This window comes from Agromyces sp. H66 (assembly GCF_004959775.1).
In the GTDB taxonomy this organism is placed as follows: Bacteria; Actinomycetota; Actinomycetes; order Actinomycetales; family Microbacteriaceae; genus Agromyces.
The window spans coordinates 342,540-519,893 of the sequence record NZ_SJZG01000002.1; the positions used below are offsets into that span (position 1 = coordinate 342,540).

Here is a 177,354-nt window from a genome sequence, read left to right on the forward strand (position 1 = left end):
CGACTTGGCGATGCGCGGCGTTCCGGGCGGGGCGTCGTCGTCGCACACCACGCCGCCGAGCTGCACGACGACCGCGGTGTGCTCCCCCGCGGTGCCGCAGCGCGCGCAGTCCTGGAAGCTCGGAGCCCATCCGGCGAGGGCGAGCGCGCGCAACAGGTAGGAGTCGAGGGTGAGGTTCGCACCGTGCTCGGCGCGGGCGAGGGAGCGCAGGGCGCCGACGAGCAGCAGGTACTGCTGCAGCGATCCCTCGGCCTCGGTGAGCTTGTCGGCCGCCTCGACCATGGCGTTCGCGGCCGTGTACGCCGCGTAGTCCTGCGTGATCTCGGCGCCGTAGGAGCCGAGCGACTCGGCCTGCGTGATCACGTCGAGGGTGCGGCCCTCGTAGAGCTGCAGGTCGGCCACCATGAACGGCTCGAGCCTGGCCCCGAACTTCGAGCCCGTGCGTCGCACGCCCTTGGCGACCGCGCGCACCTTGCCGTGCCGCCTGGTGAGGAGCGTGACGATGCGGTCGGCCTCGCCCAGCTTGTGGGTGCGCAGCACGACGGCTTCATCTCGGTACACGGGCACGCATCGATTCTCCCACCGTCCGCCGTCGCTCCGGCCGCGCCCGCGCACGAGCGGGCCGGATCGGACGGCAGAATGGTCGGGTGACCACGTCGTCCGCGCCGATCCTCGTGACCGGCGGCACCGGCACCCTCGGCCGTGCCGTCGTGCGCGCCCTCACGGCCCGCGGCGACGACGTGCGGGTCCTGAGCCGGAGCGGCGCTCCGGGCACGCTGCGCGGCGACCTCGCGACCGGCGAGGGCGTCGAGGCCGCGCTCGACGGCGTGCGCGCCGTGCTCCACCTCGCGACGACCCTCCACGACGACACCGCGATCACGCGCACGCTCGTCCGGGCCGCGGAGCGCACGGGACGCCCGCGCATCATGTACCAGTCGATCGTCGGCATCGACCGCATCCCGCTGGGCTTCTACGCGGGCAAGCGGGCGTCCGAGCGGCTCGTCGCGGAATCGCGACTGCGATGGACGATCCTCCGGGCCACGCAGTTCCACGACCTCGTGGCGCTCCTCTTCCGGGTGCAGCGCTTCTCCCCCGTGGTGTTCGCGCCCGCGTTCTCCTTCCAATCCATCGCCGTCGAGGACGTGGCACGACGATGGGTCGAACTGCTGGATGCGGATGCCGCGGGCATGGTGCCCGACATCGGCGGCCCCGAGGTCCGCACCGCACGCGATCTCGCGCGCGCCTACCTCGCGGCGCACGGCTCGCGCCGTCCGACGCTGCCGTTCCGGCTGCCGGGGTCGCGCTTCACCGCGTTCGCCTCCGGCGCGAACCTCGTGCCGGGCGAACCGTACGGCCGCATCACGTTCGAGGACTTCCTCGCGTCTCGCGGCGACATCCCGGTGCCTCGCGACCCGCGTGGTACAACCGACGCATGACGCTCGCGCCGTTCGAGATCCCGCTCTGGGCCGACCTCGCGGCGGTGGCCGTCGGCGCGCTGCAGGGCGCGATGTTCGCCGGCCGACTGAAGGAGCGCCGGCTCGACCTGCTCGGCGTCGCGCTCATCGGCATCCTCGTCGGCCTCGGTGGCGGCCTGCTCCGCGACATCCTGCTCAACCAGCTGCCGGCGGCCATGAAGAGCAACTGGTACCTGGTCGTCGCGACGCTGGCGGCGCTGCTCGGGATGGCGCTGCTGCGCCTGTTCACGCGCCTGAACCCGCTCATCATCGCGCTCGACGCGGTCACGATCGGCCTGTTCGCCGCGATCGGCACGACGAAGGCGCTCGCCTACGGGGTGCCCGAGGTTCCGGCCGTGTTCGTGGGCGTCGTGTCGGCCGTCGGCGGATCCATCCTCCGCGACGTGTCGTTGAACCTGCCGATCGCGCTCATGCACGTCGGCTCGCTCTACGCCGTGGCGGCCGCCGCCGGCACCGTGCTCATCGTGGTGCTCGTCGCGCTCGGCGCGAACATCACCGTCGCGGCGACGACGTGCGTCATCGTGACCACCGCGATCCGCCTCGGGTCGGTGCGGTACGGCTGGAGCCTGCCCGAACAACGCGCGATCGCGAGCTGGCGCGTCTGGCGCCGTCCCTGAATCGGGCCACGAACAACGGATGCCGCAGCCACGAGTCCGTGGCGCGGCATCCGCTCGTCGTGTCTAGACGCCGGCCGCCTGGAGCTCGGGCTCGGCGACACGGCTGCCGCGCAGGGCCCGGTTCACGGCCGAGACGACCGCCTTGAGCGACGCCGTGGAGATGTCGGCGTCGACGCCGACGCCCCAGAGCGTGCGGCCCCCGACCTGGCACTCCACGTAGGCCGCGGCGAGGGCGTCGCCTCCGGCCGAGAGGGCGTGCTCGCTGTAGTCCAGCACCCGCACGTCGACGCCTTCGGCGGCGAGCACCGAGAGGAACGCCGCGACCGGGCCGTTGCCCGATCCGTCGGCCTCGACCCGTTCGTCGCCGTCGCGCAGGCCCACGCGCACCCGCACGTCGCCCGTGAGGTCGCTCTCGGTGCGCAGCGACAGCAGCTCGAACCGGCCCCACTTCTCGTCGGGGCGGTCCTGCGGTGCCGGGAGGTACTCGTCGTTGAAGATGCGCCAGATCTCGTCGCTCGAGACCTCGCCGCCCTCGGCGTCGGTCTTGGCCTGCACGACGCCCGAGAACTCGATCTGCAGGCGTCGGGGCAGGTCGAGCGCGTGGTCGGTCTTCAGGAGGTACGCGACGCCGCCCTTGCCCGACTGCGAGTTCACGCGGATGACGGCCTCGTAGCTGCGGCCCAGGTCCTTCGGGTCGACCGGCAGGTAGGGCACCGCCCACTCGAGGTCGTCGACGTCGCCCCCCTGGCGCGCTGCCTCGGCCTCCATCGACTCGAAGCCCTTCTTGATCGCGTCCTGGTGCGAGCCCGAGAACGCCGTGTAGACGAGGTCGCCCGCCCAGGGGCTGCGCTCGTGCACCGGCAGCTGGTTGCAGTACTCGGCGGTGCGCTTGACCTCGTCGATGTCGGAGAAGTCGATCTGCGGGTCGATGCCCTGCGTGAACAGGTTGATGCCGAGGGCGACGAGGTCGACGTTGCCGGTGCGCTCGCCGTTGCCGAACAGGCACCCCTCGATGCGGTCGGCGCCGGCCAGGTAGCCGAGTTCGGCGGCGGCGACGGCGGTGCCGCGGTCGTTGTGGGGGTGCAGCGAGAGGATGACGTTCTCGCGGTGGTTCAGGTGGCGGCTCATCCACTCGATGGAGTCGGCGTAGACGTTGGGCGTCGCCATCTCGACCGTCGCCGGCAGGTTGACGATGACCTTGCGCTCGGGCGTCGGCTCGAAGACCTCGAGCACCTGGTTGCAGACGTCGACGGCGAACTCGAGCTCGGTGCCGGTGTAGCTCTCGGGCGAGTACTCGTAGTACACGGTCGTGCCGGGAACCGTCGCCTCCAGCTCGCGGCACTTCCGGGCGCCGTGCAGGGCGATGTCGATCACGCCCTGCTTGTCGGTGCGGAACACGACGTCGCGCTGGAGGATGCTCGTCGAGTTGTAGAGGTGCACGATCGCCTGCCTGGCGCCGCGGATCGACTCGTAGGTGCGCTCGATCAGGTGGTCGCGCGACTGCGTCAGCACCTGGATGGTGACGTCGTCGGGGATCGCGTCGTCCTCGATGAGGCTGCGCACGAAGTCGAAGTCGGTCTGGCTGGCGCTCGGGAAGCCGACCTCGATCTCCTTGTAGCCCATGCGCACGAGCATGTCGAACATGATGCGCTTGCGCTCGGGGCTCATCGGGTCGATGAGGGCCTGGTTCCCGTCGCGCAGGTCGACGGCGCACCAGCGCGGCGCGGTCGTGATGCGCTTGGCGGGCCACGTGCGATCGGGCAGGTCGACGGCGAACTGCTCGTGATACGGGCGGTACCGATGCACGGGCATCGGCGACGGCTTCTGGCTGTTCTTCATGGGGGTGCTCTTCTCGCTCTACGGATGGATTCAGCCGACGACGAACTCCGCAGCGAGGGAGGCCTGGATTAGGACTCGCTGCGGCAGCTAAGGAGAAGCAGGCCATGAAGCACGGATCAAGGGTAGCACCGACCTCGCGGGCCGGCGCAATCGTGGACGGGCGGATGCCGCGGCCACGCGACATCCGCCCGACGCTCACTCGACCGCGAGCGCGACCACCGGGGCCACCCGCATGGCGCGCCGTGCGGGTGCGATCGACGCGACGAGCGTGAGCAGGCCCGCCGCGAGGAGGAGCCCGCCGAACATGGCCCACGGAATGCCGGGCAGCACGAACGCCGGCTCGCCCTGCACGCCGCCGAGCAGCGACTGGGCACCCGCCCACCCGTAGCCGAAGCCGAGCACGATGCCGGTCACGGTGGCGGCGAGGGTCAGCGCGGCGCTCTCGGCGACGATCATGCGGCGCAGTTGCCTCCGGTCGAACCCGAGAGCACGGAGCAGGCCCAGCTCGCGGGTGCGCTGCATGACGCTGAGCGAGAGGGTGTTCACCATGCCGATCGCGGCGATGACGGCGCTGAACCCGATGAGCACGGTGAACACCGCGATCGTGACGTTGAGCATCTCCTCGATGCCCTGGTACACCTCGGGCTGCACGCGCTGCGCCTCGAGCAGCATCGTGCGGTACGACTCCATGGTCACCGCGAAGGTGGTGACCAGGGTCACCCCGATGACCAGCCCGATCGTCATCCGAGAGCTGCGCTCCGGGTGGCGCACGGCGTTCTCGGCCGCGAGGCGTGCCGCCGGCGAGCCGCCGAGCGCACGGCCGACCAGGCGCAGCACGGGCGGCATCACCACGTGCGCGCCGAGCACGATGCCGGTGAACGAGAGGATGCCGCCGGCCATGCCGACGAGGACGCCGTAGGGCTCGGTGAGTCCCCAGACCACGCCCGCGACGAGCAGGCCCAGGCCGGCCACGAACAGCACGACGGCGCTCGCGTTGCGGACGCGGCGGCGTCCGAGCTCCTCGCGGTCGGGCTCGGCGGAGTTCCCGATCGCCTGGATCGGCCGCACGCGCAGCACGCGTCGGGAGCCGACCCACGACGCCAGCCACGTCGTGATCACGACGGCGATGGCCGGGAGGACGACCGCGGCGTTCAGGTAGTCGTACTCGGTCGCCGGCATGACGTCGTTCGCGACGGCGATCTCCTCGAGCGCGAACGCCAGCCCGGTACCCGCGACGACGCCGATCGCGGCACCGGCGAGCCCGATGCCGAGTCCCTCCTTCGCGATGTGCGCCCGCTGCGCGCGGGCGGTCGAGCCGATGAGGCGCAGGAGCGCGATGAGCCGGGTTCGACCCGCCACCACGGTCGCCACCGTGTTGGCGGTCACGACCGCGCTGACGTACACGGCGATCACGATGAACACCGTCGCGACGATGCCGAGCATGAGGGCGACCGTGTCGCTCTCCCCCGTCACCTCGTCGGCCGCGATGGCCGCGGCGAGGAGGCCGGTGACGTGCAGCAGCGCCACGCCGAACGTGCCGGCGAGCGCCGCGACGAGCAGGGTGGGCCACTGGTCGGCGAACCGTGAGCGCCTCACGCCGCGACCTCCATCGAGAGCATGTACGACGAGATCTCCTCGGCCGTCGACCGCGGTGCGTCGCGCACGATGCGGCCGTCGGCGAGGAAGAGGATGCGGTCGGCGTGGCTCGCGGCCACCGGGTCGTGCGTCACCATCGCGATCGACTGCCCGTAGCCCGCGCTCGCGCCCGCGAGGAGCCCGAGCACCTCGCGTCCGGTGCGGGAGTCGAGGTTGCCGGTCGGCTCGTCGGCGAAGACGAGGTCGGGCCTGGTCGCGAGCGCCCGAGCGATGGCGGCGCGCTGCTGCTGTCCGCCCGAGAGCTCGTGCGGCCGGTGCCGAAGACGTGCGCCGAGTCCCAGGGTCTCGATGAGCTCGTCGATCCAAACCTGCTCGTCGCGGCTGGGCCGGCGGCCGTCGAGCTCGAACGGCAGCAGGACGTTGCCTTCGACGTCGAGCGTCGGCACGAGGTTGAACGCCTGGAAGACGAAGCCGACGCGGCGGCGGCGGAGCACCGTGAGCGCGAAGTCCGAGAGCTCGGTGATGTCGGTGTCGCCGAGCCAGACGCGCCCGGCGGTCGGCGAGTCGAGCCCCGCCATGATGTGCATGAGCGTCGACTTCCCCGAGCCCGACGGACCCATGATGGCCGTGAACTCTCCTCGGCGGAGGCCGAGCGAGACGCCGTCCAGCGCGGTGACCGCGCCCGAGCCGTGTCCGTAGCGCTTGCCGAGGTCGGTGACGCGTGCGATGAGTCCGAGGTCGGATGGTTGGATCTGCATGGGTTCGACGCTACGGCGGGCGCGGGTGCGTGGCATCCGGCCGCGGTCTGGTCTCGGGTCATCCTCGAGGATGACCCGACGCCCTTCGACAGGCTCAGGGACCGACGGGCTCAGGAGCCGTCGCCGAGGTCGTGCTCATAGGCGAACACGACGAGCTGCACGCGATCGCGCAGCGACAGCTTCGCGAGGATTCGGCTGACGTGCGTCTTCACCGTCGCCTCCGACAGGAACTCGGATGCCGCGATCTCGGAGTTCGAGAGGCCGCGCGCCGCGAGCCCGAAGATCTCGCGCTCACGCGGCGTCAACTCGGACCAGGCGGCGGGTGCCGGGCGCAGGCCGCTCCCGCGACCGACGTGCGCGAACAGCTCACGCGTCGCGGCGGCGGCGATGACCTGGTTGCCCTGGTGCACGGTGCGGATCGCGGCGAGCAGGAACTCGGGGTCGGCGTCCTTCAGCACGAACCCGCTCGCGCCCGCCCGGATCGCCCGGGCCGCGTTCTCGTCGAGGTCGAACGTCGTGAGCACGAGGATGCGCGGCGGCGTGCGACCCTCCGCGTCGGCGTCGGCGAGGATCCGCTCGGTCGCGGCGATGCCGTCGAGGAGCGGCATCCGCACGTCCATGAGCATGACGTCGGGTCGGGAACGGGCGGCGAGGGCGATCGCCGCGACGCCGTCGCCCGCCTCCCCCGCGACCTCGAGGTCGGGCTGCGACTCGACGAGCATGCGGACGCCGGCACGGAACAGCGCCTGGTCGTCGACGAGGGCGACGCGGATGCCGGTCATGCGGGCCTCGCCGGCTGGGCCGGGATCCTGGCGGACAGGCGGAACATCCCGTCGTCGCCCGCCTCGGCGCGAAGCGAGCCGCCCGCGAGCTGCGCGCGCTCCTGCATGCCGGGGATGCCGTGCCGGAACGCCGACGCCGAGTCGCCGGCCGCGACATCCGGTCGCAGCGCGTTCACGATCGCGAGGTCGACGCCCGTGTCGTGCCACTCGAGGCGGAGGTCGACCGGCGCCGACGTGTCGCCGTGCCGCAGGGCGTTCGTCAGTCCCTCCTGCACGATGCGGTACACGGCGATCTCGTGCCCGGTGCCGAGTGGCCGTCGCCCACCCGACTCCGTGAAACGCACGTCGAGGCCCGCCGAGCGGACGCGCTCGATGAGCTCGCCGAGATCCTCGAGCACCGGCTGCGGCGCGTCGCCCTCGTGGTGGCGGAGCTCGGCGAGCAGGAGCCGGACGTCGCCGAGCGCACCGCGCGCGACGCCCGCGATCGTGTCGAGCGCCTCGACGGCGGCCTCGGGTCGGGTGCGGGCGGCGAACCTCGATCCGTCGGCCTGGGCGATGACCACGGCCAGCGAGTGGGCGACGACGTCGTGCATGTCCCGTGCGATGCGATTGCGCTCCTGCTCCACGACGTACCGGTACTCCGCGAGCGATCGTTCGCGATTCGCGAGTTCCTCGCGGCGTCGGATGTCGCGCGAGTCGCGCACCGACCGCACGAGGAGCCCTGCCGTCCACGCGAGCACCAGCACGGCGATCGACGCGACGAAGAGGAGCCCGAGCCCGATCGTGGTCCCGACCGCGGTGCTCGTGCTGCCGAGGAGCGCCGCACCGTCGAGCAGCGGCTTCACCACGCCGAGGTAGACGGTCGCGACGACCGCACCGAAACCGGCCGACGCCAGACCGAGCCATTTCACGACCTGATCGCCCCGCGCCGCCGTGGTGTAGAGCACGCCGAGCACGGCCAGGTCGTAGAGCTGCAGGTCCCGCAACGCGGCCATCTGCACGACGGCTGCCGCCCAGGCGATGCCGAGCGAGAGCGCGGGCGAACGCCGCCGCACCGCGAGCGCGCCGGCGAATGCCACCAGTGCCACCAGGTCGGCGACGTTGCCGAGCAGCGCGAACGGCAGGCAGACGAGCCCGAAGAGCACCGCGAGCACGATGTCGGTCGTGATCATGCCGCGGCTCGGGGAGGTGTGCACCGATCCACCGTACGCCGTGCGGCCCGGACACTCGGCCCCGAACGTGCGGAATCATCCTCCGGTCGTACGCCGGCGCAGACGATCGACGCGCACGAAACGTTGGGTCGCAGATCGAAGCTGCGGCCCGCAGAATGGCATCGGAGGCACAGGTGAGAGGCACGAAGACCACGGGCGCGCTGCTCGCGACATCCGCCCTGTTGATGCTGGCCGGCTGCGCCGGTCAGGGCGGCGGTGCGACGGACGGGGACTGGGCTCCCACGCCGCCCGCCCTCCCCGCCGAGGCGACGGCGGTCGGCACCGTGCTCGAGAAGGACGGCACGCCCGAGCTCTGCCTCGGCCCGATCGCGGAGTCGTACCCGCCGCAGTGCGGCGGACCCGAGGTCATCGGCTGGGACTGGGACGCCGTGGAGGGCGAGGAGACCGCTTCGAACGTGACCTGGGGCGCCTACGCCGTGTGGGGCGACTGGAACGGCGAGACCTTCACGATCACCCGGGAGCCCGTGCTCGCCGCGCTGTACGACCCGATGGTCGACCCCGACGCGCCGAACCCGTGGGACGACTCGCTCCCGCCGGGGGCCCTTCCCGAGTCCGAGGCGACGGTCGTGCAGGCCGAACTCGAGGACGTCATGCCGGGCGTCCTGGCGACGGTGTTCGTGAACGGACGCGTCGTCGTCGAGGTGATGTACGACGACGGCAGCCTGCAGGCGCAGCTCGACGAGCGCTACGGGGACGATGCCGTCGTCGTGATCCCGAGCCTGAAGCCCGTCGACGCCGGATGACACGCGCGGGCGTCAGCGCGCGCGGCGTCAGAACCCGAGCCGGCCGAGCTGCTTCGGGTCGCGCTGCCAGTCCTTCGCGACCTTCACGTGCAGGGCGAGGTAGACCTTGCGGCCGAGGAGCGCCTCGATCTGGGCGCGCGCCGTGGCGCCCACCTCGCGCAGGCGTTGCCCGCCCTTGCCGATGATGATGCCCTTCTGGCTGTCGCGCTCGACGAAGACGTTCGCGTAGATCTCGAGGAGGTCCTTGTCCTCCCGCTCGATCATGTCGTCGACGGTCACGGCGATCGAGTGCGGCAGCTCGTCGGAGACGCCCTCGAGCGCGGCCTCCCGCACGAACTCCGCGATGCGCTCGGCGGTGTCCTCGTCGGTGCGGGCCTCGGCCGGGTAGAGCGGATGCTCCGACACGGGCATGAGCTTCAGGAGCTCGTCGACGAGGACGTCGAGCTGCTCGCCCCTCGGCGCCGACACGGGGATGATCGCGTCCCACTCCCGGAGCTCGGAGACGGCCAGCAACTGCTCGGCCACCTTCGATTTCGCCGCGGCATCCGTCTTGGTGACGATCGCCACCTTCCGGGCGCGCGGATACTGGTCGAGCTGCTCGTTGATGAAGCGGTCGCCCGGTCCGATGGCCTCGTTCGCGGGCACGCAGAACGCGATGACGTCGACGTCGCCGAGGGTCGACTGCACGAGCGTGTTCAGACGCTCGCCGAGGAGGGTCCGCGGCCGGTGCAGCCCCGGGGTGTCGACGAGGATGAGCTGCCCGTGCTCGCGGTGCACGATGCCCCGGATGGCGCGGCGCGTCGTCTGCGGCTTCGAGCTCGTGATCGCGACCTTCTCGCCGACGAGGGCATTGGTGAGGGTCGACTTGCCGACGTTCGGCCGCCCGACGATCGAGACGAACCCGGCACGGTACTCAGCCACGGTGGTTCCTTCCTTCGAGCTCGCCCGTGTCGAACGCCGACTGCGCGTCGATGAGCGCCTGGTCGCGTTCGACGAGGATCGTCGCGATGCGCTTGCGGCGCCCCTCGGTGCGTTCGGCCTCGAGGATCAGCCCCGACACGGTCACGCGCTCGCCGGGAAGCGGTAGGTGGCCGAGCTCCTTGGCGAGCAGCCCGCCCGCGGAATCGACGTCCTCGTCCTCGAGGTCGAGCCCGAACAACTCGCCGAGCTCGTCGATCGGCAGGCGCGCGTTGACGCGGTACCGGCCGTCGCCGAGCTCTTCCACCTGCGCCGCCTCCCGGTCGTACTCGTCGGAGATGTCGCCGACGAGCTCTTCGATGAGGTCCTCGAGGGTCGCGAGACCGGCGATGCCGCCGTACTCGTCGACCACCATCGCGAGGTGGTTCGACTCGAGCTGCATCTGGCGCAGCAGCGCGTCGGCCTTCATCGAATCGGGCACGAACAGGGCCGGACGCGCGAGTTCGCCGACGGTGAGCGCCTCGGCGTCGAGCGGCCGCTCGAAGCTCAGCCGCGCGAGGTCGCGGAGGTACAGGATGCCGGTCACGTCGTCGGCGTCCTTCGCGATCACCGGGATGCGCGAGAAGCCCGCCTTCAGGAAGAGCGCCATCGCCTGCGCGAGGTGCGCCGTGGCATCGATCGTGATCATGTCGGTGCGTGGCACCATCACCTCGCGCACCACCGTGTCGTTGAACTCGAAGATCGAGTGGATGAGCTCGCGGTCGCCCTCCTCGAGCACCTCCAGCTCGGTCGCCTCGTCGACCATGCTGAGCAGCTGCTCCTCGCTCGACACGCCGGCGAACCGGATGCGGCCCGGCGTCACGCGGTTGCCGAGCGACACGAGGGCGTTCGCGAGCGGACCGAGCAGCACGCGCAGGAAATGCACCAGCGGGGCGGTCAGCCGGAGCACCGTCGCCGGATGTGCGCGCCCGACGCTGCGCGGACTCGCGCCCACGAGCACGAACGAGACCGCCGTCATGATGAGCGCCGAGTACAGCAGCACGAGCCACACGTTGTCGACGAACGTCGCGAACGCGAGCGTGACGAGCACCGCCGCCGTCGTCTCGGCGATGATGCGCATGAAGTTCACGGCGTTCACGTGCGCGCCCGCGTCGTCGGCGATCGCGAGGAGCGAGCGACGCGCACGCGATGCGATCGCGAGCTCGGTGACATCCGCTCGCGAGCTCGCGCCGATCGCCGAGTCCACGGCCGCCATGAGGCCGCCGAACGCGACGAGCACGATGGCCGCTCCGATGAAGAGCCAGGGCTGCATGGTCAGCGACGCCGCTCCTGCATCGTGAAGCCCACGAGGAGGTCGCGCTGGATGCCGAACATCTCCTTCTCCTCGGCCGGCTCGGCGTGATCGAATCCCAGCAGGTGCAGGAGGCCGTGCGTCGTGAGCAGCAGCAGCTCGTCGGAGAGCGGATGCCCCGCCGTCTTCGCCTGCGCCTCGGCGACCTGCGGGCACAGCACGATGTCGCCGAGCAGCCCCGGCGGGGCGGGCTGGTCCTCTGTGCCTGGCCGGAGCTCGTCCATGGGGAAGCTCAGCACATCGGTCGGCCCGGGCTCGTCCATCCACTGCACGTGCAGCTGCTCCATCGCACCCTCGTCGACGAGCACGATCGCGAGCTCCGCGTCGGGGTGCACGTGCATGGCATCGAGCACGTAGACCGCGAGTCGCTGGAGCGCGGCCTCGTCGACCTCGATGCCGGACTCGTTGTTGACCTCGATGCTCACGACTTGCCCTTCCGCGGCAGGTGGTCGCGGGGCGCGTTGCCCCGGCGCTCGGCCCGGTTCGCGAACTCGCGCGCCTGTTCGCGCTCGAAGCGCTGCGCCTGCGATCGCTGGTCGAACTCGGTGTACGCGTCGACGATGCGGCTGACGAGCGTGTGGCGCACCACGTCGTCGCTCGTGAGACGCGCGAAGTGGATGTCGTCGATGTTCTCGAGGATGCGGGTCACGATGCGCAGGCCGCTCGAGCCGCCCGGCAGGTCGATCTGCGTGATGTCGCCGGTCACGACCATCTTCGAGCCGAACCCGAGTCGCGTGAGGAACATCTTCATCTGCTCTGGCGTCGTGTTCTGGGCCTCGTCGAGCACGACGAACGAGTCGTTGAGTGTTCGGCCGCGCATGTAGGCGAGAGGTGCGACCTCGACGGTGCCCGAGGCGAGGAGCTTCGGCACCAGCTCGGGGTCCATCATCTCGTTCAGGGCGTCGTAGAGCGGACGCAGGTACGGATCGATCTTCTCGGTGAGCGTTCCGGGCAGGAAGCCGAGCCGCTCCCCCGCCTCGACGGCCGGCCGGGTGAGGATGATGCGGTTCACCTCCTTGCGCTGCAGCGCCTGCACGGCCTTCGCCATGGCGAGGTAGGTCTTGCCCGTTCCGGCCGGGCCGATACCGAAGACGATGGTGTTCTCGTCGATCGCGTCGACGTACTGCCGCTGGCCCTCGGTCTTCGGCCGGATCGTCTTGCCGCGGGCGGAGACGATGACCTGTCCGAGCATCTCGCTCGGTTTGGCGTTCGGATCGGCATCGAGCATCCGGGCGGAGCTCCTCACTTCGGTGGGTGTCGGGTCCTGGCCGCTGCGCACGAGCTCCAGGAGTTCTTCGATGAGGCGGCGCACGCGCAGGCGCTCCTCGGTCTCGCCGCGGATGGCGATCTCGTTGCCGCGCACGTGCACCTCGATGTCGGGGTACTCGCGCTGGATCGACGAGAGCAGCCGATCCTGCGGCCCGAGGAGCCGCACCATGGCGATGCCGTCGATGCGGAGCCGTTCCTCGTCGTCGCGGACTGGCCGCGGTGCGGCGGCGTCGGCCTCTGGACCCTGCGGATCAGCCGGCAAGCGATGCCTCCTCGAGGCCGCCCGCGAGGACGTGGGCGTGCACGTGGAACACGGTCTGGCCCCCGCCCGGACCCGTGTTGAAGATGAGGCGGAAGTCGCCGTCGGCGAGGTCGGCGGCGATGCCGTTCGCCACGTCGACGAGCTCCGCGAGCAGCGCGGGGTCGGCCGACGCGAGTTCGACCACGTCGCGGTAGTCACCGCGCTTGGGTGTGACGATGACGTGCACCGGGGCCTTGGGAGCGATGTCGTGGAACGCGATCACCCGGTCGGTCTCGGCGACGATCCGCGCGGGGATCTCGCGCGCGGCGATGCGTTCGAAGAGGGTCGGCTCGGCACCGGATGCGGTCATCCTCCCATCGTAGCGACGGATGCCTCACCACCGCCCGAGCGCGACGTTGAGCACGGCGATCGCCGCCGGCCCCGCGGTGGAGGTGCGCAGCACGGATGCCCCGAGCCGCACCGGTTCGGCCCCGGCCGCGACGAGGCGTTCCAGCTCGGCGGGCGCGATGCCGCCCTCGGGCCCCACGACGAGGGCGAGGTCGCGGCCGTCGGGTCGCAGGTCGGTGAGCGCCGCCGCCGCGGTCGGCTCGAGCACGAGCACGCGCGCGTCGCCAAGCCTGGTGGGCAGCTCGGCCGTCGCGGTGACCGGTGCGACCTCGGGAAGTCGCGAGCGGATCGACTGCTTGACGGCCTCGCGCACGATGGCGGCCCAGCGCTGCCGGCCCTTCTCGGCCTTCGGCCCCTCCCAGCGCGAGACCGACCGCGACGCGGCCCAGGGCACCACGGCGTCGACGCCGAGCTCGGTCGCCGCCTGCACCGCGAGCTCGTCACGGTCGCCCTTCGCCAGGGCCTGCACGAGCGTGATGCGCGGCGTGGGCGCCTCCTCGACGACGACCTCGGCCGCCTCGAGCACGAGCTCGCGCGCCCCCGTCGACGACACGACGCCGTGCACCACGGTGCCGCGGCCGTCGCCGATCGCGAGGCGCTCGCCGGGGCGCACCCGCGACACGGTGACGGCATGCCGCGCCTCGTCGCCGGTGAGCTCGACCGAGTCGCCCGGCGCGATGCGGGACAGGTCGAGCGACTCGTCGAGGTACAGATGGCTCATCGCGACATCCCCTGGTTCCCGGTGTCCGAACGCTCAGCCGAGGAATCGGTCTCGGAGCCGCGCGAACAGCCCCTGCTGGAAGTGGCTGAGCTGCGGCGCAGCCGGCTTCTTCGAGGACGCGAACTGCTGGATGAGGTCGCGCTCCTTCGACGAGAGCTTGGTGGGCGTCACGACCTGCACGCCGATCTTCAGGTCGCCACGGCCTGCCCCGCGGAGCCTGGTGACCCCGCGGTCCTTGACGGTGAGGATCTCGCCGCTCTGCAGGCCCGGCCTGAGCTCGACGTCGACGTCGCCGTCGAGCGCGTGCACGGTCGTGGTCGTGCCGAGGATCGCATCGGTCATCGCGACCTCGAGGGTGCAGAGCAGGTCATCGCCGTTGCGGCTGAACACCTCGTGGTTGCGAACCTTGATCTCGAGATAGAGGTCGCCGTTCGGACCGCCGGCCGGACCCGCCTCGCCGGAACCCGGCATCTGCAGCCGCACACCCGTGTCGACGCCGGCGGGGATGTCGACGGGGACGGTGCGGCGCGCCCGCACGCGGCCCTGGCCCTGGCAGGTGACGCACGGGGTCGCGATGATCGTGCCGTATCCGCGGCAGGTGCCGCATGGGCTCGACGTCATGACGTTGCCGAGCAGCGACCGCACCGAACGCTGGATCGAGCCCGTGCCGCCGCAGATGTCGCACGTGACCGGCGACGTGCCCGGCTGGCAGCACGAGCCGTGGCACGTCTCGCACACGACGGCGGTGTCGACCTCGATGTCCCGGTGCGTGCCGAAGATCACCTCGTCGAGGCCGACCTCGACGCGGATCAGCGCGTCCTGGCCGCGTTCCCGGCGCGACCGCGGCCCGCGGCTGGCCTGCCCGGCGCCGAAGAACGTCTCGAAGATGTCGCCGAAGCCGCCGAAGCCCTGGCCGCCGAAACCGCCCTGACCGCCCAGGTCGTACTGCTGGCGCTGCTTCGGGTCGCTGAGCACGTCGTACGCGTGCGTGACCTGCTTGAAGCGTTCGGATGCCTCGGCGCCCGGGTTGACGTCGGGGTGGAGTTCGCGGGCGAGGCGGCGGTACGCCTTCTTGATCTCGTCTGGGGTGGCGTCGCGCGAGACGCCGAGGACCTCGTAATGGTCGGCCACGGAGGGGCGATTCCTTTCGATTGCCGGATGCCGGTCGGAACGACAGGCGTCGGATCAGCTCTCGCCGAGCGTGCGGGAGAGATAGCGGGCGACGGCGCGCACGGCCGCCATGCTGTTGGAGTAGTCCATGCGGGTGGGGCCCACGATGCCGAGCCGCGACACGTCGCGCCCCGGGACCTCGAATGCGCTCGAGACGACGGAGGTCTCGCCGAGGCCGAACGGGGCGTTCTCGCGCCCGATGCGCACGACCACCGAGTGCTCGTCGGTCGCCATCTCGCCGAAGAGCCGGAGCAGCACGACCTGCTCCTCGATCGCCTCGATGACGCCGAGGATCGAACCCGGGAAGTCCTGCTCGGTGGCCACCAGGTTCGCCGCACCTGCGACGACGAGGCGGTCGGGACGCTGCGCGCGCGCCTCGTCGGCGAGCGTCGCGGCGAGCGTGTGCAGCACCTGGGCGTGGCGCCGGTCGACGCTGGCGATCTCGCCCGAGAGCGCCTCCGCGGCATCCGCCATCGTGAGGCCGCCGGCGATCTCGTTCAGGCGCACCCGGAGCGCGGCGAGCGTGTCGTCGTCGACGGGGTGCTCGACCTCGGCGAGGCGCTGCTCGACCTGCCCGGAGTCGGCGATGAGAATGCACAGCACCCTGGTCGGCCCGATCGAGACGAGCTCGACGTGCCGCACGCGGGCGCTCGCGAAGCTCGGGTACTGCACGACGGCCAACTGCTTCGTGAGCTGCGACACGAGCCGCACGGTGCGTGCGAGCAGTTCGTCGAGATCGCTCGACTCCCCGAGGAAGGTCTCGATGGCCTGGCGTTGCGCCTGGCTCAGCGGGCGGATGTCGGTGAGCTGGTCGACGAAGACCCGATAGCCCTTGTCGGTGGGGATGCGGCCGGAGGAGGTGTGCGGGGCGGCGATGAGCTCCTCCTCCTCGAGGAGCGCCATGTCGTTGCGGATGGTGGCGGCGGACACGCCGAAGGCGTGCCGCTCGACGATCGTCTTGGAACCGACGGGCTCCCGCGATGCGACGTAATCCTGCACGATCGCCCGGAGCACGGCGAGACTGCGTTCGGAGACCATGGTCCTCGCTTCCACTCCTTAGCACTCCGTGTATCTGAGTGCTAATACTATCGCGACACGCCGCACGAGACCCCGCAAAGTGGTCGTTGCCAGCGCCGTGGCGCGACGATACCGTATGGGTACTCCCGCGCACGACGGCCGCGAACGTCCCCCTCGCACCGGCGCGGTTCACCGTGTACCCCTGTGAAAGGCACCTGATGACCGACCCCAACATCCCGTCGTCCGAACCCAACGCGGCCACGCCGCCCCCGCAGCAGCCCGTGGCGGCCGGGCCGCTTTCGCCCGAGCAGGACATCCAGTGGGGCTCGTTCGCCCACCTCGGCGGCATCCTCGGATTCCTGCCCGCGCTGATCATCTGGCTCGTGTTCAAGGACCGCGGCACGTTCACGAACACCGAGGGCAAGGAGGCGCTGAACTTCCAGATCACGCTGATCTTCGGGTACGTCGCGGTGTGGATCCTCACGGCGATCATCACCGTCGTCACATTCGGCCTGGGCAGCGTGCTGTCGCTGCTCACCTGGGCGATCTGGATCCTCGGCGTGGTCTTCTCGATCATCGCCTTCCTCAAGGCGAAGGACGGCGCGCACTACCGGTACCCGTTCGCCATCCGCCTCATCAAGTAACCCGGACGCAAGTTTCGCCCGCCGCAGGAGCGTCCTACTCCCGCGGCGGGCGTTGCTGTGCCAGCATGAAAGAGCACGAGTCTCGCCACGACGACGAGCCCGAACGAGGAGACCCCATGTCCGACACGCCCACGCCTCCCCCGCCGCCGCAGAACCCCTACCAGCAGAGCCCCGCGCTGAGCCCGAACGACGAGAAGCTGTGGTCGACCCTGATCCACATCGGCGGCATCTTCTTCGGCTTCATTCCGGCTCTCATCGGCTACCTGATCCTGAAGGACAAGGGCCCGTTCGTGCGGGCGCACACCGCGACCGCGCTGAACTTCCAGATCACGATGACGATCGCCTACGTGGTCGGTTCGATCCTGACGTTCGTGATCATCGGCATCTTCATCCTGATCGCGGTGTGGGTCATCGTGATCATCTTCAGCATCATGGCTGCGGTGAAGGCGAACCAGGGCCAGCCCTACACCTACCCGCTCTCGATCAAGTTCGTGAGCTGATCGAGGTCAGTCCTCGAGCAGGCGCCTGACCACGGCGTCCGCGAGCAGCCGCCCTCGCCTGGTGAGCGTCAGCGCACCGGCGAGGGCGGTTCTCGCGTCCACGAGGTCGTCGGCGATGAGGCCCGCCACGGCGCGTCGTCCACCGGCGCCGAGCGAGCCGATGTCGAGCCCCTCCCGGATCCGCGTGGCCAGCAGCACCCGCTCGGTCTCGCGCGTCGACGCGTCGAGCACCTCCCTGCCGACCGCGGGCGAGTGTCCCGCGGTCACGCGGTCGGCGTACGCCGACGGATGCTTGGCGTTCCACCACCGAACCCCGCCGACATGGCTGTGCGCACCCGGGCCCACTCCCCACCAGTCGTCGCCGCGCCAGTAGCCGAGGTTGTGGCGCGAGCGGTGCTCGGGCGCCGTCGCCCAGTTGCTCACCTCGTACCACTCGTACCCCGCCGCGACCAGCAGCTCGTCGGCCAGGTCGTACATGTCGGCCTCGAGGTCGTCGGACGGTTCGGCGAGCTCGCCACGGCGGATCTGCCGCGCGAGCTTCGTGCCGTCCTCGACGATGAGCGCATACGCGCTGAGATGATCGGGGCGCTCGACGATCGCGGCGTCGACGCTGCGACGCCAGTCGTCGAGCGACTCCCCCGGCGTGCCGTAGATGAGGTCGAGGCTCACGTCGAGCCCCGCCTGCCGCGCCCAGCGCACGGCGAGAGGCACGCGCGCGGGGTCGTGCGTGCGGTCGAGTGCGGCGAGCACGTGCGGCACGGCGGACTGCATCCCGAACGACACGCGCGTGAACCCGCCCGCAGCGAGCCCCGCGAGATCGTCGGGCCCCACCGAATCGGGGTTCGCCTCGGTCGTGATCTCGGCGCCCCGCGCGAGGCCGAACTCCGTGCGCACCGCGTCGAGCATGCGCACGAGGTCGGTCGCGGGCAGCAGGGTGGGCGTCCCACCCCCGAAGAACACCGTCTGCGCCGGCCGATCCGGGACGCCGGATGCCTCGAGCATCCGCCGCGACATCCTGATCTCGCCGATGGCGTGGTCGGCGTAGTCGACCTGCCGGGCTCCCCGCAGCTCGCTCGCCGTGTACGTGTTGAAGTCGCAGTAGCCGCAGCGCACCCGGCAGAACGGCACGTGCACGTACACGCCGAACGCACGCTCGTGGGCGCCGATCGCGGCCGACGGCGGCAACAGCCCGTCGAGCGGCGCCGGCTCGCCGAGCGGGAGCGCCGACGCCATCAGACGTAGGCGGGGTGCAGCGCCCGGAGCTCGGTTCGGGTGAGCTCACGACGCTTGCGGCGTTGGGCCGGCGCGAGCCCGCGCGTGTCGAACATCGACCGGATGGTGAGCCACACGCCGTCGTCGTCACGATGCTCGAGGATGAACGACTCCTCGCCGCTCTCGGGGCCCGCCGCAGTCGTGCCGTAGGCGAACCCGACCCGCTTCGGCTCGTCGACCACGTAGACGACGAGCACGGGGGTGCGATGGGTGAGGATCCGCCCCTTCCGCACCAGGGTCGCCGTCATGCCCGCCGCGATGTAGGGCGTGCCGTCGGACCCGAACCGGTCCTCGCGGCGCAGGCCCGGCTGCTCGGCGAGCGGGGTGCCGTCGGCGTCGTAGACGATGCCCGGGTACTGCGCGCCCGTGCCGGCCGAGACATCCGTCACCTCGAAGCCGGCACCCTTCTGGATGCCCCAGGTCATGAGCGCCTCGACCGAGCGTGCGAAGCGCTCGTCGCCCGAGCCGAGGCGCACGGAGTCCTCGGCGGGCCGGAACCCGGCGGGCGGGTAGCGCAGCAGGTCGGGGTCGAGCGTCGCGCCGATGGCGCCGTACGTGACCGACTGGTCGGTGAACGTGCTGCGTCGGGTCATCCGTTCATTCTACGGATGTCGCCTGACCGGCTGCTCCGAGCGGAGTCGGTTGCGGCGAGCAGGGACGCTACTTCTTGGCGTCCTTCCTCTCGGTCTCGCCCGAGAGCGCGGCGATGAACGCCTCTTGGGGTACCTCGACGCGACCCACCATCTTCATGCGCTTCTTGCCCTCCTTCTGCTTCTCGAGGAGCTTGCGCTTGCGGGTGATGTCACCGCCGTAGCACTTGGCGAGCACGTCCTTGCGCATCGCGCGGATCGACTCGCGCGCGATGATACGGGCGCCGATCGCGGCCTGGATGGGCACCTCGAACTGCTGCCGCGGAATGAGCTCGCGCAGGCGTCCCGTCATGAGCACGCCGTAGGCGTACGCCTTGTCACGGTGCACGATGGCGCTGAACGCGTCGACCTGCTCGCCCTGCAGCAGGATGTCGACCTTCACGAGGTCGGCGGCCTGGTCGCCCGCAGGCTCGTAGTCGAGGCTCGCGTAGCCCGCCGTCTTCGACTTCAGGTTGTCGAAGAAGTCGAAGACGATCTCGCCGAGTGGCATGTTGTACCGGATCTCCACCCGGTCTTCGCCGAGGTACTCCATGCCGAGCAGGGTGCCCCGGCGCGACTGGCAGAGCTCCATGATCGTGCCGACGTAGTCCTTCGGCGCGAGGATCGCGGCCTTGACCACCGGCTCGCGCACTTCGGCGATCTTCGCGCCCGTCGGAAACTCGCTCGGGTTCGTGACCGTGACCGTCTTCCGGTCTTCGGTGGTGACCTCGTACACGACGCTCGGCGCGGTCGCGATGATGTCGAGGTCGAACTCGCGGCGCAGTCGCTCGGTGACGATCTCGAGGTGCAGGAGGCCCAGGAAACCGCAGCGGAAACCGAAGCCGAGCGCGACCGAGGTCTCGGGCTCGTAGACGAGCGCGGCATCCGACAGCTTCAGCTTGTCGAGCGCCTCGCGCAGCTCGGGGTAGTCGCTGCCGTCGATCGGATACAGGCCCGAGAACACCATGGGCAGCGGCTCGGTGTACCCCGCGAGCGGCTCGGTGGCCGGCTTCGCCGCCGTCGTGACCGTGTCGCCGACCTTCGACTGGCGCACGTCCTTCACGCCCGTGATGAGGTAGCCCACCTCGCCGACGCCGAGGCCCTTCGTGGGCGTCGGCTCAGGCGCGCTCACGCCGATCTCGAGGATCTCGTGCGTCGCCCGCGTCGACATCATCTGGATGCGTTCCCGCGGGTTCAGCTTGCCGTCGACCATGCGCACGTACGTGACGACGCCGCGGTAGCTGTCGTACACGGAATCGAAGATCATCGCCCGCGGCGGGGCATCCGCGTCGCCCACCGGAGCCGGAATGCGCTCGACGACGCGATCGAGGAGGTCCTCGACGCCGACGCCGGTCTTGCCCGACACGCGAAGCACGTCGTCGGGCGAACCGCCGATGAGGTCGGCGAGCTCGCGCGCGTACTTCTCGGGCTCGGCCGCGGGCAGGTCGATCTTGTTCAGCACGGGAATGATCTCGAGGTCGTTCTCGAGCGCGAGGTAGAGGTTCGCGAGCGTCTGCGCCTCGATGCCCTGCGCGGCATCCACCAGCAGGATCGCGCCCTCGCACGCGGCGAGCGAGCGCGAGACCTCGTAGCTGAAGTCGACATGACCCGGCGTGTCGATCATGTTGAGCGCGTACGACGTGTCGCCGACCTGCCAGGGCATGCGCACCGCCTGGCTCTTGATGGTGATACCGCGCTCCCGCTCGATGTCCATGCGGTCCAGGTACTGCGCACGCATGTCGCGGTCGGCCACCACGCCCGTGATGCCGAGCATGCGGTCGGCGAGGGTCGACTTGCCGTGGTCGATGTGCGCGATGATGCAGAAATTCCGGATCAACGCGGGGTCGGTGGCGGCGGGCACCGGAGGATCAGCAGCTCGAGGGGACATCCCGACGATTCTCCCACGACTTGCGAACCGACTTTCGACGGATGCCCCGGCGCGGGCCCCGGGGTTACGCTGACAGCACCATGACCGTGATCGAGGCCACCGACGCACGCGTGGCGCCCTCGGCCCTGCGCCCGGTCTTCCTCACGCTCCGATTCGGCCTGCACGTGCTCGTGGTCGGCCTCGCGCTCTTCGTCATCATGCGCGCGCTGCTCGCGGACGCCCCGACCGAGGTACCGGTCACGATCCTCGCGGTCGCGTTCCTCGCATGGTACGGCGCGGGCGTCGCCGCCGCGCACCGGCACCTGCCGGCCTGGGCGCGGGTGGCCTGGCTCCTGGCGCTGCTCGGGCTGTGGGTGGCGATGTCGGCACTGACCCCGGATGCCGCGTTCCTCGCGTTCCCCCTGTTCTTCCTCGAACTTCACGTGCTCGCAGCGCCCATCGCGGTGCCGCTCGTGGTCATCACCTTCGGCCTGTCGGTGTGGGGCACGGCCTCCCACCTCGGCTTCGAGGTCGGTTCGATCCTCGGTCCGCTCATCAGTTCGGGCGTCGCCATCGTCATCGGACTCGGCTATCGCGCCATGTCGCAGGAGACCCGCGATCGCCAGGCGCTCATCCTCGACCTGCTCGCCACGCGCGAAGAGCTCGCCGCGGCCAGCCGCGAGGCCGGCACCCTCGCCGAGCGCGAACGCCTCGCCCGTGAGATCCACGACACGGTCGCGCAAGGCCTCTCGAGCATCCAGATGCTGCTGCACGCGGCGGAGCGCGACATCGACGACGAGCGCACGCGGGAGAAGCTCCGCCTCGCCCGCGAGACCGCGGCCGACAACCTCGGCGAGACGCGGCGCTTCATCCGGGAGCTCACGCCCCCCTCGCTCGACGAGCAGACGCTGCCCGCCGCGCTCCGCCGGCTCGCCGACGCCGTGAACGAGCAGGCCGAGCAGTCCGGCGCACGGACACGCGTGACCTTCCGCACCAGCGGCCCGCCCGTCATGCTGCCGATGGCGGCCGACGCCTCGCTCCTGCGCATCGCCCAGGGCGCCCTCGCGAACGTGCTGCGGCATTCGGACGCCGCGCGTGCCGAGCTGACGCTCAGCTACCTCGGCGACGAGGTCGCGCTCGACGTCGTGGACGACGGCGTGGGCTTCGACGCGGCCGCCGTGCAGCGAGCGGAGGCCGACGGCGCCAGGTTCGGGCTCAGGGCGATGCGGCAGCGTGCCGAGCGGCAGGGCGGCACCATCGTGATCGAGTCCGCGCCCGGTGAGGGGACCGCAATCTCGGTGCGCATCCCGGTGGTGGCACCATGATCCGGCTGCTGCTCAGCGACGACCATCCGGTGGTTCGGGCCGGCATCCGGGCACTGCTCGAGTCCGAGTCCGATCTGGAGGTGGTGGCCGAAGCCGCGACGGCCGAGGACGCCGTGCGGCTCGCCGCGACATCCGGAGTGGACCTCGTGCTCATGGACCTGCAGTTCCCCGGCGCGCTGCAGGGTGCGGAGGCGACCCGACGAATCCGGTCGCACGACGGCGCACCGCGCGTGCTGGTGCTCACGAACTACGACACCGACGCCGACATCCTCGGCGCCATCGAGGCGGGCGCGAGCGGGTACCTCCTGAAGGACGCGCCGCCCGCCGAGCTCGTCGCGGCCGTGCGTGCCGCGGCCGTCGGCGAGTCGGCGCTCGCACCCGCGGTCTCCTCGCGCCTCGACGGCTCTCGCGCGGGCGGCGAGCGTCTCACCGCGCGTGAGGCCGAGGTGCTCTCGCTGGTCGCCGAGGGCCGGTCGAACCGCGACATCGGCCGGGCGCTGTTCCTCAGCGAGGCGACGGTGAAGTCGCACCTCGTGCACATATTCGCGAAGCTCGGCGTCGGCTCGCGCACGGCCGCCGTGGCCCGGGCACGCGAGCTCGGTGCGATCAGGGCGGGCTGACGGATGCCCCGCGCCCGCGTCGTGCTCGTGCACGGGATCCGTACGTCCGCCTCGATGTGGCGGCGGCAGCTCAACGCGTTCGCCCGGCACGACATCGAGGCGGTCGCCGTCGACCTGCCCGGGCACGGCGCGCGGATGGACGACCCGTTCTCGCTCGACGACGCCATGCGCGTCATCGACGAGGCGATCGGCACGCGCAGTGCGGGTGACCGCACGCCACGACTCCTCGTCGGCCTGAGCCTCGGCGGGTATCTCGCCATCGAGTACGCGGCGACGCATCCGGGCCGCATCGACGGGCTCGTCGCGGCGTCGTGCGGCACCAGGCCGCGGGGGCCCGGGCTCGCGGGCTACCGCCGGCTCGCCGAGCTGATCGGACGGCTGCCCGATCGCGGGCGCGCCATGAACGACCTCATGGCGCAACTCTTCCTTACTCCCGAGGCCGTCGCCGACGTGATCGGCGGCGGCGTCGCACTCGAGGTCATGTCCCCGGCGCTCGGGGTCGTGGGCGAACTCGACCCCGAGGCGGCGCTCCGACGCATCGACGTGCCGGTCTGGTTCGTGAACGGGCGGTTCGACCACTTCAGGCTCGAGGAGCGACGTATGCTCCGCGCGGCACGTGATGCCCGGCTCGTCGTCGTGCCGGGCGCGACGCACCTCGTGAGCCTCGCGCGTCCCGAGGACTTCACCGCCGCCGTCCTCGGTGCGGTGGCCGAACTCGATCTCCGGGCCGCCCGTGATCGCCGCCGACGCCGCGTTGGTGCGGCTCGCGGGTAGCTGGTATCGTTGTCTGTTGGCTTGCGTGCGGGTCCCACCCCGCACGAGACGCCGCGTCGGCCCCTCTACCGCGCGCGGCACATCCGGTACCCGCACACGAACGAAAGAACACCACGTGGCAAACATCAAGTCGCAGATCAAGCGCATCCGCACCAACCTGAAGGCGCAGGAGCGCAACAAGGCCGTCAAGAGCGAGGTCAAGAGCGCCGTCCGCGCCACGCGCGAGGCGATCGCCGCGGGCGACAAGGAGAAGGCGACCACCGCCCTCCGCGTCGCGACGCGCAAGCTCGACAAGGCCGCCTCGAAGGGCGTGATCCACAAGAACCAGGCCGCGAACCGCAAGTCGGCCATCGCGAAGCAGGTCGCCGCGCTCTGACGCGAACCCGTTCTGCCCGAAGGCCCCGCACGATGTGCGGGGCCTTCGTCGTTGGCGGCGCGATGACCGGGGGTGGACGGATGCCGCGGCCTCGGCCCTGCAAGTGCTCATAACTGCGGATATACGATCCGCCTCGCCGATAGAGTCCGCGAATCCGCGGGGTGCCGGATCGTATATCCGCAGAATCGGACGGGAAGGGTCGCACGAGGGGCGGCGCGAGCCGGACGCCGACGAGTGGATGCCGCAGCCGGCGAGATCAGACGAGGTCGCGGCCGCGCGCGGCGATGATGCCGACGAGCCGCTCGAGGGCGAACACCGGGTCGCGCTCGGCGCCCTTGACGGCGGCGTCGGCGGCGGCGAGCGACTGGATCGCGCGACGGAGGCCCTCGTCGCTCCAGCCGGCGAGGTCGCGGCGCGCGCGGTCGACCTGCCAGGGCGCGAGTCCGAGCGACGAGGCCACCTGCGGGCCGCCGCCCCGGACGCCCGAGACCTTGGCCATGGTGCGCACCTTCATGGCGAACGCCGCGACGATGGGCACGGGGTCGGCGCCACTGTCGAGCGCGTGTCGCAGGGCGATGAGCGCCTCGCCGTGGCGACCGGCGATGGCGGCGTCGGCGACCGCGAACGCGTTCGTCTCGATGCGGCCGCCGTAGTATTTCGCGACCACCGCATCGGTGATCTCGTCGGGCGCGTCGGCGATGAGCTGGCGGCAGGCCGCCGAGAGCTCGGCGAGGTCGTCGGCGAACGCCGCGACCAGCGACCTGAGGGCGCGTGGGTTGACCTTGCGGCCCGCGGCCCGGAACTCGGCCGCCGCGAAGTCCTGCTTCTCGACGTCCTTCTTGAGTTCGGCGCACACGATTTCGACGCCGCGACCGGTGCCCGCGCGGATCGCGTCGAGGAGCTTCTTGCCGCGTTGGCCGCCCGCGTGCCGCAGCACGAGCGTCGTCGATTCGGCGGTCTGCTCGAGGTACTCCAGTGCGTCGGCGAGGAAGTCGTCGCTCGCGCGCTCGACCGCGCCCACCCGGATGAGCCGCGGCTCACCGAAGAGCGACGGACTCGCGAGCGTCAGCAGTTCGCCGCGGCGATAGCCGTCGGCCTCGAGGTCGCTGACCTCGAGCGACGGATCCTCCGATCGGAGGAAGTCGCGCAGCATCCCGCTCGCGCGCTCGGCGAGCACCGTCTCGGCGCCCGAGATGAGCACGACCGGAGCCGGCCGCACCTCGTTCCACGCCAGCTGCGGTATCGCGACCTTCGTGCGCGCCGACGCTCCGGCTCTCGTCGCGCCTGACCGTGCCGCCACCGCACCTCCCGTTCCGGCCTCAAGTCTAGGGGCGACCGCCGACGGTGCCCCGCTCGGTCCAGAGCGCGAAGCCGCCCGAGCCGTCGGCGGTGAGCACCGAGGTGCCCGAGCGGTCGGTGCGCAGCGGGGTCGTCCCTGTCGCCGTCAGGATGTCGAGCAGCCGGCCGGTCGGGTGCCCGTAGCCGTTGTCGGCCCCGACGCCGATGACGCCCACGGTGGCGCCGAGCTCGCGGTAGAGCGCCTCGCTCTGGTCGGCCGAGCCGTGATGGGCGACCTTCACGAGGTCGACCCGACCCAGGTCGATCGACCTGAGGAGCCGGAGCTGTGCGTCTTCGCCGAGGTCGCCCAGGAACACGCCGCGGTACCCCGGCGCGTCGAGGTCGACGACGACGCTCGCGTCGTTGCCGGGAATCGCGCGCGGCTTCGGCCAGACCACGCGCCATCGGGCATCGCCGAGCTCCCCGGCGTGGCCGGCGATCACCTCGATCAGCTCGGCGCCGCCCTGCGCCAGAGGGCCGAGCACGCGGTCGGAGCGATCCCCGTCGAGCGGTCCGTGGATGACCGTGTCGACTCGGCCCGCGACCGCACCCGCTCCCCCGACGTGATCGTTGTCCCAGTGCGTGAGCACCAGGAGGTCGACGCGCTCGATGCCGAGCATGGCCAGGCAGCGATCGAGGGACTCCGGCTCGGGTCCGGTGTCGATGAGCGCCGTCGCGCCCGCGGAGCGCACGAGCACGGCGTCGCCCTGCCCGATGTCGCACGCCGCGACATCCCAGTCACGCGGTCGCGTGGCCGCCCCGATCAGCGGACCGCCCGCCGCCGCTCCGAGCGGCACGGCCGTGGCCGCCACGAGCAGCCCCGCGACGGTGACGCGAAGCCACGCGGCGGCGGGCGGCGCGAGGGCGAGCCGGAGTGCCAGCGCGGTGCACGCGACCAGGAGCAGCGCGCCCGGGGCATCCGCCGGCCAGGGCAGTCGGCCACCGGGAAGCCCGGCCGCGCCGTGCGCGACGAGCGCGATCCAGGAGGCGGGCAGCCAGGCGACCTCGAGGAGCGCCATGCCCACCGACGGGAGCACGGGCAGCACGAGGCATCCGACGAGTCCGACCACGGTGCCGACCGGCGCGGCCGGTGCCGCGAGCAGGTTCGCGGGCACGCCGTAGAGGGCGATCGCGGGGTCGAGCAGCACGAGGATGGGCTGGCAGGCCAGCTGCGCCGCCAGCGGCACGGCGAGCACCGCCGCGAGCGGAGCGGGCATGACGCGTGCGAGCCCGGCGGCCAGCGGCGCGGTGAGGAGCAGCAGCCCGCCGGTCGCGGCTGCCGAGAGCGCGAACCCGTAGTCGCGCGCGAGCCAGGGGTCGAACGTCAGGAGCGCGATGACCGCCACCGAGAGCGCCGTGACCCCACCGCCGGGCCGACCCGCGGCCAGGGCGACGAGCACGACGACGGCCATCGTGCCCGCGCGAATGACGCTCGGCTGCGGCGTGACGAGCACGATGAAGCCGGCGAGGGCGAGCACCGCGATCACGATGCGGCCCGTCCTGCGCACCCGACAGAGTCCCGCGAGCAGGAAGGCGGCGGCCGTGACGATGGCGCAGTTCGCCCCCGACACGGCCGTGAGGTGACTGAGCGAACTCGCCTTCATCGCGGCGTCGAGTGCCTCGTCGACGGCGCCGGTGTCGCCGATCGCGAGCCCGGGCACGAGCGCCGCTCCGTCACCGGTGAGTCCCCGGGCGGCCTCGGCGAACCCCTGCCGGAGGCCGCCCGCCCACGACAGCCACGGCGGCGCCGCGTCGACGACGCGTACGTCGCCGCCGGCGCGGAGGCGGAACGCGCTCTCTTCGGCGGCGGGCAGCGGACTCACTCGCGCGTCGAACCCGAGCCGAGCGCCCAACTGCAGGTGCTCGGCCGCCACCTGCACGCTCGTCGTGACCGGGACGGGCGCGACCGCGCCCCCGTCCACCGCGACGAGTCGAGCGTCGAGGCGCATCGTCGGATCGTCGGATGCCTCGGCCCACGCGGGTCCCCGCATGGCGCGTGGTGCGGACACGACCTCGATGACGACCTCGACCGTGCGATGCTGCGCGGCCGCCTCGACGAGCGGTGACGCGGCCCGCTGCGCGAGCGCCGTCGCCGCCGTCGCAGCGACCAGGCCCGACGCCGCGAGTGCCACGAGGACCAGCGGGCCGGCGAGGCGCAGCACGCGACCACGCGGCCGGCGCCGGACGAGGAGCAGCACGAGCACCACGGCACCGACGCTCCAGATCGTCGCGGCGACGGCGCCGGCATCCAGGCCGACGTCGGGCGCGCCGACCACGAGCCAGCCCGTCGTCCACGCCGCGACGGCCGGCACCAGCAGCCGCAGGTCGCCCACTCAGGGCGCCACGAGTTCGGCGAGACCCGAGAACACCGCGTCGCCGATGCCGGCGACCTCGAGCAGTTGATCGGTGCTCGTGAACGGGCCGTTGGCCTCGCGCCAGTCGATGATGCGCTGCGCCAGTGCCGGTCCGATGCGCGGCAGCGTGTCGAGCTCGGCGACATCGGCCGTGTTGAGGTGCACGAGCCCGTCGCCGGCGTTGGCGGCGCCGGGCGCGCCGCCACCGGCCGAGCCCGCCGGCGGTGCCTCGCCGATCGCGAGCACGACGAGCTGTTCGCCGTCGACGACGGGTCGCGCGAGGTTGACGGCCGCCGGATCGGCGTCGGCCGTGAACCCGCCGGCCGCGGCCACCGCGTCGACCACGCGGGCACCCGCCCCGAGCTCGACGAGTCCCGGCTCGGCCACGGCCCCGAGCACGTGCACGAGGAGCGGCGCCGGGCCCACCTCGACGCCTCCGCCGGGCCCGGTCTCGCTCGCGTCCGACGGCCGATCCGCCGGCGTGATCGTGCCCTGCCCGCCGCCGCCGCCCGACGCGAACGACAGCATCGCCGCGACCGCCACGGACACGATGAACAGCACGACCGCGGCACCCACCGCGATGCGCACCCGGGGCCCCGCGCGGCGTGCCGACGGGTCGAGCGCGGCGAGCGGATCGGGTTCGGGGCGCGCGGGCATGACCAGCACGCTACGGGCGACCGGCCGGCCTCACCGGCGCGGCGACCGCCGCCGTCTCGACCCGCTGGGCGGAGCCCCCTGTCGAGGAGGAGTCGTCAGCGCCGGGTGGCGATGTTCACGAGCCGCGGGGCGCGCACGATCACGTTCGCGATCTCGCGGTCCGACAGCGCACGGGCGACCCCCGCCGACCCGCGGGCGAGCGCCTCGAGGTCGTCGGCCGAGATCTTCGGCGAGACCTCGAGCCGGTCGCGCACCTTGCCGTCGACCTGCACGATCGCGGTGACCGACTCCTCGACGAGCAGCGCCGGGTCGGCCTTGCGCCAGGTCACGAGCGCAACGCTCGGCTCGTAGCCGAGGCGTTGCCACATGTCCTCCGCGGTGTACGGCGCGAACAGGTCGAGGATCATCGCGGTGACCTCGGCGGCTTCGCGCACCGCGGCGTCTGCGGGGCCCGCACCCGAGTCGATGACCTTTCGCGTGGCGTTCACGAGCTCCATGAGCCGTGCGACGACGACGTTGAACTTGAACGCCTCGACCAGGCCCGGCGCGTCGGCGAGCAGGCGGTGCGTCATCCGGCGCAGCGCCGGGTCGCCCGTCTTCCACTCGACGTCGGGGCTCGAGGTGACCTCGCCCGAGATCCGCCACGCCCGCGCGAGGAACTTGGCCGACCCGACGGGCGAGACATCCGCCCAGTCGATGTCGTCCTCGGGCGGTCCCGCGAAGGCGAGGGTCACCCGCAGCGCGTCGGCGCCGTGCGCACCCAGCTCGCTCGCGAACTCGACGAGGTTGCCCTTCGACTTGGACATCTTCGAGCCGTCCATGATGACCATGCCCTGGTTGAGCAGCGACGTGAACGGCTCGGTGAAGGTCAGGTACCCGAGGTCGAAGAGCACCTTGGTGATGAACCGCGAGTAGAGCAGGTGCAGGATCGCGTGCTCGACGCCGCCGACGTACTGGTCGACGGGCAACCACTTCTCGGCCTCGGCGGGGTCGAACGCCAGGGTGTCGTCGTTCGGGTTCAGGTAGCGCAGGTAGTACCACGAGCTGTCGACGAACGTGTCCATCGTGTCGGAGTCGCGACGAGCCGCTCCCCCGCAGTTCGGGCACGCGACGTTCACCCAGTCCTCGGCGGCGCCGAGTGGGCTCGTGCCCTTGGGCTTCAGGTCGAGGCCCGCGGCATCCGGAAGCCTGACCGGCAGCTCGCTCTCGGGAACCGGCACCTCGCCGCACTCGGGGCAGTGGATGATCGGGATCGGCGTGCCCCAGTAGCGTTGCCGCGAGATGAGCCAGTCGCGGAGGCGGAAGTTCTTCGCGGCCCGGCCGAGGCCGCGCTGTTCGAGCAGTTCGATCACCCGGCGGATGGCGTTCGACTTGGAGAGGCCGTCGAGCGGCCCGGAGTTGACGAGTCGTCCGTCACCCACGAGGGCGATGCCCGTCGAGGCCGGGTCTTCGAGCTCGGCGCCCTCGGGCATGATCGGGTCGCCGTTGTCGTCGAGCTGGATCACCGGGATGACGCCGGTGACGGGCGCGGTCGTGTCGACGACCACGCGCACGGGGAGTTCGAACGCGCGGGCGAAGTCGAGGTCGCGCTGGTCATGCGCGGGTACGGCCATGATCGCGCCGTGGCCGTAGTCGGCGAGCACGTAGTCGGCCGCCCAGATCGGGAGGCGCTCGCCGTTCACGGGATTGACCGCATACCGTTCGAGGAAGACGCCGGTCTTGGGGCGCTCCGTCGAGAGCCGGTCGATGTCGCTCTCGGCGCGCACCGAGTCGAGGTACCCCTGGAACCGGGCCTGCACCTCGGCGGATGCCCCGGCCGCGAGCTCGGCCGCGAGCTCGGAGTCGGGCGCGACCACCATGAAGGTCGCGCCGTACAGCGTGTCGGGGCGCGTGGTGAACACCGTGACGCGCTCGTCGCGGCCCTCGATCTCGAACTCGACGTCGGCGCCTGCGGAGCGGCCGATCCAGTTGCGCTGCATCGTGACGACCTTCGAGGGCCACGAGCCCTCGAGCTGGTTCAGGTCGTCGAGCAGGCGGTCGGCGTAGTCCGTGACGCGGAAGTACCACTGGGTCAGCGCCTTCTTCGTGACGATGAAGCCGCACCGCTCGCAGTGCCCGTCGATGACCTGCTCGTTGGCGAGCACCGTCTGGTCGTTGGGGCACCAGTTGACCAGCCCGGCCTTGCGGTACGCGATGCCCTTCTCGTAGAGCTTCAGGAACAGCCACTGGTTCCATCGGTAGTACTCGGGGTCGCTCGTGTGGATCTCGCGCGACCAGTCGAACGACGGCGCGTACTGCCGGAACGAGCGCTTCTGCTGCTCGATGTTGTCGTAGGTCCAGCCGCGCGGGTCGATGCCCCGCTTGATGGCGGCGTTCTCGGCGGGCAGGCCGAAGGAGTCCCAGCCGACGGGGTGGAGCACGTCGAAGCCCTGGTGCCGCCAGTACCTCGCGACGATGTCGCCGTAGCCGAACGCCTCGGCGTGGCCCATGTGCAGGTCGCCCGAGGGGTAGGGGAACATGTCGAGGATGTACTTGCGCGGCCTGGTCTCGCCGGGGCGTCCGGCGCGGAAGGGCTGGAGCTCGTCCCACACGGGGAGCCACTTCGCCTGGATGGAGGCGAAGTCGTACGCGCCGTTGTCGGCGTGGGCCTGGTCCTGATCCTGTGCCACGTGACTCTCAATCGTGTGTCGCTGCGCACACGGTGCGCACGTCCTTCGGGCACGCCGAATCACGGCGCGCGCTCGGACATCCAGCCTACTCACTCCACGGGGTCGGATGCCGCGCCGAGCACGGCGAGCAGGGCCCTGGCCTTCACGAAGGTCTCCTCGATCTCCTCGTCGGCGATCGACATCGCGGTGATGCCGCCCCCCGTGCCGATGCTCGCGCCCGAGGGAGCCAGCACGATGGATCGGATGACCATGGCGAGGTCGGCGCTGCCATCGACGGCGAGGTACCCGAACGCACCCGAGTAGACGCCCCTCGGCCCCCGCTCGAGCTCGTGCAGGATCGACATGGCGCTGTGCTTGGGTGCGCCCGTCATCGACCCCGCGGGGAACGCGGCCCGTACGGCGTCGAGTGCCGTGAGCGGATGCCGCAGCCGCGCCTGCACCGTCGAGACGAGCTGGTGCACGTGCGCGTACTCCTCGACGGCGAGGAGACTCGGCACGCTCACGCTGCCGAGCTCGGCGATGCGGCCCAGATCGTTGCGCATGAGGTCGACGATCATGAGGTTCTCGGCGCGTTCCTTCTCGCTCTCGACGAGCTCGCGCCTGAGCGCCGCGTCGCTCGCCGGGTCGGCACCGCGCGGGCGGGTGCCCTTCATCGGCTTCGTCGAGACGACGCGGTCGGTGCCGACGTGCAGGAAGAGCTCGGGTGAGGCGCTGAGGAGTGCGAGGTCGCCGAATCGCAGGTAGCCGCCGTGATGGCTGGGGCTCGATCCGCGAAGCGCGAGATACGTCGCAGCCGGGTCGGGACGCACGTCGACGTCGACCCGGTTGGTGAGGCACAGCTGGTAGGCGTCGCCCCGCACGATGGCCTCCTGGCAGCGGGCGATGAGCTCGGCGTAGCGCCCGGGTCCGTGTCGCCAGCGCACGGCCGGGGCGTCCGCCCGCGGCGCGGGTGTCGGGTCGGCGGGCCGAACGGCCGGCGCCTCGTCGAGGGCCGCGAGCACCGGTTCGAGCTCGTTCGCCCACGCCGCTCCCGCTGCCGAGTCCCGCCTCGACCCCGGCGCGGCCTCGAGCTCCGGCTCCAGCCACGCGAGCCGCACCGTGCGCGCGCCGTGATCGAACACGATCGCCCGATCGACGAAGAGGAACGCGGCATCCGGCGTCTCCGCGCGGTCTGCCGGCACGTCGTTCAGCGCCGCGCCGAGCTCGTAGCCGAACCAGCCGAACCAGCCGAGGGGGCCCGCGTCGGCACCGTCGGTCACGGGGTCGCCGAGCCGCTCGCCGAGCACGTCGAAGACAGATGCCTCGAGCGTCACCCGTGTCGCCCCGGCATCGATCTGGGTGCCCCGGGTGACCGTGCCCCGCACCACGTCGGCCGTGACGAACTCGCTGCCGGGATGCGCGACGGCGAGGACGCTGAGGCCCGACGCGGCATCCGCCCCACCGTCGAGCCAGACCGCGTACGGCGCCTCGGCGCAGCACGCCCGGAAGACGATCTCGGGGTCGCGCCATGCGGCGAGCGTGCGAGAGCGGATGCGGCGCGGCATCCTCTCAGCCTAGGAGGGCGGCGCGATCACTTGCGCACCGGGTCCAGGTGGGGAAGGGGGCCGCGAGACGCGATCCGCCCGTCTTCGAGGGTCACGACGCGGTCGACCAGGGCCTCGTCGACCGTCGTGTGCGAGATCAGCACGACCGTGCGACCGGAGCGGGTCGCGGCCCCCGCGAGATCCCGCAGGAGCGCGTCGGCCCGGTCGGGATCGACGTTCGCGGTCGGCTCGTCGAGCACCAGCACCGGGAAGTCCGCGAGCATCGCGCGGGCGAGTGCGATGCGCTGCGCCTGGCCGCCCGACACGAGGGCGCCGCGCTCGCCGACCCGGGCGCCGAGGCCGCCGCGCTCCTCCACCCAGCCGCGGAGGCCGACCCGCTCCAGCACGTCGAGCAACTCGTCGTCGCTCGCCGTGTCGCGCGCGAAGATCAGGTTCTGCCGGAGGTCCTCGTCGAACAGCCACGGACGCTGCTCGACGAGGCCGACACGGCGTCGCACGGCGCGCGGGTCGAGCGTGGATGCCTCGACGCCGCCGAGCCGGTAGGAGCCCTCGTACTCGAGGAACCGCACGAGCACGTGCGCGAGCGTCGTCTTTCCGGCACCCGACCCGCCGCGCACCAGCACCCGCTCCCCCGGCGCCAGGTCGAGGTCGAGTCCGGCGAGCACGGCGGCCGGCGTCTCGGCCCGTTCGTCGGGCTTCGGCCAGTGGGCACGGATGCCGCGGAGGGTGATTGCGGGCGGCGGGATCGTGGGCGGCGCCTCGGCCGGGGCCGGCGGCACCTGCGGGATGCCGTCGGGGATCCGGGCCGGCACGGCGTGGGCGACGCGTTCGGCGCTCGACCGTGCGATTCGCAGCGCGCTCGCCGCGAGCGGGATCGCGCCCGCCACCTCCGCGATCGCGAGCGGCACGAGGCAGAGCACCGCGAACGTCGGCCCGTCGATGCGTCCTGCTTCGAGGATCGGGGCGGCCGCCGCGAGGCTCGCGGCGACGGCGATGCCGCCGACGGCCGTCATGGCGGCGGATGCCGCGCCGGTCGCCGCCGCCCGGGCGCGCGTCGCCCGCGCGAGCCGCGCGCCGATCGCCTCGATGGCCCGGCGCCCCGCCGCGGCCGAGTCGAACGCGACCAGCACGTCGAGGGCCTGTACGTGCTCCACGACCGCCGCCTGGAGCTGTCCGCGCAGCGGCGCGAGCGTGCGTTCCGCCCGGATCGCGGCCCACCGCTGCACGAGCAGGGTGCCGCCGACGCCCAGCACGAGGCATCCGAGCACCGCCGCCGCCGAAGCCGGTGCGAGCAGTGCCACCCCGGCGACCGAGAGCGCGAGCACGACGAGTGCGCTGACGACCGGCTGCACGACCCGGAGCGGCACGTTCTGCAACTCGTCGACGTCGCCGACGAAGCGCGCGAGCAGGTCGCCGCGCCGGCTCGCGGCGAGCCCGTCGGGTGCGACGGGCAGCATCCGCTCGAACACGCCCGCCCGGATCTCGGCGAGCTGCCGGAACGACGCGTCGTGCCCCGAGAGGCGTTCGAGGTAGCGGAACACCGCGCGACCGAGCGCGAACGCCCGCACGCCGACGATTCCGAGCGACAGGTACAGCACCGGCGGCTGCTCGGCGGCGCGCGCGATGAGCCAGGCCGATGCCGCGAGGAGCGCCACGGCGGAGCCGCCTGACGCGACGCCGGCGAGCACGGCGGGCAGGAGCCGGACGAAGCGGGGCACGGCCTGTCGCAGTACGGTGCGAGTGGGATCAGGCATGCGCCACCGCCAGGTCGTGCACGACGTCGGCGGTGCCGACGAGATCCGAACGATGCGTCGCCACCACGATGGCACGGCCCTCCGCAGCGAGCTCGCGCAGCGCGCGCCCGAGGTCGGCCTCGCGACCGGGATCGAGCGCCGAGCTCGGTTCGTCGAGCAGCAGCAGGCGGCCGTCGCGGGCGAGCAGCCGGTGGATCGCCCGTGCCGTCGCGACCCGCTGGGCCTGTCCGCCCGAGAGCCCGGCGCCGCCGGGACCGAGACGACGCTCGGGGTCGAGCTCGACGCCCGCGAGGCCCAGGGCGCGACCGACGAGTTCGGGCGGGGCGGACTCGTCGCCGAGCCGCACGTTCTCGGCGATCGATCCGGCGAGGAGGGCTGGGGTCTGACCCGCCCAGGCGATCGCCGACCGGTCGCCGGGCGTCAGCGGTCGGCCGTCGAGGATCATCCGGCCGTCCGCGTCCGCGAAGCCGAGGATCGCGGCGAACAGGCTCGACTTGCCCGAGCCGCTCTCGCCCGTGATCGCCGTGATCCGGCCGGCCGGCGCCTCGATGTCGACGCCGTCGAGCACGACGCCCTCGCCGCGCCGCACCCGCACGCCGACGAGCCGGAGGCCGGATGAACCGTCGGCATCCGCCACGGCCACCCCGGTGTCATCGTCGCCGGCGTCGCCACGGCGCCCTCCGTCTCGCCGAACCCTGCCCCCCGACCCCGCCGCGTCCAGCAGGTCGAACGCGTCGGTCGAGGCCGTCACGCCCTCGGCCGACGCGTGGAACGCCGCCCCGACGTTCCGCAGCGGCAGGAACACCTCCGGCGCCAGCACCAGCACGAAGAGCCCGGGCGCGAGGGTCATGTCACCCGAGACGAGTCGCAGGCCGATCGAGACCGCGACGAGCGCGACCGACAGGCTTGCGGCGAACTCGAGCGTGAATCCCGAGAGGAACGTGATGCGCAGCACCTTCATCGTGCGCGAGCGGTACTCGTCGGTGACCGCGCGGATGCGGGCGACCTGTCGCTCGGCGCGCCCGAACACCATGAGCGTCGAGAGCCCGCCCACGACCTCGAGGAAGCCCCTCGAGAGCGTCGCCAGGCTGTCCCACTGGCGCCGCTGCACCGCACCCGTCGCGAGGCCGATGAGCGCCATGAACACCGGGATGAGCGGAAGCACGATCACGAGCACGAGCCCCGACAGCGGATCGGCGATCCACGCGGCCGCGATGAGGATCGGCGTGGCGATGACGCTGAGCACGAGCTGGGGCAGGTAGGTGCCGAAGTAGTCGTCGAGCGCATCGAGACCTGGCCCGAGCAGCGTCGCGATGCGCGCGGTCGGGAACTCGGGAACGCCCGTCGGTCGCGCCTCGAGCGACTCGAGGAGTTCGGCGCGCAGTTCCGCCTTCACGCGCTGGGCGCCCGAGGAGCCGGCGAGATCCCAGAGCCAGGCCGCGAGGGCCCGACCGGATGCCGCGACGACGAGCACGACGAGGAGCGGCCACGCTCGCGACATCCCCTCGCCGTCGATGAGCCCCACGACGAGCGTGGCGAGCGCCCACGCGAACGCGAGCACGGCGGCGGCCTGCACGAGAGCGAGCGCGCCGCCCGCGAGGAGGAACCAGCGGGCGGCGCGGGAGCGGCGGACCAGTCTCGGATCGAGGGGCTTCACGTCAGTGCGCGGAGGCCTCGACCGAGGCTCGGGTGACGCGCTTGCGGAAGATCCAGTACGTCCACCCCTGGTAGGCGAGGACGAGCGGCATGACGAGCAGCGCCAGCCAGCTCATGACCGTGAGCGTGTACGCCGAGCTCGACGCGTTCGCGACTGTGAGGCTGTTGGCCGGATCGTTCGACGCGGGCATCACGTCGGGGAACAGTGCCGCGAACAGCGCCGCCACGGCGCTGGCGACCGTGATGGCGAGCAGCGTGAACGCGGTCCCCTCGGCGCCGCGGGCGTTGGCCAGCCAGGCGCCGATGAGCGTGAGGGCCGCGATCGCGGCGAGCACCCAGAACCAGAACGTGCCGTGCGCGAGGCCGGTCCAGGCGAGGAACCCGGCCGCCACGACGACCGTGAGGAGTCCCGATCGCGACGCGAGCCTCCTGGCGCGCTCACGCAGTCCATCCTCGGTCTTCAACGACACGAACACGGCGCCGTAGGTGAAGAAGAGCAGGAGCGTGGTGAGTCCCCCGAGCAGCGCGTACGGGTTCAGCAGATCGAAGAGCGTGCCGGTGTAGTTGTGATCCTCGTCGAGCGGCACACCCTGCACGATGTTCGCGAACGCGACGCCCCAGAGGAGCGCGGGCACCGCCGAGCCGACGATGATCATGAGGTCGAACCGGCGCTTCCACTGCGACTCGGGCCGCTGGTGCCGGTACTCGAAGGACACGCCGCGCGCGATGAGCGCGAGCAGGATGAGGAGCAGCGGTAGGTAGAACCCCGAGAAGAGCGTCGCGTACCACTCGGGGAACGCCGCGAACAGCGACGCGCCGGCCACGATCACCCACGTCTCGTTGAGGTCCCACACGGGGCCGATCGTGTTGATGATGACGCGCCGATCCGTGTCGTCGCGACCGAGGAACGGCATCGACATCCCGACCCCGAAGTCGAACCCGTCGAGCACGAAGTAGCCGACGAAGAGGAACGCGACGATCCAGAACCAGAGCACCGACAGATCCATGTGCATTTCCTCCTAGTACACCGTGCTGGCAGGTTCGACCCGGCCGGTCTCGGGATCGGGCTCGCCGACCTCCGGCGGGCCCTTCTTGATCGCGCGGATCACGAGCCCCACCTCGACGACCGCGAGGGCGCCGTAGACGAGCGTGAATGCGACGAGAGAGATGAGCACGTCGAGGCCGGTCACGTTCGGCGACACCGCCGACGCCGTGGGCAGGAGACTGAAGACGATCCAGGGCTGCCGGCCCATCTCGGTGAAGATCCAGCCGACGCTCATGGCCAGCGTCGACAGCGGGAAGCTCCAGATGGCGACCTTCCACACCCACTGCTGCTTGGGCAGCCGGCCCTTGCGGGTCAGCCAGAGACCCACGACCGCGACGAGCACGTGCAGCATGCCGAGCCCGATCATCCAGCGGAACGACCAGTACGTCACCCAGATGATCGGCGCGTAGTCTCCCGGGCCCCAGAGCTCGGTGTACTGCGCCTGCAGGTCGTTGATGCCCTCGACGCAGCCGTCGAACGTGTGCGTCGACAGGAACGAGAGCAGGTACGGCACCCGGATCGAGAACAGTTCGGTGCTGCCGTCTGGCGTGCCGAGGGTGAACAGCGAGAACGACGCCGCCGCGCCGCACACCGTGTCGTAGGTCGCCTCGGCGGCGGCCATCTTCATAGGCTGCGTCGCCACCATCGCGAGGCTCAGCTGGTCGCCGAAGAGTGTGGTCAGGATGCCGGAGATGATCATCGTCCACAGCCCGAACTTCAGGGCCGGCCGCATCGTGTCGAGGTGCTGGTTTCGCGCGAGATGCCAGGCAGCCGCGGCGATGACGAGGCCCGCCGTGACCATGAAGCTCGCGGCGATGGTGTGCGGGAACGCCGCGAGCACGACCCGGTTGGTGAGCACCTCCCAGATGTCCACCAGCTCGGCGCGGCCCTTCTCGGCGTTCAGCTCGTACCCGACGGGGTTCTGCATGAACGCGTTCGCCGCGAGGATGAAGTACGCCGACACGACCGTTCCGAAGGCCGTCGCCCAGATGGTGAGCAGGTGCAGGAAGCGGGGCAGCTTGTCCCAGCCGAAGATCCAGAGACCGATGAAGGTGGCCTCGAAGAAGAAGGCGAGCAGGCCCTCCATGGCCAGCGGCGCCCCGAACACGTCCCCGACGAAGCGCGAGTACTCCGACCAGTTCATGCCGAACTGGAACTCCTGCACGATGCCGGTGACGACACCCATGGCGAAGTTGATGAGGAAGACCGTGCCGAAGAACCTGGTGATGCGCAGGTACTCGGCCTTGCCGGTGCGGTACCACGCCGTCTGGAAGATGGCGGCCGTGGTCGCGAGGCCGATGGTCAGCGGCACGAACAGGAAGTGGTAGATCGTCGTGATACCGAACTGCCATCGGGCGAGGAGGAGCGGGTCCAGAAGTTCGTTCACGGATGTCCCTTTCACGAGGCCGGTGACGTTCCCGAGTGCATCTTCTACAGAGCGTAGAACATTCAGGGTCGCGGCGGTAGTCTGGTGGCATGGCGAGTCTCGGCGAACTCGAGCGCTCCGTGATGGACGTGCTCTGGACGAACGATGCCGCGCTCACGGCGAACGAGTTGCGCGACACCCTCGCGGTGCGCGACGGATCCGACCGCGTCGTGGCGACCACGACCATGCTCACGGTGCTCTCCCGACTCGAGCGCAAGGGCTTCGTCTCCCGGTCGCGCGACGTGCGTCCGCATCGGTACCGCGCGCTCCTCAGCCGTGAAGAGCACACGGCAGAACTCATGCACGAGGTGCTCGCCCAGTCGACCGACCGTGCGGCCGCGCTCGCGCGCTTCGTCGGCACGGTGAGCGAGGGCGAGGCGAACACCCTGCGTCGACTCCTCGACGAGCTCGCGCCCCGCTGACCGTGTTGCTCGTCGCCGGCGTCCTCGGCGCGCTCGCGCTCGCGCTCGCCTGGCCGGTGCCCGTACTGCTCTCCCGAGCGGCGTGGCCTGCACGGGCGCCGGCGGTCGCGCTCGCCCTCTGGCAGTCCATCGCGCTGGCGGGCGGACTGTCGATGATCGGATGCCTCCTCGCGCTCGGTTCGGAGCCGGCCGGCTCGTTGCCCGCCGCCGTCGCCCAGCTCGCTCCCGCGCTGCTCGAGGGGCCCATCCCGCCCGCGTACGGCGCGCTCGCGATCGCGGCGCTCGCGATCGCCGGTGCCGTGGCCCTGCTGCTCATGTTGAACCTCGCCTTCACGGCCGTGCGCGCCGAGCGCGAACGGCGGAGGCAGCACCAACTCGTCGACGTGCTGAGTGATCCGCTGCCGGGCGACCCGCGCACCCGCGTGCTCGCGCACCCGGTGCCGCTCGCGTACTGCGTCCCCGGAATCCGCACCACGACCGTGCTCACCGACGGGCTCATCGAGGTGCTCGACCGCGATGAGCTCGCGGCGGTCATCGCGCATGAGCGCACGCACCTCGACCAGCTGCACCACCTCGTGCGCCTCGCGTTCCGTGCCTGGCACAGCGCGATCCCGTGGTTCCCGATCGCGAATCGCGCCGAGCGCTCGGTCGTCACGCTCACGGAGATGCTCGCCGATGACGGCGCGCGCCGCCAGGTCGGCACGGATGCGCTCCGACGCGCGCTCCTGCGGGTGGGCGATGCCGGCGAGTCGGAGGCCTTCCCCGACGCCGCGCCCGGCGCGAGCCCCGACGCGGCCATGCTCGCGGCGCGACTGGAGCGCCTCGACCGCCTCGAGGCCGCGGCGGTCGATCGGCGGGTCGAGGATGGCCTCGCCCGCACGTTGCCGGGTCTCGTGCTCGCGGCATCCGTCGTCCTCGTCGCCGTGCCCCTGGCGGGGTACGCGGCCGTCCTCGGAATCCTCCCCTAGTCCGAGGCGGCGTCCACGGGGGACGGATACGCTCGAACGGTGAACGAGCTCCTCGACTGGATCCTCGACACGGTGCAGTCCGTGGACCCGGTCGCGCGCACGCTGCTCGCCGGTCTCGGCATCATGCTCGAGACGTCGGTGCTGATCGGGCTCGTCGTTCCGGGCGACACCATCGTGCTCGTCGCCTCGACGGCCGTCGGCGGGTTCGTCGAGTACCTCGCACTCGCCGTCACGGTCATCCTCGGCGCGCTCGTCGGCGAGAGCATCGGCTTCGGGCTCGGGCGGTGGTTCGGACCGCACATCCAGCACTCGCGACTCGGCCGCAGGCTGGGCGAGGAGAACTGGGCCCGCGCCCAGCGCTACCTCGACCGGAGAGGCGGCCCCGCGGTCTTCATCTCACGGTTCCTGCCCGTGCTGCACTCCCTGATCCCCCTGACCGTGGGCATGAGCACGATGCGGTACCGCAAGTTCATCGCGTGGACGGTGCCGGCGTGCGTCATCTGGGCGTTCGCCTACGTCACCGTCGGCTGGCTCACGGCCGACGGGTACCGCGAGCTCAGCCGCGAGCTGCACTGGGCCGGCTACGTGTTCGTCGCCGTCATCGTGGCGTTCCTCGTCGTGGTGTGGGGCGTGAAGAAGCTCCTGGTCCGCTCGGAGGCCCGGCACATGGCGCGGATCGAGGAGTCCGTGACGCCCCCGCTCGGGCCTGACGAGGCGGTTCGCCGGGTCGAGATCAGCCCCGTCGACGACGAGGGGCCGGACGCCGAAGCGCCCGACCCCTCGGATCATCGCCCGAAGCGCTAGAACAGCGACTTCTCCGCAAGCCAGTCGGAGGCGATCTGGTCGGCGGACTGCTGCTCGTCGACGCTCAGCGCGTTGAGCGCGACGAGGTCTTCGGCCGTGAGCGCCGCGCTCACCGTGTCGATGATGTCGGCGATCTCGTCGGTGACCTTCTCGCTCACGAGCGGCACGACGTGCGACGCGAGGAAGAGGCCCTCGGGGTCCTCGAGGGTCACGAGGTCACTCGTCGCGATCGCGGGGTTGGCGCTGTAGATGTTGACGATCTGGACCTGATCGTCTTGCAGGGCCTTGATCGTCAGCGGACCGCCACTGTCCTCGATCGGCGTGAACGCCACGTCGACGCCGTACACCGACTTCAGGCCCTCGGGGCCGTACGGCCGGGTGGCGAGCTCGGAATTGCCGCCGAGCGTGAGCGGCGTCGTGACGTTCTTCAGGTCGGCGAGGCTCGTCACGTTGTTCGCCTCGGAGAAGGCCTTCGTGACGTTGTACGAGTCCTGGTCGGTCGCGGCCGACTGGTCGAGCACCCGCAGCCCGTCGGGAAGCGAGGTCTCGAGCTCGGCGTACACGTCGTCGCTCGTCGTGGCCTCGGTGTCGGGCACGTAGTACTGGAGGAGGTTGCCCGTGTACTCGGGGAACACGTCGATCGCGCCGCCCTCGATCTCGGGGATGTAGACCTCGCGTTGGCCGATCCGGAACTGCCGGTCGACCGTGTAGCCGTTCTCCTCGAGCGCCTGCGCGTAGATCTCGGCGATGATCTCGTTCGAGTAGTAGTCCTGCGAACCGACGACGAGGGTCTCGGTCGAGCCGTCGCCGTCACCCGATCCGATGTCCAGCGGATCGCCCGATGCACACCCTGCCAGGGCCACTGTCGCCCCGACCGCGACCGCTGCCAGGGCAACGAGCCGGCCTTTTCCTGCTGTGATCATTCCTGATTCCCTTCGGTGATGGGTCTCCCCACGGCCGCTCCGAGCCGGACCGGCGCGGAGCGGGGTTCTGTCGTGCGCGTCGCCCGCACACCGGCCGGCACGACGAGTCGTTGCGTGATCGCGAAGAGCCCGTCGACGAGGAGCGCCAGCAGGATCACGAGGATCGAACCGCCGAGCATCTCACCGTAGTCGCGGGTCTTCAGACCCAGGAAGATGAAGCGGCCGAAACCCGCGTCGGCGATGAATGCGGCGAGCGTCGCGGTCGCGATGATCTGGAGCGTGGCCGAACGGATGCCGCCGACGATGATCGGCATGCCGAGCGGCAGCTCGACCTTGCCTGCGATCTGGCCCTCGCGCATGCCCATCGCCCTCGCGGCGTCGACGGTTCCGCGGTCGACCGATTCGAAGCCGGCGTACGCTCCGGCGAGCAGCGGGGGGATCGCGAGGATGACGAGCGCGAGGACCGGCGCCTGGAGGCCGATGCCCAGCCACAGGCCGAAGAGGGTCAGCACGCCGAGGGTGGGCAGGGCCCGCAGCCCGCCCGTGACCCGCACCGCGAGCTCGCGGCCGCGGCCGGTGTGGCCGACGGCCGCGCCGACGGGCAGTGCGATCGCGGCCGCGATCACGAGCACCAGGAGTGAGACCCAGAGGTGCTCGCCGAGGCGTTGCGGGATGCTGCCGGGCCCGCTCCAGTTGGCCGGGTCCACGAGCCAGGCCACGGCGTCGAGGAAGAGGCTCATGCGGCATCCGCCTGCTTGACGAGCGTCGTGGACGCGGCGCGGGCCGTTTTCGAATCGGGACGCGACCACGGCATGAGCACGCGTCCGAGCGCCACGCTCAGCCAATCGAGCACCAGGGCGAGCACGATCGTGGCGACGATGCCCGTGATGATCTCGACCTCGATGCCACGCTGGAACCCGTCGGTGAAGAGGCTGCCGAGGCTCTGCACGCCGATCACCGCCCCCACGGTCGCGAGGCTCACCGTGCTCACGATGACGACCCGGAGTCCCGACAGGAGCACCGGCCCCGCGAGCGGGAGCTGCACGGCCCAGAACCGCCCGGCGGCGGAGTAGCCGACCGCCGTGGCGGACTGCATCACCTCGCGTTCGACGGCATCGAACGCGTCGGCCGCCGTTCGCACGATCACGGCGATGCCGTAGAGGGTCAGCGCGGTGACCAGGTTCAGCGGCGATCGCAGGCTGAGGCCCGTCACCGGGGGCAGCGCGATGAACAACGCGAGCGAGGGGATGGCGTAGAGGAGCGCGCACAGCGACAGCAGCACGCCGCGCGACCACCGGTATCGGTGGGCGAGCCATCCGATCGGCACAGACACCACGAAGCTCAGTATGATCGCGGGCACCGACAGTGCCAGGTGCACGAGCATGAGCTCGCCGACCCGGTCGAGGTTCGACCAGAGCCAGTTCACGAGGCGAGGACTCCAGCCGGGCGCCCGTCGGCATCGACGACGAGCCGCCGACCACCGACGTCCGTGACGTGCAGGGCCCGCTTGCCGCGGTTCGCGCCCACGAAATCGGCGACGAAGTCGTCGGCGGGGTTCGCGAGGATCTCGGACGGCGACGCGGCCTGCGAGATCTTGCCGCCCTGCTGCATGATCACCACCTGATCGCCGAGGAGGAACGCCTCGTCGATGTCGTGCGTCACGAACACGACGGTCTTGCCGAGCTGGCCCTGCAGCCGCAGCAGCTCCTGCTGCAGCTCCGCCCGCACGATGGGGTCGACCGCCCCGAAGGGCTCGTCCATGAGCAGGATGTTCGGGTCCACCGCGAGCCCGCGGGCGACGCCGACGCGCTGCTGCTGACCTCCCGAGAGCTGCGCCGGGTACTTGTCGGCCAACGAGCGATCGAGCCCGACGGTGTCGAGGAGCTCGAGCGCGTGGGCTCGCGCCTCCCGCTTGCTCGTGCCGCGCAGGAGCGGCACGGTCGCGACGTTGTCGACGACCTTGCGGTGCGGCAGCAGCCCCGAGTTCTGCATGACGTAGCCGATGCCGCGTCGCAGGGCCACGGGCTCGAGCGTCGCGACATCCGTGCCGTCGATGAGCACCTGCCCGGCGGTCGGGTCGACCATGCGGTTGATCATGCGCAGCAGCGTCGTCTTGCCGGAGCCCGATGAGCCGACGAGCACGGTCGTCTTGTGCGGAGGGATGACGATGTCCACGTCCTCGACGGCGACGGTGCCGTCGGGGAACTGCTTGGTGACGCCGCGGAACTCGATCATCTGGCCGCCTCAATCCGGTCTCGGGTGGTCACCTGAACCAACGGGTTCCAGTTGAGCACCATTCCCGTTGGGAGGCAACGCGGCCCGCGGGAGGCGTCAGGCCGCGGTACTTGCGGTACGGAGGTCGCCGAGGTGCTCGGCGAGATAGTCGTGCACGAGGCGCTTCGCCTCGGCGAGGTACCGCTCGTCGCCCGCGGCGTCGCGCTGGAACGCGCGGCTGATGAGCGCATCGCCGAGTTCGATCGCGACGCCCAGCCGGAAGCGCAGTTCGGCGGCATCCGTCTCGACCTCGAACTCGGCCTCGATCAGCTGCGCCATGCGGTGCGCGAACTCCGGTTCGACGTCGCCGTCGGCGGTCTCGCGTCGCCCGGCGTGCACCACCGTGAAGCCGGGCTCGTCGCGGTACAGCGCGGCGCACGCGTCGAGGGCGACGTCGACGACGTCGCGCCAGGTCTCGATCTCGGCGCGCCCCATCTCCTCGGCGACGCGTACGCGGTAGCGGTGGATCGAACGCTCGCGAAGCGCGTGCACCACGGCGACGCGATCGGGGAAGTACCGGTACACCGTGCCGATCGACGCGCCCGCCCGCTCGGCGACCATCTGCGTCGTCAGGCGCTCGAACCCCGTCTCGTCGACGATCTCGGCCGCGGCGTCGAGCAGCGCGTCGAGGCGCTGCGAGCTGCGCCGCTGCGTCGGCTCCGTGCGCACCGCTCGCTTGCGACTCGGATCGGCCCCAAGGATCAGGTCGACTTTCGGCACGGAACCTCCCTCGTTTGCGGGGTCCACTCTACCCGGAGCGTCGACCGCGGGCCGACCACGGCGGTCGTCAGCGTTTCGCGGTCGGCCCGGCGCCCATGCCAGACTGAGGGGATGCCGGTGAGCTCCCCCACCCCGGCCGGATCCCGAGAGCGTCAGGTCCGGCATCGAGCCGCGCGTTTCGAGGACTGGGTCCACGAGATCCGCGAACGGTGGGCCCGACGCCGCGGCCACCTGCCGACCGTCGTGCCCTATACGGGCTACGGCTCCACGGAGTGGGTTCGGGTGTTCTGCCGCGTCCTGCTCACGCGCCCCCTCCCCGCCGACGCGTCGAAGCGCCGGCGACGGCGTCGTGAGCAGGGAATTCGCGGGTGGCGGAGCTTCACCAGCGTGCCGGTCGGCGACGTACCCGTCATCATCGAGGTCGGCGACGAGCGCATCGAGGTGCTCGCCGACCGTGGCGGCGTCGTCGACACCAGGATCCCCGTCGCGCTCGAGCCGGGCTGGCACCAGGTCTCGCTTCGGACGGAGGGCTCGGAGACCGTCGAGGCCCCCGTCTGGATCGTCGGCCCCGACGTGCGCTTCGGCCTCATCTCCGACGTCGACGACACCGTGATGGTCACGGCGCTCCCGCGGCCGTTCGTGGCGTTCTGGAACACGTTCGTGCTCGATGAGCACGCGCGCATCCCGACGCCGGGGATGGCCGTGCTCTACGAGCGCCTCATGCGCGCTCATCCCGGCGCACCCGTGATCTACCTCTCGACGGGCGCCTGGAACGTCGCGCCGACCCTGACGAGGTTCCTCTCGCGGAACCTCTACCCGGCCGGGCCCCTCCTCCTCACCGACTGGGGCCCGACGCACGACCGCTGGTTCCGCAGCGGCCGCGAGCACAAGGAGGAGAACCTCCGGCGCATCGCCGGCGAGTTCCCCGACATCCGCTGGCTCCTGGTCGGCGACGACGGACAGCACGACGAGGACCTCTATGCGCGATTCGCCGCCGAGCATCCCGACCGCGTCGCCGCGGTCGCGATCCGCCGCCTCTCCACGGGCGAGGCGGTGCTCGCCGGCGGTCGCACGAAGGCCGAGCAGCACGGTGCGACCGTGCCGTGGGTGTCAGCCAGCGACGGCTCGAGCCTCGCCGATCAGCTCGCCGACGTCGGCCTGCTCTGAACCCCGTGTGAGCGCCGGATGCGCGCCAGCCCGCGATTCACGCTCCTGGCCCACAGCGGCCCCCGGTAGATGAATGCCGTGTACCCCTGCACGAGGGTCGCGCCCGCTTCGAGGCGCTCCTGCACGTCGTCGGCGGTGTCCACGCCGCCCACGCTGATCACGCACAGCGACGCCGGCACACGGCCGCGGATGAGCCGGAGCACGTCGAGCGATCGCGCGGCGAGCGGTGCCCCCGACAGTCCGCCCGGGCCGATGTCATCGATGACGGATGTCGCGGTGCGGAGTCCCTCGCGGGAGATCGTCGTGTTCGTGGCGATGATGCCGTCGAGCCCGAGGCGCACCACGAGGTCGCAGATGCGCAGCACCTCCTCGTCGGCGAGATCGGGCGCGATCTTCACGAGGAGCGGCGTCGCCCCGGCGGCGGCGCGCACCGACTCGAGGAGCGGAGCGAGCGCGTCGAGCTCCTGCAGGCCGCGCAGGCCCGGGGTGTTCGGCGAGCTCACGTTGACGACGAGGTAGTCGGCATACGGGGCGAGCACGCTCGCACTGCGCTCGTAGTCGGCCACCGCATCCTCGACGGGCGTGACGCGGCTCTTGCCGATATTCACCCCGAGGACCGGGCGGTGGCTCAGGCGTGCCAGCCGGGAGAGGCGCCCGGCCGCGGCATCCGCCCCGCCGTTGTTGAACCCCATGCGATTGATGAGCGCGCGGTCGGCGACGAGACGGAAGAGGCGCGGTCGCTCGTTGCCCGGCTGCGCCAGCGCCGTGATCGTGCCCACCTCGACGTGCCCGAAGCCGAGCTGGCCGAGTCCCCGCACGGCGTGGCCGTCCTTGTCGAAGCCGGCCGCGACGCCGAACGGCGACGGGAAGCGCAGTCCCAATGCCTCGACCGCGAGCGATGGGTCGGGCGCGGTGAAGCGCTCGACGAGCCGGCCGACGCCCAGGAGCGGAAGCATCCGGATGACCCGGAACGCGAGGTGATGCGCGTCTTCGGGATCGAGGCGGGAGAGGACGAGGGAGAAGAGGAGTCGATACATGCCGCCACTCAGGCTATCGGAGGACGCCCGGGCGGCCGTTCGCTCACTCGACGGGGCGTGCGGGGATCCGGCCGTGCTCGGCTCGCAGCTGGCCGATCGCCGACTCGAAGTCGTCGAGCGACTCGAAGGCCTGGTAGACGCTCGCGAACCGCAGGTAGGCGACCTCGTCGAGCTCGCGCAGCGGCGGCAGGATCGCGAGGCCGATGTCGTTCGCCTCGATCTGGGACGCGCCCGTCGACCGGATCGTCTCCTCGACCTTCTGCGCCAGCACGGCCAGGTCGGAGTCGGTGACGGGTCGGCCCTGGCACGCCTTCTTCACTCCGGCGACGACCTTCTCGCGGCTGAACGGCTCGATCACGCCCGACCGCTTGATCACGGCGAGGCTCGCCGTCTCGGTCGTGGAGAACCTCCGGCCGCACTCGGGGCACTGCCGGCGGCGCCGGATCGAGAGGCCGTCGTCGCTCGTGCGCGAGTCGATGACGCGGGAATCCGGGTGACGGCAGAACGGACAGTGCATGGTGCCTCCAGCCTAGCGGCGCACCGCCGGGCGTCGCCGGCGTTCGCCGAGGGCGCGCGGTGGGCGTGCTGCGCCCGGGCGCGCCGCGTCAGTCGGCGAAGCGCGCGGCGACCGCCTCGCCGTGCGCGGGCAGGTCCTCCGCGGCCGAGAGCGCGGCGATCGCGGGCGAGACCTCGCGGAGCGCGTCGGCGTCGTAGCGCACGACCTGCTGCGGCCGAAGGAATGTCGCCGCCGAGAGACCGGCAGCGTAGCGGGCCTGGCCGCCCGTGGGCAGCACGTGGTTCGACCCCGCCGCGTAATCGCCGAGGCTGACCGGGGCGTAGTCGCCGACGAAGATCGCGCCGGCGTTCTCGATGCGGGCGAGGGCGGCCTCGGGGTCGCGCACCTGGATCTCGAGGTGCTCGGGGCCGAACGCGTTGGCGAATTCGGTGGCCTGCTCGAGGTCGTCGACGAGCACGAGCGCCGACTGGGCACCCTCGACGGCGGTGCGAACTCTCGTCGAGTGCTTCGTCGCCGCGACCCTCGCCTCGAGCCGCTCGAGCACGCGGGCGGCGAACTCCGGCGAATCGGTGACGAGCACGGCCGCCGCGAGCTCGTCGTGCTCGGCCTGGCTCACGAGGTCGGCGGCCACGAAGTCGGGGTCGGCGGAGTCGTCGGCGATCACGAGGATGTCGGTGGGGCCTGCCTCGGCGTCGATGCCCGTGACGCCCTGCACGAGCCGCTTGGCGGCCGCGACGAACACGTTGCCGGGGCCGGTGACCCGCTGCACCGGCTCGAGCCCGATGCCCGGCACGCCGTACGCGAAGGCGCCGATCGCGCCGGCGCCGCCCATGGCGTAGACCTCGGTGACGCCGAGCAGCGCGGCCACCCCCGCGACGACGGGGTGCACGCGCCCGCCGAACGCCTCCTGCGGCGGAGAGGCCAGCGCGATGGAGCGCACGCCCGCGACCTGTGCCGGCACGACGTTCATGACGACGCTCGACGGGTAGACGGCCTTGCCGCCCGGCACGTAGAGTCCCACGCGCGCGACGGGCTGCCAGCGCTGCTCGACGACCGCGCCGGACGCGAGCACGGTGCGCTGAGGCGCCGGCACCTGGGCACGGCTCGCGGCGCGGACGCGCTCGACGGCGGCCTCGATCGCCGAGCGGATGTCGGGGTCGAGCGCCTCGAGGGCGGCGTCGAGCTCGGCGGCCGGCACCCGCACGGCCGCGGGCCGCACCCGGTCGAATCGCTCCGCCTGGTCGAGCAGCGCCGCCTCGCCGCGTTCGCGCACGTCGTCGATGAGCGCCCGCGCGCCGTCGAGCGCCGCCGTGACGTCGGTCGCGGCGCGCGGCACGACGGCCAGCAGTTCGCTCGGGGTCGGACGGGTTCCGCGGAGGTCGATGGGTCGCAGCATGGCCCTGTCAGCCTACCGGCGCAGGCTGGGCGCGACCTCGGCGCGCGTCACACGAGGCAGTTCGGCCCGAGCAGGCTCTTGAGCTCGCCGTAGAGGTCGGCCGTGACCTGCACCGGGTACGGGAGCTCGAACACGCGAGCCGTGCGGCCCTTCACGAGTTTCAGTCGCACCTCGGTGTCGCCCCGGTGCCGGATGAGCACGTCGCCGAGCGCCGCGATCGTGTCGGTCGTGGCGCGCACGTCAGGCAGCGAGATGACCACGGGTCCGGATTCGTCGCCCTGGCCGAGCTCGGGGGTGAACACGCTGTACGCGTGCAGGTTCATGCCGTCGTCGCGCATGCTGACCCGCCCGCGCACCACCACGATCGAGTCGCCCTTCAGGCCGGGGGCGAACTCCTGGTACGCCTTGCCCATGAACATGACGGTGATCTCGCCGGAGAAGTCCTCCACCTGGATCATGCCGTACTGGTTGCCGCTCTGACGTGCGACGCGGTGCTGCACGCTCGTGACGAGCCCGGCGATCGTGACGGTGTCGCCGTCCTGGGTGGAATCGGAGCTGACGAGTTCGGTGATGGTCGTCGAGGCGTGCTTCGCGAGCGGGGCCTCGAGGCCGGCGAGGGGGTGGTCGGACACGTACAGGCCGAGCATCTCGCGTTCGAACGCGAGCTTGTCGCGCTTGGCCCACTCGGGCCGGTCGGGCACGAGCGACGGCGCGGCCTCTCGCTCGTGATCTTCGAACAGGCTGTCGAAGTCGAATCCGATGTCGCCGACCTCCTCGGCGCGCTTCTCCTTCACGACCGACTCGACCGCGCCCTCGTGGATCTCGACGAGCGCACGTCGGGTGTGCCCCAGCGAGTCGAAGGCCCCGGCCTTGACGAGGGATTCGACCGTGCGCTTGTTCGCGACCTGCACGGGCACCTTCTTCAGGAAGTCGTGGAACGACTCGAAGCGCCCCTTCTCCTCGCGGGCGGCGCGGATCGCGTCCACGACGTTGAAGCCGACGTTGCGCACCGCGCCGAGTCCGAACCGGATGTCGTCGCCGACCGCGGCGAAGAAGCCGATCGATTCGTTCACGTCGGGCGGCAGCACCTTGATGCCCATGCGCCGGCACTCGTTGAGGTAGAGCGCGAGCTTGTCGCGCGCGTCGCCGACGCTCGTGAGGAGCGCGGCCATGTACTCGGCCGGGAAGTGCGCCTTGAGGTACGCGGTCCAGTAGCTGAGCACGCCGTAGGCGGCCGAGTGGGCTTTGTTGAACGCGTAGTCGGAGAAGGGCAGCAGGATGTCCCAGAGGGTCTTGATCGCGGCATCCGAGAACCCGTTGGCCTTCATGCCGGCCGAGAAGCCCTCGTACTGCTTGTCGAGCTCGGACTTCTTCTTCTTGCCCATCGCGCGGCGCAGGATGTCGGCCTGGCCGAGTGAGAACCCGGCGACGCGCTGGGCGATCGCCATCACCTGCTCCTGGTAGATGATGAGGCCGTAGCTCGTGTCGAGGATGTCCTTCAGCGGCTCCTCGAGCTCGGGATGGATGGGCGTGATCGGCTGCAGGCCGTTCTTGCGCAGCGCGTAGTTGATGTGCGAGTTCGCGCCCATCGGGCCGGGGCGATAGAGCGCGATGACGGCCGAGATGTCCTCGAAGTTGTCGGGCTTCATCTGGCGGAGGAGCGAGCGCATCGGCCCGCCGTCGAGCTGGAACACGCCGAGGGTGTCGCCGCGCGAGAGGAGTGCGTACGCCTCGGGGTCGTCGAGCGCGAGGTCTTCGAGCACCGGCCGGAAGCCGCGGTTCGCCTCGATGTTGTCGAGCGCGTCGTCGATGATCGTGAGGTTCCGCAGCCCCAGGAAGTCCATCTTGATGAGCCCGAGCGACTCGCACGCGGGGTAGTCGAACTGCGTGACGATCTGGCCGTCCTGCTCCCGCTTCATGATCGGGATGATGTCGATGAGCGGGTCGCTCGACATGATGACGCCCGCGGCGTGCACGCCCCACTGGCGCTTCAGGTTCTCGAGCCCGAGGGCCGTCTCGAAGACCGTCTTGGCCTCGGGGTCGGTCTCGATGAGGGCCCGGATGTCGCCGGCCTCCTTGTACCGCGGATGCTTCGGATCGACGATGCCCGACAGCGGGATGTCCTTGCCCATGATGGCGGGCGGCATCGCCTTCGTGAGCTTCTCCCCCATGCCGAACGGGAAGCCGAGCACTCGCGACGAGTCCTTCAGGGCCTGCTTGGCCTTGATGGTGCCGTACGTCACGATCTGGGCGACTCGCTCGTCGCCGTACTTCTCGGTGACGTAGCGGATCACCTCGCCGCGCCGGCGCTCGTCGAAGTCCACGTCGAAGTCGGGCATCGAGACGCGATCGGGGTTCAGGAACCGCTCGAAGATGAGGCCGTGCTGCAGCGGGTCGAGGTCGGTGATGCGCATGGCGTACGCGGCCATCGAGCCCGCACCGGAGCCACGGCCCGGGCCGACGCGGATGCCGTTGTTCTTCGACCAGTTGATGAAGTCGGCGACGACGAGGAAGTAGCCGGGGAAGCCCATCTGGGTGATGACGCCGACCTCGTAGTCCGCCTGACGACGCACGTCGTCGGGGATGCCGTTCGGGTACCGCACGTGCAGGCCCCGCTCGACCTCCTTCACGAACCAGCTCTCCTCGCTCTCGCCCTCGGGCACGGGGAACCGCGGCATGTAGTTCGCGCTCGTGTTGAACTGCACGTTCACGCGCTCGGCGATGAGGAGGGTGTTGTCGCACGCCTCGGGGTGGTCGCGGAAGACGTGCCGCATCTCGGCGGCGGTCTTCAGGTAGAAGTCGTCGGCGTCGAACTTGAAGCGGTTCGGGTCGTCGAGCGTGGATCCGGATTGCACGCACAGGAGCGCCGCGTGGCTCTTCGCGTCGTGCGCGTGCGTGTAGTGCAGGTCGTTCGTCGCGACGAGCGGCAGGTCGAGTTGCCTGGCGAGCCGCAGCAGATCGTCCATGATGCGGCGCTCGATGCCGAGGCCGTGGTCCATCACCTCGGCGAAGTAGTTCTCACGGCCGAAGATGTCACGGTAGTCGGATGCCGCCTTCAGCGCCTCGTCGTACTGGCCGAGCCGGAGCCTGGTCTGCACCTCCCCCGACGGGCAGCCCGTCGTGGCGATCAGGCCCGTCGCATACGTCTGCAGCAGCTCGCGGTCCATGCGCGGCTTGAAGTAGTAGCCCTCGATCGACGCGCGGCTCGAGAGCCGGAACAGGTTGTGCATGCCCTCCGTGGTCTCGGCGAGCAGCGTCATGTGCGTGTAGGCACCGGAGCCCGAGACGTCGTCGCCGCCGCCGTTGCCCCACCGAACCCGGGTCTTGTCGCTGCGGTGCGTGCCCGGCGTGACATAGGCCTCGGTGCCGATGATCGGCTTGATCCCGGCGTCGGTGGCCTGCTTCCAGAAGTCGTACGCGCCGAACACGTTGCCGTGGTCGGTGACGGCCACGGCGGGCATGCCCTCGTCCTTCGCCTTCTGGATGAGCTCCCCGACCCTGGCCGCGCCGTCGAGCATCGAGTACTCGCTGTGCACGTGCAGATGGACGAAGGAATCGGCGGCCACTGGGCTCCTCTTCGGTGTTGCTGCGAGCGGGGTGGGGGGTCTCCCAGTCTAGGGTCGACCGCCCACGTTCAATCCTGCCGCAGCACCTCGAGCGCATGGGCGAGATCGGCCGGATAGTCCGATACGAACGTCGTCCATTCGCCGGATCCGGGGTGCGCGAACGACAACCGGTGGGCGTGCAGCCACTGCCGTTCGAGGCCGAGCCGCGCCGACAGGGTCGGATCTGCGCCGTACATGGCATCACCGGCGCAGGGATGCCGCTGCGCCGCCATGTGCACGCGGATCTGGTGCGTACGGCCGGTCTCGAGGTGCACCTCGAGGAGGGATGCGTACGGGAACGCCTCGATCGTCTCGTAGTGGGTCACGGCGTGCTTGCCGCCCGCCACCACGGCGAACTTCCACTCCGAACGCGGATGACGGCCGACCGGCGCATCGATCGTGCCGGACAGCGGATCGGGATGGCCCTGCACCACGGTGTGGTAGATCTTCTCGACCTCGCGGTCGTGGAACTGCCGCTTCAGGTCGGTGTAGGCGCGTTCCGACTTCGCGACCACCATGAGGCCGCTCGTGCCCTGGTCGAGCCGGTGCACCACGCCCTGCCGCTCGGGCGCGCCCGAGGTGGAGATGCGGTACCCGGCGGCAGCGAGCGCGCCGACGACGGTCGGGCCCTCCCAGCCGAGCGAGGGATGCGCCGCGACGCCCGGGGGCTTGTCGACCACGACGAAGTCGTCGTCGTCGTGCACGATGCCGAGGTCGGGCACCGGGATCGCCTCGACCTCGAGGGCTCGCGGCGGCTCCCAGCTCACCTCGAGCCACGCGCCGCCCCGGAGGCGGTCGGACTTGTCGACGCGTGCCCCGTCGAGCTCGGCGCCGCCGGCCGACGCGATGTCGGCCGCCTGCGTGCGGGAGAAGCCGAGGAGCTTCGCGAGGCCCTGGTCGACGCGCACGCCGTCGAGCCCGTCGGGCACGGGGAACGAGCGGTGCTCCATGCTCAGGACTCGGCGGCCCGGGGCGTGCCGGAGAGCGGCGTCCGCCCGTCGCCCGAGGCGTCGGCGTCGGGCTCGTCGGTCGTGGTCGGCCCCGGTGCGTCGGCCGCCGGTGCGGCCTCCGCCGGTGCGGCGTCGGCCGTGGCATCCGCCCGCTTGGACTCGCGGGTGCCGTCGAGCCCGATCCCGCGGATCGTGAGCAGCATGAACAGCACCATGCTCGACACGATGGCGATATCGGCCACGTTGTAGATGGCCGGCAGCAGCCACGGCGTCGAGATGAAGTCGATGACGTGGCCGAGGCCGAAGCTCGGCTCGCGAAGGAGGCGGTCGGTGAGGTTGCCCAGCACGCCGCCGAGCAGGAGGCCGAAGACGAGTGCCCAGGCGACCGAGCGGATGCGCCGGGCGAACCACGCGATGAACGTGATGACGCCCGCCGCGAGAATGGTGAAGATCCACGTCATGCCGCTCGCGAGCGAGAAGGCCGCGCCGGGATTGCGCACGAACTGCCACTGCAGCAGCGTGCCGAGCACCGGCACGACCTCACCCTCGGTGAGGTTCGTGACGACGAGGTACTTGCTCAGCTGATCGAGGCCGTACACCACGAGGGCGGCGGCCAGCACGATGACGAGTGCGGTTGCGGTGCCGACCTTCGCGGCCCGCTCAGCCGCCAAAGCCCTGGAAGGTCGGAGCCGGTGTCTGCTCGTTCACCGGCGCCGAGAAGCCCTGGCTGCCCGAGACCTGCACGGGTGCTGCGGTGTCGAGCTCGCGCAGCTGGCCCTCGATGTAGCTCTTCAGCTTCTGCCGGTACTCGCGCTCGAAGACGCGGAGCTCGTCGACCCGCTTCTCGAGGGCGATGCGCTCCTGGTCGAGGATGCCCATCTGCGCACGCTGCTTCGCCTCGGCCTCGGCGACCACGCGCGCGGCCGTCGCGTGACCCTCGGCGATGAGCGCGTCGCGCTTCTCGATGCCCTCGCGCACGTGCTCCTCGTGGAGACGGCGGGCGAGCTGCAGCAGGTTCGTGGTCGAGGTCTGCTCGTCGAGCTCGGACTGCGGCTGGGCGGGCGCCTGCGTGGGCACGGCCACCGTGGGCGGCGGCGCGGCCGGCTCGGCGTAGACCGCGGCTGGGGCCGGCGCGGCGGGGGCGCCCTTGCCGGCCTCCGCAGCACGGGCCTCGGCCGCGGCCAGCCGTTGGCGAAGCTCTTCGTTCTCCTGGTTCAGCCGGCGCAGCTCGACGACCACCTCGTCGAGGAAGTCATCGACCTCGTCCTGGTCGTAGCCCTCCCGGAATTTCGTCGCCTGGAAGCGCTTGTTGACCACATCTTCCGGAGTTAGCGCCATGGCTTCCCATCCTTTGAATCTGTCGAACTGCTGGATCACGTTCAGCTAACGGTAGCAAAGACCTCTCGGAGGGCGCAGTGCCGGAGCCGTCGGCATGCCGCCCTCGCAGGAGATCGTCAGCCGCTCGACTGCGCGAGTGCCGCCAACCACGACACGACGGTCATCGCGATGATGACCATGAGCATGGCGAGGCTCCACCCGAGGTCGAGTGCGACTTGCCCGATGCGTATCGGCGGCACCAGCCGCCGGAAGAAGCGCACGGGCGGATCCGTGACGGTGTAGACGGCCTCGACGACCACGAGCCAGGGCCCGCGCGGGCGCCACGACCGGTTGAACGTGCGCACGAGGTCGAGCACGAATCGCGCCCACATCACGAAGAAGTAGATGAGGAGCAGCGAGTAGAGGATGTTCCAGACGACGGCGAGTGCGCCCACGGCGGCTACGCGTGCGTGAAGAACGACGCGTCGACGTCGCCCTCGGCTTCGCCGGCCTCGCCGGAGACGACCACGTGCGCGGGCGAGAGCAGGAACACCTTGCTCGTCACGCGCTCGATCTTGCCGTAGAGGCCCTGGGAGAGGCCGCTCGCGAAGTCGATGAGCCGGCGAGCGTCGCCGTCGGACATCTGCGAGAGGTTGATGATCACGGGCACGCCCTCGCGGAAGGACTCGGCGATCACCTGGGCGTCACGGTACTGACGCGGGTGCACGGTGAGGATCTCGTTCATCTCCGCCTGCGGTGGGGTCGGTTGGACAGGGTGCCGTCGCAGCGGCGTGACGGCTGCTCCGGTCTTGGGTGCCGGCGCCGGCGCGGGCGCGGCAGCGTGCACGACGGGTGCCGCGGGCGCGTGCGCCTGCTGGGGCTCGGTCTCGAACTCCTCGTCGGCGAGTCCGAGATAGACCATGGTCTTCTTGAGCGGGTTCGACATCGCTGCCTCCGTCTGGGTTCCGTCTCGTTCGAGGCTAACCGGCGTCCGGCCGATTCCCGGTGATTGCCGTCCCGATGCGCAGGTGTGTCGCGCCCTCCAGAATCGCCTCGCGAAAATCGTGGGACATCCCCATGGACAGATCGGTCGCGTCGGGTGCGAGCTCGCGGATGCGCTCGGAGAGGAGCCGTACCCGGGCGAACGCGGGCCGGGCGGGTTCCCCGAGCGGCGCGACCGCCATGAGGCCGCGCAGATGCAGTCCCGGCGTCTCGAGCACGTGCTCGACCAGCGCGTCGAGGCCCTCGGGGGCGACGCCGCCGCGCCCGGGGTCGTCGGTGAGGTCGACCTGCACGAAGCAGTCGACGGATGCCTCGTCGGAACGGAGCGCGTCGACCAGCGACGCCCGGTCGACCGAGTGGATGACCGACGCGTACGCGCGCACCTGGCGGGCCTTCTTGGACTGCAGTTGCCCGACGAAGTGCCAGCGCAGCCCGAGGCCGGCGAGGGCCTCCGCCTTGGCCTTCGCCTCCTGATGCCGGTTCTCGCCGACGTCGCGCACGCCGAGCGCCGCGAGCTCCTCGATGAGCGACACCGGCTGGAACTTGGTCACGACGATGGTGGTGATCTCGGATGGGCTGCGGCCGGCGTCGCGCGCGGCATCCGCGACGCTGCCCTGCACCGCCGAGAGCCGGTCGGCAAGAGCGCTCACGGGTGCTCCCGCTCGGCCGTCGCGCGCCGGTTCATTTGAGGAAATCAGGGATGTCGAGATCGTCGCCGTCGTCGTCGAAGGCCGGGTCGGACACGATCTGATCGGCGGCGGCCGTGGGCGCCTCGCCCCAGTTCGCGGTCTCGACGAGCTCGTCGATGTCGATCTCCCCGATGACGTCGGCGGTCTCGCCGCCGAGCGCCGGGCCGCCGACGCCCGCGCCGACCGCGGCCGGCACGAAGCTCGTGCGCCTCGCCTCGGTCGGCTGCGGCTTGGCGTTCGGCTCACCGCCGTCGAAGCCCGCGGCGATGACGGTGACGCGCACCTCGTCGCCGAGGGTGTCGTCGATGACGGCCCCGAAGATGATGTTCGCCTCGGGGTGCACGGCCTCCTGCACGAGGCGAGCGGCATCGTTGATCTCGAAGATGCCCAGGTTCGAGCCGCCCTGGATCGACAGCAGCACGCCGTGGGCGCCGTCGATGGAGGCCTCGAGCAGCGGACTCGCCACGGCGAGTTCGGCCGCCTTGATGGCACGGTCGGCACCACGGGAGGAACCGATGCCCATGAGGGCGGAGCCCGCCCCCTGCATGACCGACTTGACGTCGGCGAAGTCGAGGTTGATGAGACCGGGCGTCGTGATGAGGTCGGTGATGCCCTGCACACCGGCGAGGAGCACCTGGTCGGCGGTCGCGAACGCCTCGAGCATCGAGATGCCGCGATCGCTGATCTCGAGCAGCCGGTCGTTCGGCACGACGATGAGGGTGTCGACCTCTTCCTTCAGCCGCGCCACGCCCTGCTCGGCCTGGGTCTGGCGACGCTTGCCCTCGAAGCCGAACGGCTTCGTCACGACGCCGATGGTAAGCGCGCCGATCGACTTCGCGATGCGCGCGACGACCGGAGCGCCGCCCGTGCCGGTGCCGCCGCCCTCGCCGGCCGTCACGAAGACCATGTCGGCGCCGGCCAGCGCCTCCTCGATCTCCTCGGCGTGGTCCTCGGCGGCGCGTCGGCCGACCTCGGGGTCGGCCCCGGCGCCGAGGCCGCGCGTGAGATCGCGCCCGACATCGAGCTTGACGTCGGCGTCGCTCATGAGCAGCGCCTGCGCGTCGGTGTTGATGGCGATGAACTCGACTCCGCGAAGGCCGAGTTCGATCATGCGGTTGACGGCGTTGACACCGCCGCCGCCGATGCCGACGACCTTGATGACGGCGAGGTAGTTCTGGTTTGTCGACATGACCGGCCTTCCGTGCGAACTCTGAACCTTGAACCTCTAGTCGAAGGTTAAAGTTTTGCTGAGTATGCAATTCCTGTTTCGAAGGTAGGTGTCGCCCGGCTCGACGGGGTCGAGGTCCGCCCGCGTGTCGCGATCCGCCGGGTGTCCCGGCCGCCGACCGATCACCTCGTGACCGCACTCTCGGGCGAGGACACGTCGTAGGTCCCGACCGTGTCGGGCGGCGCGGCGACCATCAGCGCCGCCAGCACGTCGGCCTTCAATGCGGACTCCTCCGCACTCCCCCAGACCACGCTCGCCCCGCCGGCGAGTTCGAGCCGCACGTCGTCGGCGGTGTCGGCGGTCGCCCTGGTGACCTGCGGGCGCACCTCGGGCGGGAGGCTGCGCACGACCGCCGCGACCGCGCGGAAGCCCTCGTCGGCGACCCCGCCCTCGACCTCGATGATCGGCTGCCCCTCGGGGCGGTCTTCGGGTCGCTCGATCACGACGCCCGCGGCGTCGACGAGCTCGAGGCCCGAACCCGTGTCGATGACGCCCACGGGGGTGCGCTCGACGATGCGCACGACGAGCGTGCCGGGTGGGATCGTCTCGGTCGCATAGGTCTCGATGAGCGGGAACGTCGCGAGCGCCGCGTGCACCTCACCGGGTTCGATGAGCGGCAGCGGAGTGCCCAGCACGCCGTCGAAGGCCGCCTGGATCTCGGCTGCCGGGATGCGCTGCGCACCCTCGACGCGCACCTCGCGGAGCGCCATCAGCGGGGAGTACGCGGCGGCGCCGACCACCGCCGCGAGGGCGAGGATCGACCCGATGGCGACGGCCCACGTGAGGCGTCGGCGGCGGGAGCGCTTGGTGAAGCGCCGCACCTCCTGCCGCTCGTAGCGTCGCCGCTCCCGCGCCGCCGCCGCGAGCGCCCGCTTGGCGGCGCGCGCGTCGCTCGGCCGGTCGTCGTGCTGCGGCGTCGGTGATGCCGCGCCGACCGGAATCGGCTCGGTCGCGACGCGGTCCGCGGACGCCGTTCCGGACGCGGCCGGCTTCCCGGCCGTTGCCGCCTTCGGCTTCGGCGCAGCGGCCGACCCCGCCGACCTCGCGGACCCCGCGGACCTCGCGGATCCTGCCGCTTTCGCGGATCCGGCGGACCTCGCGGATCCCGCCGCTTTCGCGGACCCCGCCGGCGCCGCCGGGCGCGACGTCCGCTCGCTCGCATCCGGCACCTCGGGGCCCGTCCGGGACGCCCGCGGCGTCGGACGATCGAACCCCTGCGGCCGCTTCACGCCCGACGCACCCTCATCCGCGCTCCCGCTCGAGCGAGCCGAGCAGCTGCGGCACGATCCGGTAGACATCGCCGCAGCCGAGCGTCACCACGAAGTCGCCCTCGCGTGCGATCCGCGCGGTGTGATCGGCGGCCTCCTGCCAGTCGGAGATGAACGCCACGTGCGAGGGGTCGCTGAACCGCTCGCTGACGAGCGCACCCGTGACCCCCGGCTCGGGGTCCTCGCGCGCGCCGTACACGTCGAGCACCACGGTCTCGTCGGCGTAGCGCTCGAGCACCTCGGCGAATTCCTTCGCGAACAGCCGGGTGCGGCTGTACAGGTGCGGCTGGTGCACGGCGATGATGCGGCCGTCGCCGACGACGGTGCGCGCGGCCGCCAGCGCCGCCGCCACCTCGGTCGGATGGTGCGCGTAGTCGTCGAACACGCTGACGCCGCCGATCGTGCCATGCAGCTCGAAGCGACGACCGGTGCCGGCGAACCGGGCGATGCCGGCGAGGGATGCCGCGGGGTCGAACCCGAGTCCCACGAGCACCGCGAACGCACCGGCCGCGTTGATCGCGTTGTGCCGGCCGGGGATGCGGAGCGTCGCGCGGTACTCGGCGCCCTCGTAGTCGATCGCGAACGAGACGGGACCGTCGGTCTCGATGGCATGCACCCGCGCCGTGGCATCCGCCGCCTCGCCGAACGTCAGCACGCGCGGGTGCGACAGTCGCGCGGCGACCCGCTTCGCCCCGGCGTCGTCGGATGAGATGACGACGAACTCGCGAGCCCGGTCGGCGAAGTCGACGAACGCCTGCTCGAACGCCTCGAGCGAGCCGTAGTGATCGAGGTGGTCGGGATCGACGTTCGTCACGAGCGCGACCGACGTGTCGTAGAAGAGGAACGAGCCGTCTGACTCGTCGGCCTCGACGACGAAGAGCTCGCCCTGCCCGGCCGCCGCGCTCGTGCCGAGCTCCTCGATGACCCCGCCGTTCACGAAGCTCGGGTCCTCGCCGAGCGCGAGCAGGCCCGTGATGATCATGCCCGTCGACGTGGTCTTGCCGTGGGCGCCCGCGACCGATACGAGCCGCCGCCCGCCGATGAGGGCGGCGAGGGCCTGCGACCGGTGCAGCACCGGGAGGCCCCGCTCGAGCGCGAGCCGGTACTCGGGGTTGTCCTGCCAGAGCGCGCCGGTCACCACGACCGTGTCGACGTCGTCGCGCAGGTTCGCGGCGTCGTGCCCGATCGCGATCTCGGCACCGAGCGCACGCAGTGCGGTGATGTTGTCGGAGTCGCGCACGTCGGAACCCGTGACCCGGTGCCCGTCGCCGAGGAACAGGCGAGCGATGCCGCTCATGCCCGAGCCGCCGATGCCGACGAAGTGCACGTTGCCGAGCTCGGCGGGGATGCTGGCGTTCGGGTCGGGCTTGATGGTCACGGTGCGGCGGCTTCTTCCTCGGGGTGGGGCGGCGATGTTCGGAGTCTGGATGCCGGATGTCGCGGCATCCGCTCACTCAACGTTACGCGGTGCTCGCGGCGTCGCCTGTTCCCCCGCCGAGTGCCGCGTCGATGAGCGCGATCATGCGGTCGGTGCCGTCGCGTCGGCCGACGGATGCCGCGGCCGCCGCCATGCGCTCGAGGCGGGCCGGGTCGCCGAGGAGCGGCAGCAGCTCGCCCTCGACCCATGCCGGGACGAAGTCGGCGTCGTCGACCAGGATGCCGCCGCCCGCGCCCACGACGTCGGCGGCGTTGAAGCGCTGCTCGCCGTTGCCGACGGGGTACGGCACGTACACGGCGGGGATGCCGAGGGCGGCCAGCTCGCTCACCGTGGCGGCGCCGGCACGCGACACGGCGACGTCGGCGATCGCGAGCGCGAGGTCCATGCGGTCGGCGTACACGACCATGCGGTAGCCGTCGAGGCCCGGGTCGGCGACGTCGGCGGTGCCGCCGGCCACGTGCAGCACCTGCCAGCCGGCGTCGGTGACCGCCGCCGCGCTCCCCACCATCGCGTGGTTGATGCGCCGGGCCCCGAGCGATCCGCCCGTGGCGAGCAGCACGCGCCCGCTCGCGTCGAGTCCGAAGAAGCGCGCGGCCTCGTCGCGCAGCGCGGCACGGTCGAGCGTCTCGATCTCGCGCCGGAGCGGCATGCCCACGAGTTCGGCGTGCGGCAGGTTCGTGCCGCTGAAGGCCACGCCCACCTTCGCCGCCCACCGCGAGCCGAGCCGGTTGGCGAGCCCGGGCTTCGCGTTCGCCTCGTGGATCGCGACCGGCACGCGCGCCGATCGCGCCGCCAGGTACGCGGGCGTCGAGACGTAGCCGCCGAAGCCGACGACGACATCGACGCCGCGGTCGCGGATGATCCGGGCGACGTCGTCGATCGACCGGCGGAACCGCGCCGGGAACGCCAGTGCGGCGCGATTCGGGCGTCGCGGGAACGGCACCTTCGCGATCGTGAGGAGCTCGTAGCCCCGGGCCGGCACGAGGCGCGACTCCAGGCCCTCGGCGGTGCCGAGCACGAGCACCTCGCACGAGGGGTCGCGCTCGCGGAGCCGGTCGGCGACGGCGAGCAGCGGGTTCACGTGGCCGGCGGTGCCCCCGCCGGCGAGCAGGTACGTCGTCATCGAGCGGTCCGCCCGGCCGCCCGTGCCGCGGCACGGGACTCCGCACGCGCGGCGGCGCGGGTCGCAGCCTCGGGATCTCGCGCGACCGACAGCACGACGCCGATCGCGAGGAGCGTGGTGAGCAGCGCGGTACCGCCCGCCGAGACGAGGGGCAGCGGCACGCCGAGGACGGGGAAGACTCCGAGCACGACACCGATATTGACACATGCCTGGCCGACGACCCACACCAGCACGGCGGCGGTGACGGTCTTCGCGAACGGCGTGCGCGCCGAGCGCAGGACGCGCGCGAACGCCACCGCCAGCATCACGAACAGCCCGATGACCACGATCGCGCCGATGAGCCCGAGTTCCTCGCCGATGATCGCGAAGATGAAGTCGTTGTCGGCGGCGGGCAGCCACGACCATTTCGCCGTGGAGTTGCCGAGTCCGACGCCGAAGATGCCGCCGTTCGCGAGCGCGAACCGGCCGTGCTGGATCTGCCAGCAGTCGTTGACGTCGATGGTCGTGCAGTTCTCCTGGAGGAATGCGGTGATGCGGCGCATCCGGCTCTCGCTCGACGCCGCGACGATCACGAACACCGTGAGCCCCAGGAGCACGGGCGGCAGCAGCAGCCGGAACCGCACGCCGATGAGGAACAGCGCCCCCATGAGCATTGCGCCCATGATCATGACGGTGCCGAGGTCGCCGCCGAGGAGGACGAGGCCGATCGCGGCGCCGCCGACGAGGAGGATCGGCAGGATGCCGTGCGTGAAGTCGCCCAGCTTCTCCTGCTTCTTCGTGACGATGAGCCCGAGCCAGATGACGAGCGCGACCTTGATGAGCTCCGACGGCTGGAACTGGACCCCGCCGATCGCGAGCCAGTTGGTGTTGCCGCCGACCGTCACACCGAGGTCGGTCGCGACGACGAGCAGCTGCAGGGCGCACGAGACGATGAGCGCCGGCCACGCCAGACGCATCCAGAAGGTCTCGGGCATACGGCTCGCGATGAGCATGATCGGGATGCCGAACAGCGCGTACAGCCCCTGGCGCGTCGCCTGCACGAAGAACCCGCCCTCTTCGAGGTTGGATTCGACCGACGACGAGGAGAGCACCATGACGAGGCCGAACACGACGAGGAAGAGCGTCGTGCCGAGCAGCAGGAAGTAGTCCTTCGACTCGACGCGGAAGACGCGCCCGAGCCGGATGCGGGCGGCGGAGACGCCCGCCGCCTCACCCTTGCGGGGTCGGGCCGTGCGGGGCGGAGTCGCCATCCGCCTCACCTCCCAGCCTCGCTCTGACCGCATCGTGGAATCGCCGGCCGCGGTCGGCGTAGTCGGCGAACTGGTCCATCGACGCCGCCGCCGGCGCGAGGAGCACCGTGTCCCCCGGTTCGGCCGTGGTTGCGGCCAGCGCGACCGCCTCGGGCATCACCTTCTCAGTGTCGGCCGTGGCGACCTCGAAGAGAGGCAGTTCCGGCGCGTGTCGCCGGAACGCCGCGACCAGGGGCGCACGGTCGACGCCGATCACGATCGCGGCACGCAGGCGTCCGACGTGCGCGGCCACGAGGGCGTCGGCGTCGACGCCCTTCAGCAGGCCGCCGACGATCCACACGACGTGCGGGAAGGCTCGCAGCGATGCCTCGGCCGCGTGCGGGTTGGTGGCCTTCGAGTCGTCGATCCAGCGGATGCCGCCGGCGTCGGCGACCTGTTCGATGCGGTGCGCGTCGAGGCGGAAGTCGCCGAGCGCGTCGTGGATGACGCCGACCGGCACCCCGTACGACCGGGCCAGCGCCGCGGCCGCGAGGATGTTCGCCACGACGTGCGGCGCGGCGAGGCCTCGGGGCTCGAGTTCGCCCACCGTGATGATCTCGAGCGCCGCCGTGCGCCGCTCGTCGAGGAACGCTCGGTCGCACAGGATGCCCTCGACGACGCCGAAGTCGCTCGGGCCCGGCACGTCGAGGCCGAAGCCGATCGCCCGGGCGCCCTCCTCGACGTCGGCCTCCTCGACCATGTGCATCGTCGCCTCGTCGGCGCGGTTGTACACGCAGGCGACCTTCGTGTTCTCGTAGACGGTCGCCTTGGCCGCCCGGTACGCCTCGGCCGAGCCGTGCCAATCGAGGTGGTCGTCGGCGACGTTCAGCACGACGCTCGCCCAGGGGTGCAGTGCGCCCGGCCCGGTCTTCGGCAGGTGGTGCAGCTGGTAGCTCGACAGCTCGACCACGAGCACGTCGAAGCCGCCCGGATCGCGCACCGCGTCGAGCACGGGCACGCCGATGTTGCCGCACGGCGCCGCGCGCAGTCCGTTCGCGGCGAGGAACGTCGCGGCGAGCTGCACCGTCGTGGTCTTGCCGTTGGTGCCGGTGACGAGGATCCATTCGGCGGCGTTCACCTTGTCGCGCACGCGCCAGGCGAGCTCGATGTCGCCCCACACGGCGACGCCGGCGTCGCCGGCCCATTCGAGCACGGGATGGTCGGGGTGGAACCCGGGCGAGGCCACGACGACCTCGGGTGCGAACGACACGAGCTCGTCGGGCACGCCGTCGAGCGGATGCCGCAGCAGCGTCGCCCCGATGACCTCGAGGATCCGCGCCCGGTCGTCGTCGGCCGACGGGGCGATCACCAGCACGTCGGCGCCGAGCTCGGTGAGGGTGTCGGCCACCGCGAAACCCGTGACGCCGAGCCCGAGGACGGCGACCCGGAGCCCCCGCCAGTCGGCGTTCCAGCTGGTGAGCGTGTCGAGGCGGTCGCGGGTCGAGGCGGCATCCACCTCGCTCACCGCTGCAGCCACTCGAAGTAGAAGCTGCCGACGCCGGCCGCCACGAGCAGGCCCCCGATGATCCAGAAGCGCACGACGATGGTGACCTCGGCCCAGCCCTTCAATTCGAAGTGGTGATGGATCGGGCTCATCAGGAAGATGCGCTTGCCGCGGGTGAGCTTGAAGTACGCGCGCTGCACGATGACCGAGCCGGTCTCGATGACGAACAGGCCGCCGACGAGGATGAGGAGCAGCTGCGTGTGGCTGACGATCGCGAGGGCGGCGAGGGCGCCACCGAGCGCGAGCGAACCCGTGTCGCCCATGTAGATGTGCGCGGGGTTCGTGTTCCACCAGAGGAAGCCGATGAGGCCGCCCACGATGGCGGTGGCGACGATCGCCAGGTCGAGCGGATCGCGCACCTCGTAGCAGCGGTAGGCGTCGCTCGGGTTCAGGTTCTCGCTGAAGCAGGACTGGTTGAACTGCCAAAAGCCGATGATGACGAACGAGCCGATGGCCAGGATCGAGGCGCCGCCGGCGAGCCCGTCGAGCCCGTCGGTCACGTTCACGCCGTTGGACGTCGCCACGGTGATGAGGCAGATCCAGATGACGTAGAGGACGATGCCGACGACGGTGCCGAACACCATGAAGTCGAGCGGCAGGTCGCGGATGAACGAGATGCTGGTGTTCGCCGGCGTCACGCTCTGCTCGTTGGGGAACTGCAGCGCGAGCAGTGCGAACGCGGCCGCCACGATGACCTGGCCCGTGACCTTCGCCCAGCCGCCGAGGCCGAGACTCTGGCGCTTCCGCGTCTTCAGGAAGTCGTCGATGAAGCCGACGGCGCCGAGGCCCACCATCATGAGGAGCACGAGCAAGCCCGACGCGGTCGGCGGCTCATTGCTCACGACCAGGGTGGCGACGAAGTAGCCGAACAGGCTGCCGAGGATGAACACGATGCCGCCCATGGTGGGCGTGCCGCGCTTGACGTGGTGGCTCTTCGGACCGTCGTCGCGGATGAACTGGCCCCAGCCGATCCGGCGGAAGAGGCGGATGAAGAGCGGGGTCAGGAACAGCGTGAAGGCGAGCGACAACGCCCCGGCGGTCAGCAGTGCTCTCACGCGAACCATTCTCCCAGTCGGTGACCGGGCAGGCCGATCATCAGTGCTGCCCCGCCGCTCATGCGAACCATTCTCCCAGTCGGTCGCCGAGGTGGCGGATCATCAGTGCAGCCCCGCCGCTCATGCGAACCATTCTCCCAGTCGGTCGCCGAGGTGGCGGATCATCAGTGCAGCCCCGCCGCTCATGCGAACCATTCTCCCAGTCGGTCGCCGAGGTGGCGGATCATCAGTGCAGCCCCGCCGCTCATGCGAACCATTCTCCCAGTCGGTCGCCGAGGTGGCGGAGACCCGCCGAGTTCGACGATTTCACGAGCACCGTGTCACCGGGGCGCGCGATCGCGGCGACGAGGTCGAACGCCTCGTCGGCGGTCTCGACGAAGGTGGACTCGCCGTCCCACGAACCCTCGTTGATGGCCGAGATGTGCAGGCGACGCGCGCCCTGCCCGACGACGACGAGCTGCGAGATGCCGAGGCGCACCGCGAGCAGGCCGATGCGGTCGTGCTCCTCCCCCGAGAACTCGCCCAGCTCGCTCATCTCGCCGAGCACCGCGATCGTGCGCGTGCCCGGCGACTGCACCTGCGCGAGCGTCTTGAGCGCGGCCGACATCGAGTCGGGGCTCGCGTTGTAGGCGTCGTTGATGACCGTGATGCCGTCGCGGCCGCCCATGACCTGCATGCGCCACCGCTCGGCGAGGGTCATCGATTCGAGGGCCTCGACGATCGCGGGCAGCGGCACGCCGAGCTCGAGGGATGCCGCGATCGCCGCGAGCGCGTTCATGACGTGGTGTTCGCCCAGCACGCCGAAGTGCACGCGGGCGGACTCGCCGCCCGGGATCGTCACCGTGAAGTCGGTGCCGCGGGCGTGCACGGCGAGGTGCGTGGCACGCACGTCGACGTGTCCGCCGAGCCCGAACCACACGACGCGGGCCCTCGTGCGGTCGGCCATCGATGCGACGCGCGGATCGTCGGCGTTCAGCACCGCGACATCCGTCTCGAGGAGGTCGGTGACCATCTCGCTCTTCGCGCGCACGGTCTGCTCGATGCCGCCGAACTCGCCCGCGTGGGCGAGGCCGACCTTGAGCACGATGCCCACGTCGGGTCGGGCCATTCGCACGAGCCTCGCGATCTCGCCGACGGCCGAGGCGCCCATCTCGGCCACGAGGAACTGCGTGTCGTGCGTGAGCTCGAGCATCGTGATGGGCGCGCCGACCTCGTTGTTGAACGACTTGCGGGCCGCGACCGTCGGGCCGACTCGTTCGAGCACGGCTCGCAGCAGGTTCTTCGTCGTGGTCTTGCCGTTCGAGCCCGTGACGCCGACGATGCGCAACGCGCCGTGCGCCCGAACCCGCCCGACCACCTCGGTCGCGAGCGCACCGAGGGCGTCGACGGTGTCGGCCACCACGACCTGCGGCACCGCGAGCTCGAGCGGGTGCTCCACGACGAGGAGCGCCGCTCCCCGCTCGGCCGCGGCGGGCGCGAACCGGTGCCCGTCGTCGAACTCGCCGCGCTTGGCGAAGAAGACGCCGCCGGGGCCGATCTCGCGGGAATCGGTCGTGACCTCGCCCTCGACGACCGTCTCGGGCGTGGCATCCGTGCCGTCGAGGCGCAGCGCGCCGCCGACCGCCGAGGCGACCTCGGCGAGGGTGAGGGCGATCATGCGGGCCAGCCCGCCTCGCGCAGGGCCTGCCTGGCGTCGTCTCTGGCCGAGTAGGGGATCTTCACGCCCTTCACCTCGTGGTACTCCTCGTGTCCGGGGCCGGCGTACAGGATGGCGTCACCCTCGCCTGCCAGCGCGAGCGCGGTGCGGAAGGCCTCGCGCGGGTCGGCGACCTCGTGGATCTCGCGATCGGGGACGGCGGCCCGCGCGCCCGCGATGAGCGCCGCACGGATCGCGGCGGGATCCTCGAACCGCGGGTGGAAGTCGGTGATCACCACGACGTCGGCGCCACGGGCGGCGATCGCGCCCATCTCGGCGCGCTTGGTGGTGTCGCGGTCGCCGTCGGCGCCGAACAGCATGATGAGCCGGCCGGTCGTGAACCGGCGGATGGCGCCGAGCGTCTGCAGGAACGCGTCGGGGCTGTGGCCGTAGTCGATGTAGACGAGCGGGCCCTTCTCGCCCGAGATGCGCTCGGCCCGACCGGGGATGTACGCGTCGATGCCGCCGTCGCGCTCGAGCACCTGCGCGATGCGCTCGAGGTCGTATCCGGCCTCGACGAGCATCACGATCGCGAGCGCGGCGTTGGCGGCCATGTACCAGCCGAGCAGGGGCACGCGCGAATCGAGTCGGCGTCCGTCGGGGCCGGCGAGCACGAACGTCGTGTGCGTCGCCGTCTCCTCGCCGACGGCCAGTCGCCAGTCGGCCTCGACGTCGGGGCGCGTGGTGAGCGTGGTCACGGGGATGCGCGACTCGGCGACGAGACGGCGACCCCATTCGGAGTCGACCGTGACGACGCCGCGCCGTGAGCGCTCGGGCTGGAACAGGTCGCGCTTGGCCTCGAAGTACTCGTCCATCGACGCGTAGTCGTCGAGGTGGTCGTGCGTGAGGTTCGTGAAGCCGACGACGTCGAAGACGAGCCCGTCGACGCGATGCCGCGAGAGCGCCTGCGCCGACACCTCGATGCCGACCGCGCGTACGTCGACCTCGCGCATGCGGGCGAGCAGGGCGTGCAACTCGCTCGCCTCGGGCGTGGTGAGCGAGCTCGTGACGGCCTCGTCGCCGATGCGACGCTCGGCGGTCGACGTGAGGCCGGCCACGACGCCGAGCTGGCGGAGGATGCCGTAGAGGAGGTACACGACGCTCGTCTTGCCGTTCGTGCCGGTGATGCCGAACAGGGTCGCCGGGTTGTCGGCCGTGCGGTGGATCCACGCGGCCACCTCGCCGAGCGCGGCTCGGGCATCGGGCGTCACGAGGACGGGGAGCTCCGCGCCGGCGGCGAGTTCGGCTCCGGCGGGGTCGGTGAGGATCGCCACCGCTCCCGCGTCGCGCGCCGCCGTGGCGTACTGGGCGCCGTGCGCGTTCCGCCCGGGGACGCCGACGTACAGGTCGCCGGGGCGCACCGCCTTCGACGAGAGCACCACGCCCGTCACCTCGAGGGCGTCCACGTCGCCGCGCACCTCGAAGCCGAACGTCTCGGCGAGGCCGTGCAGGGAGCGTGGATTCGGATGCTGCGGCCGGAGGGCCGTGGAAGGCGATCCGGTCACGAACCCAACTTTCTCACCAGGTGGCTGGCAGCTCGGGCGCCGGAGCGCCGGATGGAAGCGTCCGATACTTCTTCAGCACCTGGCTCATCACCTGTTGGAAGACGGGAGCGGATGCGGCGGACGAGTTCATCTTAACGGGATTCATGATGCTCACCGAAACGACGAACTGCGGATCGTCGGCCGGGGCGAATCCCGAGACCGACACGAGGTAGCCGGAGAGGTAGCCGCCGTTGCCGTCGGGAACCTGCGCGGTTCCGGTCTTCGCCGCGACGCGGTAACCGGGGATGTGCCACTCGTCGGCGAGCCAGCCGTCGAGGTAGACGCGCTCGAGCATCTGGCTGGTCTGGTTCGCCGCGGTCTCGGAGACCACGCGCGTGCCCTCCACCTCGGGAGCGTCGAGCTCGCCGTCCTCGCCGATGCAGCCGTCGACGAGGCGCACGGGCATGCGCACGCCGTCGTTCGCGATCGTCTGGTAGGCGCTCGCGATCTGCACCGCCGTGGTGGTGAGGCCCTGGCCGAACATCGTCGCGTACTTCGTCTGGTTGTCCCACGCGTCGGGGCCGCCGTGCAGGTCGCCGGGCTCCTCGCCCGCGAACCCGACCTCGGTCTGCTCCCCGAGCCCGAAGTCGAGCATGTACTCGTAGCGTTCCTCGTCGGTGAGGCGTTCGCCGAACAGCGACATGCCCGTGTTCGACGAGTCGATGAGCACGCCGGTGAGCGTGTACCGGGTGTCGTCGTGGTAGAAGCTGTCGTTGATGTCGGCGCCGTTCGGCGGCAGGTACCGGTAGCCCGCGACGACCTGGCTGAGCGGGTCGGCCTCGCCGGCGTCGATGACGGATGCCGCGGTCAGCGCCTTGAACGTCGAGCCCGGCTCGAACGGGGCCGTGAAGGCCCGAGAGCCGCGGTGCTCCTTCGCGATCGCCGTCGGGGCGTTGGGATCGATGGTGGGCACGTCGGCGACGGCGAGGAGGCGCCCCGTCTTCGCCTCCATGACCGTGACCGTGGCCCAGTCGGCGCCCACGGCCCGCACCTGCGCCTCGGCGATGCGCTGCACCATCCACTGCAGGTCGGAGTCGATCGTGAGCTGCAGCGTGCCGCCGTCGCGGGCCTCTTCGTGCACCACCTTGGTGCCCGGGATCTCGACCCAGTCCGAGAGGCTGTGCTGGTAGGAGTACTCGCCGTCCTCCCCGGCCAGGCATGCGTCCTCGGAGTACTCGACTCCCGCGAACGGATCCCCGTCGTCGCCCACGAAGCCGATGAGGTTGCCGGCGACCGCGCCGTTCGGATACGTACGGCTCGGGTGCTCCCACGGCACCACCCAGGGGATGCGCAGCGCCTTGACGCGCTCGTAGGTCGCCGTGTCGACGAGCTTCGCCACGTACTCGAAGTCGTCGTCGGGGTTCTCCGCGAGCGCCGCGTCGATGATGCCCTGCACCTGGTCGCCGGTGAGGCCGACCACCTCGCCCAGCTCCGCGGTGAGCTGCGCGAGTGGCACCTCGACGGGCGTCGTCTTCGACGGATCGGCCGGGTCGGGCACCTCGCGGTCGACGGGTCCGGCGTACTTCGGCGACAGCGCGATGTCGTAGCGCATGACGCTGTCGGCGAGCACGATGCCCGCCGCGTCGACGATGTCGCCGCGTGCGCCGTACTCCGTCACCGTCTGGGACCTGCGCCCCTGCGCCTCCTCGCTGAGCTCGGCCGCGCGAACGACCTGGATGTCGACGAGTCGCACGACGAACACGCCGACGAAGACGACGAGGACGACCGCCGCGAGCACGATCCGTCGCGCGGGATGGCGGCTGATGCGGTTCATCTCGTCCTCTCGGGTCGGGGCGGTCAGTGCGTGGCGGGCGTCGGCAGACCGTCGCTCACGGGCGGTGGTGCGACCTGTGCGCCGGCGCCGTCGGCCGGCGTGCCGCCGCCCGCTCCCCCGTTCGGAGTCTCCCCCGCCTGCTGCGCCGTCACCGGCGGCACGCCGTCGATGAGGGCATTCGGCACGAGCCCGCCCGACGCCGCCGCGCCTGCGCTCGCGGCGGTCGGCTCACCGAGCACCGCCCCGTCGGACAGCCGCAGGTACACCGGCGCGGTGTTCGGCACCATGCCGAGCGCCTCCGCGTTCATGGCGAGGTACTGCGGCGACTCGAGTCGGTCGAGTTCCTCGGCGAGCTTCTGCTCCTCGCGCGCGAGCTCGGCCTGGCGGAGTTGGTGGGCATCGATCTCGTAGGCGCCCTGTGCGAGCGCGATCGAGAGCAGCAGCTGGGCGACGACGATGACGGCCACCGCCCCGACGGCGATGATCGCGTACGCGAGTCGCGGTCTGCTGAGCCCCGCGCTCGGCTCGGGGGCCGGGCGGAGACGACGCTGCGGCGCGGACCCGGGGGCCCGGCGCGGCGCGGGAGCGGACTGGGCCGGCAGTGCGGTCACGACGGCCTCCTCACTCGTTCGGCGGCGCGCAGTCGCACCGGCTTGGCACGCGGGTTCTCCGCCTGCTCGGCTTCGCTCGCGAGCTCTGCGCCCCGCACCAGGAGGCGGAACTGCGGACGGTGTTCGGGCAGCTCCATGGGAAGACCGGCCGGCGCCGTGGAGCTCGCGGCGGCCTGCAGCGCGCGCTTGACGATGCGGTCCTCGAGGGACTGGTAGGCGAGCACGACGATGCGTCCCTCGACCGCGACGAGGTCGAGGGCCGCCGGGATCGCGCGTTCGAGTACCGCGAGCTCCTCGTTCACCTCGATGCGCAGCGCCTGGAAGACGCGCTTGGCCGGGTGCCCCTGTCGCTGCACCGCGACGGGGGTCGCCTTGGTGATGATGTCGACGAGCTCGCCGGATCGCGTGATCGGGGCATCCGCTCGTGCCCGCACGATGGCCCTGGCATACCGCGCCGCGAGCTTCTCCTCGCCGTACTCCGAGAACAGTCGGCGAAGCTCGTCCTCGCTCGACTCCGCGATGACGTCGGCGGCGGTACGGCCGGCGGTCGAGTCCATGCGCATGTCGAGCGGGGCATCCTTCGAATACGCGAAGCCGCGCTCGGCACGATCGAGCTGCAGCGACGAGACGCCGAGGTCGAAGAGCACGCCCTGCACCTCGTCGAATCCCTCGGCGCGCACGGCGTCGGCGATACCGTCGTACACGGTGTGCACGAACCGGGCGCGGTCGCCGAATGCGGCCAGCCGCTCCCGCGCGATGGCGAGGGCGTCGGTGTCTCGGTCGAGGCCGATCACGGTGAGCTTCGGGAACCGCTCGAGGAAGGCCCGGCTGTGGCCGCCCATGCCCAGCGTGGCATCGACGAGCACGGCTCCGTCGGCCTCGAGGGAGGGAGCGAGCAGCTGGATCGTGCGCTCGAGCATGACCGGGGTGTGAATGCGTTCGATGTCCATGATTCCTTCGACTCCTGTTCCCGGGTTCCGATCCCCATCCGTTCGTCCTGGTGCGGGGAAGTGCATCAGGCGCGCACGGCTGGGAGTCGCAACCCGGGGCTAGAAGAGCCCGGGGATCACCTCCTCCGCCGTCTCCGCGAAGGCCGCCTCCTGCTCGGCGAGGTACGTCTGCCACGCCGTCGCATCCCAGATCTCCACCCGGCTGCCCGCACCGATGACCGCGAGGTCTCGGTCGAGCCCCGCGTAGCCGCGGAGCGTGGCGGGGATGGTGACCCGATGCTGTTTGTCGGGGGTCTCCGCGGATGCCCCCGAGAGGAACACGCGCATGTAATCGCGTGCCTGCTTGCTCGTGACCGGGGCCTGGCGGATCTTGTCGCTCATGCTCTCGAACTCGCGGACGCTGAACACGTAGATGCAGCGCTCCTGCCCGCGCGTGAGCACGAGCCCGTTCGACAGCTCCTCCCGGAACTTCGCCGGAAGAATGACGCGGCCCTTCTCGTCGAGCTTCGGCTCGTAGGTCCCGAGGAACACCGCACCACCCCCTTTCCTCCGGCCAGGATCCAGGTGACCCCACTTTACTCCACTCCCATCCACCGACCAACGACATTCGCTCGTTTTCCCCGTTCTGGGGGTGTGAGTTCCCTGTGAACATGCGGGCGAGCGCAGGTGGAGGAACGTGGAGGCCGAGACGCTCGAACCGGCGCGGCGAACCGGCTGCGGACCGCGTCCAGCGGCGGATTCCCGGTCAGCGGGCCCCCGGGCGGCGCGGAATCAGCGCCCGATCAGCGCGTCGCCGCCGCGCGGACAGACGAAAACGGGCCGATCCGAAGATCGACCCGTCGTGGTGGTGCGAAGTGGAGGGGCTAGTCGCGGCCCTCCTGGCGACGATCCCATCGCTCGTTCAGGCGGTCCATGAAGCTCCCGCTCGACTGGCGCGCCCCCGAAGATGCCGTGGGGTCGGCGGGAGCGGCGGAGATGCCGCCTCGCTTGGATGGGGTGATGGCGACGAGGACGCCGGCGAACATGAGGGCGAAGCCGATCACGCCCACGATGAGCAGCTGGAGGGCGACGCCCGCGATCAGGGCGCCGACGCCGGCGACCGCGAGCAGCACGCCGAGCACGATGGCTCGGTAGTTGGGGCGACGACCGCGGACCCCACCGACCGCATGGACGAAGTCGGCGTCGTTGCGGTAGAGGTTCCGCTCCATCTCCTCGAGAAGACGTTGCTCCTGCTCTGAAAGCGGCATCTCATTCCCCTCAGGCTCGGGATCGACGCATCCGGGTCCATTCTAGCCCCGCCTCGCCTCGCTAGGCTAGGCGAGTGGCTCACGGTTCCCGGCTCGTCGATCTGGTGCATGCGCGCATCGAGGAATTCCTCGCCGAACGCACTTCCATTCTCCGCTCGATCAGCCCCGATCTGGACCCCTTGACATCGTTCTCTGGGCGCTTTCTCAGCGGCGGCAAGCGGTTTCGCGCCCTGTTCTGCTATTGGGGCTGGGAGGCCGTCGGCGCGCGCGGATTCGACCCGTTCGAGACGGGCGGACGCGACCTCTTCCCCGTCGTCTCCGCCGCGTCGGCCCTGGAGGTCTTCCACGCCGCCGCACTCGTGCACGACGACATCATCGACAACTCCGACACCCGCCGCGGTGCGCCGTCCGCGCACCGGCTGTTCGAGACGCTGCACGCCGACGCCGGGTGGGCCGGCAGCGGCGCGGACTTCGGCCGGGCCTCGGGGATCCTCCTCGGCGATCTCCTCCTCGGATGGAGCGACGAACTGCTCGACGAGGGCCTCGGCGCGCTCTCCGATCCGCAGGCCGCACGCGCGGCGCGCGCGGAGTTCATCCGCATGCGCACGGAGGTGACCGCCGGCCAGTACCTCGACATCCTCGAGGAACGCGCCTGGCTCACCCAGCCCGAGTCGGAGCAGCGCACCCGCGCCGAGCGCGTCATCGTCTACAAGGCGGCGAAGTACTCGGTCGAGGCGCCGCTCACCATCGGCGGCGCGATCGCCGGGGCCTCCGCCACGCAACTCGCGGCGCTGCGCGACTTCGGCCTGCCCCTCGGCATCGCCTACCAGCTCCGCGACGACCTCCTCGGCGTCTACGGCGACCCCGACGTGACCGGCAAGCCGAGCGGCGACGACCTGCGCGAGGGCAAGCGCACGATGCTCGTGGCCATCGCCCGGGAACGCCTCGCCCCCGGACAGCGTCGGCTCCTCGACGAGCTCCTCGGCGACCCCGGCCTCGGCAGCGACCAGGTGCGGATGCTCCAGCGCACCCTCAGCGAGTGCGGCGCCGTCGACGAGGTCGAGCGGATCATCGCCGACAACGTCGCACGCGCGACGGCCGTGCTCGCCGACGCCCCGCTCGGCCGCGAGGCGCGCTCGGAGCTCGGTTCGCTCGCCAAGGCCGTCAGCCGCCGCACGAGCTGACCCGAGCGGGCGCCTCGGCCGGCCTACGCCAGCGCCTGCGCGACCCGGCGCACCTCGGACTTGCGGCCCGCGCGCAGCGCGGCGATGGGCGTGGTGCCGAGGCTGTCCTCCTCGGCGAGCAGCCACTCCAACGCCTCGGCGTCGCTGAAGCCCGCATCGGCGAGCACCATGGCGGTGCCGTGCAGCTCCGAGAGCGGGGCGCCGTCGCGGAGGAAGAGCGCGGGCACCCTCAACACGCCGTCGACGCGCGCCGCGAGCAGGTGTCGATCGTCGATGAGGCGGCGGACGCGGCTCGGGGTCAGCCCGAGCAGGTCGACGAGGTCGGGAACGGTCAGCCAGTCGGTCTGGTCGGCGTCGGTCACGAATCCAAGCCTGCCAGACACGCGCCCGGGTTCGGAAGGGCGCGCCGGAGCCGCCACCCCCGTCCGGGGACGGAGTCGGCGGACTCGCGGCGAGGTCGTTGACTCGGTCATCCGGCTGTGCGACGGTGGCCGCGACGTCGATGAACCAGGTCGGCGCGAGGGGGCACCATGGCGGACGAGTCCGAGTCGACCGGCGCCGGCGGGGGTCGGCGGGCGGATGCCGCGAGGGCACGACGTCCGCGGACCCGCGGCATCCGTGCGGTCCTCGGCGTGCCGCTCGCCGTCGTGAGCACCGTGGCCGTCACCCTCGGCATCGTGCAACCGGCCGAGGCGACGCCGCAGACCGTGAAGCGACCCGCGAAGTCGAAGGGGAACGACGCGGACGGCGCGCGCACGATGCGCACGACGGTCGCGGCGATCCCTCCCTCCGAGTACGTCGTCGTCGAGGGCGACACCGTGAACGGCATCGCCGAGCGGTTCGGGCTGGCGACGGCCGAGGTGCTCGCGCTCAACGGCCTGGGCTGGTCGAGCCTCATCTTCCCCGGCCAGCGCCTCGCCCTGCCGGGCGGAACCGCAGCGCAGGCGCCGGCTCCCCCGGCCGCGCCCGAGATCCGGAAGCACGTCGTGGTCGAGGGCGACACCGTGAGCGGCATCGCCGCCGCCTACGGCCTCGACGTCGGCAGCGTGCTCAGCGCCAACGGACTCGGCCCGTCCAGCCTCATCTTCCCGGGCGAGTCCATCGTGCTGCCGCCGACCGGCTCCGCGGCGCCCGGGCCGGACGCGCCGCCCGCGCCCGTCGCGGCACCCGAGCCCGCGGCATCCGACCCCGCGGCATCCGACCCCGCAGCCGCCGAGACGCACGTCGTCGTCACGGGCGACACCCTGTACGGCATCGCGGACGCCTACGGGCTCACGGTCGCCGACCTCGACCGGGTCAACGGGCTCGGCGGGTCGACCCTCATCGTGCCGGGACAGGTGCTCGTCGTCCGCCGCCCCGAACCCGTCGCGATCGTCGCCTCGGTCGACCTGCCGCTCACCGAGGAGATGCGCGGAAACGCGCGCATCATCATCGAGATGGGACGCGCCATCGGCGTGCCCGACCAGGGCATCGTCATCGCCCTTGCGGCCGCGGCGCAGGAGTCGGGACTCCGCAACCTGCACCACGGCGACCGGGACTCGCTCGGCCTCTTCCAGCAGCGGCCGAGCCAGGGCTGGGGGACGGTCGAGGAGGTGCTCGACCCCGTGCGCGCGGCCGCCGCGTTCTACGGCGGCGCGGCCAACCCGAATCCCGGCCGCACGAGGGGCCTGCTCGACATCCCGGGCTGGGAGACGATGACCGTCACCCAGGCCGCGCAGGCGGTGCAGCTCTCGGACTTCCCCGACCACTACGCGAAGTGGGAGGCGTCGGCCCGCGCCTGGCTGTCCGAACTGGGCTGATCGAACACCTGCCGAGGCATCCGTCGATCACGAACCCGTTGCGATTCCGCGACTGACCGGCGTCGAGTCGCCGTCGGGCATACACCACTTCGTACACTCGTACGGTGACCACCGCGCCGCCCGTCGACCCGATGATCGGCCGTCTCGTCGACGGCCGCTATCAGGTGCGCTCGCGGATCGCCCGCGGCGGCATGGCCACCGTGTACCTCGCGACCGACCTGCGCCTCGAGCGACGGGTCGCCATCAAGATCATGCACGGGCATCTCGCCGACGACAACACGTTCAAGACGCGCTTCGTGCAGGAGGCGCGCTCGGCCGCGCGACTGGCCCACCCGAACGTGGTCAACGTCTTCGACCAGGGGCAGGACTCCGACATGGCGTACCTCGTCATGGAGTACCTGCCCGGCATCACGCTGCGCGAGCTCCTGAAGGACTACACGAAGCTCACGCCGGAGCAGACCGTCGACATCATGGACGCCGTGCTGGCCGGCCTCGCCGCCGCGCACCAGGCCGGCATCGTGCATCGCGACCTCAAGCCCGAGAACGTGCTGCTCGCCGACGACGGCCGCATCAAGCTCGGCGACTTCGGGCTCGCGCGCGCCGCGAGCGCCAACACCGCGACCGGCCAGGCGCTGCTCGGCACCATCGCGTACCTCTCCCCCGAGCTCGTCACGCGCGGCGTCGCCGACGCCCGGAGCGACCTCTACGCCGTCGGCATCATGATGTACGAGATGCTCACGGGCGAGCAGCCGTACGTCGGCGAGGCGCCCATGCAGATCGCGTACCAGCACGCGAACGACACCGTGCCGACGCCGAGCAGCAAGAATCCCGCGGTGCCCGCCGAGCTCGACGAACTCGTGCTCTGGGCGACCGCGCGCGACCCCGAGGAACGCCCGCGCGACGCCCGCGAGATGCTGGAGCGCCTCCGCGAGATCGAACCGTCGATCCGGATGCCGCAGCCCGCACGTCCGACCCGGGCGACCGCGGTCATCCACGACGCCGTGCCGCTAGGCCCGGCCACCGCCGAGACGATGGTGCTCGGCGCCGGCGCACCCGTCGCGGTCGCCGCGGTCGAGGCATCCGACGACGAGGACACCACCGCACTCGCGACGAGCGCCGAACGCCGGAAGCGACGCGGATACTGGATCTTCGCACTCGTGCTGCTGCTCACCGGTCTCGCCGCCGGAACCGGCTGGTACTTCGGCGCCGGCCCGGGCGCGCTGGCGACCGTGCCCGACGTGTCGACGCTGCTCCCCGAGGATGCGACGCGGGTGCTCGAAGACGAGGGCTTCGAGGTCGCCGCCGCGGAACGCAACGACCCGGTCGTGCCGCAGGGCCAGGTCTCGGGCACCGATCCCGAGGGCGGCGCGCAGGCACGGCGCGGATCCACCGTCACCGTGTTCGTCTCGCTCGGGCCGCGCATCCTCGCCATGCCCGACGTGATCGGCCTCCCCGAGGCGGAGGCGCGGGACGCCCTCGGCGACTTCACGGTCGCGGAGCAGAACGCGCAGCAGTTCTCGGGCGAGTTCGCCGCCGGCGCGGTCATCGCCGTGCTCGACGTCGACGGGAACCCCGTCGGCGCCGAGGTCGCCGAGCTCGCCGACCTCACGCTCGTCATCTCGGTGGGGGCGATCCCGCCCGTCGAGGGAACGCCGGTCGGCGAGGCCCAGTCCGCCCTCGAGGGCGTCGGGCTCGAGGTCGAGTTCGCCGAGCCCGAGTTCCACGACGAGGTTCCGGTCGACCATGTCATCACGGCGACCTACGCGAACGAGACCATGCGCCCCGGGGACACCGTGGTGCTCACCGTGTCGAAGGGCCCCGACCTCGTCGAGGTGCCGAACGTCATCACGGGCCAGACCGTCGCCCAGGCGCGCGAGCAGCTCGAAGCGCTGGGTTTCAGCGTGACGAGCAACGTGCCCGGCTTCCTCGAGGGCGCCGTCGTGGCCTCCGTGCAGAGCCCGGCGGCCGGCGAGCTCGTGAAGCGCGGCACCGAGATCACCGTCAACTTCGGCGGCTGACCCGCCACCGGGGCATCCGTCGCCGGACGCCCCGCGACGGGATCAGCGTGCGGTGAGCTCCTCGGCGACGAGGAACGCGAGTTCGAGCGACTGCATGTGATTCAGGCGCGGGTCGCACAGCGACTCGTACCGCGTCTCGAGCGTGATCTCGTCGATGTACTCGGAACCGCCCAGGCACTCGGTGACGTCGTCGCCCGTGAGCTCGACGTGGATGCCGCCCGGGAAGGTGCCGGCGGCCCGGTGCGCCTCGAAGAAGCCCCGGACCTCGTCGACCACGTCGTCGAAGCGACGCGTCTTGTAGCCCGTCGACGTCGTGATGCCGTTGCCGTGCATCGGGTCGGTGACCCACAGGGGGTTCGCGTCGGACGCCTTGATCGCCTCGAGCAGCGGCGGCAGCGCGTCGCGGATCTTCCCGGCGCCCATGCGCGTGATGAACGTCAGTCGGCCGGGCTCGCGCTCGGGGTCGAGCTTGTCGACCAGCTGGAGCATGGTCTCGGGCGTGGTGTTCGGCCCGAGCTTGACGCCGATGGGGTTGCGCACCCGGGAGAGGAAGTCGACGTGCGCACCGTCGAGATCGCGCGTGCGCTCGCCGATCCAGATGAAGTGCGCCGACGTGTCGTACGGCGTGCCCGTGCGCGAGTCGATGCGGGTCATCGGCCGCTCGTAGTCCATGAGCAGGCCCTCGTGGCCGGTGTAGAACTCGGTGTGCCGGAGCGCCTCGAAGTCGGCGCCGCACGCGTCCATGAACTTGATGGCCCGGTCGATCTCGCGGGCCAGCGACTCGTAGCGGGCGTTCGCCGGGTTCGCCGCGAAGCCCTGGTTCCACGAGTGCACCTGCCGCAGGTCGGCGAACCCGCCCTGCGTGAACGCGCGGATGAGGTTCAGCGTCGACGCGGCCGTGTGGTAGCCGCGCACCAGGCGCGACGGGTCGGCCGCGCGAGACTCGGGCGTGAAGTCGTAGCCGTTCACGATGTCGCCGCGGTAGGCGGGCAGCGTGACGCCGCCACGCGTCTCGGTGTCGCTGGAGCGGGGCTTCGCGAACTGCCCGGCCATGCGACCCATCTTCACCACCGGCATCGAGGCGCCGTAGGTGAGCACGACCGCCATCTGCAGCACGGTCTTCACCCGGTTGCGGATCTGGTCGGCCGTCGCGCCCGCGAAGGTCTCGGCGCAGTCGCCGCCCTGCAGCAGGAACGCCTTGCCCACGGATGCGGCGGCGAGCCGCTCGCGCAGGATGTCGACCTCGCCCGCGAAGACGAGCGGCGGCAGGGTCGCCAGCTCGGCGGATGCCGCATGCGCCGCCTCGGGGTCGAGCCACGTGGGCTGCTGCTTGATCGGCAGCGTGCGCCAATAGTCGAGGCCGTCGATCACGGAGGGATCTGCGAAGACGACGGGCTCGACGAGCTGTACCACGGGGCTGTCCTGAAGGGTCGGGCGCGAGGCGCCATGAACGGGAAACGGCCCCGCACGTCGCGACGCCGCCGTGTCGAGCCTACCTCGATTGCGCAGCCCGTTGCTCCCGCACCGAGCTGGCGTACACGTCGACGTAGTCCTGCCCGCTCAGTGCGCGGAGCTCGTAGACGAGCTCGTCGGTCACGGAACGCAACACGAAGCGGTCGCCCTCGAGTCCGTGGAAGCGCGAGAAGTCGAGCGGCTCGCCGATGATGATGCCGATGCGACGCACCTTCGGGATGCGGGTGCCGATGGGCATGACCTTCTCGGTGTCGATCATCGCGACCGGGATGACGGGGACGCCGGCCTCCAGCACCATCCGCGCGACGCCCGTGCGGCCACGGTAGAGGCGCGCGTCGGGACTGCGGGTGCCCTCGGGGTAGATGCCGAGCACGCCGCCGTCGCGCAGGACGCGGAGACCCGTGTTGAGCGATGCCTCGGACGCCTTGCCGCCCGACCGATCGATCGGCAGCTGGCCCGACGCCTGGAAGAAGACGCGCGTGGCCCAGCCCTTCAGGCCCTTGCCCGTGAAGTACTCGCTCTTGGCGAGGAACACCACGCGGCGGTCGACGACGAGCGGAAGGAAGATGGAGTCGATGAAGGAGAGGTGGTTCGAGGCGAGCACGACCGCACCCTCCCTGGGGACGTTCTCGAGGCCGACGACCCACGGCCGGAAGATCGCCAGCAGGATGGGGCCGACGACGATGTGCTTCATGATCCAGTAGAACACCGCGTGCCCCCTTCCGTTCGCGAGCGACGATCCAGCCTATCGCCGGGCGGCTCAGGCGTGCTCGGCGACCCAGACCCGGGCGAGGTCCGCCGCGCCCACGACGCCGGCGTCGTTCACGAGTTCGGCGATGACGAAGTCGGGCTCCGGATGGTAGCCGCGGGCCGGCAGATGCTCGAGGAACGCCTCGCGGACGGGGTCGAGCAGCAGGTCGCCCGCGGCGGCGACGCCGCCGCCGAACACGAAGCGCTGCGGGTCGAGCACCGCCGCGAGCGACGCCGACGCCTCGCCGAGCCAGTGCCCGAGCTGGCGCAGCGCCGCCGTGGCGCCCGGGTCCTCCGCGGCGATGAGATCGCCGACGATGCGGCCGTCGAGCGCCCCGTGCTCCTCGCGGGCGCGCGCGAGCGCCTGCCCGATGCCGCCGGCGTCGGCGATCTCCCCGGCCATGCGGAGCAGCGCCCGACCCGAACCGTACTGCTCGAGGCATCCGTGCTGGCCGCAGCCGCAGGCGATGCCGTTCGGCACCAGGCGCATGTGCCCGAGTTCCGCACCCGCGCCGAAGCCGCCGCGGAACAGCCGGTCGCTCGCGACGATCGCCCCGCCGACGCCGGTGCCGATCGTGAGCATGACCATGTCGCTCACGAGCCGGCCCGCACCGAACCGGAATTCGGCCCAGCCCGCGGCGTTCGCGTCGTTGTCGACGACGACCGTGGTGCCGACGCGGGCCTCGAGCTTCGCGCGGAACGGCTCGTTGCGCCAGCGGATGTTGGGGGCGTAGTACACGGTCGACTGGGCCGCGTCGATGAACCCCGCGGCCGCCACGCCGACCGCCGCGGTCGGCTCTCCGGCCGAGAGCGACCGGATCATCGCCACGACCGCGTCCTCGAGCCGCGCGGGATCGGCCGGGGTCGGCACGCGCTCGCTGCGCACGATCGTTCCCGATTCGTCGACGACCGCGCCCGCGATCTTCGTCCCGCCGATGTCGATACCGATCGCGTGCACGAGCAGGCTGCCTTTCGAAGAGGGATGAGGCCGAATGGTCCCGGGGCCTCTCTGGCCGCGCGAGCAACGACTAGAGTGTAATCGACCCCAACGCCGAGGTTCGCACGCGCTCAGCCGCGCGACCCTCCCCGGTTGCCGAAGGAGCTACCGTGATCGAATTCGAGACTCCCGCCGTCGTTCCAGCAGACCCCGACGCGAACACGACCGACCTCCTGGTCCAGCGCGTCGCCGCCACGCCCGACTCGGTGCTGTTCTCGCTGCCGACCGTCGACGGCGGCTGGACGCCCGTCACCACGCGGGAGTTCCACGACCAGGTGGTCGCGCTCGCGAAGGGCCTCGTGGCGTCGGGCATCCAGCCGGGCGACAAGATCGGCCTGATGGCCAAGACGAGGTACGAGTGGACGCTGATCGACTTCGCCACGTGGTTCGCCGGAGCCGTGCTCGTGCCCATCTACGAGACGAGCTCGCCCGCGCAGGTGAAGTGGAACCTCGGCGACTCGGGCTCGATCGCCGTGATCCTCGAGACGCCCGACCACTTCGCGCGTTTCGACGAGGTGCACCCCGACCTCCCCGCGATCCGCAACGTCTGGCAGATCGACCTCGGCGACCTCGACAAGCTCGTCGCCGCGGGCGCCGACGTGCCCGACGAGGAGATCGAACGCCGCCGCAATCTCGCGGTCGGCTCCGACATCGCCACACTCATCTACACCTCGGGGTCGACCGGCAAGCCGAAGGGGTGCGTGCTGACGCACTCGAACTTCGTCGAGCTCTCACGCAACTCGGCCGTCGCGCTCAAGGAGGTCGTGCTCGACCCGAACGGCGCGTCGACGCTGCTCTTCATCACGACGGCGCACGTCTTCGCGCGGTTCATCTCCGTGCTGTGCGTGCACGCCGGGGTCCGCGTCGGCCACCAGCCCGACACCAAGCAGCTCCTCCCCTCGCTCGGGAGCTTCAAGCCGACGTTCCTCCTCGCGGTGCCGCGCGTGTTCGAGAAGGTCTACAACGTGTCGGAGCAGAAGGCCGAGGCGGGCGGCAAGGGCAAGATCTTCCGCGCCGCCGCCGAGACCGCCGTCGCGCACTCGACGGCCAAGGAGACGGGCGCGAAGATCCCGTTCGGGCTGAAGGTCAAGTTCGCGCTGTTCGACCGGCTCGTGTACGGCAAGCTGCGGGCGGCCATGGGCGGCAACGTGAAGTACGCCGTCTCGGGCTCGGCGCCGCTGGGGCCGCGCCTCGGTCACTTCTACCACTCGCTCGGCATCACGATCCTCGAGGGCTACGGCCTCACCGAGACCACGGCTCCAGCCACGGTGAACCTCGTGACCAAGTCCAAGATCGGCACCGTCGGTCCGGCGCTTCCGGGCGTCGGCGTGCGCCTCGCCGACGACGGCGAGATCCAGGTCAAGGGCATCAACGTCTTCAAGGAGTACTGGAAGAACCCCGACGCCACGGCCGAGTCCTTCGACGGCGAGTGGTTCAAGACGGGCGACATCGGATCGTTCGACGGCGATGGCTTCCTCTCGATCACGGGCCGCAAGAAGGAGATCATCGTCACCGCGGGCGGCAAGAACGTCGCCCCGGCCGCCCTCGAGGATCCCATCCGGGCGAACCCGCTGGTCGGGCAGGTCGTCGTGGTCGGCGACAAGAAGCCGTTCATCTCGGCCCTGGTGACGCTCGACCCCGAGATGCTCCCGGTGTGGTTGAACAACAACGACGAGGACGCGGGCATGAGCCTCGAGGACGCCGCCAAGAACGCCGCGGTCCTCGCCGAGGTGCAGCGGGCGATCGACGCCGCCAACGAGAACGTCTCGCGCGCCGAGTCGATCCGCAAGTTCACGATCCTGCCGACCGAGCTCACCGAGGCGAGCGGTCACCTCACGCCGAAGATGAGCATCAAGCGCAACGTGATCCTCGAGGACTTCGCCGCCGAGATCGAGACGATGTACTCGGGCGCGCCCGCGACCGAGGGTCACTCGATCGTGCACTGAGTCCCGAACGGCACGGAAGGGCCTCGCGGGCGATTCGCCCGCGAGGCCCTTCTCGTCGCGGCGGGGGCGCCGCCGCTGCGCCACGTGCGCATCCGCTGCGCCACCGGCGGTGGCGCGGCCGGCGCCGAACCGGCGCAGAGCCGGCGGACCGGCCGCGGTCAGAACCAGTCCGACTCGCGGACGGCCTTCATGGCCGCCCGCCGTTCGTCCTTCTCGAGGCGGTCGAGGTACAGGAGCCCGTCGAGGTGATCGGTCTCGTGCTGGAGGGCCTGTGCCATGATCCCGGTGCCCGAGAGCTCGATCTCGTTGCCGTCGAGGTCGATGCCGCGTACCCGGGCGAACGGATACCGTTTCGTCTTGTGCCACAGCCCGGGCACCGAGAGACATCCCTCATCGAGGAGCTCGGGCTCGCCCGAGACCTCGACGAGGACCGGATTCAGGATGTAGCCGACGCGGCCGTCGACGTTGTAGCTGAACGCGCGAAGGTTCACCCCGATCTGGGAGGCGGCCACGCCGGCGCGCCCGGGCAGCTTCACGCTGTCGAGGAGGTCGTCGACGAGTGCGCGGACGCCGTCATCGATCTGTTCGACGGGGGCGGAGACGGTCTTCAGGACAGGGTCGCCGAACAGGCGAATGGGACGTTCCGGCAATTGTTCTCCGATCAGTGCCCGCGCTCTGCGGGCAGGCCTTCCACGACGAGCGCGGCGAGTTCGCGCGCCGCGTGCTGGGTCACCGGCCGCAGCTCGTGCCAGTTCACGACGGAACCGGCCGCGAGCTGCGGGTCGTACGGGATGCGGACGATCTCCCGCACGCGAGACTGGAAGTGCGCCTCGATCTCGTCGACCTTGACGAGATGCGTGCCCTGCGTCGCGAGGTTGATCGCGACCACCGCATTGCGGACGAGTTCGCCGTACCCGTTGGCCTCGAGCCACGTGAGCGTCTCGGACGCGAGCCGTGCCTCGTCGACGCTGCCGCCCGAGACGATGACGACGGAGTCGGCGCGCTGCAGCGTCGCCCGCATCACCGAGTGCACGATGCCCGTGCCGCAGTCGGTGATCACGAGCGAGTAGTAGCGGGCGGCGAGGCCGGCGACGACGTTGTAGTCGTTGTCGTCGAAGGCCTCGGAGAGCGTCGGGTCGGTGTCGGAGGCGAGGATGTCGAGCCGGGTCTCGTCGCGGGAGACGAATCTCGAGAAGTCGGTGTACCCGCCGATGGAGGACGCCTTGGTGACCACGTCCCGCACCGTCTCGCGCGTCTGCCGGTCGACCCGCTCCGCCAGCGTGCCCCGGTCGGGGTTGGCGTCGATCGCGATGATGCGATCGTCGCGAGCGTCGGCCAGCGCCATGCCGAGGAGCGTGGTGATGGTCGTCTTCCCGACGCCGCCCTTGCGGGTGAGCACCGGCACGAACCTGGCCCCGCCCTCGAACCGCTTCTGGATGCGAGCGTTCATCGCCTTGTGCGCGCGCACCTTCGCGGAGTCGCCGAGGTTGACCAGGTGGAGCGACGCCTCGTAGAGGAAGCGGTTGAAGCCGCCCTGCGGCGCCGGACGGGTCGTGCGATTGAGGTCGATCAACCGGTCGGCGGTGAGCGACTCGGATGTCTCGGGCACCTCGAGCTCGGTGGAGACCGCCGTCTCCCCCGGCACGTCGACGATGGCCACGTGGCTGCCCGTGTCGGTGGTCACCCGCTCACGGCGCGTCCTCGTCACGTCGGCGGCCAGCAGGGCGCTGTACGGCGACGGGTCGCGTCGCGACCCGCCACGATGACCGGCGCCCGCGAGCCCCGGCGTGACGACCTCCACCGACGTCGTGCCGGACGCCGCTCCCACGACCGTCCCCGGGCTCACGGCGACGTCGTCGATGGCGACCGCCACCTCGTCCTCCGGCATCTCGGGTCGGGGCGCGGGCGGGAGGTCCACGCGGATGTTCAGGCTCTCGGGGAGCGCGTCGGCGGCGTGCGCACCGCTCGACGGCTCGAGCTCGCCATGTTCGAGCGACGCGGTATGAACGCCGGTCGCCCGGCGCCTCGTGATCTCTTCTCCACCCCTGTTGTCAGACACCGATACCCCTCCTCATCAGTGCAACACAGGGACAGCCTAGCGTGGGCGCACCACCACGAGCAGGTCGCCCGCCTCGACCTGCTGCGTCTTGGGGATCGCGACGCGCTCCACGACGCCGGCGATCGGAGAGGTGATCGCCGCTTCCATCTTCATCGCCTCGATGGACGCGACGGCCTGTCCGGCGGTCACCTCGGCGCCGGCCTCGACCTGCAGGGTGACCACGCCCGAGAACGGCGCGGCGATCTGGCCGGGCTGCGAGGCATCCGCCTTCTCGGCGGCGCGGGTCTCGACGACGATGCTGCGGTCGCGCACGAACACGGGCCGCAGCTGGCCGTTGAGGATCGTCATGACGGTGCGCATGCCCTTGTCGTCCGCCTCGCCGATGGCCTCGAGGCCGGCGTACAGGCGGACGCCCTTGTCGATCTCGACGACGTGCTCGGAGCCCTGCCGGAGCCCGTACAGGTAGTCGCAGGTGTCGACGGCGGAGAGGTCGCCGAACAGCTCGCGGATCTGCTCGAACTGCCGCGTCGGCGCCGGGAACAGCAGCGCGTTGAGGGTGGCGCGCCGGGTGACGCTGTCGGCCTCGAGCGCGTCGCGCTGCTCGGGCTCGAGCTCGGTGACGCCGATCCGGACGTCCTTGCCGGCCAGCACCTTGGAGCGGAACGGCTCGGGCCAGCCGCCGGGCAGGTCGCCCAGCTCGCCGGCCATGAATCCGATGACGGAGTCGGGGACGTCGTACTTGTCGGGGTTCGCCGCGAAGTCGGCGGGGTCGGCCTTCACCGCGGCCAGGTGCAGCGCCAGGTCGCCGACCACCTTCGACGAGGGGGTCACCTTCGGCACACGGCCGAGGATGTCGTTCGCCGCGGCGTACATGTCCTCGATGAGCTCGAAGTCGTCGGCGAGGCCGAGCGCGATCGCCTGCTGGCGCAGGTTCGACAGCTGTCCGCCCGGGATCTCGTGGTGGTATACCCGACCGGTGGGGCCGGGCAGGCCGGACTCGAACGGCTTGTAGATGCGGCGCACCGCCTCCCAGTACGGCTCGAGGTCGGCGACCGCCTGCAGCGAGATGCCGGTGTCGCGCTCGGTGTGCGCGAGCGCCGCGACGAGCGACGACGCCGAGGGCTGGCTCGTCGTGCCCGCCATCGGCGCGCTCGCCACGTCGACCGCGTCGACGCCGGCGCGGCTGGCCGCGAGGAGGGTCGCGAGCTGGCCGCCCGCGGTGTCGTGGGTGTGCAGGTGCACGGGCAGGTCGAACCGTTCGCGCAGCGCGCCGACGAGCTTCTCGGCCGCGGCCGGGCGGAGGAGCCCGGCCATGTCCTTGATCGCGATGATGTGCGCGCCCGCCTCGACGATCTGGTCGGCGAGGCGCAGGTAGTAGTCGAGGGTGTACAGGTTCTCGGCAGGGTCGAGCAGGTCGCCCGTGTAGCAGACCGCCACTTCGGCGACCGTGTGACCGGTGGCGAGCACCGAGTCGATCGCGGGACGCATCTGCGAGACGTCGTTCAGGGCGTCGAAGATCCGGAAGATGTCGACGCCGGTCGCGGCGGCCTCGCGCACGAACGCGTCGGTGACCTCGGTCGGGTACGGCGTGTAGCCGACCGTGTTGCGCCCGCGGAGCAGCATCTGGATGTTGATGTTCGGCAGCACCTCGCGGAGCGCCGCGAGCCGCTCCCAGGGGTCCTCGCCGAGGAACCGCAGCGCCACGTCGTAGGTCGCCCCGCCCCACGCCTCGACCGAGAGCAGCTCGGGCGTCGTCCGGGCGACGTAAGGCGCCACGGCCACGAGGTCGCGAGTGCGCACCCGGGTGGCGAGCAGCGACTGGTGCGCGTCGCGGAACGTCGTCTCGGTGACGGCCAGCGGGGTCTGCGCCCGGAGCGCGGCCGCGAACCCTGCCGGACCGAGCTCGAGCAGCCGCTGCCGTGCTCCCTCGGGCGCCGGGGCGCCGAGATCGATCGGCGGCAGCTTCTCGACCGGGTTCACGGTCGTGGGCGCCGGTCCGTTCGGCTGGTTGACCGTGACATCCGCGAGCCAGTTCAGGATCTTCGTGCCGCGGTCCTTCGACACGCGACCGCGCACCAGGCTCGGGCGCTCGTCGATGAACGAGGTACTGAGGTCGCCCGCGATGAACGCCTGGTCGTCGAGCACGGCCTGCAGGAACGGGATGTTCGTCGAGACGCCGCGGATGCGGAACTCGGCCAGGGCCCGCCGCGCCCGCGCCACGGCCGCCGGGTAGTCGCGGCCACGGCAGGTGAGCTTGGCCAGCATGGAGTCGAAGTGGGGGCTGATCTGCGCGCCGGGATTGATCGTGCCGCCGTCGAGGCGGATGCCCGCACCGCCCGGCGAACGGTACGTCGTGATCTTTCCCGTGTCAGGGCGGAAACCGGCCGTCGGGTCCTCGGTCGTGATGCGGCACTGGAGCGCCGCGCCGCGAAGCCGGATGGAATCCTGCAGGAGTCCGAGATCGGCGAGCGACTCCCCCGCCGCGATGCGGATCTGCGATTGCACGAGGTCGACGTCGGTGACCTCCTCGGTCACGGTGTGCTCGACCTGGATGCGCGGGTTCATCTCGATGAACACGTGCTGGCCGGCACGCTCGCCCGCCGTGTCGAGCAGGAACTCCACGGTGCCGGCATTGACGTAGCCGATCGAGCGCGCGAACGCGACCGCGTCCCGGTAGAGCCGCTCACGGACGTCGTCGGACAGGTTCGGGGCGGGCGCGATCTCGATCACCTTCTGGTGACGACGCTGCACCGAGCAGTCGCGCTCGAACAGGTGCACCGTCTCGCCCGAGGCATCCGCGAGCACCTGCACCTCGATGTGCCGCGGACGCAGCACCGCCTGCTCGAGGAACATCGTCGGGTCGCCGAACGCACTGTCGGCCTCGCGCATCGCCTCCTCGAGCGCCGAGCGCAGCTCGTCCCCGGAGTTCACCCGACGCATGCCGCGACCGCCACCGCCGGCGACCGCCTTCGCGAACAGCGGGAAGCCGATCTCGTCGGCCTGCGCCACGAGCGCCTCGACGTCGCGCGACGGCGGCGTCGACTTCAGCACGGGCACGCCCGCGGCGATCGCGTGCTCCTTGGCGGTGACCTTGTTGCCGGCCATCTCGAGCACGCCCTTCGACGGCCCGATGAACGTGATCCCCGCCTCGGCGGCGGCCTGCGCCAGCTCGGGGTTCTCGGACAGGAACCCGTACCCCGGATAGATGGCGTCGGCGCCCGACTCCTTCGCGACCCGGATGATCTCGGACACGTCGAGGTAGGCACGCACGGGATGCCCCGGCTCACCGATCTGGTAGGCCTCGTCCGCCTTCAGGCGGTGCAACGAGTTGCGGTCCTCGACCGGGTACACGGCGACGGTCTTCGCACCGAGTTCGACGGCCGCGCGAAACGCCCGAATGGCGATCTCCCCGCGATTGGCTACCAGGATCTTCGTGAACATGCAGGCCTTTCAGACGGGTTTCCGCACAGCGAACATTTAGGTATCGCCCGAGTAGTAAAGGTAACGTATCTGTTCGTGCACGTACTCAGCGTCAGCTCCCTCAAGGGCGGTGTCGGCAAGACGACCGTGACGCTCGGGTTGGCGTCGGCGGCCTTCGCGCGCGGCGTCCGGACCCTCGTCGTCGACCTCGACCCCCAGTCCGATGTCTCGACCGGCATGGACATCCAGATGTCCGGCCATCTCAACGTGGCCGACGTCCTCGCCTCGCCGAAGGAGAAGATCGTCCGATCGGCGATCGCGCCCAGTGGCTGGGCGCGATCGAACCCGCAGTCGACCATCGACGTCATGATCGGCAGCCCGTCGGCGATCAACTTCGACGGTCCCCATCCGTCGATCCGCGACATCTGGAAGCTCGAGGAGGCGCTCGCCAACGTCGAGGCCGACTACGAGCTCGTGCTCATCGACTGCGCCCCCTCGCTCAACGCCCTCACGCGCACCGCATGGGCCGCGAGCGACCGCGTCGCCGTGGTGACCGAGCCGGGCCTGTTCTCCGTCGCGGCCGCCGACCGCGCGCTGCGGGCGATCGAGGAGATCCGCCGTGGCCTCTCCCCCCGCCTTCAGCCGCTCGGCATCATCGTGAACCGGGCGCGCGTGCAGTCGCTCGAGCACCAGTTCCGCATCAAGGAGCTGCGCGACATGTTCGGGCCGCTCGTGCTGAGCCCCCAGCTGCCCGAGCGCACCTCGCTGCAGCAGGCGCAGGGCGCCGCGAAGCCGTTGCACATGTGGCCCGGCGAGAGCGCCGAGGAGATGTCACGGCACTTCGACCAACTGCTCGACCGCGTGCTGCGCACCGCCCGAATCGGCGAGTACGCGGCCACCCCGTTCGAGCTCGAGTCGCCCGTCATCTGACGTCACAATCGGCCGCTCCCCGAGGGCGGCCGGGTCAGGAGATCTTGCGCGACCGCGCGCCGCGGCGGGCGGCCAGCTCGTCCATGGCGTGGGCGGGTTCGGTGTCGAGTTCGACGAGGGTGGACTCCACCTCGCGGAGCACCTTTCCGACCGCGATGCCGAACACGCCCTGGCCACGATTCACGAGGTCGATGACCTCGTCGTCGGACGTGCACAGGTAGACGCTGGCCCCGTCGCTCATGAGCGTCGTCTGGGCGAGATCCTCGATGCCGGCCTCGCGGAGCTGCATGACCGCCGTGCGGATCTGCTGCAGCGAGATGCCGGTGTCGAGCAGGCGCTTGACGAGCTTCAGCACGAGGATGTCGCGGAACCCGTAGAGCCGCTGCGAACCCGACCCGGCCGCTCCGCGGACGGTGGGTTCGACGAGCTGCGTGCGAGCCCAGTAGTCGAGCTGGCGGTAGCTGATGCCGGCCGCGCGCGCCGCGACCGCGCCGCGGTAGCCGGTGCCGTCGTCGTGCTCGGGCATGCCGTCGGTGAAGAGCAGTTCGAGGTCGTAACGAGCCCGTTCAGTCCGGTCGAGCTCACTCATTCGATCGCCCCTCACTCTCACGCCTGCACCCAGACGGCGCGAATCCCACGCTACCCACGGGGCGGGGTTGCGCCAAACACATCGGGCCGAACGTCACGGCGTGTCGCGGATCATCGTGCGAGGCGCGCGACGGCCGACCGCACGACGCTCGCGTGCACGGCCTCGAGATGCCCGGCGAGCTCGAGTGCGCGCTCGGCCGCACGGGCCTTGTCGGCGGCATCCGAACGCCTCGACGGCGCGATCGCACGCTCGACGAGCGCCGCCTCGCGCTCGGCCGCCGCGCGGAGGCCGCGGAGGTGGCGCGGTTCGATGCCGACGCCGCGAAGGGCCACGAGCGAGCGCAGCACGCCCACCGCGTCCTCGCCGTAGGTCTCGGCGGCGGGGAGGAGCGACGCCGACACGGCATCGTCGAGGAGCGCTCTGGTCGCACCGGCCGCCTCGATGAGCTCGTCGCGGCGGAACCGGCGCGCCCCGGCGAGGAACGTCGCCGCGTCGGTCGCGCCGGGCAGCGCGGGCGTCTCCCCCGCGTCGATCGCTTCGAGGTGCGCGCGGATGACCTTGAGCGGGAGGTAGTGGTCGCGTTGCATCGAGAGCACGACCGTGATGCGGTCGACGTCGGCCTGCGAGAACTTGCGGTACCCGGCGGCCGTGCGGGCCGGCGATACGAGGCGCTGTTCCTCGAGGAAGCGCAGCTTCGACGGGGTGAGCTCGGGGAACTCGGGCTGGAGGAGCGCGAGCACCTGGCCGATCCCGAGCAGTTGGGCCTGGCCGCTCGCGTGGGAGGAGACGGCGGTGCCGGGCACTATCCGGTCGCCAGTGGCGCCAGGTCGCGTCGGGAGGCGTAGAAGGTGAGCCGGTACTTGCCGATCTGCACCTCGGCGCCGTCGCTGAGCAGCGCCGTGTCGATGCGCACGCCGTCGAAGTACGTGCCGTTCAGGGAGGAGAGGTCCTTCACCTCGAACGCCGTGCGATGGCGGAGGAACTCCGCGTGGCGGCGGGAGACCGTGACGTCGTCGAGGAAGATGTCGGCGTCGGGGTGACGTCCGACCGTCGTCACGTCGGTGTCGAGGAGGAACCGCGCACCCGAATTGGGACCCCTGCGGACGATGAGCAGCGCCGACCCCGAGGGCAGCGCGTTGATCGCCTCCTGCTCCTCGGCGGAGATGTCGCTGTCGAGTGCCGCCAACTGGGCGGCAGCCTCGCGACTGAACCCGATGGTGGTGTCGCCCATACCGTCGCCACCGGCTCTCGCCGGTGTCGTCTGGGGCTCGCCCTCGGCATCGCCACCGGGCTGAGTGATGTCGGTTTCCGCCACGACTAACCTCCTTCCTCAAGCGTATCGGATCGGGAGTCGTCCGCCACACGCGGCAACCGGCTGACGCGGGCCGTCTCGATCGCGTAGATGATGCCCGCCCACCAGTACAGGAACGCACCCCACAGGGTGATGGCCCAGCCGACCGGCTCGCTCACCGGCTGCGTCGACGGGAATGCGAGGCCGAGCATGATGACCGGCACGCCGAAGAACAGGGCGAACGTCGCGACCTTGCCGAGCTGGTGCACGGGCAGCGGGCCGTAGCCGTGGTTGGCGAGCACGACCGCGAGCACGAGCAGGAAGACGTCGCGGGCGACGATCACCACGACGATCCACCAGGGCACGAGTCCGTTCGCGGCGAGTCCGACGAGCGCCGCGAAGATGTAGAGGCGGTCGGCGGCCGGGTCGAGCAACTGCCCGAGGCGGGTGACCTGACCGAGCCGCCGCGCGAGGAAGCCGTCGAGGAGGTCGGTGAGGCTCGCGACCACGAGCACGACGAGCGCCGCGACGTAGCCGCCCACCACGATGAGGACGAGGAACACGGGCACGAGGGCGAGCCGCAGCATGCTGAGGACGTTCGGGATCGTCCAGATCCGCGAACCCACCGCCCCCGTGCTCTCCCCAGCCACGATGCGATCCTATCGACCCATAGAATGCCGCCATGGCTCCCCTCGTCGTGTGTCTCATCATCTGCGGCGCGATCACGGCGGCGACCTGGCTCGCCTCGATCCTGACGCGGGAGTACTCGTGGGTCGACCGCATCTGGTCGGTCGCGCCGATCGCGTACGTGTGGGTGTTCGCGGCGGCGAGCGCGTTCGACCCCCGTCTCGTGCTGATGGCGGTGCTGGTGACGGCCTGGGGCATCCGGCTCACCTTCAACTACGCACGCAAGGGCGGCTATCGGCCGGGCGGCGAGGACTACCGCTGGGCGGTCGTGCGCGGCCGGATGTCGCCGCCGGCGTTCCAGGCGTTCAACCTGCTCTTCATCTCGATCTACCAGAACGCGCTCATCCTGTTGTTCTCGCTCCCGGCGCTCACCGCGTTCGAGGCGGCGGGCGAACCGCTCGGCGCGTGGGACCTCGTGCTCGCGACGCTCTTCGCGGCCTTCCTGGCGGGCGAGACCGTGGCCGACCAGCAGCAGTGGGCGTTCCACCGTCGGAAGGCCGCGGAGGCGGCGGCGGGCCGCTCCCCCGAGCCGGGATTCCTGCAGACGGGCCTGTTCCGGTACTCGAGGCATCCGAACTTCTTCTTCGAACAGGCGCAGTGGTGGGTGTTCTACGGGTTCGCCGTCGCCGCCACCGGGGTGTGGCTGCACTGGACCATCGCGGGCGCCGTGCTGCTCTCGCTCCTGTTCGTCGGATCGACGGCCCTGACGGAGTCGATCTCGCGCGCGAAGTACCCCGGCTACGACGCGTACCGAGCTCGCACGTCGGCCGTCGTGCCGTGGTTCCCCCGAACGGATCGACGGCCGGTCAGAGCCTCGACCTGAGCACCGGCCACGCCTCCGCGAACCTCGGATGCAGCGGCAGCTCGTCGACGGCGTCGAAGCCGACCCAGCGCAGCTCGATGCTCTCGGGGTCGCTCACGACGGGTGCGAACCGCTCGACGGCATCCGCGACGACCGTCGTGTACGACCAGTAGCCGAGGTCGAGCACCGACGTGAACCGCACCGCGAGCAGGCGCGCCGGAACGCCCGCCTCCTCCGCGGCCTCGCGCACGGCGGCCTGCACGGCATCCTCGTGCTCGTGCCGGGCGCCACCGGGCATGCCCCAGGTTCCGCCGAAATGGCTCCAGGCGGCGCGGTGCTGCAGCAGCACCTCCGAGGCGGGACTGACGACGAGCAGGCCGGCGGCGCCGAACCTGCCCCAGTACCGCGTGCCGTCGGGCCCTTCGACCCAGGCGTCCCCGCTCGCTCCGCTCATCACTCCAGCATGACGCACGCGGGACTCACGCCGGGCCGGTGCCGGCACGGTCGCCGCCCTCGACGATGCCGGCGAGCCGATCGAGGAAGTCGACGACGATCGCCCGCTCGTCGGGAGTGAGGGACACGGCGAGCTGGAGCATCCGCTCGTGCATCGGGCCGAGGGTGCGCCGGAGTCGCTCGTGGGCCCCGGGCCGGGTGCTCAGCAGCATGACGCGACGATCGGACGGATGCTGCGAGCGCTCGAGGTGGCCGGATGCCACGAGCCGCCCGACGAGCTTGGTGACGGCGGCCGTCGTGATGCCGAGTTCGCGTGCGAGGGCCGCGCTCGTCGCGTCGCGCCCGGCGCGCTCCTGGCGGATGATCCAGCGGAGCGCCGCGACGTCGGTGTCGCCCATGTCCATGTCGTCGCGCATGCGCCGACGCATGAGCGCCTCCGCCTCGCGGTGGCGCCGGACCGCCTCGAGGACGTCGAGCGTGGAGGGATCGGCCCGGTCGTACCAGTACCCGTCGCTCGTCGAACTTTCGGTTGTTCCCTCGGGCATAACCACGATGCTATCGTCAAGTCACTAACTCAGTTAGCGAATTCAGTCATTTGGAGGGGGCGATGACACAGACCATCGAGGCCATCGAAGACGAGGTCGTGCTCCTCGACGAAGCGGGGAACCCGATCGGCCGGGCACCGAAGAGCGCCGCGCACGGACCGGACACGGCCCTGCACCTCGCGTTCTCCTGTCACGTCGTCAACGCCCTCGGCGAGCTGCTCGTGACCCGTCGCGCGCTCACCAAGCAGGCGTGGCCCGGCGTGTGGACGAACTCGTTCTGCGGACACCCGAGGCCGGCCGAATCGCTCGTGGCGGCCGTCCGCCGGCGCGCCGAGTTCGAGCTCGGCATCGAACTCGACCACGTGGAGCTCGCGCTGCCCCTCTTCCGCTACCGCGCCACCGACGCCGACGGCACGGTCGAGAACGAGGTCTGCCCCGTGTACCTCGCCACCACGGTGAGCGAACTCGACCCCAACCCGCGCGAGGTCGCCGAGTACCGCTGGGTCGACCCGGCCGAGCTCGGGCGGGCCGTCGACGCCGCGCCGTGGGCGTTCAGCCCGTGGCTCGTCCTGCAGGCCCGGCAGCTGGAGCTGTTCCGTGGCTGACGTGCTCGACGCCGCCATCGACGACGGGCTCCGCGCGTTCTTCGCCGACGCCCGCGTGCGCGCCGGCGAGTTCGGCGCGCACTACGCGGCGCTCTGGGAATCGCTCGAGCAGCAGAGCGCCGGCGGCAAGCGCATCCGACCGCAGCTCGTGAACACCGCGTACTTCGGCCTCGGCGGCACCGACCGGGAACTCGTCACGCGCGTCGCGATCTCGTTCGAGCTGCTGCACACCGCGTTCCTCATCCACGACGACGTCATCGACCGCGACACGATCCGGCGGGGCGCGCCGAACATCGCGGCCAGGTTCGCCGTGCGCGCCCGCGCGCACGGCGCCGGCGACCGCGCGAGCGCGACCTGGGGCGAGACCGCGGCGGTGCTGGCGGGCGACCTCGCCCTCAGCCGCGCGCATCGCGAGATCGCGACGCTGCCCGTCGACGCCGCCCGCCGGGCCGCGCTGCTCGACATCCTCGACCGTGCCGTGTTCGTCTCGGCCGCGGGCGAGCTCGCCGACGTCGTGCACGCGGGCATCCCCGAGCCGCCGGGTGTCGATCGCGTGCTCGCCACGCTCGAGCAGAAGACGGCAGTGTACTCGTTCGAAAGCCCGCTGGCCGCCGGCGCCGTGCTGGCGGGGGCCGAGAAGGCCGCGGTCGACGCGCTCGGGCGCTTCGGTCGGCTCGTCGGCGTGGCGTTCCAGATCGCCGACGACATCCTCGGCGTGTTCGGCGATCCGTCGGTCACGGGCAAGTCCGCCGCGTCCGACCTCCGCGAGGGCAAGCAGACCGCGCTCACGGCGCACGCCGCGACGACCGATGCGTGGCCGGCGATCTCGGCGCGGCTCGGGGACCCCGACCTCGACGACGGTGCCGCCCACCTGATGCGCGTCGCGCTGCGCGAATGCGGCGCCCTCGACGCGGCTCGGCGGCTCGCCGACGAGCACGTCACGCTCGCGCGGCTCGAGCTCGACGCGGCCGACCTGCCCCAGGCCCTCAGCGCGGAGCTCGGTGAGCTCGCGCAGCGCGCCGCGGAGCGTGCCCGATGAGGCCCCGGGCGGCCGCCGCCGATGCGCTCGGCCGGTACGACGAGGCCGCCGAGGCGAGCTCGGCCGTCGTGATCGGGCGGTACTCCACCTCGTTCGGCGCCGCGGCGCGGCTCCTCGACCCGGCATCCCGACGACGCATCCGCTCGATCTACGCCCTCGTGCGCGTCGCCGACGAGATCGTCGACGGCACCGCGCGCGCGGCGGGCCTCGGCGACGACGAGCTGCGCGCGGTGCTCGACGACCTCGAGACCGAGACCGAGACGGCGCTGCGGCGCGGCTACTCCGCCAATCTCGTGGTGCACGCGTTCGCGACGACCGCGCGCGACGCCGGCATCGACGAGCGGCTCACGCGACCGTTCTTCGCCTCCATGCGTCGCGACCTCGATCCCGCGCCCATGCGGGTCGACGAGATCGGACCGTACATCCACGGATCGGCCGAGGTCGTCGGCCTCATGTGCCTCGCGGTGTTCCTCATGGACGAGCCGGCGGATGCCGCGCGGCGCGAGCGCCTCGAGCGCGGCGCCGTGCACCTCGGCGCCGCGTTCCAGAAGATCAACTTCCTCCGCGACCTCGCCGTGGACCGGCACGAGCTCGGGCGCAACTACTTCCCCTGGATCGACCCCGACGGGTTCACCGAGGCCGACAAGGCGCGCATCCTCGACGACATCGACCGCGATCTCGAGATCGCCGGGCGCAGCATCCGGGAACTCCCGCGCCGCGCCCGCACGGCCGTCGCCGCGGCGCACGGGTTGTTCGCGAAGCTCGCGGCGCGGTGCCGCGCGACGCCGGCGGAACGGCTCATCGCGACCCGCATCCGGGTGCCCGACGGGGAGAAGCTCGTGATCGCGGTCCGATCCGCGATCACGGCCGGCGGGATGAGCCGATGACGACGATGACGGGGGAACGGATCGTCGTCATCGGCGGGGGGATCGCCGGGCTGGCGTCGGCGGCGCTGCTCGCGCGGGATGGCCATCGCGTCACCCTGCTCGAGGCGCTGCCGACGCTCGGCGGACGCGCCGGCACCTGGGAACGCCGCGGGTTCCGCTTCGACACCGGCCCGTCGTGGTACCTCATGCCCGAGGTGTTCGATCACTTCTTCCGCCTGTTCGGCACGAGCGCCGCCGCCGAGCTCGAACTCACGACGCTGGACCCCGGCTACCGCGTCTACGCCGACGGCTACGACCGACCCATCGATCTCCGCGCCTCGCGCGCCGAGAACGTCGCGCTCTTCGAGTCGATCGAGCCCGGGGCGGGCGCAGCGCTCGAGCGATACCTCGACTCCGCGGCATCCACCTACGACGTCGCCCGGCGCCGATTCCTGTACACGAACTTCGACGACCTGCGGTCGTTCCTCTCCCCCGAGGTGCTCGGCAGCGCCGGCCGGCTCGCCCGGCTGCTCGCGACACCCCTCGACCGGTTCGCGGCCCGCTCCGTGCGGGACCGCCGGCTCCGGCAGGTGCTCGGCTACCCGGCCGTGTTCCTCGGCTCCTCGCCCTCGACGACGCCCGCCATGTACCACCTCATGAGCCACATGGACCTCGAGCAGGGGGTGCAGTACCCGCAGGGCGGTTTCGGCGAGCTCATCTCGCGCATCGCCGACCTCGCCGAGGCCGCAGGGGTCGATCTGGTCGTGAACGCGCGCGTCGAGGCCATCGACCTGACCGACGAGCCGTCGCCGTCGGTGACCGGCGTGCGCTACCGCGATGCGGCCGGCCGGGAGCACCGCGTGACGGCGCACCGCGTGGTGTCCGCCGCCGACCTGCACCACACCGAGACCGAGCTGCTGCCGCCGGCGGCCCGCACCTACCCCGAGTCGTGGTGGGAGCGGCGGACGTCGGGACCCGGGGCGGTGCTCGCGATGCTCGGCGTGCGCGGCGAGGTCCCGGCCCTCGCCCATCACACGCTGTTCTTCACCGAGGACTGGACCGAGAACTTCGAGCAGATCTTCGGCGCCGACCCGCGCGTGCCCGACCCGGCGTCGTTCTACGTGTGCAAGCCCAGCGCGAGCGACGCCACCGTCGCACCGCCCGGCGACACGAACCTCTTCATCCTGGTGCCCGTCCCGGCCGACACCTCGATCGGCCGCGGCGGCGAGGACGGGGATGGCGACCGGCTCGTCGAGGAGGCCGCCGACCGTGCGATCGCGCGCATCGCCGAGGCCGCCGGCGCGCCCGTCCTCGCCTCGCGCATCGTGGTTCGCCGCACCGTGGGACCGGCCGACTTCGCCGAGGACCTCAACTCCTGGCGCGGCGGCGCGCTCGGGCCCGGCCACACCCTGCGGCAGAGCGCGTTCCTGCGGGGCTCGAACCGCTCCCGCCGCGTGCGCGGCCTCCTGTACGCGGGGGGTTCCAGCGTGCCCGGCATCGGCCTGCCGATGTGCCTCATCAGCGCCGAGAACGTGCTGAAACGCGTGCGCGGCGACCGCTCCAGCGGCCCGCTGCCCGAACCGGCCGCCGCGGCGCGGCCCACCCAGCTCGACCGGAACGCGGGATGACGGGGTTCGCCTACCTCGCCGCGCTCCTCGTCTCGCTCGGCGCGATGGCGCTCATCGACGCCCGCTGGCGCCTGGCGTTCTGGCGGGCACCGGGCGCGGCGGCACTCGCGGTCGGCGCCGGCACCGCGCTGCTGCTCGCCTGGGACGTCGTGGGCATCGGCTTCGGCGTGTTCTTCCGCGGCGACTCCGCCTGGGCGACCGGTCTCGTCATCGCGCCGGAGCTGCCCATCGAGGAACCGGTCTTCCTCGTGTTCCTCTGCTATCTCGCGCTCGTGTCCGTGCTCGGCGCGGAGCGCGTCCTGCGGGCGAGGGAACGCGCATGACGTACGCCCTCATCTCGCTGCCGTTCCTCGCCGCCGGCGTGATCGTCGCCGTCGTCGCATCCCGTTCGCTGCCACCGCCCGCTCGTCGCCGGCGCTGGTGGGCGACCGCGATCGCCGGGATCGCGCTCCTTCTCCTCACGGCCGTCTTCGACACGGTGATGATCGGCGCGGGCCTCTTCGGCTACGCCGACGGCACCCGGCTCGGACCGACCGTGGGCCTCGCGCCGATCGAGGACTTCGCCTACCCGATCGTCGCCGTGCTCCTCGTGCCCGCGGTGTGGACGATCGCGCGACGGCGTGCGCGGCGAGGCGGCGATGATGAAGACTGAGTCCGTGACCCGCGGAGCCGTGCACTCGATCACGCAGGTACTGCTGTCGTCGCGGCCGGTCAGTTGGATCAACACGGCGTTCCCGTTCGCCGCGGCGTACGTGCTCACCACCGGCGCCGTCGATGCGCTCTTCGTCGTCGGCACGCTGTTCTTCCTGATCCCGTACAACCTGCTCATGTACGGCGTGAACGACGTGTTCGACTACGAGTCCGACCTGCGGAACCCGCGCAAGGGCGGCGCGGAGGGCGCGTTGCTCGAGCCCGGCCTGCACCGGGCCGTCGTCTGGTCGGGCATCGTCACGGCGACCCCGCTCATCGTCGCCATGCTGTGGCTCGGCGGCACGGGGCATCCGTGGTCCTGGGTGGTCTTGGCGATCAGCCTCTTCGCCGTGTTCGCGTACTCGGTGCCCGGGCTTCGCTTCAAGGAGCGTCCCGGGCTCGACTCGATGACCTCGAGCACGCACTTCGTGAGCCCCGCGGTGTACGGGCTCGCCGTCGCCGGCGCCGAGCCGACGCCGGCGCTCGTCGCCCTGCTCGCCGCGTTCTTCTGCTGGGGCATGGCCAGCCAAGCCTTCGGCGCCGTTCAGGACGTGGTGCCCGACCGGGAGGGCGGCATCGCGTCGATCGCCACGGCGCTGGGCGCCCGGGCGACGGTGCGTCTCGCCCTCGGGCTGTGGGTGGCCGCGGGCCTCCTGATGTTCGCGACCGAATGGCCCGGACCGCTCGCGGCGGCGCTCGTGGTGCCGTACCTCGTCACGGCCTGGCCGTACCGGTCGGTCGCCGATGCCGCGTCGGGAACGGCGAATCGGGGCTGGCGTCGCTTCATCGCCCTGAACTACGCGGTCGGATTCCTCGTCACCATGCTGCTCATCTGGTGGGCGCTGGTGCGGTCGTAGGCTTGGTGCATGTCCTCCGACTCGCCGGTTCGCGTCGACGCGTGGCTGTGGGCGGTGCGCCGGTTCAAGACGCGCTCGGCCGCGACGGCCGCCTGCCGAGCGGGTCACGTGCGCGTGAACGGCGAGCGCGCCAAGGCGGCGCAGCTCGTGCGTCCGGGCGACGAGGTGCGCGTGCGCGTCGACGGCTTCGACCGGATGCTGGTGGTGCGCCGAACCCTCGTGAAGCGCGTGTCGGCGGCCCTCGCCGCGACGGCGCTCGAGGATCGCACGCCTGCGCCGCCGCCGCGCGAGTCGGTGCCGGTCGTGCCGGTGCGGGATCGCGGCGCGGGCCGGCCGACGAAGCGCGAGCGACGCGATCTCGAACGGCTGCGCGGGCGCTGACGACCGGACGCTCTGTGTGCAACCCCACAGAGTCCCTCCAGGACTCGGCGTAGCCTGACAGGGTGCAGAAGGAACTCACCCACGAACCCGATGCCCGACGCTACGTGCTCCGCGTCGACGGCGACATCGCGAGTGTCCTCGACTATCGCGTGCTCGGCGATTCGGTCGCGTTCACGCGGGCGTTCACCAATCCCCCCTACCGGGGCGGCGGACTGGCGGGCGAACTGGTCGAGTTCGCCGTCGACGACGTGGCGGCGACCGGCGGCCGCCACATCGTGCCGAGCTGCTGGTACGTCGGCGAGTGGTTCGGCCGCCACCCCGAGCGCGCCGACCTCCTCGATCCCCGGACGGTCTGAGCCGTGGTCGCGGGATACTCGGCGGCGCAGGTCCGCGCAGCGGAGGCGCCGCACCTCGCCCGCGGCGAGCCGCTCATGCGACGGGCCGCCGCGGCGCTGGCGGCGGCGATCCGTCGGGTCCTGGACGACGCCGACGCACCGCACGGCCCCGTCGTGCTCCTCGTCGGATCCGGCGACAACGGGGGCGACGCGCTGTTCGCGGGCGCGGAACTCGCCGAGGACGGCGTCGATGTCGTCGGCGTCGCCACATCCGAGCGGATGCACCCCGGAGGGCGCGAGGCCGCAGCCGAAGCGGGGGTCCGCTTCGTCGAGCCGGGCGACACGGATGCCGCGGTGGCGGCGTTCGCGGCGGCGGCCGTGCTCGTCGACGGCATCCTCGGCACGGGCACGAGCGGGTCGCCGGCACTGCGCGGCGCGGCTCGCGAGCTCGTGGGCCTGGCGATCCCGATCGTGGAGCGGCGCGGCACGGCGGTGGTCGCGGTCGACCTGCCGAGCGGCATCCATCCCGACGACGGCACCGTGCCCGACCCCACCGTGCTGCACGCCGCCCTGACCGTGACGTTCGGAGCCGTGAAGGCCGGACTGCTGCGCCGTCCCGGCGCCGACCACGCCGGCCGCGTGGAGCTCGTCGACCTCGGGCTCGGCGACGAGCTCGCGGCCATGACTCCGCTCGTCGTCACCGACTGAGCCGCTGGGCCGGGCCGCCGACGCCGAGCGTGCAGTCGCCGCCCCCGGAAGGGCCGCAAGTGCGCCCTCGGCGGGGAGGCACCCCGCGTCGGGCGGGACCGCCGACGAGTGCGAGCCTGCGGCCGCCCATGCCGAGCGTGCCGTCGCCGCCCCCGCAAGGGCCGCAAGTGCACTCTCGGCGGGCGAAGCACCGGCGCCGGTGCGCCGGTGCGCGTGGCGCCTGGGCGCGGGGGCGGCCGGGGCGCCCCGGCCGGCGGCGTGCGCCACGGGACATCCCCGGACGCGAACGCGGGCCGGAGGTCGACGACCTCCGGCCCGCGTTCCGTCAGCGGATCAGTACCAGTTGACCGCCTGGGAGTGCGACCACGCGCTGCACGGCGTGCCGTACGCGGCCGCGATGTAGCCGAGGCCCCACGCGATCTGGGTCCGGGCGTTGGTCTGCCAGTCGGCGCCGGCCGTGGCCATCTTGCTGCCCGGCAGCGCCTGCGGGATCCCGGTCGCGCCGCTCGACGCGTTGTAGGCGGTGTACGACCAGCCGGACTCCTTCTGCCAGAGGCTGTCGAGGCACTGGAACTGCTCGGCGCCCCAGCCGTACTGCGACGCGGCGAGATCCGCGGCGAAGGCTCGCGCGCCGTCGGGCGTGTTCACCGCGGCCTGCTCGGCCGCTGCCGCCGCAGCGGCAGCGGCGGCGGCCTCGGCCTGGGCCTTGTCCCAGGCTGCCGCGGCGGCGGCGGTCTTCTCGGCCTCCGCGCGCGTCGCCCTGGCGAGATCGGCGACCTCGTCGACGGGGATGCTGCGGTACTCGCTGAGCGAGGCGACCGACGCGGCGAGGCTCGAGGCGTCGACCTTGCCCTCCGCGGCGGCCAGCGTCGCGTTCGCGACCGTGATGGTGTCCTCGGCGTCGTCGAGGATGCGCGCTGCGGCGATCGCGCCGTACGCGCCCGCCTGATCGGCATGCATCGCACCGGCGTAGTTGAGCGCCTGCGTGGCCTCGATGCGGGCCTGGGTCTCGGCGGCGCCCTGCACCGAGAAACCGGTGCCGACGACGAGGCCGGCAGCGGCGATCGCGCCGGCGATCATGAGCCGACGGCGGCCGGTGCGTCGGCGGCGGATGTCGCGCCGGGACGACGCGGCGGGTGGAATCGCGAGGGAATCCGTGGGTGAGGTGTTCGGGTTGTCGTGTTCGGGGGCGTGCGTGATTCGGTTCGTGTTTCGCATAGAGAAGTGCGCTCGGTCGGGGGTCGGGGGGTCGCGCGCCTTCCGAGCCGAGGCGCACCCGGCAACCCTGCCCCGACTCTCTGCAAGGATCCTCAATTTCTCCTGTGCAGATCATGACCGCGGATCTCGTCGACCGCGATACTTGGAGCATGGCGCCGCCCACCGACGAGATCGTTCGACCCCAGCCCACGGACCGTTGCCCATGCCTCAGCGGCGAGCAGTTCGGCGAGTGCTGCGGCCGCTTCCTCACCGGCGCGGATGCCCCGACCGCCGAACAGCTCATGCGCTCGCGGTACTCGGCGTTCGTGGTCGGCGACACCGGATACCTGCTCGCCACGTGGCATCCGTCGACCAGACCGGCGGAGCTCCGGCTGGATCCCGCCATGCGGTGGATTCGCCTCGATATCGTGCGTCGGGAGCGCGGCGGGCCCCTCGACCGCGACGGCGTGGTCGAGTTCCGCGCCCTGTACCGACGTGACGGCGAGCGCGGCGAGCTTCACGAGGTGAGCACGTTCGTGCGCGAAGGCGGCCGCTGGCGCTACGTCGCCGCCGCCTGAGTCCGGCCCGTGCCGCGGCCGCGTCAGTCGGCCGAGCGGTCGGCGTCGGTCGAGAAGCCGTCGAGCACCGCACGCTCGCCGCCCTCGAGCAACTCCTGGAACAACGTGACCTGCAGACCGGCGGGCGCGTCGAGCCGGGAGTTGAGCGACTGCCACGGCGTCACGACGGGCTCGGCGACGACCCGGCCGCCCGCCGCCTCGAGCCGTCGCGTGACGCCCTCGGTGTCGGTGACCTCGAACGCGAGGCGGATGTGCGGGCTCTCGGCGCCGTTCGCCTCGATGCGGTCGATCGCGCGCTTGTGCGCGGGATTCGCGATCTCGAGCGTGGCGCGCCCGGCGTCGAGGATGACGACGCGTTCATCGTGTCCCTCCGCGAACGCGAGGTACTCGGGCAGGCCGAGCGTGTCGCGGAAGAACGCGACGGCCGCGTCGTAATCGGTCGCCTCGACGACGACACGCAGTTGCAGGACCGGGGGTGTTGCGGCATCCGTCATGACGCCATCCTTTCAGTCTTTCAGTCGTCGGCGACGGCCACGGAAAGTCGCCCGCTCAGGCGGTCGGACCCGCCGGGTACGGATGCTCCCGCAGCACCCGCGCCAGGTGCACCGCGTTCGCGACGAGGGTGCCATTCGCGTGCCGGACCGCTTCCGGGGTCTCGGGGAGATCCTTGTAGTCGGTCGTCATCATCGCCTCGCCGTTCCAATACGTGCCGCCCTGTGCGGGCACCGTGAACCCGACGTCGTTCAGCGCCTGGTGCAGGTCGGCGGTGATCTTGTGCGCGCCGTCCTCGTTGCCGAGCACCGCGGTCGTCGCGACGTGGCCGAAGAGGATCGGCCGGCCCTCGTCGTCGGTGACCGACAGCTCGGCGTCGAGCCGCTCCAGCACCCGCTGGGCGACGCTCGACATGTGACCCAGCCAGGTCGGCGTGCAGATCACGAGGATGTCCGCGTCGAGGACGCGTGCGCGCAACGACGGCCACTCGTCGCCGTCGCCCATGTCGGACTCCACGCCCGGCGCGATGTCGAGGTCGACGACGCGCACGATCTCGCCGTCGACGCCCGATGCGGCGAACGCCTCGCGGAGCTGCTCGGCCATCAGCTGGCAGCTGGACTCCTCGGGGGAACGCTTGAGCGTGCAGTTGAGCAGCAGTACGGTCTGGTCGATGGTGTGCATGTCGATTCCTCCCGGGGCGACCGGGGCGCCCCACTCGTTCCTATCGAGCGGGGCGCCCCGACGCACGGGCTTGACTCAGACGGCGTCGCGGTGCACGCTCCAGCATCGGGTCGTGACGCCGATCGCGTTCCACACGTTGATGGCGATCACGAGCGTGAGGATCGCCGCGAGACGCTCCTCGCCGAGTTCTGCACGAGCCCGATCGACGACCGCATCCGGCACATGGGTCTCGGACAGGCGCGTCACCTGCTCGGTGAACTCGAGCGCCGCGCGCTCGGCGGCGGTGAAGAGCGCGGAGTCCTGCCAGATCGCGACGGCGTGCAGCTTCTGGTCGGTGACGCCCGCCGAGCGGCCGTCCTTCGAGTGCATGTCGACGCAGTAGGCGCATCCGTTCAACTGCGAGGCGCGGAGGCGCACCAGCTCGCGGAGCGCGGGATCGACGCCGGCCCGGTCGAGTTCAGCGGTCGCGGCCTGGTCGAGCGAGGCGACCGCTCGCGAGAACTGGGGCACGAGCTGGTCGAAATCGAGGCGGACGGGGATGTCGACGAGGGAGTCGGTGATGGTCATGCGGCTACGGTATCGGCCGATCGGCCCAGTGCTACAGTCCATTCACATGAGTGGATCATGGGCCATTCCCGGCCTCGACCTGCACCTCGAGCTCGACCGCGGACGCAAGGCCGCCTCCCTCGAGCACGCGCTTCGGACCGCCGTGCGGGACCGACGGCTCGCCGCCGGGACCCGGCTGCCGTCGACGCGCACCCTTGCATCCGACCTCGGCATCGCACGCAACAGCGTCGCCGACGTGTACGCGCAGCTCACTGCCGAGGGCTGGTTCGAGGCGCGGGTCGGAGCGGGCACCTGGGTCAGCGAACACGCCGGCCTGGCGGCGCCCGCGCACCGGCCGGCCGCGCGCCCGACGTCGGGGCTCCTTGATCTGCGCGGCGGCATCCCCGACGCCTCCGGCTTCCCGCGGCGAGCGTGGGCGGCGGCGGCGCGGCGCGCCGCGCTCGACGCGACCGCCGCCGAACTCGGCTACGCCCCCGCCGTCGGTGCGCCGGCGCTGCGCGCGAGCCTCGCCGAGTACCTCGGGCGCACGCGCGGGGTCGTGGCGTCCGCCGACCACATCGTGGTGGGGCACGGGTTCGGCGAACTGCTCGGCCTGGCCTGCCGGGCGCTCGCGGCCGCCGGTGTCCGCCGCATCGCCGTCGAGGAGGTCGGGCACGAAGTGCACCGCGAGATCATCCGGGCGGCGGGGCTCACGCCCGTGCCGATCCCCGTCGACGACGACGGCGCCGATGTCGAGCACGTCGGCGACGACGTCGGGGCGATCCTCCTCACGGCCGCGCACCAGTTCCCGACGGGGGTGCCGCTCGCGTCCGCCCGACGCGTCGCGGCGGTGCGGTGGGCCGAACGGACCGGCGGGCTCATCATCGAAGACGACTACGACGGCGAGTTCCGCTACGATCGCCGCGCGATCGGCGCCCTGCAATCGCTCGCGCCCGACCGGGTGCTCTATGCGGGCACCGCATCGAAGAGCGTCGCGCCCGCCGTCGGAATCGCCTGGGCGGTCGTGCCCGACCCGCTCCTGCCCGCCGTCGTCGTCGAGCGTCGGCGGAGCGGCGCCGCGGTCGACGTGCTCAACCAGCTCGCCCTGCACGCGTTCATCGCGTCGCACGAGCTCGACCGCAACGTGCGCCGGCTCCGCGCCGAGTACCGGGCACGTCGGCTGGCCCTCGAGTCCCGCGTCGCCGACGAACTGCCCGGATGTCGCGTGACGGGCCTCAGCGCGGGCCTGCACTGCCTCCTCGAGCTTCCGCCCGGCACGAACGAGGAGCGGGTGAGCGAGGCGGCGGCCCGCCTCGGGCTCCGCTTCCACGGACTCCGCTCGTTCCGACTGGTCGGCGGCCAGTGGCGGCATCCGCCCGCGATGGTCGTCGGCTACGGCGCTCCCCCGGCGCATCGATTCGGCGAGGCGCTCGAGCTCGCGATCCGGGCGGTGCGCTCGGTCATCGAGTGCCGCGACGGCTGAGGGTTCACGGGGCGTCGCCGACGAGCTCCTCGAAGAAGGCACCGAGGTGGCCCGCGAGCATGACTGGCTCCTCGTGCGCCATGAAGTGGCCGCCCCTGGTCGCCGGATGCCACGCCCGCACGTCGGCGCACGACCGCTCCGCGATGCTCCTCGGCACGTCTCGGATCACGGGCTCCGCGCTCAGCGTGAAACCCGCGGGCACTCTGATGCGTGGACGGGGCGGATTCGCGGGATAGTCGAAGTACTGGCGGAATGACGTGCCGATCGAGCCCGTGACCCAGTAGAGGGTTGCCAGCGTGAGCAGTGTCTCGCGGTCGAATCGGCGGGCGAGCTCCCCGTCGGAATCGCTCCAATCGCGGAGCTTGTCGATGATCCACGCCAGGAGCCCTGCGGGCGAGTCGATGAGGGCCGCCGCGATGGTGTCGGGTCTCGTGCCCATGATGGCGCTGTAGCCCTGGTCGCCTTCGTCGAACGCGGCCTCCTCGTCGAGCAGTCGTCGCTCCGCGTCGCTCAACGGCTCGTCGAACACGGCCGGGAACGGTGGATGGATCAGGTACAACCCGAGCACAGCGTCGGGGAACTTGGCCGCGAGCCACGCCGCGACCGTGCCGCCGATGTCGCCGCCGAAGGCCGCGTACCGGTCGAAGCCGAGGTGTCCGGTCATGAGCGCGTGCATGAGGTCGGCCATCGCCTCACGCGTGAGCGGCCCGCGCGGCAGCCCCGAGAACGCGAACCCCGGCAGCGACGGCATGACGAGCTCGAAGCGGATGCCGCGCGCCTCCCCCTCGACCGCAAGCGCTTCGGCGAGCGGCAGCATCTCGAGGAAGCTGGACGGCCAGCCGTGCATGAGCAGGAGCAGCAGGGTGCGCCCGTGCGCGGGTCCGGCGTTCTGACGCACGAAGTGGAGCCGAGTGCCATCGACGTCGGCGATCCGATGGTCGAGGCGGTTCAAGCGGGCCTCGACAGCCCGCCAGTCGAACGCGCCGCCCCACTCGTCGACGAGGCCCGCGAGGTCGTCGGGGTCTACGCCGGCTCCCCACGACTCGGTGGTGCTCGGGGCCGTGAAGCGTGTGCGAGCGAGCCGGACGCGCAGGTCGGCCAGTTCCTCGTGGGGAACGGCGATGGTGAATCCGGATGTCGTCGGTGCATCACGCATCGTCGATGCTCCCCTCGTCGAGCGGCAGCCCGTCGAGGGCCGCGTACGCCCGCTCGACGGCGCTGACGAGGCCCTCGACTGGCACGGGCCAGTCGTCGTGCGCGGCGAGCGCCTCCGCCGCGCCCAGGCCCTCGTCGTGCGCGGCCGCGAATCGCTGGGCGATCGTGCGGAGGGCTGCGGCCTGCCGCGCGACGAAGTCCCGATCCAAGACCCGCCCGTGCCCGGGGATCACGCGGTCGCCCGGCCGCAGCTCGGCGACCAGCGCGTCGAGCACGCCGGGCCAGTCGAGCGGGAAGCTCCCCGAGCCGTACATGGGCGGGCCCGACTCCTCGACGAGGTCCCCCACGATCCAGACGCGACGGGCCGGAACGAAGACCACGAGGTCGGTGTCGGTGTGCGCGCGGGGCTGCGGTCGAAGCTCGACGACGAGTCCGCCGAGGTCGAGCCGCGTCATCCGGTCGACGGGATGCGTCGGGGGCGTGAGTCGCACGTCGTTCCAGCGTCGTTCGGGCTCGCGCGACGGGTCGGCTCGCCAGGCCGCGAGCCGCGGGCCCTCGTAGCGCTCGAAATGACGGGCGATACCCGCATGGCCGTAGATCGCTGCATCCGTCGCCGATCCCGGGCCGAACACCTGGTTGCCGAACGTGTGATCGAAGTGGGCGTGCGTGTTCACCACCCACCGCACGTCGCCGTCGAATCGCCACCCGATGTCGGCGTCGAGCTCCTCTGCCTCGGCGGGGTCGGCACCCGTGTCGACGACGAGGAGGCCCGCGACGCCCTCGACGACGACCGTCGACAGGTCGAACGCGCCGCCGCGCCGCTGGTGGATGCGGGGCGCGACCTCGGTCCAGGTGGCGGGGGCCATGGACCCGAGCTTAGCGATCAGCCGGCAGCGAAATCCCGGCACGTCAAAGCGGATCCAGAGGTTCCGCCCGTAGCGTGGTCTGCGTGACCCCGCTCGACGGCAACCCGGCGACCCGGCGCGGCGACGCGCCCCACCTGCTCACGGCGCGCGCACAGCGCACCCTCGAGGCGATCGACGGCCGCACACTCGACGAGATGCGCGCCCTCCGCGACGAGACCGAGCGCTTCATGCTGCGCTACAAGTTCGGCATGGACGAGGTCATCACGAAGCTGTCCATCCTCCGCGAGGAGTTCAGCCTGAATCACGACTACAACCCGATCGAGCACATCTCGAGTCGGCTCAAGAGCCTCGACAGCGTCATCGCGAAGATGCAGCGCAAGGGCATCGAGCCGACCTTCGACTCGATCCGCGAGACCATCACCGACATCGCGGGCGTGCGGGTGACGGTCAGCTTCGTCACCGACGCCTACCGCCTGGCCGAGCTGCTCACGGCCCAACGCGACATCCGGGTGCTGAAGACGAAGGACTACATCGCCGAGCCGAAGGAGAACGGCTACCAGAGCCTGCACCTCATCGTCGAGGTGCCGGTCTTCCTCTCGACCGGCGCGCACCCGGTGTCCGTCGAGGTGCAGATCCGCACGATCGCGATGGACTTCTGGGCGAGCCTCGAGCACAAGATCTACTACAAGTACGATCGGCGAGTGCCGGTGGAGCTGCTCGAGGAGTTGACGGATGCCGCGCACACGGCCGCCGAGCTCGACGCGCGCATGGAGCGGCTGCACCGTCAGCTGCACGGCGCCCCGGCGCACGAACGCGGGCGCGTCGCGATCTGACGCGCGGCGCGCAGGCGTCGGCTCAGCCGATCGCCGCGAACGCCCGGCGACCGACCTCGGTCACGCGCAGCGAGCGATCCCCCGGCACGCGCGCCACCCAGCCCTCGGCGATCAGGGTCTCGAGCAGGTGGGCGCCCAGGCGGCCGGCGATGTGCGGGCGGCGTTCGGTCCAGTCGAGGCATCCGCGCACCACCGGCCTGCGGCCGTCGGCCGCCTCGACCTCGCGCAGCCGGAGCCGCTCGGCGAGCGCGCCGTCGAGACGGCGGAGACGACCCGGCTCCCCCGGCTCGAGCGGCGCGATGGCATCCTCGGCGACGAGCGCGTCGGCCAGCCGCAGGGCGACGCGGCCCGCGAGGTGGTCGTAGCACGACCGTGCCTCGGCGAGCCGTTGCGCGGTGGCGGACTGCCGGTACGAGGTGACGGGTTGTTGCGGCGCGATCCGCTGCAGCGCCTCAACGGCGTCGGCCACCTCGGGTCGGGCGAGCGCGAAGTAGCGGTGCCGGCCGATGCGGCGATCGGTCACGAGCCCGCCCTCGACGAGCTGGGCGAGGTGGGCGCTCGCGGTCGGCGCCTTCACCCCGGCGACGGCCGCCAGCTCGCTCGCCGGCAGCGAGCGGCCGTCGAGGAGGGCGACGAGCATGGCGGCTCGGGCCGGCTCCCCCATCAGCCGGGCCGGTGTCGCGAGGTCGGCATCTCCGTGCATGGCTCCACGATAGGCCGAGCACGGTTCGTCGGGCATCGAATCGTCCCGCGCATACCGTCGAGGCATGACCGATGTGATCGAACGCCACGACGTCGAACGAATCCTCGCCGACCCCGCCTCGCTGGTTCCCGAAGCGGATGCCGCGGCGGCCCGCCCGGCCGACCGGTTCCGCGCCCGGGCCTCGCGGTTCGTGAACGGCGAGGTCCACGCCGCGCGCCGGCGGCGCCTCGAGGAGTTCCTCGCGACGCTCGACGTGGACGCCCTCGCGCACGCCGCCGCCACGCGCGCGAGCGCCCTCGCGCACGCGGGGGCCGACTCGGTCGCCGTGCAGGTGCCCGTCGCGTGCCTGGCCGAGCAGCTCGGCTTCGCCGGCCCCGACGCCACGCCCGCCCTCGTGGCCGTGCTCGCCGGCCACTATCCGACCGGCGGGCCGTCGGACCGCGCCGACGCGGCCCTCGTGCGGCTCCTCGCCGCGGCACCTCCGCCGGGCCGGCGCGAGCATCGCGACGACGCCGTGCTGCGGGTGCAGCTCCTCGTGCAGGCGTGCGCGGCGACCGCCGCACTCATCACGGCCGCGCTGCGGCATCCAGGCGCCGCGGACGACGCCGTTCCCACCCTGGAACTGCTCGAGCGCGTCCTGCGCGAGACGCCGCCCGTACCGACCACGCGACGCATCGGCCCCGACGGCGGCGAACTCGTGCTGCACCTCGGCGGACCCGATCGCGGCGCATCGCCGGCCGGACCGCGCATCCTCGCGTTCGGCGCGGGCGCCAGGTCGTGCCCGGCGCCGGCGCCGGCGCTCGCCATCGCGGCCGCCGTCGTGGACGGATTGCGCGCATGCTGACGCCGGCCGGGTTCCGTGCACTCCACCGGGCGGGCGACCCGCTCGTGCTCCCGAACGCGTGGGACCTCGCCTCGGCGAGGTGGCTGCGTGGCGCGGGCCACCCGGTCGTCGGCACCACGAGCCTCGGGGTGGCCTACGCCTCGGGCAAGCCCGACGGTGCGGGTGCGACCGCCGCCGAGACGTTCGATCTCGCGGCCCGGCTCACGGCGGCGGGGATCACGGTGACCGTCGACCTGGAGGCGGGCTTCTCCGACGAGGTCGGCCGCTACGCCGCACGGCTCGCGCGTCTCGGCGTCGTCGGGGTCAACGTCGAGGACTCCGATGCCGAGGGCCGGCTCGTCGACCCCGATGTCGCGGCGGCGAAGGTCCGGACGATCGCGACGGCCGCACCCGAGCTCTACCTGAACGCGCGCACCGATCCGTTCTGGATCGGCGGAGACGCGGATGCCCCACGCCGCACCCTGGAGGCGGTCGACCGCGCGCACCGGTACCTCGCGGCCGGCGCGACGGGCGTGTTCGTGCCCGGCGTGATCCCGCTCGACGTCGTCGCGCGGCTCGCTCGGGACATCCCGGCGCCGCTGAACGTGCTCGTGCAGCCCGGCACGGCCGTGCGCGACCTCGCGGCGGCGGGCGTCGCGCGCATCAGCACGGGCTCGCTGCTGTTCCGCGTCGCCCTCGGCGCGATGACGGCGGCGTTCGACGAGATCCGCGATGGCACCTTCGCACCGGATGCCGCGACGCCGAGCTATGCGGAGGTCGTGCGTGGAACCTGACACCGCGGCATCGGACGCGGCATCCGCTCAGTCGGGGTTGCGCGCCCGGCTGGGCTGCACGCGCATGGGCTCACCCGGCATCTTCGGGAAGTCGGGCGGGAAGGGCAGCTCACCGAGGCCGGCGTCGAGGTCGCGCTGCCACCATTCGAGCAGCGTGTCGAGCCGGCCCGGGCGGTCGTGCATGCCTGCCCACGGATCGCCGGACTCGCGCAGCCGCTCCGGCACGGTGCGGATCGTGTATCGCGCCGGGTCGGCGTCGTCGAGCTCGTCCCACGCGAGCGGGCACGACACCGGCGCGTGCGGCAGCGGCCGCGGGCTGTAGGCGCCCGCCATGGTGCGGTCGCGGTTGGCCTGGTTGTAGTCGATGAAGATGCGGTCGCCGCGCTCCTCCTTCCACCACGCGGTGGTGAGCTCGTCGGGCATGCGCCGCTCGAGCTCACGCGCGAGCGCGATCACCGCGTGCCGCACGTCGAGGAACTCGTGCTCGGGCTCGATGGGCGCGAACACGTGGATGCCCCGATTGCCCGAGGTCTTCACGTATCCGGTGAGCCCGACCTCGCCGAGCAGGTCGCGCAGGGCGTGCGCGGCCGGGATCGCGTGGGCGAATCCGGTGCCGGGCTGCGGGTCGAGGTCGACGCGGAGCTGGTCGGGGTTGTCGGTGTCGCCGGCCCGCGACGCCCAGGGGTGGAACACGACGGTGTTCATCTGCGCGGCCCACACCGCGCCGGCGGGCTCGTCGAGCACGAGCTGCGGATGCCTCCGGCCGCTCGGGTACGTGACAGTGACCGATCGCACCCACTCGGGCGCCCCCTTCGGCGGGTTCTTCGAGAAGAACTGCTCGCCGTCGACGCCCTCGGGGAATCGTTGCAGCGAGACGGGACGATCGCCGTTCGCGGCGATGAAGGCGTCGCCCACGGCCACGAGATACTCGGCGAGCTCGAGCTTCGTGATGCCGACCTCGGGCCAGATCACCCGCGTCGGCGAGGAGATCCGCACGTCGCGAACGCCGTGCGGACCCGGGATGGAGAGCGTTGTTGCGGCACCGGCCATGGTGCGACGCTACCCCCTCCCCCCGACGACGGCTCGACGGCCGCGCGGAGCGAGCGGCCGGCGTCCGACGCGCGGTGGCGTCACACGGTGGCGTAACGCCGCGCGGCGCGTGCGCGCGCCTTCGCCGCCTCGACCTCGCGGTCCTTCGGCGGGGCCGTGGTGACGAGGTCGTCGAGGAGGTGCTGGGTGACGTGCGCGACCTCGGCGACGGCGCGTTCGAACGCGGCCTGGTTCGCCTTCGACGGTTTCGTGGAGCCGCTCACCTTGCGCACGTACTGGAGGGCCGCCGCGTACACCTCGTCGCTCGTCGCCGCCGGTTCGAAGTTGTGGAGGGGGTGGATGTTCCTGCACATAGCACGAAGCCTAGCCCCGCACCCGTGAGGGTGTCTCGTTTCCCGGCACCAGTCGGAACGCGGGAAGGCCCCTGCGCCGGATCAACCACTCGACGACCACGAGGTTCGGCAGCCACGAGAGGAACGGCACCACGGCGTAGGCGTTCGCGAACGCCGCCTCGAGGTCGAAGGGCCCGCCGGGCAGCGCCTGCGCGCCGATGAGCGCGCCGAGCCAGAGCCGAAGGGTCACGGCGGCGTAGGTGAGCGCGAAGTTCCGCATCATCCACGCCCGGTGGTTCGCGACATCGCCTCGCCGGATCGCCCGGTACGCGGCCGATCCGGTCGCGAGCCAGAGCACGGCGAGCGATCCGAACCCGACGAGGCCCGAGAGCCCGGCCTCGCTGAACGGCGCGATCACGAGACCTGCGACCGCCGCGATCGCGACGGCGGCGAGGTACCCTCGGCCGATCCATCGGTGCACCGAGCGTTGCCGGTCGCGGAGCCCGCGCCAGAACTGGAACGGGCCGGCGACGAGCGCGATGCCGCCCGCCACGACGTGGGCGTAGAACGCGGCCTGCACGACCGCCGGTCGACCGTCGTACGTGCCGGCGACGCCGACGCCCGACTCCGAGAGCTCGGCGAGCGACGACGTGAGATACGGGACGACGGCGAAGGCGGCGATCGCGAGCGACGACAGCGCGACCAACGCCCAGCCCGATCGGGCGCCGACGCGGAGCGCGGGCGCGGACCCGCGACTGCGTGCGGCATCGTCGGACCGGAGCGGGCGGGAGGTTCCTGAGGTCATGCGCCTCACGCTAGGAGGGCTGCGACGCCCTCGGTATCGGGTGAACCCCCGGAACCGACGGCGGGTCGACACGCGCCGTCCGGCGCCGCAGTTGCCCGACGGCGACGCCGCCGACCAGGAGTCCCGCCCCGGCGAGCTCGAGCACGTTCGGCACCTCCCCGAGCAGCAGGGCCGCGGCGGTCAGGCCGACCACCGGCACGAGCAGCGCGAACGGTGAGACCATGGCCGCCGGGTACCGCCCGAGGAGCATGTTCCAGATCGTGTAGCCGACGAGCGAGGCGAAGCCGGCCGTGTACGCGACGCTCACGACCGTCTCCCAGCCGATGCTCGCGAACGCGTCGCCGACCGCCGCCGGCCCGTCGAGCGCGAGGCTCAGGGCGAGCATCGGCACGGGAACGACGAGTGCCGACCAGACGACGATGCCGAACCCGTTCGCGCCGCGCGCCGATCGCGCGACGACGTTGCCGATGCCCCAGCTCAGTCCGGCGGCGACGCACACGAGCATCGGCACGATCGCGCCGAGCCCGGTATCCGCCTCGACCCGCCCGAGGGCGACCACCCCGAGCCCGGCGACGCCGAGGAGGGCGCCGATGAGCTGCATCCGCGTCGGGCGCTCGCGCAGGGCGACGGCCGCGATCGCGAGCGTGAAGATCATCTGGCTCTGCAGCACCACGGCCGCGAGCCCCGCGGGCAGTCCGAGGTGCATGGCCGTGAAGAGCAGTCCGAACTGGCCGGCGCTCATGAACAGCCCGATGCCGACGATGACGCGCCACGGGGCATCCGGCTTCGGGATGAAGAAGACGAGGGGCAGTGCCACGAGCGCGAACCGGAGCGCCACGAGGACGAGCGGGATCGTGTCGCGGAGGCCCACCTCGATGGCGACGAAGTTCGTGCCCCAGATGAGGGCGACGAGGAGGCCGAGCAGGAGATGTCTGGGGGTCACGCCTCCCAGCGTCGCAGCCGCCTCGATTCAGCACTAGTTCCGAATTGTTCGCATGACGATGTACGGTTGCTTCATGATCGACCTGCAGGGACTGCGTGCCCTCGTCGCCGTCGACCGCGCCGGTTCGGTCGTGGCCGCGGCCGAGCAGCTGGGCTACACGCCGTCGGCGGTCTCGCAGCAGGTGAAGAAGCTCGAACGCGACCTCGACGCCGCGCTCCTCGAGCGTCGCGGCCGCGGCGTGCTCCTCACGCAGCGCGGGCGCGCACTCGCGGTCGAGGGCCGCGAGCTGCTCGACGGCCTCGAACGACTCGAGTCCCTCGGCGCGGGCACGTCGAGGGCCAGCGCGCCGCTGCGCATCGCCTCGTTCTCGACCGCGACCCGCGGGCTCATCGGCCCCGTGCTCAGGCGGCTGCACGACGAGGATCTTGCGGTGTCCGCGACGGTCACGGGCGTCGATCCCATCGACGGCATGGAGATGGTCGCGACCGGCGTCGCCGACCTCGCGGTCGTGCACAACTGGAACTCCGTGCCGCTCGTCACCCCTGCGCACGTGGCCACCGAGCACGTGTGCCGCGACGAGGCCGACATCGTGCTGTCGACGCGGCATCCGCTCGCCGCACTCGACGAGATCGACCGCGCCGACCTCGTCGACGAGCGGTGGGCGAGCACCCCGCGCGGGGCCATCTGCCACGAGGCGCTCATGCGCATCTTCGCCGACCTCGGCACGGTGCCCCGCGTGGTCGCCGAGGATCCCGACTTCGGGTCGCTCATCGAGCTCGCGCGGCAGGACGTCGCGATCGCGCTGGTGCCGCGGCTCGGTCGTTCGGACCTGCCCGACGGCGTCGTCGCGCGTCCGCTCGCCGACCACAGCCAGGTCCGCGACATCAGCGTCGCGTACCGCCGCTCGATGGCCGAGAGCACCGGCATCCGCACCGCCGTGCGGCTGCTGCTCGAGGCAGGCGCCCGCATCGCGCCGACCACCGCCTGACCCCGGCCGCGCAGTCGGGCGCGTCCCCGCTCACATCGACGAGCGATGCGGATCCGGAAGCGGCTGCAGCCGGAACAGGCGCACCTCCCGGCCCGAGTCGCGCTCGTAGGCACGGTATCCCGGCCACTGCGCCTCGATGCGCGCCCAGGCCTCCTCGCGGCCGTCCGCGCCGATGCGGGTCGCACGCACCGGCATCCGCCGGCCGCGCACGGTGATCGCGGCGTCGGGATGCGCGAGCAGGTTGTAGGTCCAGGCGGGATGCCGCTCCTGCGCGAACGAGGTGCCCGCGACGATCGCGCGACCGCGTCCGTCGGGGGTGTACATGAGATAGGTGTCGCGCTCCAGTCCCGTGCGCGCTCCGGTGGAATGGAGCACGAGCGAGGGCACGAGCAACCCGCTGAGCTGCACGCGACCGTCCGTCGCCCACGCCAGCACGCGTTCGACGGGCGGCAGCAGGACGGGTCCCGCGGCCCGGAACAGCCGGGTGCGGGTGAGCGGGGCGATGACGGATCGGACGACCTGCAGCACGGTGGCCATCCGCCCATTCTGGCGGGCCGGATGCCACCGCGGGAAGTGCCGGCGTCCCGCCGCACCTGCTAGGGTCGAACCTCGCATCAGTGGAGCAGGCCGCCGGCTCGCGGCTTCTGCGAATGGAGGGCCCCATGCACGCATCTATCCGGCAGCGGACCGCCTGACGGCAGGTCCCGACCGCAGCATTCGACCCCGCTCGTCCGACCGAGCGAACGCCGCAGCACGGCTGCGGATCACCGCGCCCGGAACCTGTCGTCGCATTCCCCCTCACCGGGCAGTGCCGGCATCCGCTCACTCGCGCCTCCAGTGCGCTCCCGCGCCCCGCCCGCACGCCCGGTGTCAGCCACGACACTCGGAGCAGCGCATGCACACCCCATCACCCGCACCGCGACCGGCGCGACGGCACCGGTTCGCCACGAGCGGCCGTCACGAGCACGGCCAGAACTTCCTCATCGATCGGCGCATCACGCACCGGATCGCCGACCTCGTCGACGCGTGGCCGAGACATCCGCTCGTCGAATTCGGCCCCGGCGACGGCGCCATCACCGACGTCCTCGCCGAGCGATCGCCGGTCACGGTCGTCGAGGTCGATCGCAGATACGTGGAACGGCTGCGCCGGCGCCACGGGCGACAGGTCACGGTCGTGCACGGCGACATGCTGTCGTATCGGATGCCGCGGCCGTCGAACCTCGTCTCGAACGTGCCCTTCCACCTGACCACGCCGTTGCTGCGGCGGCTGCTCGCCGACCACGCGTGGCAGCACGCGCTGCTCGTGCTGCAGTGGGAGGTCGCACGGAAGCGAGCGGGCGTCGGCGGTGCGACGCTGATGACGGCCGAATGGTGGCCGTGGTACGACTTCTCGCTCGTGGATCGCGTGCCGGCGCGCGCCTTCGCGCCCGTGCCGGCGGTCGATGCCGGCATCCTCGTCATCGCCCGGCGCGCGACGCCGCTCGTGCCCGCTCGCGAGCGGGACGCGTACCGCGCACTGGTGCGCCGCGTCTTCGCGGCGCCGGGGCGGGGTGCCGTGTCCATGGCCGCGCACGTGGTCGGCCGGTCACGGGCTCGCGCCTGGTCCGCAGCGGCGGCGGTCGGCCCGACGTCGCTCACCCGCACCGTGACCGCGGAGCAGTGGGCGGCCCTGCATCGCCTCGCCCGCGACGGGAGATGAGGGCGCTACTCCGCCCGATCCGGAACGTCAATCCCCTGCGGCCCGCGGTCGCGCCGCCGTACCGTGGGCGAAGGCCGCCGCGACCGCGGCACGGCCCTGACGATCGGAGGATCCATGTCCGACGCACTGCGCCCGGGAGACCCGTTCGACGGCGAGTACACCGACTCCGAGCTGCCGCTGAGCGCCGAACTGCCCAAGGAGGAGTCCGAGGCGGTCGAGGAGATCCTCGACGAGAACGACCTCGACGACGATGACGTCGAGGTCGTGGAGATCGTGGAGGAGGACCGGAACTACCCGCCCCGCGGGGACACCGCGCTCTGATCCGCGAGCGGACGCGCGGCCACGCGGTCGCGCGTCCGTGTCGCGTCAGCCGCCGGGCGGCGCACCCGCCTGTTCCTCGGCGACGGCTTCGCGCGCCGCCGCGAGTTCGGCTGCGGCATCCGTCGCCCGTCGTTCCGCCCGGCGCATGCGCCGGATCGCCGGCGTGGGCGCCCCGAACCGGGCGCCGACCCGGTCTCGTTCCTCATCGACGCCCGTGATGACGTAGGCGCCCGCGATGAGGATCACCTGGCTCGAGAGGTTGAACCAGATCAGCAGGGCGATGAGCGACCCGAACGACGCGAGCAGCGGATTCCTCGACGCGCCCCCGACGAAGAGGCTCGAGAGCACCTGCAGCACCGCGAGCCCGACGCCGCCGAGGACCGCTCCCGTCCACAGCGAGCGGGCGCTCGGGCGCAGGCCCGACAACACGAGGAACATGCCGGCGATGACGACCGTGTCGATGGCGAAGATCACGAGGACCGAGACCGCGCGCGTCGCGATGTCGTAGGCCGGATGGCGGGTCGCGATGCCGAGCCACTCGAAGAGCGCCTCGAGCGCGGTCGTGCTGAAGAAGGTCACGGCCGCCGCCACGGCGAGCGAGGCGCCGAACCCGATGGCGAGGGCGAGGTCCCGCAGCAGCACCCACAGGAAGAACGTGCGCTCGTCGGACTGGTCGCCGAGCTCGCGGAACGCCTTGCGAAGCGACCCGATGGCGCCGATGGCCGCGCCGACGAGTCCGACGAGTCCGACGATGCCGGCGAGGCTGAGCGTGATCGGCTGGATGAGGTCGTCGGTGTCGATGACGCCGCCCTCGCCGACGAGGCCGGGGATCGCGGTTCCGATCGTCGCGACGAGTGCCTCCATGGCATCGGGATTGCCCGAGAGCCAGATGCCGCCGATGGCGAACCCGAGGAACATGCCGGCGAACACGGAGAACAGGGCGCGGTAGGTCACGCTGTCGGCGAGCATCGGGCCGTGGTGCTCCATGTAGAGCAGCACGGCGCGCACGGGCTTCCTCGCCATCGCCCACGCCGTCACGCGCCTGGCCCGGGCCACGATGCCCGAGAACGGCCCGCCCTGCCGCGATCGCGTCTGTTCCGCCATGCGTTGCAGGCTACCGAGCGTCGGAGGTCGGCGCAGGCGCTTGACACGGAGACACCGGCCACCGGACGGCGTTCCGCCCGGGGACGGCCGAGGCGGGGGCGGCCGACGCCGCCCCCGCCTCAACGGGTCGCAGGTGCGATCAGTACCAGCCCTGCGAGTTGAAGGTGTCCCACGCGCCGCACGGCGTGCCGTAGCGGTCGGCGATGTAGCCCAGGCCCCAGGTGATCTGGGTGGCCGCGCTGGTCTCCCAGTCGGCGCCGGCCGTGGCCATCTTGCTGCCGGGCAGGGCCTGCGGGATGCCGTAGGCGCCGCTCGACGGGTTGGACGCGTAGACGTTCCAGCCGGACTCGTGGTTCCAGAGCTCGACGAGGCATCCGAACTGGTCGTCGCCCCAGCCGCGCTGGGCGAGCATGTCGCGCGCGATCGCCTGCGCCTCGGTCGGGTTGGCGGGCGCACTCGGGCGGGAGAAGGCCGACGAGGCCGTCTCCTCGGCCGCGGCGGCCTCCGCGGCGGCCTTGGCGGCAGCGGCCTCCGCGGCCGCCTTGGCGGCGGCCTCGGCGGCGAGACGATCGGCTTCGGCGACGGCGGCGCGCACCGTGTGGACGTGGTATGTCGTGGCGTCCACGAGCTCGAACACGCGTTCGGGGGCGAGCAGCCGGTAGTCGGAGAGTGCCGCGACCGAGGTGGCGAGCTGCGCGGCGTCCGCCTTGCCCTGTGCGGCGGCGATGGTGTCGTTCGCACCGCTCAGGGTGTCCTCGGCCTGCTTGGCCGCTCGGGCGGTGAGGATGCCGCCGTGCGATTCGAGCTGGTCGACGTTGAGGTCGGTCGCCTCGGTGAGCGCGACCGTCTCGGCGACGCGGTCGTTCTGCGCGGCGACGGCGCCCTGCACGACGAAGCCGGTGCCGACCATGGCGCCGATGGCGGTGACGGCGCCCGCTGCGAGGAGTGCTCCGCGGCGTCGAGCCGTGGGCCTGCGCCGAACGCGGCGTGCGGTCTCGGGCTTCACTGCGGTGATGGAGTTGTTCGGGTTGGAGGATTCAGACTGGTTCTGCATGACCTTCACGGGGGCGAACCGGCGAACTCGTGCTCGTGCTCGTGCTCGACGATCCTGGACTCGGCGTTCCTCGGACGCGGGGGCGCCCGGGCGAAGTCGCCAGTCTGCCGAGAGGTTCTGTACGAGTCCTCACATGTTCCTGTGAATATCATCTAAAACGGCATGGATCCTCAGGTTCCCTGTCGTCGATCCGGGCGGAAATCGGGATAGCCGGGCCACTCCGCCGGGCCGTGGGAACGCACGAACGCCTGATGCACGCGCTCGCACGCACCGCGGAGCGTCGTGCCCCACCCGAGGAGCCGACCGGCGAACTCTGCGCGGTAGCGCACCTCGCCGTCGACGCGCACGATCGTGACCGCGCCGTACTCGCGACCCACGCTGTCGACGAGGCGCCAGCACCCCGGTTCGGGCTCCGTCGCGGCGAGGATGGGATGCCAGGTGGTGGCCAGTGCTGCTCCTTCCGAAGCGCCCCGGCCGACGCGATTCCATCGTACGTCCGCCGGCCGACCGCTGCCTCACAGCGAAGTCACAGCTCGCGGCGCCGTCGGGCGGAACAGCCGGCGGCTCTCGGCGGTTCTCTCTGGTGGCGCGCGGATCCGCGGTCCCGCGGGCCGCGCGTCGAGGCGCCGCAGCCAGCGGCGCCCACGAAGGAGGAACGAAGTGTCACAGGACTACCGCAAGACTCCGGAGGCGGTCGCCCGTCTCACCCGTACGCAGTACCAGGTCACCCAGGAGGACGGGACCGAGCCGGCCTTCCGCAACGAGTACTGGAACCACCACGAGCCCGGCATCTACGTCGACGTCGTCTCGGGACAGCCGTTGTTCGCCTCGATCGACAAGTACGACAGCCGGTCGGGCTGGCCCAGCTTCACCAAGCCGATCGAGCCCGGCGCGGTCACCGAGCGCGTCGACCGATCACTGTTCATGAAGCGCGTCGAGGTGCGCTCCACGAGCGCCGACAGCCACCTCGGGCATGTCTTCGACGACGGACCGGTCGAGGCCGGCGGCCTGCGGTACTGCATGAACTCCGCCGCGCTGCGGTTCGTGCCCGTCGCCGACCTCGAGGGGCAGGGCTACGGCGAGTACCGCTCGCTGTTCACCGAGACGATGACGGATGCCGCGGCATCCGAGAAGGAGGATGCATCATGACGAACCCCGGCGAGATCACCAGGATCCCCGGCACCGAGACCGCCGTGCTCGCGGGCGGCTGCTTCTGGGGCATGGAGGACCTGATCCGCAAGCGCCCCGGCGTGCTCGACACCCGCGTGGGCTACACGGGCGGCGACGTGCCGAACGCGACGTACCGCAACCACGGCACGCACGCCGAGGCCATCGAGATCGTGTTCGACCCCGCCAAGGAGTCGTTCCGCGAGCTGCTGGAGTTCTTCTTCCAGATCCACGACCCGTCGACGAGGAACCGGCAGGGCAACGACATCGGCCTGAGCTACCGGTCGGCGATCTTCCCGACCACGCCCGAGCAGGAGATCACGGCGTACGAGACCATCGCCGACGTCGATGCCTCCGGACTGTGGCCGGGGCCCGCCACGACCGAGGTCTCGCCCGCCGGCCCGTTCTGGGAGGCCGAGCCCGAGCACCAGGACTACCTGGAGCGCTACCCGAACGGCTACACGTGCCACTACGTGCGTCCGGGTTGGAAGCTGCCGAAGCGCGACGCGGAGCCCGCCGCGTAGCGCCCATCGGCGGAACCCGGCGGCCCCGGCGAACTCAGGTTCGCCGGGGCCGTCGGCATGCACCGGCTCGGCGCGGGTCAGCGGACGACGTCGCCGCGTACCGCCCAGGCCCGCGCGACGAGTGCGATGGAACCGTCGGGCTGTGCGGGCACGATGTCCCGGAGATGATCCCGCAGGCGTTCCCTCGCCGACTCGCCGAGCGATGCCACGTACGACGGCGCCGGTCCCTGCCCACCCAGGAACGGGGTCCAGTAGTCGTCGAAATCCGAGAACACCGTGGGGATCTCGATGCCCGTGGACTCGATGTCGAGCAGACCGGCGCTCGCGAAGCGCCAGGTCAGGGCCTCGGGCGTGCAGTCGGCGAAGCGCGTGCCCTCGTCGAGCGTCGCCGCGTCGGGATCGAGGTCGGCCGCGGCATCCCAGAACCTGCGCATGAACTCCATGCGATCGGCGTAGTCCCAGACGTACGCGGCGACCGCGCCGCCATCGGCCGCGACGCGGGTCATCTCCGCGAGCGCGTCATCGAGATCGGGGACGAAGTTGAGCACGAGACCCGAGACCACGGCATCCATCGACGCGTCGCCGATCGGGAGCGCCGACGCGGAGGCGCGGTGGAACGTGACCCGGCTCCCGAGCTGGGCCACGGCGGTCTCGAGGAATCCCTCCGACGGCTCGACCCCGTCGACGCTCGCGGGTGCGCAGTGCTCCAGGATCGCGGCCGACAGCACACCCGTGCCGCAGCCCACGTCGAGCCAGCGCCGGCCCGGCGGCACGCGCAGCCACTCGAGGAACCGAGGTGCGACCACACGGCTCCAGCGACCGACGTACCGCTCGTAGTGGCGGCCGTGCTCCCACATGTCGGTCACGCTTCCGTGAGCCATCCTCACACCGTACCTCCGATCGAGCGGGGAGAATGAGGATGACGGACGACCGACCGCCCCAGACCATCCGGAGGATCCACATGCCCGACGCCACCCACACCGTCATCGCCGCCGACCTCGCCGCGTTGCTCGACGTGCTGCCGATCGAGCCGGGGGCGGTGCGCTCGACGCGCATCCACAAGGGGCCGGGCGCGAGCGTGGTGCGTCTCTCCATGGACGCTGGCACGGTGATGAAGGAGCACATCGCACAATCGCCCCTGCTCGTGACGGTGCTCGACGGCGACGTGGCCCTCGAGGTCGGCGGCGAGCACATCGAGCTGCGGTCGGGCGGCGTCATCCACATCGACGCGCGAGTGCCGCACGCCGTCGAGGCGATCGCGCCGTCGCACCTGCTGCTCACGCTCGGCGAGCGGACGTCGACGGCACCGGATGCCGCCGGCTGACGCCGCCCCCGGCTCCGGCGACGGACTCCCGCTGGCGACCGGCACGCTCCGTGGCTAGGGTGGCGGTATCGCTCGCATCGACGCGACCGAGATGTTGGAGGACCTCGTGGCCGAACGACCGCACGATATGACCGACCTCTACCTGGCGCCCGTCGTCCTCGGGGTCGAGGGGCGCCTGGAGGAACTGGGGGCGCTGTCCTCCGACGACCTCGGCTTCCAGGTCATCCTCGAGACCAATATCGAGCCGCGAGACACCGCCGAACGGCGCAAGGCGCTCATCGAGACCATCCGGCGCCGGGTGGAGCTCCATGGCTGGGAGGTGTCCCTCCATGAGCGCGGGGTCGCCGTGTCGCACGACGACCACACCATCGTCCTCGGGCTTCCCGACAACGTGCGGGAGTACCTCCGAGACTGAACCCCGACCCGGAGGCCCGGGGCGTGCCGGTCCACCCGGCTAGTCTGCTGTCATGATCCGGTCGTTGCTCCGGGCCCCCGTCGGCCCGGCCGAGGTGGTCGCCGACGTGCTGCGACTCGTCGCCGTGCTGAGCGTGATCGTCGGCGGCATCGGGTGGGGCCTGCTCTCGGGGCTGAGCTTCGTCTCGGCGTTCGTCGTGATGCTCGTGCCCCGGATGCTCCGCCTGCGGCCGGCGTTCGACATCGCGTTCGGCGCGTTGATCCTCGCCTCCACGTGGTCGAGCGTGCTGAACATCTACATCACCACCCTCTGGTGGGACATCCCGATGCACTTCGCCACCAACGGGCTGAGCGCTGCGCTCGTCTACATCGTGCTCGTGCGCAGTCGCGTGCTCGGCGATCCGTTGACGCTCCCCCACCCGACGCTCTCGGCCGCCGTCGTGACCACCGCCATCGGGTTCACGATCGGCGTGTTCTGGGAGCTGTTCGAATGGTTCGGCCACAACTTCATCGACCACGAGATCCTCGTGGGCTACGACGACTCCCTCGGTGACCTGCTGTGGGGCGGTCTGGGGTCGCTCCTCGCGGGCTTCGGGATGACCTACTTCATGGCCGAGCCGGGCGAGCGGGCCGGGCACCGGGTCGCCGCGGGCACCGCCGACTGAGACGGTCCCCGCCGAGATCTCAGGCGAGGATCGTCAACGGGTGCTCGATGCGCGCGACGAAGGCGGAGAGCCAGCGCGCGGCGAGTGCACCGTCGAGCACGCGATGGTCGGCCGAGAGGGTGACGGTCATGATCGTGCCCACCTCGAGGGCACCGTCGACCACGACCGGCGCCTGACGGGCGGCGCCGACGGCGAGGATCCCGGCCTGTGGCGGGTTGATGATCGCGCTGAACTCCTGGGTGCCGAACATGCCGAGGTTCGAGACCGAGAAACTGCCGCCCTCGATCTCGTGCTGGCGGAGGCCACCCGACCGGGCGCGCTCGGCGAGATCGGCGAGCTGCCGGCCGAGCGCCGAGACGCTGAGTCCCTCCACCCCGCGCACCACCGGCGTGACCAGGCCGTCGTCCAGTGCCACGGCGATCGCGACGTCGACCGTACGGTGCTGCAGCACGCCCTCGTCGGACCAGGTGCGGTTCGCCTCGGGCACGTCCTGGAGGGCACCCGCGACCGCCTTCACCACGAGGTCGTTGACCGACACCTTGACCGAGCCCGTGGCGTTGAGCTCGCGGCGCAGTTCGAGGAGTCGGTCGACCCGGCAGTCCGCCGTGAGGTAGAAGTGCGGGACCCGAGCCTTCGAGTCGGTGAGGCGACGAGCGATGGTGCGGCGCATGCGGGTGTGCGGGATGAGCTCGGGTTCCGCGCCGGCGGGCCCGGCGGGTTCGGCGGGCTCGGCGGGCGACACGCGCGGAGTCGCCGGCACGGCCGGAGTCGCCGGCGCCGCGGTTTCGGGGATGCCCGCGGCGATCAGCTCCTCGAGGTCGCGGCGCACGATCCGGCCGTTCGGCCCCGAGCCCTCGACGTCATCGAGGCTGAGCCCGCGTTCCCGGGCCATCCGGCGCACCAGTGGGCTGATGAAGCGTCGCTCCTGGGAGCCGGATGCCTCGGCGCGGGTCTCCTGCGGCTTCGGTGCGGCCGCGGCATCCCGTGCCATCGGAGCAGATGCCGCCGCGGAATCCCCGCCCTCGTCGGAGACCGGCGCCATGCGACCCTCGGGAGCGGCTTCGCCGGGCTCGCCGAGCACGGCGATCGGCGTGCCGACGTCGACGGCGTCGCCCTCGGCGACGAGGAGCTGCAACACGGTGCCGGCGGTCTCCGCCGCGTACTCGACGACGGCCTTGTCGGTCTCGATCTCGGCGAAGGGCTGCCCCACCGTCACGGTGTCGCCGACGGCGACCGACCACGACTGGATCGCGGCCTCTTCGGCGCCCGCGAGCACCTCGGGCATGCGGATGGTCGTCGCCATCAGGCACCTCCCGCGTTCCGGCGCACGGTCTCGAGCCCGGCGACGACCTCCTCCGTGCGGGCGATCGCCGCCCGCTCGAGCACCCGGGAGATCGACGGCGACGACTCCGAACCGGTGACCCGCTGCACCGGCTGGTCGAGCCAGTCGAACAGGCGCCGCTGGATCTCGTCGGCGAGCCAGCCGCCGTACGACGTGCCGCGCGCGCCCTGTTCGACGATGAGCACGGCGTTGGTCTTCTTGACGGATGCCTCGATGGTGTCCCAGTCGATCGATGCGCGGTCGAGCCAGCGCAGGTCGACGAGCTCCGCGTCGATGCCGGTCTGCTCGATCGCCTCGAGGCTGTGCCGCACCATCGAGAGGTAGCTGATGACGGTCACCTCGCGGCCCTCGCGGCGGATCGCGGCGGTGCCGGGCGGGATGACGTAGTCGAGGTCGCCCGCGATGACGGTGTCCTTCTCGCTGTAGAGATCGACGTGCTCGATCACGAGCACGGGATCCTCGAGGGCGAGCGCGGCGTTCATGAGTCCGACGTAGTCCTCGGCCGACGACGGCGCGACGATGCGCCATCCGGCGCTCGTGGCGAAGACGCCGGCCGGGTCCATGAGGTGCTGGGACCCGTAGCCCGAGCCCATCGCGACCTTCGTGCGCAGCACGAGCGGCACGGGGTTGTCGCCGCCGAACATGTGCCGGGCCTTGCCGATCTGGTTGAACACCTGGTCGGCGGCGACCCAGAGGAAGTCGGGATACATGAACTCGACCACGGGACGGAACCGACCGTCGAGCGCCATGCCGCCGCCGAGCCCGGCGAACGCGTTCTCGCTGATCGGCGTGCCGAGCACCCGCTCGGGGAAGGCGGTGGAGAGGCCCTTCGTGGCACCGTTGGTGCCGCCCTTCAGGCGGTGCACGTCCTCGCCGAGCACGATGATACGGGGGTCCTCCGCCATGCGGCGCTCCATGACGCCCGCGACCGCGTCGACGAACTTGACCTCGTCGCGTGCTCGGGTGTCGGTGAGCGGTTCGAGCGCACGGTGGCCCTCGAGCTCACCGAGGTCGCCGCGGATGCCGACGTCGACGAACTCGGGGTCGGGCCAGAGCTCGGGCCGGATGCGACGGCGGCCCTCCTTCTCGGGATCGGCCTCGATCAGTTCGGAGGTCGCCGCATCCATGGCGGCGACGGCCTGCGCGCGCACCGCCTCGACCTGATCATCGGTGACGAGCCCGAGCCGCGTCAGCTCGGTCGCCATGCGGACGACGGGGTCGCGCTCACGCCACTGCGCCTCCTCCTCCTTCGATCGGTATCCGAACGCGCTGCCGGGGTACGGACCGTTCTGGTGGAAGTACCGGTACACCTGCGCCTCGATCACGACCGGGCCGTCGCCCGCCCGCATCCGCTGCTCCGCCTCGACCATCGCGAGGTGTACCGCGAGCGGATCCATGCCGTCGACCCGGTACGCCGGGATGCCGAAGCCGAGGCCTCGGGCCGAGAGCCGCGACTCGGCGGTGACCTCCTCGACGTGCGTCGAGACGGCGTAGAGGTTGTTCTCGATGAAGAAGGCCACCGGGAGCTTCCACGCTGCGGCGAGGTTCATGCTCTCGAGCACGGAGCCGATGTTCGTGGCCCCGTCGCCGAAGTAGGTGACCGTGACATCCGTCGTGTCCGAGTGCTTCTGCGCCCACGCGTTGCCGGCCGCGAGCGGCACGCCGCCGCCCACGATGGCATTGGTGCCGAGCGCACCGGCCTCGAACCACTGCAGGTGCATCGAGCCGCCGCGGCCGCGACAGTAGCCCTGAGCGAGCCCGAGGATCTCGGCGAGCGTGCGCTGCAGCACGGTCTGCACGTCGGGCGTGACGAGCTGCTCGAGGTCGAGCCGGCCGCCGGAAACGTGCGTGATGGCCTTCGCGAGGAACTGGTGGTGGCCGCGGTGCGAGCCGTTGATGCCGTCGGTCGAGCGCAGGCCCACGATCGAGCCGACCGCGCCGCCCTCCTGCCCGATCGACGAGTGCGCGGGACCGTGCACGAGACCCTCGCCCGCGAGGTCGAGCACGCGCTCCTCGAACGAGCGGATCAGGTGCAGCTCGCCGAGCATGGTCGCGAGCAGCGCCGGATCGGCCGACTTCCAGTCGGCGGCGGTGGTCGTGATCTCGACCCACGGGGCCGCGGGTTCCAGACGTCGTCGTCTCGCCATGTCGATCCTTCGTCGGTGACTCCCGCCGCGCGCTCCCGCACGACGGTGTGATGTCGGCCAGCATACGACATGATTGCATCCAATTTCGCGATCACTTGACAAGTCGCCTGCCCGTTTCCGTGGACTGGACGTATGATTGCATCCAGTTCATCGCGATGAAGGGATACCTCATGGCCCTGCCCGGCCTTCGCGGCACCGATCACATCGGCTTCACCGTGCCCGACCTCGAGGAGGCGCACCGCTTCTTCGTCGACGTCATCGGCTGCGAGCACGTGTACACGCTCGGGCCATTCGAGCGCGAGGACGACTGGATGGCCGAGCACATGAACGTGCATCCGCGGTCGGTCATGCGGGAGCTGCGGTTCTATCGATGCGAGTTCGGAGCCAACTTCGAGATCTTCCAGTGGGAACCCGCCGACGGGCAGCGCGACCAGCCGCGCAACAGCGACCTCGGAGGGCACCACCTCGCGTTCTACGTCGAGGACCTCGACACCGCGGTGGCGTACCTGAGGGCGCGGGGCCTGCGGGTGCTGAGCGAGCCGACCGCGAGCCGCAATGCCAGCGAGGGGCAGCGGTGGGTGTACTTTCTCAGCCCATGGGGCATGCAACTGGAGCTGGTGAGCTACCCGAACGGCAAGGCGTACGAGGCGACCTCCTCGGTGCGACTCTGGGACCCCAGGGACCCCGCAGCATGAGCGCCGAACCCCAGGTCGCCCCCGTCCCGCGCGACGGCGCCGCCAGCCGCCGGATCGCGGAGGGCATCCGCGACGCCATACTGCACGGCGAGTACCACCCTGGCTCGCGACTCCGGCAGGAGGAGATCGCCGAACGGTTCGGCGCGAGCCGGGTGCCGGTGCGCGAGGCCCTGAAGGCACTCGAGTCGGAAGGACTGGTCACCCTCGTGGCGAACGCGGGCGCCTGGGTCTCCCGGCTCACGCTGGAGGAATGCGAGGAGGTGTACCAGGCGCGCGAGCGCCTCGAGCCGCTGCTGCTGCGCTACTCCGCGCCGCACCTGACGCCGGAGGACCTCCAGCAACTCGACGCCCTCGCGCGCCGCATGGCCGAGACCGACGACGTCGCGGAGTTCCTGCGCCTCGATCGCGAGTTCCACATGCTGAGCTACAGCCGGGCCGACACGCTCATGCTCGGCGACCTCGTGCGGCGGTTCTGGAACACGACGCAACCCTATCGACGAGCCTACACGCTGCTCATCGACGCGCACCGCACGCGCATCGTGCACGACGAGCACCACCTTCTCGTCACCGCCCTGCGCGAGGGCGACCTCGAGAGCGCCGAGCAGACCATCACGGGCCACATCCGCCGGACCCGACGGATGCTGGCGAAGCATCCCGAGATCTTCTCCGCGGGGTCCTGAGGCCGGCGCGCGACCACCACAGACCACGACCGCTCCGACGACGACCGGCTGACGACAGCCACAGGAGGCATCATGACCCGAATCGGATTCCTGGGACTCGGCAACATGGGCCGCGCCATGGCGGGGCGACTCGTGGCCGCCGGTCACGAGGTCGTCGTCTGGAACCGCTCGCCCGCGGCGGCCGACGAGCTCGTCGGCGCCGGAGCGGAGCTCGCCGCCGGTCCCGCCGAGGCGCTCGCCGCGCCGATCTCGTTCTCGATGCTCGCGAACGACGAGGCGGCGGAGTCGGTGCTCACCGCAGAGCACCTGCGCGGAGCTCCCGGCCGCATCCACGTGAACACGGCGTCGATCAGTGCGGCGGCGGCCGATCGGCTGCAAGCGGTGCACCGATCGGCAGGCGTGGGCTACGTCGCCGCACCGGTGCTGGGCCGGCCCGCCGTCGCCGAGGCGGGCAAGCTCAACATCATGGTCGCCGGGCCGGCGGACCTCGTCGACCGCGTGGAACCGCTGCTCGACGAACTGAGCGTCCGCGTCTGGCGGTTCGGCGACGTCCCGCGTCGCGCGAACGTCACCAAGGCCGCCATGAACTTCATGATCCTGCACGCCCTGGAGTCGATCGGCGAGGCTATCACCCTCGTCGAAGCCCACGACGTCGACGCATCCGACTTCGTCGAGCTCATGACGAACTCCCTCTTCGGCGGCGTCGTCTACAGCGGCTACGGTCCCATGATCGCCGAGCGCCGCTACCGCCCCGCGGGTTTCTCGATGGCGCTCGGCCTCAAGGACCTGGGCCTCGCGGAGGCCCTCGCCGAGGAGACGGGCATCTCCCTGCCCACGGCGCCGGTGATCCGCGACCGCTTCGAGCGGGCCCTCGCCGACGACGAGCTCCAGGAGTACGACTGGTCGGGCGTGGCGGAGGTCACCCGCCGCCAGGTGAAGCGCTCGCGTTGACCGAGGGGCCGGCGGTGGGACATCCGCTGCCCGGTGCCGCTCACGCCTCGCCGCGGCCCCACGTGGTGTTCAGGTGCGACTGGGAGTCGCGCTCGAGCGACAGCGGGCCCCCGACCGCGTAGTACCGCTGGCCGGCGACGATCAGGTCCTCGGCGGGGAACTTGGTGATCACCTCGCAGCCGTCGGCGGTGACCACGACCTCCTCCTCGATGCGCGCCGCGCCCCAGCCGTCGGCCGATGGCCAGTACGTCTCGAGGGCGAAGACCATGCCCTCCTGTAGCACCTCGGGGTGCTCGAACGACACCAGCCGGGAGAAGATCGGCTTCTCCCAGATCGACAGGCCCACGCCGTGCCCGTACTGCAGGGCGAACGCGGCCTCCTCGTCGGGGAAGCCGAACTCCTCGGCCTTCGGCCAGACCGCGCAGATGTCGGCCGTCGTCGCGCCGGGACGCACGAGCGCGATCGCCCGGTCCATGTACTCACGCGCCTTCTTGTACGCGTCGCGCTGCGCCGAGCTCGCCGAGCCGACCGCGAACGTGCGGTAGTAGCAGGTGCGGTAGCCGTTGAACGAGTGCAGGATGTCGAAGAACGCGGGATCGCCCGGTCGGATGAGGCGGTCGGAGAACACGTGCGGATGCGGCGAGCACCGCTCCCCCGAGATCGCGTTGACGCCCTCGACGTACTCGGAGCCGAGGTCGTACAGGGTCTTCGCCACGAGGCCCACCGCCTCGTTCTCCCGTACCCCGGGGCGGAGGAACCGGTACAGCTCCTCGTACGCGGCATCGACCATCGAGGCCGCCTGCGTGAGCAAGCGGATCTCGTCGCCGGTCTTGATGCGCCGGGCCTCCATGAAGACCTGCTGCCCGTCGACGACCTCGATGCCCTCTCGCTGCAGCGCGAACAGGATCGGCAACTCGATCACGTCGACGCCGAGCGGCTGGCCGGCGACGCCGAACTTATCGAGCTCGCGCTTGACCTTCTTCGCCACCCCCTCGGCGATCTCGGCGTCGGGCGGGAACGCCCCGCGCAGCGTCGAGATGCCGGCCCGCGCGCCGCTCTCGAGGCGGGGCCGCTTCGCTCCCTCGTGCGGCGCGTTCGGGTCGGCGTCCAGCTCGGCCGAGGTGACGTCGAGCCACGGATTGTAGAGCTTGTGGTGCTTGGCCGCCGAGCCGAAGTCCCACGAGATCGGATCCGTGTTCCGCGTCAACAGGCTGAACCGGATCAGCTTGTCCATCGCCCAGGTGCCGATGTGCGTCGCGGTCATGTAGCGGATGTTCGAGAAGTCGAACGCGAGCACCGCGCCCATCTCGCTCCGCTCCAGCTCCGCCTTCAGCCGGCCCAGTCGGTCGTCGCGGAGGCGGTCGAAGTCGACCCGCGCCTCCCAATCGACCGCGTTCGTCCCGGTCGTGCCCGTGTTCTTCATCGAATCCCCTTGGTCAGGGCCTGGCGGCCGTGAAGCATGACGGCAATTGTCCAGTCTCAATGTACAGCAGACAGCAGATCAGCGGCTGCCACCAGTGAGACTGAACACACACCCGACCCGGCTCCGCAGCAAACGTGCTGCGCGCGGCGGACCGCCTCGAGGCTCAGGGCGACGTCAGCTGACGGATGCCCCGGGCCGCCGCATCCGGAACCGGGCGCCCTCGCTGATCGTGAAGTAGTCGGCCGGTCCCCCGCCGCGGAGGATCGGCTCGCCGGCCACCGTGTCGTAGATGCCGCTCGCCACGAGGTCGCGCCGGATGTGGATCATGACCGCCTCGCCGAGCACGAGCCAGGCGTCGAGCTCGCTGCCCGAGGCATCCGTCAACCGGTGGATCGCGCTCACCCGGCCCTCGAACGCGACCGGGGTCGCGGCGACCCGCGGCGGCGCGACGAGCGTCGACGGCACCGCCTCGAGCCCGGCGAGGTCGAACTCGTCGACGTCGCCCGGCACCTCGGATGAGGTCGCGTTGACCGCCTCTGCGAGCGACCGGGTCGCGAGGTTCCACACGAACTCGCCGGTCTCGGAGATGTTCGCGACCGAGTCCTTCCAGCGGGTGCTCGAGAAGCCGATGATCGGCGGCCGGTAGTTGAACAGGTTGAAGAAGCTGTACGGCGCGAGGTTGCGCGTGCCGTCGGCGGCGAGCGACGAGATCCATCCGATCGGGCGCGGCGCGACGATCTGGTTGAGCGGATCGTGCGCGAGGCCGTGGCCGAGTCGGGGCTCGTAGCTGTGCAGGATGCTCACCGGTCCAGACTAGGCGGGCCGCCCTCGCAACTGAGGAGATCACGGCAACCGAGGTCGAACCCGACGCGGGCGACCGCAGACGGCGCGATCTCCTCAGTTGAGCCAGGCCACGCTACGGCAGCCCCGCCGCCAGCTCGTCGAACACCGCGCCGGCGTCGGCCTCGCGCGCGAGCGCTGCGGCCTGGCCCGCCCAGAGCGACTGCAGCTCGCCGAGACCGCGTCGGCCGGCCTCGGCGCGGAAGCGCCCGGTGAGCCAGTTCTGCACCGGAAACGGCGCAACGACTCCCCTAGCCTCGATCGTGCGCATGGCACGGTTCGGGATGCCGCGAGCGAGACGTCCGCTCATGGCGCGGGTCAGCACGGAGCCGTGCGCCGGCGTCTGCGTGATGGCCCGGCGGTGCGCGTCGGTCGTGGCCGACTGCTCGGTGCGCAGGAACGCCGTGCCGACCTGCACGCCCGAGGCGCCGAGCGCGAAGGCCGCGGCGACGCCACGCCGGTCGGCGATCCCGCCGGCGGCGATCACGGGCACCTCCACCGCGTCGGCCACCTGCGGCAGCAGGGCGAAGATGCCGACGAGCGACTCCTCGGCGGGCCGCAGGAACGACACGCGATGCCCGCCGGCCTCCGGCCCGGTCGCCACGATCGCGTCGGCGCCGCCGCGTTCGAGCGCGACCGCCTCGTCGACGTTCGTCGCGGTGCCGACCACGGCGATCCCCATCGCGTGTGCAGCCTCGACGACCGCTGCCGATGGAACGCCGAACACGAAGCTCACCGCCGCGGGCCGCGCCTCGAGCACGGCGTCGAGCTGCGCCTCGAAGGGTGGCAGGTACCGGTCGGGCCGCTCGGGCAGCTCGAGCCCGAGTTCATCGAAGAACGGCAGGAGGGCGCGAGCGTATCGCTGGAACTCCTCGGCCGGCACCTGCTCCACCTCGTCGTGCGGCACCCAGAGATTGAGGGCGAACGGCCGGTCGGTGGCGGCCCGCAGCGCCGCCGCCGTCTCGAGGATGCGTGCGGGGTCGTATCCGTAGAGCCCGTACGAGCCCAGTCCGCCCCGCTCGCTGACGGCGGCGGTGAGCTCGATCGACGAGAGTCCGCCGAACGGTCCGAGCACGATCGGCCGCTCGACGCCGAGCAGCTCCGCGAGGTCAGGCATCGTCGGTCTCCTGTTCGGCCGGAACGGCCCCGCAGTGCCAGCACGGCCGCGTCGCGGCATCCGGTGCGCCCTCGGTCATGGCGCCGCACTCGGGGCACACGCGACCGAGCCAGCAGACGGCATCGCCGCCGTATTCAGCGGGCATCGGCCACCGCCCGCTGCGGCGCGGTGGGGCTCGAGCGCGTCCAGCCGAGCTCCTCGCCGAGGTCGAAGTAGTGCTTGAAGCTGTAGATGAGCGGCTGCCACGCTCGCGGGTCGATGTGGTCGCCGTCGGCGACGATGCCGGGTGCGGCGTGCACGCGCACGACCTCCGCCTCGACGAGCACGTAGTCGTCGTTCCAGCCGGGCGTCATGCGGCGCACCTCGGCCTCGAACTGCAGCGCGCACTCGCGCACGCGCGGCGGCGTCACGAGGTCGGATGCCTCGGCGTGCAGTCCCGCCGCCGCGAACTTCTCGGGTTCGTGGCGATACCGGTCTGACTTCGCGGGCGGCACCGGGTGGCGTGCCGTGAGCGCGGCGAGGCGCTCGACGGCCTCCCAGTGCGACCCCGAGGGGAAGTTCACCGTGAGCTGCGGCAGCCGCCGGAGGTTCTCGACGGTCTGCCCGTCGGTCTCGAGGCCGAGCGCGAGCATCTGCCCGAGCGCCCAGTACGACGACGCCGGCGCCAGGTTGGCGGAGCCGTCGGGGTTCTCGCTCGCGACGAGGAACACCGGCGTGCCCACGTACAGGATCTTCGGTCGGATGACCCGTCGGTCATCGGTGGGGTCGTCGAGGTCGTTCGCCTGGTTCACGCCGTTCATGCCTCCGGTCCGCTGAGTTGGGTCGGTGCCAGCCAGCGGTCGCCGTCGCGGACGGCCGGCAGGACGTCGATCACGATCGCGGGGTCGTTCGACTCGATCGCGCCCAGCACCCGGACGCCGCCACGATCGTCGGATGCCTCCACCGGCACGCCGCTCGCCACGAGCGCGTCCGCATCGAGCACGACCACGACCACCGGAAGGTGCAGGTCGGCGTACCGCTCGTCGAGCACGCGCTGCACGCCCGCGGCGTCGCACGCGCGGAGGTATCCCTCGTCGTCGAGCGAGCGTCCGCGCGTGGAGACCTCGTACTGGCCGAGCAACTGGCTCATCCCCCAGTCGTCCTCGATCGCGACGTGGTGGATGCGTCGGCCGCCCATGTCAGCCCGCCGCTCGGACGTGGGCGAGGGTCAGCCCGATCGGGATGCTGATGATGAGGGCGGCGAGCATCACGCGGTAGAGGACCGCGCGAGCCAGTGCCCGGTGCGCCCAGGTCGCGGCCATCGCGGCGACCAGCGCGGCCAGCAGCAGGACGCCTCCGGCATCGACGACGATCGGCGTCGCCGTGAGCGTGCCGACGATGACGAGCAGGTTGCCGCCGTTCCACGCGGCGAGCGTCGCACGCAGCCGAGCGGCCGAGGCATCCGCGGTTCGGAGCACCCGGTGCTGCGCGGCGAGGCAGCACTGCGCGACCCCGGCGACGAGCACGAGATACGCGGCGAGCCAGCTGCCCTTCGCGAGCTCGAGCGGGCCGGTGACCGCGGCGACCAGGCCGCCGATGACGATGAGGGCGGCGCCGACCGCGAAGCCGGCTCGGCCCACCCGATCCACGAGTGCCGGGGTCTTCGCCTCGTCGGGCGCGAGGGGATCGCGCTCGATGAGGGGCTCACGTCGAAGGGTCACGTCGCGCTCACCGTCCAAGGTTGATTTAACCGCAACACTATCCGGTTTAATCGATTAGCGTGGAAGTATGACGACGCGCGACCTGCAGGACCGACACGACGTTGCCGACCTCGTCGGCGAGTTCTATCGGCGGGCATTCGCCGACCCGCTCATCGGCCGCATCTTCACCGACGTCGCGAAGATGGACCTCGACCACCACCTGCCCATCATGTGCGACTTCTGGGAGACGGTGCTCTTCAACGCCGGGCTCTACCGGCGCAACGCCCTGCAGGTCCATCTCGCATTGAACGCCAGGCATCCACTGCTCCCCGAGCACTTCGCGCGCTGGCTGGAGCTGTGGGTGCGCACCGTCGACGACCTGTTCCGCGGTGAGAAGGCCGAGCTCGCGAAGCTGCAGGCCGAGCGCATCGCGGGCTCGATCAGCCGCCGCATGCAGGGCCGCTCCGGCAGCGAGTTCGAATCGATCGGCCTCCGGGAGCCGGCGGATGCGCCGTGAGTCCGTGACCGGCGACGTGCACGCGGTGCTCGCGTCGAGCACCCGGCGCCGGGTGCTCGGCGCGGTCGCCGACTCGGGAACCCCGATCGACGCGCTCACCATCGCCACGCAGCTCACGCTGCACGTGACCACGGTGCGCTTCCACCTCGACCAGCTCGAGGCGGCGCGGCTCGTGCGACGCCAGGTCGGAGCGGAACCGCGGCGCGGACGGCCGCGCATCCGGTATGTCGCGACGTCGAGCCCCGACGACGACAGCCGGGAGCAGCTCATCGACGTGCTCGCCGCGGCGCTCGCCGAGCGGCCCGACGGTCGAGCGAGATCGGTCGAGGCGGGTCGCCGGTGGGCGGACGCGCTGATGCCTGCGGAGGGCGGCTCGGGCGTCGAAGGCGCCGGCGACGCGGACGCGAGCGACGTCGACACGCTCGTGCGCGTGCTCGACGGCCTCGGCTTCGATCCGCTCGTCGCCGGTGACGACGTCATCAGGCTGCGCGCGTGCCCGTTCCGGGACGCCGCACGCGATCACCCGCAGGTGGTGTGCTCGGTGCACCGGGGGCTCATCGAGCAGCTCATGCAGCGCCGTGGGGGCGATCGACGTACGGAACTCATCCCCTTCGTCGAACCCGAGCTGTGCCTCGTCACGCTCGCAGGCTCCGGCGGCCGTACGCTGGACGAATGAAGGATCCGGTGCTCATCGGCCCGGTGGACGCGCCCGACGTGCATGTGATGACGTACAACGTCCGCCGGCGCTTCCGCAACCTCCGACCGAGCAGCCCCGACCGGTGGGACCGGCGGAAGTGGCTGGTGCGGCGCATCCTCGCCGCCGAACAGCCCACGGTCCTCGGCGTGCAGGAGGCCTTCGCCGACCAGGTGCACTTCGTCGCCGAGTCGCTGGGCCCGCACTACGACTGGGTCGGGCACGGGCGCAACAAGTCGGGCGAGGGCGAGCGTTGTGCGATCTTCTACGACACGCAGCGGCTGACGCTCTCGAGGTGGCATCAGCGCGCGCTCTCGGCGACCCCTGACCTGCCCGGATCCCGCACCTGGGGCAACCTCGTGCCGAGGATCGTCGTGTCCGCCCACTTCACGGATGTCGCGACCGAGCGCCGCCTCGCCGTCTTCAACACCCACTTCGACCATGTCTCACGTCGATCGAGGAACGCGGCCGCCCTGATGATCCATGACCTCGTGCTGGCCGAGCACGCCGCCGATCCCGACGCCGGATTCGTCGTGATGGGCGATCTCAACGCCGACGCCGGTTCGGTCGTGCACCGGCGGCTCGAGGGCGACGGCGTGCTCCGCGACGCATGGGATGTCGCGGACGAACGCCTCGGCCCGCAATGGGGAACGTTCTCGAACTATCGTCGCCGCCGGGTGGGCGGCAAGCGCATCGACCTCATCCTCGCCGGGCCCAACGTCGACGTGCTGCGCACGGGCATCAACGCCGTGCGCTTCGAGGGCGCCGCGGCATCCGACCACGAACCGGTGCAGGCCGTGCTCCGGTTCAGCGAGCCCACCGCCGACGCCGCCCGCGACTGACTCGCGGTTCGTCAGTGCATCGCGGAGGACTCCGCGTCGCGCTTCACCTTCGCGAGCATGCGGCGCGTGGCGAGGACGTGGGCGCGCGTGCCGACGAGCATGGTGCGATACAGCCGGCCCGAGATTCCCGGGAACACGGCGCGCGTCTCGGCGCGCACTCGACTCCGACCGGTCCCGAGATCGTCGACGCGGAAGACCAGCTCGTAGTCGGAATAGCGGTGCCGGCCGGCGAGCACGAGCTCGCCGGGCTCGTCGACGGCGACGACGTGGAATCCAGGCACCGCCGAGCCCAGGGCGAGCGGGCGCGGGCCGGATGCCTCGGTGTCGAGGCATCCGAGGAATCGTGCGAACCTGCCCGGCGCCGCTCGCTCGACCATGCGCAGCAACGCCGGCCACACGGTGGTGCGGCTCGCGTCGATGACCACGGAGTGCTCGTCGACGAAGGGAGGAGCCACCGTCGGGTGAGTCATGCGTCCACGCTACGCCGGCTCGCACGGCGTGCATGCCGCCGAAGGCCCGCGCGGGGCTACATTGGACCGGGAGTCCCATGATGAACGAGCTCGAAGCGCTGCTGTCGACGGCACGCGCCGCGTATGAACGCGGCGACTGGCACGCCGCGTACCAGAATCTCGAGCACGCGCGGTCACGTTCCGAACTCAGCACCGCCGACCTGGATCTCCTCGGAAGCGCCACGTGGTGGGTCGGGAACGTCAAGGACTCGCTCGAGCTCTCCGAGGACGTCTACCACCGGTACCAGCACGACGGGAATCTCGCCCGCGCGGCCATGAAGGCGCTCAACCTCGGCCTGCTCTGGTTCATCCGCGGCGACCTCGTGATCGCGTCGGGCTGGGCCAATCGCGCCCGCCGCATCCTCAAAGACCTGGAGGAGTCGGCCGAGCACGGCTATCTCATCTACCTCGACGCCTCCATCGACCTGTACCTCGGGGTCACGGGCGACCCGGCCGGCGACAACCTGCGGCCCGTGCGGGAGGCCGCGACGAGGCTGCACGACCTGGGCCGACGCCTGCGCGCCCCCCAATTGACCTCGCTGGGACTGGTGCTCGCGGGGCTGGTCGACATCCGCGACGGCGACCCGGCGGCCGGGTTCGCGCAACTCGACGAGGCCATGCTCCCCGTGCTGGCCGGCCAGATGCCGCCGGAGTGGGCCGGCGACGTGTACTGCACGGTGATCCACGCCTGCCACGACGTGGCCGACCTGTCGCGGATGCGCGCCTGGACCGACGCCACCGAGCAGTGGTGCGAGCAGTTCCAGGGCGAGGTCGTCTACTCGGGCATCTGCCGCCTGCACCGACTGCAGCTGCTCAGCGTCGAGGGCAGCTGGGACCTCGCCGAAGAGGCCATCGCGCGCAGCAGTCATGAGCTGGTCGGCCGAAACAACTGGGTGGCGCGGGAGGCGTTCTACGAGCTGGGCGAGCTGCGGCGCCTGCGCGGCGACACCGACGGCGCCCGCGACGCCTACGTCCGCGCCCGTGAGCTCGGCATGGAGCCGCAGCCGGGCGAGGCGCTCCTCCAGCATGCCGAGGGGAGAACCGCCGAGGCGTGGTCGGGGCTGCGCGCGGCGCTCGCCGGACGCGATCGCCTCGCCTCCGCGAGGCTCCTGGGCGCCGGCGTCGAGCTCGCTCTCGCGCTCGGCCGCGGTGAGGAGGCGGAGCGCCTGTGCGCCGAGCTCGAGCAGACGGCCGCGGCGTTCGGCACGATCGGCTTCCGGGCGTGGGCCGCGCAGGCGCGGGCGTCGGTGATGATCTCGCAGGAGCGGTTCGCCGATGCCCTGCCCCGGCTGCGCGCCGCGGCGACGGACTACCGCGCGCTCCACGCGCGGTACGAGACGGGTCGGGTGTACGAACTGCTGGCGAGGGCGCACGCGGGGATGGGCGAACCGGGTGCCGCCGCGGCCGACGAGGCGACCGCGCTCTCGATCTATCGCGAGCTCGGCGCGCTCCCCGATGTCGAGCGGCTCGGCGGCCGGGGCCCACTGCCCGGCGGGCTCACCGAGCGCGAGGCCGACGTGCTCGCGCTCATCGCCTCGGGTGCCAGCAACAAGGCCACGGCGGAAGCCCTCTTCATCAGTCACCGCACGGTCGGCCGGCACCTCGCGAACATCTTCGCCAAGATCGGCGTCTCGTCCCGCACGGCGGCCGCGGCGTGGGCGCACGAGCACGACCTGCGCCCACGCAGCGAGTAGTCGCGCCCTCCGCCTCGCTACCCGTCGTCGCGCCATCCGCCGCGCCTGCGTGCGTGAAACGACCCATCGGCACCTCCGCACGATTGCGTCGCATGGCCGATTCGTCGCTGGGTTGCCGTCCATAGCGTCGAGTCGTATCCAGAACTCCGGAGCACCTCCGGACCACCTCGAGCAAGGAACGACATGACCACGATCGACCTCACCACCACCGAACCGACCGCTGTCGAGCCGATCGACCCCGAGGCCGTCACGGCCTTCGCCGGACGCTACCTCGACATCCTGAACTCGGCGGCCATCGCCATGCTGACCAGCGTCGGCCACCAGACCGGGCTGTTCGCCTCGCTCAGCGAGCTGCCCCCGGCCACCAGCGAGCAGATCGCCGATGCCGGCGACCTCGACGAGCGCTACGTGCGCGAGTGGCTGGGCGGCATGACGACCGCGGGCGTCGTGCACTACGACCCGGTGGGTCGCACGTACCACCTGCCGCGCGAACACGCCGCCGTGCTGACCCCGGCCGCCGGCCCGAACAACCTGGCGCTGCTCATGCAGCACATCTCGATGATGGGCGAGGTGGAGCAGCCGATCATCGAGCGGTTCCGCCGCGGCGGCGGGCTGTCGTACGCCGACTACCCGCTGTTCCACCGGAACATGGCGGAGACGAGTGCCGCGGTGCACGACGCCGCCCTGATCGACGTCATCCTGCCCTTGGCGCCGGACTTGCCCGCGCGCCTGGCCGCCGGCATCGACGTCGCCGACATCGGCTGCGGCGCCGGCCACGCGGTGAACCTGATGGCCGCGGCCTATCCGGCCAGCCGCTTCACCGGCTACGACTTCTCCGAGCCGGCCATCCGCCAGGCGCGCGCCGAGGCCGAGCGCATGGGGCTCACGAACGCGACGTTCGAGCTCTTCGACGTGACCGCCCTGGACGCACGCGAGGCGTTCGACGCCGTCACGGCGTTCGACGCGATCCACGACCAGGCCCACCCGGCGACCGTGCTGCGCAACATCCGCGAGGCGCTCCGGCCCGGCGGGGTCTTCCTCATGGTGGACATCAAGGCGTCCAGCAACGTCGAGGACAACATCGGCCTGCCGTGGGGCAGCTACCTCTACGCCATCTCGATGTTCCACTGCATGAGCGTGTCGCTCGGCCTCGACGGCGACGGCCTGGGCACCGCCTGGGGCGGCCAGCTGGCCCGGCGCATGCTCGCCGAGGCGGGCTTCGAGGATGTCGCGGTCGCCGACGTCGAGTCCGACCCGTTCAACTCCTACTTCGTCGCGACGAAGTAGGAGACCGGCGACCCGACCGCGCGGCGGCTTCGGCTACCCGCGGTCGGGTTCCACCACGCGCGACTCGTCCCACGGCTCCGACCAGCCGAGCTCGTCGAACATGCGCGACAGCACGATCGCGGTGAACCCCCAGACGACCCGGCCGCCGACCGCGAACGCCGGCGCGCGGTACCTGCGTTCGCCGAACGAATGCTCCGTGCTCGCGCGGTTCGCCGGTGCGATGAGGTCGCCGACGGGCACCCGGAACACGTCGACGGACTCGTCGTGGTCGACCGCGGCCACCTGCGAGGGGCGTGTCCACCACGCCGGCACGGGGGTCACGAGGTGATTGCTCACGGGCACCGGCATGGGGGGCAGCATGCCGAGCGGCTCGATGCCGTCGGGGTCGACGCCCGTCTCCTCGGCGGCCTCGCGGAGCGCGGCCGCGATCGGACCCGAATCGGATGCCTCGAGCCGCCCGCCCGGGAACGCGATCTGCCCCGGGTGGCTGCCGAGCGTCGCGGCACGACGGAGCAGCAGCACGTCGAGGTCGCGAGGGACGTGGCCGTTCGACGAGGCGGGCACGGAGTCGAGCACCCCGAAGAGCACGAGCACGGCGGCCGGGCGCGCGCTCGAGACATCGGGAAGCACCCGTGGCAGTTCGAGCGCCCAGTCGAGACCGCGCTCGCACAGCGCTGCGAGCTCGGCGCGGGGGTCGGTCACGGCGGGCATGGATCCACCCTACGGACTTTCCCCTGTGCGTCGTCTCGTGGCGGCGCATTTGACCTCAAGCATGGTTGAGGTCGTACGTTGGGGTGATGCGTGTGTTGAGCCCGGAGAGCACCCGATGACCTACGTGATCGCACTGCCGTGCGTCGACCTGAAGGACAAGGCGTGCATCGACGAATGTCCCGTCGACTGCATCTACGAGGGCGAACGTTCGCTCTACATCCACCCCGACGAATGCGTCGACTGCGGTGCCTGCGAGCCGGTGTGCCCGGTCGAGGCGATCTACTACGAAGACGACCTGCCCGACGTGTGGGCCGACTACTACAAGGCGAACGTGGAGTTCTTCGACGACATCGGTTCGCCGGGCGGCGCCGCGAAGGTCGGCATGATCCCGAAGGACCACCCGCTCATCGCCGCGTTGCCGCCGCAGGGCGGCCACGAATGACGGACGGCACGACGGATGCCGCGGCCGCCGTCGACGAGGCCGCCCGCGCCGCGGCCCTCAAGGACGTCTTCCGCACCCATCCGGCGTCCGTGACCCTGATCACCGCGTCGACGCACACGGGGCCGGTCGGACTCACGGCGTCGAGCGTGGCATCCGTCGCCCTCGATCCGCCGTCGATCTCGTTCTCGGTCACGCGCGCCACTGGCTCGGCGGGTGGTCTGCTCTCGGCCGACACCATGCTCGTGCACTTCCTCGCCGATCGGCACGCCGACCTCGCGCGGGTGTTCGCGCACTCGGGTGCCCCCCGCTTCACGCCCGAGCAGGGCTGGACCACGCTGGCGACGGGCGAGCCGCTGCTCGCCGACGCGCGTGCCGCGTTCCGGTGCCGCGCGCTGCACGTGGTGCCGGTGGGCAGCTCCTCGCTCGTCGTCGCCGAGGTGCTCGACGTCATCCCCGGCGCGCCGGGTGATCCCCTGATGTACCACGATCGGAGATTCCACCGCTTCGACCCCGACGCCCCCGACCTCTGACGCACTCCGCCACCTCGAAAGGAAGGATCACCATGACCGCGTACACCCTCCCCGACCTGCCGTACGACTATGCCGCGCTCGAGCCGCACATCTCGGCGACCATCATGGAGCTGCACCACTCCAAGCACCACCAGGCCTACGTGACCGGCGCGAACACGGCCCTCGAGCAGCTCGCTGAGGCGCGTGAATCGGGCAACCTCGCGAACGTCAACAAGCTCGAGAAGGACCTCGCGTTCAACCTCGGCGGCCACGTCAACCACAGCGTGTTCTGGCAGAACCTCTCCCCCGAGGGCGGCGGCGAGCCGCAGGGCGAGCTGGCCTCCGCCATCGACGACGCGTTCGGCTCGTTCGAGAAGTTCCAGGCTCACTTCACCGCCACCGCCCTCGGCGTGCAGGGCTCGGGCTGGGCAGTGCTCGCGTGGGACTCGATCGGCGCCCGCCCGGTGGTCTTCCAGCTCTTCGACCAGCAGGGCAACGCCCCCCTCGGCGTCACGCCGCTGCTGCAGCTCGACGTGTGGGAGCACGCGTACTACCTCGACTACAAGAACGTGCGCGCCGACTACGTCAAGGCGTTCTGGAACATCGCGAACTGGTCGGATGTCGCGTCCCGCCTCGAACGGGCCCGCACCGCGACGCAGGGACTCATCGTCCCGGGCGCGAACTGACCGGTCGCTCGCCCCTGAGCCGCCGGCGCCGCCCGCGCCGGCGGCTCTCGCACGCCCTCCTCGCGGTGCAGGTTCGGCGGTACGGGCTGGCCGCGATCGTCGGCCTCACCGCGATCGGCGCGCTGATCGCCGCCATCGGCGGCGCGGGGCATCCGTAGCCCGCTCGGGAAGCCTCGTGGGCCATCGGGCGTTGCATCCTGGCGTGACCGACACCCTCGTGAGCCCCCGCGTCGACGGCTCGTCCGCGACCGCGGCTCGCACGGCCGACGTCGTCGTGATCGGCGCCGGGCAGGCTGGACTCTCCGCCGCGTACCATCTGCGGCGTCGGGGCTTCGTGCCGGCGTCGGATGCCGCGGGCGCCGAGCTCGGCGCCGGACCGGGCTCGGCCGCCGGCACCTACATCGTGCTCGATTCCGAGACGGGCCCCGGAGGCGCCTGGCAGCACCGCTGGCAGAGCCTGCGGATGGCGACCGTCAATGGCATCAGCGACCTGCCCGGCATCGCCAAGCCCGAGGTGGACCCCGCCGAGCCGAGCTCGGCGTTCCTCACGCGGTACTTCGGCGACTACGAGCGCGAACTCGCCCTGCCCATCCTGCGGCCTGTGACGGTGTCGGCGGTGCGCCGCGAGGACGACGACCCGGCCGGGCGACTCACGGTCGAGTCATCCGTCGGCCTCTGGTCGACTCGGGCCGTGATCAACGCGACGGGCACTTGGAGCCGGCCGTTCTGGCCGGTGTATCCGGGGCAGTTCACGTTCCTCGGGCGGCAATTGCATACGAAGGACTATGTCGCGGCGAGCGAGTTCGCCGGACAGCACGTCGTCGTCGTGGGCGGCGGCATCTCGGCGGTGCAGTTCCTCGACGAGATCTCGAAGGTGACCTCGACGACCTGGTTCACCCGTCGTGCGCCCGAATGGCGCGACGACGAGTTCGATCACCGCGCCGGTCACGACGCGGTCGCGCTCGTCGAAGAGCGCGTGCGCCAGGGGCTGCCGCCGCAGAGTGTCGTCTCGGTCACAGGGTTGCTGTGGACCCCGTCGCTCCGGGCCGCGGCGGCTCGCGGCGCGTTGGAGCGGCATCCGATGTTCACCGCCATCGAGCCCGACGGCGTGCGCATGGCTGACGGATCGTTCCTGCCCGCCGACGTCATCCTCTGGGCGACCGGGTTCCGAGCCGCGCTCGACCACCTCGCGCCCCTGCACCTGCGCGCGCCCGGCGGCGGCATCGTGATGGACGGCACGCAGGTCGCGGCCGAACCGCGCGTGCACCTGATCGGCTACGGCCCGTCGTCGTCGACGATCGGCGCGAACCGGGCCGGGCGGGCCGCGGTGAGCGGCATCGTCAAGCGGCTCGGGGCGGGCTCGAGGTCACGGACGGCGTAGGACGCGCCACGCGTCGGTCTCGCCCACGGTCGCCCAGTCGGCGGCGCACGTGGGCGTGGCGCGGTCCGCGGGCAGGAGCATCCACTCGATCCGCTGTCGCCACGCGGTGGTGCAGAAGGTCTCGGCATCGCGCTCGACCGCGCGAACCTGGTCGACCCGTGTCCACCACTCGATGAGGTCGGAGCTCGCGTACGGTGGCGACTTCCAGTCGACGTAGATCGGCACCGCGGCGTTCAGGCGGATGTTCTCCTCGGCCAGGGGGACGATTCCGACGCCGGTGACCTCCGAGGTCCTCACGAGCGCGACCGCGTCGTCGGAGGTCGTCGGCGGAACGGAGCGCGAGGAGGCGAGGAGGCCGAGGACGGCGAGGAGAAGGGCCGCGACAACGGCGACGGACCAGCCGATCCCTCGGCCGCGCTCGGCAGACCGGCCAAGCCACGATCGGCTCAGCGCGCGGCCGACCGTCACGGCCAGGGCGACCGCGAGCGCGGTCGCGGCGATCGGCACCAGGAACACGCTGATCCGCCACGGGAACAGGAGCGCCGGCGTCGACGACCGGGTGAGCTCGACGACGACGGCGCCGGCCAACGCGAACGCAAGCCCCGCGCTGAGCCAACGGGCGAGCCAGGCGCTCGTGCCCGACCGCCACAGCCACCCGGCGGCGATCGTGATGAGCGCGATGTACAGGAGGTCGCTCCTCGGCCAGTTCGTCCAGAGCGTATGGTGCGCGATGCGCTCGAAGGCGAAGCGCTGCATCGCCTCGGATGATTCGCCGGACGCTCCGCCGATGGCCAGCAGAGACGGATTGGCCGCGAGCGCGGGAGCGAGTACGCCGATCCCGATCAGTGCGTACCATCCGAGTCGCGAGGCGTCGCGCTTCCACAGGTCCGCGATCACGGCTGCTGCGAGCCCGACGGCCACCACCACGAGATAGGTCGGATGCAGCATGCAGCCGAGCGCGGTGAGGCTGACCGCGGCCACCGTCGGCTTCAGTCGGGCGCCGGCCGGGGCACGCCGGCCGACGAGCCAGAGCGGGAAGGCGGCGAGGAGGAGGCATCCGAACACGCTCGGTTGGAGGTATCCGCCGAGATACTGGCCGGCGAATCCGCTGAACGCCGAGAACTGGTTCACCCACGGGATCGGCAGCCGCGAGAGGATCGGCGCGATGGTGACGGCCACCAGGATGGTGGCCGCGACGGCGGCCCAGCGCTGACGGGCCGGCGGCGCCAGCAGGCGGGCCAGTCCGTAGATCCCTGTCAACCACACCGCCGTCGCCAGCCACGCCATGATCCGGATGCCGGTGAGGCCCGTCACGTCGAAGACCGCACGCGGCACGGCGGTGAAGAACGGGTACGGGTCGACGGTGCCGACGAACCAGTCGGCGTCGAGCGCGGTGCCGCGGTCGGCGAGCACGTGCGCGAGGTACTGGTTCTGGTTGCCGACGATCGGGGCCACGACCGGCGCCGCGAAGGCGAGGACCAGGATCAGCGCGACCTCGGGCCACGGCCACCGAGCGACCCGGGCGAGTCCGGACTGCACGCGCACGACCGTGCTCCCCGACGCCTTCACCCGAACAGCATGTCAGAGCGTTGCGTCCAGGCCATCACGCCACGGGCTCGAGGCGGAAGACCCGGAACTCCCGCCCGGCGGCGCGCTCGTAGCGCCGGTAACCGGGCAGCACGTCATCGAGGCGTTCCCACGCCTGTTCCCGCTCGGCCCCCGTCAGCAGAGTCGCCGTGACCCGGGTGCGATGGCGGCCGCGTTCGACCTCGGCGCCGGGGTACGCGATGAGGTTGTACGTCCATCCCGGATGCCGCGGCCTCGCGAAGTTGCTCCCCGCGACGAACAGCGTGCGATCCGAGGCATCCGGAGCGCAGATGAGTTCCGCTCGTCGCGGGAGCCCCGTGCGCGCGCCTGTCGTGTGCAGCACGAGCGACGGCACGGCGAGCTCGCTGATCGGCCCGGCCCGCCGCGTGACGACGCGATAGGCACGCTCGAGCGGCGGCATGACGGTCGGCCCGACGGCGCCGAAGAACGCCGAGTGCGAGGCACTCGACACGATCCGTCGCATCCACCTGGGCAGCATGCACCTCACGCGTCGATTCTCCCCGACGTCAGGCCGCCGGGCGCGGCGGGAGGAACAGCGTGCCCCGGATGACGCTGCCGTGGAAGGTGCGCGCCGCGACGAGCAGCCACGCGGCGACGAGCGCGACGTAGGCGATCATCGCGAGCACCGCGAGCGCGTCGAGCCCGGTATGCAGGGCGAGCCCGCTGATCCCCGTGACGCAGGTGCCGACGGGGAAGGTGAACGACCACCAGGTGAGCGTGAGGGGCAGGTGCTCCCGCGCGGTGCGCACGGTGATGGCGAGCGCCAGCATGGCCCACAGCAGCGCGAACCCGAGCATCGGCACCCCGAAGGCGACCCCGAGGTGCAGCAGCGCCTGCGCGGTGGAGGCGTCGACCGCGAGATGCGCGGTCCCGCCGAGCAGGTTGGCCGCCGTGATCGATTGCCCGAGGGGTCCGAGCACGATCCACAGCGTGGGAACCATGGCTGCCGGGCCGATCTTGTGCATGGTGAGCCGCGACCAGATCAGGGTGATGATGACGATCGAGCTCACCAGGGTCAGGCCGAACATCGCGTAGCACGCCCAGAGCATCGTGGCGCGGGCCTGTCCCTCGGGGAGGTATGCCACGAGGAGAGCACCCGTGGATGCGGACACCATGGGTGGCACCACCGGCATCAGCCAACCACCGAACGCGCTCTCGGGCTGCACGTCGTGTCGTGTGAAGGCGAGGTACGGCACCGCGACGGCTGCGACGAGGCCGAGCGCGGTTCCGGTGCTCCAGAGCACCCAGTCGACCGCGACGGCGACCTCCTCGCCGAGCACGTCCCGGCCGAGCAGCAGCGTTCCCGCCCCGACGGTGAGCAGCGCCATGGGCGGCGCCCCGTAGAAGTGGGCCATGACCGGATTCAGGTGGTGCGTGCGCGCCGTGGAGCGATACAGCCGCCAGTGCAGCGCGGTGGCGATGAGCAGCGCCACCAGGAGGACGCTCGACAACGCCCACACCGCGGTGGCCGCCGGCCGCAGGCCCGGGAACTGCAGGGGCAGCGTCACCGCGGCATTGGCCACGATCCCGGTGCCCATGATCGACGCGAACCAGTTCGGCGTCAGATGCGCCACCGCCTGTCGCGGATGCGCGAGGTCGCGCAGAAGCGCCCGCCGGCGGATCGGCACCGGCTGCGACGGAAGTTGATCGAGCGTTGCGGTCATGCATTCCATGCTTCGCCGGGCGGCGAACGCGCGGTAGAGGATCCTATTTGGGGTGGCACAATGATCGCTTGTGACCACTCCGCGCATCGACCTCGTGACGCTTCGTGCACTCGACGCGATCGCACGGGCCGGCGGCGTCGGCGCCGCGGCCGTCGAGATCGGGATGTCGCAGCAGGCGGTCTCCGCGCGCATTCGCGCCGCGGAGGAGCGAATGGGACTGAACCTGCTCCACCGAAGCCGCAGCGGGTCGACGCTCACCCCCGAGGGACAGTTGATCGTGGAATGGGGTGCACCGGTGTTGGCAGCCGAGGCGGCCTTCCTCGCCTCGGTGGCCACGCTCGCGGCGGGCGGGCGTCACGCGCTGATGGTCGCCGCCAGCCAGTCGGTCGCGGAGGCGTACATGCCGGGCTGGATCGCCGCGTTCCGCTCGCGGGGCGTCGAGGCCGACGTGCACCTCGCCTCGGGCAACAGCGAGTGGGTCGTCACCCGGGTCCGCGACGGCAGGGCCCAGCTCGGCCTCATCGAGTCCCCCACCATCCCGCCGGATCTGCAGTCGACCGTCGTCGGCGCCGACCCCCTCGTGATCGCCGTCGCGCCGACGCACGCATGGGCCGGGCGAAGCACTCCACTCGGCGCCGGTGAACTCGCCCGCACCCCACTCGTGATGCGCGAGCGGGGGTCGGGCACCCGGACCACCCTCGAGTTCGCCCTGGCGGAGCGCGGCCTCCCCGACCTCGCGGCCCCCGCAGCAGAGCTGTCGTCGACGGGAGCGATCCGCGCGGCGATCATCGGCGGTGTCGCTCCCGGCGTCGTGAGCCGTGCCCTCATCGCGGACGACGTCGCCGCCGGGCGCATGACCGTGGTTCCGGCGGACGTCCCTCTCGTCCGTCCGCTCACCGCGATCTGGAACGGCGTCCTCGACTCGAACGCCAGGGCGTTCCTCGAAGCCGTGGCCTCGAGCTGAGGCATCCGCAGCCTACGTCGACGTCGGATGCAGCGGGATACCGGCGGCCCGCGCCGGCTCGGCGTACGCCCGCGCGAGGTCGGCGACGGTGGCGTGCGCGTTCAGCCCGCTCGGGTTCGGCACCACCCAGAGCTCGGCGCCGCCGAAGCGCTCATCCTGACGCCCGGCGAGCGCCTTCGGTCGGTCGAACCCCTGCCGGTACGCCGTGAGCCCGACGACGGCGACGACCTGCGGGTGCCACCGCGCCACGTCGCCGGCCAGCCGCAGCGCGCCTGCCCGCAACTCCTCACGGGTGAGCTCGTCGGCCCGTGCGGTGGCCCGGTGCACGAGGTTCGAGATGCCGATGCCGGCGTCGAGGAACATCCGACGGTCCTCGTCGGAGAGGCCCTTCGCGAAGTCGGGCCGCCTCGGGATGACGCCCGCCGCGGCGAGCGCGGGATAGAACCGGTTGCCCGGATGCGCGAAGTGCGTGCCGGTCGCCGCCGTCCAGAGCCCGGGGTTGATGCCCACGAACACGAGCTTCGGATGCTCCGGCATCAGGTCGTCGACGCTCGCACCGCGATACGACTCGAGCTCGGCACGCGTGAATCCCACAGGCCGATTCTCCCTCGCCTCACCAGCTCGCGCGACGCGCCCGGGCGGCGAACGCGTCGAGCGCGGCGAGCACTTCGGTCGCCTGCCAGATCCGATACCTGGCGCGGCCTGCGGCTCGGGTGAGCACGCCCGCGGCCGCGAGCTTGTCGATCGAGGTCTGCGCCGCGACCTCGCTCACGCCGAGTGCTTCGGCGATCGAGGCGGCTGTCACGAGCGGATGCCGCAGCAGATGCGCCTTCACCCGGTGCACCGAGGCATCCGATCTGGCTCGAACGAGCGAATCCCACGCCGCCGCGATCTCCTGCAGTTCGCGCACGAGTTCCCGCCCGTTGGCGACCGCTCGGAACGCGGCCTCGGCGACCGTCTCCACGATGACGTCGGGCTCCCCCTGCCGGTACCGGGTCAGCGCGCGGAAGTAGCCGTCGAGATCGCCGAGCAGGCCCGCCGAGACCGGCACCGCCACGTTCCGGGTGACGTCGGCGGCGCGGAGCATCCCGTGCAGCAGGGCGCGCCCGGTGCGCCCGTTGCCGTCGGGGAACGGGTGGATCGTCTCGAACTGCGCGTGCGCGATCGCCGCGTGCGCAAGCGCCGGAACGTCGGTGCGACCGGCGAATCGCACGAGGTCGGCCATGAGCTGCGGCACGCGGTCGTGGTGCGGCGGCACGAACATGGCGTGATGCGGCGAGAACGACCCGCCGCCGATCCATACCTGCTGGTCGCGCCAGCCGCCGACGAACTGCGGGGCGGATGCCTCGAGCAGGGCCTCGTGCATGGCGATGATCGCCTGCTCGTCGAGGCGATCGGCGAGCGCAATCGCCGCCTGCATCGCACGCACGTTGGCCACGACGAGTTGCGCGTTCGCCGAGTCGGATCGATCGAGCTCGGCGAGGGCGACCTGCTTCGCGCTCGCGGTGAGCTGCTCGACCTCGGAGCTCGACGCGCTCTCGGTGCGCAGCAGGATCGCCGCGAACGGCGCTGCGAACGAACCGGCCTCGGCGTCGAACCGGGTGAGCTCCTTGCTCGCGTCGTCGGCCACCGCCAGCGCCTCGGGGCCGAGTCGCACCTCGCGTTCGGCGATCATCGGCACGAGTGCGGCGCGATACTCCCCCACGGCCGCGCGGAACTGCCGGCGGGAGGCGACCGCCGTCTCGGCTCGATGCCATGGCCGCGGCTCGGTGCCGACGGCGGGCCACGGGGCTTCCACGGTTGCCATGACACGATTCTAACCAAAGAATCCTAAAATAGTCTTCGGTTAGCGACAGATTGTCTCTGACTTCGGTGGGTCGCGTGACGCCCGTCGAGCGCGACTCAGCTGCTCGTGAGGATGACGAGTCGCTGCGTCGCCCGGGTCATCGCGACGTAGCGGTCGACGGCCCCCTCGATGCCGGTTCCGGATGCCTCGGGGTCGACGAGCACCACGAGGTCGAACTCGAGTCCCTTCACGTGCTGGGGGCTCAGCGAGCGGACGCGTGACGTCGGCTGGAACGTCGGGTCGCCGATGACGCAGGCGATGCCGTCGGCGTGGGCGGCGAGCCATGCGTCCAGGATCGCGCCGAGTTCGGAGGTCGATCCGTATTCGACCGGGATGCCGCTGCTGCGGATCGAGGTCGGCACGTTGGCGTCGGGGATGGCGGCGCGAATGACGGGCTCGGCCGCCGTCATGACCTCTTCGGGCGTACGGTAATTGATGTTCAGGGCGGCCAGTTCGATGCGGCGCAAACCGACCCGCTCGAGCCGCTCCTGCCACGACTCCGTGAACCCGTGCCTGGCCTGGGTGCGGTCGCCGACGATGGTGAAGCTCCGCGACGGGCAGCGGCGCAGCAGCATCTGCCACTCCGCGTCGGTGAGCTCCTGCGCCTCGTCGACGACGATGTGCGCGAACGGACCGGCGAGCAGGTCGGGATCGGGGCTCGGGAGCGCCGCGTCGTCGACCAGGGTGTTCTTGAAGTCCTGCCCGCGCAGCATCGACATCAGCAGCATCTCGGAGTCGTCGGCCGCGATCAGGTGGTCCATGACCATGTCGCGCTGCTCCCGCTCGGCGGCGGCGACGGCCTGCTGTCGGTGCCGGTGTCGTGCGGCCTCCGGGTCGCCGATCCGCTGCCGCGCGGCATCCAGGAACGGGATGTCGGACACCGTCCACGCCCGGGGATCCTCGCGCTGCAGCATCCGGATCTCGTCGGGGGCGAGCCACGGGGCGCACCTGCGCAGGTACTCGGGCATCGACCACAGGTCGCCGACGAGGCCGACCGGGTCGAGCAGGGGCCACGCACGGTTGAACGTGCGGGTCAGATCCTCATTCTGCAGCAGCGACCTGCGAAGCTGATCGGTCGGCACGTCGTCGTCGTGCTTGCGGGTCAGGATCGCGACCAGTTCCTCCCAGACCTGATCGCGCGCCTCGTTGTGCGGACTGCCGGGGTCTGCGGCCTCGAATGCGTCGGCCCAATCATCTGCGCTCAACGGCACGTCGTCCCAGTAGGTTTCGACGACCATCCCACGTGCCGGAGGCTGCTCGTACAGCCGGACGGCCGTCTCGACGGCCCTGACCAGGTCAGCCGATGACTTCAGCCTTGCGACATCCGGGTCGGCCTCGGTCGTCGCCGTGGCGCCTTCGGCGACGAGGTCCCGAATGGTGCAGGTCTGCACGCTCTCCTCACCCAGGCTCGGAAGGACGTCGGCGACGTACGCCAGGTAGGCCTGGTGCGGCCCGACGAACAGCACGCCGCCACCGCGTGCGAGTCGGGCATCCGAGTAGAGGAGGTAGGCGGCGCGGTGCAGCGCCACGACCGTCTTCCCCGTGCCCGGTCCGCCGTCGACGATCAGCGCGCCGCGGGATCCGGCGCGGATGATCGCATCCTGATCGGCCTGGATGGTGCCGAGCACGTCGCGCATCCGGGGTGAACGACTGGTGCCGAGGCTCGCGATGAAGGCGGACTGGTCGTCGAGCGCGGCGTGCCCCTTCAGCCCGTCGGGGGTGAACACCTCGTCCCAGTAGTCGCCGATCCGGCCGCGGGACCAGCGATACCTGCGGCGGCTCGCCAGGCCCATCGGGTTGGCGTGCGTCGCGCCGAAGAACGGCTCGGCAGCGGGCGCGCGCCAGTCGACCAGCAGCGGGTCGCCCGCACTGTCGGTGAGGGCGAGCCGTCCGATGTACACGGGCTTCGATCGGTCGGCGGCGTAGACCATGCGGCCGAGGCAGAGGTCGAGGCCGAACCGCCGCAGCAGACGCAGGCGCGCGGTGAGCCGGTGGATCTCCAGGTCCCGGTCCAAGGCCTGCTGGCCCGTGCGCCCGGCGGCCCTGCGCTGCGCATCCAGGCGCTCGGAGAGGTCGGCGATCTGCTGTTCGAGTCGCTCCGCGATGACCGCGAAATGCTGTTCGTCGCCGGCGATCAGCATCGGATCGGCCTTGGCGGCAAGGTGCTCGGGAAGGTTGAAGGCGTCGGTGGTCACAGAGGTCACGTCATCAACTCCGGTATCGATCTGAGGGCACGTGAAGGATCGCGCGCAGACGTTCGTCGGCAACGCGGTGAGGATGGTCGGGTAGCTCGCGACCTGTGCGAGAGCTGCCGTATCTCGGCTTCGAGCTCATCATTCTGCGCCACGAGGGGGCCCTTGCGGCAAGCCCCGGGTGCCGCAATAGACTGGAAGTGGCAGGGAGGCCAGGGGCAGATTCTTACCGAAGGCTCTACCGATAGCCTTCAGTTAGTTGTCTCTGGTTTCACGGATAGACGATTCTCCCACGCGACATCCGCCCCGCAGATCACCGCGGCAGCGATCACGTACACGAGCAGGTCGCGAGCGTCGAACACGGTACCGAGCACCAGCATCGAAGGCGGGAACGCGGCGCCGAGCGCGAGCGGGATGCCCGTGAGCTGGAACAGCTCCACCGCGACGCACCACGCCGCGGTGACCGCGCCGACGGCGAGCGGTCGCAGTCGTGGCAGCACGAGGACGACCGCGAGGTACACCGCGGCGGTGTAGAGCGCGTCGCCGGCGATGTCGCTCGCAGCGGTGTCCGGAAGGAGCGAGTGGACCGCGAGCCCGGCACCGATGACGGCCACGAGCAGCACGGCCGCCGCGAGCCGGCGTCTCGGAGTTCGGCTGGTGGCCATCCGGCCATTCTGCCGCGGACGTCTCAGCCGGGCACATCTCCGGCGAGATCGGTCTCACCCTGCGCTGAAGGCGTCGAGGAATCGATCGCGGAACGCGCTCATCGGCCAGACGGGCGCGTCCGGCGCCGGAAGCATGCCGTCCTGCCACCGCCATTCCTCGATCGACGTGAAGACGGCCGGGTCCTTCGAGATGATGCTGATCGGCACGTCGTGACCGGCGCCCTGCCCGCTCACGATCGTCGCCGGCTGGTGGTCGCCGAGCACCACCAGCACCAGGTTCGGGTCGTCGACTTCGTGCAGGAACGCGAACATCGCATCGAGCGAGTACCGGATGGACTCGGCGTACGCCTGCCGCACGCGTTCCGGATCCTGCCAGACCTCGCTCGCCGACTGCCCCTGCGCGCGCTGGGACTCGAACACGGAACCGTCGCCGACGTCGGACCACGGCACGAGCCGCGGAAGCGGCGCCCATGGCGTGTGCGAGGAGACGAGGTCGATCTCGGCCATGACCGGTTGATGGTCCCTGGCGAGCTCGTGGTCGGCGACGTACTTCCAGGTGTACTGATCGGGGATGCGCGCGTACCCGAACGACGGCCCGCGATAGCCGACGTTGTTCGCGTCGAGGAGTGTGTCGAAGTGATAGAAGGTCGTGCCGAACGACCACGGCTCCGTGTTCGAGGGAGCCACGCTCACCGTGCGCCATCCGGCTTCTCCGAATGCCTGGCTCAGCGTGAACCGATCGCTCCGGATCACCCTGCTGTAGATCGGCTGCCGGTCGACCCAGAGCCCCGTCTGGAGGGTCGAGTGCGCGAGCCAGCTGAGGCCACCGAACGTCGGAGAGGTGAGGAAGGCGCTCCGGGAGCCGTAGCCGTCGGCGCGAAGCTGTGCCTCACCGTCGCGCAGTACCCGTTGCACGCCCGTCGAGAATCCGGTCCCTTCCACGGCCACCCTGCCGTAGCTCTCGATGAAGGCGAAGACGACGTCCTTGCCCCTCAGCGAGGTCAGCAGTTCGGAACCGGCCGTGTCACGGTACGGGTCGGTCGCGATCCGGTTCGACAGGTCGGCGAGCGCGGCGACTCCGGCCGCGGCGTGTGACGCCGACGCGTTGATCGAGCGGAGGGATGCGGCCGCCGCGACCGGCTGGCCCGCGGGCAGGTTCGAGCCCGTCAGGGCCGCGACCATCCACACCGCGGTGACCGTCGCGATCGCGATCGTTCCGTGCGGGCGCTCGGGCCCGACGGCCGCGCCGACACGGAGCGCAGCCCACGCGAGCGCGACGGTCGTCCCGGCGGCGACGGCCGCGCCGAGCGCGACCAGCCCGTTCGCGGCGGCACCGCCGATCGAGCCCTGGAGGACCCCGAACGCGTCGCCCAGCTGCTGCCAGTCGAGCGGATCGAAGGGGATGTCGAGCACCGACCGGTAGCCGAAGTCGATCGCCGCGAGGACGAGCGCGCCGACGACGGTCGCACCGAAGCCGACCGCGACGAGCCCGCGTGCGCGCGGCTGGGGCAGCAGGCAGACGAGGAGCACCGCGAGGATCGACTCCACGGGAAGCCCGGCGAGTGGAGCCGGCGAGCCGTCGGCGAGTGCGCCCGGCACGAGCGGCACCACGACGAGGAGCAGGATCGCGACCACCAGGGCGACTCTCCCGCGCACCCGGTGGTGCCGAATGTGTGAACTCTTTCCCACGCTGTCTCGTGTCACTGCTAGCGTCTCCGCCGGAGGCCTCGATCGGAAGCGGGTTTGAACGTGAACACGAACTTGACTGGAACCAACAACCGGACCGTCCTCATGGTCATGCGTATCCTCAGTGCCATCGTCCTCGTCGCGGTCGGCGGAATCCATCTCTTCCTCGTCTTCGACGGCGTCGGCGGCGTGCTCGGCGTGCTCTTCGTGCTGAACGCGATCGCGGGCCTCGTGCTGGCGATCGGGATGCTCGTCCTCCGCGGACGGCTCCTGGTCATCACCGGCATCCTGAGTGTGCTGTTCGTCCTCGCGACGCTCGTGGCCCTCCTTCTCGCCCTGACCGTCGGGCTGTTCGGCATCACCGAGACCTGGGACTTCACCCTCGTTCCGGAGTCGGTCATCATCGAGTCGATCGGGGTCGTGGTGCTCGCGATCGCCACGCTGGTCGCAGTCCGCACCCCGCAGGCGGCGTGATCGCACGCCCTCCCGGTTTGAGCCGGTCGGCGCATCACTGTGCCGCATCCAGCTCGGTGCGCCGGGCGCGGCTTCGCTGCGCCAGCCACACGATGTCGCGGCCGAAGGATTCGACGAGCAGGGCGAGTGCGACTCCCACGAGCACGCCGGCGAACTCCGGGACGATGCCGGATGCCGCCACGGTCAACGCAATCCCCTGAACCGCCGTCACGACCTTCCGCCAGTAGCGGGGCGGGAGCTGCCGGCGTAGCCGGGGCAGCATCCATCCCGCCGCGACGAAGACGTAGCGCATGAGTCCGATCGCCAGCACCCACGGACCCAGGCTCCGCGCCACGTACGCGCTGAGCACGAGGAGGAGGAACGCATCCACCTCCATGTCGAACCGAGCGCCGAGCTCGGTGACGGTGCGGGTGCGCCGCGCGACCCAGCCGTCCACCGCGTCCAGCGCGAGCGCCGGGACGGTGAGGCCGATCAGGAGCGGAACCGGAATCGGCTCGACGAACGAGGCGGCGACCAGTCCGGTGATGGCCGCGACGACAGCAGATCTGGTCGCGGTGACGATGTTCGCCCATCCGAAGCGTGCGGCATTCCGACGTCGCAGCGCCCGGAGCAGCAGCGCGGTGCTCGCCGTCAGATACGCGAACGCCGCAATGCCGCCGATCGCCGGCACGTCGCCGACGACCCAGATCGCCGACACGCCGGCCGCACCGAGTACGGCCGACCCGATCGGTGCGAGGTGAACCACATTGCCTGCCATCACGTGTCCTTGTCATGGAGCATCTCACGGAGCATATTCGGGTAACGGGGGACATGACTGGAGGGTTCATCATCGAAGGAGAAACACCGTTGCCTGAGTCCGTGGCGTTCTGGATCGACGAGCCTGGCGTGGCGGCACTGCGCCGGCAGCCGATCGCCGCTGCCGGTGACGGCGAGGTGCTCGTGCGCACCCGGTACACGGGCATCAGCCGCGGCACCGAGGCGTCGGTCTTCCTGGGCCGCGTGCCGGGCAGCGAGCACGAGCGGATGCGCGCGCCGTTCCAGGAGGGCGACTTCCCCGGACCGGTGAAGTACGGCTATCTCAACGTCGGGGTCGTCGAGCAGGGGCCCGACGCGCTCCGCGGCCGCACGGTCTTCTCGTTGTTCCCCCACCAGTCGGCCTTCGTCGTGCCCGCTGATGCCGTGGTGCCCGTCCCCCGCGGCGTGCCCGCGCGGCGTGCCGTGCTCGCCGGTGCGGTAGAGACGGCGGTCAACGTGCTGTGGGATACCGCCCCCCTGGTCGGAGACCGGGTCACGGTCGTGGGTGCCGGCATGATCGGATGCTGCGTGGCACGACTTGCTCGCGGCATCCCCGGACTCGACGTCGTGCTCGTCGACGTGGACCCGTCGCGTCGCGCGGTCGCCGATCGGCTCGACGTCGGCTTCGCCGAACCCGGCGATGCGCCCCTCGGCCGCGACCTGGTCATCAACACGAGCGGGTCGGAGGCGGGCCTGCAGCTCGCGCTCGCGTCCGTCGTGACCGACGGGGAGGTGATCGAGGCCAGCTGGTACGGCGACCGGCCCGTCACGCTCGCACTGGGCGCCGACTTCCACTCGCGCCGCCTGACCATCCGATCGAGTCAGGTCGGCGCCGTGGCCGGGCGCCGACGAAGCACCCGGACGACTCGCGACCGGCTGGCGCTTGCGCTCGAGCTTCTGCAGGACCCGGCCTTCGACGCACTGCTCACGGGCCACTCCCCGTGGGGCGACCTTCCCGCCGTGATGGCCGATCTCGCAACCGGGCGGAGCACTGCGCTCTGCCACACGATCGATTGGACGGATGCCTCGTGACCTTCACCGTGACCGTGCGAGACCACATGATGGTCGCCCACAGCTTCTCCGGAGAGACCTTCGGCCCGGCGCAGCGCCTGCACGGGGCGACCTTCGTCGTCGACGCGTCGTTCCGTGCGGGCGAACTCGACACCGACGGCGTGGTCATCGACATCGGGCTCGCGTCCGAGGCGCTTGCTGAGATCACCGGCTCCCTGACCTACCGCAACCTGGACGACGAACCGGAGTTCGCCGGCATGAACACCACGACCGAACGGATGTGCCAGGTCATCGCCGACCGACTCGCCGAGCGTGCCGCAGATGGACGGCTCGGGTCAGCCGGCGCGCGACTCTCGTCGATCGAGGTCACCCTGCACGAGTCGCACATCGCGTGGGCGAGCTACGAGCGGAGCCTGTGACGGATGATGAACGCGACCGTGCACTTCATCGTCCCCGACTCCGTCGACGACGATGAGCGCGTCAGCGGTGGCAACGTCTACGATCGGCGCCTCACGGGAGCCCTGCGAGTGCGAGGTCTGGACGTGCGATTGGTGCCCGTCGCGGAGGGGCGCGTGAACGACGTGGCGCTCGCGCTGTCGGTGCTCCCCCGCAACGCCCTCGTGCTGGTCGACGGCCTGATCGCGGTGGCGGCATCGCGGGTGCTGCGTGCGCATTCGGCGCGTCTTCGCATCGTCGTGCTGGCGCACATGGTCGCCAGCGCCCTGCCGGTGATGCACGACGACAAGCGAACGGCCGAACGCGAGCGCGAGTCCCTGCACGCCGCCCGCCGCGTGATCACGACGAGCGAGTGGACCCGGTCCGAACTCGTCGCGCGCGCCTACGTCGAGCCCGAGCGGATCGCGGTGGCTCATCCGGGCACGGACGCGGTGCCCGCGGCATCCGGATCCCGATCGGGTGGACGCCTGCTCTGCGTCGGCGCGGTCGCGCCGCACAAGGGGCAGGACATGCTCGTCGAGGCGCTCGCGGGAATGACCGACCTGCCCGATTGGTCCTGCTCGATCGTGGGCTCGCTCGACGTCGACCGGGAGTTCGCGGCCCGCACGACCGCCACGATCCGATCCACCGGGCTCACGGAGCGCGTCGAGCTCACGGGGGTGCTCACGGGCCGGCGGCTCGCGGACGCGTACCAGGCCGCCGACCTCGTGGTCGTGCCCTCGCGGGCGGAGAGCTACGGCATGGTCGTCGCCGAGGCGCTCGCTCGGGGCATCCCCGTCGTGGCCGCGCGCGTGGGCGGGGTGCCGGAGGCGATCGCCGGGAGCCGTGCAGCCATCCTCACGCCGCCCGACGACCCGGTGGCGTTGCGTGCCGTCCTGCGACGGTGGTCGGAAGATCCCGGGTGGCGTGCGGGGCTGGGGGCGGAGGCACTGCGCTCGCGCACGGTCACTCGAGCCTGGGACGAGACCGCGTGGATCGTCGCCACGGTGCTGAGCGAGGTCGGTCCGGAGTCGGCCGTGATCGGATCAGAAGGGCTGGGCGTCCGATGAGCGAGATCATCGAGGTCAGCAGCGACTGGCTGGCGCTTCGCGAACAGGAGGATGCACGCGCCCGATCGCGCCGGCTCGCCCGCGACGCAGCCGGCAGGCTCGGATCGGGCCCGATCGTGATCCACGACCTGGGAAGCGGCACGGGCTCCATGATGAGATGGCTGGCGCCGCTCCTGCCCGGTCCGCAGACCTGGGTCCTGCACGACTGGAATGCGGACCTCGTCGAACGCGCGGCGGAAAGTGCTGTGCCGGTCGATCAGGAAGGACGAGCGGTCACCGTGCGCACCCGCACCGGGCAGCTCGCGCGGCTCGGGTCCGACGATCTCGAGGATGCGTCGCTCGTGACGGCATCCGCATTGCTCGACGTGCTGACCGCGGAGGAGGTGCGCGCCGTCGTGCAGGCCTGCGTCGATGCCGGCTGTCCCGCGCTGTTCAGCCTGAGCGTGACCGGCGAGGTACGCCTCGATCCGCGCGATTCTCGCGACGACCTGATCCAGGCCGCCTTCAACGAACACCAGCGGCGCCGTGTGGGCGAGCGCCGGCTCCTGGGGCCGTCGGGCGGAGCGTTCACGCACCGTCTGTTCCTCGAGGCCGGCTGGAACGTCCGGGCGGCCGCCACCTCCTGGCGACTCGGCGATCACGATCCTCGGCTGCTCGAGCAGTGGTTCGACGGATGGCTCGGGGCGGCACTCGAGCAGCGTGCCGACCTGCGGGGCGAGGGTGCCGGATACCGTGCGTCGCGTTCGTCGCAGCTGCAGCATGGTTCACTCTCGGCCGTCGTCGTGCACACCGACCTGTTGGCGTGGCCAAGATGAGCGCGACGTTGAACGCACGGGTACGCTCGGTCGTGTCATCGACGTGGTTCCGCGTCGCCGCTCGCTCGCTCGTCGGCCTCGGCCTGCTGATCGCGGTCGTCGTCCAGGTCGGCTCCGGGCCGTTCCTGCGCGGCCTCTCCAGTGTCGATCTCCGCGTGATCGCCGCCGCGCTCGCGCTCTCGGCCGCTGCCACGGTCGCGGCGGCGTGGCGGTGGAGCGTGATCGCCGAGCGACTCGGCGTCGGCCTCCGGTTGCCCGACGCCATCGGACGGTACTACCGGTCGCAGCTGCTCAACACCCTGCTTCCAGGCGGCGTGCTCGGCGACGTCGAGCGAGCCGTCACGCAGGGACGCGACTCGGGAAGCGTGCCGCAGGCCGCCCGCGCCGTCGTCATCGAGCGCACCGTGGGGCAGGTGGTGCAGGTCGCACTTGCGGTCGTCATCCTCGCGTGGTTCGGCTCGGAGTACGAGGGAGTGCTGCTCTCAGCGCTCGGCATCGGGCTCACGGTGCTCGTGCTCGCCGCGCTCGCGACGGCCGCGGCGAGCGCGCGAGTGCGGCGCGCGCTGCGACGTGAGCTCGACGAGCTCTCGGCCGGCGTGGGATCGCCTGGTGCGTTCGTGCGCGTCGTCACCGCCTCGATCGTGGTGGTCGGATGCCACGTCGCGACCCTCGGCGTTGCCGTCGCCGCAGTCGGGGCGAGCGTTCCGCCGCTCCGCCTCGCCGCCCTCGCGCTCGTCGTGCTGCTCGCCGGGTCCATCCCGCTGAACATCGGCGGCTGGGGTCCGCGCGAGGGGGTCGCCGGCTGGACGTTCGCCGTCGCCGGCCTCGGCGCGTCCACGGGGGTCGCGGCATCCGCCCTCTTCGGCGTGCTCGCGATGATCGGCGTCGTCCCGGGCCTCGTCCTCGCCGTGACGGCCACTGTTCGCCGCACTCGAAGCTCCGCACCGGCACCTGCTGTGCTTCTCGCCTGCGCTGACGGGAAGATGGGAACGTGATCGACCGGCCGTACGTGATCCTGAACGCCGCGATGTCCATCGACGGGTACCTCGACACTGCGTCGCCGCCGCGCCTCGCGCTCTCGAACGAGGAGGACTTCGATCGGGTCGACGAGGTTCGGGCGCAGAGCGACGCCATCCTGGTCGGAGCACGTACTGTGCGCCTCGACAACCCGAGGCTGCTGGTGCGGAACGAGGAGCGACGGATTCGACGCGAGGCCGAGGGCCTGCCGCCGTCGCCCTGGAAGGTGACCGTGACCTCGACCGGTGACCTCGATCCGCGGTCCCGGTTCTTCACCTCAGGACGCACGACGAAGCTGGTCTACTGCCCCCGACCCGCGGTGCGAGGCATCCGCGACCGCCTCGGTGATCGAGCGACCGTCGTCGGGCTGGGCGACGAAGTCGACATGGCCGCGCTCGTCGGCGAACTGGGTGACCGGGGCGTGCGCACGCTTCTCGTCGAAGGCGGCGGAACCTTGATCACGCAGTTCCTGGCGTCGGACCTCGTCGATGAACTCCAACTGGCGATCGCGCCGTTCTTCGTCGGCGACCCGCAAGCACCCCGGTTGATCGGCGACGGCAGGTTCCCCTGGAATCCCGACCGCCACGCGCCCCTCGCCGAGACCCGTCAGGTCGGCGACATGGTGTTGCTCAGGTACGCGCTGTCGGAGCGGTGCGTCGACTCGTTCCCCTAGGTCGGGTTCGTGACGAGAGCAACGACAGCGAAGACGAGCCGGGTGAGTCCCACGATGACGACGATGGTTGCCATCGCAGTGAACCCGACGGCACCGACCCGGATGTTGGCGCGTTTGTACATCCGGCGTGCCGCACGGCGGCCGTAGAGGGAAGCCCCTCGGGCCTCGAAGAACTCCGTTGCGGCGTCGAGGTGCCGCAGGATGTGGAGACCAAGAGCGACCAAGCCGGAACTCACGACGACGAAGATCACCAGCCCGACGATCTTGTCCACGCGGTCGTCCTTTCAGCCGAACGAGCAACACGATGATCGCTGCCGAAGCCCGTCGGCGCGCCGGCCCCGAGTGCGACTCAGGGGTCGCTCCCGAGACTCTCGGAAACGACCCCTGGTCGGCGACTTTCTCAGTCGGGATGACAGGATTTGAACCTGCGACCCCCTGACCCCCAGTCAGGTGCGCTACCAAGCTGCGCCACATCCCGATGCCATCCGATTCCTCGGAAGACAACTTGACCATCATAGCGGCATCCGCGGGCCGACTCGCGCACACCGGCGGGTTTCGAGACGCTCGCTTCGCTCGCTCCTCAACCCGCGGCTGAGCTCGCTCCTCAACCCACGACTGGGCTCGACTCGCGGCGGATTCATGCACAGCCCCTATGCGGCGCATAGGTTCGCGCCGTAGGCTCACGGGTGCCGATTGCGGCCCTACCCGCACTGCCCGCGCAGCGCTGCCAGCACGAATCCAACCAGGAGGAACCTTGTCGAACGCCATCACGCGCCGCCCCACCCTGAACATCCCGATCATCGTGCTGTGGGTCGTCTCGGTGGGCGTCGGCCTGTTCGGGTACATCTTCCTGCAGGGCGGCAACGCCGCCCAGGCGGACTTCTACAACACGGGCGGCGACGACTACCTCGAGTACCTCAACCTGCAGACGCAGAGCACCATCGGCGGGATGCTCCTGACCGCTGGCATCGTCGGCGTCTTCATCGCCCTCGCGACCCACGCGCGCAACTGGGCGGCCGCGAACGTCGCCGCGAGCCAGGCGGAGATCGACGAACTCTACGCCCGTGTGCTCGACGACGAGGAGGACGGCGACGACGGCTTCGAGTCCACCGGGCTGGGCGCCCGCGACGAGGAGACGGTCGCCGCCGAGGCGCCCGAACCCGTCGAGGCCGAGCCGACCGCACCTGAGGCCGACGGTCCGAAGGACCCGACCGACCGCGCCTGAGCCACCGCGCCTGACGCGACCCGCGGCCACGCCACGCGACCCGCGGCCACGCCACGCGACCTGCGGGCGCTCAGAGGTGCTTCCGCACCTCGTCCATGAACGCCCGCGGGTCGTCGACCCAGATGCGCACTCCCGTGATGGTCTGCTCGCCGCCGTTCGCTCCCCCACCCGGCAGTCGCACGGCGATCGGTCGCTCGAGCTCGATCTCGATATCGGTCGCGTCCTGCATGCGGTAGACGAGGGTGCGCGACGCATCCAACCCCTCCTGATCCTGCCGAACGGTCTCGTCGAACCGCGGTGACTTCGGCTCGTCGACACGCCGCCGGTGCTCGACCGAGGCGATGTCGTCCCAGCTGAACGGCAGGTCGACCTCGAGTCCGTGCCGCACGCGGATGCCGTCGGGGCCGACCGTGTGCGGCCGCATCAGGTATGCGCACAGGAGCCCGAACATCCAGGTCACACCCCAGATTCCGAGCACGAGGAACGCGATGCGCACAGCCGGCCACCGGTGCACGATGAGGTCGACGATCGGGATCTCGACCGCCGACAGCCCGATGAAGATGATGAGCACCGTCAGCACGGGCTTGTGGTAGCCGAACCCCGCCGCACCCGGTGCGATCGCCGGTCGCCGGGCGATGAACCGGCCGATGCTCGCGTAGATCCTGAGTTCGAGCATCAGCGCACGCGTCACCAAGATCCAGCCGCGTCGCCAGACGGATGCCTCCCGCCGGGCCTCCACCTCCACGCTCATGCCGAGGACTCCGCACGGTCGGCGCGACGCGCCTCGTCGTCGGCCACGAGCGCCCGCAGGCGCGCGGCGATCGCATCGACGCCGCGTTCGAGCGCGGGCCGGTCGGCCGGCGCCACCGCGCCGAGGAGCTCCGCCGAGATCTCGGCATGCTCACGCTGCATCCGCTCCATCATGCGCCGAGCGGATGCCGCGAGCGACACGATCGTGGCACGCCGGTCGGTGGGGTGCGGCGAGCGGGTGACGAAGCCGCCCGCCTCGAGCGCGTCGACGAGCCCGGTGATGTTGCGCGGGCTGACACCGAGCCGCGTCGCGAGCGCCTGCTGCGTCGAGGGCCCCTCGTGCTGCAGGTCCCAGAGCAGTCGGACGCGCGCGGCGGAGAGCGGCGTGCCGTCGAACGCGCGCGCCATGTCCTTCTGGAAGAGCTCGCTGATCTCGAGGAGTCGGTCGAGCACGGTGATCTCGGTTGACATATGCTGATGCTACTACATCATTACCTCACTTCATGATCAGCAGGCGTCCCCGCCGGACGGCACGCCGGGCTCGTAGGCTGGCCGTGTTCCGATGAAGATGTCGGCACTGCACGCTAACGTGGCGGCATGCCCACCGCGGTGACCGACGAGACGCATCCGACCGATCTGCGCATCCTTCCCGCGAACGAGGTGCCCTTCGCCGACGTGGCGGCGGTCTTCGGCACCAAAGGCGACCCCGCGCACTGCTGGTGCCAGTGGTTCAAGATCCCCGGCCGTGACTGGCGTTCGGTCGGCGACGACGGGCTGCGCGACCGACTCGAGGCCCAGCTCGCGGCATCCGACTCCGGTCCGGGCCTGCTCGCCTACGATGGCGAGACACCCGCCGGCTGGTGCGCCGTGGAACCGCGGCCAGGCCTCGTGCGCCTCGCCCGCAGTCGCATCGTCGCCGGCGGCACCGCGCACCCCGACTTCACCGACCGCGACATCTGGGCCGTCACCTGCTTCGTCGTGCCGAGGGCGCACCGGAAGCGCGGCATCGGCACGGCGCTCGCCGAGGCCGCCGTCACGTACGCACGCGAGCGCGGCGCGCGCATCATCGAGGGTTACGCGGTGGATGCCTCGCCGCACGAGAAGCACGCGGCCGCCGACCTGTTCCATGGCACGGTCTCGATGTTCGAGGCGGCCGGCTTCACCGAGGTCGCAAGACCCACCCGCGACCGCGTCGTCATGGAGCGGCGGCTGCACGGCTGAGCCCAGCCGCCGAGCTGCCCGAGGCAGCACCCGGCTCACGCATCGCCCCGTCAGCCTTCCGTGATCTACTCGATACATGGGTTCGTTCGTCGACGCCGGATTCCGCGCCCTGTCGCGGGGGCATGCGGCGCTCCTCCGGTTGAGCCGATGGCACCTCGGTGCCAGGGCCGGCAGCATGCCGATCGTCGAACTCCACACCACCGGGCGACGGAGCGGCCAGACCCGATCGGTCGTGCTCTCGGCGCCCATCGTCGACGGCGATCGAGTCGTGCTCGTGGCGTCGCGAGGCGGTGACGACCGCCATCCCGACTGGTACCTGAACCTCGTGGTGAACCCGCGCGTCGAACTCACGATGCGTGGCGTCGCGAGGCCGATGACGGCGCGGCCCGCCGACGACGCGGAACACGCCGAGCTGTGGCCGAGGGTGGTGCGCGCCTACCGGGGCTACGCGGGCTACCAGCGCCGCACGAGCCGCCGCATCCCGCTCGTCATCTGCGAACCCCGCGACTGACCACGCAGCGCCGACGGGCGGCGTCACCTCACCGCGCCGCCCACCTCTCGGCCGCACGCCGCAGTTCGCGCCTGACCGCCGTGAGTCCGTGCACGTGCGCCGAGGCACGCCGGTCGGCGGCGGCGGCCAGGTGCTCGAGCAGCCCGGCCGGCTCGCCCTGATGCGCGGCGTGCGCAGCCGCGCGGCGCGCGTGCTCCGCGAACAGCAGTTCGTCGCGATGGTCGCCGAGCACGTCATGCAGGCGTTCGCCGGCCTCGGCGAGCGCCTCCGCCCTCGCCCCGAACAGCACCACCGGCTCGGTCGTCACGGCCTCAGCGGCGTACCGCAGGCGCCGGCCGGCCTTACGCACGGCGTGCAACTCGTCGGGGTCCGCCGACGCCGTGAGCCGCTCGGCGCGAGCGACCGTGCGCCTCCCCTCGTGCGCGAGGAGGTCGCCGAGCACCTCGTGGGCGGGGCCGGCGGCGAGCGGCGTGAGCGGCGGGGCGTCGAGGAACTCGGCGAGCACGAGACGCCGTGCCGTCGCGCGCGGCATCCGTTGGCGCTCCACGAACCGCGCGTGCGCGAGCCGGTGCGTCTCGAGCTCGGCGGCGACGAGCCGTGCCCGTACCACCGCGCGCTCCCGTGCGCGCGCGTGGTCCGCGTCGAGCGCGTCCCGCGTGCCGTCGGCGTCCTCCCCCTCGCCGGCCTCCTCGAGTGCGCGCTCGGCCACCTGCACTCGCACCTCGATGTCTCGCACGGTGCCGAGCTCGCGGCCGAACTCCCGGTACCGGCGGCGGATCCCTTCGGCGACCGACGCGTCGAACAGCGGCGCGTACGCGGCGAGCACGCTGCGGAGGCGACGCACGTGCGTCCGGAGCTGGTGAATCGCGTCGGGTTCGTCGGCGATCGCGGCGGGCTCCAGTGCGTCGAGCCGTTCGCCGATCGCGCGCAGGGCGGCGACGATGGCGGTGCCGGCGTCGGAGCCGGCGACATCCGACGGGTCGACCTCGTCAGTCACGAGCGAGCCCGTGCCGCGCCATGAGGTCGCCGTCGCGCTCGAGGCGACGCAGCACCTCGTCGGGTCCGAGCTGCGTGACGCCCGGCTCCAGCTCCTCCCACTCGCGCGGCGCGGCCACCCGCGGGGCCTCGCGGCCACGCATCGTGTACGGCGTCGCCGTGGAGCGGGCGGCGCTGTTCTGGCTCCAGTCGATGAACACCCGGCCCACGCGCTTCTCCTTGCCCACCTCGGCGACGAGCGCGTCGGGATGCGCCACAGCGAGCTCCTTCGCCACCGTGCCGACGTAGCCGTGCACGGCGCGCGAGGTGCGTCGACCGCTGAGCGGCGCGTAGAGGTGGAGGCCCTTGCCGCCGCTCGTCACCGGCCACGCGTCGAGATCATCCTCGGCGAGCCGGTCGCGGATGAGGCGTGCGGCGACGACGCACTCGTCGAGCCCCGCACCCTCGCCCGGGTCGAGGTCGACGACGAGGCGGTCGGGATTCCGGATGCCGCCACGCGGGCCCGCCCGCCACTGCGGCGTGTGCAGCTCGACGGCCGACTGGTTCGCCATCCACTCCAACCCCCGGACATCGTCGATGAACGGGTAGTTCACGAGCTTGGCGGGCTTCGACGATCCGGGATTGGACGAGAGCGGCATCCGCCTGAGCCAATCGGGGGTGTACTTCGGCGCGTGCTTCTCGAAGAAGCGCACCCCGCCGACGCCCTCGGGGAAGCGGATGCGCGTCACCGGCCGGTCGGCCAGCTGCGGCAGGATCACGTCGGCGACCGCGCGATAGTACGCGACGAGGTCGCCCTTCGTGAAGCCGGTCTCGAAGAGCCGTCGCTCGGGATGCGTGATCCGCACGGCACGGCTCGATGATCGGGTCATAGGGCGAACCTCCGTTCCTCACCGGTGGCGAGTTCGAACTCGACGCCCTCGACGACGATGCGGATCGGCGCCGCGCGGCCCTCGGCCGAGGTGATGCGCAGCTCGTCCTGCGAGAGCCGCACGCTGAGCGCCTGGTCGCGGTAGACGAGGTGGAACTTGATGGAGCCGATCTCGGCGGGCAGCAACGGGTGGAACCACAACCGGTCGCCGCGCATCTCGATGCCGGTGCAGCAGCGTGTCACGAGGTCGACCGATCCGGCCATGGCCGCGATGTGCACCCCCTGCCGGGTGGTGCCACCCTGGATGTCGGCGAGGTCCGAACGCAGGGCCTCCTGCAGGAACCTCCAGGAACGCGCACGGTCGCGCCGGGCCTCGAGCCAGGCGTGCACGACGTTCGAGAGGGTCGACCCGTAGGTGGTCGCCGCCGAGTACCGCTCGACCGTGCTCACGACCGCCTCGGGTGGAAGCTCGTAGCCCATGTCCTCGAGGATCTCGCGGAGCTCCTCGGCCGACAGCAGGTAGAGCAGCATCAGCGCGTCGGGCTGCTTCGAGACCTGGTAGCGATTGGTCGTGTCGCCCTCGGCGTTGAGGATGAGGTCGAGTCGGCCGATCCAGCCGTACCGACGCCGGTAGGCGTCGAGGTCGATGGGCTCGAGATCCTGATAGCCGTCGAACTGCGAGAGAGTGCCGTCGTCGTTGAACACGACGGTGAGCCGGCGCGCGATGCGTTCCCACTCCGCGGATTCCCCGGGCGCGATGCCGAGGCGCTGCCAGGCGAGCCGACCCGGATGCTCCCGCAACACGTCGAGCGTCGCAATCGCGCGCCGGAGCACCCACGACGTCATCACGTTCGTGTAGGTGTTGTCGCGCATGCCCTCGCCGGGGCGGTCGAGATAGCCGTCGTGGAACTCGTCGGGACCCATCACGCGATCGATCGAGTACCGGTCTCGCGCGGGGTCGTAGACCGCGATCGAGGCGAAGAACCGTGCGACGCCGAGGATGAGGTCAGCTCCCTGATGCAGCAGGAACTGCGTGTCCCCCGTCGACTCGTAGTACTGCCACGCGCTGTAGGCGACCGCGAGGCCGACGTGGCGCTGCAGGCGCGAGTTGTCGGGGATCCATGTGCCGCTGAGCTGGTTGAAGAGCGCGCGCGGCGTGACGTCGTCGCCCGCGATGCCGCTCTGCCACGGGAACATGGCGCCGGAATGCCCTGCCCGCGCGGCGGCGACCCGGGCGGCACCCAGCCGGCGGTGCCGGTAGGCGAGGAGTGCCGGCGTGAGGGGCGGTCGGCGCATCGTGATGAACGGGTACACGTAGAGCTCGTCCCAGAACACGTGGCCGTCGTACGCCTCGCCGTGGAGTCCGCGAGCCGGAATGCCGGCGTCGAGGTCGGCGTTCACGGCGTTCAGCGTCTGCAGCACGTGGAACGCGTTGAAGTGCAGCGCGAGCGCCTCCTCGCCCGGGGGGTGGAGTTCCACGGCGAACTCGAGCCACAATCGCTCCCACGACTGCACGTGCTCCCGCAGGAGCTCGTCGAACGACGCGGTGCCTGCCAGGCCGTCCGCGGCGGCATCGGCCGGCGCGAGCACCGCGCGGTCGCGGGAGGTCGAGACGCACGCGACCTTCTCGATCACGAGCGGCGTGCCGCCCGTGGCATCCACCCAGAACTCCTGGGCGACCGCACCGCGCTCATCGGTCTCGAACGAGCGGTCGGCTTCGATCGCCTGCGCCCCAAGTTGCACCGTCGTGCGTGCGGCCGTCGCGATGCGGATGTTCGAGCGTGCGGTCTCCACCTCGAGGAGCACCGTGTCGCCCCCGCACTCGCGCAGCTCGATGGGGTGCAGGTGCCGATGCGTGCGCGGGGAGTGATCGGGCATGTTGGAGTTCGTCACGCGACCGTCGATGCCCGACCGCACGGTGACCGGCCCCGACCAGTTCACGGGCAGGATCGAGACGCGCATGGCCGCGATCTGCGGATCGGCCTGCGAGACGAACCGGTCGCTGCGCACCGTGGTCACGCGACCGCGGGCGTCGCGGAACGTGAACCGCCGGGTCAGGATGCCGTGGCGCACGTCGAGTTCCTGCCGGAACTCGCCGAGGTCGGCCTCGTCGAGCGCGTCGAGTGAGAACCAGTCGCCACCGTCGAGCCGGAACCGCAGGTGCAGCCAGTTCGGCGCGTTGACCATCTCCTCGTCGGACATCGCCATGCCCTCGACCTGCCAGTCCACGACGTCGTAGACCCCGGCGAAGTACGTGCCCGGGTAGTGCACGTCATCGGCCGCCGACTCCTCGCCGGCGCCGCGGGTGCCCCAGTACCCGTTCGCGAGGGTGCAGAGCGCCTCGCGCGTGCCCTCGTGGGACGGAAGGTAACGGTCGAAGCCGACGACCCAGGTCTCCGCGTCCGCCGTTCCGTCGTGCGGGTGCGCGACACCGCAGACGCGCTCGTCGAGTGGGCGAAGCGATGCCATGCCCCAACGCTACGCCGCGGCATCCGCTCAGTGCCGCAACCGCACGGGCCGGAGCGTTATCCGCCCTCGTCGACGCGGACGCGCTTGATCCGCGACGACTCGCCCCGCAGGATCGTCACCTTCGAGCGCGACACCCCGAAATGCGCGGCCAGCGCCGCCACGACGCCCGCGTTCGCGGCGCCGTCGACCGCCCGCTCCCGCACGTAGACGGTGAGGGATGCCGCGGGGTCGCCCTCGGTCTCCTCGACCAGCGGTCCCTTGCGGCTGCCGGGTTTCACCCGCACGGTGAGGTCCATCGCGTCGGTCCGACTACCGCTGGCGACGCTCGCGCACCCGCATGTTGATCACGATGGGCGAACCCTCGAAGCCGTAGATCTCGCGCAGGCGCCGCTGGATGAACCGGCGGTAGCCCGGGTCGAGGAAGCCGGTCGTGAACAGCACGAAGGTCGGCGGACGGCTCGCGGCCTGCGTGCCGAACAGGATGCGGGGCTGCTTGCCGCCGCGCACCGGGTGCGGGTGCTCCTGCGTGAGCTCGGTGAGGAACGCGTTGAACTTCCCCGTGGGGATGCGGGTGTCCCACGACTCGAGCGCCGTCTCGAGGGCGGGTACGAGCTTCTCGAGGTGCCGGCCGGTCTTCGCCGAGATGTTCACCCGGGGCGCCCACGCGACGTGGTGCAGGTCCTGCTCGATCTCGCGCTCGAGGTAGCGGCGACGGTCGTCGTCGAGCAGGTCCCACTTGTTGTACGCGAGCACGAGCGCACGCCCCGACTCGAGCACGAGATCGATGATGCGCACGTCCTGCTCGGAGATGGGCTGCGAGACATCCAGCAGCACCACGGCGACCTCGGCCTTCTCGAGGGCCGCCTGGGTGCGCAGCGACGCATAGAAGTCGGCGCCCTGCTGCAGGTGCACGCGGCGGCGGATGCCCGCCGTGTCGACGAAACGCCACACCTTGCCACCGAGCTCGATCTGCTCGTCGACCGGGTCGCGCGTGGTGCCTGCGAGCTCGTTCACGACGACCCGCTCCTCGCGGGCCGCCTTGTTGAGCAGGCTCGACTTGCCGACGTTCGGACGGCCGAGGATCGCCACGCGGCGGGGCCCGCCGAACTCGTCCTTCGCGACCGCCGACACCTGCGGCAGGACCTTGAAGACCTCCTCCAAGAGGTCGGCCACGCCGCGGCCGTGCAGCGCCGACACGGGGTACGGCTGGCCGAGGCCGAGGTTCCAGAGGGCGGCCGCCTCGGGCTCTTGGCGCGCGTCGTCGACCTTGTTCGCCACGAGGAACACGGGCTTCTTCGTCTTGCGCAGCAGGCGCACCACGTGCTCGTCGGTCGAGGTCGCGCCGACGGTCGCGTCGACGACGAACAGCACCACGTCGGAGAGATCGATCGCGACCTCGGCCTGCGCGGCCACGGAGGCGTCGATGCCCTTCGCGTCGGGCTCCCACCCGCCCGTGTCGACGAGCGTGAAGCGCCGGTCGAGGTAGTCGCCCTTGTACGAGACGCGGTCGCGCGTGACGCCCGGCGTGTCCTCGACGACGGCCTCGCGGCGGCCGAGGATGCGGTTCACGAGCGCCGACTTGCCGACGTTGGGCCGGCCCACGATCGCGATGACCGGGAGCGCCGGGAGGTAGCGGATGCCCTCCTCGCCCTCCTCCGAGAGCTCGAGCACGTCGAGGTCGTCTTCATCGAGCTCGTAGTCGGCGAGTCCTGACCGGAGTGCGACGGCGCGCTGTTCGGCGAGGTCCTCGTCGACGTCGGCGAGGCGCTCGGCCAGATCGTCGTCGACGACGGCCTCGTCGTCGTACTCGCCCTGCTGGTCGGTCATGGTGTCTCCTCTGAAGTCTGGCGCCCGGCCGGGCTCGTGCCCGCCGGCCGCTACCGCGCCGTCTCGGGCTGCACGGCCCGGATCACGCCGATCACCGCATCGACGGTTTGCTCGAAGTCGAGTTCCGTCGAATCGACGGTCGTCACGCCGTCGGCGGCGGTCATGAAGTCCACGACCTTCGCGTCGGCCTCGTCGCGGCGGCGCAACTGCTCCCCCGTGTGCTCGGGTGTGTTGTCGACGAGTTCGGCGGAGCGCCTGGCTATTCTAACCTCCTCCGCTGCGGTGAGCAGGATCCGCACCGGCGCATCGGGTGCGACCACCGTGGTGATGTCGCGCCCCTCCACGACGATGCCCGGCCGCTCCTCGCCCGCGATTATGCTGCGGAACAATTCGATGAGGTGGGTGCGCACCTCGGGCACGCGCGCGACCCGGCTCACCACGGCCGAGATGTCGGGGTCGCGGATCGCGGTGGTCACGTCGACGTCGCCCACGTGCACGGCGTAGCCGGTCGGGTCGGTGCCGATGCGGTACCCGAAGCTCGAAAGGCACGAGACGACGGATGCCGCGTCATCCGTGTCGACCCCAGAGGCCTCCGCGTGCCACGCGAGCGCACGGTACGCCGCCCCCGTGTCGAGGAAGCCGTAGCCGAGACGACGCGCGACCTCCTTCGACACGCTCGACTTGCCGCTGCCGGCGGGGCCGTCGACGGCGACGACGAGCGGATACACGGGGGTGGGTTCGTTCACGTTCAACCTTGTTCGACCTGACCTGTTCGACTCGTTCAGCCGGCGATCCGCCAGCCGCGGGTGGCGAGTTCGCCGGTGAGGCGCTCCACCACCTCGGGAAGCACGAAGATCTCGGCGAGGCCCACCTGGGCGCCCGGCGAATGCTCGAGGCGGAGGTCCTCGAGGTTCACCCCCGCGTCGCCGACGTCGTTGAAGAGCCGCGCGAGTTGCCCCGGACGATCGTCGACCATGACGATGAGGCTGGCGTAGCGGCGGTCGACGCCGTGCTTGCCGGGCAGGCGTTCCACGCCGGTGTTGCCGCCGAAGAGCTCCTCGGCGATGCGACGCCGCGCACCGGGCGCCTCGAAGTCTTCGAGGGCGGCGATGAAGCGATCGAGGTCGTCGCGGTAGGCGCCGAGGATCTCGGCGACCGGCCCGGCGTTCTGGCCGAGGATCTGCACCCACAGTTCGGGGTCGCTCGCCGCCACGCGGGTGACGTCGCGAAGGCCCTGCCCGGCGAGGTTGAGCGCCACGTGCGGAGCCTCGATGAGCCGTCGTGCCATGAGGCTCGAGACGACCTGCGGTACGTGCGAGACGAGGGCGACGGCCCGGTCGTGCTGTTCGGGGGTGAGCTCGACGAGCGTGGCGCCGAGGTCGAGGATCAGGTCGTCGATGGCGGCGGCGTTCTGGTACGAGACGTTCCCGTGATCGACCACCACCCATGGGCGGCCGACGAAGAGGTCGGCTCGCCCCGACATGGGTCCGCCGCGCTCACGGCCCGCCATCGGGTGGGTGCCGATGTAGCGCGAGAGGTCGGCGCCTCGCGCCTTCAGATCGTGGAAGACGGCGAGCTTGACGCTCGCGACATCCGTCACGATCGCCTCGGGGAACGCCTCGAGCTCGGCCGCGACCACGTCGGCGGTGACGTCGGGCGGCACGCACACGACCACGAGCTGCGGCCGGTCGTCGGGCTCGGCCGGGCGCCCCGCGCCGTAGTCCACGGCGATCGCGAGGTGCGTCGGCGACGCGTCGGCGAGGATCACGTCGATCCCCTTCGCCTTCAGGCCCAGCCCGATGCTCGCGCCGAGCAGGCCGACGCCGACGACGCGCACCGGTCCGATCAGGCGTGTGTCGGTCACGAGTCCCCTTCGTTCGATCCGGCGTCGCTGCGCGCGGCGTCCGCGGCGCGGGAGATCGTGAGCAGTTGGCCGAGTTCCACCTTAGTCAACTCGCGCATGGCGCCCGACGTGAGGGTGCCGAGATGCAGCGGACCGAAGCTGCGGCGCACGAGGTCGGTGACCGGATGCCCCACGGCGTCGAGCATGCGGCGCACGATGCGGTTGCGACCGGAGTGCAGCGTCACCTCGACCATGGTGTGCCGGTCGTCGCCCCGCTGCTGCAGGATGCGTCCGCGATCGATGGCGATGGGGCCGTCGTCGAGTTCGATGCCCCGCTTCAGTCGCTGCAGCGTCTGCGCCGTCATCCGACCGCGCACCTTCGCGATGTACGTCTTCTCCACGCCGAACGACGGGTGGGCGAGCACGTGCGCGAGCTCGCCGTCGTTGGTGAGCAGCAGCAGCCCGCTCGTCTCCGCGTCGAGGCGGCCCACGTTGAAGACGCGCTCCTCGAGGCCGTCGGTGAAGCGCCTGAGGTCGGGTCGGCCCTGCTCGTCGCGCATCGACGAGACGACGCCACGCGGCTTGTTCAGCATGTAGTACCGCTTCGCGGGGTCGAGCTGCACGGCGACGCCGTCGACGGCGACCCGGTCGCGCGTGGGATCGACGCGACTGCCGAGCTCGGTGACGACGCGGCCGTTCACCTCGACGCGGCCCTCGACGATCAGCTGTTCCGAGACCCGGCGGCTCGCCACGCCGGCGGCCGCGAGCACCTTCTGGAGCCGTTCCCCGCTGCGGTCCCGCTGTTCAGTCAAGGTCGAATCCCCCCTGGCCGTCGTCGAGCAACGGCGAGATGTGCGGCAGTTCCTCGATCGAATTGATGCCGAGGTTGGTGAGCAGCAGCTCGGTGGTGCCGTAGAGGATCGCGCCCGTCTCGGCATCCGTGTCGACCTCGGTGATGAGGCCGCGACCGAGGAGCGTGCGCACGACGGAGTCGACGTTGACCGCTCTGATCGCCGCGATCGACGAGCGCGAGATCGGCTGCTTGTAGGCGATCACCGCGAGCGTCTCGAGCGCGGCCTGCGACAGCTTCGACGACGACTGCGTGAGCACGAAGTCGGCCACGAGCGTGTCGTACTCGGCGCGCACGTAGAACCGCCAGCCGCCGCCGACCTCCCGGAGTTCGAAGCCGCGACGGATGCCCCGTGCCGCCGTGCCCTCGTCGGCCACGTCGGTGCGCGGCTCGCCCGAGGTGCCCGTGCCGTCGTAGTCCGCCTTCAGGCGCGCGATGGCGGCGCGCACCTCGGCGACCGGACGCGCGACGGCGGCCGCGAGCTGCACGACACCCTGCGGCTCGTCGGCGATGAACAGGATGGCCTCGAGGGCGCGGTCGAGGTCGAGCCGTGGCTGGCCGGGCACGTCGAGCGGCGTGGCGATCGACAGCTCGGGCCCGCGCTCACCCGCGGGTTGCGTCAGCTCCGCGGCATCCACCGTCTCCGCGGAATCCACCGTCTCCGCGGCATCCGTCTCACTCGTCATAGTCGGCCCCCAGGCTCTCGAGGTTCTCATCGGACCAGCTCTCGGCGGCCCAGCGCAGCGTGAGTTCACCGAGCGGCTCGAGTTGTTCGAACCCGATGGCCGCGTGCCGGTACAGCTCAAGTACGGCGAGGAACCGCGCGACGATCATGCCGGGCTGCCCGATGCCGGCGATCAGCGCGCGGAAGGTCACGGACTCGCCGCGCCGCAGCACCGCGACGACGTGCGCCGCCTGCTCTCGGATCGACACGAGCGGCGCGTGCAGGTGGTCGAGGCCGACCGTGGGCACCTCGCGCGGAGCGAGCGCGAGCGCCGCGAGGGCCGCGAAGTCCTCGGCGCTGAGCGTCCAGCGCAGTTCGGGCTCGCGCTGGCGGAAGCGCTCCTCGAGCCGCACGTTCCGAGGGTGCCGCAGCGACTCGGCCTCGAGGTGCGTCGCGAACCAGCGGGATGCCTCCTTGAACGCGCGGTACTGCAGCAGCCGCGCGAAGAGCAGGTCGCGCGCCTCGAGGAGCGCCACGTCCTCGGCGTCGACGAGCTCGCCCTGCGGCAGGAGGCCGGCGACCTTGAGGTCGAGCAGCGTCGCGGCCACCACGAGGAACTCCGACGCGCGATCGAGCTCCTCCTCGGAGTCGAGCCCCCGCAGGTAGGAGATGAACTCGTCGGTGACCGCCGAGAGCGACACCTCGGTGATGTCGAGCTCGTGCTTGGCGATGAGCGAGAGCAGCAGGTCGAACGGGCCCTCGAAGTTCGAGAGCGCGACGCGGAACCCCGCCGACGTCTCGTCTGCGGCCTCGTTCGTCGCGCCGTCGAGCTCCGGGGACTCGTCGGGCGCGCGCTCGTCGGGAACCGGGACCGTCTCAGGCGACCGCGCCACGGAAGACCAGCTCCCTCGCGAGCTGCCGATACGCCGTCGACGCCTGGTGGTCGGGCGCGAACTCGGTGATCGGGGTCGCGGCGACCGTCGCGTCGGGGAACTTCACGGTGCGTGTGATGACCGTCTCGAGCACCTTGTCGCCGAACGCGTCGACGACGCGTTCGAGCACCTCGCGCGAGTGCAGCGTGCGCGCGTCGTACATGGTCGCCAGGATGCCGTCGAGCTCGATGGCCGGGTTCAGCCGGTCGCGCACCTTGTCGATGGTCTCGATGAGCAGGGCGACGCCGCGCAGCGCGAAGTACTCGCACTCGAGCGGGATGACCACGCCGTGGCTGGCCGTGAGCGCGTTCACGGTGAGCAGGCCGAGCGACGGCTGGCAGTCGATGAGGATCACGTCGTAGTCGGGTGCCACCCGCCGGAGTACGCCGGCGAGGATCTGCTCGCGGGCGACCTCGGTGACGAGGTGCACCTCGGCGGCCGACAGGTCGATGTTCGCGGGGATCACGTCGAGCCCCTCGATCATCGTGTGCTGGATGGCGTCGGCCGGCTCGAGGCCGCGCGACAGCAGCAGGTCGTAGATGGTCGGCGCATCGTGGGTCTGCACGCCGAGCCCGGCCGAGAGCGCGCCCTGCGGGTCGAAGTCGACGGCGAGCACCCGACGCCCGTACTCGGCGAGGGTGGCGCCCAGGTTGATGGTGGTCGTCGTCTTGCCGACCCCGCCCTTCTGGTTGCAGAGGGCGATGATGCGGGCCGGACCGTGCGAGCGCAGCGGGGCCGGCTCGGGGAAGTCGCGGTGGGGACGTCCGGTGGGACCGACCTCGGGCTCCAGCGACGCGATGCCGTCAGCCGGGTCCTGCGTCTGGTTGGTCACGTCTGGTCTCTCTCCTGCGTCGTCGGCGCCTGCGTCCCGCGAGTGCTTGGTCGATTCTAGCGAGCACGCGGGTGGGAAGCCGTGTACATCTCCCGGAGTGTATCGGCTGTGACCAGCGTGTAGATCTGGGTCGTCGCGACCGACGAGTGCCCGAGCAACTCCTGCACCACCCGAACGTCGGCGCCCCCTTCGAGCAGGTGCGTCGCGAAGGAGTGGCGCAGGGTGTGCGGTGAGACGGATGCCGCGAGCCCGGCCCGTTCGGCGGCCCGGTGGATCACGTCCCACGCGGCCTGCCGCGACATCCGTCGACCGCGAAGGCCGAGGAAGAGCGCGGGCGTCGCGGCGCCGCGCGCCGAGAGCGTCGGACGGGCGCGCACGAGGTAGGCGTCGATCGCACGGCGCGCGTACGAGCCGAGCGGCACGATGCGCTGCTTGCCGCCCTTGCCGAACAGTCGCACCACCTCGTCGTCGACGAGGTCGTCGACGTTCAGCGACACCGCCTCGGAGACGCGAGCGCCGGTGGCGTAGAGCAGTTCGAGCAGCGCCGTGTCGCGCAGTTCGGGCACCTCGTCGCCCCCGACCGCCGCGATGAGCGCCTCGACCTCCTCGACGGGGATGGCCTTCGGCAGGCGCATGGGGAGCTTCGGGGGGCGCAGCTCGCGCGAGACATCCGCCTCGATGACGCCCTCGTCGGCGAGGAAGCGGTGCAGGCCGCGCACCGCCGAGAGCACCCGCGCGATCGACGAGGTCGCGAGCGGGGGTCGGCGTTCGGCGCCGAGGAAGCGCACGAAGTCGGCGAGGTCCTGCTCTCCGACCGCGCCCGGTCCGTCGAAGCCGCGGGCGGCGAGCCAGTCGGCGTACAGGCCGAGGTCGCGACGGTACGAGGTGACGGTGTTGCGGGCGAGGCCGCGTTCGACCGCGAGGTGCCGCAGGTACCCCTCGACGGACGCGGTCGCGGTCATGGCCGCGCGGGCTCCCCCCGCGGCGTGGAGCGGCCCGGCCACGGGGCGTCCGCCGGGCCGAGTCCCTGCCAGCCGCGTGCGCGCGCCGCGAAGGCCGCGAGCGCGCCGTAGACGAACGACGAGTTCTGCACGCGACGCGCGAGCACCGCGTCGACGCACTCGTCGAGGTCGGCCCACCGCGTCTGCATGTCGGCCTCCTCGGCCTCGCGTTCGAACGCCTCCTCGGTCGTCCTGAGCCCGCGGGCGAGGTAGATGCGGATCGCCTCGTCGCTGCCGCCGGGCGACGTGAAGACGTCGACGAGCACGGACCAGTCGGATGCCTCGAGGTCGCCCTCCTCGGCCAGCTCGCGCCTGGCGGTGGCGAGCGGGTCCTCCCCGTGCACGTCGAGGAGGCCGGCCGGGATCTCCCACTCGCGCGTGCGCACCGGATGCCGGTACTGGCGGATCAGGAACACCCGGTCGTCGTCGTCGAGTGCGAGCACGGCGACCGCACCGGGGTGATCGACGTACTCGCGCACGAGACGGTGGCCGCCGAACTGGAAGGTGTCGCGGCGCACGTCCCAGACGCGTCCGTCGAACACCCGCTCGCTCTCGAGGAGCGGAAGGTCGACGCGCTCGTCGGCGAGCGGACCGGCGACCGGCCCG

The 177,354-nt window shown here is 71.4% G+C and carries 184 protein-coding genes, 1 tRNA gene and 1 pseudogene (1 of these 186 cut by a window edge); 65 read left to right on the top strand and 121 right to left on the bottom strand.

The features are described from left to right. Nucleotides 1–567: the 5' portion of a DNA repair protein RecO gene (gene recO, locus EZM51_RS04905; protein ID WP_136707119.1), read on the bottom strand. Its footprint begins 171 nt before the window's first position; the window shows 567 of its 738 coding nt (coding positions 1–567); its start codon is at nucleotides 565–567; its stop codon lies beyond the left edge, outside the window. An 80-nt stretch (nucleotides 568–647) separates the two neighbouring features. Here recO and EZM51_RS04910 point away from each other — a divergent pair, with 80 nt between their 5' ends. Continuing rightward, complete coding sequence (locus EZM51_RS04910; RefSeq protein WP_136707120.1) at nucleotides 648–1,436, top strand: SDR family oxidoreductase; 789 nt, start codon at nucleotides 648–650, stop codon at nucleotides 1,434–1,436. Continuing rightward, a complete protein-coding gene (locus tag EZM51_RS04915; protein ID WP_136707121.1) occupies nucleotides 1,433–2,092 on the top strand; it encodes a TRIC cation channel family protein in 660 nt (219 codons plus the stop codon). Before EZM51_RS04910 ends, EZM51_RS04915 begins: the two co-directional genes overlap by 4 nt. A 63-nt stretch (nucleotides 2,093–2,155) precedes the next feature. On the opposite strand, the gene leuA is transcribed toward EZM51_RS04915, so the two are convergent. The 5 genes from leuA to EZM51_RS04940 all read right to left on the bottom strand — a co-directional run bounded on the left by leuA (nucleotide 2,156) and on the right by EZM51_RS04940 (nucleotide 8,263). Then, the gene (leuA, locus tag EZM51_RS04920; protein ID WP_136707122.1) at nucleotides 2,156–3,931 is read right to left on the bottom strand and encodes a 2-isopropylmalate synthase; all 1,776 of its coding nucleotides are present in this window, start codon (nucleotides 3,929–3,931) and stop codon (nucleotides 2,156–2,158) included. A 195-nt stretch (nucleotides 3,932–4,126) separates the two neighbouring features. After that, nucleotides 4,127–5,527 carry an ABC transporter permease gene (locus EZM51_RS04925; protein ID WP_136707123.1) on the bottom strand — a complete coding sequence of 467 codons (1,401 nt, stop codon included), beginning with the start codon at nucleotides 5,525–5,527 and terminating at the stop codon, nucleotides 4,127–4,129. Next, nucleotides 5,524–6,285, bottom strand: coding sequence for an ABC transporter ATP-binding protein (locus EZM51_RS04930; protein WP_136707124.1), 762 nt, complete (start codon nucleotides 6,283–6,285; stop codon nucleotides 5,524–5,526). Before EZM51_RS04930 ends, EZM51_RS04925 begins: the two co-directional genes overlap by 4 nt. A gap of 110 nt (nucleotides 6,286–6,395) precedes the next feature. Then, entirely contained in the window at nucleotides 6,396–7,067 is a 672-nt protein-coding gene (locus EZM51_RS04935) for a response regulator transcription factor (RefSeq protein WP_136707125.1), read from the bottom strand. Then, nucleotides 7,064–8,263, bottom strand: a complete 1,200-nt coding sequence (locus EZM51_RS04940; RefSeq protein WP_211195815.1) for a histidine kinase — start codon at nucleotides 8,261–8,263, stop codon at nucleotides 7,064–7,066. Before EZM51_RS04940 ends, EZM51_RS04935 begins: the two co-directional genes overlap by 4 nt. Before the next feature lie 149 nt (nucleotides 8,264–8,412). Here EZM51_RS04940 and EZM51_RS04945 point away from each other — a divergent pair, with 149 nt between their 5' ends. Beyond that, complete coding sequence (locus EZM51_RS04945) at nucleotides 8,413–9,042, top strand: hypothetical protein (RefSeq protein WP_136707126.1); 630 nt, start codon at nucleotides 8,413–8,415, stop codon at nucleotides 9,040–9,042. A gap of 27 nt (nucleotides 9,043–9,069) precedes the next feature. Here EZM51_RS04945 and era read toward each other — a convergent pair whose 3' ends face one another. The 8 genes from era to hrcA form a co-directional block, all read right to left on the bottom strand. After that, nucleotides 9,070–9,963, bottom strand: coding sequence for a GTPase Era (gene era, locus EZM51_RS04950; RefSeq protein ID WP_136707127.1), 894 nt, complete (start codon nucleotides 9,961–9,963; stop codon nucleotides 9,070–9,072). Continuing rightward, nucleotides 9,956–11,272 carry a hemolysin family protein gene (locus EZM51_RS04955; protein ID WP_136707128.1) on the bottom strand — a complete coding sequence of 439 codons (1,317 nt, stop codon included), beginning with the start codon at nucleotides 11,270–11,272 and terminating at the stop codon, nucleotides 9,956–9,958. The genes era and EZM51_RS04955 overlap by 8 nt, the downstream gene beginning before the upstream one ends. 2 nt (nucleotides 11,273–11,274) lie before the next feature. Next, entirely contained in the window at nucleotides 11,275–11,736 is a 462-nt protein-coding gene (ybeY, locus tag EZM51_RS04960; protein WP_136707129.1) for an rRNA maturation RNase YbeY, read from the bottom strand. Beyond that, a complete protein-coding gene (locus tag EZM51_RS04965; protein WP_136707302.1) occupies nucleotides 11,733–12,749 on the bottom strand; it encodes a PhoH family protein in 1,017 nt (338 codons plus the stop codon). The genes ybeY and EZM51_RS04965 overlap by 4 nt, the downstream gene beginning before the upstream one ends. 82 nt (nucleotides 12,750–12,831) lie before the next feature. Continuing rightward, the gene (locus EZM51_RS04970; protein ID WP_136707130.1) at nucleotides 12,832–13,191 is read right to left on the bottom strand and encodes an HIT domain-containing protein; all 360 of its coding nucleotides are present in this window, start codon (nucleotides 13,189–13,191) and stop codon (nucleotides 12,832–12,834) included. 24 nt (nucleotides 13,192–13,215) lie between these two features. Next, a complete protein-coding gene (locus EZM51_RS04975; RefSeq protein WP_136707131.1) occupies nucleotides 13,216–13,950 on the bottom strand; it encodes a 16S rRNA (uracil(1498)-N(3))-methyltransferase in 735 nt (244 codons plus the stop codon). A 33-nt stretch (nucleotides 13,951–13,983) separates the two neighbouring features. Beyond that, on the bottom strand, nucleotides 13,984–15,081 hold the full coding sequence (gene dnaJ / locus EZM51_RS04980) for a molecular chaperone DnaJ (RefSeq protein ID WP_136707132.1): 1,098 nt from the start codon (nucleotides 15,079–15,081) through the stop codon (nucleotides 13,984–13,986). Nucleotides 15,082–15,135: 54 nt separating this feature from the next. Continuing rightward, on the bottom strand, nucleotides 15,136–16,158 hold the full coding sequence (gene hrcA, locus EZM51_RS04985; RefSeq protein ID WP_136707133.1) for a heat-inducible transcriptional repressor HrcA: 1,023 nt from the start codon (nucleotides 16,156–16,158) through the stop codon (nucleotides 15,136–15,138). Nucleotides 16,159–16,355: 197 nt separating this feature from the next. Here hrcA and EZM51_RS04990 point away from each other — a divergent pair, with 197 nt between their 5' ends. Both EZM51_RS04990 and EZM51_RS04995 read left to right on the top strand, forming a co-directional pair. Then, nucleotides 16,356–16,781, top strand: coding sequence for a DUF4870 domain-containing protein (locus EZM51_RS04990; RefSeq protein ID WP_136707134.1), 426 nt, complete (start codon nucleotides 16,356–16,358; stop codon nucleotides 16,779–16,781). 116 nt (nucleotides 16,782–16,897) lie between these two features. Beyond that, a complete protein-coding gene (locus tag EZM51_RS04995) occupies nucleotides 16,898–17,281 on the top strand; it encodes a DUF4870 domain-containing protein (RefSeq protein WP_136707135.1) in 384 nt (127 codons plus the stop codon). 6 nt (nucleotides 17,282–17,287) lie between these two features. Here the strand turns inward: EZM51_RS04995 and hemW are convergent, their stop codons facing one another. From hemW to lepA, 3 genes are all read right to left on the bottom strand, one after another. After that, nucleotides 17,288–18,514, bottom strand: coding sequence for a radical SAM family heme chaperone HemW (gene hemW / locus EZM51_RS05000; protein ID WP_136707136.1), 1,227 nt, complete (start codon nucleotides 18,512–18,514; stop codon nucleotides 17,288–17,290). After that, entirely contained in the window at nucleotides 18,514–19,146 is a 633-nt protein-coding gene (locus EZM51_RS05005; protein ID WP_136707137.1) for a DUF1990 family protein, read from the bottom strand. The genes hemW and EZM51_RS05005 overlap by 1 nt, the downstream gene beginning before the upstream one ends. 67 nt (nucleotides 19,147–19,213) lie before the next feature. After that, a complete protein-coding gene (gene lepA, locus EZM51_RS05010) occupies nucleotides 19,214–21,070 on the bottom strand; it encodes a translation elongation factor 4 (protein WP_136707138.1) in 1,857 nt (618 codons plus the stop codon). Between the two features lie 80 nt (nucleotides 21,071–21,150). Here lepA and EZM51_RS05015 point away from each other — a divergent pair, with 80 nt between their 5' ends. The 4 genes from EZM51_RS05015 to rpsT all read left to right on the top strand — a co-directional run bounded on the left by EZM51_RS05015 (nucleotide 21,151) and on the right by rpsT (nucleotide 24,144). Then, complete coding sequence (locus EZM51_RS05015; protein WP_136707139.1) at nucleotides 21,151–22,374, top strand: sensor histidine kinase; 1,224 nt, start codon at nucleotides 21,151–21,153, stop codon at nucleotides 22,372–22,374. Continuing rightward, nucleotides 22,371–22,994 (top strand): response regulator transcription factor, encoded by a 624-nt coding sequence (locus tag EZM51_RS05020; protein ID WP_136707140.1) that lies wholly within the window; start codon nucleotides 22,371–22,373, stop codon nucleotides 22,992–22,994. Before EZM51_RS05015 ends, EZM51_RS05020 begins: the two co-directional genes overlap by 4 nt. Nucleotides 22,995–22,997: 3 nt before the next feature. After that, the gene (locus tag EZM51_RS05025) at nucleotides 22,998–23,768 is read left to right on the top strand and encodes an alpha/beta hydrolase (RefSeq protein ID WP_136707141.1); all 771 of its coding nucleotides are present in this window, start codon (nucleotides 22,998–23,000) and stop codon (nucleotides 23,766–23,768) included. A gap of 115 nt (nucleotides 23,769–23,883) precedes the next feature. Further along, a complete protein-coding gene (gene rpsT, locus EZM51_RS05030; RefSeq protein WP_136707142.1) occupies nucleotides 23,884–24,144 on the top strand; it encodes a 30S ribosomal protein S20 in 261 nt (86 codons plus the stop codon). Nucleotides 24,145–24,400: 256 nt separating this feature from the next. Here rpsT and holA read toward each other — a convergent pair whose 3' ends face one another. From holA to EZM51_RS05075, 9 genes are all read right to left on the bottom strand, one after another. Continuing rightward, on the bottom strand, nucleotides 24,401–25,444 hold the full coding sequence (holA, locus tag EZM51_RS05035; protein ID WP_136707143.1) for a DNA polymerase III subunit delta: 1,044 nt from the start codon (nucleotides 25,442–25,444) through the stop codon (nucleotides 24,401–24,403). Between the two features lie 25 nt (nucleotides 25,445–25,469). After that, nucleotides 25,470–27,815, bottom strand: a complete 2,346-nt coding sequence (locus EZM51_RS05040; protein WP_136707144.1) for a ComEC/Rec2 family competence protein — start codon at nucleotides 27,813–27,815, stop codon at nucleotides 25,470–25,472. Continuing rightward, nucleotides 27,816–28,493 (bottom strand): ComEA family DNA-binding protein, encoded by a 678-nt coding sequence (locus EZM51_RS05045; protein ID WP_136707145.1) that lies wholly within the window; start codon nucleotides 28,491–28,493, stop codon nucleotides 27,816–27,818. 95 nt (nucleotides 28,494–28,588) lie between these two features. Continuing rightward, a complete protein-coding gene (gene leuS / locus EZM51_RS05050) occupies nucleotides 28,589–31,162 on the bottom strand; it encodes a leucine--tRNA ligase (RefSeq protein ID WP_136707146.1) in 2,574 nt (857 codons plus the stop codon). A gap of 89 nt (nucleotides 31,163–31,251) precedes the next feature. After that, complete coding sequence (pabB, locus tag EZM51_RS05055; protein WP_136707147.1) at nucleotides 31,252–32,706, bottom strand: aminodeoxychorismate synthase component I; 1,455 nt, start codon at nucleotides 32,704–32,706, stop codon at nucleotides 31,252–31,254. 26 nt (nucleotides 32,707–32,732) lie between these two features. Next, nucleotides 32,733–34,460 carry a thiol reductant ABC exporter subunit CydC gene (gene cydC, locus EZM51_RS05060; protein ID WP_136707148.1) on the bottom strand — a complete coding sequence of 576 codons (1,728 nt, stop codon included), beginning with the start codon at nucleotides 34,458–34,460 and terminating at the stop codon, nucleotides 32,733–32,735. After that, a complete protein-coding gene (gene cydD / locus EZM51_RS05065) occupies nucleotides 34,453–36,117 on the bottom strand; it encodes a thiol reductant ABC exporter subunit CydD (protein ID WP_136707149.1) in 1,665 nt (554 codons plus the stop codon). Before cydD ends, cydC begins: the two co-directional genes overlap by 8 nt. Before the next feature lies 1 nt (nucleotide 36,118). Continuing rightward, nucleotides 36,119–37,123 (bottom strand): cytochrome d ubiquinol oxidase subunit II, encoded by a 1,005-nt coding sequence (cydB, locus tag EZM51_RS05070; RefSeq protein WP_136707150.1) that lies wholly within the window; start codon nucleotides 37,121–37,123, stop codon nucleotides 36,119–36,121. Nucleotides 37,124–37,135: 12 nt separating this feature from the next. Next, nucleotides 37,136–38,548: a cytochrome ubiquinol oxidase subunit I gene (locus EZM51_RS05075; protein ID WP_136707151.1), complete on the bottom strand. Its 1,413-nt coding sequence runs from the start codon at nucleotides 38,546–38,548 to the stop codon at nucleotides 37,136–37,138. Nucleotides 38,549–38,637: 89 nt separating this feature from the next. On the opposite strand from EZM51_RS05075, the gene EZM51_RS05080 reads away from it, so the two are divergent. Genes EZM51_RS05080 through EZM51_RS05090 form a run of 3 tightly spaced genes read left to right on the top strand, consistent with a single transcriptional unit; the run spans nucleotide 38,638 to nucleotide 40,781 of the window. After that, entirely contained in the window at nucleotides 38,638–39,009 is a 372-nt protein-coding gene (locus EZM51_RS05080) for a BlaI/MecI/CopY family transcriptional regulator (RefSeq protein WP_136707152.1), read from the top strand. A 2-nt stretch (nucleotides 39,010–39,011) separates the two neighbouring features. Then, complete coding sequence (locus tag EZM51_RS05085) at nucleotides 39,012–39,977, top strand: M56 family metallopeptidase (protein ID WP_136707153.1); 966 nt, start codon at nucleotides 39,012–39,014, stop codon at nucleotides 39,975–39,977. Between the two features lie 39 nt (nucleotides 39,978–40,016). After that, entirely contained in the window at nucleotides 40,017–40,781 is a 765-nt protein-coding gene (locus EZM51_RS05090; protein ID WP_136707154.1) for a DedA family protein, read from the top strand. On the opposite strand, the gene EZM51_RS05095 is transcribed toward EZM51_RS05090, so the two are convergent. From EZM51_RS05095 to EZM51_RS05115, 5 genes are all read right to left on the bottom strand, one after another. Further along, nucleotides 40,778–41,704 (bottom strand): ABC transporter substrate-binding protein, encoded by a 927-nt coding sequence (locus EZM51_RS05095; RefSeq protein ID WP_136707155.1) that lies wholly within the window; start codon nucleotides 41,702–41,704, stop codon nucleotides 40,778–40,780. The two genes, EZM51_RS05090 and EZM51_RS05095, sit on opposite strands and share 4 nt — an antisense overlap. Then, entirely contained in the window at nucleotides 41,701–42,444 is a 744-nt protein-coding gene (locus EZM51_RS05100; protein ID WP_136707156.1) for an ABC transporter permease, read from the bottom strand. Before EZM51_RS05100 ends, EZM51_RS05095 begins: the two co-directional genes overlap by 4 nt. Continuing rightward, nucleotides 42,441–43,130, bottom strand: a complete 690-nt coding sequence (locus tag EZM51_RS05105) for an ABC transporter permease (RefSeq protein WP_136707157.1) — start codon at nucleotides 43,128–43,130, stop codon at nucleotides 42,441–42,443. Before EZM51_RS05105 ends, EZM51_RS05100 begins: the two co-directional genes overlap by 4 nt. Beyond that, a complete protein-coding gene (locus tag EZM51_RS05110; protein ID WP_136707158.1) occupies nucleotides 43,127–43,939 on the bottom strand; it encodes an ATP-binding cassette domain-containing protein in 813 nt (270 codons plus the stop codon). Before EZM51_RS05110 ends, EZM51_RS05105 begins: the two co-directional genes overlap by 4 nt. 96 nt (nucleotides 43,940–44,035) lie before the next feature. Further along, nucleotides 44,036–44,698: a TetR/AcrR family transcriptional regulator gene (locus EZM51_RS05115; RefSeq protein ID WP_248305469.1), complete on the bottom strand. Its 663-nt coding sequence runs from the start codon at nucleotides 44,696–44,698 to the stop codon at nucleotides 44,036–44,038. A gap of 111 nt (nucleotides 44,699–44,809) precedes the next feature. Between EZM51_RS05115 and EZM51_RS05120 the strand changes: the two genes are divergently transcribed. Then, a complete protein-coding gene (locus EZM51_RS05120; protein WP_136707160.1) occupies nucleotides 44,810–45,865 on the top strand; it encodes a phosphatase domain-containing protein in 1,056 nt (351 codons plus the stop codon). Here EZM51_RS05120 and EZM51_RS05125 read toward each other — a convergent pair. The 24 genes from EZM51_RS05125 to EZM51_RS05240 all read right to left on the bottom strand — a co-directional run bounded on the left by EZM51_RS05125 (nucleotide 45,838) and on the right by EZM51_RS05240 (nucleotide 73,105). Further along, nucleotides 45,838–46,902, bottom strand: a complete 1,065-nt coding sequence (locus EZM51_RS05125; RefSeq protein ID WP_136707161.1) for a quinone-dependent dihydroorotate dehydrogenase — start codon at nucleotides 46,900–46,902, stop codon at nucleotides 45,838–45,840. The genes EZM51_RS05120 and EZM51_RS05125 overlap by 28 nt on opposite strands. Before the next feature lie 43 nt (nucleotides 46,903–46,945). Next, a complete protein-coding gene (nrdR, locus tag EZM51_RS05130; protein WP_136707162.1) occupies nucleotides 46,946–47,419 on the bottom strand; it encodes a transcriptional regulator NrdR in 474 nt (157 codons plus the stop codon). 88 nt (nucleotides 47,420–47,507) lie between these two features. After that, nucleotides 47,508–48,815 carry a histidinol dehydrogenase gene (gene hisD, locus EZM51_RS05135; RefSeq protein ID WP_136707163.1) on the bottom strand — a complete coding sequence of 436 codons (1,308 nt, stop codon included), beginning with the start codon at nucleotides 48,813–48,815 and terminating at the stop codon, nucleotides 47,508–47,510. 47 nt (nucleotides 48,816–48,862) lie between these two features. Continuing rightward, nucleotides 48,863–52,381, bottom strand: a complete 3,519-nt coding sequence (dnaE, locus tag EZM51_RS05140) for a DNA polymerase III subunit alpha (RefSeq protein ID WP_136707164.1) — start codon at nucleotides 52,379–52,381, stop codon at nucleotides 48,863–48,865. Nucleotides 52,382–52,449: 68 nt separating this feature from the next. Continuing rightward, nucleotides 52,450–53,370: an RluA family pseudouridine synthase gene (locus EZM51_RS05145; RefSeq protein WP_136707165.1), complete on the bottom strand. Its 921-nt coding sequence runs from the start codon at nucleotides 53,368–53,370 to the stop codon at nucleotides 52,450–52,452. 2 nt (nucleotides 53,371–53,372) lie between these two features. Continuing rightward, on the bottom strand, nucleotides 53,373–54,041 hold the full coding sequence (lspA, locus tag EZM51_RS05150) for a signal peptidase II (RefSeq protein WP_136707166.1): 669 nt from the start codon (nucleotides 54,039–54,041) through the stop codon (nucleotides 53,373–53,375). Continuing rightward, nucleotides 54,031–54,708, bottom strand: coding sequence for a DivIVA domain-containing protein (locus EZM51_RS05155; protein WP_136707167.1), 678 nt, complete (start codon nucleotides 54,706–54,708; stop codon nucleotides 54,031–54,033). Before EZM51_RS05155 ends, lspA begins: the two co-directional genes overlap by 11 nt. Before the next feature lie 116 nt (nucleotides 54,709–54,824). Continuing rightward, nucleotides 54,825–55,142 (bottom strand): YggT family protein, encoded by a 318-nt coding sequence (locus tag EZM51_RS05160; RefSeq protein ID WP_136707168.1) that lies wholly within the window; start codon nucleotides 55,140–55,142, stop codon nucleotides 54,825–54,827. Nucleotides 55,143–55,147: 5 nt separating this feature from the next. Beyond that, entirely contained in the window at nucleotides 55,148–55,633 is a 486-nt protein-coding gene (gene sepF / locus EZM51_RS05165; RefSeq protein WP_136707169.1) for a cell division protein SepF, read from the bottom strand. A gap of 34 nt (nucleotides 55,634–55,667) precedes the next feature. Continuing rightward, nucleotides 55,668–56,339, bottom strand: a complete 672-nt coding sequence (locus EZM51_RS05170; protein WP_248305470.1) for a YggS family pyridoxal phosphate-dependent enzyme — start codon at nucleotides 56,337–56,339, stop codon at nucleotides 55,668–55,670. Nucleotides 56,340–56,370: 31 nt separating this feature from the next. Further along, nucleotides 56,371–57,567 (bottom strand): cell division protein FtsZ, encoded by a 1,197-nt coding sequence (gene ftsZ / locus EZM51_RS05175; RefSeq protein WP_136707170.1) that lies wholly within the window; start codon nucleotides 57,565–57,567, stop codon nucleotides 56,371–56,373. A 161-nt stretch (nucleotides 57,568–57,728) separates the two neighbouring features. Beyond that, a complete protein-coding gene (locus EZM51_RS21010) occupies nucleotides 57,729–58,427 on the bottom strand; it encodes an FtsQ-type POTRA domain-containing protein (protein WP_248305471.1) in 699 nt (232 codons plus the stop codon). A 421-nt stretch (nucleotides 58,428–58,848) separates the two neighbouring features. Beyond that, nucleotides 58,849–60,252 carry a UDP-N-acetylmuramate--L-alanine ligase gene (murC, locus tag EZM51_RS05185; RefSeq protein WP_136707172.1) on the bottom strand — a complete coding sequence of 468 codons (1,404 nt, stop codon included), beginning with the start codon at nucleotides 60,250–60,252 and terminating at the stop codon, nucleotides 58,849–58,851. A gap of 82 nt (nucleotides 60,253–60,334) precedes the next feature. Next, on the bottom strand, nucleotides 60,335–61,435 hold the full coding sequence (gene murG, locus EZM51_RS05190; RefSeq protein WP_136707173.1) for an undecaprenyldiphospho-muramoylpentapeptide beta-N-acetylglucosaminyltransferase: 1,101 nt from the start codon (nucleotides 61,433–61,435) through the stop codon (nucleotides 60,335–60,337). Next, nucleotides 61,432–62,685 (bottom strand): putative lipid II flippase FtsW, encoded by a 1,254-nt coding sequence (gene ftsW, locus EZM51_RS05195; protein ID WP_136707174.1) that lies wholly within the window; start codon nucleotides 62,683–62,685, stop codon nucleotides 61,432–61,434. The genes murG and ftsW overlap by 4 nt, the downstream gene beginning before the upstream one ends. After that, nucleotides 62,645–64,189: a UDP-N-acetylmuramoyl-L-alanine--D-glutamate ligase gene (gene murD / locus EZM51_RS05200; protein ID WP_136707175.1), complete on the bottom strand. Its 1,545-nt coding sequence runs from the start codon at nucleotides 64,187–64,189 to the stop codon at nucleotides 62,645–62,647. Before murD ends, ftsW begins: the two co-directional genes overlap by 41 nt. Beyond that, on the bottom strand, nucleotides 64,186–65,283 hold the full coding sequence (gene mraY, locus EZM51_RS05205; RefSeq protein WP_136707176.1) for a phospho-N-acetylmuramoyl-pentapeptide-transferase: 1,098 nt from the start codon (nucleotides 65,281–65,283) through the stop codon (nucleotides 64,186–64,188). Before mraY ends, murD begins: the two co-directional genes overlap by 4 nt. Nucleotides 65,284–65,527: 244 nt before the next feature. Next, entirely contained in the window at nucleotides 65,528–66,940 is a 1,413-nt protein-coding gene (murF, locus tag EZM51_RS05210; RefSeq protein WP_136707177.1) for a UDP-N-acetylmuramoyl-tripeptide--D-alanyl-D-alanine ligase, read from the bottom strand. Then, entirely contained in the window at nucleotides 66,937–68,484 is a 1,548-nt protein-coding gene (locus tag EZM51_RS05215; RefSeq protein WP_136707178.1) for a UDP-N-acetylmuramoyl-L-alanyl-D-glutamate--2,6-diaminopimelate ligase, read from the bottom strand. The genes murF and EZM51_RS05215 overlap by 4 nt, the downstream gene beginning before the upstream one ends. Before the next feature lie 13 nt (nucleotides 68,485–68,497). Further along, the gene (locus EZM51_RS05220) at nucleotides 68,498–70,297 is read right to left on the bottom strand and encodes a penicillin-binding protein 2 (protein WP_136707179.1); all 1,800 of its coding nucleotides are present in this window, start codon (nucleotides 70,295–70,297) and stop codon (nucleotides 68,498–68,500) included. 23 nt (nucleotides 70,298–70,320) lie between these two features. Continuing rightward, nucleotides 70,321–70,908, bottom strand: coding sequence for a hypothetical protein (locus tag EZM51_RS05225; RefSeq protein ID WP_136707180.1), 588 nt, complete (start codon nucleotides 70,906–70,908; stop codon nucleotides 70,321–70,323). Beyond that, nucleotides 70,905–71,858, bottom strand: a complete 954-nt coding sequence (rsmH, locus tag EZM51_RS05230) for a 16S rRNA (cytosine(1402)-N(4))-methyltransferase RsmH (RefSeq protein WP_136707181.1) — start codon at nucleotides 71,856–71,858, stop codon at nucleotides 70,905–70,907. Before rsmH ends, EZM51_RS05225 begins: the two co-directional genes overlap by 4 nt. A gap of 99 nt (nucleotides 71,859–71,957) precedes the next feature. Beyond that, entirely contained in the window at nucleotides 71,958–72,389 is a 432-nt protein-coding gene (mraZ, locus tag EZM51_RS05235; RefSeq protein ID WP_136707182.1) for a division/cell wall cluster transcriptional repressor MraZ, read from the bottom strand. 332 nt (nucleotides 72,390–72,721) lie between these two features. Continuing rightward, nucleotides 72,722–73,105: a DUF3040 domain-containing protein gene (locus EZM51_RS05240; protein ID WP_136707183.1), complete on the bottom strand. Its 384-nt coding sequence runs from the start codon at nucleotides 73,103–73,105 to the stop codon at nucleotides 72,722–72,724. Between the two features lie 74 nt (nucleotides 73,106–73,179). On the opposite strand from EZM51_RS05240, the gene EZM51_RS05245 reads away from it, so the two are divergent. After that, entirely contained in the window at nucleotides 73,180–74,289 is a 1,110-nt protein-coding gene (locus tag EZM51_RS05245) for a polyprenyl synthetase family protein (protein WP_136707184.1), read from the top strand. A gap of 23 nt (nucleotides 74,290–74,312) precedes the next feature. Here EZM51_RS05245 and EZM51_RS05250 read toward each other — a convergent pair whose 3' ends face one another. After that, the gene (locus EZM51_RS05250; RefSeq protein ID WP_136707185.1) at nucleotides 74,313–74,651 is read right to left on the bottom strand and encodes an Rv2175c family DNA-binding protein; all 339 of its coding nucleotides are present in this window, start codon (nucleotides 74,649–74,651) and stop codon (nucleotides 74,313–74,315) included. Between the two features lie 168 nt (nucleotides 74,652–74,819). Between EZM51_RS05250 and EZM51_RS05255 the strand changes: the two genes are divergently transcribed. Beyond that, nucleotides 74,820–76,088 (top strand): LysM peptidoglycan-binding domain-containing protein, encoded by a 1,269-nt coding sequence (locus tag EZM51_RS05255; RefSeq protein WP_136707186.1) that lies wholly within the window; start codon nucleotides 74,820–74,822, stop codon nucleotides 76,086–76,088. A 104-nt stretch (nucleotides 76,089–76,192) separates the two neighbouring features. Then, on the top strand, nucleotides 76,193–78,106 hold the full coding sequence (pknB, locus tag EZM51_RS05260; protein WP_349236059.1) for a Stk1 family PASTA domain-containing Ser/Thr kinase: 1,914 nt from the start codon (nucleotides 76,193–76,195) through the stop codon (nucleotides 78,104–78,106). Nucleotides 78,107–78,148: 42 nt separating this feature from the next. Here pknB and EZM51_RS05265 read toward each other — a convergent pair whose 3' ends face one another. The 3 genes from EZM51_RS05265 to EZM51_RS05275 form a co-directional block, all read right to left on the bottom strand. After that, a complete protein-coding gene (locus EZM51_RS05265; RefSeq protein ID WP_136707305.1) occupies nucleotides 78,149–79,477 on the bottom strand; it encodes a 3-deoxy-7-phosphoheptulonate synthase class II in 1,329 nt (442 codons plus the stop codon). A gap of 121 nt (nucleotides 79,478–79,598) precedes the next feature. Further along, the gene (locus tag EZM51_RS05270) at nucleotides 79,599–80,288 is read right to left on the bottom strand and encodes a lysophospholipid acyltransferase family protein (protein ID WP_136707187.1); all 690 of its coding nucleotides are present in this window, start codon (nucleotides 80,286–80,288) and stop codon (nucleotides 79,599–79,601) included. A gap of 51 nt (nucleotides 80,289–80,339) precedes the next feature. Next, nucleotides 80,340–81,287, bottom strand: coding sequence for an ROK family glucokinase (locus EZM51_RS05275; protein ID WP_136707188.1), 948 nt, complete (start codon nucleotides 81,285–81,287; stop codon nucleotides 80,340–80,342). A gap of 149 nt (nucleotides 81,288–81,436) precedes the next feature. On the opposite strand from EZM51_RS05275, the gene EZM51_RS05280 reads away from it, so the two are divergent. Then, nucleotides 81,437–83,272: an AMP-dependent synthetase/ligase gene (locus tag EZM51_RS05280; RefSeq protein ID WP_136707189.1), complete on the top strand. Its 1,836-nt coding sequence runs from the start codon at nucleotides 81,437–81,439 to the stop codon at nucleotides 83,270–83,272. A gap of 158 nt (nucleotides 83,273–83,430) precedes the next feature. On the opposite strand, the gene def is transcribed toward EZM51_RS05280, so the two are convergent. Genes def through EZM51_RS05295 form a run of 3 tightly spaced genes read right to left on the bottom strand, consistent with a single transcriptional unit; the run spans nucleotide 83,431 to nucleotide 88,772 of the window. Then, nucleotides 83,431–83,922 carry a peptide deformylase gene (gene def, locus EZM51_RS05285; RefSeq protein ID WP_136707190.1) on the bottom strand — a complete coding sequence of 164 codons (492 nt, stop codon included), beginning with the start codon at nucleotides 83,920–83,922 and terminating at the stop codon, nucleotides 83,431–83,433. Nucleotides 83,923–83,933: 11 nt separating this feature from the next. Continuing rightward, nucleotides 83,934–85,331: a MinD/ParA family protein gene (locus tag EZM51_RS05290; protein WP_248305472.1), complete on the bottom strand. Its 1,398-nt coding sequence runs from the start codon at nucleotides 85,329–85,331 to the stop codon at nucleotides 83,934–83,936. Between the two features lie 36 nt (nucleotides 85,332–85,367). Next, nucleotides 85,368–88,772 (bottom strand): pyruvate carboxylase, encoded by a 3,405-nt coding sequence (locus EZM51_RS05295; protein ID WP_136707191.1) that lies wholly within the window; start codon nucleotides 88,770–88,772, stop codon nucleotides 85,368–85,370. Nucleotides 88,773–88,847: 75 nt separating this feature from the next. Between EZM51_RS05295 and EZM51_RS05300 the strand changes: the two genes are divergently transcribed. Further along, entirely contained in the window at nucleotides 88,848–89,681 is an 834-nt protein-coding gene (locus tag EZM51_RS05300) for a ParA family protein (protein WP_136707192.1), read from the top strand. A 34-nt stretch (nucleotides 89,682–89,715) separates the two neighbouring features. Here the strand turns inward: EZM51_RS05300 and EZM51_RS05305 are convergent, their stop codons facing one another. From EZM51_RS05305 to EZM51_RS05320, 4 genes are all read right to left on the bottom strand, one after another. Beyond that, complete coding sequence (locus tag EZM51_RS05305) at nucleotides 89,716–90,270, bottom strand: MerR family transcriptional regulator (protein WP_136707193.1); 555 nt, start codon at nucleotides 90,268–90,270, stop codon at nucleotides 89,716–89,718. A 110-nt stretch (nucleotides 90,271–90,380) separates the two neighbouring features. Then, nucleotides 90,381–91,073, bottom strand: coding sequence for a MerR family transcriptional regulator (locus EZM51_RS05310; protein WP_136707194.1), 693 nt, complete (start codon nucleotides 91,071–91,073; stop codon nucleotides 90,381–90,383). Beyond that, nucleotides 91,073–91,501: an FHA domain-containing protein gene (locus tag EZM51_RS05315; protein ID WP_136707307.1), complete on the bottom strand. Its 429-nt coding sequence runs from the start codon at nucleotides 91,499–91,501 to the stop codon at nucleotides 91,073–91,075. The genes EZM51_RS05310 and EZM51_RS05315 overlap by 1 nt, the downstream gene beginning before the upstream one ends. Before the next feature lie 86 nt (nucleotides 91,502–91,587). Continuing rightward, on the bottom strand, nucleotides 91,588–92,211 hold the full coding sequence (locus EZM51_RS05320; protein WP_136707195.1) for a CDP-alcohol phosphatidyltransferase family protein: 624 nt from the start codon (nucleotides 92,209–92,211) through the stop codon (nucleotides 91,588–91,590). A gap of 32 nt (nucleotides 92,212–92,243) precedes the next feature. On the opposite strand from EZM51_RS05320, the gene EZM51_RS05325 reads away from it, so the two are divergent. Continuing rightward, nucleotides 92,244–93,071: a DUF1295 domain-containing protein gene (locus tag EZM51_RS05325; protein WP_136707196.1), complete on the top strand. Its 828-nt coding sequence runs from the start codon at nucleotides 92,244–92,246 to the stop codon at nucleotides 93,069–93,071. Here the strand turns inward: EZM51_RS05325 and EZM51_RS05330 are convergent. Together EZM51_RS05330 and EZM51_RS05335 are read right to left on the bottom strand one after the other, a co-directional pair. Continuing rightward, nucleotides 93,058–93,504 (bottom strand): annotated as a pseudogene (locus tag EZM51_RS05330) (NUDIX domain-containing protein); the annotation flags it as partial. The gene EZM51_RS05325 and the pseudogene EZM51_RS05330 sit on opposite strands and share 14 nt — an antisense overlap. 25 nt (nucleotides 93,505–93,529) lie before the next feature. Next, nucleotides 93,530–94,048: a MarR family transcriptional regulator gene (locus tag EZM51_RS05335; RefSeq protein ID WP_136707198.1), complete on the bottom strand. Its 519-nt coding sequence runs from the start codon at nucleotides 94,046–94,048 to the stop codon at nucleotides 93,530–93,532. 62 nt (nucleotides 94,049–94,110) lie between these two features. Here EZM51_RS05335 and idi point away from each other — a divergent pair, with 62 nt between their 5' ends. The 10 genes from idi (at nucleotide 94,111) to EZM51_RS05380 (ending at nucleotide 101,157) form a co-directional block, all read left to right on the top strand. After that, entirely contained in the window at nucleotides 94,111–94,653 is a 543-nt protein-coding gene (gene idi / locus EZM51_RS05340) for an isopentenyl-diphosphate Delta-isomerase (RefSeq protein WP_211195816.1), read from the top strand. After that, nucleotides 94,646–95,692 carry a polyprenyl synthetase family protein gene (locus EZM51_RS05345; RefSeq protein ID WP_136707199.1) on the top strand — a complete coding sequence of 349 codons (1,047 nt, stop codon included), beginning with the start codon at nucleotides 94,646–94,648 and terminating at the stop codon, nucleotides 95,690–95,692. Before idi ends, EZM51_RS05345 begins: the two co-directional genes overlap by 8 nt. Then, entirely contained in the window at nucleotides 95,689–96,579 is an 891-nt protein-coding gene (locus EZM51_RS20475; RefSeq protein ID WP_169053797.1) for a squalene/phytoene synthase family protein, read from the top strand. The genes EZM51_RS05345 and EZM51_RS20475 overlap by 4 nt, the downstream gene beginning before the upstream one ends. 5 nt (nucleotides 96,580–96,584) lie before the next feature. Next, a complete protein-coding gene (gene crtI, locus EZM51_RS20480; RefSeq protein ID WP_169053801.1) occupies nucleotides 96,585–98,186 on the top strand; it encodes a phytoene desaturase family protein in 1,602 nt (533 codons plus the stop codon). Beyond that, the gene (locus EZM51_RS05355) at nucleotides 98,183–98,509 is read left to right on the top strand and encodes a lycopene cyclase domain-containing protein (RefSeq protein ID WP_136707200.1); all 327 of its coding nucleotides are present in this window, start codon (nucleotides 98,183–98,185) and stop codon (nucleotides 98,507–98,509) included. Before crtI ends, EZM51_RS05355 begins: the two co-directional genes overlap by 4 nt. Further along, complete coding sequence (locus EZM51_RS05360; protein WP_136707201.1) at nucleotides 98,506–98,838, top strand: lycopene cyclase domain-containing protein; 333 nt, start codon at nucleotides 98,506–98,508, stop codon at nucleotides 98,836–98,838. The genes EZM51_RS05355 and EZM51_RS05360 overlap by 4 nt, the downstream gene beginning before the upstream one ends. Then, nucleotides 98,828–99,733: a prenyltransferase gene (locus EZM51_RS05365; protein WP_136707202.1), complete on the top strand. Its 906-nt coding sequence runs from the start codon at nucleotides 98,828–98,830 to the stop codon at nucleotides 99,731–99,733. The genes EZM51_RS05360 and EZM51_RS05365 overlap by 11 nt, the downstream gene beginning before the upstream one ends. A 9-nt stretch (nucleotides 99,734–99,742) precedes the next feature. Continuing rightward, entirely contained in the window at nucleotides 99,743–100,114 is a 372-nt protein-coding gene (locus EZM51_RS05370) for an RNA-binding S4 domain-containing protein (RefSeq protein ID WP_136707203.1), read from the top strand. A 62-nt stretch (nucleotides 100,115–100,176) separates the two neighbouring features. Then, a complete protein-coding gene (locus EZM51_RS05375; RefSeq protein ID WP_136707204.1) occupies nucleotides 100,177–100,470 on the top strand; it encodes a GNAT family N-acetyltransferase in 294 nt (97 codons plus the stop codon). Between the two features lie 3 nt (nucleotides 100,471–100,473). Continuing rightward, nucleotides 100,474–101,157 (top strand): NAD(P)H-hydrate epimerase, encoded by a 684-nt coding sequence (locus EZM51_RS05380; protein ID WP_248305473.1) that lies wholly within the window; start codon nucleotides 100,474–100,476, stop codon nucleotides 101,155–101,157. A gap of 333 nt (nucleotides 101,158–101,490) precedes the next feature. On the opposite strand, the gene EZM51_RS20790 is transcribed toward EZM51_RS05380, so the two are convergent. Then, nucleotides 101,491–102,375 (bottom strand): hypothetical protein, encoded by an 885-nt coding sequence (locus EZM51_RS20790; protein WP_211195817.1) that lies wholly within the window; start codon nucleotides 102,373–102,375, stop codon nucleotides 101,491–101,493. A 149-nt stretch (nucleotides 102,376–102,524) separates the two neighbouring features. On the opposite strand from EZM51_RS20790, the gene EZM51_RS05390 reads away from it, so the two are divergent. Then, nucleotides 102,525–102,932, top strand: coding sequence for a YchJ family metal-binding protein (locus tag EZM51_RS05390; RefSeq protein WP_136707310.1), 408 nt, complete (start codon nucleotides 102,525–102,527; stop codon nucleotides 102,930–102,932). 23 nt (nucleotides 102,933–102,955) lie between these two features. On the opposite strand, the gene EZM51_RS05395 is transcribed toward EZM51_RS05390, so the two are convergent. The 3 genes from EZM51_RS05395 to EZM51_RS05405 form a co-directional block, all read right to left on the bottom strand. Beyond that, complete coding sequence (locus tag EZM51_RS05395; RefSeq protein WP_136707205.1) at nucleotides 102,956–103,426, bottom strand: VOC family protein; 471 nt, start codon at nucleotides 103,424–103,426, stop codon at nucleotides 102,956–102,958. A 55-nt stretch (nucleotides 103,427–103,481) separates the two neighbouring features. Further along, nucleotides 103,482–104,105, bottom strand: a complete 624-nt coding sequence (locus EZM51_RS05400) for an NAD(P)H-dependent oxidoreductase (RefSeq protein ID WP_136707206.1) — start codon at nucleotides 104,103–104,105, stop codon at nucleotides 103,482–103,484. 75 nt (nucleotides 104,106–104,180) lie between these two features. Beyond that, nucleotides 104,181–104,672, bottom strand: a complete 492-nt coding sequence (locus EZM51_RS05405; protein WP_136707207.1) for a carboxymuconolactone decarboxylase family protein — start codon at nucleotides 104,670–104,672, stop codon at nucleotides 104,181–104,183. A 46-nt stretch (nucleotides 104,673–104,718) separates the two neighbouring features. On the opposite strand from EZM51_RS05405, the gene EZM51_RS05410 reads away from it, so the two are divergent. Next, on the top strand, nucleotides 104,719–106,134 hold the full coding sequence (locus EZM51_RS05410) for a PLP-dependent aminotransferase family protein (RefSeq protein ID WP_136707208.1): 1,416 nt from the start codon (nucleotides 104,719–104,721) through the stop codon (nucleotides 106,132–106,134). 4 nt (nucleotides 106,135–106,138) lie between these two features. Here EZM51_RS05410 and EZM51_RS05415 read toward each other — a convergent pair whose 3' ends face one another. Continuing rightward, complete coding sequence (locus EZM51_RS05415) at nucleotides 106,139–107,290, bottom strand: epoxide hydrolase family protein (protein WP_136707209.1); 1,152 nt, start codon at nucleotides 107,288–107,290, stop codon at nucleotides 106,139–106,141. Then, the gene (locus EZM51_RS05420) at nucleotides 107,283–108,155 is read right to left on the bottom strand and encodes an MBL fold metallo-hydrolase (RefSeq protein WP_136707210.1); all 873 of its coding nucleotides are present in this window, start codon (nucleotides 108,153–108,155) and stop codon (nucleotides 107,283–107,285) included. Before EZM51_RS05420 ends, EZM51_RS05415 begins: the two co-directional genes overlap by 8 nt. Before the next feature lie 194 nt (nucleotides 108,156–108,349). On the opposite strand from EZM51_RS05420, the gene EZM51_RS05425 reads away from it, so the two are divergent. Continuing rightward, nucleotides 108,350–108,988 (top strand): GTP pyrophosphokinase family protein, encoded by a 639-nt coding sequence (locus EZM51_RS05425; protein ID WP_136707311.1) that lies wholly within the window; start codon nucleotides 108,350–108,352, stop codon nucleotides 108,986–108,988. A gap of 22 nt (nucleotides 108,989–109,010) precedes the next feature. Here the strand turns inward: EZM51_RS05425 and EZM51_RS05430 are convergent, their stop codons facing one another. Beyond that, a complete protein-coding gene (locus tag EZM51_RS05430; RefSeq protein ID WP_136707211.1) occupies nucleotides 109,011–109,691 on the bottom strand; it encodes a helix-turn-helix domain-containing protein in 681 nt (226 codons plus the stop codon). A 64-nt stretch (nucleotides 109,692–109,755) separates the two neighbouring features. On the opposite strand from EZM51_RS05430, the gene EZM51_RS05435 reads away from it, so the two are divergent. Further along, entirely contained in the window at nucleotides 109,756–110,535 is a 780-nt protein-coding gene (locus tag EZM51_RS05435; RefSeq protein ID WP_136707212.1) for a hypothetical protein, read from the top strand. Next, the gene (locus EZM51_RS05440) at nucleotides 110,529–111,308 is read left to right on the top strand and encodes an isocitrate lyase/phosphoenolpyruvate mutase family protein (protein ID WP_136707213.1); all 780 of its coding nucleotides are present in this window, start codon (nucleotides 110,529–110,531) and stop codon (nucleotides 111,306–111,308) included. The genes EZM51_RS05435 and EZM51_RS05440 overlap by 7 nt, the downstream gene beginning before the upstream one ends. A 27-nt stretch (nucleotides 111,309–111,335) precedes the next feature. Here the strand turns inward: EZM51_RS05440 and ligD (EZM51_RS05445) are convergent, their stop codons facing one another. From ligD (EZM51_RS05445) to EZM51_RS05460, 4 genes are all read right to left on the bottom strand, one after another. After that, nucleotides 111,336–112,358 carry a non-homologous end-joining DNA ligase gene (gene ligD / locus EZM51_RS05445; protein ID WP_136707214.1) on the bottom strand — a complete coding sequence of 341 codons (1,023 nt, stop codon included), beginning with the start codon at nucleotides 112,356–112,358 and terminating at the stop codon, nucleotides 111,336–111,338. A gap of 80 nt (nucleotides 112,359–112,438) precedes the next feature. Further along, nucleotides 112,439–112,711: a DUF2277 domain-containing protein gene (locus EZM51_RS05450; RefSeq protein ID WP_136707215.1), complete on the bottom strand. Its 273-nt coding sequence runs from the start codon at nucleotides 112,709–112,711 to the stop codon at nucleotides 112,439–112,441. Between the two features lie 10 nt (nucleotides 112,712–112,721). Then, on the bottom strand, nucleotides 112,722–113,495 hold the full coding sequence (locus tag EZM51_RS05455; RefSeq protein WP_136707216.1) for a DUF2306 domain-containing protein: 774 nt from the start codon (nucleotides 113,493–113,495) through the stop codon (nucleotides 112,722–112,724). Between the two features lie 10 nt (nucleotides 113,496–113,505). Next, nucleotides 113,506–114,438, bottom strand: a complete 933-nt coding sequence (locus EZM51_RS05460; protein ID WP_136707217.1) for an EamA family transporter — start codon at nucleotides 114,436–114,438, stop codon at nucleotides 113,506–113,508. A 73-nt stretch (nucleotides 114,439–114,511) separates the two neighbouring features. Here EZM51_RS05460 and EZM51_RS05465 point away from each other — a divergent pair, with 73 nt between their 5' ends. After that, nucleotides 114,512–115,426 carry a LysR family transcriptional regulator gene (locus tag EZM51_RS05465; protein WP_136707218.1) on the top strand — a complete coding sequence of 305 codons (915 nt, stop codon included), beginning with the start codon at nucleotides 114,512–114,514 and terminating at the stop codon, nucleotides 115,424–115,426. Between the two features lie 30 nt (nucleotides 115,427–115,456). Here the strand turns inward: EZM51_RS05465 and EZM51_RS05470 are convergent, their stop codons facing one another. Beyond that, nucleotides 115,457–115,963: a nitroreductase/quinone reductase family protein gene (locus EZM51_RS05470; protein WP_136707219.1), complete on the bottom strand. Its 507-nt coding sequence runs from the start codon at nucleotides 115,961–115,963 to the stop codon at nucleotides 115,457–115,459. Between the two features lie 358 nt (nucleotides 115,964–116,321). Between EZM51_RS05470 and erm the strand changes: the two genes are divergently transcribed. Beyond that, entirely contained in the window at nucleotides 116,322–117,125 is an 804-nt protein-coding gene (erm, locus tag EZM51_RS05475; RefSeq protein ID WP_136707220.1) for a 23S ribosomal RNA methyltransferase Erm, read from the top strand. A gap of 114 nt (nucleotides 117,126–117,239) precedes the next feature. Then, a complete protein-coding gene (locus tag EZM51_RS05480) occupies nucleotides 117,240–117,446 on the top strand; it encodes a hypothetical protein (RefSeq protein ID WP_136707221.1) in 207 nt (68 codons plus the stop codon). Nucleotides 117,447–117,491: 45 nt separating this feature from the next. On the opposite strand, the gene EZM51_RS05485 is transcribed toward EZM51_RS05480, so the two are convergent. The 3 genes from EZM51_RS05485 to EZM51_RS05495 all read right to left on the bottom strand — a co-directional run bounded on the left by EZM51_RS05485 (nucleotide 117,492) and on the right by EZM51_RS05495 (nucleotide 119,981). Continuing rightward, the gene (locus tag EZM51_RS05485; protein ID WP_136707222.1) at nucleotides 117,492–118,550 is read right to left on the bottom strand and encodes a YihY/virulence factor BrkB family protein; all 1,059 of its coding nucleotides are present in this window, start codon (nucleotides 118,548–118,550) and stop codon (nucleotides 117,492–117,494) included. A 139-nt stretch (nucleotides 118,551–118,689) separates the two neighbouring features. Then, nucleotides 118,690–119,604 (bottom strand): hypothetical protein, encoded by a 915-nt coding sequence (locus EZM51_RS05490; protein WP_248305474.1) that lies wholly within the window; start codon nucleotides 119,602–119,604, stop codon nucleotides 118,690–118,692. 170 nt (nucleotides 119,605–119,774) lie between these two features. Then, complete coding sequence (locus tag EZM51_RS05495) at nucleotides 119,775–119,981, bottom strand: hypothetical protein (RefSeq protein WP_248305475.1); 207 nt, start codon at nucleotides 119,979–119,981, stop codon at nucleotides 119,775–119,777. A gap of 283 nt (nucleotides 119,982–120,264) precedes the next feature. Between EZM51_RS05495 and msrB the strand changes: the two genes are divergently transcribed. Together msrB and msrA are read left to right on the top strand one after the other, a co-directional pair. Then, nucleotides 120,265–120,753, top strand: a complete 489-nt coding sequence (msrB, locus tag EZM51_RS05500; RefSeq protein WP_136707224.1) for a peptide-methionine (R)-S-oxide reductase MsrB — start codon at nucleotides 120,265–120,267, stop codon at nucleotides 120,751–120,753. Beyond that, complete coding sequence (msrA, locus tag EZM51_RS05505; RefSeq protein ID WP_211195818.1) at nucleotides 120,750–121,295, top strand: peptide-methionine (S)-S-oxide reductase MsrA; 546 nt, start codon at nucleotides 120,750–120,752, stop codon at nucleotides 121,293–121,295. Before msrB ends, msrA begins: the two co-directional genes overlap by 4 nt. Before the next feature lie 77 nt (nucleotides 121,296–121,372). On the opposite strand, the gene EZM51_RS05510 is transcribed toward msrA, so the two are convergent. Continuing rightward, nucleotides 121,373–122,176 (bottom strand): class I SAM-dependent methyltransferase, encoded by an 804-nt coding sequence (locus EZM51_RS05510; protein WP_248305476.1) that lies wholly within the window; start codon nucleotides 122,174–122,176, stop codon nucleotides 121,373–121,375. An 80-nt stretch (nucleotides 122,177–122,256) separates the two neighbouring features. Between EZM51_RS05510 and EZM51_RS05515 the strand changes: the two genes are divergently transcribed. The 3 genes from EZM51_RS05515 (at nucleotide 122,257) to EZM51_RS05525 (ending at nucleotide 123,698) form a co-directional block, all read left to right on the top strand. Continuing rightward, the gene (locus EZM51_RS05515; RefSeq protein ID WP_169053798.1) at nucleotides 122,257–122,619 is read left to right on the top strand and encodes a cupin domain-containing protein; all 363 of its coding nucleotides are present in this window, start codon (nucleotides 122,257–122,259) and stop codon (nucleotides 122,617–122,619) included. 127 nt (nucleotides 122,620–122,746) lie between these two features. Then, nucleotides 122,747–123,034: a hypothetical protein gene (locus EZM51_RS05520; protein WP_136707226.1), complete on the top strand. Its 288-nt coding sequence runs from the start codon at nucleotides 122,747–122,749 to the stop codon at nucleotides 123,032–123,034. A 52-nt stretch (nucleotides 123,035–123,086) separates the two neighbouring features. Beyond that, the gene (locus EZM51_RS05525) at nucleotides 123,087–123,698 is read left to right on the top strand and encodes a hypothetical protein (RefSeq protein WP_136707227.1); all 612 of its coding nucleotides are present in this window, start codon (nucleotides 123,087–123,089) and stop codon (nucleotides 123,696–123,698) included. A gap of 19 nt (nucleotides 123,699–123,717) precedes the next feature. On the opposite strand, the gene EZM51_RS05530 is transcribed toward EZM51_RS05525, so the two are convergent. Together EZM51_RS05530 and EZM51_RS05535 are read right to left on the bottom strand one after the other, a co-directional pair. After that, nucleotides 123,718–125,001 carry a dihydrolipoamide acetyltransferase family protein gene (locus tag EZM51_RS05530; RefSeq protein ID WP_136707228.1) on the bottom strand — a complete coding sequence of 428 codons (1,284 nt, stop codon included), beginning with the start codon at nucleotides 124,999–125,001 and terminating at the stop codon, nucleotides 123,718–123,720. Next, complete coding sequence (locus EZM51_RS05535) at nucleotides 125,001–127,187, bottom strand: alpha-ketoacid dehydrogenase subunit alpha/beta (RefSeq protein ID WP_136707229.1); 2,187 nt, start codon at nucleotides 127,185–127,187, stop codon at nucleotides 125,001–125,003. Before EZM51_RS05535 ends, EZM51_RS05530 begins: the two co-directional genes overlap by 1 nt. Nucleotides 127,188–127,306: 119 nt before the next feature. On the opposite strand from EZM51_RS05535, the gene EZM51_RS05540 reads away from it, so the two are divergent. The 3 genes from EZM51_RS05540 to EZM51_RS05550 all read left to right on the top strand — a co-directional run bounded on the left by EZM51_RS05540 (nucleotide 127,307) and on the right by EZM51_RS05550 (nucleotide 129,513). Then, nucleotides 127,307–127,882, top strand: a complete 576-nt coding sequence (locus EZM51_RS05540; RefSeq protein WP_248305477.1) for a VOC family protein — start codon at nucleotides 127,307–127,309, stop codon at nucleotides 127,880–127,882. After that, entirely contained in the window at nucleotides 127,879–128,562 is a 684-nt protein-coding gene (locus tag EZM51_RS05545) for a GntR family transcriptional regulator (RefSeq protein WP_136707230.1), read from the top strand. The genes EZM51_RS05540 and EZM51_RS05545 overlap by 4 nt, the downstream gene beginning before the upstream one ends. A gap of 72 nt (nucleotides 128,563–128,634) precedes the next feature. Then, a complete protein-coding gene (locus tag EZM51_RS05550) occupies nucleotides 128,635–129,513 on the top strand; it encodes an NAD(P)-dependent oxidoreductase (protein WP_136707231.1) in 879 nt (292 codons plus the stop codon). A 40-nt stretch (nucleotides 129,514–129,553) separates the two neighbouring features. Here EZM51_RS05550 and EZM51_RS05555 read toward each other — a convergent pair whose 3' ends face one another. From EZM51_RS05555 to EZM51_RS05580, 7 genes are all read right to left on the bottom strand, one after another. Next, nucleotides 129,554–130,936 (bottom strand): Xaa-Pro peptidase family protein, encoded by a 1,383-nt coding sequence (locus EZM51_RS05555; protein WP_136707232.1) that lies wholly within the window; start codon nucleotides 130,934–130,936, stop codon nucleotides 129,554–129,556. A gap of 174 nt (nucleotides 130,937–131,110) precedes the next feature. After that, a complete protein-coding gene (locus tag EZM51_RS05560) occupies nucleotides 131,111–131,740 on the bottom strand; it encodes a flavin reductase family protein (protein ID WP_136707233.1) in 630 nt (209 codons plus the stop codon). Nucleotides 131,741–131,852: 112 nt separating this feature from the next. Continuing rightward, a complete protein-coding gene (locus EZM51_RS05565; protein WP_136707234.1) occupies nucleotides 131,853–132,893 on the bottom strand; it encodes a DUF561 domain-containing protein in 1,041 nt (346 codons plus the stop codon). After that, complete coding sequence (locus tag EZM51_RS20485) at nucleotides 132,886–133,038, bottom strand: hypothetical protein (RefSeq protein WP_169053799.1); 153 nt, start codon at nucleotides 133,036–133,038, stop codon at nucleotides 132,886–132,888. The genes EZM51_RS05565 and EZM51_RS20485 overlap by 8 nt, the downstream gene beginning before the upstream one ends. Further along, nucleotides 133,028–133,693: a flavin reductase family protein gene (locus tag EZM51_RS05570; protein ID WP_136707235.1), complete on the bottom strand. Its 666-nt coding sequence runs from the start codon at nucleotides 133,691–133,693 to the stop codon at nucleotides 133,028–133,030. The genes EZM51_RS20485 and EZM51_RS05570 overlap by 11 nt, the downstream gene beginning before the upstream one ends. Then, on the bottom strand, nucleotides 133,690–134,070 hold the full coding sequence (locus EZM51_RS05575) for a DUF952 domain-containing protein (RefSeq protein ID WP_136707236.1): 381 nt from the start codon (nucleotides 134,068–134,070) through the stop codon (nucleotides 133,690–133,692). The genes EZM51_RS05570 and EZM51_RS05575 overlap by 4 nt, the downstream gene beginning before the upstream one ends. A 1-nt stretch (nucleotide 134,071) precedes the next feature. Next, on the bottom strand, nucleotides 134,072–134,593 hold the full coding sequence (locus EZM51_RS05580; protein WP_211195819.1) for a hypothetical protein: 522 nt from the start codon (nucleotides 134,591–134,593) through the stop codon (nucleotides 134,072–134,074). A gap of 67 nt (nucleotides 134,594–134,660) precedes the next feature. Between EZM51_RS05580 and EZM51_RS05585 the strand changes: the two genes are divergently transcribed. Genes EZM51_RS05585 through EZM51_RS05595 form a run of 3 tightly spaced genes read left to right on the top strand, consistent with a single transcriptional unit; the run spans nucleotide 134,661 to nucleotide 136,625 of the window. Next, a complete protein-coding gene (locus EZM51_RS05585) occupies nucleotides 134,661–135,089 on the top strand; it encodes a group III truncated hemoglobin (protein ID WP_136707237.1) in 429 nt (142 codons plus the stop codon). Next, nucleotides 135,079–135,765, top strand: a complete 687-nt coding sequence (locus EZM51_RS05590; protein WP_136707238.1) for a helix-turn-helix domain-containing protein — start codon at nucleotides 135,079–135,081, stop codon at nucleotides 135,763–135,765. Before EZM51_RS05585 ends, EZM51_RS05590 begins: the two co-directional genes overlap by 11 nt. Then, entirely contained in the window at nucleotides 135,762–136,625 is an 864-nt protein-coding gene (locus EZM51_RS05595; RefSeq protein WP_136707239.1) for an endonuclease/exonuclease/phosphatase family protein, read from the top strand. Before EZM51_RS05590 ends, EZM51_RS05595 begins: the two co-directional genes overlap by 4 nt. A gap of 11 nt (nucleotides 136,626–136,636) precedes the next feature. Here the strand turns inward: EZM51_RS05595 and EZM51_RS05600 are convergent, their stop codons facing one another. Continuing rightward, on the bottom strand, nucleotides 136,637–137,095 hold the full coding sequence (locus EZM51_RS05600; protein ID WP_136707240.1) for a DUF2867 domain-containing protein: 459 nt from the start codon (nucleotides 137,093–137,095) through the stop codon (nucleotides 136,637–136,639). 80 nt (nucleotides 137,096–137,175) lie between these two features. On the opposite strand from EZM51_RS05600, the gene EZM51_RS05605 reads away from it, so the two are divergent. Then, the gene (locus tag EZM51_RS05605; RefSeq protein WP_136707241.1) at nucleotides 137,176–138,828 is read left to right on the top strand and encodes a LuxR family transcriptional regulator; all 1,653 of its coding nucleotides are present in this window, start codon (nucleotides 137,176–137,178) and stop codon (nucleotides 138,826–138,828) included. Between the two features lie 183 nt (nucleotides 138,829–139,011). After that, nucleotides 139,012–140,115: a class I SAM-dependent methyltransferase gene (locus tag EZM51_RS05610; protein WP_136707242.1), complete on the top strand. Its 1,104-nt coding sequence runs from the start codon at nucleotides 139,012–139,014 to the stop codon at nucleotides 140,113–140,115. A 33-nt stretch (nucleotides 140,116–140,148) separates the two neighbouring features. Here the strand turns inward: EZM51_RS05610 and EZM51_RS05615 are convergent, their stop codons facing one another. Continuing rightward, nucleotides 140,149–140,826 carry an NUDIX domain-containing protein gene (locus tag EZM51_RS05615; RefSeq protein ID WP_136707243.1) on the bottom strand — a complete coding sequence of 226 codons (678 nt, stop codon included), beginning with the start codon at nucleotides 140,824–140,826 and terminating at the stop codon, nucleotides 140,149–140,151. A 115-nt stretch (nucleotides 140,827–140,941) separates the two neighbouring features. Between EZM51_RS05615 and fdxA the strand changes: the two genes are divergently transcribed. The 4 genes from fdxA to EZM51_RS05635 all read left to right on the top strand — a co-directional run bounded on the left by fdxA (nucleotide 140,942) and on the right by EZM51_RS05635 (nucleotide 143,844). Further along, nucleotides 140,942–141,268 (top strand): ferredoxin, encoded by a 327-nt coding sequence (fdxA, locus tag EZM51_RS05620; RefSeq protein WP_136707244.1) that lies wholly within the window; start codon nucleotides 140,942–140,944, stop codon nucleotides 141,266–141,268. Continuing rightward, nucleotides 141,265–141,798 (top strand): flavin reductase family protein, encoded by a 534-nt coding sequence (locus tag EZM51_RS05625; RefSeq protein ID WP_136707245.1) that lies wholly within the window; start codon nucleotides 141,265–141,267, stop codon nucleotides 141,796–141,798. Before fdxA ends, EZM51_RS05625 begins: the two co-directional genes overlap by 4 nt. 32 nt (nucleotides 141,799–141,830) lie before the next feature. Next, nucleotides 141,831–142,463, top strand: coding sequence for a superoxide dismutase (locus EZM51_RS05630; protein ID WP_136707246.1), 633 nt, complete (start codon nucleotides 141,831–141,833; stop codon nucleotides 142,461–142,463). Nucleotides 142,464–142,680: 217 nt separating this feature from the next. Then, on the top strand, nucleotides 142,681–143,844 hold the full coding sequence (locus tag EZM51_RS05635) for an NAD(P)-binding domain-containing protein (protein WP_248305493.1): 1,164 nt from the start codon (nucleotides 142,681–142,683) through the stop codon (nucleotides 143,842–143,844). On the opposite strand, the gene EZM51_RS05640 is transcribed toward EZM51_RS05635, so the two are convergent. Genes EZM51_RS05640 through EZM51_RS05650 form a run of 3 tightly spaced genes read right to left on the bottom strand, consistent with a single transcriptional unit; the run spans nucleotide 143,830 to nucleotide 147,116 of the window. Further along, entirely contained in the window at nucleotides 143,830–145,413 is a 1,584-nt protein-coding gene (locus tag EZM51_RS05640; RefSeq protein ID WP_136707248.1) for a DUF6798 domain-containing protein, read from the bottom strand. The two genes, EZM51_RS05635 and EZM51_RS05640, sit on opposite strands and share 15 nt — an antisense overlap. A 34-nt stretch (nucleotides 145,414–145,447) precedes the next feature. Further along, on the bottom strand, nucleotides 145,448–145,915 hold the full coding sequence (locus EZM51_RS05645) for a nitroreductase family deazaflavin-dependent oxidoreductase (protein WP_248305478.1): 468 nt from the start codon (nucleotides 145,913–145,915) through the stop codon (nucleotides 145,448–145,450). 43 nt (nucleotides 145,916–145,958) lie between these two features. After that, on the bottom strand, nucleotides 145,959–147,116 hold the full coding sequence (locus tag EZM51_RS05650; RefSeq protein WP_136707249.1) for a TDT family transporter: 1,158 nt from the start codon (nucleotides 147,114–147,116) through the stop codon (nucleotides 145,959–145,961). A gap of 70 nt (nucleotides 147,117–147,186) precedes the next feature. Between EZM51_RS05650 and EZM51_RS05655 the strand changes: the two genes are divergently transcribed. Further along, complete coding sequence (locus EZM51_RS05655) at nucleotides 147,187–148,080, top strand: LysR family transcriptional regulator (RefSeq protein WP_136707250.1); 894 nt, start codon at nucleotides 147,187–147,189, stop codon at nucleotides 148,078–148,080. 12 nt (nucleotides 148,081–148,092) lie between these two features. On the opposite strand, the gene EZM51_RS05660 is transcribed toward EZM51_RS05655, so the two are convergent. From EZM51_RS05660 to EZM51_RS05680, 5 genes are all read right to left on the bottom strand, one after another. Then, a complete protein-coding gene (locus EZM51_RS05660) occupies nucleotides 148,093–148,674 on the bottom strand; it encodes a mismatch-specific DNA-glycosylase (protein ID WP_136707251.1) in 582 nt (193 codons plus the stop codon). A 19-nt stretch (nucleotides 148,675–148,693) separates the two neighbouring features. Continuing rightward, nucleotides 148,694–149,887: a Fic family protein gene (locus EZM51_RS05665; protein ID WP_136707252.1), complete on the bottom strand. Its 1,194-nt coding sequence runs from the start codon at nucleotides 149,885–149,887 to the stop codon at nucleotides 148,694–148,696. A gap of 95 nt (nucleotides 149,888–149,982) precedes the next feature. Further along, complete coding sequence (gene helR / locus EZM51_RS05670; protein ID WP_136707253.1) at nucleotides 149,983–152,130, bottom strand: RNA polymerase recycling motor ATPase HelR; 2,148 nt, start codon at nucleotides 152,128–152,130, stop codon at nucleotides 149,983–149,985. Between the two features lie 239 nt (nucleotides 152,131–152,369). After that, nucleotides 152,370–152,783 (bottom strand): DUF2809 domain-containing protein, encoded by a 414-nt coding sequence (locus EZM51_RS05675; RefSeq protein ID WP_136707254.1) that lies wholly within the window; start codon nucleotides 152,781–152,783, stop codon nucleotides 152,370–152,372. 54 nt (nucleotides 152,784–152,837) lie between these two features. Beyond that, nucleotides 152,838–154,418, bottom strand: coding sequence for a CDP-alcohol phosphatidyltransferase (locus EZM51_RS05680; RefSeq protein ID WP_211195820.1), 1,581 nt, complete (start codon nucleotides 154,416–154,418; stop codon nucleotides 152,838–152,840). A gap of 162 nt (nucleotides 154,419–154,580) precedes the next feature. On the opposite strand from EZM51_RS05680, the gene EZM51_RS05685 reads away from it, so the two are divergent. Continuing rightward, on the top strand, nucleotides 154,581–154,943 hold the full coding sequence (locus EZM51_RS05685) for a hypothetical protein (protein ID WP_248305479.1): 363 nt from the start codon (nucleotides 154,581–154,583) through the stop codon (nucleotides 154,941–154,943). 34 nt (nucleotides 154,944–154,977) lie between these two features. Here the strand turns inward: EZM51_RS05685 and EZM51_RS05690 are convergent, their stop codons facing one another. Continuing rightward, nucleotides 154,978–155,700 carry a CDP-alcohol phosphatidyltransferase family protein gene (locus EZM51_RS05690; protein WP_136707255.1) on the bottom strand — a complete coding sequence of 241 codons (723 nt, stop codon included), beginning with the start codon at nucleotides 155,698–155,700 and terminating at the stop codon, nucleotides 154,978–154,980. A gap of 89 nt (nucleotides 155,701–155,789) precedes the next feature. Between EZM51_RS05690 and EZM51_RS20795 the strand changes: the two genes are divergently transcribed. The 6 genes from EZM51_RS20795 to EZM51_RS05715 are packed head-to-tail and all read left to right on the top strand — an operon-like array spanning nucleotide 155,790 to nucleotide 160,759. Continuing rightward, the gene (locus EZM51_RS20795; protein ID WP_248305480.1) at nucleotides 155,790–156,770 is read left to right on the top strand and encodes a zinc-binding alcohol dehydrogenase; all 981 of its coding nucleotides are present in this window, start codon (nucleotides 155,790–155,792) and stop codon (nucleotides 156,768–156,770) included. Further along, nucleotides 156,767–157,168, top strand: coding sequence for a 6-carboxytetrahydropterin synthase (locus EZM51_RS20800; protein WP_211195821.1), 402 nt, complete (start codon nucleotides 156,767–156,769; stop codon nucleotides 157,166–157,168). Before EZM51_RS20795 ends, EZM51_RS20800 begins: the two co-directional genes overlap by 4 nt. Before the next feature lie 3 nt (nucleotides 157,169–157,171). Beyond that, nucleotides 157,172–158,254: a glycosyltransferase family 4 protein gene (locus EZM51_RS05700; protein ID WP_136707256.1), complete on the top strand. Its 1,083-nt coding sequence runs from the start codon at nucleotides 157,172–157,174 to the stop codon at nucleotides 158,252–158,254. Further along, entirely contained in the window at nucleotides 158,251–159,069 is an 819-nt protein-coding gene (locus tag EZM51_RS05705) for a class I SAM-dependent methyltransferase (protein ID WP_136707257.1), read from the top strand. Before EZM51_RS05700 ends, EZM51_RS05705 begins: the two co-directional genes overlap by 4 nt. Continuing rightward, a complete protein-coding gene (locus EZM51_RS05710) occupies nucleotides 159,066–160,064 on the top strand; it encodes a lysylphosphatidylglycerol synthase transmembrane domain-containing protein (protein ID WP_136707258.1) in 999 nt (332 codons plus the stop codon). The genes EZM51_RS05705 and EZM51_RS05710 overlap by 4 nt, the downstream gene beginning before the upstream one ends. After that, complete coding sequence (locus EZM51_RS05715; protein ID WP_136707259.1) at nucleotides 160,061–160,759, top strand: dihydrofolate reductase family protein; 699 nt, start codon at nucleotides 160,061–160,063, stop codon at nucleotides 160,757–160,759. Before EZM51_RS05710 ends, EZM51_RS05715 begins: the two co-directional genes overlap by 4 nt. On the opposite strand, the gene EZM51_RS05720 is transcribed toward EZM51_RS05715, so the two are convergent. Then, on the bottom strand, nucleotides 160,756–161,031 hold the full coding sequence (locus EZM51_RS05720; protein ID WP_136707260.1) for a hypothetical protein: 276 nt from the start codon (nucleotides 161,029–161,031) through the stop codon (nucleotides 160,756–160,758). The two genes, EZM51_RS05715 and EZM51_RS05720, sit on opposite strands and share 4 nt — an antisense overlap. Before the next feature lie 132 nt (nucleotides 161,032–161,163). After that, nucleotides 161,164–161,237 (bottom strand) — tRNA-Pro (locus EZM51_RS05725). 276 nt (nucleotides 161,238–161,513) lie between these two features. Here EZM51_RS05725 and EZM51_RS05730 point away from each other — a divergent pair. Further along, on the top strand, nucleotides 161,514–161,984 hold the full coding sequence (locus tag EZM51_RS05730) for a hypothetical protein (protein ID WP_136707261.1): 471 nt from the start codon (nucleotides 161,514–161,516) through the stop codon (nucleotides 161,982–161,984). Nucleotides 161,985–162,054: 70 nt separating this feature from the next. Here the strand turns inward: EZM51_RS05730 and EZM51_RS05735 are convergent, their stop codons facing one another. Then, complete coding sequence (locus tag EZM51_RS05735) at nucleotides 162,055–162,735, bottom strand: hypothetical protein (RefSeq protein WP_136707262.1); 681 nt, start codon at nucleotides 162,733–162,735, stop codon at nucleotides 162,055–162,057. After that, nucleotides 162,732–163,205 carry a MarR family transcriptional regulator gene (locus EZM51_RS05740; RefSeq protein ID WP_136707263.1) on the bottom strand — a complete coding sequence of 158 codons (474 nt, stop codon included), beginning with the start codon at nucleotides 163,203–163,205 and terminating at the stop codon, nucleotides 162,732–162,734. The genes EZM51_RS05735 and EZM51_RS05740 overlap by 4 nt, the downstream gene beginning before the upstream one ends. A 126-nt stretch (nucleotides 163,206–163,331) precedes the next feature. Here EZM51_RS05740 and EZM51_RS05745 point away from each other — a divergent pair, with 126 nt between their 5' ends. Continuing rightward, nucleotides 163,332–163,955 carry a GNAT family N-acetyltransferase gene (locus EZM51_RS05745; protein WP_136707264.1) on the top strand — a complete coding sequence of 208 codons (624 nt, stop codon included), beginning with the start codon at nucleotides 163,332–163,334 and terminating at the stop codon, nucleotides 163,953–163,955. A 76-nt stretch (nucleotides 163,956–164,031) separates the two neighbouring features. Next, complete coding sequence (locus tag EZM51_RS05750; protein ID WP_136707265.1) at nucleotides 164,032–164,466, top strand: nitroreductase/quinone reductase family protein; 435 nt, start codon at nucleotides 164,032–164,034, stop codon at nucleotides 164,464–164,466. A 28-nt stretch (nucleotides 164,467–164,494) separates the two neighbouring features. Here EZM51_RS05750 and EZM51_RS05755 read toward each other — a convergent pair whose 3' ends face one another. The 13 genes from EZM51_RS05755 to EZM51_RS05815 all read right to left on the bottom strand — a co-directional run. Further along, the gene (locus tag EZM51_RS05755) at nucleotides 164,495–165,463 is read right to left on the bottom strand and encodes a CHAD domain-containing protein (RefSeq protein WP_136707266.1); all 969 of its coding nucleotides are present in this window, start codon (nucleotides 165,461–165,463) and stop codon (nucleotides 164,495–164,497) included. Further along, on the bottom strand, nucleotides 165,456–166,331 hold the full coding sequence (gene ligD / locus EZM51_RS05760; RefSeq protein ID WP_136707267.1) for a non-homologous end-joining DNA ligase: 876 nt from the start codon (nucleotides 166,329–166,331) through the stop codon (nucleotides 165,456–165,458). The genes EZM51_RS05755 and ligD (EZM51_RS05760) overlap by 8 nt, the downstream gene beginning before the upstream one ends. Next, complete coding sequence (locus EZM51_RS05765) at nucleotides 166,328–168,799, bottom strand: glycosyl hydrolase family 65 protein (RefSeq protein ID WP_136707268.1); 2,472 nt, start codon at nucleotides 168,797–168,799, stop codon at nucleotides 166,328–166,330. Before EZM51_RS05765 ends, ligD (EZM51_RS05760) begins: the two co-directional genes overlap by 4 nt. A 56-nt stretch (nucleotides 168,800–168,855) precedes the next feature. Next, nucleotides 168,856–169,095: a DUF167 domain-containing protein gene (locus EZM51_RS05770; RefSeq protein WP_136707269.1), complete on the bottom strand. Its 240-nt coding sequence runs from the start codon at nucleotides 169,093–169,095 to the stop codon at nucleotides 168,856–168,858. A 13-nt stretch (nucleotides 169,096–169,108) separates the two neighbouring features. Next, entirely contained in the window at nucleotides 169,109–170,626 is a 1,518-nt protein-coding gene (gene der / locus EZM51_RS05775; RefSeq protein WP_136707270.1) for a ribosome biogenesis GTPase Der, read from the bottom strand. A 50-nt stretch (nucleotides 170,627–170,676) separates the two neighbouring features. After that, nucleotides 170,677–171,372, bottom strand: coding sequence for a (d)CMP kinase (cmk, locus tag EZM51_RS05780; RefSeq protein WP_136707271.1), 696 nt, complete (start codon nucleotides 171,370–171,372; stop codon nucleotides 170,677–170,679). Between the two features lie 35 nt (nucleotides 171,373–171,407). Further along, entirely contained in the window at nucleotides 171,408–172,490 is a 1,083-nt protein-coding gene (locus EZM51_RS05785; RefSeq protein ID WP_136707272.1) for a prephenate dehydrogenase, read from the bottom strand. Beyond that, entirely contained in the window at nucleotides 172,487–173,281 is a 795-nt protein-coding gene (locus EZM51_RS05790; RefSeq protein WP_248305481.1) for a pseudouridine synthase, read from the bottom strand. The genes EZM51_RS05785 and EZM51_RS05790 overlap by 4 nt, the downstream gene beginning before the upstream one ends. Continuing rightward, nucleotides 173,274–174,005: an SMC-Scp complex subunit ScpB gene (scpB, locus tag EZM51_RS21015; RefSeq protein WP_248305482.1), complete on the bottom strand. Its 732-nt coding sequence runs from the start codon at nucleotides 174,003–174,005 to the stop codon at nucleotides 173,274–173,276. Before scpB ends, EZM51_RS05790 begins: the two co-directional genes overlap by 8 nt. Then, entirely contained in the window at nucleotides 173,995–174,876 is an 882-nt protein-coding gene (locus tag EZM51_RS05800) for a ScpA family protein (protein ID WP_136707275.1), read from the bottom strand. The genes scpB and EZM51_RS05800 overlap by 11 nt, the downstream gene beginning before the upstream one ends. Continuing rightward, a complete protein-coding gene (locus tag EZM51_RS05805; RefSeq protein WP_136707276.1) occupies nucleotides 174,860–175,747 on the bottom strand; it encodes a ParA family protein in 888 nt (295 codons plus the stop codon). The genes EZM51_RS05800 and EZM51_RS05805 overlap by 17 nt, the downstream gene beginning before the upstream one ends. A 56-nt stretch (nucleotides 175,748–175,803) precedes the next feature. Then, complete coding sequence (gene xerD, locus EZM51_RS05810; protein WP_136707277.1) at nucleotides 175,804–176,709, bottom strand: site-specific tyrosine recombinase XerD; 906 nt, start codon at nucleotides 176,707–176,709, stop codon at nucleotides 175,804–175,806. After that, nucleotides 176,706–177,354, bottom strand: a 649-nt coding sequence (locus tag EZM51_RS05815) for an NUDIX hydrolase (protein ID WP_248305483.1), incomplete at its 5' end; no start/stop codon positions are given. The genes EZM51_RS05815 and xerD, both read right to left, overlap by 4 nt.

Bases quoted from the DNA above. Each gene is read 5' to 3' on its own strand.
- EZM51_RS05610 (WP_136707242.1), top strand. From the start codon at position 139,012: ATGACCACGATCGACCTCACCACCACCGAACCGACCGCTGTCGAGCCG.
- EZM51_RS05390 (WP_136707310.1), top strand. From the start codon at position 102,525: ATGGCGCCGCCCACCGACGAGATCGTTCGACCCCAGCCCACGGACCGT.
- EZM51_RS05405 (WP_136707207.1), bottom strand. From the start codon at position 104,672: ATGACCATCACCGACTCCCTCGTCGACATCCCCGTCCGCCTCGATTTC.
- EZM51_RS05005 (WP_136707137.1), bottom strand. From the start codon at position 19,146: ATGACCCGACGCAGCACGTTCACCGACCAGTCGGTCACGTACGGCGCC.
- msrA (WP_211195818.1), top strand. From the start codon at position 120,750: ATGACGAACCCCGGCGAGATCACCAGGATCCCCGGCACCGAGACCGCC.
- EZM51_RS05525 (WP_136707227.1), top strand. From the start codon at position 123,087: ATGATCCGGTCGTTGCTCCGGGCCCCCGTCGGCCCGGCCGAGGTGGTC.
- EZM51_RS05575 (WP_136707236.1), bottom strand. From the start codon at position 134,070: ATGGGCGGCCGACGCATCCACCACGTCGCGATCGAGGACGACTGGGGG.
- EZM51_RS05520 (WP_136707226.1), top strand. From the start codon at position 122,747: ATGACCGACCTCTACCTGGCGCCCGTCGTCCTCGGGGTCGAGGGGCGC.
- EZM51_RS05125 (WP_136707161.1), bottom strand. From the start codon at position 46,902: ATGTATCGACTCCTCTTCTCCCTCGTCCTCTCCCGCCTCGATCCCGAA.
- EZM51_RS05545 (WP_136707230.1), top strand. From the start codon at position 127,879: ATGAGCGCCGAACCCCAGGTCGCCCCCGTCCCGCGCGACGGCGCCGCC.
- EZM51_RS05615 (WP_136707243.1), bottom strand. From the start codon at position 140,826: ATGCCCGCCGTGACCGACCCCCGCGCCGAGCTCGCAGCGCTGTGCGAG.
- EZM51_RS05045 (WP_136707145.1), bottom strand. From the start codon at position 28,493: ATGCCCGCGCGCCCCGAACCCGATCCGCTCGCCGCGCTCGACCCGTCG.
- EZM51_RS05735 (WP_136707262.1), bottom strand. From the start codon at position 162,735: ATGAGCGTGGAGGTGGAGGCCCGGCGGGAGGCATCCGTCTGGCGACGC.
- EZM51_RS05685 (WP_248305479.1), top strand. From the start codon at position 154,581: ATGCGTATCCTCAGTGCCATCGTCCTCGTCGCGGTCGGCGGAATCCAT.
- EZM51_RS05355 (WP_136707200.1), top strand. From the start codon at position 98,183: ATGACGGGGTTCGCCTACCTCGCCGCGCTCCTCGTCTCGCTCGGCGCG.
- EZM51_RS05455 (WP_136707216.1), bottom strand. From the start codon at position 113,495: ATGACCTCAGGAACCTCCCGCCCGCTCCGGTCCGACGATGCCGCACGC.
- EZM51_RS05605 (WP_136707241.1), top strand. From the start codon at position 137,176: ATGAACGAGCTCGAAGCGCTGCTGTCGACGGCACGCGCCGCGTATGAA.
- EZM51_RS05155 (WP_136707167.1), bottom strand. From the start codon at position 54,708: ATGGCGCTAACTCCGGAAGATGTGGTCAACAAGCGCTTCCAGGCGACG.
- EZM51_RS05555 (WP_136707232.1), bottom strand. From the start codon at position 130,936: ATGAAGAACACGGGCACGACCGGGACGAACGCGGTCGATTGGGAGGCG.
- EZM51_RS05485 (WP_136707222.1), bottom strand. From the start codon at position 118,550: ATGGCGGAACAGACGCGATCGCGGCAGGGCGGGCCGTTCTCGGGCATC.
- crtI (WP_169053801.1), top strand. From the start codon at position 96,585: ATGACGGGGGAACGGATCGTCGTCATCGGCGGGGGGATCGCCGGGCTG.
- hemW (WP_136707136.1), bottom strand. From the start codon at position 18,514: ATGGCGTCGGCGCTCCCGCTCGGCGAGCCGGCGCCGCTCGACGGGCTG.
- EZM51_RS20790 (WP_211195817.1), bottom strand. From the start codon at position 102,375: ATGCGAAACACGAACCGAATCACGCACGCCCCCGAACACGACAACCCG.
- EZM51_RS05305 (WP_136707193.1), bottom strand. From the start codon at position 90,270: ATGAGTGAGCTCGACCGGACTGAACGGGCTCGTTACGACCTCGAACTG.
- EZM51_RS05255 (WP_136707186.1), top strand. From the start codon at position 74,820: ATGGCGGACGAGTCCGAGTCGACCGGCGCCGGCGGGGGTCGGCGGGCG.
- EZM51_RS05600 (WP_136707240.1), bottom strand. From the start codon at position 137,095: ATGACTCACCCGACGGTGGCTCCTCCCTTCGTCGACGAGCACTCCGTG.
- pabB (WP_136707147.1), bottom strand. From the start codon at position 32,706: ATGCCGCGCCGCATCCGCTCTCGCACGCTCGCCGCATGGCGCGACCCC.
- EZM51_RS05645 (WP_248305478.1), bottom strand. From the start codon at position 145,915: ATGCGACGGATCGTGTCGAGTGCCTCGCACTCGGCGTTCTTCGGCGCC.
- ftsW (WP_136707174.1), bottom strand. From the start codon at position 62,685: ATGGCGACTCCGCCCCGCACGGCCCGACCCCGCAAGGGTGAGGCGGCG.
- EZM51_RS05745 (WP_136707264.1), top strand. From the start codon at position 163,332: ATGCCCACCGCGGTGACCGACGAGACGCATCCGACCGATCTGCGCATC.
- EZM51_RS05470 (WP_136707219.1), bottom strand. From the start codon at position 115,963: ATGGCCACCGTGCTGCAGGTCGTCCGATCCGTCATCGCCCCGCTCACC.
- EZM51_RS05095 (WP_136707155.1), bottom strand. From the start codon at position 41,704: ATGATCACAGCAGGAAAAGGCCGGCTCGTTGCCCTGGCAGCGGTCGCG.
- EZM51_RS05100 (WP_136707156.1), bottom strand. From the start codon at position 42,444: ATGAGCCTCTTCCTCGACGCCGTGGCCTGGCTCGTGGACCCGGCCAAC.
- EZM51_RS05515 (WP_169053798.1), top strand. From the start codon at position 122,257: ATGCCCGACGCCACCCACACCGTCATCGCCGCCGACCTCGCCGCGTTG.
- EZM51_RS05110 (WP_136707158.1), bottom strand. From the start codon at position 43,939: ATGATCGAGTTCCGCGGCGTCACCAAGCAGTTCCCCGACGGCACCGTC.
- EZM51_RS05480 (WP_136707221.1), top strand. From the start codon at position 117,240: ATGTCCGACGCACTGCGCCCGGGAGACCCGTTCGACGGCGAGTACACC.
- EZM51_RS20485 (WP_169053799.1), bottom strand. From the start codon at position 133,038: ATGCCCGCTGAATACGGCGGCGATGCCGTCTGCTGGCTCGGTCGCGTG.
- EZM51_RS05450 (WP_136707215.1), bottom strand. From the start codon at position 112,711: ATGTGCAGGAACATCCACCCCCTCCACAACTTCGAACCGGCGGCGACG.
- murG (WP_136707173.1), bottom strand. From the start codon at position 61,435: ATGACGACGTACCTGCTCGCCGGCGGGGGCACCGCCGGCCACGTGAAC.
- EZM51_RS05740 (WP_136707263.1), bottom strand. From the start codon at position 163,205: ATGTCAACCGAGATCACCGTGCTCGACCGACTCCTCGAGATCAGCGAG.
- scpB (WP_248305482.1), bottom strand. From the start codon at position 174,005: ATGACGAGTGAGACGGATGCCGCGGAGACGGTGGATTCCGCGGAGACG.
- EZM51_RS04965 (WP_136707302.1), bottom strand. From the start codon at position 12,749: ATGGTGCGGCTCCTCGGGCCGCAGGATCGGCTGCTCTCGTCGATCCAG.
- EZM51_RS04975 (WP_136707131.1), bottom strand. From the start codon at position 13,950: ATGAGCCATCTGTACCTCGACGAGTCGCTCGACCTGTCCCGCATCGCG.
- EZM51_RS05700 (WP_136707256.1), top strand. From the start codon at position 157,172: ATGATGAACGCGACCGTGCACTTCATCGTCCCCGACTCCGTCGACGAC.
- EZM51_RS04955 (WP_136707128.1), bottom strand. From the start codon at position 11,272: ATGCAGCCCTGGCTCTTCATCGGAGCGGCCATCGTGCTCGTCGCGTTC.
- EZM51_RS05570 (WP_136707235.1), bottom strand. From the start codon at position 133,693: ATGAACGGCGTGAACCAGGCGAACGACCTCGACGACCCCACCGATGAC.
- EZM51_RS05295 (WP_136707191.1), bottom strand. From the start codon at position 88,772: ATGTTCACGAAGATCCTGGTAGCCAATCGCGGGGAGATCGCCATTCGG.
- EZM51_RS05705 (WP_136707257.1), top strand. From the start codon at position 158,251: ATGAGCGAGATCATCGAGGTCAGCAGCGACTGGCTGGCGCTTCGCGAA.
- EZM51_RS20475 (WP_169053797.1), top strand. From the start codon at position 95,689: ATGAGGCCCCGGGCGGCCGCCGCCGATGCGCTCGGCCGGTACGACGAG.
- EZM51_RS05440 (WP_136707213.1), top strand. From the start codon at position 110,529: ATGCTGACGCCGGCCGGGTTCCGTGCACTCCACCGGGCGGGCGACCCG.
- der (WP_136707270.1), bottom strand. From the start codon at position 170,626: ATGACCGACCAGCAGGGCGAGTACGACGACGAGGCCGTCGTCGACGAC.
- EZM51_RS05665 (WP_136707252.1), bottom strand. From the start codon at position 149,887: ATGGCAACCGTGGAAGCCCCGTGGCCCGCCGTCGGCACCGAGCCGCGG.
- EZM51_RS05630 (WP_136707246.1), top strand. From the start codon at position 141,831: ATGACCGCGTACACCCTCCCCGACCTGCCGTACGACTATGCCGCGCTC.
- ligD (WP_136707267.1), bottom strand. From the start codon at position 166,331: ATGACCCGATCATCGAGCCGTGCCGTGCGGATCACGCATCCCGAGCGA.
- EZM51_RS05675 (WP_136707254.1), bottom strand. From the start codon at position 152,783: ATGGCCACCAGCCGAACTCCGAGACGCCGGCTCGCGGCGGCCGTGCTG.
- sepF (WP_136707169.1), bottom strand. From the start codon at position 55,633: ATGTCGAACCCGCTCAAGAAGACCATGGTCTATCTCGGACTCGCCGAC.
- EZM51_RS05510 (WP_248305476.1), bottom strand. From the start codon at position 122,176: ATGGCTCACGGAAGCGTGACCGACATGTGGGAGCACGGCCGCCACTAC.
- EZM51_RS05490 (WP_248305474.1), bottom strand. From the start codon at position 119,604: ATGCAGAACCAGTCTGAATCCTCCAACCCGAACAACTCCATCACCGCA.
- EZM51_RS05530 (WP_136707228.1), bottom strand. From the start codon at position 125,001: ATGGCGACGACCATCCGCATGCCCGAGGTGCTCGCGGGCGCCGAAGAG.
- EZM51_RS05690 (WP_136707255.1), bottom strand. From the start codon at position 155,700: ATGGCAGGCAATGTGGTTCACCTCGCACCGATCGGGTCGGCCGTACTC.
- cydC (WP_136707148.1), bottom strand. From the start codon at position 34,460: ATGCCTGATCCCACTCGCACCGTACTGCGACAGGCCGTGCCCCGCTTC.
- rsmH (WP_136707181.1), bottom strand. From the start codon at position 71,858: ATGGACATCGAACGCATTCACACCCCGGTCATGCTCGAGCGCACGATC.
- leuA (WP_136707122.1), bottom strand. From the start codon at position 3,931: ATGAAGAACAGCCAGAAGCCGTCGCCGATGCCCGTGCATCGGTACCGC.
- EZM51_RS05335 (WP_136707198.1), bottom strand. From the start codon at position 94,048: ATGCCCGAGGGAACAACCGAAAGTTCGACGAGCGACGGGTACTGGTAC.
- EZM51_RS05015 (WP_136707139.1), top strand. From the start codon at position 21,151: ATGACCGTGATCGAGGCCACCGACGCACGCGTGGCGCCCTCGGCCCTG.
- EZM51_RS05435 (WP_136707212.1), top strand. From the start codon at position 109,756: ATGACCGATGTGATCGAACGCCACGACGTCGAACGAATCCTCGCCGAC.
- EZM51_RS05765 (WP_136707268.1), bottom strand. From the start codon at position 168,799: ATGGCATCGCTTCGCCCACTCGACGAGCGCGTCTGCGGTGTCGCGCAC.
- EZM51_RS05315 (WP_136707307.1), bottom strand. From the start codon at position 91,501: ATGGGCGACACCACCATCGGGTTCAGTCGCGAGGCTGCCGCCCAGTTG.
- EZM51_RS05420 (WP_136707210.1), bottom strand. From the start codon at position 108,155: ATGGCCCCCGCCACCTGGACCGAGGTCGCGCCCCGCATCCACCAGCGG.
- EZM51_RS05220 (WP_136707179.1), bottom strand. From the start codon at position 70,297: ATGAACCGCATCAGCCGCCATCCCGCGCGACGGATCGTGCTCGCGGCG.
- EZM51_RS05565 (WP_136707234.1), bottom strand. From the start codon at position 132,893: ATGCCTGACCTCGCGGAGCTGCTCGGCGTCGAGCGGCCGATCGTGCTC.
- erm (WP_136707220.1), top strand. From the start codon at position 116,322: ATGCACACCCCATCACCCGCACCGCGACCGGCGCGACGGCACCGGTTC.
- EZM51_RS05325 (WP_136707196.1), top strand. From the start codon at position 92,244: ATGGCTCCCCTCGTCGTGTGTCTCATCATCTGCGGCGCGATCACGGCG.
- EZM51_RS05550 (WP_136707231.1), top strand. From the start codon at position 128,635: ATGACCCGAATCGGATTCCTGGGACTCGGCAACATGGGCCGCGCCATG.
- EZM51_RS05240 (WP_136707183.1), bottom strand. From the start codon at position 73,105: ATGCCGCTTTCAGAGCAGGAGCAACGTCTTCTCGAGGAGATGGAGCGG.
- EZM51_RS05415 (WP_136707209.1), bottom strand. From the start codon at position 107,290: ATGCGTGATGCACCGACGACATCCGGATTCACCATCGCCGTTCCCCAC.
- EZM51_RS04990 (WP_136707134.1), top strand. From the start codon at position 16,356: ATGACCGACCCCAACATCCCGTCGTCCGAACCCAACGCGGCCACGCCG.
- hisD (WP_136707163.1), bottom strand. From the start codon at position 48,815: ATGCTGCGACCCATCGACCTCCGCGGAACCCGTCCGACCCCGAGCGAA.
- EZM51_RS05590 (WP_136707238.1), top strand. From the start codon at position 135,079: ATGCGCCGTGAGTCCGTGACCGGCGACGTGCACGCGGTGCTCGCGTCG.
- EZM51_RS05020 (WP_136707140.1), top strand. From the start codon at position 22,371: ATGATCCGGCTGCTGCTCAGCGACGACCATCCGGTGGTTCGGGCCGGC.
- EZM51_RS05430 (WP_136707211.1), bottom strand. From the start codon at position 109,691: ATGCACGGAGATGCCGACCTCGCGACACCGGCCCGGCTGATGGGGGAG.
- EZM51_RS05400 (WP_136707206.1), bottom strand. From the start codon at position 104,105: ATGCACACCATCGACCAGACCGTACTGCTGCTCAACTGCACGCTCAAG.
- EZM51_RS05595 (WP_136707239.1), top strand. From the start codon at position 135,762: ATGAAGGATCCGGTGCTCATCGGCCCGGTGGACGCGCCCGACGTGCAT.
- EZM51_RS05145 (WP_136707165.1), bottom strand. From the start codon at position 53,370: ATGGAGCACCGCTCGTTCCCCGTGCCCGACGGGCTCGACGGCGTGCGC.
- EZM51_RS05365 (WP_136707202.1), top strand. From the start codon at position 98,828: ATGAAGACTGAGTCCGTGACCCGCGGAGCCGTGCACTCGATCACGCAG.
- hrcA (WP_136707133.1), bottom strand. From the start codon at position 16,158: ATGGTCTCCGAACGCAGTCTCGCCGTGCTCCGGGCGATCGTGCAGGAT.
- EZM51_RS04970 (WP_136707130.1), bottom strand. From the start codon at position 13,191: ATGACCGCATCCGGTGCCGAGCCGACCCTCTTCGAACGCATCGCCGCG.
- EZM51_RS05025 (WP_136707141.1), top strand. From the start codon at position 22,998: ATGCCCCGCGCCCGCGTCGTGCTCGTGCACGGGATCCGTACGTCCGCC.
- EZM51_RS05750 (WP_136707265.1), top strand. From the start codon at position 164,032: ATGGGTTCGTTCGTCGACGCCGGATTCCGCGCCCTGTCGCGGGGGCAT.
- xerD (WP_136707277.1), bottom strand. From the start codon at position 176,709: ATGACCGCGACCGCGTCCGTCGAGGGGTACCTGCGGCACCTCGCGGTC.
- EZM51_RS04935 (WP_136707125.1), bottom strand. From the start codon at position 7,067: ATGACCGGCATCCGCGTCGCCCTCGTCGACGACCAGGCGCTGTTCCGT.
- EZM51_RS05370 (WP_136707203.1), top strand. From the start codon at position 99,743: ATGTCCTCCGACTCGCCGGTTCGCGTCGACGCGTGGCTGTGGGCGGTG.
- EZM51_RS05395 (WP_136707205.1), bottom strand. From the start codon at position 103,426: ATGACGGATGCCGCAACACCCCCGGTCCTGCAACTGCGTGTCGTCGTC.
- murF (WP_136707177.1), bottom strand. From the start codon at position 66,940: ATGATCGCCCTCACCCTCGCCGAGGTCGCCTCGGCGGTCGGCGGCGCG.
- cydB (WP_136707150.1), bottom strand. From the start codon at position 37,123: ATGGATCTGTCGGTGCTCTGGTTCTGGATCGTCGCGTTCCTCTTCGTC.
- EZM51_RS05410 (WP_136707208.1), top strand. From the start codon at position 104,719: ATGAGTGGATCATGGGCCATTCCCGGCCTCGACCTGCACCTCGAGCTC.
- EZM51_RS05650 (WP_136707249.1), bottom strand. From the start codon at position 147,116: ATGACCGCAACGCTCGATCAACTTCCGTCGCAGCCGGTGCCGATCCGC.
- EZM51_RS05710 (WP_136707258.1), top strand. From the start codon at position 159,066: ATGAGCGCGACGTTGAACGCACGGGTACGCTCGGTCGTGTCATCGACG.
- EZM51_RS05535 (WP_136707229.1), bottom strand. From the start codon at position 127,187: ATGGCGAGACGACGACGTCTGGAACCCGCGGCCCCGTGGGTCGAGATC.
- EZM51_RS05080 (WP_136707152.1), top strand. From the start codon at position 38,638: ATGGCGAGTCTCGGCGAACTCGAGCGCTCCGTGATGGACGTGCTCTGG.
- EZM51_RS05360 (WP_136707201.1), top strand. From the start codon at position 98,506: ATGACGTACGCCCTCATCTCGCTGCCGTTCCTCGCCGCCGGCGTGATC.
- EZM51_RS05585 (WP_136707237.1), top strand. From the start codon at position 134,661: ATGACGACGCGCGACCTGCAGGACCGACACGACGTTGCCGACCTCGTC.
- EZM51_RS05770 (WP_136707269.1), bottom strand. From the start codon at position 169,095: ATGGACCTCACCGTGCGGGTGAAACCCGGCAGCCGCAAGGGACCGCTG.
- EZM51_RS04930 (WP_136707124.1), bottom strand. From the start codon at position 6,285: ATGCAGATCCAACCATCCGACCTCGGACTCATCGCACGCGTCACCGAC.
- ftsZ (WP_136707170.1), bottom strand. From the start codon at position 57,567: ATGTCGACAAACCAGAACTACCTCGCCGTCATCAAGGTCGTCGGCATC.
- EZM51_RS04915 (WP_136707121.1), top strand. From the start codon at position 1,433: ATGACGCTCGCGCCGTTCGAGATCCCGCTCTGGGCCGACCTCGCGGCG.
- idi (WP_211195816.1), top strand. From the start codon at position 94,111: ATGACACAGACCATCGAGGCCATCGAAGACGAGGTCGTGCTCCTCGAC.
- ligD (WP_136707214.1), bottom strand. From the start codon at position 112,358: ATGGCCGGTGCCGCAACAACGCTCTCCATCCCGGGTCCGCACGGCGTT.
- nrdR (WP_136707162.1), bottom strand. From the start codon at position 47,419: ATGCACTGTCCGTTCTGCCGTCACCCGGATTCCCGCGTCATCGACTCG.
- fdxA (WP_136707244.1), top strand. From the start codon at position 140,942: ATGACCTACGTGATCGCACTGCCGTGCGTCGACCTGAAGGACAAGGCG.
- EZM51_RS05120 (WP_136707160.1), top strand. From the start codon at position 44,810: ATGCCGGTGAGCTCCCCCACCCCGGCCGGATCCCGAGAGCGTCAGGTC.
- EZM51_RS05465 (WP_136707218.1), top strand. From the start codon at position 114,512: ATGATCGACCTGCAGGGACTGCGTGCCCTCGTCGCCGTCGACCGCGCC.
- EZM51_RS05425 (WP_136707311.1), top strand. From the start codon at position 108,350: ATGCGCGCCCTCCGCGACGAGACCGAGCGCTTCATGCTGCGCTACAAG.
- lepA (WP_136707138.1), bottom strand. From the start codon at position 21,070: ATGTCCCCTCGAGCTGCTGATCCTCCGGTGCCCGCCGCCACCGACCCC.
- EZM51_RS05625 (WP_136707245.1), top strand. From the start codon at position 141,265: ATGACGGACGGCACGACGGATGCCGCGGCCGCCGTCGACGAGGCCGCC.
- EZM51_RS04995 (WP_136707135.1), top strand. From the start codon at position 16,898: ATGTCCGACACGCCCACGCCTCCCCCGCCGCCGCAGAACCCCTACCAG.